Genomic DNA, 220811 nt, shown 5'->3' on the forward strand with positions numbered 1-220811 from the left:
AGGCGTCGCGCAATGCCGCGGCTGAGCTCGGCGTCGGGATCGCCGGTTCGGCCAAGGAGGCCGTGGCCGATGCGGAGGTCGTAGTGACCATGCTGCCGGCCGGCAAGCATGTGCTCTCGGTCTGGGCCGATATCCTGCCGGCGGTGAAGCCGGGCACGCTGCTGATCGATTCCTCGACCATCGACGTCGAGAGCGCACGCAAGGCCCATGCGCTGGCGGCCGAGCGCGGCTGCCTCTCGCTCGACGCTCCCGTCTCGGGCGGCACCGGCGGCGCCAAGGGCGCGACGCTGACCTTCATGGTCGGCGGTGCGAATGACGCCTTCGACAAGGGCGAGCCGATCCTCGCCAAGATGGGCCGGAAGATCGTGCATTGCGGCGGCGCCGGCAACGGACAGGCCGCCAAGATCTGCAACAATATGATCCTCGGCATCTCGATGATCGGCGTCTCCGAAGCTTTCGTGCTGGCCGAGAAGCTCGGGCTCTCCCATCAGGCCCTGTTCGACGTGGCCTCGACCTCCTCCGGCCAGTGCTGGTCGCTGACGACCTACTGCCCTGTCCCGGGGCCGGTGCCGACCTCGCCCGCCAACAACGACTACAAGCCGGGCTTTGCCTCGGCTCTGATGCTCAAGGATCTGAAGCTGGCGCAGGAGGCAGCACAGGCGGCCGGGGCCTCGACCCCGCTCGGCGCGGCGGCGGCTCAGCTCTTCGGGCTGCACAATGCCTGGGGCGAAGGCAATACCGATTTCTCCGGCATCATCCATCTCCTGCGCGGACGCGGGCAGGCGTGAGACGCGCTTGCGCGGCGGGGCTGAGCGGGTCTAGACCCGAGTCATGAACGACGCCCCGCTCCGCCGCGAACGCTCCGCCCTCACCGGGTTCGCGATCAATCGGCTCGACCGGCGCGAGGATCTGCGCAGCAAACCCGATGCGGTGACGGCGCTGCGCCACCGATCCGACACCCGGATCGTGGCGGTGGTCGGCGAAACGCCGGTCCTGAAGCGGCTCGACGGCGATTCGCTCTCGGTCTGGTTCACCCATGGCGAGACCGAAATGCTCGGCCCCGCTGCCGAGGAAATCTTCCTCGGCATGGCCGAGGACGGCACGCCGCGCTTCGCTCGCCTGCTCGACAAGGCCCTGATCGAGCCGCTGAAGGAGCGGTCGGAACTGCTCCTGACCGATCTGCGCTCGGTCGCGCTCAAGCGCATCGTGCCGGAGGAGGAGGTCGGGCCGCTCGGCGAGGCCAAAGCGGTTCTGGATTGGCACGCCCGCCACCGTTTCTGCGCGCAATGCGGCGGGCCGACCGTCGCCGGGACCTCGGGCTGGCGGCGCGAATGCACCGCCTGCGGCGCGATGCATTTCCCGCGCACCGACCCGGTCGTGATCATGCTGGTGACGCGTGGCGAGAACTGCCTGCTGGCACGCCAGGCCCGCTTCGCGCCCGGCATGTATTCCTGCATCGCCGGCTTCGTCGAGCCGGGCGAGACACTGGAGGACGCGGTGCGCCGCGAGAGCTGGGAGGAGGCCGGCCTGCGCGTCGGCAAAGTCCGCTACATCGCCTCTCAGCCCTGGCCCTTTCCCTCCTCGATCATGGTCGGCTGCATCGCCGAGGCGCTCGGCGACGAGATCACCCTCGACATGACCGAGCTCGAGGCCGGACGCTGGTTCCCACGGGCGGAAGTGCTGCAGATGCTGGACGGCACCCATCCGGACGGGCTTGCCTGCCCGCAGCACATCGCCATCGCCAACACGCTGGTGCGCGCTTGGGCTCTCGAAGGCGAGCGGATCTGACGGCGCACCACGCTTGCGCCATCTCGGTCGACGAACAGCCTTTGCGGAGCCTTGAATGACAGACCCGGTCAACGCCTTCGTAGCCGGGCCACGCGCCCGCATAGCCGGCAATCCCGACGGGCCGCTTTCCGGGCTGACCTTCGCGGTCAAGGACCTGTTCGACGTCGCCGGCCTGCCAACCGGCGGCGGCAATCACGACTGGGCCAAGGCGAACCCCGTTCCCACGCGCCACGCCTGGGCGGTGCAGATCTTACTCGATGCCGGGGCGGATTTCGTCGGCAAGACGATCACGGATGAGGTCTCGCTCGGCATCCTCGGCGAGAACGCCTTCGACGGCACACCGACCAACAGCGCTGCCCCCGAGCGCGTGCCCGGCGGCTCCTCATCGGGCTCGGCTGCCGCTGTCGCCGCGGGCCTGTGCGACACCGCGCTGGGCACCGACACTGGCGGCTCGGTGCGGGTGCCGTCGAGCTTCTGTGGCCTCTACGGCATCCGCCCGACGCATGGCCGGCTCGACCTGACCGGGCTGATGCCGCAGGCGCCGAGCTCGGACACAGCTGGCTGGTTCGCGCGCGATGCGGATACCTTCGCACGGGTGAGCAGCGTCATGCTGGACGAGGCACCTGGAGCGCTCCCGACGAAGCTCCTGCTCGCGGTCGATGCCTTCGGCTTCGCCGATCCCGAGGTGGCCGATGCGCTGCAGCCGATGGTCAGGAAGCTGGAGCGGATCGTCGGGCCGGCGCGCGAGGAGATCATGGCGCCGCAAGGTCTCTCGGTCTGGGCGCGGGCGCAGCGCAGCCTGCAGCCGGTCGAAGCCTGGCAGACCTTCAAGCCCTGGATCGAGCGGCACAATCCGCGGATGGCCTTCAGCGTCGCTGCCGGGCTGATCGCCGGCTCGCAGGTCTCTGCGAGTGAGCGCAACTGGGCAGCGCTGATGCGCGAGGAGGCGCGGGCGCGGCTGCGCCATCTGCTGCCGCCCGGCACGATCCTGTGCCTGCCGACCACGCCCTTTCCGGCCCCGCTGCGCGGTTTGTCGATCCCGGAGCTACAGCCGATGCGCGACCGCATCACCTGCCTCTGCGCCCAGGGCGGCCTCACCGGCTCGCCGCAGGTGAGCATTCCAGGCGCGACCGTGGATGGCGCACCGGTCGGTCTCTCGGTCATCGGCGGGCGCGGCACCGATGCCAGCCTGATCGCCGTCGCCCAAGCCATGGAGGCCCTCGCGTGACCGACCTGACCCCGAACCTGCCTGATGTCGTCGCCGAGATCAGCGCCCTGTTCGAGGCTTATGAGCAGGCGCTGGTCGACAAGAATGTCGATGTGCTCGACGCTTCCTTCTGGGACAGCCCCCACACCATCCGCTTCGCGCTGGGCGAAAATGGCTACGGCTTCGCGGAAATCCATGGCCACCGCGTCGCGCGCCCGCCGGGGCCGGGCATCAAGGAGAAGCGGATCCGACTGGAGATCCTGACGCTCGGCCGCGACCTCGCCACGGTGAACCTCGAATTCAAGGTGCGCGGGCGCGATGTCATCGGCCGCCAGAGCCAGACCTGGGTGCGTTTCCCCGAGCTGGGCTGGAAGGTCGTCTCGGCCCATGTCTCGACGATGGAAGGCCCGCGCCCCTGGTGAGGACGGTCTCTCGCCGGGACTCGGCCCGGCCTGCCGCAGCGCACCGCATGACGGGCGCCGTGGCGACCGGGCCGCGCTTTTCGTTCCCCGTCTTTACCACTCCTTAACCATCAAGGGCGTCCCCTTGCGTGGTCCATCGGGGCTCGGGGGCTCGGAAAGGACCGTGACCATGCACGACCTCGATCCTGAGCAGACCGCCGTGGAGCAGCTCGTCGGCCTGCCCGTCGCCGATGTCGAACGCGACCTGATCCTGGCCACCCTGCGCGAGACCGGCGGCAACCGTACGCATGCCGCCAATCTGCTTGGCATCGCCATCCGTACGCTGCGCAACAAGATCAACAGCTATACGGCGGAAGGCTACGACGTGCCCGAACCGCTCCAGACGTCGGCGCAGTGATGGCCATGCACCAGACTCCAGCAGGCGAAGTGGCGGCCGGCCATCTGGTCTCCTCGAGCACCATGGCGGCACTGCTGCGCTGCCTGCTCCACAAGCGCGTGCTGACGCCTGCCGACATCCGGGAGATCTACGAGACGGCCCTTCTCCTGCTCGAACAGCAGCAGGCCGGGACGCCGGAGCATGCGGCTGCCTTCATCGCCGCGCGGGCCGCAATCGAGGACGGTCTCGCCCGCTGAGCGGTCCGCACCGTCGCGGCCTCGCAATGCGCCTGCGGCACGCTACTCCGCCGGTTCCTCGATGGTGGAGCGGAAGTCGCTGGCGGGGTAGACGCCCATGATCTTCATCTCCTTGGAGAAGAAGGTGAGCTCGTCGAGCGCGCGCCTCAGCGCCGGATCGTCGGGATGACCCTCGACATCGGCATAGAACATCGTCGCCGAGAACAGGCCGTCGACCATGTAGCTTTCCAGCTTGGTCATGTTGATGCCGTTGGTGGCAAAGCCGCCCATCGCCTTGTAGAGCGCGGCCGGGATGTTGCGGACGCGGAACATCAGCGTCGTTACGGTCTTGGCCCCGCCCTGGCGGGCATATTCCGGATATTTCGAGAGCACGACGAAGCGCGTGGTGTTGTGCTTCTCGTCCTCGATATCTTCCATCAGGATGTTGAGGCCGTAGACATCAGCCGCGATGCGCGGGGCGATGGCGGCGCGGGTCACATCACCGGCCTCGGCGACTTGCCGGGCGGAGCCGGCCGTGTCGGCCGCGACCTCGGCCTTGAGGCCGAGCTTGCGGATGATCTTGCGGCACTGGCCGAGCGCATGGATGTGGCTCTGCACGGTCTTCACCGTCGCCAGCGTCGCGCCCGCCACACCCATCAGATGGAAGCGGATCGGCAGGAAATGCTCGCCGATGATGTGCAGGCCGGAACGCGGCAGCAGGTGATGGATGTCGGCGACGCGGCCAGCGATCGAGTTGTCGATCGGGATCATGCCGTAACGGGCCGTGCCGTCGCTGACGGCGGCGAGCGCATCCTCGAAGGTGGCGCAGGGCAGGAGCTCGCAGTCCGGAAACACCTGGAGAGCCGCCTGCGAGGAGAAGGCTCCGGGCTCACCCTGGTAGGACACAACGAAGGACATGGGGACTCTCAGGCTCCTGCACGGGACTTCAGGATCGCGCGGGCGCGATCCAGATCATGAGGCGTATCGACGCCGAGCGGCACATCGTCGACGACGATGATGTCGATGCGCATGCCGTCCTCGACGGCGCGCAGCTGCTCCAGGCGCTCGCGCTTTTCCAGCGGCGAAGGCGGCAGCGAAACGAAACGGTCGAGCGCGCGACGGCGATAGGTGTAGAGGCCGATATGGTGGTAGAGCGGCCCCTCCCCGCCCGGCGCGGTGACGCGGGTGAAGTAGAGCGCCCGCATCCGGCCGGGGGAGACCTCGCTGCCGATCGCCTTGACGACGCTGGACTCCGTCTTCTCCTCCTCGCGGGTGATCACCGCGGCGAGCGTGACGATGTCGACGGCGGCGTCCGCGAGCGGCGCCACCGAGGCGGCGATCACGCGCGGATCGATGGTCGGCAGGTCGCCCTGGACATTGACGATGACGTCGTGCCGCCCCTGCGGATCGATCAGATCGGCGGCCTCCTTGATCCGGTCGGAACCCGAGGGATGATCCGAGCGGGTCAGGACAGCGCGGCCGCCGGCCTTTTCCACAGCCGCGACGATCTCCGGCGTGTCCGTCGCGACGGCGACCGGCCCCAGCCCCGTTTCCATCGCCCGACGCCAGACATGCACAATCATCGGCTCGCCGTTGATGTCGGCGAGCGGCTTGCCGGGCAGGCGCGTCGCCTGCATGCGGGCGGGGATCAGGATCAGCGGATTCGACATGTTTCCGGGCGGGCTCGGCAGGGATGCGGTTGGATGCGGCGGTCGGCGTCAAAAAGTCTCAAAGCGGAGCGTGCTTATACGAGTTGCAATGAAGCGCGCAAAGCGGTTAAGCAACGGCGGAGGCTGGAGGCTTTCGAGACTCCGGCTATGCGCTATCTCGTCTCCCGGGCCTCGGCCGCGGAGGGCACCAAGGTTCGGATACGATGAATATCGAAGCCAACAAGATCGCCGGCGCGGTTCTCTCCACGCTGCTCGTCGTGATGAGCCTCAACATGGCGGCGGGCATCGTCTTCGCGCCGAAGAAGCCGGCCGTTCCGGGCTTCGAACTGCCGAGCGAGGAGCCGGCCGCCGGCGGCGGTGGCCCCGCTGCTGCAGCGGAAGAGCCGATCGCGGTTCGCCTCGCCAAGGCCGACCCGGCCAAGGGCGAGAAGGCCGTCGGCGCCTGCAAGGCCTGCCACACCTTCGAGAAGGGCGGCGCCAACAAGGTCGGCCCGCATCTCTTCGGCGTCTATGGCCGCAACGAGGGCTCGGTCGATGGCTTCGGCTACTCGGCCGCGATGAAGGGCCGTAACGACAAGAGCTGGGACGCCGACGCGCTCGACCACTTCCTGAAGAACCCGAAGGCCTATGTGCCGGGCACCGCGATGGCCTTCGCCGGTATCGCCAAGCCCGAGACCCGCGCCGACGTCGTCGCCTATCTGAATTCGCTGGCGGATGCGCCCCAGCCGCTGCCGAAGCCCTGATCGGCGGGAGCTGCGACCATTTGCTTCAGAAAGCCGGGCCTCTGCCCGGCTTTTTGTTTGAGCGCGCCTTGCTCCCGCCTTCGGCTTGCCGGCACAATTCAATCGTTGCCGGCTCTTGCCGACGCTTGCCGGCCATTGCCGTAACCCTCCGCGCAGGCGAGATAGGAAAGCGGCGAATCAGACGGAGACGCGAAACGATGGCGATGCGCATCACACGCCGCAGATTGCTGGAAGCCGCAGGCACTGCTGCGATCGCAGGAGCCCTGCCCGGACTTCCCAAGGCGGCGCGGGCGCAGGACGTCGAAACGCACGGTCTCTCGACCTTCGGCGAGCTCGCTTTGCCGCCGGACTTTCCGTATTTCGCCTATGTGAACCCGAAGGCGCCGAAGGGCGGCCTGCTCACGGTCCAGATCAAGCGCGGCGGCGGCAACCAGAGCTTCGACACCTTCAACACGCTCAACACCTTCGTCCTGCAGGGCGACGGCGCCGCCGGCATGGACGCCTGCTTCGACACGTTGATGGCCGGCTCCGGCGACGAGCCCGGCTCGGTTTACGGGTTGCTCGCCAAGAGCGTCGCGGTCTCCTCGGACAAGCTGACCTATCGCTTCCGCCTGCGGCCGGAGGCGCGCTTCCATGACGGCTCGCGTGTAACAGCCCGCGACGTCGCCTTCTCGATAAACATCCTGAAAGCGAAGGGCCATCCCTCCTACCGTCTCCTGCTCAACGAGCTCGTCTCGTCGGAAGCCGAGGGCGACGACATTGCGGTCGTGAAGTTCTCGCCGAAGCGCGGGCGCGACCTCCATCTCGTCATTGCCGGGCTTCCGGTCTTCTCCGAGAAATACTGGTCGACGCGGGACTTCACCGCCTCGACGCTGGAGCCGCCGCTGGGCTCCGGCCCCTACAAGGTCGGGCGTCTCGAGCAGGGTCGCTTCATCGAGTTCGAGCGCGTGCCGGACTACTGGGGGAAGGACCTGCCGGTGAACATCGGCACCAACAATTTCGACCGGGTGCGCTGGGAGTATTTCCGCGACCGGCAGGTGGCCTTCGAGGCCTTCAAGAGCGGCGTCATCACCTTCCAGGAGGAGTTCACCTCGCGCATCTGGGCGACGGGCTACGACTTCCCCGCCGTGCATGAGGGCAAGGTCAAGAAGGAAGCCCTGCCGAAAACCGAGCCCGTCGGCTCGCAGGGCTGGATCTACAACACCCGGCGCGAGAAATTCGCCGACCCGCGCATCCGCGAGGCGCTGGGGCTTGCCTTCGATTTCGAATGGACGCGCAAGACCATCATGTTCGGCTCCTTCGAGCGCCAGACATCCTATTTCGAGAACTCGGATTCCAAGGCGGTCGGCAAGCCTTCGCCAGAGGAGCTGGCTCTGCTCGAGCCCTGGCGCGGCAAGGTGCCCGACGAGGTCTTCGGCGAGCCCTTCCTGCCGCCGGTCTCGGATGGTTCGGGCAGCGATCGCAATCTGCTGCGCAAGGCCGACGAGATGCTGCGCGCCGCCGGCTGCAAGCGCGACGGCAATGTGCTGAAGCTGCCGAACGGCCAGCCCTTCGAGATCGAGTTTCTCGACTCCACCCCGGCGCTGCAGCCGCATACGCAGCCCTTCCAGGCCAATCTCAAGCGCCTCGGCATCAACGCCACCTCGCGCCTCGTCGACCCGGCGCAGTATCAGCGCCGCCTCGACGAGTTCGATTTCGACATCATCAGCCGTGCGATGTCGGGCGGCGCGATCCCGAGCGACACGCTCAGCGTCATCTACGGCTCCGAGGCGGCCAAGACCAAGGGCTCGCGCAATGTCGCCGGCATCAGCCACTCCGCCATCGATGCGATGATCGAGAAGATCGGCCAGGCCAAGAGCTATGCCGAGGTCGTCGTCGCCGCCAAATGCCTCGACAGGCTGCTGCGGGCCGGGCGCTACTGGATCCCGATGTGGTGGAACGACGAGGAATGGCTGGCCTATTGGGACATGTACGACCGGCCGCAGACCAAGCCGAAATACTCCTCCGGCGCGCCCGCGATCTGGTGGTACGACGCCGAGAAGGCCAAGCGGATCGGAAAGGCGTGATGGTGGAGCCTTACGCGGTCCCATCGCGTCATGGTCGGGCTTGTCCCGACCATCCACGTCTTCCTTCGGATAACGCAGTGTTCAAGACGTGGATGCTCGCCACAAGGGCGAGCATGACGGAGAGCATGAAGCCGCGTACCTGCAGAGCTATCGCATGCTGAGCTATATCGCCCGGCGCCTCGCGCTCATGGTGCCGACGCTGTTCGGCATCCTGCTCGTCTCCTTCGTCATCGTGCAGTTCGCTCCGGGCGGACCGGTCGAGCGCGTGATCTCGCAGCTCCAGAATCCGAACAGCGGCGCGGCCGACCGCGTCGGCGGCGGGCAAGCCGGCGATGCCGGGGCGCACAGCGAGACTTCGGCCTATCGCGGCGCGCAGGGGCTCGACCCCGCCTTCATCAAGGAGCTGGAGAAGCAGTTCGGCTTCGACAAGCCGGCGCATGAGCGCTTCCTGAAGATGCTCGGCGCCTATGCCCGCTTCGATTTCGGCCGCAGCTATTTCCGTGACGCGCCGGTGCTGCAGCTGATCAAGGAGAAACTGCCGGTCTCGATCACGCTCGGCCTGTGGATGACGCTGCTCTCCTATGCGATCTCGATCCCGCTCGGCATCCGCAAGGCGGTGAAGGAGGGCTCGCGCTTCGACACCTGGACGAGCGCCGTCGTCATCGTCGGCTACGCCATCCCGAGCTTCCTCTTTGCGATCCTGCTGATCGTGCTCTTCGCCGGTGGTTCGTTCTGGCAGATCTTTCCGCTCAGGGGCCTCACCTCGGACAATTGGGGCGAGCTCAGTCTGTTCGGGAAAGTGACTGACTATCTCTGGCACATCACGCTGCCGGTTTTGGCGATGGCGCTCGGCGCCTTCGCGACCTCGACGCTGCTGACCAAGAACTCCTTCCTCGACGAGATCCGCAAGCAATACGTGCTGACCGCACGGATGAAGGGCCTCAGCGAGCGCGGCGTGCTCTACGGCCATGTCTTCCGCAATGCGATGCTGATCGTGATTGCCGGCTTCCCCGGCGCCTTCGTGCACGCGCTTTTCGCCGGTGCACTCCTGATCGAGACGATCTTCTCGCTCGACGGGCTCGGACTGCTTTCCTTCGAGGCGATCGTCAACCGCGACTATCCCGTCGTTTTCGCCAATCTCTACATCTTCTCGCTGATCGGCCTCGTCGTGCATCTGATCACCGACCTGACCTATAGCTGGGTCGACCCCCGCATCGATTTCGAGAGCCGGGAGGCGTGAGCATGAGCGACACGCTGATCGACGCCCCGCCGCCGGCCCTGCGCAGCGACATCCCGCTCGCGCCGGCCGAAGCGAAGCAAGGCTGGCTCAAGCTCTCGCCGATCAACCGGCGCAGGCTCAACAACTTCAAGGCGAACAAGCGCGGCTGGTGGTCACTCTGGCTCTTCCTCGCCCTGTTCGTGCTCTCGCTCTTCGCCGAGTTCATCGCCAACGACCGGCCGCTCCTCGTGCGCTACAAGGACGAGTGGCTGTTCCCCGTCGCGGTGAACTATCCGGAGGAGAAGTTCGGCGGCTTCCTCGCCACCACCGACTATCGCGACCCGGTCATCGCCAAGGAGATCGCCGCCAATGGCTTCGCGATCTGGCCGCCGATCCGCTACAGCTACCGCACGCATAATCTCGATCTGCCGGTGCCGGCCCCTGCCCCGCCGACCTGGATGCTCAGCGGCGCGCAGTGCAAGCCGATCGCCGAGCGTACCGGCGGCGCGACCTGCCGCGACCTCGAATGGAACTGGCTCGGCACCGACGACCAGGGCCGCGACGTGGTCGCCCGGCTGATCTACGGCTTCCGCATCTCCGTGCTGTTCGGGCTCATCCTCTGCGCCTTCTCCTCGGTGATCGGCATCGCCGCTGGCGCCATCCAGGGCTATTTCGGCGGCTGGACCGACCTGATCTTCCAGCGCCTGATCGAGATCTGGACCTCGATCCCGGCGCTCTATCTGCTGATCATCGTCGCCGCGATCATCACACCCGGCTTCTTCGTGCTGCTCGGCATCCTCCTGCTGTTCTCCTGGGTGGCCCTCGTCGGTGTGGTGCGCGCCGAGTTCCTGCGAGCCCGGAACTTCGAATATGTCCGCGCCGCCCGCGCGCTTGGCCTCTCCAACCGCACGATCATGATCCGCCACCTGCTGCCGAACGCCATGGTGGCGACGCTGACCTTCCTGCCCTTCATCCTGAACGGCTCGATCACCACATTGACTTCGCTCGACTTCCTCGGCTTCGGCCTGCCGCCCGGCTCGCCCTCGCTGGGCGAGCTGCTGGCGCAGGGCAAGGCGAACCTGCAGGCGCCCTGGCTCGGCCTCTCCGGCTTCCTCGTGATCGCGCTGATGCTGTCGCTGCTGATCTTCATCGGCGAAGCCGTGCGCGACGCCTTCGACCCGCGGAAGACCTTCGCATGACCGCGCCGCTGCTCTCCGTCGAAGACCTCTCCGTCGCCTTCCGCCAGGGTGGACGGGAGACGCTCGCGGTCGACCGCGTCTCCTTCTCGATCGCCAAGGGCGAGACGCTGGCGCTCGTCGGCGAATCCGGCTCCGGCAAATCGGTCTCGGCGCTGTCGATCCTGAAGCTCTTGAACTATCCGGCGGCGCATCACCCCTCCGGCAAGATCGTCTTCGACGGGCAAGACCTGATTGCGGCCAACGAGGATGCGATGCGCAAGGTGCGCGGCAACGACATCACCATGGTGTTCCAGGAGCCGATGACCTCGCTCAACCCGCTGCACACGATCGAGCGGCAGATCGGCGAGATCCTCGAACTGCACAAGGGCCTGCGCGGCGAGAAGGCACGCACCCGCACGCTGGAGCTTCTGGAACTCGTCGGCATCCGCGACGCGAAGAGCCGCCTCGACGCCTATCCGCACCAGCTCTCCGGCGGCCAGCGCCAGCGCGTGATGATCGCGATGGCGCTCGCCAACGAACCCGAGCTGCTGATCGCCGACGAGCCGACGACGGCGCTCGACGTCACCGTGCAGGCCCAGATCCTGAAGCTGCTCAAGGAGCTTCAGGCCCGGCTCGGCATGGCGATGCTGTTCATCACCCACGACCTCGGCATCGTCCGGCGCATCGCCGACCGGGTCTGCGTGATGCTGAAGGGCAAGATCGTCGAGCAGGGGCCGGTCAGCGAGATCTTCGCCAACCCGCAGCACGACTACACCAAGCGCCTGCTCGCCGCCGAGCCGAAGGGCCGCCCCTCCCCCGTCCCGACTGACGCTGCGACGCTGCTCGAAGCCGGGCCGGTCAAGGTCTGGTTCCCGATCAAGTCGGGCCTGCTGCGCCGCGTCACCGGCCATGTGAAGGCGGTCGACGGCATCTCGGTGAAGGTCCGCGAAGGCGAGACGCTGGGTGTCGTCGGCGAATCCGGCTCGGGCAAGACGACGCTTGGCCTGGCGATCCTACGGCTGATCTCCTCGGAAGGGCCGATCGTCTTCCTCGGCGACCGCATCGACGGGCTCTCCAGCAAGCAGGTCCGGCCGAAGCGCAAGAACCTCCAGGTCGTCTTCCAGGACCCCTATGGCTCGCTCTCGCCGCGCATGTCGGTGGCGGAGATCGTGGCAGAGGGGCTCGCCATTCAGCAGCCCGACCTCACCTACCAGCGCCAGCGCGAGATCGTGGCGCAGGCGCTCGCCGATGTCGGCTTGGATCCCGCGGCGATGGACCGTTACCCGCATGAATTCTCGGGCGGCCAGCGCCAGCGCATCGCCATCGCGCGGGCCATGGCGCTCGATCCGAAATTCGTGGTGCTCGACGAGCCGACCTCGGCGCTCGACATGTCGGTGCAGGCGCAGATCGTCGAATTGCTGCGCGGCCTGCAAACCAGGCGCAAGCTGGGCTATCTCTTCATCAGCCACGACCTCAAGGTCGTGCGGGCGCTCTCGCATCGGGTGGTCGTGATGCAGAACGGCAAGGTGGTCGAGGAAGGGCCGGCCGAGGCGATCTTCGCCCAGCCGCGCGAGGCCTATACCCAGGCGCTGCTGGCGGCTGCGCTCAATCTCGAAACCGCCAATGGCGGCGCAGTGAGGGACTGAGCATGGCCCGCGCCCTCCTGATCGTCCTGGATTCGGTCGGCTGTGGCGGCGCCGCGGATGCGGCTGCCTATGGCGATGCGGGTTCGGACACGCTCGGCCACATCGCCGAGGCCTGCGCAGATGGGCGCGGCGATCGCGAAGGACTGCGCAGCGGCCCATTGCAGCTGCCCAATCTCGCCCGGCTCGGCCTTGCCCATGCCTGCGAGGCATCGACCGGCCGGCCGTTCGCCGGCGTCGCGAAGCCGGCGCAGCCCGAGGGCCGCTGGGGCTACGGCGTCGAGGTCAGCCAGGGCAAGGACACGCCCTCCGGCCATTGGGAGATCGCTGGCTGCCCGGTGCCGTTCCAGTGGGGGTACTTCACCGCCCTGGAGGACTCGTTCCCGCCGGAGCTGATCGCCGGCATCGTCAAGGAAGGCGCCCTGCCCGGCATCCTCGGCAACAAGCATGCCTCGGGCACCGTGATCATCGAGGAGCTCGGCGCCGAGCATATCCGGACGGGCAAGCCGATCTGCTACACCTCGGTCGATTCCGTGCTGCAGATCGCAGCGCATGAGGAGCATTTCGGGCTCGACCGGCTCTACGCGCTCTGCAAGGTCGTACGCGGCCTCGTCGATCCGCTGCGGATCGGCCGCGTGATCGCGCGACCCTTCGTCGGCTCGCCGGAGGAAGGTTTCACTCGCACCGGCAACCGCAAGGACTTCGCCATCCCGCCGCCGCAGGAGACGATCCTCGACCGACTGGCTGAGCAGGGACGCACAGTCATCACCGTCGGCAAGATCGGCGACATCTTCGCTCATCGCGCCACCGGCACCGAGATCAAGCCCTTCGGCAATGCGGCCATGGTCGAGGCGATGCTCGAAGCCTGGGACGGACTGCACGACGGCGGCTTCTGCTTCGTCAACCTCGTCGATTTCGACACCGAATACGGCCATCGCCGCGACATTCCGGGCTATGCGGCAGCACTGGAGGCGTTCGACCGACTCGTTCCACACATCGAGGCCGCACTGAGGCCGGGCGACATCGCCGTCATCACCGCCGATCACGGCAACGATCCGAGCTGGCGCGGCACCGACCATACCCGCGAGCACGTGCCGATCCTCGCCTTCGGCCCGGGCATCGCCCCCGTGGCGCTCGGCCGGCGCGAGAGCTTCGCCGATATCGCGGCGAGCCTCGGCGTCTTCCTCGGCATCGGCCCGGTCGGCCCCGGCCGCCACTGGTAATCAGGCGGCCGCGACCCGGTTGCAGAAGGTCGCGACCTCGCAGCGGATATCCTGCGCCTGCTGAGCCAGCGCATTCGCAGCGCCCTGAAGCTGCTGCGCGGCGCCATGTGTCTGCTGTGTCATGATCTCGAAGCCGCCAGCGACGTCGGCGCTCCGCTGCGCCCCCTCGAAGGACAGCCGCACCTGATGCGCGATCTCGGCGGTTGCCCGGCTTTGCTCGTCGACGGAAAGCGCGATCGCATCGGCGACGCTCTCGACCTCCCCGATTGCCTCTACGATCTCGCGGATCGCCTTCAACGAACGGTGAGAAGCCTGCTGCATCGCGCCGATCTGATGCGAGACGTCGTCCGTCGCCTTGGCGGTCTGGGCCGAGAGCGTCTTCACCTCGCTGGCGACGACGGCGAAACCGCGCCCCATCTCGCCGGCGCGTGCCGCCTCGATCGTGGCGTTGAGCGCGAGCATGCTGGTCTGCGCCGCGATGCCACGAATGATCTCGACCACCGCGCCGACATTCTCGCTGCTGTGCGCGAGGTTCTCGATTTCGGCGCTGGCATGGCGCGCCAGTGAAGCGGCCGTTTTCGAGCCATCAGCGGAATGGCCAGCGTTGCGGCCGATCTCGCCGATCGAGGCGACGAGCTCCGTGCTCGCCGCCGAGAGATGCTCGATACTCTCCATGGTGCCCGCCGCCGAGGCGGAGACCAGCGCCGTCTGCCGGCGTACCTGATCGGAGGTGCTGGTCAAGGCGCCGGCCTCCGCCTTCATCGCCACGGCGGAATGATCGAGCACGGCCATGGCCTGCTCCATCTGGACATGAAAACCGGATACGACATCGCGCAGCTTTCCGGCCCGACGCCCCAGCTCTTCCGCCAGGCTGCGTTCCTTCTCGCCGGCAACGCGCTCGCGCTCGGCCACAGCCTCGGCCCGCGCGAGGCTGGCCGCGTTCATCGTGAACATGCGCTGCAGGATCACCGCGAACACGGCCAGGAAGGCGGTTTCGATGATGACGATCACCGCATGCAGCAGGACCCTGAGCAAGTTGCCGCCCTGATAGAACACCGCTGCCGGCAGGACATATTGCAGGACGAGATGATGCAGCGCCGTCAGCAGGGCGCCGAGCACGATCGGCCGCCAGTCGCAGAACCCGGCGAGCAGCGCCAGGATCGCGAAATAGTACATGTGCATGTCCGGCTGCCAGGGATGGCCGGCAAAGCTGAAGACCAGGATCGAGACCTGCCCGATCAGCATCGCGGCGATGACGAGCAGGGTTACGATCGCCGGCCCGTTCAGGCGATAGGACACCAACGCCAGCAAGGCCGCCAGCGCGGCGGTGGTGACGGGCATGAACCCGTTATCGCCATAGGCCCAGAAAACCAACGCCAGCAGCGGCACATGCAGGAGCCCAAGCGCGAGCAGGACCTGCGCCACCCTTCGGCGGACGGCGGGGAGTGACCAGATCATCGCGAGACTTCCATTGCGGCGGCCGTATCGAGGCAGCCGGCAAGACCGGTCAGGACCAGGAAGAACCAGGCGCCTGGCGGCAGGGGCGGCGCGTTTTCCGGGATCGCAGGCGCAACCACGACGATCGAGGGCAACCGCCCGCTGCGCAGCACGCGATGACCCGTTGCAAGGCTCAGGGAAATGGCTTCGGCTGCACCCACCCAGGGCGGAAAGACGATCGCGGTCGGCACGCCGCCGTCCTGCGCGCGCGGCAGGCTTGCCATGGCTCCGAAGCTGACGATCAAGCAAAAACAAGCAACCAGGAGGCCACCGGACAACGAAAGCCTCTCCTCGCGCGCTGCGCAAGGCTCCAGGAGGGGGGATGAAGGCATAGTCAGGAACCAGTGGGAAGATGGCTGCTGGCCGGCACCCAAGCCGAACCGCGTAAAATTTCATTTAAACGCTTCAGCTGCTTGCAACCTCAATGGTCGGCGGCATCGTTGCCGGCACTGCCGCCTCGTTCGACCAGATCCTCGACGGGCTGCTCGACGCCCTTCAGCGCTGCAGGCGCTGCTTGATCCGCTTGATCAGCGTGTCGCGGACTTCGCGATAGGCCTCGAGCTTCTGCTCGCGCGAGCCCTGGAACACCGTCGGATCGACGGTCGGCCAGTATTCGACCTCGGTGGCGTGGGTGCGGGTGAGTTCCAGCGCCTTGTGATGCGCCTCGGGCGAGAGCGAGATGATCAGGTCGAAGTTGAGTCCTTCCCACTCCTCCAGCTCCTCGACCGATTTCGGCTTGTGGCGGCTCAGATCGATGCCGATCTCGTCGAGGACCGAAAGCGCGAAACCATCGGGCTCGCCTTTGCGGGCGCCGGCCGACTGGACATAGATCGACCTGCCGAAGAAGTGCTTGGCCAGCGCCTCGGCCATCGGCGAGCGCACGGCGTTCATCGCACACATGAAAAGCACGCTCTGGACCTTGCGCGGCAAAGCCGGCACATCCGCCGCATTTCCATTGCGCGAACCGGTATCCACGTCGCTCGGAAATGCATTGGGCTTCAAGCGCGTCAGCCCTTCCAGTGGAGAGCGTAAATCAGCGTGAAGAGGCGGCGAGCCGTGTCGAAATCGATCTCGACCTTGTTGGCGAGCCGCTCGGCCAGGATGTGGGCCGCCTCGTCGTGGAGACCGCGCCGGCCCATGTCGATCGCCTCGATCTGCGTCGGCGTCGCCGTACGGATCGCAGCGTAGTAGCTCTCGCAGATCAGCTCGTAGTCCTTGATGATGCGCCGGAACGGGCTGAGCGAGAGATGGTGCGTCACGACCGGCGAGCCGTCCGCTCCCTTGACCTCGAAGACGAGGCGCCGCTCGACCATGGCGAGATGGGCGAGATAGGGCCCACCATCGTGCTCCGGCACGACGAAGCGGTTGCGCTCGATCAGGTCGTAGATGGCGACGGCGCGCTCATGCTCCTGATCGGGCGAGCCGCGCCCCAGAGAGTTCTCGTCAAGTGTGACGCCGACAAGGCACTGCTTGTTGGAAGTCGAAACGTCGGACATCGCTCCTCCCGCCGCAGCGCCGCTCGGTTCCCGACGCTCAGAGATTGAGCCTGATCGTCACGGATCGGCCATGCGCCTGCAACCCCTCCGCTTCGGCGAGCTGCGTCGCGGCCGAGGCCAGAGCCCGCAAACCGTTGGGATCGCACTTCAGCAGCGAGGTTCGCTTCATGAAGTCGCCGACGCCGAGGCCGGAGGAGAAGCGGGCCGAGCGCGCCGTGGGCAGCACGTGGTTGGGGCCGCCGATATAATCGCCGATCGCCTCCGGCGTATGGCCGCCGAGGAAGATCGCCCCGGCATTGCGGATGAGGCCGGCGAGGCGCTCCGGCTCTGCCGTCATGATCTCGAGGTGCTCCGGCGCGATGCGATCGACCAGCGGCACCGCCGCTTCGAGATCAGCCACGAGCAGGATCGCGCCGAACTCCTGCCAGCTCCTGCCGGCGATCTCGGCGCGCGGCAGCGTCGCGAGCTGCGCGGCGACCGCCTTCTCGACCTCGGCAGCGAGCACGGCATCATCCGTCATCAGGATCGACTGGGCCGAGACGTCATGCTCGGCCTGCGCCAGCAGATCGGCGGCGATCCAGTCCGGGTTGGCGGTACGGTCGGCGATCACGAGCACTTCGGAGGGGCCTGCGATCATATCGATACCGACCTGCCCGAAGACGCGGCGCTTGGCCGCCGCGACATAGGCGTTGCCGGGGCCGACGATCTTGGCGACCGGCGCGATCGTTTCCGTGCCATAGGCCAGCGCCGCGACAGCCTGCGCACCGCCGATGCGATAGACCTCGTCGACACCGGCGAGCCGCGCGGCCGCGAGCACGAGCGGATTGGTCTCGCCACGCGGCGTCGGGGCGACCATGACGATGCGCGGCACGCCGGCGACTTTCGCCGGAATCGCATTCATCAGCACCGAGGACGGGTAGCTCGCCGTGCCGCCGGGTACGTAGAGGCCAACCGCCTCGATTGCGCTCCAGCGCCAGCCGGCTTCGACGCCCATGGCATCCTTGACCCATGAATCAGCGGGCTTCTGACGCTCGTGATAGACGGCGATACGGTCGCGCGCCGTCTCCAGCGCCGCGAGCAGTTCCGCGGAGCAGGCAGCAACCGCAGCATCGATCTCGGCTTCGCTGACGCGCAGCGTCGCCGGCGTCAGCTCGAGGCTGTCGAAGCGGCTGGTATAGCCAATCAGCGCGGCATCGCCCTTCTCGCGGACCTCGGCGATGATGTCGGCCGCGATCCGATCGACCTCCTCCGAGACCTCGCGCTTGGCCGACAGCAGCGCGGCGAAGCCTTCTGCGAAACGTGCATCCCTGTCGTCGAGCCTGATCGGCATCGCTGTGGTTCCTGGCAATCTCGCGAGAAATGAACGGCTGCGATCAGGCGTTATCGGGATGGCCAGGCGTCGCCACGGCTTCCCATACCGGCCCGAGATCCTTCATCTGGGCCTCGACGCACTCAACCGAGAGACGGATCGCAGCGCCTTCGGAGAAATTCAGCGTCACATCGCCGGCCGGATCCTCGCCTTGATCGAAGGTGATGGCGAGAAGGTTCAGCACCTTGTCCGGATCGTTCTTGTCGAGCTTGGCGCTGCGGACCGAGAGTACCCGGTCGAAATGCAACGCCGCCAGCCGGCGACGGCGCTTGCCGTGCTGCGCGCCCTCCCAGTCGAAGCGGCGCAGTGCAAGTGCAAAGCGCTTCTCGGCCGGCAGATAATGGAGATCGGCAGCCTTCAGCACCGCATCCTGAAGATGCGCCGAGACGACCGAGAGATCGTCGGCATCGAGCGCGATGAGCTTGAGTGGATCGGCGGCATCGTCTGACATGATCGTGTTCTGACGAGCCGCCTCAAGAAAATCAACCGTCGAGAATCAACCGCTGATGCGCTCCACAACCGCACCGCAGCGCGTGAGCTTCGCCTCCAGCGCCTCGAAGCCACGGTCGAGATGATAGACCCGGTTGATAGTGGTGTCGCCCTCGGCGGCGAGACCGCCGATGACGAGCGAGACCGAAGCGCGCAGATCGGTCGCCATCACCGGCGCGCCGGTGAGCTTCTCGACACCCTCGACATGGGCGACGTCGCCGTCGAGCCGGATCTTCGCGCCCAGCCGGGCGAGCTCCTGCACATGCATGAAGCGGTTCTCGAAGATGGTCTCGCGGATGCGCGAGGTGCCCTTGGCCTTGGTCATCAGCGCCATGAACTGCGCCTGCAGATCGGTCGGGAAGCCGGGGAAGGGATCGGTATCGATGTCGACCGCCTCGATGCCGCGGCCGTTGCGGCGCACGCGGATGCCTTCATTGGTCTCGTCGACCTCGACACCGGCCTTGGTCAGCACGTCGAGCGCGGACTGAAGCAGATCGGCACGCGCGCCCTCCAGCACGACGTCGCCACCGGTCATCGCGACCGCCATGGCATAGGTGCCGGTCTCGATCCGGTCGGGCAGGACGGCGTGATGTGCGCCGCCGAGGCGAGAAACGCCGGTCACGACGATGCGAGAGGTACCGGCACCCTCGATCTTGGCACCCATCTTCACGAGGCAGGCGGCGAGATCGGTGACCTCGGGTTCGCGTGCAGCATTCTCGATCACAGTGGTGCCGTCAGCGAGGACCGCGGCCATCAAGGCGGTGTGCGTGCCGCCAACCGTAACCTTCGGGAAGACGATCTCGCCACCCTTCAGCCCCTTGGGTGCGCGCGCCAGCGCATAGCCGTTCTCGATTACGATCTCGGCGCCGAGCTTCTCCAGCGCCATCAGCAGCAGATCGACCGGGCGCGTGCCGATGGCGCAGCCGCCCGGCAGCGAGATCTTGGCCTCGCCCATGCGGGCCAGGATCGGCGCGATCACCCAGAAGCTCGCGCGCATCGTCGAGACCAGCTCATAGGGCGCGCAGGTATCGACGATCTGGCGCGCGGTCAGCGAGATGTTCTGGCCGGTCTCTGCCGACTGGCCGATGCGCTTGCCGGCGACGGTGCGGTCGACACCGTGGTTGGACAGGATGCGCGAGAGCGCGGTGACGTCCGAGAGACGCGGCACATTGGTCAGCGTCAGGGTCTCGTCCGTCAAAAGGCTCGCGATCATCAGCGGCAAGGCGGCGTTCTTGGCGCCCGAAATCTGAATCGCGCCATTGAGGCGCTGGCCGCCGGTGATGCGGATCTTATCCATCGTCAGGTCCTGCTCGGCCGCGCGGAAACCCGGGGGCCCATGGGAGTAAGGGAAGTCAGGACCGGGGAGGCTCGGCCTGGGCGGGCGGCGCCGGCTTCTGCGCTTTCGCCTCCTCCGAGCGGCGAGCGCGAGCCTGGGCCTTCCGGCGCTTCAGGTTCTCGCGGAGCGCGGCGGCAAGGCGCGCCTGCTTCTCGTCCTCGGTTGTCTGGCGGGTCACGGCATCAGCTCGGCGGTGTTTTGCAACTTGGCTGTTTGAACGCGGGAACGCGGCGAATTCGCGGCGCCATGGTTATCCCCACATCGGCCTTCGGACAAGCGCCGCCGAACCAAGGCACCGTTTCAGGATGCGGCAAAGCACTGTGCCATTGCGGATCAGCAAAAGCAGAGCTCGAAAGGGACCGGATCGATCGTCGCGCGCGCACCGCCGATCCCAGCAATTTCTTTCCCGATATCGCGCCCCATCGAAATTTCCTGCGCCGCCTTCCTTCCTCCGAAGAGGCCCGGCTCTTGCCTCGGCCGAGGCAAGAGCCGGCTCCGAGACCGTCGACATGACGCTAGGTCAGCGAAAAAAGCTTAACACTATTAACCATTTCCGGGAGTTTCCGTTTACAGTTTGTTAAGCTCGTTTAGTCTGCGGGCATCAGGCAGTTCCGGGGGTAGCGTCGTGTTGCAGTCCTTGAAGACCGGAGCAGAAGCCGTTTCGCCGGCCCTGCTCGAAAGCTGCGAGGTCATCGACGCGATCCGCTACAGGGCCGGCTTCCTGCCGGAGGTGGAGATCGCCTACGAGCCGGAGATCAAGACGCTCTGGGTCACGATCCGCCCTGAGCTGAAACCGGTCTTCACGCTGCAGCTGCTCGACAGCCTGGTGAAGATTCAGAGCGCGATCGCGGCTCTCTGGGGAGCGCCGGACCAGTATCACCGCGCTCCGGTGCGCTTCCTCGCCTTCCGCGGCACAGGCCCATTCTTCACGCTCGGCGGCGACCTGGATTTCTATCTCGACTGCCTGGCCAAGAACGATCGCGCCGCGCTCGCTGAATATGCGCGTCTGTCAGCGGAAGGAGCGATCTGGAATTCGGGCGGCCTCAACGGGCTGGTCATCACCCTCTCGACCATCCACGCCAAGGCGATCGGCGGCGGCATCGACGCGCCACGCTCGTGCAACGTGATGATCGCCGAGGAACAGGCCTCGTTCGTCTACCCCGAGATCAAGTTCAACCATTTCCCGATCACCGCCGTCGCGATCCTGTCGCGCCGGATGGGCCAGCGCGCGGCGGAGCAGATACTGCTCTCCGGCGAGGAAATGAGCGCGCAGGAGTTCATGGCAGCGGGTGGGCTCGAGGCGGTCGTCCCGACCGGCACCGGCGAAGCCTGGATCCGCAAGTATTGCTCAGACGCCCTGCCGATCCACGCAGCCAAGACGGCGCTCTTCTCCGCCTTCAACCGCCGCTCCGGCGACCTGCGCGAAGAACTCGGCCATCTCGGCCAGATCTGGACCGACTGCATGCTGCGGCTGAGCCCCAGCGCGATCTCGAAGCTGCAGCGCATCGCGCAGACGCAGGACCGCATGCTGGCGCGTGTTTACCAAAGACACCTGGCGCCGGTCTGAATACGACTAAGTGATCCGGCGCAGCGACAGATTCACACGAAGCATTTACCTCTGCTCCCATAGAAACCTTTGATGATGCACTAGGTTTGGGCCTAGCGTGCGTGACCGCGCTTGCGGCAAAGGCAGGAGTAGATGTCGGGCACGCTGAAGCGTTTGATGGCCGCCGGTGGGCGCGGGAAGGCCGACGATGTCGACCTGACCGGCTACACGCTGCTGGTCAGCTCGCTTTTCTCGTCGCCAGCGTCGATCATTCCTGGCGGTATCGCCGGTATTCTCACCCCGTTCCTGTGCTGGCTTTCGACCGGCATGGAGATCTTCATGGGCCTCACCTTGCTGGTGACGCTCATTGTCATCCTGCGCCTCATGACCGTCATGGCCTATCGTCGGCGGAACCACGCCGGCGACAGCTACGCGCAGACTCGCCGCTGGGATCGCGACTATTTCCTCGGCGCCACTATTTTCAGCGCCGTGCTGGGCTACAGCTGCTATGTCGCGCTGGTTCACACAAACGACCCGGCCGCACACATCACGTCGGTCGCGTCCACAATCGCCCTGGCTTCCGGCTACGTCGCACGCAATGCGGGCCGCCCCAAATTCGTCGCGGTGCAGCTCATGACCTTCTGCATCCCGATGGCGATCGGACTGATCGCCGCGCAAAATCCCTATTACCGCTATATCGGCTATTTCGCCTTCCTGTATGTGGCCGCGAACATCGCGATCACCAATTCGCTGCATCGGAATCTGCTGGCTCTCAGCGATGCGACGAAGCATTCCAAGGCGCTCGCCTCGGCGCTGCATTCGCAGAACCTGACGCTCGACGCCGCCCTGAACACGATGATCGACGGGCTGGCGATGTTCGACCGCAATCTCAAGCTGGCGGTCAGCAACACGCCGCACAGCACGCTCTACGGCCTGCCCGAGACGCTCGCCCTGCCCGGCACGCCGCTGACGGCGATCGCGCGCTTCCTGGTCGAGCGGCAGGTGATCAGCCAGGAGCAGCTGCGCGACATCCGGATGGCGCTGACGACGGTCCAGAGCACCCAGCAGGCAGCGAGCCACGAGGTTGTGACGCGCAGCGGACTCGTGCTGGTCGTGACCTTCGCACCGGCCGCCGAGGGCGGCATCCTCATGCTGACCGAGGATGCGACCGAGCGAAAGGCGACCGAGGCGCGCATCGAGCAGATGGCACGGTTCGACGAGCTGACGGGGCTCGCCAACCGGTTCGAATACAACACGCAGATCGCCGAGGCCTTCGCTCGGCTCGAGCGCACCGGCGAGGCCTTCGCGCTGCTCTATCTCGACCTCGACGGCTTCAAGCAGGTCAATGACAGCCTGGGCCACGATATCGGCGACCATGTGCTGATGGAGACCGCGAGTCGCCTGCGCGGCGCGATCCGCAGCAACGACATGCTGGCCCGCTTCGGCGGCGACGAGTTCCTGCTGCTCCTGCCCTCCGCCGAACACACCATCGTCACGGCGATCGCGCAGCGCATGATCAATGCAATGGCCCGCGCCTTCGATGTCGAGGGCAAGACGGTCTACGTGACCGCGAGCGTCGGCATCGCCATGGCGCCCCGCGACGGCGCCACCCCGGCCGACCTGCTGCGCCACGCCGATACGGCACTCTACAAGGCCAAGTCGGCCGGCCGGAACACGCTGATGTTCTTCAACCCGACCATGGCCGAGGAGATGCTCGAGCGGCATGAGATCGAGGTCGATCTGCGCAAGGCCTGCGCGGATGGCACGCTCGAGCTCTATTATCAGCCGATCGTCGACCTGAAGACGCAGGAGATTGTCTCGCGCGAGGCGCTGATGCGCTGGCGCCATCCGACCCGGGGCATGGTACCGCCCGGCATCTTCATTCCGATCGCCGAGCAGTCCGGCCTGATCGCCGCAATGGGCGACTGGGCGATCCGTCAGGCCTGCAAGGATGCGGCGAGCTGGGAACCCGGCATCAGCGTCTCGGTGAACGTCTCGCCGCTGCAGTTCCGCGAGCCCCGCCGCATCGTCGAGACGGTCAAGAATGCGCTGCTCACCTCGCATCTCGAATCGCGGCGATTGATGCTCGAAGTCACGGAATCGCTGCTGATCGAGGATGACAAGCTGGCGCTTTCGGTCCTCGACGAATTGCGGGCCCTGGGCGTGACCTTCGCGCTCGACGATTTCGGAACCGGCTACTCCTCGCTCGCCTATCTCTCGACCTACCCGTTCGCGCAGGTGAAGATCGACCAGAGCTTCACCCGCGAGGTGCATACCAACGAAGCGTCCAAGGCCGTCATCGAAGCAGTGTGCCAGCTCGCCCGCCGGCTCCAGATGAACGTCGTGGTCGAGGGCATCGAGACCGAGCAGCAGCGCATCGCCGTCCAGCTTCTCGGCGCCCACCGCGCCCAAGGCTTCCTGTTCGGCCGGCCTGAACCTCTCGCGACCATCAAGGGCAGAGGCAGCAAGCGCAGCGTCGCTTGAGCGGCATGCGGGCGCTTCCGCATGATGGGCAGCGGATCGGCCTTGATTCCGCCGGCTCGACAACGCATCAGCGATTGAGGACGAGAGCGAAGCGGGACATCCGGTGAGCGACGGCACGGCCAAGGCGGCGAAGCCCGCCGCGTTGACACCCGACATCTGCGTCATCGGCGCGGGCAGCAACGGCATTGCCCTGGCGACGGCAGCCGCCGCCTTCGGCGTGTCCGTCGTTCTCGTCGAGAGAGGTACGCTGGGCGGCAATTCCGGCTCGCACGCCTTGAAAGCGCTGATCGAGGCGGGAGCAGCCGCGCAGGCGATGCGCGAAGCCGGCCGCTTCGGTCTCAAGGCAAGTGATCCGCAGGCGAACCCGGCCCAGCTTCACGACCATATTCAACGCACGCTCGCCGCGGAGGCCACGAATCACGCCGAGGAACGCCTGAAGGCCCTGGGGATCGCCATCTTGCGAGGCGAGGCCCGCTTCGCCAGCCGCAGCACGGTCCGCGTGGGCGAGCAAGCAATCAAGGCCCGGCGTTTCGTCATCGCCACCGGCGCACGGGCGCCTCGCCCGGAATTGCCCGGTCTCGATACGGTTCCGCTCATCGACGTGGACGAACTTTCCGAACTGACGCGGCTGCCCGAACGCCCGGTCATCCTCGGCGGCGGCGCAACCGGCGCTGCACTGGCGCAAGCCCTGCAGCGCCTTGGCAGCACGGCGACCCTCGTCGCCCCGGAAGGATTGCTGCCGCACCATGATGCCGAAGCGGCGCTTCTGGTTCGCCGGCGCCTGCTGCGCGAGGGGCTGGCTCTTCACGAGAGAAACGCTCCGGTTCGGCTGGAGCGCAGCCGATCCGGCTTGCGCCTCATTCTCGCTGGCGATGGGAGCGAAGCCACCGTCGAGGGATCGCATCTGCTGTTGGCCGGGCCGCGCCAGCCGGAGATCGCGGCGCTCGATCTCGACCTGGGCGGCATCCGCCATGACGCCACCGGGGTCGTCACCGACAAGGGCCTGCGGACGAGCAACCGCCGCGTCTATGCGCTGGGTGCCTGTGCTGGCGGAACCGCGGCGCCAGCGACCGACCACGCGGGCGACGACCATGTCGGCCTGATCCTGCGCAATATCCTGTTTCGCCAGCCGCTGCGGATCGATGCGGCGAGCTATCCGCGCATCGCCTGGTGCCAGCCGGAGATCGCCGCGATCGGCCTGTCCGAAGCCGCCGCGCGAGCCAAGGCCGGCGCGATCCAGGTGCTGCGCTGGCCTTTCGCCGGGGTCGCGGGCGCCCGCGCCGCCGAGGAGACAGAGGGCTTCGTCAAGCTCGTCACCGACCGAAAGGGCCGCCCCCTCGGTGTCACCATCGTCGGCGCGGGCGCCAGTGAGTTGATCGCGCCGTGGTGCGTCGCAGCCAAGGCGGGGCTCACGGTCGCCGACATGGCCGGGGTGGTCATGCCCGCATTCAGCCGCTCGGATGCCTCGCACCGTGCGGCACTTTCCGTCCATGCTCCATCGACCGCGAATCCCCGCCTGCGCCGCTTGATCGGCTTTCTGCGGCGCTTCGGCTAAGATTGGCGTCGATGCATCAACCCGGCCTACCCAGGAACGATCTGTCGATCAGTCAGCCGCGCGGTCTGACCCGCCTCGGCCTGTCGGCCAAGCTACTGCTCGTCACCGTGCTCTTCGTCATGCTGGCGGAGGTGCTGATCTACCTGCCCTCCATCGCGAATTTTCGGCGCAACTGGCTGAACGATCGGATCGCCGCGGCGCAGGTCGCCGCGCTGGTGCTGGAAGGAGCGCCCGAGGACGGGCTGCCGGAGGGCAGCGAGAACCGGCTGCTGATGGGCGTCGGCGCCCGCTCGATCGCGGCCCGTGTCGGCGGCGCACGCCGTTTGCTCAGCCTCGACTCGATGCCGCCGCCGGAAGTCTCCCGCTCGATCGATCTGCGCAACCTCTCCTGGATCAACGCGATCGAGGAAGCGGTCGCCGTTCTGGTCTCGCCCGCCACCATGCCGATCCGGGTGGTCGGCGAGGCGGTCGGCGGCGCCGACTTCGTCGAGATCGTCATCGACGAGGCGCCGTTGCGCCAGGCGATGCTGAAATTCTCCTGGAGCCTGCTGCTGATCTCGCTGCTGATCACGGGACTGACGGCGATCGCGGTCTATATCGCCCTCAACGCGCTGATCATCGGGCCGATCCGGCGGCTGGCGGCAAACGTCATGGAATTCGAGGCCGATCCGGAGAATCCGCAGCGGATCATCGAGCCGACATTGCGCGCCGACGAGATCGGCGAGGCCGAGCGCGCGCTCGCCCGCATGCAGGAGACGCTCGCCGACGAGCTGCGCACGAAGAAGCACCTCGCCGAGCTCGGCCTTGCCGTCTCCAAGATCAACCACGACCTGCGCAACATGCTGGCGGCCGCACAGCTCATGTCGGACCAGCTCATCGAGACCCGCGACGCCAAGGTCCGCCGCTTCGCGCCGCGGCTGATCGCGACGCTGGGGCGCGCCATCGAATTCTGCCAGGCTACCCTCGCCTATGGCCGCGCGGCGGAGGCGACACCGGTCCTGCGTGATGTCGCCCTGCGGCAGCTCGTCACGGAGCAGGCGGAAATGCTCGGCCTGCCGGGGGATGGGCGGCTGCGCTTCGAGAACCGTGTCCCGGCCGAGTTGATCGCGCCCTGCGACCCCGACCAGATGGCGCGGGTGCTGACCAACCTGATGCGCAATTCGGTCCAGGCGCTGACCCAGGCCGGGGCAGAAGCCGACGCCCAACCCCAATTGGCGGTGACGGCAGGACCGGTGAACGGCTCAGTGGTGCTGCGTGTCATCGACAACGGGCCGGGTGTGCCCGAGCGCGCGCGGGCCAATCTCTTCCAGGCCTTCCGTGGCTCGGTAACGCCGGGCGGCACCGGCCTCGGCCTCGCCGTCGCGGCCGAGCTGGTCCGGTTGCACGGCGGCACGATCGAGCTCGAACCCTCCTCCGCCGGCGCCGTGTTCAGGGTCTGCCTTCCGCTGCGGCGGAGTAACGGGCATTGAAGTCAGTGCGTCATTCTCGGGCGAAGCGCAGCGTAGACCCGAGAATCTCAGGACCAGGGGGAGCTGGTTTCAGAGTTGCTCGGGTCAAGCCCGAGCATGACGGTGCCGCCTACTGGCTCGCCCAGATCACGCGCGCCATGAAGGCGATATCGGCGTGATTCAGCACCCGATCGGGGTGTTCGGGGTTGAGCGAGGCGAGCTCGATCGTCTTCGCGGTCTGGCGCCTGAGCTGCTTGGCCAGCACCTCGCCCTCCACCGTCCTGACCACCACCCGGTCTCCGCGCCGGACCGTCGCGGTGGGCGAGACGATGATGGTGTCGCCGTCGCGATAGAGCGGCAGCATCGAATCGCCGGAAATCTCGAGCGCATAGGCCTTCTCGTCGGTCACGCCCGGAAAGGCGACCTCCTCCCAGCCCGTGCCGACCGGAAAGCCGCCATCGTCGAAGAAGCCGCCGGAACCCGCCTGGGCGAAGCCGATCAGCGGAATGGTGCGCGTCGGCGCTGGCTCCCGCCGCAATACGGCACTCATGAATTCGTCGAGGGAAGCGCCCGTCGCGGCCAGAATCTTGGCGATCGACTCGGTCGAGGGCCAGCGCTCGCGCCCGTCCGGCGCCACGCGCTTGGAGCGGTTGAAAGTGGTGGCGTCGAGGCCGGCCTTGCGCGCCAGCCCCGAGGCGGTGAAACCGTAGCGCTGGGCGAGCCTATCGATCGCCCCCCAGATCTGATCATGTGACAGCATCGCGCAGGCCTCGCATTGCTCTTGTCGCTGGGCGGGGATTGGATATAGGAAATATCCCCTATCATCTAAGATTTCAATCCAGATCTCGCCGCAACCCGGCTAAAGCATCGGATCTAAAAGTGGAATCCACTTTTTTGAGAAATCCGATGCTCAAACAAAGAGATAGATCGCCACTTCGCGCCCGGAAGGACGCGCGGCGATCTAGCGCTTGCGGAATCCTCCTCCCAGGGATTAAGCCGTGGCCCGACCTGTTCCCGTGAGACTGCCGGTGCCTCTGATCTACAAGATATGCCCCGCCCCGCTCTGGCGTGAAGCGGAGCAGAAAGGCCGCTCCGACGGCGCGCCGATCGATCTCGCGGACGGCTACATCCATTTCTCGACGGCTGCCCAACTCTCGGAAACGGCAGCGAAGCACTTCGCCGGGCAGGACGGGCTCCTGCTCATCGCCGTGGATGATTCGCGCCTCGGCCCGGCCTTGCGTTACGAGCCCTCTCGCGGCGGAGCGCTGTTCCCGCATCTCTACACTGCTCTCGATCCGAAGGCCGTGCGCTGGATAGCGCCGCTGCCACTCATGACCGACGGCGCACACGCCATCCCGGAGGATCTGGCATGATCGGCAGCCTGTTCAACCTCGCCCGGCCGCTGATCCACCGCATGGATGCCGAGACGGCGCATCGGCTCGCCGTCACGGCGCTGGCCACGGCCCCCGCGCTGAAGCCCGGAGCGGACGACCCTGTGCTGGCGACGGAAGCCTTTGGCCTTACCTTCCCGAACCCCGTCGGGCTCGCAGCCGGCTTCGACAAGAATGCCGAGGCGATCGATGGCGCGCTGGGCCTGGGCTTCGGCTTCGTCGAGGTCGGCGGGGTGACACCGCTGCCGCAACCCGGCAATCCGCGCCCGCGCGTCTTCCGGCTGATCGAGGACGAGGCCGTCATCAACCGCTATGGCCTCAACAGCGAGGGCATGGAGGCGGTCGCCGCCCGGCTCGCAGCCCGGCGCAGCCGCGGCGGGCTGGTCGGCGTCAATCTCGGCGCCAACAAGGAAGCGGCCGACCGCGCCGCCGACTACGCCACGCTCGCTCGCAGGCTGGCGCCGCTCGCCGATTTCCTGACGATCAACGTCTCCTCGCCGAACACGCCGGGCTTGCGCGACCTCCAGGCCGAGGCCGCACTCGACGACCTCGTGGCGCGCACGCTCGCAGCGCGGGACGACGTTGCAGGCAGCGGCCGGCGCACGCCGATCCTCGTCAAGATCGCGCCGGACCTGACCATGCCCGAGCTCGACGGCATGATCACGGTCGCTCGCAAGCGCGGCATCGACGGGATGATCGTCTCCAACACCACGGTCACGCGCCCGGCGAGCCTGCGCAGCGCCGCCAAGGCCGAGACGGGCGGATTATCCGGCAAGCCGCTCTTCACCGCCTCGACCCGCATCCTGGCGGAAGCCTTCCTGCGCGTCGAAGGACAGTTCCCGCTGATCGGCGTCGGCGGCGTCGACTCGGCCCAGACAGCCTTCGCCAAGATCCGCGCCGGCGCGACGCTGGTGCAGTTCTACTCGGCGATGGTGTTCAAGGGGCCGGGGCTGGCGAAGGAGGTCAAGGCCGGGCTCGCGACCCAGGCCCGGCGCGCCGGCCTCACTCGTCTCACCGCCCTGATCGGACGTGATGCGGCCGCAATCGCCCGCGGCGAGGGGCTTTGACTATAGCATCGGACCGAAAAGTGGCATCCACTTTTCGGAAAAATCCGATGCGATAACAAAAGCATAGATCACCGTTACCGCGTCCTATCGGACGCGCGGCGATCTAGGCGTCATGCTCGGGCTTGACCCGAGCATCTCGGAAACCAGTGACTTCCCGACACGAGATTCTCGGGTCTGCGCTTCGCTCCGCCCGAGAATGACGCAGCCTACTTCCGCGCAGCGAAGAGCCGCATCAGCAGCCAGAGCGGCACGACGATCAGGGCGCCGGCGATGATCCACTGCCCGACCTCGCGCACCGCGCCGAAGCCGAGCCCGGTGATCGAGCGGATGAAGCGTGCCGCCGCCTCGTAGAGGCTCTGCGGAGACAGGCCGAGAAAAGCCATCGCCGCCCCGACCAGAAGCGAGATGAAGATCAGGCGGACGAGGACGCTGAGCGGCGAACCGCCGAGAAACCGTTCCATGGAAGCGCTGGCCATCCTCTTGCGCCCCGCACGTCTCGGGGCGCTTCGCAATCGTCTTAACCTGAAATCCGCCGCGCTTGAACGGCGTCTGAACGGCGCTGCCTCAGGCCGTTGCGGAGGCCCCAGCCGTCGCCCAGGCCGTGCCGGCGATCTTCGAGGCGGCGATGACCGCCTGGGTGCGGCTGTCGACATCGAGCTTGGTCAGGATCGCCGAGACATGAGCCTTCACCGTCGCTTCGGAGACGCCGAGCTCATAGGCGATCTGCTTGTTGAGAAGCCCCTCGGACAGCATCATCAGCACACGCACCTGCTGCGGTGTCAGCGTCGAAAGGCGGCGGACCATGTCGGCGACCTCGGCATCGACCGGCGCCGAAAGATCGACACCCGGCGGGGTCCAGACCCCGCCGTCGAGCACGGCGCGGATCGCCTCGCCCATCTGCGCGACATCGGCGGTCTTGGGCAGGAAGCCGAGCGCGCCGAATTCGATGCAGCGGCGAATCACCGCCGGATCGTCATTGGCCGAGACGACGATGACCGGGATTTCCGGGTGGTCGGCACGCAGGAAGAGCAGACCCGAAAAGCCCTGCACGCCCGGCATGGTCAGGTCGAGCAGGACGAGATCGGCATCGCCGCCGCTGGCCAGCGCTTCGGTCAGCGCTTCCAGGGAGCCGACTTCGCTGACCTCCGCGCCGCCGATGGCATGCGAGACGGCCTGGCGCAGCGCGCCACGAAACAGCGGATGATCGTCCGCGATGACGATCCGCGTCGAAGGCTGCTTGCTCATCGCCACCACTCCCTAAAGCCCGCATCGGCTCTGTCCGAAAACCGCATTCCGCTTTTCGGGCCGATTGCTCTTGTCCGGCCCGGACATTTTGCCTCAGGCCAAGAGGGGATCACAAGCACCCTGAGCGCAAGGCTGCAACCCGCCGCGGCTCAGCCATTGGTCGGCAACAGCGCTTCCAGCACCTCGATATGATCGGCCTCGCGCGGCGGCTTGTCCCAGCGGATGCGATTGATCCGGGGAAAACGCATGGCAAGCCCCGATTTGTGGCGGGTCGAGCGCTGCAGCCCCTCGAAGGCGACCTCGAAAACGAGTCCAGCCTGCGCCTCATGCGTGACCTCGCGCACCGGGCCGAAACGGTTCACCGTGTTCTTGCGGACATATTTGTCGAGCTCGATCAACTCCTCGTCGGTGAAGCCGAAATAGGCCTTGCCGACCGGCACCAGCTCCTCGCCGCCCTCCTCGCCCACGCGCCAGACACCGAAGGTATAGTCCGAATAGAAGGACGAGCGCTTGCCGTGGCCGCGCTGGGCATACATCAGCACGCAGTCGACCAGCCGCGCATCGCGCTTCCATTTCCACCAGTAGCCCTTGGGGCGGCCGGGCAGATAGGGCGAGTCGCGGCGCTTGACCATGCAGCCCTCGACCGCCTCGGCGTCGGCACCAGCGCCGGCCGAGGCCGGATCGGCACGAGCCGCCGTCAGCTCTTCCCAGGAAGCGAAGGGAAGCAACGGCGAGAGATCGAAGCGCACACTGGCGAGCCGCGACAGGAAGGCATCGAGGCGCTTCCGCCGCTCCTCGAAGGGCAGATGGCGGATGTCCTCCTCGCCATCGACCAATAAGTCGTAGACACGGATATGCGCCGGGAACTCGCCCAGCATCTTCGCCGTCACGGTCTTGCGGTTGAGTCGCTGCTGCAGCGTGTTGAAGCTCTGGACCGCGCTCTCGCGCATCACCAGCAATTCGCCGTCAAGCGCGCCGTCCTGCGTCAACTCCTCGACGAGATCGGGGAAGGCAGCGGCGATATCCTCGCCGGTGCGCGAATAGAGCCGCGTAACGCGCGTGCCGTCCGCCTTGCGGCCGCTGGCCGCCTGAACGCGGATGCCGTCCCATTTCCATTCCGCGCTGAACTCGGCCGGGTCGAGCTTGTCGAAATCGCCGTCCTCGATCGGATGCGAGAGCATGACCGGCCGGAACGGCGCCGGATCACGCGCTTCGGGCCGCGGCCCCTTGCCCTCCAGCCAGGCGAAGAGCTCGGCATAGGGCGGCTCCAGCCCGTGCCAGACCTGCTCGACCTCATCGGGCGGCACGCCGCCGAGGCTCGCGGCCGCCGTCTTGGCAAGACGGGCGGAGACGCCGATGCGGAGCGCGCCGGTGATGAGCTTGAGCAACGCCCAGCGACCGGTTTCGTCGAGTGCATCGAGCCAGGAGGCGATGAGGCGCGGCAGATCGGTCTTGCCGGCCTCGCGAAGGCTTTCGACCACCTCCGGCAAGGTCAGCGGCGAGCGGTTGTGCCCGAACGACTCTGCCTGCGCGTGGGGCTCTTCCCTTCCCCCTTGTGGGGAAGGGAGAGGGATGGGGGGCGGTCCGCTTGGCGAGCGCTCACCCGGTCGTTCGCCCCCCACCCCTGCTCCTCCCCACGAGGGGGAGGGGTGCCGCGGCCCCGGCCACATCAGCGCGACGGTCTCCGACAGGTCGCCGACATAGTCATAGGACAGCGCGAACAGAACCGGGTCGGTGCGCTCGGCGATCAGCGCGCGGATCAGCCCGGCCTTGGCATTGCGGAAAACGAGTCCGCCCGTCATCGCTGCCAGCGCATAGCCACGATCGGGATCGGGCGTGGTGCGCAAATAGTCCGCGATCAGTGCCAGCTTCGCATTGCGGCGCGGCTCATAGGCAAGGCGGTCGAGCAGCCAGGCGAAGCGGTTCATGCTGTCACCCTCCTGCCGCCGCTCGCTGTTTCCTGTTTGCTGCAGCGCATCGTTCAGCCGCCATTCATGAACGAAACCTTACCCACCGAGGAGCACAAGGGAGAGCCATGCCGATGCGTGCCGCGATGCGGTTGCTTGCCTTGCCTGTCATCGCTGCAGCGCTTTCGGTCGGAGCCCCCGCTCAGGCGGCCGGTTTCTCCTGCCGCGAGACGCCGATCGTGCGTTCGAATGCGACGCTCGCGCCGCTCTCCACCAAGGTGGCGCAGGGCCAGTCGCTTGCGATCCTCGCCATCGGCTCCTCCTCGACGGAGGGCGTCGGCGCCAGCGCCAAGGACAGGACCTATCCCGCGCGCCTGCAGGCACTGCTGACGAAGGCCTGGCCGAAATCGAGGATCGAGATCGTCAATGCCGGCATCGGCGGCGAGACCGCGCCGCAGACACTCGCCCGGCTCAAGGCCGCGCTGACCGCGCGCAGCTACGACCTCGTGATCTGGCAGGTCGGCACCAACGATGCCGTCACTGGCGGTGACCTCGAGGCCTTCAAGACGATGGTCGCCGACGGCGTCGCGATGGTTCGGGAGGCCGGCCCGGCCCTCGCCATCCTCGATCCGCAATACTTCCCCTCCATCCGCGATCCGCAGCGTTACGGTGCCTATGTCGAGGCGGTCAGCGAGGTTGCCCGGCGCGAGGCCGTGCCGGTCTTCGCCCGCTATGCGGCGATGCGCGAATGGCACCGCACCGACGCCGAGGCGTTCAAGGCGGCGCTGTGGACGGATGGCTTCCATATGAGCGATGCCGGCTATGACTGCCTCGCTCGCGACATGGCGAACGCCATGGTCGGCATGGCCGTACCGTCGCGCCCGGTCGTCGCTTCCTCGCGTTGATCGGCCTTCAAGCCACAGCCGCATCGGACGCCTCTCCGGTCTGCTCCGCTTCGCCCTCGTCGCCATAGCCGACGAGATGCAGCGGCTTGGCTTTCAGCCCGGCCGTGCCGCACCAGTGGACGAGCGCGTCGGCCTCGCCATGCGTGACCCAGATCTCGCCGGCCTGGACCTCCCGGATCGTCGCGAGCAGATCGTCCCAGTCGGCATGATCGGAGATGACCAGCGGCAGCTCGACGCCCTTCTGGCGCGCCCTGGCGCGGATGCGCATCCAACCGGAGGCAAAGGAGGTGACGGGATCGGGAAAGCGGCGCGCCCAGAGATCCTGCGTCGCGCTCGGCGGGCAGATGACGATCTCGCCGCCCAGCGTCTTGCGGTCGGTGTCGGCGACCATGCGGATCTCGCCGAGCGGGATGCCCTCGCCCTGATAGAACGCAGTGATCTTCTCGAGGGCGCCGTGGATATAGATCGGGCGCTCGTAGCCGGCCGCACGGATCAGCGCCATGACGCGCTGCGCCTTGCCGAGCGAATAGGCGCCGAGGATATGTGTCCGCTCCGGGAACAGCCTGACGGATTCGAGCAGTTTGGCCACCTCCCCCGCCGCCGGCGGATGGCGGAAGACCGGCAGGCCGAACGTCGCCTCGGTGATGAAGATATCGCAGGACACGGGCTCGAAGGGCGCGCAGGTCGGGTCGCGCTCGCGCTTGTAGTCGCCAGAGGCGACGATACGCAGGCCGCGGCTCTCGACCACGATCTGGGCCGAGCCGAGGACGTGGCCGGCCGGCACGAAGCGGAACTCGACCTCGCCGATACAGATGGCTTCGCCCGGCGCCGCAATCTGCTGCGAACCGGCGAAGCCCTCACCATAGCGCAGCGCCATGATGGCGAGCGTCTCGTGCGTCGCCAGCACTGAGCCATGGCCGGTGCGCGCATGGTCGGAATGGCCATGGGTGATCAGCGCCCGCGCCACCGGGCGGACGGGATCGATATGGATGTCGGCCGGCGGGCAGTAGAGCCCGGCCGCGGTCGGCAGCAGCAGTTCGGAGGGGCGCCAGCGGGCGCTTTGTCTGGCCAGCGTCATGCTCCCCAATAGGCTCGCCTTGCGCCCGACAGGGCGCGCGGCGGCCTATCTGCTTGATCATGCATCGGATTTTTCCGAAAAGTGGTTTCCACTTTTCGGCCCGATGCTCTAGACCCGCAATCATGACCGAGAAAGGCCAGACCACGTATTTCGCGAGTTCCGGCGACCCGGTGCTCGACCGCCGCTACGGCTGGGCCGAGGCTGCGCTGAAGGAGGGCGACGCGCAAGCTGCCGTCGAGATCCTCGACCAGACGCTGGCGCAGGCCTATCACTTCACCGCCGCCTGGCACCTCTACGGGTTGGCGCAGGAAGCGCTCGGCCATAAGGAGGACGCCGCCACCGCCTGGCGGCAATGCCTCGATCTCGACCCAAACGACCATTTCGGCGCGCGGCTCGACCTTGCCCGCATCGGGGCGATGCCGGCCGAGCAGGCGACTTCCGAGAACTTCTCCGGCGCGCTCTTCGACGCCTATGCCGACCGCTTCGACAGCCATCTGACCGAAACCCTGCAATACAACGCCCCCGCCTTGCTGAAGGCGGCGCTGGTCCGCTGCTGCAGCAACGCCGGCCGGCCCTTCCGGTTCGACACGGTCTACGACCTCGGCTGCGGCACGGGACTGATGGGCGAAGCGATCCACGAGCAGAGCGGTTTCATCGCCGGCTGCGATCTCTCGCCACGCATGATCGAACGCGCTCGGGCCAAGACGGCTCCCGACGGGACGCCGCTCTACGACAAGCTCGCCGTCGCGGGGCTGACGAGCTTCCTCGCCAGCCGGCCGGACGGCACGGCCGATCTCGTCGTCGCGGCCGATGTCTTCGTCTATCTCGGCGAGCTCGCACCCTGCTTCGCGCAAAGCGCGCGCGTGCTGGAGCCGGGTGGTTTCCTGGCTTTCACGGTGCAGACGCATCCCGGCGAGGGCGTGGTCGTCGGCGAGGATCGGCGGTTCGCGCATGCAGAGAGCTGGCTGCGGCAAAGACTGGGAGAAGCAGGGCTTGCTCCCCTACTCGTCGAGCCTGCCAGCACGCGGCAGGATCGCGGCGCGCCCGTCCCGGGCCTGCTGATCGTCGCGGAACGACGCTGAAAGCGCCTGCCCGTGTCGGGAACGGGGGCAGCCCGACGCCATGGCGCCGAGCAGCGGTCCGATCAGCCAGCTCGCCGGGTCACGACGATCAGTTCGCCCTGATCGTTTACCTGGGCGATCAGGACATCGCGCGCGGAAAAACCTTTTGCCTCCACGGCCATCTTTACCGCCGGGGCGTTCTCGATGGCATTCTGAAGCCGCTGGCTTTCGTCCGGCGTCCGCTTGGCCACGATCTCGTTCACCTGCGTCTTGGTCGCCTCGGTAAGCTCGTCGAGTTCGATGACATTGACAGATTTGATCGCCGGCGTGCCGCCGGGAGCCTGCGGCGACGAGGCCGGTGGCGGCGCGGGCGCGCGCTCCGTCGAGGGCGATTGGGCCGAGGGAGCCTGGGCATTGGCCGCGCCAGCCAGAACGAATGCGGCACCAGCCGTCGCGAGCATAAATATACGCATGGAGTTTCCTTCCATCGACTGCGGATGAGCGACGGATCAGGCACTGCAAATGGGTTCTGAGGCTGAACGCGATCAGGTCATTTCATGACCATGTAACGGCAGCAATGCGCCCGCCAATGGCGGATGTCCTCAAAGAAGATCAGTCACAGACCGCATTTGGCGACGAGAACAACGGCGATGATATTCCCCTTTCGTTCTCTCACGCCGCGCCCTATCTTCGACCGGCATGCCTGAGCCCTCCCCGCTCCCTTCCGCCTTCGAGGCCTGGTTCGCCAGTCGCGGCTGGAGTGTACGGCCGCATCAGCTCGCGCTGCTCGAAGAGGCCCGTGCCGGGCGCTCGACGCTCCTGGTCGCACCGACCGGGGCCGGCAAGACGCTCGCCGGCTTCCTGCCCTCTCTGGTCGAGCTCGCTGAACGCGGCGGCAAGCATGACGGTTTGCACACGCTCTATATCTCGCCGTTGAAGGCGCTCGCGGTCGACATCGCCCGCAACCTCGAAGCGCCCGTGCGCGAGATGGGGCTGCCGATCACCATCGAGACCCGCACCGGCGACACCTCTGCCGCCAAGCGCACGCGCCAGATCCAGCGCCCACCCGATATCCTGCTGACGACGCCGGAACAGCTCGCCCTGCTGGTCTCGCATCGCGACGCTGCGCCGTTCTTCTCAAACTTGCGCCGCATCGTGCTCGACGAGCTGCACGCGCTGGTCACCTCAAAGCGCGGCGATCTGCTTTCGCTCGACCTCGCGCGGCTGAAGGCGCTGGCACCGCAGCTCTCGGCCGTCGGCCTCTCGGCGACGGTGCGCGAACCAGCCGATCTGCAGCGCTATCTCGGCGGAGCCGAGACGCCGGCAGGACTCGTGACCGTCGCAGGCGGCGCAAAGCCGCGCATCGGCATCCTCGATACCGAGCGGCGCCTGCCGATCGCCGGCCACACGACACTGCATGCGATGGCCGAGGTCTATGAGGCCATCCGCACCCACAAGCTTACCCTCGTCTTCGTCAACACGCGCATGCAGGCGGAATTCGCATTCCAGGCGCTGTGGAACCTCAATGACGACAATCTGCCGATCGCCCTGCATCACGGCTCGCTCGATGCGCAACAGCGCCGCAAGGTCGAGGCGGCGATGGCCGACGGCCGACTCAAGGCCGTGGTTTGCACCGCCACGCTCGATCTCGGCATCGACTGGGGCGATGTCGATCTTGTCGTCAATCTCGGCGCGCCGAAGGGAGCAAGTCGGCTGATCCAGCGCATCGGCCGCTCCAACCACCGCATGGACGAACCGTCGGAGGCGCTCCTCGTGCCCTCCAACCGCTTCGAATTGCTGGAATGCCGTGCCGCGCTGGAAGCGGTTCATGAGGCTGCCCAGGACACCCCGCCGCCACGCATCGGCGCACTCGACGTGCTGGCCCAGCATGTCCTCGGCGTCGCCTGCTCCGACGGCTTCGAGGCAGATGCACTCCATGAGGAGGTCAGGACCGCCTCGCCCTATGCCGATCTCGTCCGCGAAGACTTTGACGCGGTCGTCAATTTCGTCGCGACCGGTGGCTATGCGCTGAAGAGCTATGAGCGCTTCGCCAAGCTCCGGCAGGACAAGGCGGGCCTCTGGCGCGCCAGCAATGCCCGCGTGATCCAGCAGTACCGCATGAATGTCGGCACCATCGTCGAGGCGACGATGCTGAAGGTCCGGCTCGGCCGGGCGCGCGCCGGGAAGCCCGGCCAGCCCGGGATGATCACCCGCGGCGGGCGCGTGCTCGGCGAGATCGAGGAATATTTCGCCGAGACCATGGTGCCGGGCGACACCTTCGTCTTCGCCGGCGAGGTCCTGCGCTTCGAGGGCATCGTCGAGAACGAGGCGGTCTGCTCGCGCACTTCCGCTGGCACCGATCCGAAGATCCCCTCCTATGACGGCGGCAAGTTCCCGCTCTCGACCTTCCTCGCCGCCCGCGTGCGCGCCATGCTGGCCTCGCCCAGCCTCTGGCACACGCTGCCGGAGGAAGTCGCCGCCTGGCTGCATGCGCAGAAGCTGAAATCGCGCCTGCCCAAGCCCGGCGAGCTCCTGGTCGAGACCTTTCCGCGCGGCGGGCGCTTCTATCTCGTGGCCTATCCATTCGAGGGCCGCCTCGCCCACCAGACGCTCGGCATGCTGCTGACGCGTCGGCTGGAGCGGGCCCGGATGCGGCCGCTCGGCTTCGTCTGCAATGATTACGGTATGGCCTGCTGGACGCTGGGCGACATGACGGCCGCGATCGCGCGCGGCGCGCTCGATCTCGACGAGCTCTTCGCGCAGGACATGCTCGGCGACGACCTCGAGGACTGGCTGGCGGAATCGGCGCTGATGAAGCGCACCTTCCGCTCCTGCGCCATCATCGGCGGGCTGATCGAGCGGCGCTATCCGGGCCAGGAGAAGAGCGGCCGGCAAGTGACGATCTCGACCGATCTGGTCTACGACGTACTGCGCCGGCACGAGCCCGACCATATTCTGCTCAAGGCCGCGCGCGCCGATGCGGCGACAGGCCTGCTCGACATTCGCCGGCTCGGTGAGATGCTGACACGAATCAGCGGCCGAATCGTGCATCAGCCGCTCGACCATGTCTCGCCGCTCGGCGTCTCGGTGATGCTCGAGATCGGGCGGGAGGCGGTCTTTGGCGAGGCGGCAGACGAGATCCTGGCGGAGGCAGAGGCGATGCTGACGGAAGAGGCGATGGCGTGACAGTCGCAGCCGCAGCGCTGTCGAAGACGAGCGAGGCCTTCATGCTGGGCCGGCTCGCGCTCGTGCCCGATCTCTCCGGCGCGCTCTGGCTGCCGGCGGAGCGCACGCTCGTCGTCGCCGACCTCCATCTCGAAAAGGGCTCCGCCTATGCGGCACGCGGCGTGATGCTGCCGCCCTATGATTCGACCGCAACGCTGGCGGCGCTCGCCGCGGTGGTGCGGCGCCATCAGCCGGCGCGCCTCATCGCACTCGGCGACAGCTTCCATGACCGCGATGCTGAAACCAGGCTCGCCCCGGCAACGCTCGCCTCCCTGCGCGAACTGCAGCAAGGCCGCGACTGGCTCTGGATCACCGGCAACCACGACCCGGCGATCAGCCGCGCCATGGGCGGCGACAGCGCCGCGTCGATCATGCTCTGCGGTGTAATGCTGCGCCATGAGCCGGATAGCGCCGCAGCCGGGCCCGAAATCGCCGGCCACCTCCACCCGACAGCGAAAGTGCGGATGCGTGGACGGGCCTTGAGGCGCCGTTGCTTCGCCCGGTCGTCGCGCCGCTGCGTGATGCCGGCAATGGGCGCCTATGCCGGCGGCCTCAATCTGCGCGACGTCGCCTTCCGGCCGCTCTTCCGCGAGGGCCTGAGCGCCCACCTCCTCGGCGACGGCCGCGTTTTCCAGATCGATCCACGATTATTGTTGCCGGATTAAGAGAGCGGGTTGCGCACGCCCCGCGCTTGTGGCATCAGGACGCCGCTTCGCAACGAAGCCGCGCCGCGAAACGCCCTCCCGGGCTAGCGGTCGCGGGTTGGCTGACGATCCTGCTGCCGTAGCTCAGTGGTAGAGCACTCCCTTGGTAAGGGAGAGGTCGAGAGTTCGATCCTCTCTGGCAGCACCAGCCATTCTCCGGGTAACGGCGAATTTCCGGCGGCGCGGAGAAAGAAGCGCGGCGAGCGCGCTTTACCCCTTCTTCTGCCCGCTTGGCGCCCTGACTGGTCTGCGCCCAGGCGGGAACAGTTAGCCGAACAGGCCTCCGTCTCTGCGGGGTCATTCCAGATTTTCCGACTGCCTTGTCAGGGTAGGCACAGAGACAGGTTAGCGCTTTTGGCCTGCCCCGCTTGAGTGGCCCGGCTTCAATCTCATGCATGGCGGCTTTGCGGCCATGTTTGACGGCGGCCCCATAGCGGCCGGCACCGCGGCATTCCTGAGCGAGTGCAGGAAGAGGACGTCCTTCTGCGACATGCCTTTAGCCTGAGCGGTACGGACGTAATCCTGCTGGATCACTTCGAGCATGGTCGCGCGGGTGATGCGAGCAATGAGCGCGACGTGGACACGGCCGAGCGTCGCCGAAGGCACTTGAACGTACGAGTTCGTACGTTATTCTTGCCGTCGTCACTCAGATTCGCCGATACGCCGCAAATACTATGGCCAGCATTTTGGCTCACCTGGTTGGTCCGTTAAATGGAAGCATCCGCAACATCGCGCAAACGCTCTTCGCCTGAACGCACCCGGACCAATGACCCCGAGCGCACGAAGGCGGAGCTCCTGGCGGTGGCGACGGAGGAATTTGCCACATTCGGTTTCAGCGGCGCCCGCGTCGACGCCATCGCCGAGCGGACGCGCACTTCGAAGCGTGTGATCTACTATTATTTCGGCGGAAAGGAGGGGCTCTATCTTGCAGTGCTCGAGAAGGTCTATGCCGATGTGCGGGCGATTGAGGAAGGCCTCAATCTGGATGCGTTCGAGCCTGAAGAGGCCCTACGTCGTCTGATCGAGCAGACCTTCGAAAATGACGACGCCCATGTCGAATTCGTGCGCCTCGTCGCGATCGAGAACATCCATCACGCCAAGCATCTCGCGAAAGCACCCTCAATCCGGCAGATCAATCTGCGGGCGCTTCAGGTCATCGGCCGAATTCTGGCCCGAGGCCAGGCGACGGGCCTTTTCCGCGATGACCTCGAAGCGGTCGACGTGCACATGGCGATCAGCGCTCTCTGCTTCTTCCGTGTCGCCAATCGGTACACCTTCAGTGAGATTTTTGGCGTCGACCTCTCGGAACCAGGACGACGCGCACGGCACAAGAAGATGATCGCCGATGCAGTGCTTGCGCTCGTTCGGAAATCGTAGCGAGGAAGCACCAGAGGCCGGCCTGTCGCGCTGGCAACGTGTCAAACTCTTCGGCGCTCCGACAGGAGACGAGGGGCAGCCCCCTCGCCTCTTTGCATGACAGGCACGCTTACTTCCGGCCGAGCTCGCTCATCGGCGTCTTAAAGGTCTCCCGCGCGGTGGCGGCCGACAGCGCCGCGACGATCGCGGTCACACTGGTGAACACCGCGACGGGCACCCAGCCATTCGGTCCGTCGCCGAGGAGCGCGGCGCTGATCGTCGGCGCGAAGCCGCCCAGGGCGAAGCCGATCTGCGTCCCGATCGCCATGCCGGAGAGCCGGACGCGGGTGTCGAACATCTCGCCATAGAGGGCCGGCCAGACGCCGTTGGAGGCGCTGTAGACGATCCCCGACAGCAGGATGCCGAGCGCGAAGATCAGCGGCAGGTTGCCCTGGCTGATCGCCCAGATATAGGGCCAGATCAGCACGGCGCAGCCGAGGGCGCCGAGGATGAAGACGGGCTTGCGGCCGATGCGGTCGGCCAGTATCGCCCACAGCGGAATGGCAGCCAGCGCGACCAGATTGGCAAGGACGAGCACCGTCAGCATCGTCGGCCTGTCGATCTTCATGGTGTTGACCGCGTAGGACAGCGTGAACACGCTGAAGATCGTGCTGACCACCGAGATCAGCGCGGCGAAGATGATGCGCAGCACATCGGCCCAGTGATCCTGGAACAGGATGACGAATGGAATTTTCGCGGTTTCGTGCTTCTTCGTCTCCTCGAGGAAGACGGGCGTTTCCGGCAGCGAACGCCGCACCCAGAAACCGACGGCAACCACGCCGACGCTGAGGAAGAAGGGGATGCGCCAGGCCCAGGACAAGAGGTCGGCCTCGGGCAGTCGGGTGATCGGGATGAAGACCAGCGTCGCCAGGATGAGGCCGGCCTGGGTGCCGCTCAGCGTGAAGCTGGTGAAGAAGGCGCGCCGATGGGGCGGTGCGTGCTCGAGCGTCATCGAATTGGCGCCGGCCTGCTCACCGGCGGCGGAGATGCCTTGCAGCAGCCGCGCCACGACCAGGAGGACCGGAGCGAGAAGGCCGGCCTGGTCATAGGTCGGCAGGCAGCCGATGAGAAATGTCGAAAAGCCCATCAGGAGCAGAGTGAAAGTCAGCACCTTCTTGCGGCCGAACTTGTCACCGACATGGCCAAGAGCGACGGCCCCGAAGGGCCGCGCGATATAGGCGACGCCGAAGGTGGCGAAGGATGCGATGGCGGCTGCGTGCGGATTCACCGACGAAAAGAAGATTTTTGGAAAGATCAGCGCTGCCGCGGTGCCGTAGATGAAGAAGTCATAATACTCGACCGCGCTGCCGATCCAGCTTGCCAGCGCGGCCTTCTTCGGCGTCTTCACGCCTGTCGCTTCGCCCGCATGCGAGCCTGCAGCGTTAATAGCTGTCATCTTGGTCTCCTCCTGCTTTGCATTTTTGTGAGTGAAGGGATCGGGCTCAGGCGGCGCTTTTCGCCGCGGTCGCGCCCAGCTCGGCAAAATGGCGCAGCATCCGCTCCGGATCGGGGGTTACGCCGGTGAACAGCCGGAAGGCTTCGACCGCCTGGAAGACCGCCATGCCGCCGCCATCGAGCGTGCGGCAGCCGAGGCGGCGGGCCGTGCGCACAAGCTCGGTTTCGAGGGGGAAATAGACGATCTCCGCCACCCAAAGCGCTGGCCGCAGCAGGTTCGCCGGCAGGGGGAGGCCAGGATATTTGGCCATGCCCGTCGGCGTGCAGTGCACGAGGCCGTCGGCCTCGGCCATGTCGGCCGCAAGGTCTTCCGTGGCGCGCACGCGGTCGTCCCCGGTGCGACCGAAGCGCTGGTTGAGCGAAGCCGCGACGGCCTCGGCTCGTGCTCCGTCGACATCCGACAGGATGAGCTCGCGCACCCCCAAGGTCATCAGCGCATGGGCGACCGCGGCGCCGGCGCCGCCGGCACCAAGCAGCACGACACGTCCGAGCGCTGCGCCGGGCAAGCCGCGACGAAAACTCTCGGCAAAGCCCCACCAGTCGGTGTTGTGGCCGATGCGGCGGCCATCCTTGAGCACGACCGTGTTGACGGCTCCGAGCGCGGCGGCGTCGGTGGAGAGCTCGTGCAGGTGCGGAATGACCGATTGCTTGCAGGGATGAGTGATGTTCAGCCCGGCGAAGCCCATGCGCTCGGCGGCGATCAGGAGCTCCGGCAAGGCTTCGGCGCCGAGGCTAAGCCGTTCGAGATCGATCCGCTGATAGATCAGGCGCAGGCCCTGCGCGTCGGCTTCGTGCTCATGCATGGGCGGCGTGCGGGACGCCTGGATGCCGGAGCCGATCAGGCCCACCAGGAAGGAAGGCTGTTCGAGCGTCATGGTGCTGCCTTTCAGGAAGGGTGGCGAGGCGTCGAAGCGCGGGGACGTCCCTCGCGATGCGGCAGCCGCAGGTCACGCCGGCGGCGTCCCAACAGCGCGACGTCGGCGAGCGCCGCGCGCCCGCGGATTTCGGGTTGGCGCTTGCCGGGCAGATCGAGATTGGGGCCGTTGGGCACGAGGGCCGGGTTCGCCGTCGTGGCGCCACCCCGGCCGTGGCACGAGGCATGAGCCGAGCGCTCATGCGCATCCGCATGGATTGCATCACTCCTCCCGGTGTTTCCTCGGGCGGGCGTTGTTCGCCCTGCCATATTTGATTTGACCTAAAATGTACGAACTGGTACGTTCATGTCAATAGGTATCTGAGCCATATGAAGCTCGGGCCTCCGGCGGTCAGGCGCCGGATAAGACCAAGGGTGGGAGCGCCGGAATGCGGAAGTCGATCGCGACGGTCTCGTCGAGCGATGCGCTGATTGAGAAACTCAAGGCGATCGCCTCGGTTGACTTCGACGACGTCGAGGTTTTCGAGAGCGCCCCTCTCCCCCACGCCAGATCGATGCGCGACATCCGCAGCTACGCCACGGATCGCGGGCTGCTGACCGACCTGCTCCAGCCGTTCCGTGACGTCGAGGACGTCTTCGGCGCGCAGCACAAACGCAATCTCACCCGCACCGCGCGCAAGTTCGACCTGATGGACGAGCTCGATAGGCGCAAGGGTTTCGCTCAAGGGAGGTCATCATAATGAATACCGTCGTCATCGCGGTCGCCATCACCGGCTCCGTGCCGCGGAAGAAGGACAATCCGGCGCTTCCGATCACGCCCTCCGAGCAGATCGAGTCGACGCATCAGGCATTCGAGGCCGGCGCCACGCTCGCGCACATCCATGTGCGCAACGACGATGAGAGCCCGTCATCGGACCCGGAGCGCTTTGCCGTCGTGCAGGCCGGCATCGTCAAGCACTGCCCCGGCATGATCGTGCAGTTCTCGACCGGCGGCCGGGGGCGCGATCCGGGCGCCCGCGGCTCGGCGCTCTACCTCAAGCCCGACATGGCCTCGCTTTCGACCGGGTCGGTGAACTTCCCGACGATCGTCTATGAGAACCACACGGTGCTGGTGACCGACCTTGCGACGAAGATGCGCGACAACGGCATCCGGCCGGAGATCGAGATCTTCGACCTGTCGCATCTGCATGGCGCGCGCCGCCTCGTCGAGGCCGGGCTGATGGACGACCATCCGCATGTCCAGTTCGTCATGGGGGTGCAGAATGCCATGCCGGCCGAGGAGCATCTGCTGGATCTCATGCTCGGCGAGCTGCGCCGAGTTCTGCCCAAGGCGACCTGGACCGCGGCCGGCATCGGCCGCTTTCAGGCGCCCGTGATGGAATGGGCGCTCAAGCGCGGCGCCGATGCGGTGCGAACCGGGCTCGAGGACAATATCCGCATCGCCAAGGACCGGCTCGCCGCGAGCAATGCCGAGCTCGTCCAGCAGGCCGCCGAAACCATCGCCCGGCACGGGCGGCGCGTGGCGTCGGTCACTGAGGCCCGCGAGCAGCTGGGTCTGCGGGCGGCCGGAACGGGAGCGACCTCCGCATGCCCGTGATCGAGGCCAACGGCGTCAATCTCTTCTACGAGCTTTCCGGCCCGACCGAAGCGCCGATCGTCGCCTTCTCCAATTCGATCGGAACCACGCTCGCGATGTGGGACACGCTCGTGCCGGCGCTGCGCGGCCGTTACCGCATCCTGCGCTACGACACGCGCGGGCATGGGCGTTCGCAGGTGGTGGATCAACCGATCACGATCGACGATCTGGCGGATGATCTGCTCGGCCTGCTGGACGCGCTCGCCATCGAGCGCGTCCATCTCGTCGGTCTGTCGCTCGGCGGGATGACGGCCCAGGCGCTCGCGGGCCGCGCCCCGGAGCGATTGGCGAGCCTGACATTGATGGCAACCGCGGCGCGGGCTCCGAACCCGGGCGGTTTCGCGGAGCGCGCCAAGCTGGTCCGGGCGAAGGGCATGGCGCCCATCGTCGACACGGTCAGGCGGCTTTGGTTCACGCCCGAGTTTCTCAGCTCCGCGCCGGACAAGGTCGCGCCCGTGCTGGAGACCTTTGCCGGCATCGATCCTGAAGGCTATGCCGCATGCTGCGACGCCATCGGCCGCATGGATTTGCGGCCGGCGCTGGGCAGCGTCCGCGCGCCCACCCTGGTCATCGCCGGGCGCGACGATCCGGCGACCCCGGTCGCCTCGGCCGAACAGATCGCGGCTCTGATCCCGCAGGCCGAACTCGTCGTCCTGCCCAAGGCGGCGCATCTGCTCGTCATCGAGCAACCCGAGGCGGCTGCGGCGCATCTGCTCGCCTTCCTCGATCGTCATCGCGACAGCACGCGCGCGCCCGGCGCAGTCGCGTTCGAAGCCGGTCGCAAGAGCGTGCTGGGCGAGGCGCATGTCGAACGATCGCTGGCGCAGGCCGGCGCCTTCGCCGAGCCCTGGCAGGACTTCATCACCCGAACCGCCTGGGGCGAGATCTGGGGCGATGCGCGGCTGCCCTGGAAGACGCGCTCCTTCGTGACGCTGGCGATGATGGTCGCGCTGCACCGCGAGGAGGAGTTCAAGCTCCATGTCCGCCCCGCCTTGCGCAACGGGGTGAGCGCCTCGGAGCTGCAGGCGCTTTTGCTTCAGAGCGCGATCTATGCCGGCGTGCCGGCGGCGAACGCCGGCTTCCGCTGGGCGAAGGACGTGCTCGGCGACGAATTGGCCGGCGATCCGGCCAAGAACCAAGGAGAGGAAACAGTCAGATGAAGAAGGTCTACCCCGACGCCAGGGAGGCGCTCGCCGGCATCGTCAAGGACGGCATGACGATCATGGCCGGCGGCTTCGGTCTCTGCGGCATCCCCGACACACTGATCGAGGCCATTCGCGAGTCAGGCGCGAAGAACCTGACCTTCGTCTCCAACAATGCCGGCGTCGACGGCGCGGGCCTCGGCCTGCTGCTCGAAACCCGCCAGATCAGGAAGATGATCAGTTCCTATGTCGGCGAGAACAAGCTCTTCGCCCAGCAATATCTCGCCGGCGAGCTCGAGCTCGAATTCACCCCGCAGGGCACGCTGGCCGAGCGCATCCGCGCCGGCGGCGCCGGCATCCCGGCCTTCTTCACCAAGACCGGCGTCGGCACGCTGATCGCCGAGGGCAAGGAGGAGCGCGAATTCGACGGCGAGCGCTACATCATGGAGCGCGGCCTGTTCGCCGACATCTCGATTGTCCATGCCTGGAAGGGCGATACCGAGGGCAACCTCGTCTACCGGAAGACGGCGCGGAACTTCAATCCGATGATGGCGAGCGCCTCGCGCTTCACCATCGCCGAGGTCGAGCATCTGGTGCCGGCCGGCGAGATCGACCCCGACCAGATCCACACCCCCGGCATCTTCGTGAAGCGCATCGTGCATGTGCCGAACCCGGTGAAGCGCATTGAGCAGCGCACCACCCGCCCGCGTCCGGCGGCGGCCTGAGGAGGAAGCGAACCATGGCTTGGACTCGTGAGCAGATGGCCGCCCGCGCCGCCAAGGAGCTGCAGGACGGTTTCTACGTCAATCTCGGCATCGGCATCCCGACGCTGGTCTCGAACTACATCCCCGCCGGCATCAGCGTGCAGTTGCAGTCGGAGAACGGCATGCTTGGCATGGGCCCCTTCCCCTATGAGGGCGAGGAGGATCCCGACCTGATCAACGCCGGCAAGCAGACGATCACCGAATTGCCGACCACCAGCTATTTCTCCTCGGCCGATTCCTTCGGCATGATCCGCGGCGGCCATATCGATCTGTCGATCCTCGGCGCCATGCAGGTCGCCGAGAACGGCGACCTCGCCAACTGGATGATCCCGGGCAAGATGGTGAAGGGCATGGGCGGCGCCATGGACCTCGTCGCCGGCGTCAAGAAGGTCGTCGTGGTGATGGAGCATGTCGCGAGGGCCAAGGACGGCTCGGAATCGCCGAAGCTGCTCGAGGCCTGCGACCTGCCGCTGACCGGCGCCGGCGTCGTCGACATGGTGATCACCGATCTCGGCGTCTTCACCATCGACAAGAGCAATGGCAGCGGCATGACGCTGATCGAGCTCGCCGACGGGGTGACGGTCGACGAGATCAAGAGCAAGACGCAAGCCGCCTTCAAGGTCGCTGTGTAAGTCAGCGCGTCATGGTCGGGCGCGGGGCCCCCCTCTCCTGGAGGGAGAGGGTTCCCCGCTCCTGCTGGTCTTGCACGACTGTCCCGTTTCCAAGGTGCCACGATGTTCTATCAGCTCTACGAACTGAACCACGCCGTGATGCAGCCGTGTCGCGCTTTCGCGGATGCCGTCAAACACCACTACTCGAACCCGATCAATCCGCTGTCGCACACGGCGTTCGGCCGTACCGCGGCGGCCATCGCAGAGATGTTCGAGCGCAGCACCCGGCGCTACGGCAAGCCCTCCTTCGCCATCGAGAAAACGGTTGTCGACTTGAACGAGGTCGCGGTGGCCGAGATCGTCGTCTGGTCGCGACCTTTTTGTAACCTGATCCATTTCGCGCGCGATCTGCCGGCGGGGCGCGGCGATGACCCCAAGCTCCTGATCGTCGCGCCGATGTCCGGGCACTACGCGACGCTGTTGAAGGGCACCGTCGAGGCGATGTTGCCACATGCCGAGGTCTACATCACGGACTGGACCGATGCGCGCACGGTGCCGACATCGGCCGGCGGCTTCGATCTCGATGATTACATCGACCACGTCATCGACATCCTGCATGCGCTCGGGCCGCAGACGCATGTCATGGCGGTGTGCCAGCCTTCCGTGCCGGTGCTCGCCGCGGTCGCGATCATGGCGGAGCGGGGCGATGCTTTCGCACCTGCGAGCATGACGCTGATGGGCGGCCCGATCGACACGCGCCGTAACCCGACCGCCGTCAACAAACTCGCGGAGTCGAAGGGCATCGACTGGTTCCGCAAGAACGTGATCATGCACGTGCCCTGGCCGGCGCCGGGCGCCATGCGCGAGGTTTATCCGGGCTTCCTGCAGCTTTCAGGCTTCCTCGGCATGAATCTCGACCGCCACATCACGGCGCACAAGCAGTTCTTCATGCATCTGGTCGAGAATGACGGCGACAGCGCCGAGAAGCATCGCGACTTCTACGACGAATATCTCGCGGTCATGGATCTGACCGCCGAGTTCTATCTCCAGACGGTCGATAACGTGTTCCTGCGTCACACGCTGCCCAAGGGCGAAATGATGCATCGCGGCGCGTTGGTCGATCCGGCAGCCATCCGCTCTGTTGCCCTGCTGACCGTCGAAGGCGAGAACGACGATATTTCCGGGATTGGCCAGACGGAGGCAGCCCACGCGCTTTGCGTGAACATTCCCGATCACATGCGCCAGCACTATGTGCAGCCGGCCGTCGGCCATTACGGGGTCTTCAACGGCTCGCGCTTTCGTTCCGAGATCGTGCCGCGCATCGTCGCGTTCATGATCAGCAACGGGAAGGAAGGGAGCGCGCGCCACGGGCAACGCCAAGACGACACCGCCGTGGTCTGATCGCCGTGCCCGACCGACTTCATCGTGTTGCGGTGGAAGACCGCTAGATCGCTTTGTTTGAGCATCGGATTTTGCCGAAAACCGGGGTCCACTTTTCTGTCCGATGCTCTAGACCGTCGCCCACGGATTGATGACGGGCAGCCCGGCGGCTTCAAAAGGTCCGGTGTCGCGCGTTGCCACGGTGAAGCCATGTGCTGCGGCCGTCGCGGCAATATAGCCGTCTGCCGCACCAATCGCCCTGCCTGCAGCTTTGGCGCGGGTACGGATCAGGGCATAGGCGTCGGCAGCGTCGGAATCGAAGGGAAGTATTCGCGGCCCAAACAGGACGATGATGCGCCTCTCCAAGGCCGCGCCCAGGCCTTCTTTACGTCGACCATCGGGCAAAGCCGCAACGCCATAGCGAAGCTCGGCCAAGCTGATCGTGGTCAGGAAAAGCGTCTCGATATTCTGTTGATCGAGCCAAGCGAGCACGGCCGGTTCACCGGCCGGCCTCAGCGGCTCGGAGATGACATTTGTATCCAGGACGATCATTCGAAGCTCACCGTACCGGCCGGCGTCTTGTCGCGCTCGATTTCGAGTTCCACGCCGCCAAACTCCCGCCCGATCGCGGCCAGCTCGGTGCCGAGCTTGATCCGATCATGTGGCCGAACGGCGCTTTCGATGATGTCGCGGATTTCCGCCTCAGTGCTCCGACCATGTTGGGCGGCCCGCAGCTTGAGCGCTCTATGTGTCGCTTCGGGCAAGTTTCTGATTGTGACGGCAGGCATTGATATCACTCCTCGCCATTCTATGGCGGCGCTATCATAGCATAAGAATTGATATCAATTCCTGCATTATCGGCATGAGAGCGGCACGGAGCCGCGGTTTTCGCAACTTTCACACAGGCCTTGTGGTGGGCCGATTGCTCAGGATGTGCTGCGGGCGATTTCCGCAGCGGTTTGTTCCGTCTGAACACGCAGCCAGCAATGAGCTGGATCGTTCTGGTAGCGGCGGTGCCAGGCCATGAACATGACGAGATCCCGTTCCCCCTGCTCCGCCGCGGCTTCCAGTGGGACAGGCGTGGTTGCGAACTCCTGCATCAGCGAGCCTTTGAGCAGGCTTGGCAGGGTCGCAAGGCGATCGGTCCCACGCAGGAAGGCCGGAACTCCCGAGAAGCCTGGCACAGCGATGGCGACGTCGCGGCGGATCCCTGCCGCGTCCAGCTCCTTGTCGAAGCGCAGCCGCTCCTTGTCCGGATAGACCACGGTGACGTGGCGCGCGCCGATATAGTCTTCGAAGGTGCGCGGCGCCTCCCGGATCCGCGGGTCGAAGAAGCAGACATATCGGTCGGTCAGGAGCCGCTTCTGAAGAATGTCGATGCCTTCCGGCGGGAATGGCGAGATCAGGAGATCGCAACGGTCCTCGCGCAGCATCTCGGTCGTCGGCACATCGGATGGCAGGACACGCAACTCGACACTCGCAAGCTCGTCTTCAAGCCGCTGGAACAGATGCGGCAGCAGCAGTTCCCGCTGGAGGTCGTTGGCGGCAATCCTGAGCGACAGTCGCGTCGTCGCCGGATCGAATTCGGCGCCCCGGGCGAAGTCGCGCATGGCGTCGAGCAACGCCCGGGCCTGTTCGCCAAGGGCGCGCGCATGGGCCGTGGCCACGATGCCGCGCCCGGATTTGACGAAGAGCGGGTCGCGCACGATCCGCCGCAGCTTGTCCAGTTGGTGGCTGACGGCCGACTGGGTGACGCCGAGTTCGTTTGCGGCCTCGGTTACGGAACCTTTCTCCAGAACCGCAAGGAACAGCTGCAAGGCCCGCCCGTCCAAATCCGAATAATCGATATTGCTCATGATAAAGATCGTAACCGATCAATTGATCGACGCAAACATTGATCAGAAGATGCGCGCGCCTGTGACGTCGATGGCAACTCGTTCAAACAGATAGGGAGAGACCAGATGCAGGAGCCTGCACCGCATCAGCCTGCCGGGCGGAACGCGCCGCCGACCATTCCGCGTATCGAATTCTTTCAGCGCGACCGTTCAATCCAGCCCGCTGCGCTGACACCGGGCTACAAGACCAGCATCGCGCGTTCACCGCGCCACGCGCTGCTGTCGCTGCAGAATTCGCTGTCGGAGATCACTGGACCAGTCTTCGGCCACAACGAACTCGGTCCGCTCGACAACGATCTGATCCGCAACTACGCCAAGGACGGCGATCCGATCGGCGAGCGCATCATCGTGCACGGGCGTGTGCTGGACGAGAATGGCCGACCGGTGCCGCACACCCTGATCGAGTTCTGGCAAGCCAATGCCGGTGGCCGCTATCGGCACAAGAAGGACACCTATCTTGCGCCGATCGATCCGAATTTCGGCGGCTGCGGGCGCACCCTCTCAGACGAGGACGGCTACTACTATTTCCGCACGATCAAGCCGGGCCCTTATCCCTGGCGCAATTATGTGAACAGCTGGCGGCCGGCGCACATCCACTTTTCGCTGTTCGGCTCCGGCTTCGCCCAGCGGCTGATCACGCAGATGTATTTCGAGGGCGATCCGCTGATCAAGATCTGCCCGATCGTCAAGACGATCCCCGATGAGGCGGCCATCGATCGGCTGATCGCGCCGCTCGACCTCAACGCCTCCGTGCCGCTCGACACGCTGGCCTATCGCTTCGACATCGTGCTGCGCGGCCGCCGTTCCACGCTGTTCGAAAACCGGCTCGAAGGGAATTGACCGATGACCCAGCCTCTTGCCTATCTGGCGGAAACACCGTCACAGACGGCCGGCCCCTATGTCCATATCGGCCTCGCGCCGCATCAGGCCGGCTTCGACATCTTCGAGAACAACTTCTCGAATGACCTCGTCCCCGAGGCGACGGCAGGCGAACGCATCACCATCGAAGGCTATGTCTTCGACGGCACCGGCACACCGGTTCGCGATGCCCTGATCGAGATCTGGCAGGCCAATGCGGAGGGGCGCTACAACCATCCCGACGACCGGCAAGCCAAGCCTCTCGACGTTGCGTTCCGCGGTTGGGGCCGCACCGGCGCTGCTTTCGACACTGGCCTCTATACATTCCGCACGATCAAGCCGGGCGCGGTCGCCGGGCGCAACAAGCGCATCATGGCGCCGCACATCAATGTCTGGGTCGTCGCGCGCGGCATCAATATCGGCCTGAACACGAGAATGTATTTCTCCGACGAAGAGCAAGCCAATTCCGTCGATCCCGTACTGGGCCTGATCGAGCAAAAATCACGGCGCGACACGCTGATCGCCAAGCGCGAGGAACGCGACGGCGCCGTCGTCTATATGTTTGACATTCATCTTCAGGGAGAACACGAAACGGTCTTCTTCGACGTGTGATCCATCAGCTCGACCGCATGCCCGACGCCATGCGGATCAGACGGCAGACGGTCGAGCGCGTCTTCGGCACGATCAAGGACTGGATGGGCCGAAGTCACTTCCTCACTCGCCAGCTCACCAATGTCGGAACCGAGATGAGCCTCCACGTCCTCGCCTACAACCTCAAGCGGGTCATCGCCATCCTCGGCGCACCGGCGTTGATGAAAACGATGACAGTCTGACCCTCAAGACCTCGGGCGCATCCCCAAAACTCCACACCGAACGCCGTTTCCACGCAGCCTCCACCGAGCCGGGCCAATGTCACAGGCAGCGCTGCTTGCGCCAAAAGCGGCATTGGAAGCTTCTCGAAAGCTGACGTTCAGAACTGGCGTGATTTTTGACACCACAGGATGATGGTCACATCCCCAACCGCAGGATGCGTGAAGCGAGCCGCTCGGCCAGTGCGGCTTCATGCGTGACCATGAGCAGTCCGAGACCACGCTCGCGGACCGCCTCGAGCAGAATGGCGAAGACCTCCTTCTGACTGACGGGGTCGAGCCGCGAGGTTGCCTCGTCGGCGAAGAGAAACACCGGATCGAGCAGGAGCGCCCGCAGGATGGCGAAGCGCTGAAGCTCGCCTCCGGAGACCTCGTTTGGACGGCGGTCGAGCAGCTCGCGGGCAAGGCCGAAGCGCACCATTGCCGCCTCCGCCTGCGACCAGGCCAGCTCATGCAGCTCCAGCAGGTCACCAAGGCCTCGCCGCAGTGGCTGGTGCGGGGCGAAGGCGGCCGGTGGATCCTGGTATAGCTTTTGGAATCGCACCGGCGCTAAGTCGGCCTCGCGTTCGACTTGGCCGCGATCCGGCGCGACGAGGCCGAGGAGGATGTTGCCGACCGTCGTCTTGCCGCCGCCGCTCGGGCCGACGATTGCGACGATTTCGCCGCGCCCGACCGAGATGTCGAAGGTGTCGAACAGCGTCTTCTCTCCGAAGCGCTTCGACAGTCCTGTGCCGGAGACGACCGTTTCGCCTGCCGGCGGCAGGCCGGGCGCCGGCCATCGGCTTGGATCCGCTGCTATCAGGGCACGCGTGTAAACGTGACGCGGTTCGGCCAGGATCTGCGACGCAGGCCCGAACTCCACGAGCGTTCCGTCGAGCATCACGCCGATCATCCCGCCTAGCGCGGCGGCGACTTCAATGTCGTGCGTGATCGTGAGCAGCAGGCGCCCCTGTTCGACCTCCCGGCGCAACCGTTCGACGACGCTGTCCCGCAGCGATGCGTCGAGTCCCTTGGTCGGCTCGTCGGCGATCAGAAGAGAGGCGCCAGCCGCATGCGTCACCGCGATCGCGGCGCGCTGGCACATGCCGCCGGAGAGTTGGTGCGGATAGGCCTGCGTCCGACCGCCGAGCCCCACCTCGGCGAGATCGGCTCGGGATCGACTGCGAGCGTCCGCAGCGCCGACGCCATGCAGATAGCGATGAACCTCTTCTACCTGACCGCCTACGCGCATGGTCGGGTCGAGTGCGAGCCACGGTTCCTGTGGTAGGATCGCGATCGTCCGCCCCCATCGGGCGCGGGTTTCGCCGGGGCTTTCGGACAGGAGATCTAGCCCGTCGAGCCTGACCTCGCCGTGCGCTGACAACCCAGCCGGCAGGCTACCCATAATCGCATGGGCGACAAGCGATTTGCCCGAGCCGCTGGCGCCGAGCAGCGTGACCGGCATGCCCCGGACCAGTGTGAAGGCTACGTCGCGGACGAGCGACTTGTCGCCGGCCCGGATCGCGAGCCCCGAGACGGCGAGCGCCTGGAAGTGGGCGGGCGCGTTCATCGCGCCTCGCTCCGCGTGGCGAGCTGCAGCCCGAGCACCAGCAGGAAGATCAGAATCCCGGGCATCAGCACGTGCAGCGGCGCCTCCGTGTAATAGGGCAGAAGCTCGACAATCATCGCGCCGAGCTCAGGCGTCGGCGGCCGCAGGCCGACGCTGATCGCGCTCAGCGTCGAAATCGCAATGATGGCGGTCGACATGGCGAAGGCGGCGAGCGTCGTCAGGATCGGCCGGATCTCGGGGAGAACCAGGCTGCGCAGCAAGTAGGGCGTGCCGAAGCCGAGCAGCCGTGCCGCCTCGACATGCGGCTGCTTCAGCACGCTCGCTGCCGTCGCTCGCGCGACGCGATAGAATTCGATCCAAAGCGTGAGGGCGAGGCCGAGATAGAGCGGCCCGAAGGTGCCTGGCGCGAAAGCGAGCAGGATCAGCACGAGCAGCAGCCCGGGCAACGCGAGCAGCACCGTTGAAACCAGCTCCAGCGCGCGTTCGAGAAGGCCGCCGCGCCAGGCCGCGAGCAGACCGAGCAGGATGCCCGGCACGGCCGCTGTGGCCACCGTGAGCAGGGCCATGCCGAAGGATAGCCGCGCCCCGTAGGTGAGCCGGGCGAGCATGCTACGGCCGTAATAATCGGCGCCCAGCAGATAGTCGGAGCCGGGCGCGGCGAGGCTCGCTGCGAAGTCCTGCTCCGTCGGATCGACGGAGACCAGCAGCGGGCCGATGAGAGCAAACGCCGCCAGCAGCGCAAGCAGGCCGAGCCCGATTGTCCGCGAAGGTGTCAGCCAGCGGCGATCCGCCGAGGGGATGAGTGTGGCGTCAGCAATGGTCATGTGCGTCTCGGCCTCGGATCGAGCCAGTGGCAGGCGAGATCGACGGCCGCCGTGATGGCGACGAAGAGCAGGCCCATCGCGAGCGCCGTGCCCTGCACCATCGGCACGTCCCGGGCTATAACGGCATGGACGAGGGCATGGCCGATACCAGGAATGCCGAACAGCGTCTCCACCACGACGACGCCCTCGATCAGGTAAATCGCCTGCAAGGCGAGATAGGAGACCACGGGTATCGCAGCGTTGCGCAGGACATGGCGGCGCACCGCGACGGGCTCAGGCAATCCCTTCAGCCGCGCGAAAGCGAAATAGGGTGTACGCACCACGGCCGCGACGGCGTCGCGTGCGACGCGGCTCGACACCGCGGCGAGCCCCAGCGCCAGCGTCAGCGCTGGTAGCGCCAGGTCGCGCCAGGTTCCGTAGCCGGCCGGCGGGAACAGGCCGAAGATAATCGCGAAGAACAGGATCAGCAGTAGGCCGAGCACGAAGGGCGGCAGCGATCGCAGGACGATCGCCCCCCCAAGCGAGGCGCGGTCGACCCAGCCGCCCCGGCTCAGACCGGCGAGAAGACCGATCGGGGGACCGAGCAGCAATGACAGAGCGAGCGCCGCCCCGGACAGCCATAGCGTCGCGCCAAGCTGGATTCTGAGCTCCTTTGTGATGGGCAGTCCTGTGACAACCGAGCGCCCGAGATCGAGCTTCGCCAGTTGGCCGAGCGAGGTGCCAAGCTGGACGAGCAGGGGCCGATCGAGGCCGAGTTCGCGACGCACGACCTCTGCGGCTTCGCTGATGTTGGCATCCGGCCCGTAGCGACCGGCGGCGATGCGCATGGCTGGATCGCCTGGCAATGCGCGCACAAGTGCGAAGCAGAGGATCCCGACGACGAGCACCATCAGCCCGGCTTGGAGCAGTCGGGTCGAAACCAGCCCCACCATCGTCACTGTGCCCAGCGAATCGAGGCGAGCCCGTAACTCACCTCCAACGGATCGACCCGCACACCCGCGATCCGCTTATTCGCGACGATCGCGAGTTCCGACCAGGTCACGGGAATGCTCGGCAGCTCGTTCTGGAGAATCTCAATCGCCCGCTTCTGCATGGGCGCGCGGGCAGACGGATCGCTGGTCCCGCCCAACTTCTCGACGAGGCTGTTGAGTTCGTCATTCGCCCAGCCGGTCGCGCCCCAGTCGCTGCCGCCGGGCTTATAATCGTCTCGCAGCGTTCCAATGGCGTCCGGTACGATCGAGTAGAGCCGCGAGACCAACCCCATCTCCAGCGTGCCGTCTTGGTGCCGCGCCGGGATTTCCGAGCTGTTGCCGACCGAAACTTTGGCGTCGATGCCGACCTGTCGCAGCTGCGCCTGGATCGCGGTCGCGATGGGCGGCAGCTCGGGCCAGCTCGCATAGGTCAGCAGTGTGAAGGTGAAGGGTTTGCCGTCCTTCTGCAGGATCCCGTCGGCGGCTGGCGTCCATCCGGCTTCTGCGAGCAGCGCCTTGGCGGAAGCGAGATCCCGCTTCAGCGGCGGCAGATCGGGGATGTGCCAGCCGGCCAGCGCCTTGGGAAAGAGCTGGGTCGCGCCGAGATCGGGATTGCGAAGGATGACCCTTGTAGTGCCCTCGCGGTCGAGCGCGGCGCTGATCGCACGGCGCACGCGCACATCGCTGAACAGCGGCGACGAGACGTTGACCTTGAGCAGGCGTGTGCGCGGGATCGTGGCGATGCGCACGTCGAGCTTCGGGTTGCGCTTCAGTCGTTCGACCGAGACCGGCAGCATCGAGAAGGCGAGATCGGCCTCGCCGCTCTCGGCCATGAGCGCACGCGTCTCGCCCTGGCCGACCGCCTGATAGTCGACCTCGGCAATTCCCGGTTTCTCACCGGTCCACTCCGGCGCGGCTTCGAGCTGCAGGTTGAGCGGCGGAGTGAGGCTCTTCACGCGATAGGGACCTGAGCCGACGATGCGCTCGACCCGCCCCGTGGGACCGAACGAGGACGGAGCCAAAACGATGGTGGTGAAGTTGACGAGATAGGCCGGCAGCGCCGCGAAAGGCTTCGACAGGTGGATGACAACCGCGTCGCCGTCAGGCTCTATCGACGCGACCGGCACCTGGCTGAACACGCCGGTGCCGCCATGTGCCTTGCGCAGAGTCTCAGCGACGATCGCCGCGCTTACCGGGCTGCCGTCGTGAAAGCGTGCCCCCTCGCGCAGGCGGAAGCTCCACGAGAGCCCGTCCTCTCTCGCTGCCCATGACGCCGCGAGCCCTCCGGTCAGCTTGCCGTCGATATCGACTGAGACGAGTGTCTCGGCCACCTGCATTCGACTGAAAACGAAGCCTGATTGAGCCGGGTCGATGCCGGCGATCTCCCATGGTCCGACCACTTTCAAGGGTTTAGCCGCGGCAAACCCGGTCATCGACAGCACTGCCAGGGAGGCGACAATCAAGCTCTTGCGCACGGGCCGGAAGCCTTATGAAATGTTATATCGTTTCACTCATAGCGAGGCGAAGCGTGCGACGCAAGGCGATGCCGCAAGCTTCCCGTGGCTGATCGGCTATGCTGAAGAGAGGCCTGCGAGGCCAGGGCTCTGGTAGTACACACGGCACCTGGCCAATCCTTGGAAACACCCAAAGACCGGCGCCTACTACCTTCGGCAGCAGCTCGGCTCGAATCTGATCAAACGATCGCTTCACACGAAGGATCGTAATGAGGCGAAGCAACTTTACAGCGGGGCAGAGACGGCCTCTTGCAGCGCAGGGCGATGTTCAGAAAAGACGCTCAAGTCGTCGATTTTTCCACGGCCGCAGACAACGTCGGCTTTTCCAAAATTTGCGACAGCGTTGAGTCCGATACATCAATGATGGGCGAGGATTTCGCCGAGAAAGGCGCGGGAGCGCTCATGTCGCGGATTCGAGAAGAACGCCGATGGCGAGTTCTCTTCGATGATCTCGCCATCCGCCATGAAGATCACCCGGTCTGCCACCTGGCGTGCGAAGCCCATCTCGTGGGTCACGCAGATCATGGTCATGCCGTCGCGTGCCAATGACACCATCGTGTCCAGCACTTCCTTCACCATTTCAGGGTCGAGCGCCGAGGTCGGCTCGTCGAACAGCATGGCTTTCGGCTCCATGCACAGGGCGCGGGCGATCGCCACGCGCTGCTGCTGGCCGCCCGAGAGCTGAGCGGGGTATTTCGCCGCCTGATCGCCGATGCGGACACGTTCGAGATAGGTCCGGGCCGTCTCTTCCGCCTCGCCGCGCGAAAGCTTGCGGACCCGCATCGGAGCGAGGATGCAATTTTCCAGCACCGTCTTGTGAGGAAACAGGTTGAACTGCTGAAACACCATGCCGACTTCGCGGCGCACGGCATCGACGGCCGTCTGGCTGTCGTTCAGCCGGTGGCCCGCCACCACGATCTCGCCGCTTGCGATCGGCTCCAGATGGTTGATGCAGCGGATCAGCGTCGACTTGCCCGAGCCGGAGGGGCCGCAGAGCACGATCTTTTCGCCCTTGGTGACCGAGAGGTCTATGCCTTTGAGGGCGTGGAACGGGCCGTAGAATTTTTCGACCTGACGCATCTCGATCATCGCGGCGGCCGCTTCTCGCGCAGTGCGGCTTGCGGTGTCGTTCGTCCGGGTCACGTCGCTCTCCTTCATTTTGCCGCCCCGGCTGCCATCCGCTGCTCGAGCCTGCGGCCCCAGAGCGAGAGCGGCCAGCACAGGGCGCAGTACAGCGCACCCACCACGCCGAAGACGAGCAATGGCTTGTAGATCTGGTTGGAAACGATGGTGCCGGCCCGGGTGAGCTCGATGAAGCCGACGATCGCGGCGAGTGAGGTTCCCTTGAGCAGTTGCACGAGAAAACCGACCGTCGCCGGCAGCGAGAGCTTGAAGGCTTGCGGCATGACGACGTCGATCATCCGACTCCAGCTGGGCAGGCCGAGCGCATTGGCGGCTTCGGTTTGGCCGCCCGGCACGGCCTGGATCGCGCCGCGCCAGATCTCGCCGAGGAAGGCCGAGGCATGGGCCGTCAGCGCGACCGAGACGGCGGCCCAGGCCGGGAAATTGAAGCCCAGCAGGGGCAGGCCGAAATAGGCGACGAAGAGCTGCATCAGCAGGGGCGTGCCCTGGAACACCCCGATCCAGCAGATCATCGGAATCCGAAGCCAGGGCGACGGCGATACCCTGAGCAGCGCGACGACGACGCCGAACAGGATGCCGCCAGCGAACCCGATGACGGTGAGGAACAAGGTCCAGAGCAGGCCTTGCAGCAGATAGGTCAGTTCCTGAATGCCCATGTCCTGCCTCCTCAGCGCTGCGGATAGCTGAAGGCCCAGCGGCCGAGGGTGGCGAGCAGCCACATCGTTACGAGCGAGATCACCAGATAGATCGTGGTCAGCGTGAAATAGACCTCGAAGCTGCGGAAGGTTTCGGCCTCGATCCTCTGGCCGACCGAGGTCAGCTCATAGGCGGAGATCGAGGTGCAGATCGCCGTGGTCAGCGTCAGCAGGATGAACTGGCTGGCGAGCGACGGGTAGATCGCGCGCAGGGCTGGGACGAGCACGATCAGCCGGAAGACCTCGTGCTTGTGCAGCCCAAGCGCCAGCCCGGCTTCCGTCTGTCCCTTCGGGATGCTGTCGACGCCGCCGCGGATGATCTCGATGGCATAGGCGCCACCGTTGAGGCCCAGCGCCAGGATTGCTGTGATCGTGGGATTCAGGCGGACACCGGCGAGCGGCAGCGCGAAGAACAGAAAGAAGATCTGCACCAGGAACGGCGTGTTGCGCACGATCTCGACGAAGAGCGTGACCAGGAGCGACGGGATCCGCATCTGCATCCGCAGGATGATCACGCCCAGGACGCCGATGACCATGGCGATGGCCATGCCGGAAAAGGCCAGGAACAAGGTTCCGATTGTTCCGAACAGCAGCGATTTCCAGGCGTCGGCCACGACGCTGAAGTCGAGTGTCATCGTTCTCCCCCTGCCGCGTGCTGAGTCTCAGTCATCCCACGCGGGTTCCCAGTCGAAGCGGGAAAAGCGCTGCCCACGGGCGAGCCCGTGGATCGCCGCCATGTCTTCCGGTGACAGCTCGAAATCGAAGATGTCGAGGTTGGCCCGCATATTCTCGGGCCGGGACGAGCGCGGGATCGCGCCGACGCCGTCCTGCTGGACCAGCCAGCGCAACGTCACCTGTCCCGCCGATTTCCCGTATTTGCGGCCGAGCGCATTGAGCAGATCGTTGTCGAAGACCTTGCCGCGCGCGATCGGCTGGTAGGCGTTCAGCAGCATGCCGGCGCGCCGCATCCGGGCCAGCAGCTTCTCCTGCGACAGGAAGGGATGGTACTCGACCTGGTTGCAGAACAGCTCGGCCTTGTGGACCTCCAGCGCTTCGTCGAGCAGCGCGACCGTGAAGTTGCTGACGCCGATCAGCCGCGTCCGTCCCTTCCGCTTCTCCTCGGCGAAGGCGGCCAATGTCTCGCCGAGCGGAACATCTTTCGTGGGCCAGTGGACGAGCAGCAGGTCGACCTGATCGAGACCGAGCCGGTCGAGGCTCTCGCCGACGCGGCGGTGGACAGTGTCTGGCGCGAGGTCGTTGAACCAGATCTTGGTGGTGACGAAGAGTTCACCCCGCGCTACGCCCGACGCACGGATCGCGCGCCCGACCTCGGCCTCGTTGCCATAGCGGATCGCGGTGTCGATCTGGCGGTAGCCCAGATCGATCGCGGTGCGGATCGCCGTCTCGCCAGCCGGGCCGGTCAGCTCGAAGGTTCCGAAGCCGAGCGCCGGGATGGCCTCGCCGCGGATCGTCTTCGTCGTCGCCGCGATCGTGCCGCTCATCTGGCCGCTCCGGTCTGCGCGAGCATCTCCGCCAGGGTGACCGTGCGGTCTTCCCGGGCAGCACGATCGACCGCGAGCGTTGCGGCGAGCGTGGCCATGCCGTCCCGGGCGGTGATCAGCGGCTGTTCCTCACGCCGGATGACGGCGACGAAGTGGGCGAGCTGGGCGACATAGGTCGGCAGGCCGGCGGCGCCGCGATAGTGACGCGCCAGAGGGTGCTGCCAGTGCTCGTCCTCCCGCTCGTGACGCCACAGATACATGTCCGAGACCGACAGGGCCGCCTTGCGCCCGGCCAGGAACAGGCACGGTCCCGGCTGCGTGGGGTGGTAGAGGGCCTGGCCAGAGCTGTACTCCCAGGCCCACGGGCTGACGGCATTGTCGGAGATGATGAAGCTTCCCAGCGCGCCATTGGCGAAGCGGATGGAGAGGCTCGCCCCGTCTTCGACCGCGAAGCCGCGTGCATGGGAGGTGAAGGCGCGGATGCTGTCGATCTCGCCGACCAGATGGCGCAGGATGTCGATATCGTGGATCAGGTTGATGAGCAGCACGCCGCCGCCGGCGCTCTTCCTCCAGGCGACGTCGAAATAGTCGGTCGGCTTGTCGAACAATGTCATGCCGTTGACGGCGACGATGTCGCCCAGTTCGCCGGCCACGATTGCGCGCTTGGCGGCGCGGATATCGGGGCTGTGGCGACGTTGATGGCCGACCAGTACCGGCACGCCGGTCCGTTCGGCCGCTTCGACGATCCGGGCAGCGGAAGCAATGCTTTCCGCGACGGGCTTCTCGATCAGGCAGGCAATCCCGCGTTCGATGCAGGCCAGCGCAGCCGGAGCGTGAAGCTGGTTCGGCAGTGCGATGATCGCGCCGTCGGGGCGCAACTCGTCCAGCATGGCGACGTAGTCGGCGCGGTGCGGCACCGACAACCGCTCGGCGAGCTTCGCGGCCTCCGGGGAGGGATCGCAGATAGCGACGATGGATATTTCGGGATGCGACGCCATGAGATCGGCGTGCTCACGGCCGATGAGGCCTGCTCCGAGCAGTGCGATGCGGATCATACCGGCTCCTGGCGAGTTCGGAGAGCGGATGCGGCCGCATGCATGCGGTCGCACCTCGCGGCGTTGCGTTTCGGAAGGCGTCGAATGCAGCCCGTTACTTCACGGTGAAGGGCACGCCCTCGACTGAAGCCGGGAAGGCAGACAGGGGCTGGGCCAGCCATTTCTGGCTGATCTTCTCGAGCCGGCCGTCGGTCGCGATCTTGTCGATGAACTGATTCAGCCAAGCGTTGATCCCGGCGTCGCCGAGCTTGGTGCAGATGCCCTGCCATTGCTCGTTGAAGACCAGCTTCTGCTCGAAGTCGTTGCCGGGCGAGGCCTTGTCGAGATTTATCTTATAGGTCGTATTGCCGCCGATCGCATCGACCTGGCCGGAAACCAGCGCCTGCATGGTGGAGCTGTCGTCGTCGAAGCGACGAATATTCGGAATGTCGCCGAGCAGCGTCGTGATCGCCTTGTCCTGCGCAGCACCGCGCGGCACACCGATGCGCAGGTTGCGGGCGTCCTCGATTGTCTCGATCTTGTTCTTCTTGCTGGAGAGCAGGATGATCTTCAGGCCGGCATAGGGCTTGGAGAACTGCACGGCCTTGGCGCGGTCGGGATACATACCCATCACCGCCATCTGGACGTCGACCTTGTTGGTCAGCAGGTTCGGGATGCGGGCCGCGACGGCGTTCGGCACGAACTCGACCTTAACCCCGAGTTCCTCACCGATGAGCCGGGCCACATCGACATCGTAGCCAATATTCTGCCCGCTCGCATCGATCGAGCCCCAAGGGGCCTGCTCGCCCATCACGCCGATGCGAATGACGCCTGCCTTTTTGATGTTTTCAAGCGCCTGGGCGTCGGCCTGGGTGGCAGCGCCGACGAGTCCGAGTCCCGCCATAAAGGCGAAGGCGGCGGCGCGAACTGAAGAAATTCCCAACATGTATCCTCCTCTGAGCTGCGATGCGGCTCCGGCTTCTCTGGCCGGCTGTCATCTTCGAAGCGTTCTCCGCTCCGTTCTTCTCGGCGACCCGAAAGCGGGATCCGGCGGCCGAGACCTCATCACCTCTGCCGAGCCGGCAAGCGGTGATAGCCCTGCATGTCCTCGCTGGTGAGGCTGAAGGCCGTCTCGTAGATGTCGACGCGCGGTGTGGAGAGCACGCCGGTGGCGAACGCCAACCGCTGCGCCTCGGGCAACGCCGCTTCGAGGCCGACCTGAGAGGCCCCTTCGACCAGAAGCACGGCGTCGAAGCCCCTCTCCGCCATGGCGCTACGAAGCTCCGTCTCGCGGGTGCGGACGCCGGAGACCTCGCTGCGGGCGATCCCGAGATGGACGCAAGCCACGCCTGGTAGGGCGTGCACGGCATCAACGAGACTCTGAGCTGCTTGTCGTAGCGCTGCATCACTGCCCGCTTCCACGAAATCGAAGCGGATCGTCGCCATGCAGCCACCGTCGCCAGTGCCGGCTGTTGCGACCCTGTCGCAGGCGACGCGCAGGAAGTTCTGGAAGCTCGGCGCAATCTCCGCCGTCCAGGGCGTCGGATGATTCAGGCGCTGGAGATAGGCGTCGGAGCGGAACACCTCGACGTCATCAGCCGCATAGATCGTCCCGAAGACATAGCGCGGTGCTTGCGGCGCATGCAGGCGCTTGCCCGTGCGGAACCCTGGAATCGACAGCCGCTCGGGCATGTGCTCGCGCGTGTGCCACTCGATATACGCCTCATGGCCGCCTTCAGCGATGTCGTGCCAGATCGCAAGAAAGGCCGATCCCTTCAATCCCATCGCATTCCACCCTCGGGCTCCTCCTGCCCGCCGACTTGCAATCGGCTTCTTGACAAGGAGGTTGTTTCCTCTCCATCTAACCTACTAGAATGTTAGTATGTTGAACGAGTCAAGAGCCAGTCGCCAAATTGGGCGCTTCGGCCGACAAGCTCCTCGGGAGGAACGCATGCAGGCAAGCGAGACGCCACGCGTCGCCATCGTGACGGGAGGAGCAGGCGGGCTGGGCTTTCCGATCGCGGCGCGGCTGGCCGCGAAAGGGCACAAGGTCGCGATCTGGGACATCGACAGTGCGCGCGCCGCGGCTGCGAAGCTGCCCGGCGCCCGGGGCTATGTCGTCGACGTGACGGATGAGAAGGCAGTCGCGGACGCAACGGCACGGGTCGTTCAGGAACTCGGCCCACTCGGAATTCTGGTGACCTGCGCCGGCCATAACGGACCACTGGCGCCCTTCGCGGAGTATCCGAGCGACGGCTGGCGCTTCGTGATGTCGCTCAACCTCGATGCCGTCTTCCACTGCTGCCAGGCAGCGGTGCGCGAGATGCTCAAGACCGGCTATGGCCGGATCGTCAATCTGGCCTCGATCGCGGGCAAGGAAGGCAACCCAAACGCCGTCGCCTATTCGGCCTCCAAGGCCGGCGTGATCGGCCTGACGAAGTCGATCGGCAAGGAACTCGCGACGACGCAGATCCGCGTGAATTGCGTGACGCCGGCAGCGATCGAAACCGAGATGCTCGCACAGCTGACGCCGGAGTTCAGGGCCTATGTCGTCTCCAAGATTCCGGTCGGACGCCTCGGCCAGGCGGATGAGGTGGCCGCGCTGGTAAGCTGGCTGGCGTCGGAGGAGTGCTCCTTCTCGACGGGGGCCGTCTTCGACGTCTCGGGTGGCCGCGCGACCTATTGAGGCCTACCATGCACAAGCAGCACCGCCTCTCGCTGGCCTATCTCACCGTTCAGGGTTGCCCGCCGGTCGAGCATGTCCGCTGCGCCGCTGCAGCGGGCTACGATGCCGCCGGCCTCAGGCTGATCGCGCCGCATGGGCTGGAACTCGCGCATCCGATCGTCGGCAACAGGGCGCTGATCCGCGAAATCCACGCGACGGCCGCCAATCTCGGAATCTCCTTTCTCGACGGGGAAGTATTTACTCTCCTGCCCGAGACCGTGATGGAGCCTTGGTTGCCGGTGATCGAGACGGCGGCGGAGCTCGGCATGCCGTTGATGCAGATCACGTCGGAGGACCCGGAGCTGTCCAGGGCCTCCGACAATCTCGGGCGGATCGCCGATATCGCAGAGAAGCACGGCATCGCCATCGCGATCGAGTTCATGCGCTGGCGCTCGGCGGCGACGATCGAGGATGCGGCACGGCTCGCCACCGCATCGGGACGCAAGAATGTCGGTATCCTCCTCGACGCATTGCATCTGTCGCGCTCTGGCGGCGGACCAGCGGCGGTCGCGGCGCTGAAGGACAAGGTGCTCTATCTCCAGCTCTGCGACGCCCCGGCGACGAAACCCGCCAACGATGCGGCCTGCATCGCCGAAGCGCGGGGAGCACGCATGATTCCGGGCGAAGGCGGCTTGTGGCTGAACGAGCTGATGGCGGAGCTTCCGGCGGATATCGCGATCAGCGTCGAGACGCCGCATCGCGGCGACGAGTCGTTGAGCTTTGTGGAAAAGGCGCGCAGGGGTATCGCCGGAACGCGCAATTTCCTCGATTCGCTTTAGGCTTAAGGCCGGATACCGACTCCCGAAGCGTCGCCGTCAGAACAAGCGAAGGGGCGACCGCTCTCGGCGGTTAGGAAGGAGACGTGGCGAGGTGGCTGCGAGACAGCGAGGAGCTCTGACCTTGCGCGTGACCGAGCGCCTGCGTCAGGCGATCATCGACGGCGAGGTCGAACTCGGCGATGCGCTCTCGGAGGATAAGCTCGCGACCAAGCTCGGCGTGAGCCGCAGCCCGGTGCACGAGGCGCTGACGGCGCTGGAGCAGCAGGGGCTGATCGACATCAAGCCGCAGCGCGGCAGCTTCGTCTTCCTGCCGACCAGGGAGGACATCGAGAATCTCTGCGAATTCCGGCGGATGATCGAGACGGAAGCACTACACCTGGCTATGAGGCGCGGACGCGACGCGACGCTCGCCGCCCTGAAGGCGGCTGCGCATGAGATGCACGAAGCCATCCGCGCCGGCGACGATCTCCGTAGCGCCCATGCGGATACGGCGTTTCACGCCGCACCGATCGAGAACAGCGGCAACAGCTATCTGATCAACGCCTATCGGCTCGTCTCAGGCAAGGTCGCGGCGCTGCGTTCGCACCGATCCACTGCTTCGATCCGCAGCGAGGCGAACACCGAGCATTTCGAGATCATCGCCAGGTTGGAAGAGAGCGACCTGCCCGCGGCACTCGGGGCGCTCTCGAACCACATCCTGAAGATGGCGAAGCGATACGACATCGAACCATCGCGGAAACGCGCAACGGCGGGCCGGGCGGCGCGGACCCCGTCCCTGGAGCATTTCGGTCCTCTCTTGGACTAATGATCGCCGGCTAGCGGTGGCTGCCCTGAGGGGTGTCACGTGACGCCCGGCTGTCCCTTGCTTGGCGCTGGGCCTCCTATCCGGTTCGCAAGCTACGCGGGCTGACACCCAACCGCTTCGTGAAGAAGCGCGAGAAATAACCCGCGTCCCGAAAACCAAGCGCGTCCGCGATCTTCCCGATCGGGGAGGAGCTGTAGAGCAACCAGCGTTGGGCTTCGACCATGATGCGCTGATGGATAATCTGAATGGGCGGTGCGTCGAAGCGCTTCCGGCAGACCATCAGCAGACGATCTTCTGAAACTCCCAACTTACGAGCATAAGCGGAGACAGGAAGATGGTCCGCGAAATGGGCCTCGACGAGCGCTCGGAAGCGGTTCAGCAGCAGGGATTCTGTATCGGAAAGCGACGCTGTCGCCATGTCAGTCGCTAGAGTGGCACGGGCAAATGCAGCGAGAAGCTTGAGAACCTCTCCCTCGATCGCGAGATTGCGCCCGGCACCGTCCCAGGCGAGTTCGCTCGATAGCGACAGAAAGCACTGGCTGATCTGGCGTGCTGCCTCGGGATCGATAGGCCCGACGCAACGTGGTCGATCCAGAAGCGCCAAGACCAGGCTGTCGCTGCTCGCGGAAGCAGGCAGGGCTGTGAGTGCAATCGAGATGACCCAGCCATCAGTGACCGGCGTAAAGGTGAAACCGTGCACGGTCTCGGCCGGAATGACGAGGACCGCCGGCACCGCGATACCGGAGCTCGCCCCCTCGCTGACCATCGTCCCGCCACCTTCGGAAACAAGCAGGAGCTGGTGCAGCTCGCGATGGGCGTGAGGTGCGATCCACCATTGATGGTAGCCGCTGCGCTCGCGGATCGGCTCGACATGGATGAAGCGCGGTTCGACATGCCTGATCGGCTCGCCGTACAGCCTGTAACGCTCGATCAATCCGGCGGTCATCGCATCTCGCAGCACGGCGCACCTACTCACGGGAAAAGTACAAATCTTTCCGTTCTGCGTCCATTGCTCTGACCCGCCAGGGCCCTAACCTTTCCAGGCAAGCTCCCGCAGAGAGACGGGGAAGGAAAACGCTTAGCTGGACCGTCCGGGGCGAACCACCGGCTTGCGAGCCCACGCCGAAAGGAGACCGGCATGACCGCTGAAAAAGCCGATTGCGATGTGCTGGTGATCGGGGCTGGTGCCGGGGGATTGTCCACGGCGGTGACCGCCCGCAAGTACGGCCTCGACGTCATAGTCGCGGAAAAGGACCGGTTCTTCGGTGGCACCATGGCCTATTCGGGTGGGGTGCTCTGGATACCGGGCAATGCCCATGCGGCGAAGGCCGGCCTGCCGGATTCCTGCGAGGCGGCCAAGGCCTATCTGCGGCACGAAGCCGGCAACTTCTATGCCGAGGATGTCGTCGAGACCTTCCTCGACGTCGGGCCGCGCATGGTCGAATTCTTCGAGCGCGAGACAGAGGTTCGCTTCCTTCTGTCCAATTATCCAGATTATCACCCGGACGCGCCAGGAGGCATGGCGAAGGGGCGTTCGCTGACGGCCGCGCCCTACGACGCGCGTCGTCTCGGCACCGAGATCGCCCGGCTGCGGCCGCCGCTGGAGACGATCACCTTCATCGGCATGATGTTCAATTCATCCAACGAGGATCTGAAGCATTTCTTCCGGGCGACGCGCTCGCTCGGCTCGGCCTTCTATGTCGCGCGTCGGCTCGCCGCGCATCTGAAGGATCTCGCCCTCTATCGGCGCGGGATCCAGATCACCAGCGGCAACGCCCTCGCCGCCCGGCTCGCCAAATCGGCCTTCGATCTCGGCATCCCGATCCTGACCGAGACGCCAGCCGAAGGCCTGCTGGTCGAGGGCGGCCGCATTGCCGGCGCGCGCTTTGCCATCAGGGAGGGTGTTCGGGAGATCCGCGCCCACCGTGCCGTCGTGCTGGCCTGCGGCGGCTTCCCGCATGACCCGGCGCGGATCGCCGCCGCCTATCCGCACGTCGCTCGCGGCGGGCGACATGTCTCGCCGACGCCGGTCGGCAATACGGGCGATGGCATCAAGCTGGCGGAAACGGCCGGAGCGGAGTTCGCGCCGCGCTTCCCGAACGCCGCGGCCTGGATGCCGGTCTCCGAGGTCCCGCTCGGCGGCGGGCGCACCGGCGTGTTCCCGCATCTCGTCGACCGCTACAAGCCCGGCGTCATCGCAGTGAACCGGGCCGGCCGGCGTTTCACGAACGAGTCGGAATCCTACCATGACGTCGGCGCCGCCATGATCGCGGACAATGCGGACGCAGGCGCCACCGAAGCCTGGCTGATCTGCGACCATGCCACGATCCGCAAATACGGCCTCGGCTTCGCCAAGCCGGCCCCCGTCCCGACCAGCCTCTATATCCGCAACGGCTACCTCAAGCGCGGCGACACGCTGCCGGCACTGGCGAAGGCGGCAGGCCTCCACCCGGCTGGGCTGATGGCGACAGTCGCGCAATTCAACGAGGGGGCGGAGCAAGGTGTGGACCCCGCCTTCGGACGCGGGCGGAGCGCCTTCAACCGCTTCCTGGGCGACCCGGACCATAAGCCGAACCCGAATGTCGCGCCGATCCGGCAGGCGCCGTTCTATGCGCTGCGAATCGTCATGGGCGACCTCGGCACCTTCGATGGGCTGACGACCGATGTGGTCGGCCGCGTTCTGGCCGCTGACGGACGGCCGATCGAGGGGCTCTACGCCGTCGGCAATGACAGGGCGAGCATGATGGGCGGCAGCTATCCAGGCGCCGGCATCACGCTCGGCCCGATCATGACTTTCGGCTATCTGGCCGGGTGCCACCTCGCCGGCCGCGAACCTTGAGGGAGGCGGGACGATGAGCAACGATCTGGCGGGCGCGTTCGACCTGGCTGGCGCGGTCTGTGTGGTAACCGGTGCCGGTGGCGGTCTCGGTGGCGCGATCGCGCTGGCCCTGGCCAGGGCCGGCGGGCGGATCGCGATGCTCGACCGCTCGGTGGCTGCGGCCGAGGAGAGCCTTGAACAGGTCCGGCGCGCCGGGGCGGACGGCGCTGTCTTTCCTTGCGATGTCTCGGATCCCACGAGTGTTGCTCGAGCTGCGGAAGCCTCTGCGGCCCAGCTCGGCCCCTGCCGCGTCCTCGTCAACAACGCGGCGCTGCTGCGCCCCGGCGCGCTCGATGCTCTGACGCTTGAAGAGTGGAACGCCGTGTTGTCGGTCAACCTCACCGGCTATTTCCTCTGCGCACAGAGCTTCGCCCGACAGATGCGCGCCCATGGCGGCGGCGCGATGGTCCATATCGCCTCGATCGCGGCAACGCATGCGCAGGGCTTCAGCGGCGCCTACAGCATCAGCAAGGCCGGGATCGTGATGCTCTCCCGGCAGATCGCGCTGGAATGGGGGCCACAGGGCATCCGCAGCAATGTCGTCAGCCCCGGCCTCGTGCTGACGCCGATGAGCCGCGGCTTCTACGACGATCCGGAACTGAAGCGCCGGCGCGAGCAGGCCGTCCCGCTGGGGCGCATCGGGCAGCCGGACGACATCGCCGATGCCGTCGCCTTCCTGGCAAGCGAACAGGCCCGCTACGTCACCGGCGAGGAGATCACCGTCGATGGCGGCTTCACGCGCGGCCTGATGAGCCTGATCCCCCGGCCGGGCTACGCGCCAACAGCCGGACCTGCCGCTTGACGAAAGGAGGCGCCCATGGCCGTGCGACAAAAGGCGATCATCACCGGAGCTGCCGACGGGATCGGCTGGGCGCTGGCCCGGCGTTTCGCCGCGGCGGGTTGCCGCGTCGCCATCGCCGACATCGACGGGGAGCGTGCCGCGGCGCGCGCCGCCGAGCTCGGAGACGGGCAAATCGCCCTCGCCTGCGATGTCGCCGATGAGGCCTCGGTCGGTGCCGCCGCGACGGCAGCGGCAGAGGTGCTTGGTGGGATCGACATCCTTGTCAACAATGCCGGGATCGGCGACACGCATCTGCCGACCCTGGAGCAGGATATCGGCCATTTCGAGCGCGTCCTGAAGGTGCATCTCAATGGCACCTTCCTGATGTCGCGCGAGGTGGCGCGGCTCATGGCCGGGCACGGCGGCGCGATCCTCAACATCAGTTCGATCGCCGGGCTCGGCGGTCTGCCTCGCCGCAACGCCTATGGCGCCGCCAAGGCCGGCATCGCGCAGATGACCAAGAACTTCGCCTGCGAATGGGCCGGTCTCGGCATCCGCGTCAACGCGCTGGCGCCGGGCTATGTCGGGACCGCGCTGGTGAAGACACTCGAGGCCGCCGGCCGGATCGACCGGCACAAGCTGGAACGGCGCATCCCGATGGGACGCCTTGCCGAGCCGGAGGAGATCGCGGAGGCTGGCTGGTTCCTGTGCTCGCCGGCCGCGTCCTACGTCACCGGCGCGATCCTCAGCGTGGATGGCGGCTGGCAGGCCTTCTCCGACGCCGGCGACGCATCCAGCCGCTGAAAGGCCGGTTCATCAAATATGCGGCCTATCCTCGAAGGTCCACCCGTCCTGCGTGAGCTTGCGGATACCGTCGAGCAGGTGCACCAGCGGCGTGTCGGAGAGGATTTCGAGAACGACCGGCCCGCCATAGGACTGCCGTTTCAGTTCGTGGCCGATCGCAGCGAAGTCGATCTCGCCGCTGCCGATGGGATCGTGCCGCCACTGGCCGAGCGGGCTGTCGGACAGGTGGACGGCGCTGATCCGCGAATGAAGCGTCGCAAGCCCCTCGACCGGATCCTCGCCGATGGCGACGGCATTCGCGACGTCGTAGATCACGCGGACATCCGCATAGCCCTCCTCGTCGAGGAAGTCGCGAATGGTCGCGGCATCGGCGAGCAGCCCTTGCGGATGATTCTCGAGACCGACGCCGAGGCCACGGCGCCGCGCCTCCTCGACGATTTCGCGGAAGGCGGGCCGAAAGCTCTCCATCAGCCGCTCATTGGCCTTGGCGAGCAGCGCGTGGCGGCGGCCGGAGCCGACGCAGACATCGACGGCGCCCAGCTCGGCGCAGCGCGCGATCAATCGACGATAGGCATCGACGGCGAAGCGCACGACTTCGCTGGAGGTGCTCGCCAGATTGATGTCGCTGCTGGCGAGATCGCCCGCCAGAACGCGCAGCCCATAACGCTCGATGATGGCGCGCAGCCGAGCCGTGCGGGCGGCGGCGTCCCGCCAGGGATCGAAATGCGGCAAGGTGGCCATGAGCTGGACATTGCGGAAACCGGCCGCCGCGAGCGCCTCGACCGTGGCTTCGGCGCTCTCCTGCCAGACGAAGCCGAAGGTATGGGCGGCTACCTTCATCGGATCAGAGCGTCCCGTCGCGATAGAAGGCGAACGTCCGCGCGATGCCCTCGCGCAGCGTCGTGAACGGGACGTTGGAGAGAATCTCCCGCAGCGGCCCCTCCGCGATCTCCGGCGCCGAAGGCATCGGCGCGCCTCCGGTCCGGATGTCGCAATCCGGCGCGAGCTCACGCAGCGTCGCAATGACGTCTTCCGGCCTGGCCTGCTCGCCGATCATGTTGAAAACATGCGCGCCGGGGGCGTCGTGCCGCAGCGCGCTTTCATAGGCCGCGGCGACGTCATCGACATAGACGAGCCCCGCCGCGCCCTCATAAGGAAAGACGTAAGCTTCGCCACGCGCCGCAGCCCGGCAAGCCAGCGTGGGCCCTGCGCTCAGGCCGCTTTCGCGCCCCGGCCCGTAGACGACATAGGGCCTGAAGCCGATGCTGGAGAGCCGGTGATCGGCGAAGTAGGCGCGCGCGCTGCCCTCGCAGGCGAGCTTGAACGCGCCATAATGGGAGACCGGAACCGGAAAATCGCCGCTCTGCGGCCCGTAGACGCCGGCGCTGCTGGTGTAGATGACCTTGCCGATGCCGTGGCGCAGAGCCGCCTCGAAGACGTTCAGCGTGCCGATCAGGTTGATCGCGGCGCCGCGGACAGGATCTTCCTTGCAGGCCGGGGTCAGCACACCAGCGAGATGGATGACCGCATCGCAGCCGCGCATGGCGGCCGCGACTGCCTCGGCAGCGGTGATGTCGCCATCGACCCATTCGCAGGCAGCAGCTGCGGGCGCGCCGGCGATCGCCGCGATGGTGTTCCTGTTCTCGACTCGGTCGAAGATCCGGATCCGTTGGCCCTGGCGCGACAGGCGGCGGCAAATCCAGGCGCCCAGAAATCCGGCGCCCCCAGTCAAGAGAACTCGCAATCGCACCTCCCCAAGGCGCAGCCCGGACGTCGACATCTTCGCCCCGGCGCTTTCGAAATGGCTACCCGAAGAAGGGATCCCGCGATCGCCCGTGCGTCAGGCCCGGACTTGCTCCCATTGCCAGGGACAGCTCGCGGGCTGCGTTCAGCAGCAGCGGGGACAGCGAGAGCATCTTTTCTTCGGTCAACCGAATATGCGGGCCGGCGATCACGACGGCACCGACGACCTCATGCGTCTGCGGGTTGCGGATCGGCGCAGCCGTGGCGTTCATCCAGGGCGAGTAGGTCTGGACGACGAGGCTGAAGCCGCGCTTGCGGGTCTGACGCAGATATTTGAGCAGAGCGGCCTGCGTCTGCGGCGCCTTGGGGCCGAACTCTTCGCGCGAGCCGTAGCCCTGCCGCTCGACGAGGGCGATGGCCTCCTCTTCAGGCAGGCAGGACAGCCAGGCATGTCCGCTCGCGGAGCAGGAGAGCCGGCCCGCCTGCCCCATGTCGGGGTCGTAACGCAATCCGAAGGGCGAACCCTGTGACTTTGCCACCCAGACGAGCTCGCGCCCGTCGATCAGCGCAAGGCGGACGAGTTCCGTCGATTCCTGCGCGAGCCGGTCGAGGATCGGCTGGGCAAGGTCGGTGATCCCCGCCCCCGCCAGGAAACTGAAGGCGAGCGACGCGATCTTGGCCGTCAGCTCATAAGTGCCGTGATGGCGCTCCTGCCGCACATAGCCATGGTCGACCAGGCTCGTCAGCACGCGGTGCGTCGCGCTGCGGGGGATCTTCAGCCGGTCCGCGATCTCGAATAGCGGCAGCCCACGTGCATTCAACGCCAGCAGTTCGAGGACGCCGAGCGTGCGCTCCAGCAAGCCGCTCGGCGCCGCATCCGCTTCTTCCAGCCGGGCCTCGTCGTCGATCCGCTTCGCCATGGCGCTACCCAAAATGCATCTCCAGACGTTGTCTCTGGCGTGCCGCCTCCTGAACGGCAAGTGTCACCTTGAGCGTTCGGGTGGCATCGGCCGCATCGATCAGCGGGCGCGCACCATGGCGCGCGATGTCACGAAGATGCTGAAGCTGGCGCAGATAGGGGCTCTCCGGCTGGATCGGAAGCGTCTCCTGGGTGAGGTCGGCGAACCAGCTCTTCTCGCCATCATAGCGCCAATGCTCCAGCCCCGGCAGCGCCAGCGAGCCCTCCGTGCCGGAGATGAAATGCGAATTCACCGGCTTCGCCTGCTTGGGATAGCTCGGCAATTCGCCGGAGGTGAGGTCCCAGCTCCAAGGGGTCACGGCGGTGTCCGACAGGCTCACCGTGACGAGCGCGCCGTTCTGGAGTTCGAGCAAGACCGCAGCCGTGTCCTCGACCGGCAGCCCGCGGACGCGACCGGAGGTCACGGCCTGCACGGCGGCGACCTCGCCGCAGACGAAGCGGATCAGGTCGATCTCGTGGATCAGGTTGATCAGCACCGGTCCGCCGCCAGGTTCGCGGCGCCAGGCGAGGTCGAAATAGGCGTCGTGCTTATAGAAGGTGTAGAGCACGGTGGCGTTCGTCAGCCGCCCGAGCGCCCCGCCCTGGACCATCTCGCGTGCCTTGGCGATGATCGGATTGTGTCTGCGGTGATGTCCGACCAGCACCGGCACGCCTGCACTGGCCGAGGCGGCGGAGAGCTTCTCCCCTTCCGCGACGCTCACGGCGACGGGCTTCTCGATCAGGGCCGGAATGCCGCGGGCGATCGCGGCGAGCCCGATCTCCAGATGGGTCTGGTTGGGCGTAGCGACGATCAGGGCTTCGACCCCGCCCGCATCGAGCAGCGCGTCGTGATCGGGATACCAGGCAAGGCCGCGTTCCCGGCAGTATTGGCGCCCCGCCTCTGTCGGATCGGCGACGCCGGCGACCGACGCGAAATCGCTGCCAGCGATCACATCCGCATGCATGCGGCCAATGGCCCCGGCCCCGACGAGCCCGATCGAAAGCGGCTTCATGGTCTTCCTCCGCGCCGTTTATGTCGCGCAGCGCCGGCCCGCGTCAAGCAAAACCGGAATCAAATTCCATTTTTGAATTTTAGAGTGGAATTCTATTCCAGTTATGCTACAGCCCTCGCTGCCGGTCGGCCCGCCGCAACGGATGGGAAACAAGAAATCGGCTCCGGCAAAGGGAACGCCACAGCAGGGAGGACATCGTGACCGACGCTCGCAAACCAACCTTCAATCGTTCGATCGGGCGCCGTAGCCTGCTTCTCGGCGCGAGCTCGCTCGGTGCCGCCGGACTGATCGCCCCCAGGCTCGGCATGCCCTATATCGGCAACGCCGCCGCGGCCGAGCCGATCAAGATCGGCATGATCTGGGCCAAGACCGGCAACATCGTCGACCAGGCGGAATATCTCGCACAGGGCGGCATGCTCGCTCTGGAACAGCGCAACAACACCCTGCTGGGCCGGCCGGCCGAGATCGTCTGGCTCGACGAGCCCAATCCGCAAGGCGCCCAGCAGAACGCCGAGCGGCTGGTCGGCGAGCACAAGGTCGCCGGCATCGTCGGCGGCGCGCTGAGCTCGTTCGCGCTGGCGATCTCGTCCGTCGCCAACAAGGCGAAGATTCCCTATGTCGCGGCGAACGCGGCGGCAGGCGAGATCACCGGCAAGTCCTGCAACAAGTACACCTTCCGGCTGCAGCCGCCGGTCGAGGTGCACACGCGCGTTCTCGCACCCTATTGCAAGGACATCGGCAAGAAATGGTATCTCCTGACCGCCGCCTATGCGTTCGGCCAGGACATCAAACGCTCCTTCGAGGAGTATGCGAAGGCCAACGGCATCACCATCGTCGGCGCCGACGAGGTGCCGGTCAGCACGCCGGACTACAGCTCCTTCATCCTGAAGATCCGCGCCGCCAAGCCCGACGTGGTCATCGGCGGCATCTCGGCGAGCGACCTCACCACCTTCCTGAAGCAGTGGAACGAGCTCGGCATGCGCGGACGCATCCCCTTCGCGGAGATCTCGGTCGGCAACACCGATCTGTGGGGCGTCGGGCCGGAAGCCGCCGACGGGCTCTACACCCTGACCTGGTACTACAAGAACCCGAACAACCCGCCCGAAGAGCAGGCCATGGCGGCGGCCTATGAGAAGAAATACAACCGCCCGGCCGCCGACAAGGCCTGGATGGGCTGGCTCGGCATGAAATCCCTGCTCGATTCGATCGAGGCCGCCAAGTCGACGGATTCGGCCGCGATCGTCGCCGCGCTGGAGAAATGGCGCGTCAAGCGCGGCGATCTCGACACCGGCTATCGCAGCTTCGACCACCAGATGGTGAACCGTCTGCTGGTCGCCGGCATCAAGCCGAAGATCACCGACAAATGGGATTATTTCGACATCAAGGCGGAGCTGCCGAAAACCCAGGCCGACATTGATACGGCCTTCGGTAGCCAGGCCGACAGCGCCTGCAAGATGACAGGCTGACGCTGCGGCTCGCCGCCGGGGTCCATGCGGATCCCGGCTTCCTTCCTTCGCGCCTTTGCGGGAGCGTCCGCATGCTGGACATGATCCTGTCCCAGACCGTCAACGGTCTGGTCCTCGGCTTCCTTTACGTTCTGATCGCAGTCGGGCTGTCGATCATCTTCGGCCTGCTCGGCATCGTGAATTTCGCCCATGGCGCGTTCTTCGCGCTCGGTGCCTATTTCGCCCTGGTGCTCGCCCGCGAATTCGGCTGGTGGGCGGCCCTGCTGGCGCCGCTCCTGACCGGCGTGGTCGGCATGATCGTCGAGGTCGTGCTGATCCGACACCTCTACGGCAAGGAGCCGCTGCTCGGCCTGATCCTGACCTTCGCGCTGGCGCTGCTGGTGGAGGCGATCCTGCGCATGGTCTTCGGCGGCGCGCCCCTACCCTTCAGTGCGCCGCGCTTCCTGTCCGGCTTCGTCGAATATGGCCCGATCCTGCTGACCAAGTACCGGCTCTTCGTGCTGGTGGTCACGGTGGCGGCGCTCGTCGCCTTCTGGGCCTTCCTGACCTACACGCCCTTCGGCCGCATCATCCGCGCCGGTTCGCGCGACGCCGAGATGGTGGGGCTTCTCGGCATCAACCTGCCGGTCGTGTTCAGCTTCGTCTTCGGCATCGGCTGCCTGCTCGCCGGCCTCGCCGGTTTGCTCGCGGCGCCGCTGTGGACGGTGACGCCCTCCATGGCCGCGAGCGCGATCATGCCGGCCTTCGTCATCGTCACCATCGGGGGCCTCGGCTCCTATGCGGGGGCCATTATCGCCGGCCTGCTCGTCGGCATCACCGTCGCCATGACCATCCAGTTCCAGCCGGAATGGGCGGGGGCGGCCATGTATGTGCTGATGGCGGCGATCCTGCTCGTACGTCCCCGCGGCCTCTTCGGTGAAAAATGGGAGCGCTTCGAATGAGCCTTCGCGCCCTGCTCACGCATCCGGTTCTCTGGGTCGGCCTCGTCCTCTGCGGCCTGACGGCGCTGTGGCTTGCGCTCGGCGCTCCGGTCGGCCTCATCACCCAGATCGCGATCTACACGCTGTACGGCATGGGGGTGAACCTGCTCGTCGGCTATACCGGGCTCGTTCCCTTCGGAGCCTCCGTCTTCTTCGGCTGCGCCAGCTATGCCGCCGCCTTCTTCGTGCTCGGACGGATCTCGGGCGACCTCGGCGGCATCGTGCTGTCGGCCTTGTTCTCTCTGGTGCTCGGCCTCGTGCTCGGTGCGCTGATCCTGCGGCGCAAAGGGCTCTACTTCTCGCTGCTGACGCTGGCCTGCTCGCAGATCGCCTTCGAGATCGCCTTCAAATGGACCGCCGTCACCGGCGGCGAGAACGGGCTCCAGGGCGTCGCGCGCCCGACTTTCCCCAGCGACCTCGGCTTCCACGGCTTCGTCATCGCCTGCGTTCTCGTCGCCGTCTGGCTGCTCTGGCGCATCATGCATGCCCCCTTCGGCCGGGCGCTGCAGGCTGTGCGCGACAATGAGCAGCGCGCCCGCAGCCTCGGCTTCAACGTCTATCTGCTGAGACTCGGCGCCTTCGTGCTGATGGCCGGCTTCGTCGGCTTCGCCGGCGCACTGCTGACCTTCCTGCTGCAGGGCGTCTATGCCAACAATCTGAGCTGGCAGCATGCGGGCGACGCCCTGCTGATGACCGTGCTCGGTGGCGTGCATCACTTCCTCGGCCCGCTCTGGGGAGCGATCAGCTTCATCATCCTGGAGAACCGCCTCTCGGCCATCACCGAGAACTGGTGGCTGATCTTCGCGCCGATCCTGATCCTGTTCGCGCTGCTCTCGCCGGAGGGCATCATGGGCCTGGTGCAGCGCGTCTTCGGGCGCCAGCGCTGGACGCTGACGCGCAACACCATTCCACCGCGTCCGGTGGCGATCGAACCCTATGTCAGCGCTGCCCAAGCGATGGATCCCGACAAGCCGATCCTTGAGACGCGCAAGCTCTCCAAGCAGTTCGGCAGCCTCGTCACCGCCAAGGAGATCGACCTTCAGGTCCGGCCCTTCGTGCTGCACTCGATCATCGGCCCCAACGGCGCCGGCAAGACAACCTTCTACAACATGCTGACCGGCGTGCTGCCGCCGAGCGCAGGCCAGGTGTTCTTCGAGGGACATGACATCACCAAGCTGCCGATGCATGCCCGCGCCCGGCTCGGCATCGCCCGCTCCTTCCAGATCCTCTCGATCTTCCCGAACCTGACCGTGTTCGAAAATGTCCGGATCGCGGTCCAGGCCCAGCACCGCGGCGCCCGCGGCCTGCTGCGCGACGCCCATGCCGACGCGGCGGTCAATGCCCGCACCTGGTCGCTGCTCGACGCAGTCGGCCTCGTCGACCATGCGGCCGAGCCAAGCCAGGATCTCCCCCACGGCGCAAAGCGCCTGCTCGAGATCGCCGTGACGCTGGCGATCGAGTCGAAGCTGCTCCTGCTCGATGAGCCGCTCGCTGGCCTCGCCGAGGCGGACCGCATCGTCGTCGCCGACCTCATCCAGCGGCTGACGCAGCGCCATGCCGTGCTGCTGATCGAGCACGACATCGACCGGGTGCTCGCGATCTCCGACCGCATCTCGGTACTCCATCAGGGCCGGATGATCGCGGACGGCAAGCCCGCCGATGTCGCACGCAACCCCGAGGTCATCGCCGCCTATCTCGGCGCGGCCAAGGATGGCGAGCGGGCGACGGCGCCTGCCGTGGACCGCTCCGCGGCCAAGGCCGATGCCGTGCTGCTGGAGGCCAAGGACCTCGCCGTCGGCTATAGCGGCAGCACCGTCCTTTCCGGCGTCGATATCACGATCCGTGAGGGCGAGGCCGTGGCCCTGCTCGGCCGCAACGGCGTCGGCAAGACGACACTGCTGCGGGCGCTCACCGGCAGTCTCCCGCTCGACCGTGGTTCGATCCGCTTCGCCGGAGCCGATTTGCGCAAGCTCCGGCCCTTCGAGATCAACCGGCTCGGCATCTCGCTGGTGCCAGAGGGGCGGCGCCTGTTCCCGAACCTGACCGTGACCGAGAACCTGCTGCTCGCCCAACGCCCCGGCGGGATCAGCCTGGAGGAGGCCTTTGCCCTCTTCCCGCGCCTCAAGACGCGCCAGGCGGCGAAGGCGGAGAACCTGTCCGGCGGCGAGCGCCAGATGGTCGCGATCGCCCGCGCGCTGATGGTGCCCAGCAAGCTCGTGCTGCTCGACGAACCGTTCGAGGGGCTGGCGCCGGCCGTCGTCAACGAGGTGATGGAGGCGCTGGTCAAGCTGCGCGGCCGCGTCGCCATGGTCATCGTCGAGCATCATGCCGAGCTGGTGCTGCCGATCGCCGACCGCGCCTATGTGCTGGTCAACGGCCAGGTGGCGTTCGCGGGCGATGCCACGGAACTCGAACATGACGAGGCCACGCAGGCGCGCCTGCTCGGCGTCGTCGAAACCGCACCGCAATGCGCCGCCTGACGGCGGCGCGTCAGGATCCGAGGAAAACGCCATGGACTTCCAGATCACCGGGGCGACCCGCCTCAACGTCATCGTCGGCGAACCGATCGCGCAGGTGAAGTCGCCCGCCGGCATGACCGCTGCCTTCGCCGAGCGCGGCCATGACGGCATCGTCGCCCCGGTGCGAGTCGCGCCCGAGCATCTCGATGCCTTCCTGAAAGCCGCCGATCATCTGCCTAACCTCGACGGCATCATTGTCACCGTCCCGCATAAATTCGCTTGCTGCCGGCACTGCGCCAGCACGAGCGAACGCAGCGAGGTTCTCGGCTCGGTCAACATCATGCGCCGCCGCAAGGATGGCGCCTGGCATGGCGACATCGTCGACGGGCTCGGCTTCGTCGGCGCGGTCAAGGCCAATGGCGGCGAGCCGGAAGGCAAGCGCGCGCTGCTGATTGGCGCCGGCGGTGCTGGCTCGGCGATTGCGCTCGCCCTCGTCGATGCCGGCGTCAGCGAACTCGCGATCCACGACGCGGATACGGCGCGGCGCGACGGGCTGATCGAGAGGCTCAACCGCGGCAAGGCCAAGGTCTTCGCCGGCTCGCCCGATCCCACCGGCTTCGGCCTCGTCGCCAATGCCACGCCGGCCGGCATGAAGCCGGGCGATGCGCTGCCGATCGAGGTCGACAAGCTCTCGCCCGGAACCTTCGTCGGTTGCGTCATCACCGTCCCGGCCGTTTCCCCGCTGATCGAGGCGGCGCGGGCGCGTGGCTGCCGCACCTCGACGGGTACGCAGATGTATCAGGCGCTGCAGAACGCGATGGTCGAGTTCCTGCTCGCCGGCGAGCGGATCGGCTGAGGCTTGGAGTCTGTCATGATGGCTGACGTTCTGATCGGGCCAAAAGGCCCGAGAGCAAGGAGGAGCCCGCCGCCCGATGCCCTGCGGCATCGGGCAAGGGACCGACACGGCTGTCGGGCCTTTTCGCCCGACCCCGAAAGGGCGCGGGCCTTTTGGGCGGCGGGTGCGTCGCGTGGCCTTGCGAACCGGGCGGTTTGCTGCGGCCACGCTCCTGCCCGCCGACCAAAATGCCCTGCGTCAGAACGTCAGCCATCATGAATACAGACCCTAGAGCCATGTTCACGACGCTGAAGGCCCTGCCGGAGCAGCCGGAATACGATCTCGTCGTCGTCGGCTCGGGCGCCGCCGGCCTGTCCGCGGCGGTGTTCGCCGCGATCGAGGGGCGCTCCGTCCTCGTGATCGAGCGGACGGACCATGTCGGCGGGACGAGCGCGCTTTCCGCCGCCACGACCTGGATCCCCAACTCGATGCATGCGGAGAAGGTCGCGACCGGCGACAGCCTCGAGAAGGCCGCCCGCTTTCTCGACCGCGTGGTTGGCAACCGCACCTCATCCCGGCTACGCGACGCCTTCCTGCGTGCCGGCCCCGAGGCGATCGCCACGCTCGAGAGCCGCACGGATGTGCATTTCCGGCCCTATGCGACGCATCCCGACTATGAATCGGATGTCGAGGGCTCGACGCTGCGCGGGCGGGCGCTGGAGCCCGTCCCGTTCGACGGCCGGCAGCTCGGCGCGGATATCGACCGCATCCGTCCACCGATCCCGGAATTCACGCTGTTCGGCGGCATGATGATCGACCGCACCGATATCGGCCACCTGCTCAACCTGCGCAAATCCTGGACCTCGTTCCGGCATGCTGCGGGCATCATCGGCCGCTACGGGCTCGACCGCCTGCATGGGCAGCGCGGCACGCGGCTCGTCATGGGCAATGCCCTGATCGGCAGCCTTCTGCTGACCTTGAAGAAGCATGGCGGCACGGTGCTGACCACCTGCTCGGCGGACGAACTGCTGACCGGACCGGAGGGCGTCGCCGGCGTGGCAGCCGTGCAGGGCGATATCCGCCGCCGGATCAAGGCCCGTCTAGGCGTGGTGCTCGCGGCCGGCGGCTATAACCGCCACCCGCAGCGGCGCGGCGAGATGCTCAACGCGCCTGTGCCCTCGCTCAGCCCCGCTGCGCCTGGCCATACCGGCGCAATGCAGGACCTCGCGCTCAAGCTCGGAGCACATTTCGGCGAGAGCAATCTCGACAACGCCTATTGGGCGCCGGTCTCGACCCGCAAGCGCCCTGACGGCACTGCCGCCGTCTTCCCGCATTTCGTGCTCGACCGCAGCAAGCCGGGCACCGTCTGCGTCGACCAGAGCGGCCGGCGCTTCGTCAACGAATCGACCTCCTACCACCTGTTCAGCCGCGCGATGTTCGAGGCCAACCGCAGCCGGCCGACCATCCCCTGCTGGATCATCACCGATGCCGAGGGCTTGCGCCGCTACGGGCTCGGCATGGTGCGCATGGGCACGAAAAACCTGCAGCCCTTCCTTGCCGATAGCTACCTCGTCCAAGGCGCAACGATTGCAGAGCTCGCCGGCAAGATCGGCGCCGATCCGGCCGCGCTGTCCGAGACCATCGCCCATATGAACGAGTACGCCCGCACGGGCGTCGATCCAGAGTTCGGCCGCGGCACCACCGACTATCATCGTGTCAACGGCGACGCCTCGCGCGGCTTCCCCAATCCGACGCTGGGACCTATCGCGACCGCCCCCTTCTATGCGGTCAAGCTGACGCCGGGCGACATCGGCGCCGCGACGGGTCTCGTCATCGATGAGGATGCGCAGGTGCTGGGCGAAGGCGACCGCCCCATCGGCCGGCTCTATGCCTGCGGCAACGAGGCGAACTCGATCATGGGCGGCACCTATCCGGGGCCCGGCATCACCATCGGCCCGGCGATCACCTTCGCCTTTCGCGCGGTGCGCCACGCGCTCGGCAACAACATGTCGTCGCGGGCTTCCGCGCCGGAGCATGCCGCCTGATGAAGCAAGCCTTGCCGCAATCCTGCGACCTGCTGGTGATCGGCTCCGGGGCCGGCGGCCTCGCTGCAGCCGTCACCGCGGCGGCGCTCGGCCTCGATGTCGTCGTCATCGAGAAGGAAAGCCAGTTCGGCGGGACCACCGCATGGTCGGGCGGCTGGATGTGGCTTCCGCGCAATCCGCTCGCGCAGGCCGCCGGCATCGAGGAGGACGAAGAGACGATCCGCACCTATCTGCGCCATGAGCTCGGTGCGGATTACGACGAGGCCTTCGTCACGACGCTGCTGGAACAGGGGCCGCGCATGGTCGCCTTCTTCCAGCGTGAGACGGCCGTCGACTTCATCGACGGCAACCTGATCCCGGATTTCCACGGCAAGAGCCCCGGCGCCGGCTCCGGCGGTCGCTCGCTCTGCGCCAAGCCGTTCGACGGGCGCGAACTGGGAGCGCGGCTCAAGAATCTGCGGCCGCCGCTCGACGAAGTGGCGCCCTTCGGCATGAACATCGCTTCGGGAACCGATCTGCGGCATTTCCTCAATGCCACGCGCAAGCTCCCGTCCTTCTTCCATGTCCTGCGCCGCCTCGCCCGGCATTTCGCCGACCGCGCCCGGCATGGCCGTGGCCAGCATCTGGTCAACGGCAATGCACTCGCTGCGCGGCTGCTGAAATCGGCCGATGATCTCGGCGTTATCCTGCAGAGCAGCACGGCAGCCATCGAATTGCTGCGCGACGGCGAGCAGATCGCCGGCGCCATCGTCGAAGCGGGCGGCCGCCGACAGGCGATCCGAGCCTCGCGCGGCGTGGTGCTCGCCACCGGCGGCTTTCCGCATGACACAGCGCGCAAGGCCGAACTGTTCCCGCACGCACCGACGGGGCGCGAGCACTGGTCGGCCGCGCCCGGTTCCAACACCGGGGATGGGATACGACTCGGCGAGAGCGTCGGTGGCCATCTCGAAACAGATCTGCCCAATGCCGGAGCCTGGGCGCCGGTCTCGCTCGTGCCCAAGCCGGACGGCAAGACCGGGCACTTTCCGCATCTGATCGAGCGGGCCAAGCCTGGCGCGATCATGGTGCGTCGCGACGGGCGCCGCTTCTGCAACGAGGCGGATTCCTACCATGACGTGATGCAGGCGCTCTTCGCCGCCACGCCTTCCGGCGAGCCGGCGGAGTGCTGGCTCGTCTGCGACCACGGCTTCCTGCGTCGCTACGGCCTGGGCCGGGTCCGCCCGCGCCCCTTTCCAATCGGAGCGTGGCTGAGCAACGGCTATCTGAAGCGCGGCCGCACGGCCGAAGCGCTGGCAGAAGCCTGCGGCATCAACGCGGCCGGGTTTGCCGCGACGCTCGCCGCCTACAACCGCGACGCCGCGCAGGGGCTCGACCCCGCCTTCGGCCGCGGCGATACGCCCTATAACCGGGTGCAGGGCGATCCCGAGCACCAGCCCAACCCTTGCGTCGCGCCGATCGGCCCCGCCCCCCTCTACGCGGTCAAGATCGTCGCCGGCAGCCTCGGCACCTTCGCCGGCCTCAGGACGGATGCCAGCGCCCGCGTGCTCGGGCCGGGCGATGCGCCGATTCCGGGGCTCTATGCGGTGGGCAACGACATGTCGAGCATGATGGCGGGGCGCTACCCGGCCGGCGGCATCACGCTCGGGCCCGCCATGACCTTCGGCTACGTCGCCGCCCATCACGCCAGCGGCGTGCCTCTCGCCAATAATCGCTCCTGACCGATGGGAAGACAGATCATGCGCTACGAAATCGCCACCCTCACCGTCCGCCTCGGCAAGGCCGCCTCCGCCATCGCCGCGATCGATGCCGCCCTCAAGGAAAGCGGCGCGAAGGGGCGGCTGCTCGGCTGCTGGACCAGTGAGATCGGCCGGCTCAACCAGATCTTCGTACTGCGCGGCTTCGCCGACGACGTCGAACTCCGGCAGGAGCGCGAGCGGATGCTCGCCAGCGGCAATCCTTTCGGCTGCGGCGAGGATGTGGAGGCGCTCGACTTCGACAGCTATGCGCCCTTCCCCTTCCTGCCGCCCGTCACGCCCGGCAAGTTCGGCTCGGTCTACGAGATCCGCACCTATATGCTGAAGCATGGCGGCGTGCCGCCGACGATCGCGGCCTGGGAGGCTGCCGTGCCCGCTCGCGTCGCGCTCTCCCCCCTCGTCATCGCCATGTACGCGCTCGATGGGCCGGCGCGCTTCACCCATATCTGGCCCTTCGCCAGCCTCGACCACCGCGCCGCGGTCCGGGCCGATTCCGTGGCCAAGGGCATCTGGCCGCCGAAGGGCGGGCCGCAATGGCTGACCGGCGAGATGTACTCAACGATCGCGCTGCCGACCGCGATCTCCCCGCTCGCCTGATCCGGAGCGCTGGACATGCCGATGATCTCGCTCGCCTACCTCACCACCGTGCCGCTCGCCCCGCCGGACGCGGTCCGTCTCGCAGCCGAGCTCGGCTATGACGCCGTCGGCCTGCGCGCCCTGCCGGCGGCTCCCGGCGGCGACGCGAGCCCCTTGATCGAGGACGCCTCCCTAAGGGCCGAAACGCGGAGGGCGATCGCCTCGGGCGTGCCGGTCTTCGACATGGAGATCGTCCGGCTGGCAGCGGATTTCACGGTCGAGAGGTTCCGGCCCTTCCTCGAACTCTGCGGCGAACTCGGCGTCCGCGCGATCCTGACTGCCGGAGACGACCCCGACGAGTCCCGCCTGACCGCCTCATACGCCGCCTTCTGCGAAGCGGCCGCGCCCTATAACCTCACAGCCGATCTCGAATTCATGCCCTGGACCCGCGTGCCGGACGCATGTGCGGCCCTGCGTATCGTCACCGCCGCGGGGCAGCCGAACGGACGCGTCCTAGTCGATGCACTCCACGCCGGCCGCTCGCGCACGACGCTTGCCGACATCGCTGCCATCCCGGCCGCACGGCTGAGCTATGCCCAGATCTGCGACGCGTCCGGCGAAATTCCGACGACCGACGAAGGCCTGATCCACACGGCCCGGCAGGCGCGGCTGCTGCCCGGCGAAGGCGGCATCGATCTCACCGGCATCTTCGCTCAGCTTCCGCCCGATCTGCCGATCAGCGTCGAGGTCCCGAACCTGAAACGCGCCGCCGAGCTCGGCATACGCAGTTGGGCGCGGGAGGCGCGGGAGGCAACACGAGCGATGCTCGCCATACGCGACCAAGCGATCCAGAACGGTGCCTCGCTGCGGTCGCTCGACAACGATCGACGAGACGCAGCCTCCGTCGCATCGCCTCAATGTCCGCCTCGATCGTGATAGGCTCGCGCCGTCGAATGCGGCGCTGGTCCGTCGGATCGTCGCGCTGTGCCCCGAACATGGGCGCCACCCCGCCGCGGTGGCGGAGGCGCGCGCCCTCCTGCCCCTCCCCGCAGCCGCCTGACGGAGGCACGATGTCATGAGTCGTCTGATCCTTCCCTATGCGGCGCCCGATGGCGGCCAGCCGAGCTCGCTGTTCCCGGATTATCGCTCGACGGTGGCGCGCAGCCCGCGCCATCAGCCGATCGCGATCCCGCAGACGCTGACCGAGGTGACCGGCCCGAGCGACTGGTCCCGGCTGATGGGGCCGGCGATGGCCGACCTCACCACCCAGCACAAGGCCGAGCCGCAGGGCCAGCGCATCGTCGTGACCGGCCGCGTGCTCGACGAGGACGGCCGGCCCGTGCCCAACACCGTCGTCGAGATCTGGCAGGCCAATGCCGCCGGCCGCTACATCCACGCCAAGGACGATTGGCCGGCGCCGCTCGACCCGAACTTCACCGGCGTCGGCCGCGTCGTCACCGACGGTGAGGGCCGCTATCGCTATGTCACGATCCGGCCCGGCGCCTATCCCTGGGGCAACCACAAGAACGCCTGGCGCCCGGCCCATATCCATCTCTCGCTGCTCGGGCCGGCCTTCGCGACGCGGCTGGTCACGCAGATGTATTTCCCCGACGATCCGCTGATCGAGATCGATCCGATCGCCAACGCCGTGCCGATGCCCTATCGCCAGCGCATGGTCTCGCGCTTCGACATCGGCACCACCGTGCCGAACTGGGCGCTGGGCTATGTCTTCGACATCGTGCTCAAGGGCCGCGACCAGACGCCGTTCGAGGACGAGCATGATGACGACCACTGATCTCGAAACCCGCAACGCCGCGCCGCGGCCCGACAATCAGGATGCGGCGCTGTTCGGCCAGACGCCGTGGCAGACGGTCGGCCCGTATTTCCATTACGGCCTGCCCTGGAAGGGCGGCGCCGATCTGGTCGAGCGCTCGGAGATGGGGGCCCGGCCCGACCTGATGCCGCCGGAGCATTTCCTGCTCTCGGGCTCGAATGTCTCGGGCACGCCGGAGGGCGAGGTCATCGCGCTCGCCGGCTGCGTCTACGATGCCGCGGGCAAGCCGATCGAGGACGCGATGATCGAGATCTGGCAGGCCAATGCCGCCGGCCGCTATGCCAGCCCGGACGATCTGCGCGAGGAGGTGGCGCTCGACCGGCATTTCGTCGGCTTCGGCCGCGCCTCGACCGACAAGGACGGGGTCTACCGCTTCCGCACCATCCGGCCCGGCCGCGTGCCCGGCCCCGGCAACAGCCTGCAGGCGCCGCATATCGCGCTCTCGGTCTTCGGCCGCGGCCTGCTGAAGCGGCTGCCGACCCGGCTCTACTTCGCCGATGGCGCGGGCAACGAGACCGACCCGATCCTCAACCTGGTGCCGGAGGCGCGCCGCCGCACCCTGATCGCCCAGCGCCAGCCGGACGGGACCTGGTGGCTCGACATCAACCTCGCCGGCGAAAACGAGACCGTCTTCTTCGATATGTGAGACGAGAGGTGCAAGCACCGCGCCGGGAGCGAGCGGGCTGGGCGACTTCTACCATGACGCCTTTGCGGCCCGCATGGCGGCGGACTTCGCCGCGCCGGGCGGCCCCTCGCAGGGACTAAGGAGGTCGACAATTCAGAGTTGCCGCCTCCACGCAACAGGGCGAGGACGGCCGGTCACAATCAATCCTTGAGCACCGGACCGGCATTCCCTGGACACGGCGTTCGCAACCCTTTGAGGCGCGCTAAGGCGGGTCTCGAAGGTGGCACACATGCCGGGAAGGTTCGCAATCTCGCGTTTGCTAGAGCATGCTGCGTTTTCACGGAATCGCGGGTCATCCCGGCCGGAGCGAAGCGGAGAGCCGGGATCCATGCCTGAACCTCGATCGGAAACGCTCCGGCATGGATCCCGGGTCAAGCCCGGGATGATGGCGTGTTGCCGAGCAAAAATCAGCAGGCTCTAGCTGGCGGCCAGCTTCTCGAAGGCGATTCCGATTGAGGTATGATCCTGCCACATCACCTGCGCAACGCGTTCGGGCCCGGTGACGGCTGAGGTCAAACGAATCTCTCCTTCCAGCTCCAAACCAGCCGGGACGCGAAGCTTGGCTCCTCCGTCCGATATGTCACGGATGATGCAGCTATAGGTGACCCCGCTGCTCGTCCGGATCTTGGCCGTCTCCACCAACCGTCGACGTTCGGAGCGGCGTGCTTGGGATGTCTTCATGGCCGGGCTGATATCAAGGCAATCGTTCTTCAAGGATGAATTGGCTTGTTTGAATTCGATTCGTGCAGCCGATCTCCGCCCTTTTCCACAAGCGGTTTCGGCGGCGGCGATCGAGGACAAGAGCACGCTACCAGCGTTCTTTCCCCGCATAAAGCGACAGTGCCCGGCAGCAAGAAGCAGATTTCGGCTTCTGAAAGGGCTGTATGGCGTCAGCCCTGCCCGAGCGGCCTCTGCCAGATGCCACCCGTGAGCGGGCCGAAGACATGCGTTCATTCCAGCATCATCGACCAGCGAAGCTAGCGAAACCGATCGAGCGGGGGGAGGATGCGGAGCAGTTCCTCCTGCCGATCCTGCAAACTCGGCGGAAAGATCAGCCGCGTCCCCAGGTTCTCGCGCGTCTCGTCGATCAGAAAGCCGGGACCGTCCGTCGCGATCTCGATCAGCAATCCGTCAGGGCCGCGAAAGTAGATCGAGCGGAAATAATTGCGGTCCTTGACCGGGCTGGCGCTGATTCCGAAGCGCTCCTTGAGCGCTTCCGCCATGGTGGCCAGATCAGCCTCGTCCCTCGCCCGGAAGGCGACATGATGGATCGCTCCCGCTCCGAGCCTGGGGCGTTGCCGGTCGTTCCGCTGATGCAGGCAAAACCAGCCGCCCGCATCGCCATGCGCAGAGAATTCGATCCAATCGGCTTCGCGTCGCATTTCGGCGAAACCCAGAACATCGGTGAGAATTCGTGTCATCAATGCCGTCCCGCGCAGGCTCAATGACACGCCGCGGAGCGCCCGGATGGCGAAAGCCGGAGGGATATCAGGCAGTGACCAGATCGCCCCGGAGGCAAGCTCGGAAGCAACCAGCGTCAGCGGCGCGTGATCGGGATCCTCGAAGCTCAGCTGAGGGGCTCCACCCGGCGCCCGCCCGCGCCGGAACGAGACACCGGAGGCAATGAGCCGCCTTTCCCACCAACCGATCGCCTCCGGGGCAATGGCGAAGGATACATGCTCGCCGCCGTTTGGCCGCTCGGTGGCCGCGGCCGCGCTCGACCACGAAAAAAACGAGAGGCTGCCTCCCGGCGCGCCCTCCGCCTGGCCGTAAATGAGGTGATAGGCGCCCGGATCCTCGTGCGTCACCGTCCGCTTGACCAAGCGAAGGCCGAGGACCCGCGTATAGAAATCGAGATTCCGCACTGCGTCCGTGGCGATTGCCGTGACATGATGCAATCCCCGCCCGGTCATGCCCGCGATCCTGCGCCATAACGGCGTCGCTTTTCAGAAGCCAGGGCCCGGTTGCGGCTTGATATCCCATCCGTCGCCCGCACGGCGATTCGAAGGCATTTTCTGGCGGACGTCTTGGACAATGGCGCGGTCATTTGGACGGGAGCGTCGGAAACTCCCCTTCGTTGGATTATGCTAGCCCGAAACTGTCGAACGGCTCAATCGGATCAGTGTTCCGCGCGACCTGTCGATCATCAGGTTCGCCGAGCGGAACACCCCCATCTTGAGCGGGTTCGGATCGGCTGGCGAAATCGGCGCGGCGTGGTGAGCGTCCTGCGAGGTAGACGGTGTGGGTTGCCGTGGCATGCGCCTAACCGGACCACCGCCGTCAGGATCATGAGGGGAAAGCGCATGTCGACCCACTCCGAGCCCGTCAACATCGCCGTGCTGGACGATTATCAGAATGTCGCGCTGTCGATGGCGGACTGGACCGTGCTCGACGGACGCGCCCGCGTCACCGTGTTCAACGATCATCTCGCCGATCCCGATGCGGTCGTTGACCGGCTTCGGCCCTTCGACATCGTCTGTGTCATGCGCGAGCGCACGCCGATGACGCGCGCGATCGTCGAAAGGTTGCCGCAGCTCCGCCTGATCGCCTCGACCGGCGCACGCAACGCCTCGATCGACGCCAAGGCGGCCGAAGAGCGCGGCATTCAGGTCGTCCACACCGGCTATTTCCCGGCGCCCACCATCGAGATGGCCTGGGCGCTCATCCTGGCGAGCGCACGAGGGCTCGTCGAGGAGAACGCCTCGTTTCGCAGCGGCGGCTGGCAGCGCCGCATCGGCAGCGACCTCAACGGGCGGACATTGGGCCTGCTCGGCCTCGGCAATATCGGCAGCGCCGTGGCCCGGATCGGCCAGGCCTTCGGCATGAAGGTCATCGCCTGGAGCCAGAACCTGACCGCCGAACGGGCCGAGGCGGCGGGCGCGACATGGGTCTCGAAGGAGGATCTGTTCCGGCAGGCGGATATCGTCAGCATCCATCTGATCCTGAGCGGCCGCACCCGCGGGCTGGTCGGCACGGCGGAGCTGACGCTGATGAAGCCGACCGCCCGGCTCGTGAACACCTCGCGCGGTCCGATCGTCATCGAAGCCGATCTGATCGAGGCGCTGGAAAGAAAGATGATCGCCGGCGCCGCCATCGATGTCTACGATCAGGAACCGCTCCCACCGAACCACCGGTTCCGCAGCCTGCCGAACCTGCTCGCCACCCCGCATATCGGCTACGTCTCGCAGAATCTGTACGAGCGCTTTTACCGCGACACGGTCGACAACATCCTGAAGTGGCTGGATGAGCGCGCTTCGTCCTGAAGGCGGAGAGCTCCTGGCGGATGCCTGAGATCGTCCCGGGCACGAAAGCCGCCTGCGTCGAGACTTGTCGAAGTCGTCAGTAGCAGCGCCACGATGCGGCAGAGCCGGCTATTGGTTTCTTCTCTATTTGAGCCTGCTGACTTTCGGTGGAAACGCGCCGTCATTCCGGGCTTGCTCCGGAATCCATCGTAGAGCGCTTAAGCCTTATGATGGTTTCCGGATCGGCGCTGCTGTCGCGGCTTGTCCGGAATAACGACACCGTCTCCGTGAAAATCCAGCATGCTCCAGCTTGCAAGCCACTGCGTACCGCAGAATGCGGGATGACACGGGGTTCGCGAGACGCTAAGAACGCTTCGCTGCGACGCGTCGGGTCTCGATCGCAAGACAGCACGCGGGCGTAGTTCAGTGGTAGAACGTCAGCTTCCCAAGCTGAATGTCGTCGGTTCGATCCCGATCGCCCGCTCCATTACTTCAATGGGTTAGGCCCATATCTCGAAACTCACGGACGGCCGCAGCAGCTACGTAGCAGCTACAAACCGCAGGGCTTAGCCGCCCTTCGCTTTTTGACTCGCATGGGATGCCTGAGCGGTCCCAGGAACGGTCGAATCGCCCTCGCTTGAAGCGCCCTCGTCAGCAATCAGATCAGCCACCCGAACCCCAATGGAATTGGCCAGCTCATAGAGTGAGATGATCGTCGGGTTGCGACGGCCACGCTCAAGGCTGCTGATGTACCACTGGCTAAAGCCCGAGCGCTCTTCCACCTGCTCCTGAGACAGGCCGCGCTCCTTCCGCAATCGCGCAAAATTTTCTCCGACCAGCTTGCGCATATCCATGCGCCTAGAGCTGGCAATTTCCGATGGTTCCGATTACCAATTATAGTTGGTATTTCGCGAATGTGGGTGTGCTGGCGTTGGAAGTCATTTGAAGCTTTTTGGACGAGCGCTGCTCGCTGTACCGGTCGCATTGGTACTGCAATCCACCTACGCAACCGCTGAGGGCAGGCTTTTCGGCTCAGCGGGCGGCATTGGTGGTTTGCAATATTACGAGGTGATCGTTCGAAAGATGCAGAAAGACGGAGAAGTCTTCTTCGGTGTTGATAGGTATGGAGCGCACCCAGGTCAGAGTGCCAGGATGAATTTTCGAGCTCTCTTTAATTGCGGTAATCGTTCCAAGATTGCCGTTGTGATAGAAAACGCCATGCGCAACGAATATTTGATTCAGGACAAGGTAAAGAACGAAGGCACGGCGAGGGGTATCTGGTACTCACTACAATCTCACCATTGCCCCGACAACCATCACATACGGTCACCAAACGACCTTTGGAATTAGCCCGATCCCCTCCGGCGCCGATCCTTCCCAAAGATCCGGATAGGCCGCGTTGTCCCGTTGAAGTTCGGTTCGCAAAAGCTGCTATTAGCCTAGAATCCGCTGTGAGCCTGATGTCCTACTATGGACACCGCGAGCTCAGGAAAAAGAAGCAGGCTGCGTGAACGCTTCTGTTCCAGATCGGGGACGATCAGGAAATCGCACGCGTGAGCTGGCTGTACGCCAAACCTGCCGCTGGCAGATGACAGCATCCATTTTGGTATATGGTATTTGCGATGGCTCTCGTGAGTTTTTGACGCGGCATGCAGACGAATTCCGATCTGTCAGCGAGTTTGGAGTTTCGCGGAACCGACAGCCGGTGGGCGGCAATCATCTATATTGCGCTCGCAGGCGCGGCCATACATGGCGCGTTTGCCGAAGGAAAAGCAATGACAATGGGCGCCGTCATGCTCGTCGGGGCCGCCCTTTTGTTGGCCGCTTTGATCAAAGCCATTGAGGAGCCCGACCGATCTGTTCGCTTGGCGTTTGACGAGGAGGGATTGTTGCTCCCTCACATTTTTGAGCAGCGCATTCCTTGGCCGGAGATTCCGAGCTACTCTGTGGATAATCCTGAAGACTCGAATCTATATGTCAGCATTGTTGGACCTGACCGGTTTGGGATTAAGTCAAAAGGCCAGTATGGCGGTTGGGATAATTTCACGAAAGCCTTGACGCGATTTCATGTTTCTTTGGATTATGTCGATTGCACCTATGATGACATCGATGCCGCATTCCGACGTTTTGCGCCTGCGGCTCGAAGAATTTAAATCATCCAGTATATCACTCGAATGCGATGGCCGCTTCCGACCGAGGCTGTCGTCTAATCGCAGCTCGAAGATCAAGCCTTTTTTGCGGACTGGGATGTCGCTTGCCGGGAGCACGGTCGTCTTCGCGGTCGACATGAAGTCGCCGCATGATGGGGCTTCGCGGGGCGAACCTTCCAATGTGTGGAGCGCAGGCGGCGAGCATGGCTCGACACTGCAACAGCCTCGGCGGAATGGTTCGGCCTACGTCCCGGCCGGGACGTCTCAGAGCGCCTTCAGGATTGGCGCAAACGAGCCTGGACGCGTCAGGCGGCGGTTCGGTTGAATGGCTCGCCGGACTTCAACATGGCGTGCATGATCACGGCCAGCTTGCGCGCGACTGCGACGGCCGCGCGCTTGAAGCCCAGCTTTTCACGCAGCTTCAAGCCCCAGCTACGTAGGGCGCTATCAGCCTGCGCCCGCGTCAGGATGACGGTTGCGGCCTCGTAGAGCAGGCCTCGGATATGGGCATCGCCGCGCCTCGAGATGTGGCCGTCATAATCGACCTCTCCGGATTGGTAGCGCCGGGTCGTCAGGCCAAGCCATGCTCCCACGGAGCGGGATTTGGAGAAGTTGGCCGGATCTTCGATGGCGGTGGCGAAGGAGGTTGCCGTGACCGCGCCCACCCCGGGGATCGACATGAGAAGCTGACAGGCCTGGCTTTGTCGTGCGGCGCTCAGGAGCTGGCGCCCGAGCTCGGCTGCCCGCAGGCGTAGGCCGCGCCACGCTTCCAGAATCGGGAGGATGACGCGCGCAAGCTCCTCCTTGCCGGCGAGCAGCCGCCGAACATGCTCCTCGAACTTGCCGCCCTTGCTTGATGGGACCAGCAGCCCGAATGTCTTCATCAGACCACGGATCTGGTTTGAGAGCTCGGTGCTGATCCGGACCAGCTTGGTGCGCGCTGCGACCAAGGTCCGCATCAGCATGCTGTCATAGCCCTTCACCCGGACCTCGCGAAAGAAGCCGACCTCGGCCAGATGCGCCAGGCCGTCGGCATCGTTCGCATCTGTTTTGTTTGGAGCCATGTCGAGCGCCGCCTTGGCATGCCGCGCGTCGATGCAGATCGCCGGAAGGCCTTCTGCCGTCAGCGCATGGTAAAACCACACCGACAACGGACCGGTCTCGAATACGACCCGCTCAACTTCGGGCGCCCGCTGACGGATCACCTCAGCGAGAAGTCTCGGATCCGACGGGCACTTGCCGCGCCAAATCCGCTTGCCTGCCCGCCGCACGGATACTGCCGTCTCTTTCAACGATACGTCGAGACCGATATACTCGCCCATGGTTGTTCTCCATTCGATGCTTGGGCCCGGCCGCAAGTCGAGAGCCCGTTCGTTCATCTTATCGGGGAACAACCACCCATTCGAACGGCCAGTAGAGGCCCGGAGGCGCCGCGCTCCCGCGATTACCCCATGTGTGAAAACCCTCCAGATCGGCTAGAATCCTGACATCGCAGTCGGGAGGTGGATTTGAGCGGCTTCATCGAGGGTTGCGACCGCCGGCAGCCGACGCTGCTCCCCGATTGCCTGGACGACTACGTGGCCGAGGAAAACCCGGTGCGGGTGGTCGACGTCTTCGTCGATGACCTGGACCTGGGCGCTCTGGGCTTTGATGGCGTGACGCCGGCAGCGACGGGACGCCCCGCCTACCACCCGGCGACGCTGCTCAAGCTCTACGTCTACGGCTACCTGAACAGGGTGCAGTCCAGCCGCCGGCTGGAGCGCGAGGCTGGGCGCAATGTCGAGTTGATGTGGCTGACGGGGAGGCTTGCGCCCGACCACAAGACGATCGCCGACTTCCGGAAGGACAATGGCTCGGCGATCCAGGCCGCCTGTGCGCAGTTCGTGGTGCTGTGTCGTCAGATCGGCCTGTTCGGGAGCGCCCTGGTCGCGATCGACGGCAGCAAGTTCAAGGCGGTGAACAGCCGCGACAAGAACTTCACGACCCACAAGCTCCAGAAGCGTCTGGAGCAAGTCGCCGAGCACATCGCCGGCTACCTGCGCGACCTCGACACGGCCGACCGCCAGGAAGGCGAGGCCGCCACTGCGCGTTCGGAACGGCTGAAGGAGAAGGTCGAACGGTTGCGCGAGCAGATGAAGATGCTTCAGGCGATGGCGGGACGGGTCGAAGCCGCGCCGGACGGCCAGGTCTCGCTGACCGATCCGGACGCTCGCTCGATGGCCACCAGCGGGCGCGGCAGCGGGATCGTCGGCTACAATCTCCAGTCTGCGGTGGAGGCCGAGCATCACCTGATCGTCGCCCACGACGTGGTGATGACCGGCAGCGACCGCGAACAGCTCGCGGCCATGGCCGCCAAGGCCAAGGCCGCCATGGGCGTGGCAAAGCTCGATGCGCCGGCCGACCGCGGCTACTTCTCCGGTGAGGAGATCCGTTCCTGCGACGCCCTGGGCGTGACGCCGTATCTGCCCAAGCCGCTGATCTCGGGCGCCAAGACCGACGGCCGGTTCGGCAAGCAGGACTTCGTCTACCTGCCCGGGCAGGACGTCTATCGCTGCCCCTCCGGCGCGCTGCTGCCGCGCCATATGACCACGGTCGAGCGAGGCATGGTGCTTCACCGCTACTGGGATCGTGCCAGTTGCCAGGCCTGCGCCCTCAAGGATCGGTGCACCCCCAGCATCGAGCGGCGCGTGACCCGCTGGGAGCATGAGGCGCTCATCGACGCCCTTCAGCGGCGGATGGACCTGACGCCCGGCACCATGCGCCTGCGAAGACGGCTCGTCGAGCATCCCTTCGGCACGATCAAGGCCTGGATGGGATCGACGCACTTCCTGACAAAGCGCCTGCCCAACGTCAGAACCGAGATCGGCCTCCACGTCCTGGCCTATAACCCCAAGCGCGTCATTGCCATCATCGGCGCCAAGCCGCTCATCGCAGCCATCAGATCATGAACCCGATTTCGTCGCGCGTTCACGCCGCACGTCGCTCAAACGCCGTCAGAGGGTTCTCACACAGCCTCGACCCATATCGGACTCTTGCTAGGTCCGCTAACGGGCAGACTATGAGCTCTCTGGAATCGCCTGATGTGCACTGTCGAAGGCATCCGTGTGAAAAAGTGCCAAGGTGGCGTCGAAAAGGGCTTTCGCGTGGATCTCTGGCGGCATGCCGCGGTTCGGCACCTCGACCGAAAGCACGGCGTGCTCGGGCGCTGCGCTAAGAAGTCCCTGCAAGGGTAATGATCCAGCTCCTGGCAGAAGGCGGCCGCCGCGTGCCTCTGCAATCAGAGCGTCCTTGTCCTTCGGCCGCCGACGGGGCGCGTCGCAAAGCTGAACGCTGCGGATCAACGCCTGCGGGATTTCTCGCAAGGCCGCTGGCCGACTTCCCGATCGCGAAAGATGAAGCGCATCGATTAGCACGCCAACGTTGCTCCTGCCCGTCGCTTCGACCGCATGCGCGGCAGCCGCGAGTGACCCGATGTGCCGCCAAGGCATGATCTCCAGATCGACGCCCATCCCGAAACCGCCTGCGATATCGGCAAGCTCCGACAGGTTTGCCACGAACCGGCCCTCGTCTGGATCATCGCCGCAAACGCTGAGGCGACGCGCACCGAGTTCACCGGCAGACTCAAGCATCGGCAGGAGGGTGCGAGGCGAGAATGCTGGGTCAATGACGACAAACTCGATGTCGTAGACACCTACGTTTTCTGCCCGCGAAGCGGTCTTCACCGAACGCATTTCCGGGCTTCCCGATCTCAGCGTGTAGAACGGCGCTCCCGGGAAAGCCGGATGCAGTCGGAGGCCAACGGCCGAGTACCCGATGTTTCCAGCCAAGCGCACGAAGTCGACTGGCGGCACGTCGATGCAGGAAAAGTGCGCAATTCCAAGCGGATGAGGAGATTGCGTCATGGCGCTATCCTGTCCGCGAGATGGGCGGCCAAATTGCTGCCCGTCCGATGGATGTGCTCGCGCAAGCGCGCGCATGCGTAGTCGGCGTCGCGCGCAGCGGCTCCTTGCGCGATCTCGCTATGCTCCACGGCGACGTTGCGGTCTCCCGAGGTCCGCACCAGGAAGCTGCGGCGGTAACGGTCGTTCAGATTGAGAAGCGTCCGACAAAAGTTCAGCAAGAGTGGCATCGAACAACCAGACAGCAGCGTGAGATGGAACTCTCGATGCAAAGTCTCCCATCGTTCGAGCGTGGCCTGATCGGATGGGTCTCGTTCGGCAGTGTTGAGCCGGTGCAGTGCTCGCGTCACATCGCCTTCCCATTCGGGGGGTGCCACGGCAATCGCCTGCCGAAGCGCAAGCGTTTCGAACTCCTCGCGCAGGCGGGTGATTTCACGCAGATTGCTCACCGAAACGGGAGCGACACGGTAGCCGCGATTGTCCTCAAAGATGACGAGGCCATCCGGCACGAGCCGCGCCAGCGCCTCCCGCAATGGACTCAGCGAGACGGAAAAGACTTCCCGCGCGCGGCCAAGGTTGATCTTGGTCCCTGCCTTGAGCTGGCCTGAAACGATCGCCTCGCGGAGCCGTTCGACCAACTGGCTGGCAATCGTGTTCTTGCCGTCATCGACGAAAGTGGTGCGCCAAGGCGCGGTGGGATCATCTCCAGCCACTGGCTTCACTGCCGCCGATCCTTTTCGCCTGCTTCGGATGCCATGTTTCAGTCCCTGCGGTCTCCGAACGATGCCCTTTGGTAGAATAAACGATTATTATTAGTCAATGGAGAGCCATGATTTAACCGTATGCGGCTATTTGAGGCTTAATCAGCTAATGATGAGCGAATTGTCCTCGGAAATGTTGACGAATAATCGATTATCGTAAATGCTCGGCGGCGAGGAGATCACTGATGGTCATTCAACGTCAGCAGGACGTCACGCCCGCCGTTCTGGAGGTCATGGAACGCACGCGAGACCCGCGTTTGCGCGAGATCATGTTCTCGTTCATCACCCACCTTCACGCCTTCGTTCGCGACGTCCGGCTCACAGAGGCCGAGTTTCGCGAAGCGACTGCGATCCTCAACGAGATCGGCGCCCTCGCCTCCGACACGCATAACGAATTCGTGCTGATGGCTGGCTCGTTGGGCGTGTCATCGCTCGTCTGCCTCCTCAACAACGGAGATGGCGGCAACACCGAGACGTCACAGTCACTGCTGGGCCCATTCTGGCGGCTGAACTCTCCGCGGGTCGACAATGGCGGCACGATCGTTCGCTCCGACACCCCAGGAGACCCGCTCTTCGTCCAGGCTCGGGTGGTGGATACGGCCGGGCGGCCGGTCGAAGGAGCGGAGGTCGATGTCTGGCATGCCTCGCCGGTCGGGCTCTACGAGAACCAGGACCCCGAGCAGGCCGAAATGAATCTGCGCGGCAAGTTTACGACCGATGCGGAGGGTCGCTTCTGGTTTCGGTCGGTCATGATGGTGGGCTATCCAATTCCGACCACTGGAGTTGTTGGGCGCCTTCTCCGGGTTCAGGACCGCCACCCGATGCGCCCAGCTCATCTTCACGCGCTAATCTTCAAGCCCGGCTTCAAAGTGTTGATCTCGCAGGTCTATGACTCAAACGATCCGCATATCGATTCCGACGTGCAGTTCGGAGTGACGAAGGCCTTGCTGGGCGACTTCGCGCGCCACGATGAGCCACATCCGACGATGCCCGCTGTGACGTCGCCCTGGTACTCCCTCGACTACACCTACGTCATGGAATCGGGCGAAGCCGTGCTTCCTCGACCGCCGATCAAGTAACAAGCTTGCTGACTGGAAGGAGGCACCTCAGTGCTGACTGAAGACGACCATCGCAGGGCGGCCGAGGCCATCCTGAAGGCAGAGCGCGAACGGGTTCCATGCGTTCAGCTTTCGAAGATGTTCCCCGACATGGAAATCGCCGACGCCTATCGCGTCCAGGATCTCTGGGCCGAAGCGCGGATTGCCAACGGGGCGCGCATTGCCGGACACAAGATCGGGCTGACCTCACGCGCGATGCAGATGGCATCGAAGATCACTGAACCGGACTATGGCCGCATCCTCGACGATGCGCTTTACAACGACGGCGCGCAGATCAAGACCGAGACCTTCATCAAACCGCGTCTCGAGGTCGAATTGGCATTCATCATGGGAGAAGATCTCTCCGGCCCGGCCTGCCGCATCCACGATGTCATGCGCGCGACAGAGTTCGTTGTCCCAGCCCTGGAGATCATCGACTATCGGACCGAGGTCCCGCGCGCGATCGTCGACACCATCGCCGACAATGCAGCCTTCGGCGCAATCGTCATTGGCGGTCGGATGGTCCGCCCCTTCGATGTGGATGTGCGCTGGGTTGGAGCCACGCTGTCGCAGAACGGCATCATCGAAGAATCTGGTGTCTCTGCTGCCATCATGGGGCACCCGGCGGCTGGAATCGCCTGGTTGGTGAACAAGCTGCACGAGGTTGGGGCCGGACTGAAGAAGGGGCAAATCGTCCTTGGGGGGTCGTTCACGCGCCCTGTCGACATCAAGAGAGGCGATGTCATTTATGCCGATTATGGCCCCCTCGGAGCCATCGGCGTTTCTTTCATTTGAGGCCCTGCGATGAACTTGCCTGAGAACCGCTTCAAACGCGCATTGTGTGAGGGCCGCCAGCAGATTGGCCTCTGGTGCAGCCTGCCAGGAAGCTACGCGGCCGAGGCCGTCGCCGGCTCGGGCTATCATTGGCTGCTGTTTGACACTGAGCACTCGCCCGGAGACCCCCTCACTGTTCTGGCGCAGCTCCAGGCGGTGGCGCCCTATGACGTTTCGGCCGTGGTCCGTCCAGCGAGCAACGATGCAGTGCTGATCAAGCGCTTTCTCGACCTCGGCGCTCAAACCCTGCTCATACCCTACGTTCAGACTGCGGACGAGGCACGGTCTGCGGTCGCCGCCATACGCTACGCGCCCGGTGGCATCCGGGGAGTGTCGGGACTGACGCGCGCGACGCGCTTCGGTCGGATTGCCAACTATGGGAAGCTGGCGGCAGATGAGCTCTGCCTCCTCGTTCAGGTTGAAACGCGCGAGGCGCTGGAGCAACTTGAAGAGATAGCTGCCGTAGATGGTGTCGATGGCGTCTTCATCGGCCCGGCGGATCTCGCGGCGAGCCTCGGGCACGTAGGTGAGCCCGGACATCCCGCGGTCGTCGAGGCCGTCGAGGGCGCGATCCGAAGGATCCGCGCAACTGGCAAGCCCGCCGGCATCCTCACGCCGGATACCGCTTTCGCCAAACGCTGCATCGATCTCGGAACGACCTTCACCGCGGTTGCGATCGATGCGGGAATCCTTGCACGCGGCACCGAGGCGGTTGCTCGTCAGTTCATGGCGCCGTAGCGGTTCAAACAACCAGCGGATGGTGTGTTGGAGCGAATGTGAAAGGGAGCCTGCTTCCCGCGTCTGCGGAAGCGTCCGCTCACCACCCCGTTGCCGACCTTGCTGTGCCCCCGCCGGAGCCCGCATAACTGATGCCAGCGTGACAAACGAGGCATCAATGAAGATCACCGAGGCGCGAGTGTATGCCGTGTGGTGCGGTGCGATCCTTGTCGGCTCAATGGCATGGGCCTCCTCGGGTGAACGCGGAAAGCTGGATGTGGCATTTCGGGAAGCATGGCGGGACAGCTTCGGAACTGATGTAACTGACGATATTGCGAAGGAACTGCCTCGCAATGGCGAGGATGTTATCGCACTTGCCAGGGCAAGCGGGTTCATATGCGACCGCAGCTCATTGGTTGAGGACCGCCTCGTCTGGCTTTGTTCGCGATTTGCTTGGGGCTTTTTTGATCCGCCGCTCCTGAAGCGCGAGCGGTGGATATTTGAGGTCGAATGCAGGGAAACTCGACCTCCCTGTGTGGTTGTAAGGCATCGTGGGCACGCAGCGAACGCGCCGTTGTACAATCCGTACGCGAATTGACCGCTTCCCATCCCGAATCAGACGCCCGAATCTCAGAGCCAATCTTGTGATTTGAGGCTTCGCCTGACCGATCTTATGACTGGGACGACGAGACGTGCTTGTTTCGTGAAGACGCCGTGTCATCGTTTGAGTGAAGGGTATCAGCCCGCCCGTTTCGATCTAAATTCGCGGTGACCCCAAAACGACATCGGCGTAGATTGGCGGTCCAAGTCTCTTCAGGAGAAGGGATATGGCTCCGAGCAAGATGCCTAGGTGCCCTACCGGCCCGATGCAGCCTGAGCTGCGCTTGCGATGGGAAGTGCAATTTGCGGCAACCCATTTCCAGCGCGTCTTCAATCAAAGCCTCTATCCGTTCGTCGGGCATGTTGTGCAGGTGTTCGAGCCACCGGCCTCGCCAGGAATCCTGTTTCAGTTTCGCGATGGCATGCGCGAGGAATTTGCGAAGCTCCTCGACAAGCGCGCCTTTCCGCCCAAAACCCTCAATGAAGCTATCCGAGCGGTCGTTCCAGGGGCCAAAGCTGTCATCCCAGACAATCCGGGGATAGATCACCGCGATGCTTGGTGGCGTCAGGCCGCAGCCGGCGCGGCCATCGGATCGAGCTTCCGCGAAGAGGGAACCGGAACCAGCCTCCATATCGCATTTAACAAGACGCTCTGTGACGTACATGTCGACCGGAACGGCTTTGTGGTTGACCGCGACGGACACGCGCACTGGGATCTAAACGGCCTGCTCCGTCATCTGACGATCGATCTCGCAGGCGATAAGGCACCTTGGCTGCTTCATACCGGCGTGGTGCTCGATCGCCACCAAAGACCCGTCGTGCAAGCGACCATCGGGCCTTGGTTTGCCGTTGATCTGCCATCGAAGGACGGCAATGATCGAACGGCGGTAAAGGTGGGCATTCAGATCACTGGCAGCTTTGGGCGGTAAGGGGCTCAGTTACGCAGCTTCGGGGGGCATCCGGCGCTCTCACCGGAAAAGGAAGCTCCCTGTCAGCGGCAACCCTGATCATGAGCAGGCGGATCGCATGATCCACATATTCATGCGGTCTGGATCATCAACCCCGAGATACGAGAACTGATAGAGGCTCGGCTCGAAGAGCTGGTGTCCAACTACAACGGGCGATTTTATTGGAGGCCGGCAGACCAACATCATGATTCTATTAAGAATGCGATCCACTACTGCCTGAAAAGCATCATGCAGGAGCAGGGTTTCTATCCCGGTAGAGGAGATCAATACGATGTCATCGGTCCGCGAATTCCTGACAAGGAAATCGCATTGGAGCCGATCGAGCCTTTTCGAAAGTTTCTCAAGAAGCCGATCAAGCCGGTAAGGCATCCGGAGCTAGCGTCAGCCCGCTTGCCCTTCATCTAAGTCGTCCCTCACCGTGCTGCGCCGAATGTCGTTCCCAACCATGGTGTTCGGCGCGCTTATAGGATTATACTCCTGATACGATGCGTTTCTAACAAGGGACGCATCATGGGCTATCAGCCGACAACCGAGCAGATTCGAACGATCTCCACGGCTCTGGTAGCGTTCTATCGCAACCGATGGCTCGAATGGGGGCAATCAGACGGGCACGGCAATCGGCTGGATGACCATCTCCATGTGATCGAATTCCGAGTCTCCGATTGCGAAACTGACGAGCTGTTCGAGGCATTCGTCAAAGCTAACGAGGCCCTGGAACGGTAAGCCTATGGGTGTGGGCAGCATCACTTCGGGATCGGGTATCTCGCCAAACGTCCAGATCGAGGAAGCGGCCTGATCCGAGCTTTGGTGATGGTCGAGCCGGATCAGGTTGAACGCTTCAGGATCGCGGTCAAGGAGCTGGGAGCGCAATGTCAATGCCACTGCAAGGTGGTTCGCTCTGGTAGTTGCAAGCGACCTTTCCTCGTTGCGCAATTCAAGAATTCTTAGAGGGTCTCGTCTCAAGGCCTCATTGTGCCTCCTGGCAAGTCTCGTCTTCGTCCTAATCGGAACGAGTATGATCCAGGAGACGAAAATGGCCACCGTCGCGTGGGGTTGGGCCTGCGTAGCGTTCTTTGGGCTGGGTGTCGTTGTATTTCTATGGCTATTAATCCGCCCTCAAGTTCTAATCCTTGACGCCGGCGGCTTCACAGTTGATGGCGGTCTTGTTCGGACACCGAGGTACGTCGCATGGCGGGATGTGCAAGGCTTTTGCGTTTTCAGCGCGGGACGCGGCGGCAAGATGGTCGGTTACAATTTTGAACCACACGCCAAGCAGAAATCTCTACTCACACGGATAAATCGTAGCCTTGGTGCTGACGCCGGCCTTCCGCAGGGATGGCAGATCTCCGCGGAGCAATTGGCGGCGGTTCTAAACGACTATCGACTCCAAGCCTTGGGCCGAGCAGGCTGAAATCCGAGCCATACTGATTTTTGCACGCTATCGGAGACACTCGAGTTGAGCAGGCATGTTCCGCTTTTCGTCGCTTTGGTTCTCGCCCTCGGTCCAGTCGCATCGCCGGTTGCTCAGACAGCATACACCTATCCGCAACTGCGCCTTGTGCGGCAGATCGCAGTCGCGACCTATCTGGCGGAACTGTGCAACGCGGGAATATCCGATGCGGGCGTCGCAAAAGCGCTCCGCTCAGAAGGGCTTCGCGAGCAGGACCTACAAAGCGCATTCCTCAAGGATGAAATGGCCAAGCAGAAGATTGCAATCAGGGACAGCTACGAAGCGTTGAGCATGACCATTCTGGGAAGGAGTGAAGCCTTCCGCCGACAATGCGCCGGTCTGGAAACCAATTATGGGCCTCGCGGAACGGTTCGCCGTGGCTTAGCCATTCGAGCGGCGCGTAGTTCGGCGTGACGCATTGCGGTTGGAGAACAAGGAACACATGTCTGCGCCAGAGTAGACGTAGAAACCCAGTACCTTGATCGGTGGAAAAGCGGACTAACGGCTATTAAGGTTCCTCTATGTCGCAAACTGCCCCGATCTATCTGGCTATCGCTTTTGCTATTCTGGCGGGATCTTTGAGCTAGGGCCGACCTTGGACATTGAGCGCGACGAGACCGGCTGTCCGACAGACCCAGCCCTCAAAGGAGCCTATCACTTGCTTTGGGTCTGGCTTCAGTACGGTAGCTCATTCCGGGATGAGGCGGGCGTTCTTCATTTTGAGCACTGCTGCTCAGGCGCGGGTGAGAAAGCGGCAGCCCATCTGACGTCACTTGGACTTGGCGCCAACCAAGGTTGGACCTGCGTTCTTTCGAAACGTGGCTTGGCGCTGATGGGATTGCTCGGCCCAAGCAGCAGCACGGCGGTCCGTTACGAGGCTGGGAGGAGGTTTATGCCAACCCCCGTTTAGCAGGGCACGCGCCGTTGCAATGAGGTTGGCGCCCGGATGCCTGGGGAGTTTGCGCGCTCCGAGCATTGGGTAGACCTAATTGCGCCCGAGACGAGAACGCCACGCAAACGCCAGTGAACCTACAATGGTCGCGATGCCGAGCAAGGCCAGGGCTGCGCGGGGGAGAAAATGCTGATCAACGACCTCCCAAGGCTCCCCTGTCACCAGCACTATGGTCAGGAGCGCCGTTGATAGCACTGGCATTACGAGGCCAACAGCTCCGAGGCCTATAGTGGTGCCGAAGCCGCCTCCTGAGCCAAGAAGCATCGCGAAAAGGCAGCTCAGGGCCGACGCAAGGACAAAGCTGCGCGTACCCGATTGGTCTGTTCCGCTTGTCGGCATGAAATTCTCCTGCTCCGAAAAGCGGCATAGGCGAAGCATTCCAATGTCTGCAACGGGGTGGATAGCTGAACTTCGCGACCGCAGCCGCAAACGACCTGATCGCGCCAGAAGCGGAAGCTGGGTCCTCGCCAGAAAGCGGACGTATGCCACGCAGTCGCGTCAGGATTAGAATCGTCCCGCCACCGACGCCGATCATGTTCATGTCAGCAAACTGATCCAGACGGCGAGACGTTCGGCGAAGCACGTTGCGTGACCGCGAACCTTTCTCTCCCCGTCCCTCCCGCGTTGTACAGCGAGGGGAAATCATCAACTGCTTCGTGATGTGCGGCGCAATATGAAAACGTGCCATCCGCGGCGCGGAGGCGTAAGATAGAAGATAAAGACGCGACCGTGACCGAGGCTTCCCCGCTCATCCCGTTTTTGTTGGTAAACGAGATGGAAATCGCGGAGGCAATTTGCGCGAGCAAACTGCTTCAGCCCGCACGGGGATATTGGCCAGATCAAGACACCGCCGCCGTCCAGCATTGCCGGAATGCTGCCCGTGCCGTCGTGAACCTCCTTTCAGCGGCATTGGCTGAGAAGGACAGGGAGATTTCGATACGTACAAATGAGCGGAACGCCTGCCGACCTGTACGTAATCTCGCCGAAAAACCGCTCTTGTCACAGCCCAGGAGGATGGCGAGCGGGACGCGACCGAGCAGGCGGCCAAAAGGCGGCGGAGAGTTGGGCTGTGCAACATGCTGTCGGGCTCGACGAGGATGCTCCGTCTCCCCTTGGCAGGCACCGCGTCGCCATGAATGACGGATACGCTCCGGCTGCTGCCATCCGAGCGCAGGGAGAGTGATGGAAGAGCGAGAACATAGGATCCGAGAACTCCTTTCCGAGGCGTTGGACCTTTGTGTCCGTGCGCGGAAGATGGACGCAATGGACAGGCGGGCTGCCGCGCTGGCAGCCTCTAGCGATCCGGAGGGGTGGCGGGCGAGCGGCAAGTTCGGCCGTTATGTCGAGCGGCACAATGTCCGGTATCCGCATAGACCGATATCGACCCGCAGCGGGACCGTCTCAAATTGGTTTCAGGATCAGTACGACAAAGACCTCGCGGATTGGGAGGCTCGCACTCGCAGGGCTTTGATGAAGAAGCCTCGCGATAACTGACTTGAAGGCAGTGCTCGCGGGTTGGCCAACACAGCCGGAAATCGGGGCCGCTACGTCGAGCATCTTGCGGTCAATAACTACGCGGCAGCCTAAGCGAGAGAGCCCGGCCAGCCGGCCGCAATGTATTGTAGGTTTTGCGACGCGGAGGCCATCATGGACGACGCTGTTTCCAAACTTGCCCGGCAACTTCTCGAAACAGGAGTCGACGGCCTGCCAGAACGAGAGCGCCGCGTAGTCCTTCACATAGCCAAACAGACTCATATCAGCCGGGACCTGAACCGTACTTTTGAAGAGCGGCAGACTTACGGCGAGCGCCTAGCTGATCAAGTGGCAAGGTTCGGCGGCTCCTGGACGTTCATCATCCTATTCGTCTTGTTGCTTATCGCATGGGTCATCCTGAATACCGTCGTCCTTATGCGCATCGGCGGTTTTGACCCGTATCCCTACATTTTCTTGAATCTGATACTATCGATGATTGCCGCCATACAGGCGCCCGTTATCCTGATGTCGCAGAATCGGCAGGCTATGAGGGATCGGATTGCGGCCAGTCTCGACTATGAAATCAACCTCAAGGCAGAGGTTGAGATTATGGCGCTGCACGACAAGCTCGACCATATCCGAGTAGAGCATTTGGAAGGCTCTCTCCACGATCAAGCGAAGAAAATTGAAGACCTGAGCCAGTTCGTTTACGCTAAGCTGGGTGGAGAACCGATCGCTCCGTCGAGGTCTGAAGCGAAAACATCGTAGCCACCTGCGCTGACAGACGAATTTCACCGCAGTTCGTCATATGGGCAACCTTCGGTCGTTGACCGGCCGAGCCATTCAGCGCTCGCTCGATCGAATTTCCGCCTGCGAGGCGCTGCGGAAGCTCAGCCCCGCTCCGTTCGGCGCCAGGGAGGCCGCAGCCTTGGTCGTGTTCGATCAAAACCGCGAAGTGATACTGCAAGCAGCTCGATCTGCTTATGGGAGGCATCGCTCGGGATTTTACCGGCTGACCGTCGCGAATTTCTCTTGAGACACCGCGGGCGATGATTTGCGTTTTACCTTTCATCGGGCGGTTAGTAGAAGCGCGGCTTTCGTTAACCTGATAAGCGCCAGTCGGAATAACGGAGCGGAGCCGGCAGGTTGATAGAGGGCGCCAGAATGATTGAGAGTAGCCCTCCCCGTGGCGGAGAGGTCCGGCTACCCGAAAGCTGACGTCCGCCATGTCGGCTATGGGCCAGCGCGGAACATGCGTGGCGATATCTGCAAGCGGCGGCTTGGAGTCGCAAGCCAATGTTCCCGGCCCGGAAAGGGGCTGGGTTTTTTGTTGTTCAGGCTGCCTCAGGTGACGCTACTCGCCCCGTGACCGCGAGATATCTGTCGCTGGAATGGATGACTGCCACGTCTATCTGGATGCCGTCCTCGCATGTAATGCGCAGGCTGTAGCCTAGCTCGGCAGGATCGACGTCCGAGATGTCGCAGAACAGGTATCCAGCCCGGATATCGTCGTAGTCGCTGCTAAATTGATAGGAGAGCGGGAGCGTCTGCCCGTCCCGAAGGACGAGCATCCCCTTTCCGGTGTGCATGATTGCTTGTCCCCGCCTTAGCGGCGTCGCTTTGCGCCGCAGCGGTCATTTCCAAACGTCGGCATGGAGACAACTGCCTTGGCAGTACGCGCCTGTTTCAGGTTGGAGGCAAATCACATTTGGCGCTGGCTTCAGGCCGACTGGCCCCGTTGTTCGTGCGTCATTCCGACACAACGCCAGGTCCGGAACCTATCCATTCGCGTCGCCATTCCCCTCGTGCCGCTCTCAAGCGCCGAGGAAATCCTTCAGCGGCGTTTGTTGCCGGCCCCGGAAAGCGGCGGTGGTTGCTTCCCCGTAATCACCTGAGTTGGCCCCGCTGGCTTCGGCTGGCGGGGCCTACTCGATTGATCGGAAATCATTCAATGATTTGAATGATCTTGCGTGTGCTCGGCTCGACCAGAACCGTCTTGTCATTGATGATAGCGAAGCGGTACTGCGTCACGCCGACATCTGAAGGCAGCGTATGCAGTGTGACTGAAGACGGTAGCGCGGTGCCAACGGAAACCGTCTCAGTCACCTTCACCGAGGCCGGCTTTTCCTTCATAACGAAGGACTTTACTTTGCCCTGCTGCTCGGTCGTGATGGTGGTGGTCGAGGTCTGGGCAATCGCCGCGGAGCAGGCGAGCGCCGCAACCAGCGAAATCAGGACCGGGTAACGCATCGAGGTTCTCCTTTCTGGATCCCCCCGCTGGTTCGCAAACGTCGATGCAGCCTGCTTGTTCCGTCAGTTAAGCATTGTAGCCAACGCGAGCCCACGGAACTGTTTCGTTTGGTGGCGGTTATTGTTGTGCTGCTTTTCAGGGCCGATGGAGCTGTCTCCAGCGGTTGGTAGGAAGTAATGGAGAGCAGCGGTGGTTGCCCGTCAAAAGGCAATTACGTGAGTGGAGCCGCTTCGGTTTCCGGAGCGGCTTCTTTCGTGGCCGATGACGCGGAACACTTCGGGCCTGGGATCGTTCCCTTTTCGAGAGGTGGGCTCCTGGTTTGATCGTGGTGTTGGTCTTGGTTCTGGGTTTTGTTGTGGCCGGAGTTGTTTTCGCAATTTGGGCCGAGCGGTGGACTGCGGTGCCTTGGAACCGGCGTGACGTCTCCGAGCCAGGTCCGGTCGACCGCCACCCCGAAGCATCGTCTTTCACTCAACCGATCGGAGCAGTCGACCCCGTTGCGGCGTTGAATCAATGGTGGAATTGGGTGCCATGGTTGCGGCGCGGGCGAAGCGGCATCTGATATTCGGCGGGTTCAGCTTTGCCGCAACAGCTCCAGCGCGCGGCCACAACTGAAACCTAACTTGCCGGCCCCGCTGGCTCGAAGCCTCCGGCTCGGTCCAGCCGGGCTAAATGATATTGAGATCCAGAATAAACATGATCACCCAAGCGAGAGCCATAAAGCCAAAAAGCAGACCGCTTTTTCGCGATGGAGTTTTTACATCGCTCCAAATGCCAAAGAGAGACGCGTTCCACAGCATCGAAGTCGAAACCCCGGCGCAAATCAACGCGTTTCCCAAACTTGCCCATGGTCTCGTTGGTACCACTGCCCCGAGAGCTGATACCGCCAAGATCATTCCAAGCGAAAACAGAGCGCTAGGGATGATCTTCAGCATGCGCTCTGCGTTACCGATTTGCATTCCGTGCCCGCCAGATACCGCACCTCGCGTGCTTCCACTCTTCCGACCAGGTCGAGATCTCGCGGCCGGCGAAGATGGAAAACTTCATGGGAGGTTGTCGGGCGGGTAAGGCATCGGCCTCGGTCAGTGCATCTGGTGAGCTTCGCCTGTTCCAGATTCGCTCGGGTGATGAAAGCCTCTAGCTTGGTCAGAGCCTCGCCTGCCGGCAGCCTAAGGCTGCCGATGCAGCGTTTCTCACATCCGTGGAACTCACACCGACCTCTTCCAAAGTGAGTTTTCCGCGGATGTCCTCAGTGCATGAGCCGGCCTAGTGATTTGAGGTGATGACGAATCAAGGTGGCTTGCCAGTGGCAGCCTGTGGAGCGTCCTCCAGGTCCTGATACGCGATGTCGAGGGCTGCGACACGCCGTGCAGAAGCGGACCAGTTTGCCAGGCTCAATGCGTTATCGGCCAACCAGTTGAGCGCGGCATGGACCTGCATGAAGGCTGCTGTAACCTGCATCAGATCGCCCAGTGTCATGTCGCCGGACAAATATTTGGGCGCCCCCAGGAATAACGGAATTGTCGGGGAAAGGAGATTGTTGCTGCTGGTCAGCAACATCATGCGGGTCTGGCGCCCGATCATTTCGACCCAACGGCCGGCAAGGGCCGAGAACGACCGTTCGAGCGCGCTGCGCTCGTCGCTCTCCGTGACCCCGAATGCGTTGGCTTCAGTCCTTTCTCGCGTCCGCATCAGTGCGTAGCGGAAATCGCCTTCCCCCGCGGCCTTCTCTTCCACGCGTCTGACCAGCGGCCATCCGAGCCGGTACATGGCAAGGGAGGTTCCCGCCGAATAGACGAAGACGGCGATCACGAAGTAACCGGGGATCGTTACGCCGCCTAGCGCAATCCCTCCTCCGACATACCAGAGCACAAGCACGAGCGACGTCGAGAGGAGGAAAGTGTTGATGATGCCGCCCGCGAGGTCGACAAACAGCTCCACCGAGATCCGGCCATCATCCGCGATCCGGGCCTCCGGATTGTCGATGGCACGGATCATCTCGATCTGTTCAACTCGCCGGCTGTGAATCCAGCGGACAATGAGGGTTTCGGTCAGCCATTTCCGCCAACGCAGTTGCAGCCGCATGCGGGTTTGTATGCCCGCCGTCGAGATTGCGGTGGCAGTAACGGCCAGCGCCAGGATGAAGACGACGCTCATTCGGAGCGCAGCTCTGTCCCCGATTTGCAGGGCGTCAAAGAAATACTTGTTCCATTGATTGAACCCAACCGCGACCAGCATGCTGGCGATCAGGCATGTCAGGAAGCCGAGCGAAAGCAGCCATGCAGTCTTGCGTGACGGCCCCGACCAGAAACCGAAGGCCAGGACGACGAAACGGCGTAGAAGATGGCGACGGACTGAATTGGCCGGCATCGACATAGCACTAAGATGGTCCCGCAGTGACCGAACGGGAAGTCCTGGGTTCGCTCCACTTCCCCCCGACCACAAGGTTAACTCGCCCTGCTGCGATCCGACGCAGCGGTCGGCGGCTGCGCCGGAAGCTGTGGTCCCAGCCGGACCTAGGCACCGAGTTTGGCCGGGCGAGATGCCGATAGGTAGACTCTTGCTCCCGAGCAGAAGTTGGCAAAAGCGGCTATGGTCATGTCGGACGCGAGACCATGCTCTCGTTCGGGGTGGAGAAGGCCGTGGGTTCTGCTTCAACGCCGCCGCGGCGCCCTTCGCCGCCGATCCGGGACGAGCGACTGCCGGACCCGGAGGTCGTGCCGACGGACGCCGCCGACGAGGCGGAGATGCCGCTGCCGTCCAATCCGCAAACGTTCTTTCTCGCGGGTCTTTTCATCTTGGGCGCCTTGGCGGCAGTCTACGTCGCCAGTTCGATCATCCTCCCCGTCGTGCTCGCCTTCGCGCTGAAGCTCCTTCTCCAACCCGCCATGCGTCTCCTTGAGCGTGTGCATGTCCCGCGGGCCATCGGAGCCCTCTTGCCGATCCTGCTGGTTGTTGGAGTACTCGTGGGTCTTGTGGCGGCCTTGTCAGGCCCCGCCGCCACCTGGGCGGCGAGATTGCCTGAAGGCATACCGCGTCTGGAAGCCCATCTGGTGGTTCTCAGAGGCCCAATCCAAGCGTTGCAAAAGGTCATCCAACAGGCCGAGCAGGTCGCTGAGGCTCCCGGACAGAAGGACCACTTCATTGCACTTCGCCGTGATCTCGGCCTAACAGGCGCCCTGTTCGCCGGGACCCGTGCGGTCCTCGATGGTCTGTTTACGACCATCCTGGTGCTCTATTTTCTGTTGGTCTCGGGCGATACGTTCCTTCGACGGATGGTAGAAATCCTGCCCAGATTCAGTGACAAGCGACAAGCCGTCGACATCGCTCGGCAGATCGAAGAGGACATCTCCGCCTATTTGGTGACGATCACGGCCATGAATGCCACGGTCGGGGTCGCCACCGCGGCCGCAATGCAACTTTGCGGCCTTGGAGACCCCTTGTTGTGGGGGGCCACAGCGTTCCTGCTCAACTACATTCCAATTTTGGGGCCGCTGTTTGGAGCCGTCATCCTTCTCCTCGCCGGAATGCTGAGTTTCGACGGCCTATGGTGGGCGGTGCTGCCGCCGGCCCTCTACTTCGGTATCCACGTCGTCGAAGGTGAAACGCTGACGCCCATGCTGCTTGCGCGGCGCTTCACGTTGAACCCCGTGCTGGTCATCTTGTCACTGGTGTTCTGGTTCTGGATGTGGGGCGTGCCTGGCGCGATCCTGGCCGTTCCAATGCTGGCCATTCTGAAGATCGTCTGTGATCGGGTGCGACCGCTGAGGGCCCTGGGACACTTCCTCGAAGGATAAAGTGGGATTGCCCTTTCGGAAGGGGTGCGACGGGCGCCAACCTCAGCAAAAAGCGGTTAGATCGCTTGTGTCATGCACGACGTGAAGGTAGCCCCGCCCATGGCGACCGTCAGATGGTGCTGCAGATTGTGCTGCAACGCTTCAAGTCCGAGCTTCGCTAGTTCATCTCGGGTGCGCAACCGACCACACCCGCTGCGTCCCGCCAAATGGGACTACCTGAAGGAGACACCCTCCAACGTCAGAACGGGCCGATGGTGCCCTTGGGCCGGCGAGCCGATCAGAATTCCCGAAAGCCGACGTCCGCCACGTCGGCCACGCCATGACCGTTACGCGCTCCACCGCGAATGTCTCAGATGGGGTCGTGAGCAGACATGGCCAGCTCGGTCTGTGAAGGGAAATGGGCGCATCCGCATCAAGGCAACGCACGAGATGGGTGGCGTGTCGAGCAATCGCGCCGCAAGCCGCCGATCAATTCCGCGGCTCCTTTCAGAGGAACTGTCAGCTTTTCCTGTCCTACACGCACGGTGAGTCGCTTTGGTCCGATCATCAGGTCGAACAGCTCATCGGACGGGCCAGCGACTACGACGACGTTATCGCCGCCCAGGCCATCTGGGACGGGAGCGGTTGCTATGCGTCGGACGGTCCGCACTGCGGCGTCGAAAACGGCGGTGGTTTGCTCATTGTCCCGAAGATTGGCGGGCCGCATGACAATGCCGACCGCAATCTCGTCGGGCATTTGGCAGGACAGAGTCAGATAAACCGTGCCTGATGCCGGAATGCCGAACACTACGACGCCGCTGTCGTTCCTGCTCCAGGCTGGCTGAACGTCTCCGGCGATGCCCGCACGGCTCGGGAGCATCGCAAAAAGGCAGCTCAGCAAGGTCGCGAGGACGAAGACTTTTGTATCGAATTGATCAGTTGCTGATAGACACGAGTGCACTCTTGCGCTCTACCAAAGCGGATCTCAAATCTTGTCGGCGGGAAAATCCGACGTCCACAACGGGTCCGCGAGCAGCCATCGGCGCAGGATCGTTGCCGTTAGGCTGAATCGTCCTTCTTTTTCTCGGCCATGGCTGCCGAGAGAAACCTACCGATCTTTTCGTTCTCCTGGGCGATGTAGCTGTCTTCAAGATGGGCATATCTCGCGTGGTTTCGCTGCTTCGATGTCCGAGCAGCTTCCCTATGACGTTGATGGAGACGCCGTTGCGGATGGCCAACGAGGCGAAGCTATGGCGCAGGTCATGAATCCGAACGTCGGATAGGCCGGCTGCACTGCGAACACGCTGCCAGGGCCGCTGAAGGTCGACGAGATGTCGCGCGTGCCGACGGCCGACGATCACATAGGGATTCCCCTCGATCCGTGGCAGGTTCTCCAGAAGGTCGATGGCCGCTTGCGTCAGCTCGATATTCTTGGGTCCCGTTTTGGAATCGATCAGTCGGAGGCGCCGCCGATCAAACTGCACGTTCTCCCATTGCAGAGTGAGGATCTCGCTCAGACGCGCCCCAGGCTGGATCAGCAGCCTGATAGCCGTGATGGCATAGAGTGACTCCGAATCCTCGCGCTCGAACTGGTCGAGAGCCGCCGCCAGCCTCTGGAATTCGTCTCGGCTGAGAAAGCGCTCCTTCTGCTTCTCGCCATAACGGACAATGCCTTTCACGGGATTGCTGGCTTTCGGGCGCAGACCCCAAAGCTCGGCCAGATTGAAAATTTTTGAGAGCAGGGTCAGGCAGCGATTCGCGACACCAGGGCCTCCTTTGACGACAAGCCCACCACCCTGCTCCTTTTGCTTCGCCTTCGCATCCTTTGGCGCCGTTTTGCCGTTCCGGACGGCATTCTTGAACGACTCGATATCTGCCGGTATTCATCGGCGAACTTCTGCCCAAGCAATGGGAGAACGTGATTGTCGAGATTCATGCGATCCAAGCGGACGCTCGACGCCTTCTTTTTCGGAATCGCATATTGTTCGATGTAGCGGGCGCAGAACTCCCTCATGCGAACTCGCTCGCTGAATTTGGCCTTTCTCGGATCCTTGCCTTGAACGATCTCGCCGAGGAGCCTCTTTGCCTCCGCTCGCGCGGTGTCTGGCGTCCACGGCGAACCGTGAATCCCAATCCTCAGCTGGCGCCGGTGCCCCTGGATGTTGGTTTTGAGGATGTACGATTTGGCTTTGGTCTGACACCGGACGCCAAAGCCTTTGACCTCGGCATCCCAGACGATCTGGTCTGGTCCAAGGCTGTCCACCACGGTCTTTGTGATCCGAGTTGAGCTACGCTTGCCCATACGATCCTCCAAGCTGAATGTCGTCGGTTCGATCCCGATCGCCCGCTCCAAATTTCCTTGAAGCTTCAGCTTGTTATGGCGGTCCGCCGCTAAACTCGCGTTCCCCGCGTTTCCTATCGGGTTCCCCAGCCTGTTCAGTGGCTGTTCTGCTCGCCGTGAAGCGCGACTCGCACCTGCGCGACCTTGCGGCTCTAGCCGGCCGCTCCGCGCGAATTGCGGGCCGTCATCGTCACCTGGGTATGGCCGAGGGAACCGCCCATATTGGCGACAAGGTCTGAGGCTGCCGGCCACAGGTGCATGACGGTTCGAGGCGTTCTGCGCCTTCATAGAAACGCGTGTCATCCCGGACGGAGCGAAGCGGAGATCCGGGATCCATGCCTGAACTTTTATCGAAAGCGCTCAGGCATGGATCCCGGGTCAAGCCCGGGATGACGGCTCGGTTCCGCGCGCGGTCGAGGCAGGCTAGCCTACCGCCGTCTGGCGCCGCTTCCACTCCGCATAGAGATCGGGTTCGTCTTCGAGGCGGACGGGCACATGGCTGATCTTCATCGACTGTTCGGCGATAGGTTTCGCCAGATCGGCATAGATCGCCGCCGTCGAGAGCCCATAGGGCGCGCCGTCATCGTTGGAGTAGGCGTAGTAGACCTCGCTCACGCCGGAGAGCCGCATCGCGGCCATGCACATCGGGCAGGGATGACCGCTGGCGTAGACTGCGCAACCCGAGAGGTTGGGCGAGCCGAGCTTGCGGCTCGCCGCGCGCAGCGCCGTCAGCTCGGCATGGGCGGTGGGATCGTTGGTGGCGATGATCTCGTTGACGCCGGTGGCGACCACCTCGCCGCCCCTCACCACGACGGCGCCAAATGGACGGCCGCCCTTCTCCATATTGGCCTTGGCGAGTTCGATCGCCTCGCAGAGAAAGCGCTGCGTCTGGCTCATGTTCGACCTCTTCAGCGGGCGCCGGCGGCGCGCAGGATCTGCTCGATCCTGGCGTAGCCGCGGCTGCGTGCGTGCTGGAGCGGGGTGACGCCGTCGCGGTCGGCGAGGTTCACATTCGCCCCGGCGGCGATCAGATCCGTGACGATCTGCTGATGCGCCTGCCCGCCATCGCTGAGAATGATCGCCTCGAGGAGCCCGGTCCAGCCGAGATTGTTGACGTGGTCGACAGCGACGCCGGCTGCGATCAGCGTGCGGACCGTCTCGACATGGCCGCGCTCGCAGGCCGGGATCAGGGCTGTGCCGCCGTAACGGTTGGTGCTCTTGAGGTCAGCGCCATGCGCCAGCGTCAGCTTCAGGATGGCGAGGTGGCCGCGCGCCCCGGCATAGAGATAGGGGCTGTCGTTGATCGCATCCTTCGCGTTCACGTTCGCGCCGGCCTCGATCAACGCCTTGGCCGCGTTGACGTGGTTCTCGTGGGTGGCCGCCAGCAGGGCAGTGCGTCCCCGCGCATCGCGTGCGTCGATGGCGGCACCTTCGGCGAGAAGGCGCTTGATCGCGGCAACGTCGTCGCGAGCCGCGGCGGCATGAAGGCTGGAGTCGGTCATGGTCTGTCCGAAGGCTGGCTGCGGGCAGAAGGCCAGCAGAAGAAGGATGAAGGCAATGATCGGCGACGGTCTGGACAACCGCTCATCTCCTTGACGCGCGAAAGGCGTTATCGCGCGAAGCTGCGCTTCGATTGCCGAACCCGCAGGCAAAATACCGCCTGCATCAGATAGGAACTGCGTCGCCCGTCCGAAAATTAAATATTCGGATACTGTCCAGTGGCTTTCCGAATGAACGCAGGCATCGTCAAGCGCGACTGGCCGGGGACCATGATCGCCCCGGAGGCCGCAATCACCAGAGCGAGGCCGAGCCAGTCGGTCGGCGTTGGCCGCTCGCCCAGCAGCAGCACCGAGCCGAGTACACCGACCGCCGGAACCATCAGCGTGCCGAGGCTGGCGATGCTGGCCGGCAGGCGCGCCACCACCGTGAACCAGAGGAAATAGGCGAGCGCCTGCGCACCGACGATGTGGAAGCTCAGCGCCACCGTTACGCGCGGCGACAGCAGCTTCGGCACCGGCAGGCCCTCGAAGGCGAACATGCCGATGCCGGCGACGAGCCCGCCGATCAGCAATTGCCAGGCGGCGATGGTGAGCGCCGGGGCCGAGACCGGCCAGCGCTTGGTCACGATCGTGCCGAGCGCCCAGCTCACCGCTGCGAACAGCGCCAGCATCAGGCCGAAGGGGAGTTGCCCGGCCGCGATCAGCGGCAGGCCGAGGCAGAGCAGGCCGGCGATGCCGAAAGCGAGACCGGCAAGGCGCCGGCCGTCGAAAGCCTCGCTCAGCACGAGGCGTGCGAGCAGCGTCGCCCAGATCGGCATGGTGAAGGTCAAGATCGCGGCGCGCGAGGTCGGCGCCGCGAGCTGCGCGAAAGCGAGCAGCACGTTGAAGGCGGCGATCGAGAGGAAGCCGGCAACGACGAGGCGCAGCCATTGTCCGCGCGGCACCGCGAGCGGGACGCCGCGCGCGAGCGCGACGGCGACGAGGACGAGCCCGGCGAAGCTCATGCCGGCGGCGCGCAGCGTCCAGGGCGCGATCTCGGTCAGCGAGATGCGGACCGCTGGCCAGTTGAAGCCCCAGAGCAGGCCGAGCAGCGGGACCAGCAGGAGCGCCCTGCCCGGCGCCGGCGCGCTCAAGCGTCGAGGCTTTCGAGGCCGCACCATTCGGCGACGAAGAGCGCCATGGTGCCGGTGATGCGCTTCAGCGAGGCGAGGCTGACGCGCTCGTCGAAGGCGTGGATGTTCTCCGAGATCGGGCCGTAGCAGAGCGCCGGGATCTTGTCGTAGAGCGCATGCACGCGGGTATCGAGATAGCCCGCCGTCATGAAGCTCTTCAGCGGCTTGCCGGTCGATGCCTGATGGGCGCGGCCCAGCGCGACCTCCGCCTCGCTGCCGGGCTCCAGCACGTAGCCTTCCGAATAGAAGCCGTTAAAGCTGACGCGCGGCGGGTTGTTGGCAAGGAACTTGTCGCCGCGCGCGAAACTGAGCACACAAGCCTCGATGCGCTTGGCCAATTCCTCGGCGCTGACGCCGGGATAGAGCCCGATACGGCAGTCGATCCGACACCAGCACGGCACGGAGGAGGCCCAGTCGCCGCCCTCGATCTTGCCGATGTTCAAGTTGATCGGGTGAGCGATGTCCTCGAAATGCGCCCGCCCCGCCTTCTCGCGGTTGAGCTCCTCCTCCAGTTCACGCAGGGCGCCGACGACGCGATAGGCCGCGTCGATAGCGTTGGCGCCGGAGGCCATCTCGCGCACATGCATCGGCTTGCCGCGCACCTCGACCTGGAACCAGATCACGCCAGTGTTGGCGCGCACCAGCATCTCCTCCTCGGGCTCCGGGATCAGCACGGCATCGGCCTTGTAGCCGCGCAGATGCGTCATCAGCGCCCCGTTACCGGTCGATTCCTCCTCGACCACCGACTGGACGTAGACGGTCGCCGCCGGCTGCATGCCGATGCGCCGGAGCGCGTCGAGGCAGGCGAGGTTCGCGGCATGCCCCGCCTTCATGTCGGCGGCGCCGCGGCCATACATCCAGTCGCCGTCGATGACGGGATCAAAGGGCGGATGCGTCCACTGGTCGGCAGGACCGGTCGGCACCACGTCGACATGGGCCTGCAGGATCAGCGACCGGCCCTTCTCCGCGCGCGGATGATGGATGCCGACAACGATCGGCGCATCGGAATGCGTGTCGGCGAAGGGCGCGCCGCCGGGATGGGCCGCGATCGCCGCGCGGTCCATGGCGAAGCGGTCCATGGTCAGGCCGCGCTGCTTCATCGCACGGAAGATGAAATCCTGGACCGTATGCTCCTGTCCGCGCACCGAGCCGAAGCGCACGAGCTCCTGCGTGTAGGCGACCTGCTTGTCGAAGCCCGCCTCGACGGCGGCGAGGATTTTTTCGCGAAGGGCGGCGTCGAGGGGCACGGCAGGCTCCGATAGGCGTCATGGTCGGGCTTGACCCGACCATCTCGTAAACCAGTGTCATCTCGTCATGAGATTCTCGGGTCTGCGCTGCGCTTCGCCCGAGAATGACGGCGAGCACACCATCAATGCCCGAAGCGCCCGCCCCCCGGCACTGCCGCCAGCAGCTGCCGCGTATACGCGTGCTGCGGGTCGGCGAAGAGCGCGGCCGTCGGGCCGCTCTCGACGATGCGCCCGCGCTGCATCACGGCGATGCGGTCGCAGATCTGCGCGGCGACCCGCAGGTCGTGGGTGACGAAGAGGATGGCGAGGCCGAGCCGGCTCTGGATGTCCTTGATCAGCTTCAGGATCTGGGCCTGCACGGACACGTCCAGCGCCGACACCGCCTCGTCGGCCACCAGCACGTCGGGCTCGAGCGCAAGCGCCCTTGCGATGCCGACACGCTGGCGCTGGCCGCCCGAGAATTCATGCGGATAGCGATCGATGGCATTGGCGGAGAGGCCGACGAGTTCGAGCAATTCCTTCGCCCGCGCCAGCGCCTCCTTGCGCGGTGTACCGTGGGCAACGGGGCCGTCCGAGATGATGCGGCCGACGGTCTGGCGCGGGTTGAGCGAGGCGAAGGGGTCCTGGAAGACCATCTGGATGCGCTTGCGCTGGCGGCGCAATTCGGCGGGCTTCAGCTCGGAGAGGACGAGGTCGCCCAGCGCGATGCGGCCGCGATCGGGCTCGATCAGGCGCAGGCAGCAGCGCCCGACCGTCGACTTGCCCGAGCCGGATTCGCCGACGAGGCCGAGCGTCTCGCCACGGACGAGCGCGAAGGAGATGTCGTCGGCCGCCTTGACCTCGCGCGCGACGCCGAAGAGCGAGCGCTTGCGATAGGTCTTGCCGAGCCCCTCGACGCTGATCACGGGCTTGGTGTCCGGCAGCGGCGGCAGCTGCGCCGGCGTCAGCGACGGCACGGCGGCGAGCAGCTTCTGCGTATAGGGATGGCGCGCTGCGCCCAGCACCTGATCGGCCGTGCCCTCCTCGACCAGCACGCCCTTTTCCAGCACGGCGATGCGGTCGGCGATCTCGGCGACCACGCCCATGTCATGGGTGATGAAGAGCACGGCCGTGCCATGGCGATGGCGCAGGTTGTCGATGAGCTTGAGGATCTGCGCCTGCGTGGTGACGTCGAGCGCTGTCGTCGGTTCGTCGGCGATCAGGAGCTTCGGTTCCAGCGCGAGCGCCATCGCGATCATCACGCGCTGGCGCTGGCCGCCCGAGAGCTCGTGCGGATAGGCCTTGGCCAGGCGCGGCGGATCGGGCAGGCCGACCTCGGTCAGGAGCTCGATGGCGCGGGCCCGGCGCATCGCCTTGTCGTGCAGGCCGTGGGCCTCGAAGGTCTCGACGATCTGGTCGGAGATGCGCATGACCGGGTTGAGCGAGGTCATCGGCTCCTGGAAGATCATGCCGGCCTCGCGGCCGCGCACATCCTGCATGGCCACTTCGTCGAGGGCGAGAAGATCGCGCCCGGCGAGCTTGATCGCACCGGCGACCGGCTTCACCGCCTTGGGCAGCAGGCCCATCACGGCATGGGCGATCATCGACTTGCCGGAGCCGGATTCGCCGACGACGCAGAGCGTCTCGCCCGGCGCGATCGTGAGCGTGACCTTCTCGACGGCGTTCGGGCGGTCGGCCATCGCCGGCAGCGCCAGCGTCAGATTTTCGATGGAGAGGGCAGGAGTCGTCATTCGCGCCCCCTAGCGAGACGCGGGTTCAGGGCATCGTTCAGCCCCTCGCCGGCGAGATTGAGCGCCAGCACGGTCAGGAAGATCGCGAAGCCGGGGAAGAAGCTGATCCACCAGGCGTCGAGCAGGCGCGTGCGGCCGGCGCCGACCATATAGCCCCAGCTCATCAGGTTGGGATCGCCGAGGCCGAGAAAGGACAGCGAACTTTCGAGCAGGATCGCCGAGCCGATCATCAGCGAGCCCATGACGATGATCGGTGCGATGGTGTTGGGCAGGACCTGGCTGAAGATGATGCGCGGCGTCGACTGGCCGATGGTCACCGCCGCCTGGACGTATTCGCGGGAGCGCAGCGAGAGCACTTCGCCGCGCACCAGCCGCGCTACCGGCGGCCAGCTCACCACCCCGATCGCGAGCACGATCGAGCCGAGCTGCGGCTGCAGGATCGCGACCAGCACGATGGCGAGCGCGAAGGACGGAATGGTCTGGAAGAACTCGGTGAAGCGCATCAGCGCGTCGTCAGTGAGCCCGCCGGCATAGCCGGCGATCGCGCCCAGCGGCACGCCGATCACCAGCGCGACCAGCGTCGAGACCACGCCGATCATCAACGAGACCCGCGCGCCATGGACGAGGCCAGCGGCGAGATTGCGGCCCAGCGTATCGGTGCCGAGCGGGAAACGCTCGATCGTGAAGGGCGCGAGGAAGGGCCGCGCCACCGGGCGCCAAGGCGATTGCGGATAGAGCGTCGGCGCCAGGATCGCGAAGGCGACGACGGCGAGCAGGATGACGATGCCGATGACGGCGCCGCGGTTGCGGACGAAGCGCTTGAGGAAGTTCATGAAAGCGCCTCCGGCCCGATGACGCGCCCGACATCATGCTCGCCCTTGTGGCGAGCATCCACGTCTTGGGCACGGTCTTCGGCGAATGAAGACGTGGATGGTCGGGACAGGCCCGACCATGACGGGAAGGGCCTCTTCATGCATTCGCCTCGATGCGCGGATCGACGACCCGGTAGATCAGATCGGTGAGGATGTTGAAGCAGACGACCATTGCCGATGAGATGAAGAAGACGCCGAGCAGCACGGAATAGTCGCGCTGGACCAGCGCATCGAACATCAGCCGGCCGATGCCGGGCCAGGCGAAGACGGTCTCGGTCAATACGGCGCCGCCGACGAGCTGGCCCGCCTGCAGGCCGGCCAACGTCACCACCGGCAGAATGGCGTTGCGCGCCACGTGCCGGCGCCAGACGCGGGGCTGCGAGACGCCCTTGGCGCGCGCCGTCTTGACGAAGTCGGCGCCCGCCACCTCCAGCATCGAGGCGCGCATCATCCGGGCGTAGAGCGCAGTGAAGAACAGGCCGAGCGTCAGCGACGGCAGGACGAGATGCTGGGCGATATCGAGCGCGCGGGACAGCCCGGTATAGTTCGCGCCGATGGTCTCGTAGCCGACATTGGGCACGATCCCGAGCTTCAGCGCAAAGACGATCTGGCTCATCAGCGCGATCCAGAACAGCGGCGTCGCGTAGAAGATCAGCGCGAGCGTGGTGATCAGGCTGTCCGACCATTTTCCGGCCCGGCGCGCGGCGAGCGCGCCCATCGCGGTGCCGACCACGAGCGAGACCAGGAAGGCCGCACCGGTCAAAAGCAGCGTCGCCGGCAGGCGCTCCATGATCAGGTTGAGCACCGGCTGCTGCTGGCGGTAGCTGAAGCCGAGATCGAAGCTCAGATAGCCCTTCAGATAGATCCAGAGCTGGGTCAGGAAGGGCTGATCGAGGCCGAAGCGGGCGCGCAGCTGTTCGAGCAGCTGGGCATCGGCGGCGCCCGCCTCGCCGGCGAGCACCTGCGCCGGGTCGCCCGGCGCGGCCCGGATCAGCAGGAAGTTCAGCACCGCGATCGCGAACAGGACGATGACGCCCTTCACGAGCCGGCCGGCAAGAAATTGCGCGAGATTCATTCAGACTGTCCGGCTGGGGGCGTGCCCTTCTCCCCTTGCGGGAGAAGGTGCCCCGAAGGGGCGGATGAGGGGTCGCGCTGCGCTTTCCGTCATTGCGAGGAGCGCAGCGAAGCAATCCAGGGGCCGTCGAGCTCCACATCCCCCTGGATTGCTTCGCGGAGCCTGTCCTCGGGCTTGCCGAAGGCAAGACCCGGGGGCTCGCAATGACGATGTAGGGTCGAGCGACCCCTCATCCGTCAGCGCTCCGCGCTGCCACCTTCTCCCGCAAGGGGAGAAGGGAAAGTCCGGCAGCCTGCCAAGCGACTGCGCCACGTCACTCCTTCCAGGCGTCGCGGAAGCCATCGTCGACGCCGATCCCGGTGGTGACGAGGTTCTTGACGTTGCAGCGGTAGATGGTCGGGAAGTCCATCTCCAGCAGCCAGAGCACCGGCAGTTCGTCGGCCAGCACCTTCTGGACCTTGGTGTAGAGTTCCTGGCGCTCCTTGTCGGTCGGCGCGATCGCTGCGTCGGCGAAGAGCTTGTCGACTTCGGGATTGGAGTAGCCGCCGACATTGGCGAAGGGATTGCCCTTGGCGATGTTGGAGGAGATGTAGGAGCGCGCCACGCCCATGGCGGGGTCGCCGAGCTGGTAGAGGAAGTTGAAGTTCAGGTCGAAATCCCAGTTCGACGCCTTCTGCGTCCAGCCGGGCACGTCGGTGTTCTCGATCTGCACCTTGACGCCGACATCCTCGAGATTCTGCTTGATCGCCTCGGACCAGCGGCTCCAGGTCTCGCCATAGGGCAGGTTGAGCAGCTTGATCGTCTCGCCCTTGTAGCCGGAGGCCTTGATCAGCTCCTTGGCCTTGGCGGGGTCGTAGCTGTATTTCGGCACATCGTCCGAATAGAACTTGGTCTTGGACGAGATCGGCCCGGTCGGCAGCTTGCCGAGGCCGCCCCAGACCACGTCCTTCCCGAATTCGCGGTCGATGGCGTACATCAGCCCCTGGCGGAACTGCTTGTTGCCGAGGATGCCGTTGCGCACGTTCGGGGTGAGCCAGGCATGGGGGGCGAACATCTCCCAGCCCTTGGTCGTCATGCAGGTGTTGGGCAGCTTCGACAGGCGCGCCACGTCGTAGACGTCGACCGAACCGCCGGTCAGCACGTCGACCTTGCCCGTCTCATAGGCAACGGCGCGGGCAGCTGCATCGGGAATGATCTGCCAGTAGATCTCGTCGAGGTTCGGCTTGCCCTTGAGCCAGTAATCCTCGTTCTTGACGAGGTGGATGTAGGAGCCCTTCTTCCACTCCTTGAGCTTGAAGGGGCCGGTGCCGATCGGCGTGTTGTTGGCCGGGTTGGCGCGATAATCCGTGCCGTCATAGATGTGCTTGGGGATCATCGGCGCAGAGGCGACCTCCTGTGTCATGATCATCGGGCCGAAGGGCTGCTTCAGCGTGATCTTGACGGTGAGGTCGTCGACCTTCTCGATCTTCTCGACCTGTGCGTTGACGATCGGGCGCCAGCGCGGATGCACCTCGCGCAGGAACTTGTCGAGGGTGAAGACGACGTCGTCGGCCGTGAACGGCTTGCCGTCATGCCATTTCACGCCTTCCTGGAGCTTGAAGGTGTAGACCTTGGCATCGGGCGAGATCTCCCAGCTCTTGGCGAGCGAAGGCTGCGGGTTGAGCTTCTCGTCATAGCGCAGCAGCGATTCGTAGATGTTGCCGGCGACCATATTGGTCGGGCCGTTCTGGTTGAGGCCCTGCATCAGCATCGGCGGCTCGGGCTGGACCACGACATGGACCGTGCCGCCCTTCTTCGGCTCCTGGGCCATCGCGGTCCCTAACGCGAGAACCGACGCCGCGAGCGCCAAACCCAGCCTCAATCCCGTCATCCTGGCCATCATCTACCTGTTCCCCTGCCTCGTACCGAGATCGTATCGTTTGAATCGGACCGCTCGGACCGGATCGGCGCCATCGCACCCGATCACGCGTCTCTTGGCAAGCGCCGCGCCAACAGATCGACAAAGCGCCGGGTCAGCGAGCCATGCTCGCCAAAGCGTCGCGCGTGGAGGCGCTGGAGATGCCGAACAGGCCGTCATAGTGCGTCTCGAGATCGGTAATCACGAACATGACCGTCGAGATCGAGATGACCCCGATCGCCAGCACGATCGCGGCGACGCGCTTGCGCGGCGTCTGAATGCCGAAGCTCAGGAACACCAGCATCAGCCAAAAGGTCAGGATACTGGTGAACAGCGGCGAAACCGGCCCGTGCACATCCTCGATCACGGCCCAGCGCCGCTGCTGCAGCTGCAGATAGGCCGACCGGCATTCGGCCGCGGTATTGGCATGGAGAGTATCGGAAGATGCCAGGCCGTTGATCGCCCGTCCGACACGGTTGAGCAGGGCGCCGAGCGACGGGTCGGCCCCTTCACGAGCCATGGCAGACGTATCGGGGATGGTTATGCCGGCAGGCTTCGGCTCCCGCGGCCAGGTGCTGGCGATGACCGCTGCGGTGTAGCTGCGCAGGTCGAGGCGGATCGGATCGGCCTCCGCGCCATAGTTGCGCAGGCAGTCGTCGAGCTGGGCAAGTTGGGCAGCATCGGCGTTGCGGTCGCGATAGGCCTTGTCGAAATTGGCCTTGACGTTCGAGAGCTGGAGGCTGAGCACCAGCGCAGCAAAGGTGACGAGCAGGCTCGTCACCAGCCGCAACGCTTCCATCGTGCGCTCGGGGAGATGCTCCTCCGACAACCAACCGCGCAACTTCATGCCGAGAATGGCGCTTGCGCTCAGCAGGGCACAGAAGGCGAATGCTGCAACGGTCTCGGTCATGGCCGCAGGCGCTCCCGGCAAAGCGCGGGCATACGCACGCCGCTTCAGAGGGCTTGCGATGGCGGGTGGTGTCAATATCCGGTGGCTACGGGACTGCCAATGCGGTGTGGAGCCCGCTCAGCGCGCATCCTCGACATAGGTCGCCACGAAGCGGACCAGCTCGCTCTGCCGGGCCGTTCCGGTCTTGGTGAAGAGGCGCTGGAGGTGAGTGCGCGCCGTCGTCGGCGCGATGCCGAGCCTCTTCGCAGCGACGATCGTGTCGAGCCCCTCGACGATGAGCGCCAGCATGCGCTCTTCCGTCGGCGTCAGCCCGCAGGCTTCGCTGACCTGGGCGACATTCCGCTCCATGGCACTTTCGGGATCGTCGACGGTCAGGACGAAGAGGTCGATGCCCGCCAGATGCACGGCATCGATCGCGACCTGCCGTCCGCAGCGCAGCGCCAGCGGCAGCCGCGTCTCGCCGACCGTACTGCCGCCGCGGCAGCGCTTCATCCAGACCTGAAGCCGCGCCATGAAATCCTTGTCGCAGGCGGTGAAGCGATCGGTGTCGCCCAGCCCGTTGCGGGCCAGCGCGGTCGCGCCGCGATTGCTGAAGCGCGTATTCAAGCCGGCGTCGATGACGAAGACGGGCTTCGACACCGCATCTGCGACTTCCGGAGCTACCCGGCGTGACGGCAACGGCGTGAAACCAGCCCTGCCAATGACCGAAACATGGAATGACATCGTAACATCCATCCCTGCAATCCAAGGATCGCCGCGCATACGTAAGGAGACAGTTCCAGTACGTGCTTCGGTTTCCATTCGTCGCACCGGGATGGCGATCGGTTCAAAGCTCGCGAATGTGGACTGGGACTGGTCTTCAGGCCGCCGACTGTACGACCAACCGGAATCAGACCTTCAGCGTCAGCCGATAGGTGTAGGTGTCGCCGCGGAACAGGCCTTCGACATATTCGAGCATGACGCCATCCGCGCCGTAGCTGCGCCGCTTGATCAACAGGCAGGGCACCGGCTGCCGGAAGCTGAAGATCGCGCATTCCTCGTCGCTCGGAGCCGCCGCCTCGATGGTCTGGTCGCAGCGCACCAGCGGAAACCCGAAACCGGCGAGAGCGGCATAGACGGAGCCCGTCAGATCGGCCTCGGCTAGACCCGGCACCCGCTCCAGATTGTACCAGGCGCACTCGCGCGACATCGGGATGCCGTCACCGGCGCGAACACGGACAAGCTTCAGGAAGCTGGCATGCGAGGCCTCGCCGAAGATCGAAGCGATCGAGCGGTCGCTGACCACCGCCCGCTCGAGGATGCGGGAGGACGGCACCCGGCCGAGCTCGCGCATCTCCTCGGTGAAGCCCTTGAGCCGGTCCATGCCTGAATGCAAGCGAGGCCCCGGCCCCTGGACAATCGAGCCCAGCCGCCCCTGTGCGCTCAGCAATTTTCGCTGTCGCAGCGTGTTGTAGGAGCGTTGTACGGTGGTGCGGCTGATGCTGAGCCGTTCGGCCAGTTCGCGTTCTGCCGGAAGGGTCGTGCCGGGGGGGAGGACGCCGTCGCCGATCAATCGCGTCAGCTGATCCTCAAGCTGCTGATAGAGCGGCTTGGCGGTGTCGCTGCGCAGTTCCAGGAGTTCCTGGAATGGCGGCTTCGGAATTGAAGGCTTAGACACTGTCATCGGTTGCATGATCGTGAGACAACCCGCGTAGCAGTTCGTGGATAGGAAAATCAAACCCTAGAGGCTGTTATGAACCTTGGGATCGACTTGACGCAGGCGATTTTGCGCGAATGCAAGGAATTCGAGGACGCAAACCTTTCGGTTTGCTACGAAGAGCGACACGGCAGTCGCGCAAAAGCGCCGCGCCCTACGGGTGAGGTGAAAACCGCAGAGCTGCAGCGTCGCACCGCTTGCCGATACGGACGTATCGGCGGCGCGATGCTCCTCCCATCTCTGCGGTTTTGACCTCATCAAATCGGTCCCAAGGTTCATAACAGCCTCTATGCTCGACAAGCCGATCTTCATTCTGGGAAGCTTCGTCCTCGCCTGTTCGGCGAAAGTCGGGCGTTTTCCGTGGCCTGGGGAATCGATGGCCGCCGAGCGCGTGACCATCGAACCCGGCGGCAAGGGGCTGAACCAGGCGATCATGGCGCGCCGCCTCGGCACCATGGTCGACGGGCTTCTCGCGGTGGGCAACGATCTGGCCGCCAGTTTCGCCCCCACGGCGCTGGCGCGCGCCGATCTGCCGGAGGCCATGCTCGTCCGCCTCGACGGGCCGACCGGGAGCGGCGTCGCCTTCATCGACGCGGCTGGCGAGACCAGCCTCGCCATCGCACCCGGTGCCAACCTGGCCCTTTCGGAGGTACATATCCGCGAGAAGGCCAGTGCGATCGCAGCAGCCTCCCTCGTCGCAGCACAATTCGAGATCGCGGACGCTCCCATCCGCGAGGCCTTCGCTCTGGCGCACCGGGCGGGCGTGCCAACCCTGCTCAACCCCTCGCCTTTCCGACCCGTGCCGGAGGACATCCTCAGCTCGACCTCGGTTCTCATCGTCAACGAAACCGAAGCTCGCAGCCTTGCCGCGACGTTCGACGGGCCGGACGCGGACATCGCCACGCCGGAGCGCTTCATCGCAGAACTCGGCCCGGCGATCCTGAAGCGCGGCCCAAGGCTCGTCGTGCTGACCCGCGGCGCAGCCGGCGCCATAGCGATCGCTGCGGATGAGGAACCTGTCGTACAGGCCAGTTTCCCTGTCGCTACGGTCGACGCGCTTGGCGCCGGCGATGCCTTCGCTGCGACGCTCGGCGTTCGCCTGGCCGAGGGCCGCCCGCTCACTGAGGCGCTGCGCCACGCCGCCGCTGCCGGCGCGCTGACGACGACGCGACACGGTGTCTTCGACGCCCTGCCCCGGCCAACCGAAATCGCCGAGCTCATAGGCATCCTTGCTCGCGAAAACGCGCCGCAAATTGCGTAAAACTTTGGATTTCTTTTGGACTTTTCGTGACCCACCCATGCTGCTAACGTGACCCTGGAAAGATCAGGCTTGGTCCATCGCAATTGGGAGGGTTCATGGCGCATCCCGATGTCGATACCGTCATGACTGCGATCGACCAGTTGCTGGCCGGCGCGATGGACGAGGAACAGATGCCGGTCGCCGCCGAGACGATGCGCCGGCTCTTCAATGGCTCGAAAGCCTGCTTCACCAGCATTGGCCCCGACCCGGAAGACTGGGTCGCCTACGCCACCAATCCCGACGACGCCTTGCAGGAACATTTCTTCGGCGAGCTGGCGCCGGAATTTGCCGAGATGGGCATGGCGCTGCGCGGCATCCCGCTCGGAGAAGTCTACAAGGATCACCAAGTCCTGGGCGTCGAGCCCCTGCGGCGCTCGCGCATCTGGCAGGAGTGGATGCAGCCGCAGGACATGTATGGCGGCATGGCCTGCCGTTTGGCGGAGAAGGGGCAGGCCTTCTGGTTCTTCGACGTGCAGCGCGGCCGCAGCCAGGACAGCTTCGACGACCAGGACGCGGCGCTGCTGCGCAAGCTCTACCCGGTGCTGCGGCGCGTGGTGGAGCTGCGCCGTCATATCGGCCGAGTCACCATCCAGCGCGACGAAGCGCGCGGCGCGCTCGACCGGCTGGCGCTGGGCATCGCGATCCTCGATGCGGAGATGCGGATTTCCTACGCCAATGAGGGCGCCGACGAAATCCTGGCCGAGCCGGACGGGCCGATCGGGTTGCGCCAAGGGCGCCTCTACGCCCGCCAGCCGGGCGACCAGCGGCGGCTTCGACAGCTGATCGACGGAGCTTTGCGCTTGTCTCGCGACCCGCTCGCAAACCATCAGGCGAGCATGATCCTGCATGGCGGCGACGGCGGTCATTCGCTTTCGGCCTGCATCATGCCTGCGGCGCCCTCCCCGGCGCTCCATCGGCCACACGGTCTGGTCATGATCGCGCTCAGGCGCCTCGAGACGGCGAGCGACATCGTCGCCTGCACGCGCCAGCTCTTCGATTTGACCGATACCGAAGCCAAGTTTGCGTCCGCCCTGGCGAGCGGATTGTCTCTGACGGAAGCGGCCGTAGCCCAAGGCGTGAGAATCTCGACCGCCCGCACGCATTTGGCGCGGATTTTCCAGAAGACCAACACCCGCCAGCAAAGCCAGCTCGTCTCGCTGCTGCGCAGCGCGGCCCTACCCCTTCAGCCGCGCTGAGTTCGGCTCCTGCCGGGCAGAGCTCGGCCCTGCCAACGCCACCTCCAAGCGACGAAGCTTCCTCTCGTCGCTCACCCGACGCACATGTAGGCAGAGCTCGGCGGGCTCCTCATCCTCCAAATGACGGAGGCATGACAGTCATGCTCAATTGTGAGCTATAGCATCGGACCGAAAAGTGGAATCCACTTTTCGGAAAAATCCGATGCGATACCAAATACATGGATCGCCGTTATCGCGTCCGACTGGACGCGCGGCGATCCAGGGGCCGATGAAGCTCGCCTCCCGTCATCGGCACTGGAACGCCTGTCGTGGAGGGCAGGCTGAGCGGCAGTCCCTTGACCGAACGGATCGCGAAATAGGCGAAGATCTGCGCTTCCAGCGCATCGCCGTCCCACCCTACGATCTCGACGGGCTCGACCGGGACGCCGAGCCGCCGACCGAGCCGCGCCATGAAATGCCGGTTGAGCCGGCCGCCGCCACCGACGAGCCAGCGCTTGGGCGCGCGCGGCACATGGCGCAGCGCAGCCACGATGCTTTCGACGGTGAAGGCTGCCAACGTCGCTGCGCCATCGGCATCCGAGAGCCCCTCGACAACCTGGGCGCGGCGATGGAAATCGTTGCGGTCGAGCGACTTCGGCGCCGGCCGGTCGAAGAAGGGATTGGCCATGAAGCCGGCGACGAGGTCGTCATGGATGCGCCCGCTCGCGGCCAGCACACCGTCCGCATCATAGGGGCGGCCGAGGCGGCGCAGGACGAAATCATCGAGGATCGCGCTCGCCGGGCCGGTATCGAAGGCGATGACAGTCTCGCCGTCGATATAGGTGACGTTACCGACGCCGCCGAGATTCAGCACCATCACCGGCTGCTCCAGCCGCTGCGCCAGGGCGCGGTGATAGAGCGGCGCAAAGGGCGCGCCTTCGCCGCCGGCCGCGACATCGGCGTGGCGGAAGCGATCGACGGCGGGAATGCCGAGTGCATCGGCCACCGCCTGCCCGTCGATGAGCTGGCGGGTGAAGCGCCGCTCCGGCCGATGGTAGATGGTCTGGCCATGCAGGCCGACGAGATCGATATCCGACCAGTCGAGGTGCCGGTCGGCAACGTAGCTGCGGATGGCTGCGAGGTGGTCGGCCGTCACCGCGGCTTCGAGCTCGGCGAGCGGCTCCGCTGAGGCGCGCTCGGCATCGGCGATGACGGCTTGCAGCGTGCGGCGCGTCTCGTCGCGATAGGGATAGGAGGCGCCGGCCCCGAAGGAGACGGCATCACGCCCGTCGCTCGTCACCAGTGACACGTCGATGGCGTCCATCGAGGTGCCGCTGATCACGCCGATGGCGGTCAGCGACTCCCGTGCGAGGTCGCGCTCGGCCAAGTTCATTCGCCTGGCTGCGGGCCTTCATAGCCGCCGATGATGATGAGGTCGGATTTGCCGGCGGCGCTCAGGTGCTTCATAGCCTCCTGGTATTCAGGCGAAGCGTAGCAGGCGCGCGCCGTCGCCTCGTCCTTGAACTCGATGACGACGTTGTGCTTGCGGCCCTCGCCGCGGGCGAGCTTGTATTCGCCGCCGCGGACGATGAACTTCGCGCCGTATTTGGCGAAGGCAACGGCGTTCAACGAACGATAGCGGGCATAGGCTTCGTCGTTCTCGACGTCGACGCGCGCGATCCAGTAACCCTTGGCCATGGCTCAGGCCCCTTCGACGGCGACGAGATCGATCTCGCCGGCGCCCTCGCGCAGCTTGCGGGCCTCGGCATATTCCGGCGAGAACAGATAGGCGCGCGCCGAGGCGAAATCGGCGAATTCGATGATGATGTTGCGGGCGCGCCCTTCGCCTTCGCCCACGGTCATCTGACCGCCGCGCACGATCGGCGTGCCGCCATAGATCTTCATCACCTCGGAAGCCTTGGCGGCATAGGTTCCCCATTTGGTCGCGTCGGTGACCTTGGCGCGGCCGATGACATATCCCTTGGGCATGGTGCTATCCGTTGGCTGAATCGGGTTCGGGCCGAAGCTTACGAAGCCGCGACGATCTCGTCCATGACCGCGCCCGCCGCGGCGCGCGGGTCTGCCGCGCGGATGATGGGACGCCCGACCACGAGATGATCGGCGCCGACGCGGATCGCCTCGGCCGGGGTCAGCGTGCGCTTCTGGTCACCGGCGGCGCTGCCCGCGGGACGAATGCCCGGCGTGACGATGACCATGTCGGGACCGATGACCTGCCGCACGATCTCCGTCTCGGCGGCCGAGCAGACGATGCCGTCAATGCCGGCCGTGCGGGCCTGCTCGGCGCGCAGGCGCACGAGATCGCGCACCGCCAGCCCATAGCCGGCATCGCGCAGGTCGCCGTCGTCGTAAGAGGTCAGCGCCGTGACCGCGAGCAGCTTGAGCGCCGCATCGCCGCGCCCCTCGACCGCCCCGCGCATGGTCTGCGGATAGGCATGGACGGTGAGGAAGGTGACGCCGAGCTTGGTCAGCGAGTCGACGCCTTCGGTCACGGTATTGCCGATGTCGTGGAGCTTGAGGTCGAGGAAGACCTTCTTGCCCTCGGCAACGAGTTGGCGCGCCAAGTCGAGCCCGCCGGCGAAGGCGAGGCGATAGCCGATCTTGTAGAAGGTGACGCCGTCGCCGAGCGTCGAGACCAGGCGGTAGGCATCCCACACGGTCGGCACGTCGAGGGCGACGATCAGGCGGTCGCGGACATCATTGATCTTCTGCATCGGCCGGCTCCCTGCGTTTCGCGGGAAGGCGCACGATTCGAAGCCGGATGCAAGCGAGACCGTCCGGCGAGCGCCAGCACCCCGTCAGAAGCGCCGCGGAGGATCAATTCCCTCCGCGCAGGATGCCACCGGCGAAAGCTAATCGATCACCAACGCTCGTAGTAGCCGCGACGATAGCCATAGCCAGGGCGGGGACCATAACCGGGGCCGTAGCCATAGTGAGGCCGCGGGCCGTAGCCGCGCCCATAGCCGTATCCGCCACGGCCATAGCGCTGCTGACGCATGGTTTCCTGCATGATCATCAAGCGACGCTCCTTGGCGGCGGTCATGCTGTACTCGACCGGCTGCCTATCGAGGCCGGCTGCGACGCTCGCGGGCAAATCCTGGGCGCCGGCTGCCGCGGGCGAGGCGATCACCGCGCCGGCGATCGCGAAGGCGCCAGCAATGCTCGAAAAAAGGGTCGCTTGTTTCATCTGGTATCCAATCCTTAGGGCCGCGTCGCGGCGAACCGCAACAACGTAGCCCTAGCTGTATTGTTCCAACATTGCTGGCAACCCAGCCATGCCGCCCACGCCTTGTGCACTGCAACATAAATGCCCATATTCGTGACGCCCAAGGCACCCTCCCTCACAACCTGAAAGGAGAGATCTGATGCTGGAACGGCACGATTCCGACTGCGCATGTGAGACACAAAGCGAGCGTCGGGATGATCGCGAGGAACAGCGGGACGACAAGGAGTTCTCGCCTCGCGCCTATCAAGAAGGCTTCTGGAGCTAGGCTCCCATGACAAAAGCGGAGGGCTGATCGGCCCTCCGCCGACGTGCCGGGCGCGAGACTTGCTGACGGGCACTCGGACGCCAAAGCCGCGCCGCCCTTGGCCGTGACATCCGCAAAACCTGGGCGCCTGCCATGCGCCGCAAGCAACCCTACCATCCCCTGCAAACGCCTTAAGATGGGCTTAAGGTCGCGGCCCGTACGAGGTGAGTCGCGATCAAGGCATTACCATGCCTTGGACCGAGTAAAAACAAGGCTGATACTGATCCATTTCTGGTCGATATCTAGCCGGCGCAATGCGAAGGTCAGTTATGAGCAGTCAATATATCCAGGAAGAGGTCGATAACCTGAAAGAGGGCCGCCTGTCGCGGCGTTCCTTCATGCAGCGAATGGCGGCGCTGGGCATCACCGCCCCGATCGCGAGCCAGATCCTGGCCTGGAACGATGTGGCGATGGCGAACGCCACGCTCGAATACAAGCCGACCAAGGCCGGCGGCGGCGGGCCGCTGAAGATGCTGCTCTGGCAGGCGCCCACCCTGCTCAACCCGCATTTCGCCTCGGGCACCAAGGATCAGATCGCCTCGCGCGTCTTCTACGAGCCGCTCGCCGGCTGGGACAAGGAAGGCAACCTCATCCCGCAGCTCGCGGCTGAGGTTCCGACGCGCGCCAATGGCGGCCTCTCCGAGGACGGCACCACCGTCATCTGGAAGCTGAAGCCGGGCGTGAAGTGGCATGACGGCAAGCCGCTCACCGCCGACGATGTCGTCTTCACCTGGGAATACGCCGCCGATCCGGCGACGGCCGCCTACACCTCGGGCGCCTACAAGGACATCAAGGTCGAGAAGGTCGACGACCTCACCGTCAAGGTGACCTTCGCCAAGCCGACGCCGTTCTGGGCCGACCCCTTCGTCGGTGTTGCCGGCATGATCATTCCGAAGCATCACTTCGGTGACTACAAGGGCGCCAAGTCGCGCGAGGCTCCGGCGAATCTGAAGCCCGTCGGCACCGGCCCCTACAAGTTCGCCGACTTCAAGCCCGGCGACATCCTCACCGGCACCCGCAACGAGGACTACCACGTCAAGAGCCAGCCGCATTTCGACACGTTCGAGATCAAGGGCGGTGGTGACGCGGTCTCGGCGGCGCGTGCCGTGCTGCAGACCGGCGAATACGACTATGCCTGGGACACGCTGGTCGAGGACGAGGTCCTCAAGCGCATGGAGACCGGTGGTCGCGGCAAGATCAGCGCGGCGGCGGCTGGCGACATCGAGTTCATCACGCTGAACACGACCGATCCCTGGACCGAGGTCGATGGCGAGCGCTCGAGCGTCAAGACCAAGCACCCGACCCTGTCGGACCCGGCCGTGCGCCAGGCGATCAACCTCTTGATCGACCGCGACTCGATCCAGAAGTTCATCTATGGCCGCGCCGGCTCCGCGACGGCGAGCTTCGTCAACGAGCCCAAGCAGTTCAAGTCGCAGAAGCTGAAATACGAGTTCAGCATCGAGAAGGCCAACAAGATCCTCGACGAGGCCGGCTGGAAGAAGGGCTCGGACGGCATCCGCGAGAAGGACGGCAAGAGGCTCAAATACGTCTACCAGACCTCGATCAACGCTCCGCGCCAGAAGGTCCAGGCCATCATCAAGCAGGCCTGCCAGCGCGCCGGCATCGACCTCGAGCTCAAGTCGGTCACGGCTTCGGTGTTCTTCTCGTCGGACGTCGCCAACCCCGACACCTACACCAAGCTCTATGTCGACATGGAGATGTATACGACCACGCAGCCGCAGCCCGATCCGGAGCGCTTCCTCAACCAGTTCACCTCCTGGGAAGTCGCCAACAAGGAGAACAAGTGGCTGGGTCGCAACGTCTCGCGCTATACCGATCCGGCTGCCGACGAGGCTTACAAGGCCGCCCAGAAGGAGCTCGACCCGGCCAAGCGCGCCGCGCTCTTGATCAAGGTCAACGAGGTCTTCTGCGAGGCCAACGTCATCCTGCCGATCCTGTCGCGCAAGAAGGTTGTCGCCTCGGCGAACAACCTCTCTCACGACCATTCCGGTTGGGACGTCGATACCTGGAACCTCGCGGCCTGGTATCGCAGCTAAGCGCCCGTAGGCTTTCGCCGAGAAGCGAACTCGGCGAGGGTTGATCGCATGGCTTATTGCCTCGCCGGTGCATGCCGGCGAGGCTTTTTCGTGCTTGCAGTCGGCAGCCTCACTCCTAAATTTGCCGGCGCGGATGGATTGAGGGGAAGGAGACGTGCCATTCTCGTCGCTGAATGATCCTGTTGACCTCGCTCGAGCCCAGGCGGCGCTGGAAGCAGCCTGGAAGGACGTCAAACCAGCCAATGCCGACGTGTTTGACGAGCAAGGGCGAACCAGACTGGCCTATATCGTCGCAGCACTGGTCGCGGTCGCGGAAGACGAAGATGATCTGAAGCGGCGCGCGGTCGAGCGATATCGCCACACAAGCTGACCATCGAAAGCCCCGCCCCCGTGCGGGGCTTTCTGGTCTATCGCTCTTGGCCGTGGCCAGCGGCCGCCGGGAGTGGCGGCGCGATGCGCGCCGGAAACTGCAGTGATGCCACACCCACAATCACGACGAGCCCGATGACGGCGAGCCAGAGCCAAAAATCCAGCGGTGGTTTCCTGCGAGGGGGCATACATTAGGAAGCCCGGACCGCAGGGGTTGTTCCTTACCAAGCGGCTTCGTGGACACCACGCCGCAGCAAGAGCACCTGTCCCTGACCAATGCGTCGGTCAGAAACACGCGTCCGGTCAGGCTGCACCACGCCCAAATGCCGGTCAGTCACTCGACCGGCGTGCACTCCATCCGCACACGCTCGCCGGGCTGGCTCGCGGTCTGACAGGTCACCCTGGCCGGCAGCAGCGGCGAGGCCGTCGGTGCGGTCGTGGGGATCGGCGTCACTGCAGCAGCAGGGATGATGGCTGGGACCGGAGCCGGGGTCACAGGTCGCGTGCGCGACGACGCGAGTTGCGGCGTGTGGTGGACGACGGGCCTGGGCTTCGGCTGAGGCCGGACCGCTGGCGCCACCGGCTGCTCCTCGACGGGCTCGACCGCCGGAGGCGGGTTTTGCGCGGCGACGACCACCGGCGGAGGTTGTTCGGGAGGCGAGCGCCAGGGCGTCCACGAGCTAAGCCGCGTGAAGGCTTCCATGGTTGGCCGAGTGATCGTCTCGGCGGTCGGCATCGACTGCATGCAGCCGGAAAGCGCAAAGCCGAAAATACATACGGCTGCGCGGTTCGGGATCGACAGCATCTTCGCCGCTCCTGCTGTAGATTGATCGCGAGCCGGTCGATGGTGCCCTCCCAGCCCCAGTCAAGTCAACCTTTGGCCGCATTCGTGACCAGCAAAACGGAGGGCCGCGTGGCCTGAGGGCAACGGAAACGCGACGGCGCCATGACAAGGCGATAGCGATCCCTCAGCGCACATCAGCTTTGCCGGAAAACGGATTCCGGACGGCGCGCCGATGCCTTAGGGCTCACGCTCCGTTCTCTGGGGACAGCCGACAATGTCTTTGGCCGCGCTGATCGGCTTCCTGTTGCTGACCGGCGTTGCGGCCTATGCCCAGACGTTGACGGGTTTCGCCTTCGGCCTGATCACCATGGGCGGCGTCGGGCTATCCGGGCTGATCTCGCTGCCCGATGCGGCAATGCTCGTCAGCCTGCTGACCCTGGTCAACGCAACGCAGATGTTGCTGAAGGGCTGGCGCGACGTCGCCTGGCGCGAATTCTGGCTGGTGATGGCCGCGAGCCTGCCTTCGCTCTTCATCGGCTACCGGCTGCTCGAATGGCTGGCCGACAGCCAGGCCGACTGGCTCAGGCTGGCGCTCGGCTTTGTCATCATCGTCTCGAGCCTGCAGCTCGCGCGCAAGCCACAGCCGCGGAAGCAGCGGTCGGGCGCGCCGAGCTTCCTGTTCTTCGGCAGCGTCGCCGGGCTGATGGGCGGGATGTTCTCCACCTCCGGCCCGCCGCTGGTCTACCACTTCTACCGGCAGCCGATGACGCTGGTGACGATCCGCGAGACGCTGGTGACGGTGTTCGCCCTCAACGCGCTCTGCCGCACCGGGCTGGTGGCCGCTTCCGGGCAGATCCCCTCGGCCTCGGTGCTTTCGGGATTGCTGGCGGTGCCCGTCGTCATGGCGGCGACGCATCTCGCTCGCCGCCGCCCGCCTGCCATCTCGCCGACGGCGCTGCGGCGGATCGTCTTCGTCCTGCTGTTCCTGTCGGGTGTCGCGCTCGCGGCGCCGGCCGTGGTCCATCTGGCGCATGCCTGACGGCGCGCGCCGAGATCGCCGTCGCTCAGAACTGCGGCATCTCCGGTTGCTGTTGCGCCGCCAGAACCTGCTGGAAGGCCTGAGCCCAGACTTCCGGCGGCTGCGCGCCCGAGAGCGCGAGTTTGCCGTCCACGATGAAGAAGGGCACGCCGTTGACGCCAACCTTGCGGGCGTGATCCTCCAGCCCGATCACGGTCTCGCGCAGCTCGTCATTGGCGAGTTCGTCGCGGGCGGCCTGTTCGTCGAAACCCTGCTCGACCGCGATCTGGACCAGCGTCTCGAGATCGCCGATGTCGCGCCCATCCTGCCAGTAGGCCTTGAACAGGGCGGCCGTCATGTCGCCGCCGCGCTGCACCGTCGAGGCGGCGGCGATCAGCATATGGGCCATGCGGGTGTTGACGCTCTTCGTCACCTTCGCCCAGTTGAAGGTGACGCCGCTCTCCAGCGCCGCCTCGGACAGCCGAAGCTCGATTTCCTTGCGCTTGCCCGGGCCGAACTTGGTTTCGAGATATTGCGTGCGGTCCATGCCCTCCTCGGGCATCTCCGGGTTCAGCTCGTAGGGCAGCCAGGTGATGGCGAAACGCTCGGTCAGGCCGTAGCGGGCCAGCGCCGTCTCCAGCCGCGCCTTGCCGATGAAGCACCAGGGACAGGCGATGTCGGAGACGATCACGAGCGGCAGCTTGTCCTGCATGTCGATGTCCTTCGTATCAGGCGGGCGGGTAGAGATGCTGCCCGCCATGCCGGTCTTCGGCGATGGCCTCCGCGCCCGGCGTCTCGCAGCCGGAAAGGAAGGCGGGACCGACCGGGATCTTGCCGGCGCCGCCGGGGATGTCGAGGATATAAGTCGGCTGGCACAGCCCCGAAAGGTGGCCGCGCAGGCTTTTGACCAGAGCCTGTCCCTCCTCCAGCGACAGCCGGAAATGCGAGGTGCCCGGCGCGAGATCAGGGTGGTGCAGATAATAGGGTTTGATGCGGTTCTCGACGAAGGCGCGCATCAGGGCGCCGAGCGTGTCGACATCGGCATTGACGCCCTTGAGCAGCACGGACTGGCTGAGCAGTACATGGCCGGCATCGGCCAGCGTCGCGATGGCCGCGCGGGCAGCGTCGGTGAATTCGCGCGGATGGTTCGCATGGATCGCGATGTAGCTCGCCTTGCCGGGGATGCGCAGCGCCCTCGCGTAGTCGGGCGTGATCCGGTCGGGATCGACCACCGGCACGCGCGTGTGCCAGCGCGCGACCTTGATATGCGGGATGGCGGCGAGGCGCTTCGCGACCTCGCGAATGCGGCGAGTGGAGAGGATGAAAGGGTCGCCGCCGGTCATGATCACCTCCCAGATCTCGGGACGGGAGGCAAGATAGGCGAGCGCCGCGTCAAGCTTCCGACCCGTCAGCGCGTCGCCACCGGGGCCGACCATCTCGCGGCGGAAGCAGAAGCGACAATAGACCGGGCAGGCATGGACGAGCTTGAGCAAGGCTCGGTCGGGATAACGATGCACCACGCCCTCGACCGGCGAGTGGGCATCGTCGCCGATCGGGTCGGCCAGCTCCTGCGGCAGGGTCACGAGCTCGGCCGCATCCGGGACGAACTGGCGCGCGATCGGGTCTGCCGGATCGGTGGGATCGATCAACCCGGCGACAGCCGGCGTCACCGAGACGGCATAGCGCTCGGCCACCGCCTGCAGCGCCTCGCGGCGCGCGGGCGCGGCAAGGCCGGCCTCGACGAGCGCGTCGATGCTGCGCAGCGGCTGGCCTCCGGGGGGCTGGTGAATGGTCATGCCCCTCCCCTGCCCGGTTCCGCGACCGGCGTCCAGAGCACATCCTCGATCCGGCGCGCGCCGACGCAGAGCATGACGAGCCGGTCGAAGCCGAGCGCGATGCCGGACGCCGCCGGCATCAGCGCCAGCGCCTCCAGGAAATCGGCATCGATCGGATAGCGCTCGCCATAGATGCGCTCCTTCTCGTCCATATCGGCCTCAAAACGGCGGCGCTGCTCGGCCGGGTCGGTGAGCTCGCCGAAGGCATTGGCCAGCTCGACGCCGCAGGCATAGAGCTCGAAGCGCTCGGCCACGCGCGGATCACCGGGCTTCGGCCGGGCGAGCGCGGCCTCGCTGATCGGGTATTCGCAGAGGATCGTGGCACGGCCGCGGCCGAGATGCGGCTCGATGCGCTCGGAGAGCACCCGGCTGAAGATGTCCGACCAGCTGTCGTCCACGGCTAACCGGATGCCAGCCACAACGGCCTGATCGGCCAGCGCGACGCGGTCCGTCGCACCATTGGGCGAGATGGTCGAGAGCAGGTCGATGCCGGCATGGCGGGCGAAGGCATCGTGCAGGGTCAACCGCTCGGGCTCGGCGAAGGGGTCGGCCTCGACATCGCGCCAGCGGAGCACGGAGGCGCCAGCCGCACGGGCGGCCTCGGCCATCAGCGCCGCGCAATCCTGCATCAGCACCGCGTAATCCTCGCCGGCGCGATACCATTCCAGCATGGTGAATTCGGGGTGGTGCAGCGCCGTGCGCTCGCGGTTGCGAAAGACGCGGGCGAAATCGAAGATGCGGGTCTCGCCTGCCGCCAGCAGCTTCTTGGCCGCAAATTCCGGGGAAGTGTGCAGGTAATAGGGGTGGCCTTCGGCCGCGTTGTCGATCAGCGTCGTGCCGAAACCGTGCAGATGCGTCTCGTTGCCGGGCGAGAGCTGCAGGATCGCCGCCTCGACCTCGATGAAGTCATCAGCCTCGAACCAGCGCCGCAGCGCCGCCTTGATCCGCCCGCGCGCCAGAAGCGCCGGGCGGCGGTCGGCATGAACATCGGGCCGCCAGAACGGCGTCGGGGAGGAACTCATCGAATCTCGCGTCGGAACCGTCGGGAAGCTTCCGTTTCGCGCGCGAATGCGGTAGTTGCGCGGCGACAGGAATTCGCATAGCGCGCGGGAACGCCGCGCACCAGAAGGACATTCACGTGGTCAAGGTCATCGCCTCTTCCGTCCGCAAGGGCAACGTCCTCGAAGTCGACGGGCACCTCTGCTCGGTGCTCTCGGCCGAGAGCTTCTTCCCCGGCAAGGGCACGCCGACGACGCAGATCGACATGCGCCGCATTGCCGACGGCGTGAAGGTCACGCAGCGCTACAAGACGACCGAGCAGGTCGAGCGCGCCTATGTCGAGGACCGCGACTTCACCTATCTCTACCAGGACGGCGAGCAGTACGTCTTCATGAACCCGGAGAACTACGACCAGCTCCATGTCGACAAGGACGTGGTCGGCGATGCTGCTCCCTATCTCCAGGAAGGCATGAAGGTCTCGCTCTCGGTGTTCGAGGACAAGGCGGTCGCGATCGAGCTGCCGCAGCGCGTCACCCTCGAAGTCGTCGAGACCGAGCCGGTGACCAAGGGCCAGACGGCCTCCTCTTCCTACAAGCCGGCGATCCTCTCCAACGGCGTGCGCAGCGCCGTACCGCCGCATGTCGGCGTCGGCACCCGCATCGTCGTGATGACGGCCGACGGCTCCTATGTCGAGCGCGCGAAGGATTGATCTGCTAGCTTATTGATCTGCTAGCTTAGAGCGCAGCGGAAAAATCTCCTCTATAGCTTTATGCAGCGGGCCCTTTCCGGGCCCGTTGTCGTTTCGAGGTTTCCCATGCCGCTCACAGTCCAGGCCGCCGCCCTTTCCGGCTTCGTTCAGACGCTCAAGGCGCTCGACGCCATTCTCGATAAGGCCGTGGAACAGGCCGAGACCCGCAAGATCCAGCCCGAGGTGCTGCTGACGGCGCGGCTCGCGCCGGACATGCTGGCCTTCACCCGCCAGATCCAGCTCTGCTGCGACTTCGCCAAGAACGCGGTGGCGCGCCTCTCGGGCGGCGAGAACCCGCGCTTCCCCGACGAGGAGAAGAGCTTCCCGGAGCTGAAGGAGCGCATCGCCAAGACGCTGGCCTTCATAGCCGCCGCCGATGGCGCCGCCCTCGATGCCGGGTTGTCCCGCGACGTCACCTTCCCACGCGGCCCCTCGGCGACCGTGACGATGACGGGCGAAGCCTATCTCACCCGCTTCGCCATCCCGAACTTCTATTTCCACGCCACGACCGCCTACGACATCCTGCGCGAGAACGGCTTCCAGATCGGCAAGCAGGACTTCCTGCTCGGCGTCTTCGACGCCTGAGGCCAAGTCGGGCCGGGGCATGCCAGCGACGCCTGCCATCACGATCGAACGCGCCTCTCCCCGGGATGCCGGGGAGATCGCCGCACTCTATCTGGTCGCGAGGCGAAGCCCTGCCCTATCTGCGCCGCTGCCACAGCGACGAGGAGGTGCAGGGCTGGATCGAGGCCGTGAGGCTCGCCACCGGCGAGACCTGGGTCGCGCGCGAGGCCGGGCGCATCCTCGGCTTCCTATCGCTCGACGGCGACGAACTCGACCAGCTCTATCTGCTGCCAGGGCATTTCAGGCGCGGCATCGGCTCTCTCCTGCTTGCCAGGGCCAAGGAGCAAAGTCCCGTGCGGCTCAGCCTGTTCACCTTCCAGCGCAACACGGCCGCGCGGGCCTTCTATGAGCGCCACGGCTTCCGCCTCGTCGACCTCAATGACGGCACGCGCAACGAAGAGGCCGAGCCGGACGCGCTTTACGAGTGGCGCCAGTCTTTTTCGACCCAGGGCTTGTAATCGGCGACCGCCCTTCCCATCTCACAGTCACGACGATGTCGAAGGCGTTCCACCGCTCTCCATCGCCGTTGAAGACGGCCATGGGCCGAACGTGTGACGCCGGATGTACGCGCACCGTTCCGCTGCATGGCCGTTGGCTTTTCGAATGCCCGTAGCGCCTTGGCGTTGCGGGCATTTTTCTTGCGCGCCGGGGGAGGAAGCGCAGTCGATGTTCATTGTATGTTCATGTTAAAAAGCGCAAATTCAGCGCAAGGCGAGGCTCATTTGATGGGAGGTTCGTCATGATCTCAACCTTCAGCAGCAACAAGATGGTTGCCACCGCTTTCGCCGCGGCAGCGATGTCCGTCGGCGTCATCGCATGGTCGCCCCCCGCCGAGGCACGGTTCGGAGGCGGAAGCTTCCATGGTGGCGGCGGCATGGCGTTCCGTGGCGGCGGGACCGGCTTCCATGGCGGCGGCATGGCCTTCCGCGGCGGCGGGACCGGCTTCCATGGCGGCGGCATGGCCTTCCGCGGCGGCGGCGTCCGGATGGGCGGATTCGGGGGCGGCGGGTTCGTGCGTCCTGGTTTCGCGCGCCCGGCATTCGTGGGACCCGGCTTCGTCCGGCCAGGCTTTGCCCACCGGGCGGTGTTCTTTCACAATCAGCGGTTCCACCATAACCGCTTCTTCTTCGGTCCGGCCTTCGCGTTCGGCGTAGGCGCGCCCTACTACTACAACAGCTACTACAGCGATGACTGCTACTACGTGTGGCGGCGCCGTTTCGACCCGTGGGGCTATGTCGTCGCCCGCCGCGTGCTGGTCTGCCAGTGACGCGGCTTCACGGCTCCAGATAGCTTCAGCGGCGGCCTGCGCCGCCGCGAGCCGATGCGCGTCTGCTAATTCAGCGGCACCGTTCCGCTGAATGGCTGTTGGCGTTTCTGGGCCCCGCTATGATGCGGGCGCCGCGCGGTTCCAGGGCATGCGCGCGAGCAGCATGGCCAGCCCGCACCAGCCCGTCGCACCGGCGAAGGCCAGCATCGCGCCCATGAGCCCCGCGATGGCAAAGGCCGCGGTCAGGCCGGCAAAGCCGGCGAGGACCAGGAGCGCGACCATAGCCCCGACGATCATCTGAACCTGGCGGAAGATCGACAGGCGCAGACCGGCATTGCCGACGACCGGCAAGCCAGCAGCCCGCCAGGCGACGATGCCACCGTCCAGGCTGACGCTCTCCGCCCGCTGGGCGGCAAGTGCACAGGCTTGAGAGCTCCGCATTCCGCTCTGGCACTGGAAGATCAGCGTCCGGTCACGGGGCAGCTCCGCCAGCGCCTCCGGCAAACCGCTCAACGGCAGGGAGACAGCGAGCGGGATATGGCTCGCGGCGAACTCGGCCGGCTCGCGCACATCGATCAGAAGCGCCTCGCCGGCCGCCAGCTGACGCTGCGCCTCCTGTGGGGTGATCGTGCGGGTCATGATGGCTGCCTTCCGCAGAAATGGATGTAGAGCACCGCCATCAGCTCCATCACGGCCGGATGGGAGATGGAATAGTGCAGGGTTCGGTGGTCTCGGCGGAAGTCGACGATGCCTTCCGCCTTCAGCTTCGCCAGATGCTGGGACATCGAGGTCGGCGCGATGCGCGTTTCGGCGATCAGCTCACCGACGCTACGCTCCCCCTCTGACAACGCGCAGAGGATGAGCAGCCGTTGCGGATTGGCGAGCCCCTTCAGGAAACCCGCCACGCCTTCGGCCTTCTCCGCCATCGCCTCGGCCAACGCCGGCTCTTGCTTAGCCTTATAATTCATGTTTTTATGATATTAGAAAAATATGAACTGTCAAGGACCAACACCACATGAGCAAGGACTACCGCACCATCACACAGGATATTTCCGCCTACATGCGCGAGTTACGCGGGCTGCAGCCGGAAGCGATGAAGGGCTTCGGCACCCTGGCGCAGTCGGCCGGTGCCGACGGCGCGCTCGACAAGAAAAGCAAGGAGTTCATCGCGCTGGCGATCGGCATCGCGCAGCACTGCGACGGCTGCATCGGCTTCCACGCCAAGGCCCTGGCCGGGCTCGGCGCCTCACGCCAGGAGATCGCGGAAGTCGCCGCGATGTCGGTCTATATGGGCGGCGGCCCGGCTCTGATGTACGCAGCGGATGCGCTGCGCGCCTTCGATCAGTTCGCGACGCCGGCAGCGGCCTGAAGCGGCGCCAACCGCCCGAAGCTACCGGGCTCGGTCGTCATGGTCGGGCTTGTCCCGACCATCCACGTCTTCCTTCGTCGAGGGCTCTGTTCAAGGTGGGTGCTCGCCACAAGGGCGAGCATGACGCAAGAGCACGCGCCGATCTGACTGCAACGCAGTCAGATCGGAGAACGCGTTCTCTCACTTAAGTTGAGAGACGAATTCACCGATCAGGTTGATCCAACCTGATCGGATCCGGCTCTAGGCCTCAGCCCTGCAGGAAGGGGTTGTTCCGGCGTTCCTCGCCCAGCGTGCTGGCCGGACCATGGCCGGGCAGGAACTGGACGTCATCGCCGAGGGGCAGGAGCTTTTCCCTAATGCCCGAGATCAGCGTCTCGTGGCTGCCATAGGGGAAGTCGGTGCGGCCAACGGAGCCGGCGAAGACCGTATCGCCAGCGAGCAGGAAGCGCAGATCCTTCTGGAAGAAGGTGATGTGGCCCGGCGTATGGCCGGGGACGTGCTGGACCGAGAAGGTCAGGCCGCCGAGCGAGACTTCGTCGCCTTCCTGCAGCCAGCGGGTCGGCTTCACCGCCTTCATGCCATGGATATCGAAGCGCAGGCCCTGCTCCGGCAGGGCATCGAGCAGGAACTGGTCTGCCTCATGCGGGCCGATGATTGGCAGCGAGAGCGCTTCGGCGAGCTCGGTGGCGCCGCCGGCGTGGTCGAGATGGCCATGCGTCAGCCAGATCGCGACCGGGGTAACGCCGAGTTCCTTCAGAGCTTCCTGCAGGCGGGGAGCGTCGCCGCCGGGATCGACGATGGCCGCCTGCTTCGTCTTCGTGTCCCAGATGATCGAGCAGTTCTGCTGGAACGGCGTCACCGGCACGACGGCGATCTGGAGCGGCGCTTCGGGCTGGTCGGTCATGCGGTCGCCTTCGATTCGAGCAATAAGAAAGAGCCTCACCGCCCGCCGCAGCGATTGGCGATGAGCGCGCGGTAGTTCACCAGCTCGGAATCCATCTCCGCGACATTGCGCTCACGCTCCGCCCCGCTCTGGCAGGCGGCGAAGGTCGAGCGCGCCTTCTGGAGATAGCCGACATGCTCGCGAAAAGTCCGGCACTGGGTCGCCTGATCGGCGCTGGCGGCCGCTGCAAGCCGGGTCTGCTGCAGGCGGAAGCCGGCCTCGTTCTGGAAGAGGTCGCGCGAGCAGGTTGCCGGGCGTGGTTGCTGGGCGAGCGCCGGACCGGCAAGCATCCCCGTCAGCAACGCCAGGGTCAGCGCAGTCCTCATCCGAGGTTCAGCTCCTTGAAGAAGTCATTGCCCTTGTCGTCGATGACGATGAAGGCCGGGAAATTCTCGACCTCGATCTTCCAGACCGCTTCCATGCCGAGTTCCGGATATTCCAGGACCTCGACCTTGCGGATGCAGTCCTGCGCCAAGCGGGCGGCCGGGCCGCCGATCGAACCGAGATAGAAGCCGCCATGCTTGTTGCAGGCCTCGCGGACCGCCGCCGAACGGTTGCCCTTGGCCAGCATCACCATGGAGCCGCCGAAGGACTGGAACTGGTCGACGAAGGAATCCATGCGGCCGGCCGTGGTCGGACCGAAGGAGCCGGAGGCGAAGCCTTCCGGCGTCTTCGCCGGGCCGGCGTAATAGACCGGATGGTTCTTGAAATAGTCGGGCATGCCCTCGCCGCGCTCGAGTCGCTCGCGGATCTTGGCGTGGGCGAGGTCGCGCGCGACGACGATGGTGCCGGTCAGCGACAGGCGCGTCTTGACAGGGTGCTTCGTGAGTGTGGCGAGGATCTCGCTCATCGGCTGATTGAGGTCGACCTTGACGACATCGCCGCCGAGCTTCGCCTCGTCGATATCCGGCAGGTACTTCGACGGATCGGTCTCCAGCGCCTCGAGGAAAATGCCATCCTTGGTGATCTTGCCCTTGGCCTGACGGTCAGCCGAGCAGGAGACGCCCAGCCCGATCGGCAGCGAGGCGCCATGGCGCGGCAGGCGGATGACACGCACGTCATGGCAGAAATACTTGCCGCCGAACTGCGCGCCGACGCCGAGCGACTGCGTCAGCTTGTGGACCTCCTCCTCCATTTCGAGATCGCGGAAGGCATGGCCCGAGGGCGAACCCTTGGTCGGCAGCGCGTCGAGATAGCGGGTCGAGGCGAGCTTCACCGTCTTGAGATTCTGTTCGGCCGAAGTGCCGCCGATGACGATGGCGAGGTGGTAGGGCGGGCAGGCGGCGGTGCCGAGCGTCAGGATCTTCTCCTTCAGGAACGCCATCATGCGGTCCTTGGTGAGAAGCGACGGCGTCGCCTGATAGAGGAAGGTCTTGTTGGCCGAGCCACCGCCCTTGCAGACGAAGAGGAACTTATAGGCGGAGTCGTTAGGACCTTGGCCCTCGGCGTAGATGTCGATCTGGGCCGGCAGGTTGGTCGCGGTGTTCTTCTCCTCGAACATGGAGAGCGGCGCGAGCTGCGAATAGCGCAGGTTGCGCTTGAGATAGGCGTCATGGACGCCCTCGCCCAGCGCCGATTCGTCGTCGCCATCGGTCCAGACCTTGCGGCCCTTCTTGCCCATGATGATCGCGGTGCCGGTGTCCTGGCACATCGGCAGGACGCCGCCGGCGGCGATGTTGGCGTTCTTCAGCAGGTCGTAGGCGACGAACTTGTCGTTCGAGGTCGCCTCGGGGTCGTCGAGAATCTTGGCGAGCTGCGCGAGATGGCCGGGGCGCAGCAGGTGGTTGATGTCGATGAAGGCCTGCTCGGAGAGCTGGCGGATCGCCTCGCGGGAGACGCTCAGCACCTCGCGATCACCGATCTTCTCGACGCTGACGCCTTCGCTGCCGAGCTTGCGATAGGGCGTCTTGTCCTCACCGAGCGGGAAGAGATCGACATGCGTATAGGCCATGATCAGCGGCTCCGAACCAATGAAGCGCTGCGCTCCCATTTTGGGACAGAGATTGTTCCACCGACAGGCTTGCTGTGGATCAGAACGGTCTCCGGCCGGACGCGCGACGCCGTATGGCCGGCGTCATAGCCCGTCGACCGGCATCGTCCAAGCAGTCTTTAATGAGTTTAAGCTCAGGCAGCCTGAGCGGCCGACTCGGCGAGGATGGCGTAGATCGCAGCGGGGTCGCGAATCTTGCGGACCTGCTCCAGCACCGACTGGTTGCGCAGCACGCGCGCAACGCGGGCGAGCGCCTTGAGATGATCGGCCCCCGCCCCCTCCGGCGCGATCAGCACGAAGATGATATCGACGGGCTGGCCATCCAGGGCGTCGAAATCGATCGGTTTCTCGGCGCGGGCGAACAGGCCGATCAGGCGGTCGATGCCGGGCATGCGGCCGTGGGGGATAGCGATGCCGTCGCCGATGCCGGTCGAGCCGAGACGCTCGCGCTGGAGCAGCGCCTCGAAGATCTCGCGATCGGGAAGACCCGTCAGGGTGGCGGCATGCTGGGCAAGCTCCTGCAGAGCCTGCTTCTTGCCGTTAGCCCGTAGTGGCGAAATCACCGCGGCGGGGCTCAGGAGATCGGTCAGCGTCATTCGCCCGTCCATGCATGTCCCGTGCCGGCCGAAACGCCGTCGGCACGGGTCAGGTTCGACGGCCGGAGCGGTCGCCCGCCGGCCTCAGGACAGCGATGCCGGCGGGTCGATCCAGCCGATATTACCGTCGCGGCGGCGGTATACGATGTTCATCCGACCATTGCCAGCATGGCGGAAGATGATGACGGGCGCACCAGTCAGGTCCAGCTCCGCGACCGCATCGCTGACCGTCAGAACATGCAGCGATTTGGTGGTTTCGGCCACGATCACCGGGTGATCGCCGGCGGAAACACCGTCGAACTCCTCGATATCATCATCCGGAGCCGCGATCACATAGCTGGGGATTTCGATTCCGGCATCGCGTCCGTTGGCGGCCGAACGGTCCTTCAGCCGGCGCTTGTAGCGTCGCAGCCGCTTCTCGATGCGATCAGCCATCTTGTCGAGGCTGGCATAGGGATCGTGGGCGGTGGCGGAGGCTTCCAGCGTGATCCCCGAAGAGAGGTGGATGACGGTGTCGGTGCGGAAAGCCGTACCGTCCTTGTCAACCGTGACGTGGCCCTGATAGCCGCCCTCATAATATTTGCTGACGGCCGCAGCGACCCGCTCTTCGGCCTGGCCGCGCAGGGCCTCGCCGACATCGAGATTCTTGCCGGAGATTCGCAAGCTCATGGAGTGCTTCCCCTTGTTTAGCCATGGCCAGTGCTCGGCCATCTCTAGGAACTAAGAACTGCGAGTCCGGGATGTCAATGCGACAAGGCGAGCATGGCGCCGATGCGCCGGCGTTTTGGAACCAAATTGCTCAACGCCCTGCGGCCGCCATCGCAACCTTCTCCCGCCTGCGCTCCATCGACGAGGGAATGCGCAGCGATTCCCGGTATTTCGCGACGGTGCGCCGGGCGATGTCGATGCCGGTGGCCTTGAGTCTGGTGACGATGGCATCGTCGGAGAGCACGTCGCTCGGACTTTCCTCGTCGATCATCTGCTTGATGCGGAAGCGCACGGCCTCGGCCGAATGCGCCTCGCCATAGCCGGTGGCCGCGATCGCCGCCGAGAAGAAGTACTTCATCTCGAAGACGCCGCGCGAGCAGGTCAGGTACTTGTTCGAGGTGACGCGCGAGACGGTCGATTCGTGCATGCCGATGGCGTCGGCGACCGTCTTCAGGTTGAGCGGACGCAGATGCTCGACGCCATAGGCGAAGAAGCCATCCTGCTGGCGTACGATTTCGCTGGCGACCTTCAGGATCGTGCGGGCGCGCTGCTCGAGCGAACGGGTCAGCCAGTTCGCCGTCTGCAGGCATTCGGCGATGAAGGCCTTCTCCTCGTCGTTGCGAGCCGCCTTCGAAACGCGGGCATGATAAGTCTGATTGACGAGCAGGCGCGGCAGCGTGTCCGGGTTGAGGTCGATCAGCCAGGAGCCATCGGGCGCGGCGCGGATGAAGACATCCGGAACGACCGTCTCCGCAGCCGAACCGCCGAAGGCCCGGCCGGGCTTGGGATCGAGCCGGCGGATCTCGGCGACCATGTCGGCGATATCTTCATCATCGACGCCGCAGACGCGCTTCAGCGCGGCAAAATCGCGCTTGGCGACGAGATGGAGGTTCGCCACCAGGGCCTGCATCGCCGGATCGAAGCGGTCGCGGTCGCGTAGCTGGATCGTGAGGCATTCAGCAACGTCGCGTGCCGCCACCCCCGAGGGATCGAAACTCTGGACGATGCGCAGCACGGCTTCCACCCGCTCGATGCCGACGCCGAGACGTTCGGCGATGTCCGGGACGGGCTCGGCGAGATAGCCGCTGTCGTCGACCGCATCGATGAGGTGCCGGCCGATGATGCGCTCGGCCGGATCGGTCACGGCGAGGTCGAGCTGGGCGCTGAGATGGTCGTGCAGCGAGGCTTCCGCCGTCAGCCCGCTCTCGAAGCCTTCCGGCCCGTCCTCGAAGGAGCCGCCGCGCGAGCCATAGGCGCCACCGATCACCGGAAGGCTGTCGGCGCCGGCCGAATCGCTGCGGGCAGCGCTTGGCTGCTCGCTCTGAAAGACATTGTCGAGGCCGGTGCCAAGCCTGCCCTCCATCCCCTCCTGGGTATGCAGGCTTTCGGCACGGGCAAAGCTCTCGGGATCGGCCGCGAGCGGGCTGTGGAGATCCTGGCCGCGCAGCGGGGCTTCCGAGCCATCGTCCCGCTCCAGCAACGGGTTCCGTTCAAGCTCGCCGTCGACGAAGTTCTGGAGTTCCAGATGCGAGAGCTGCAGGAGCTTGATCGCCTGCAGCAGCTGCGGCGTCATCACCAGGGACTGACCCTGACGCAACTCCATGCGCGGCATCATCGCCATGCGCGAAAGGCCCTTCTCGCTCACGCGCCCGACGGCACGCTTCTTGCTTTCGAAAAGAACCCTAGCGCCAGCTCATCGCCGCGTCAAAGCCCATGCCTCGTTTGCGGGCAGGATTTTTGATGCACCGCAACAGCGCGATGCAAATCCAGGCAGACACCTCGCCTCAGAGGCGGAAATCCTCGCCGAGATAGACACGGCGGACATCGGGATTGGCGATGATCTCGGCCGGCGAGCCTTCGGTGAGCACGCGGCCGGAATGGATGATGTAGGCGCGGTCGACGAGCCCCAGTGTCTCGCGGACATTGTGGTCGGTGATGAGAACGCCGATGCCGCGGTCGGTCAGCTGACGCACCAGCGCCTGGATATCGCCGACCGCGATCGGATCGATGCCGGCGAAGGGCTCGTCGAGCAGGATGAAGGAGGGCTTGCCGGCGAGCGCTCGGGCGATCTCGCAGCGACGACGCTCACCACCGGAGAGCGCGATCGACGGCGCCTTGCGTAGCCGCGAAATGGTGAACTCCTCGAGCAGCTGGTCGAGCTGGCGCTCGCGCGCCTTGCGATTGGGCTCGACCACCTCGAGCACGGAACGGATGTTGTCCTCCACCGACAGCCCGCGGAAGATCGAGGCCTCCTGCGGCAGATAGCCGATGCCGAGCCGGGCGCGCTGGTACATCGGCAGGCCGGTGATGTCGTTGCCTTCGAGCGAGATGACGCCGAAATCGGCCCCGACGAGGCCCGTGATCATGTAAAAGATCGTGGTCTTGCCGGCGCCGTTCGGGCCGAGCAGGCCGACCGCCTCGCCCTGACGCAAATAAAGGCTGGCATCGGACACCACGGTGCGGCCGCCATAGCTTTTGCGCAGATTGCTGACGGCGAGGATGCCGGGCCCGCCGATCGCCACGGCGGTGGCGCCGAACGCGCCCTCTTCCGCAGCGCGCTTGCCGCTGCCGAAGAGCCCGCGCAGGCGGCCGAAGACTCCACCCGAGTTCGGAGCCTGGGTCCGTGCGGGCATGGTGGCAGGGCGGGGTGCTTCGGAGACGGTCACTGCGGCACGATCAGTTGGTGGGCGCGGTCAGTTCGTGGGCTTGGGCGCCGGCTTGGCGCCGGGCTTGTTCGCGTCGGCCTTGTTCGTATCCGAGTTCGGCACGAAGAAGCCCTGGACGCGGCCGCCCTTGTTGGTCTCGACATTGGCGACGCCGGTGACCGTGTTGTAGGTCAGCTTCTCGCCGCGGGTGATGTTCGGCCCGTCGTTCAGGGCGACGTTGCCGGTCATGATCACGACATTGTTGGCCCGGTCGAACTCGGCATTGTCGGAGGTCGCGGCCTGGGTCTTCGAAACGACGGTGACCGGCCCCTTGCAGAGGATGCGCTTGATCGAGCTGTCATTGCTGTTCGGCGAGGCCGGAGTCGCGGCGGCGGGCTTGGCACCGCCAGTGCCGCCCTGCCCGCCGTTGCGCCCTTCGTAGAGCACGGTCATCACCGAGCAGCGCACCGTGGTCTCGCCCTGGACCGCGACGACATTGCCGGTGAAGACGGCCTTGTTCTCCTTGTCGAGCACGTCGAGCTTGTCGGCGTCGATCTTGATCGGCTCCTTGCTGTCGCCCCCGAGACCGCCGAGCGGCGAAGAGGCATTGCCGCCGCGCGCCTTGCCCTGCGCAGCCTGCGCAAACGCCGCCTGCGGGGCTGCGGCCAGGACGACGCCCGCCGCCAGCAGCAGGGCGGCGCCGCGGAAGCCCTTGGCGAAACGGAAACTGTGGCTTGCCGTGCTCATGTCACTGTCTCTTCCCGTTGCCAGCATTGTTGGCAGGCGCGTCGCCTGCCGGGGCAGCCCGGTTCGCGTTCAGCAGTTCCGGCATCGGCGTGCTGCCCTCGCGCTCGGGTCCGGCGATCGTACCTGCTGGCGCGTTCCTGATGAAGACCCGGACTCGCCCCTCGAATGCGATCAACTCGCCATTGTTCTTCACGTCAAGCGTGTTGGCGTCCACCGTCGTCTCGCCGAGAGAGACCTTGACCGGTTCCTGCGAAGTCACGGCGCCGGATTTGAAGTCGACATCGGCCGTCTTCATCTGCATGTCATGGCCGCTCTCGGTACGAACCTTCACGTCGTCGACGAGCCTGAGCTTTTCCTTCTGGGTGTCGAACAGGCCTGTCTTCGCGTTGACCGTCACCCAACCCTCGCGCTCCATCTGGATGCGGGCAGTCAAGGTCTGAAGCTCGATCTGCGTCGGATTCTTGATCTCCTGGAAAGCGTTCTCGGCCGTGACCTGATAGGGCCGGTTGTTCTTTCGATAGCCGGAGAGCTTCGGCGTCTCCATCCGGACCTTGCCGCCGGTGATGCCGACCGAACTGACCGAGACATTGGCGAGCTTGCCGCGGAGCGGATTGAGGAAGGGGATCACGACCAGCGCGAGCACCAGCGTCACCGCGGTCAGAGGGATCAGCTTGCGCAGGATGTGAACGGCACGGGTGTGACGGCGCGCAGCGGCAAAGGCCGCGCGACGGCGCAGCGCCTGCGTGGAAATCCTCCCCGCCGGGTCGTTCAAGGTCATTGCCACAGTCATGCCCCGCGCAATGGCAGCCGCTCACGGCTTTTTCGTGTCGCCGGGCGAACCGCAACGCGCCCCCGCGCCGCTCGCTCCAGATCGGACGGGCGCACCCCTTGCGCCACGTCTTCGCGGCAGACTGACGCAAGAAGCCTTCGAAATTGTCAAGTGTGAGCGAAGATGTCGGTCTCCGCCCAGCCTGCCAAATCGAGCTCGGCGCGGTAAGGCAGAAACTGGAAGCAGGCCTGAGCGAGATGGCTGCGGCCCTCGCGCGCCAGCATCGCCTCGAGCTTGGCGTGGAGCGCATGCAGATGCAGCACGTCAGAGGCGGCGTAGGCGAGCTGGGCCTCGCTGAGCGTATCTGCGCCCCAGTCCGAGGATTGCTGCTGCTTCGAGAGCTCGATGCCGAGCAGCTCGCGCACCAGATCCTTCAGACCGTGACGATCCGTATAGGTGCGGGTCAGCTTCGAGGCGATCTTTGTGCAGTAGACCGGGGCCGTGACCACACCGAAGGCGTGACGCAGCACCGCGACGTCGAAGCGCGCGAAGTGGAAGAGCTTCAATACGGCCGGGTCTTCGAGCAGGCGGATCAGGTTCTTGGGACGCTCGCCATCCTTCAGGATCTGGACGACGTCGGCGGTGCCGTCACCACGCGAGAGCTGGACCACGCAAAGCCGGTCACGATGCGGGTTGAGGCCGAGCGTCTCGGTGTCGATCGCGACGCTCGAACCGGCCTCGTAGCCGTCAGGCAGATCGCCGCGATGAAAACGGATGGTCATGCTCGAAACCTCACTCGGGCTGCGCTGAGGCGCCCTTTCAACAGTACTCACCAAATGGAATGGCGGCAGACCGCACCGGAACGGCGCGCCTTCCGCAGCTAGCGGCCCCGTCTGGCTGGTTCAAGCCTTTTCTGAGTTGGCACAACTGGCCGACCACCCCGTTAACCTTTTATTCACTATAAGCTTCAAGCTTTCGTTAAGACATGCGAAAAGGGGGCAACCGGAGCTGACGCATGTCCCCGATTCGCCTCTTCTGCGATCTCGATGGCCGTATTGGCTTGCGGGCCTTCTGGCTCGGCAGCGCCGTCGTGGCACTCACCCTGTTTGCGCTGCAAAGGATCCTGCCCCAGCTGACGGATCCTCAGACCGCGCGCACCGCTCTCGCCTTCGCGAATGCCTTTGCGCTGTTCCCTTGGGTGGCGCTGGCAGCCAAGCGCGCCACCGACCGGGGCAGCAGCTCGCTCTTCGGCATCCTGCTGATCTGCGCGATCGTGCTGCCGGACCACCTGCGGCTCTACATGCCGTTCGGCTGGCGGCCCTCGCTGGAAGCGATCTCGACCATCGCCTGGGTGGTCGCTTTCATCGATCTCGGCCTGATGCCCTCAGCCAAGGACGAGCCGGCAGAGGCAATGGTCGCCGTCGAGGCCAGTTCCCGCTAGGCCGAAAGCGCGCTCGATCGCCGCGCGTCCTATCGGACACGAAGTGGCGATCTAACTCTTTGTTTGAGCATCGGATTCCTCCGAAAAGTGGATTCCACTTTTCGGTCCGATGCTTTAAAGCGGCGGCATGACGACTGCATCTGCTGCTTCAGCCCCGGCCCTTTCCTTCGACCCTGCCGATCCGGTCGCACTGACACAGGCGCTGGTGCGCTGCCCCTCCGTCACGCCGCAGGAAGGCGGAGCGCTCGCCCTGCTCGCCACGGTGCTGGCGGCGGAGGGCTACGAGGTTCATCGTCCGGTCTTCGGCGAGCCCGGCACGCCGGATGTTGAGAACCTCTATGCCCGCATCGGCAACGCGGCCCCGGTCTTCGTCATCGCCGGCCATACCGATGTCGTGCCCGTCGGCGACGAGGCGGCCTGGACGCGTGCACCCTTCGACGGCGCGATCGAGAATGGCATCCTCTACGGGCGCGGCGCCTGCGACATGAAGGGCGGGCTCGCCGCCATGATCTCTGCTGCGATCCGATATCGCCGCGAGAATCCCAATGCGCCCGGCTCGATCGCCTTTCTCGTCACCGGCGACGAAGAGGGACCGGCCGTCAACGGCACCGTGAAGCTGCTGGCGTGGGCGCATGAGCGTGGCGAGCGCTTCGACCACTGCATCCTCGGCGAGCCAACCAATCCGGCAACGATGAGCGACATGATCAAGATCGGCCGGCGCGGCTCGCTGACCGGCAAGCTCACCGTCCACGGCATCCAGGGCCATGTCGGCTACCCGCATCTCGCCGATAATCCGATCCGCGGCATGGTCCGGTTGCTGGCGGCGCTTGACGCCGCGCCACTCGACGCCGGCACGAAGCATTTCGACCCGAGCAATCTCGAGGTGACAACGCTCGACGTCGGCAACGCCGCGACGAACGTCATCCCCGCACAGGCGAAAGCCGTCTTCAACATCCGCTTCAACGATGTCTGGACGCCGGAGACGCTCGCGGCCGAGATCGACCGGCGCCTGCGCGAGGCAGCGGGCAACACCGTGCGCTACGAGATCAGCTTCCAGCCGACCAATGCCGTCGCCTTCCTGACCGAACCCGGCCCCTTCGTGACCATGGTCGCGGATGCAGTCGCCGCCGAGACCGGCAAGCGGCCGGCGCTCTCGACGACCGGCGGCACCTCAGACGCCCGCTTCATCAAGGGCTATTGCCCCGTTGTCGAATACGGCGTCGTCGGCAAGACGATGCACCAGATCGACGAATGCGTCGCCGTCGCGGACCTCGCCGCGCTGGAGCGGATCACGCATCGTTTACTCGCCAGCTATTTTGCAGCGCAACATACGGCTTGACGCGCCGGAACCACGGGTCTTTATCTCTCTTAGACGAAAGTCTAAGATCGCAGATGATGGAGACCGTGATGAGGCTCGCCGCCGACGACATCGCGCGCTCGCTGCGCGGTTCCTGGCACCTGATGACCCGCGGCACGGAGGCGCTTTCCGAACTCGACCTCAGTCGGGACGGGTTCTGGCGCTCCTATCTCGCCTTTGCGCTGATGCTGCCGGCGACGATCGCGATCCTCGCCGCGACGCGCCTGATGGCCGGGCTGCCGAACAGTGCGGGCCTCTTCACTGCCCCCGAGCTCGTGCTGGCGGTCAGCGGCGCGCTCTGTCTCGCCATTCTCTCCGTGCCGGCTCTGCTGATCGCGCTGCGGCCCGAGCTTACGCACGCCCCGCGCTTCACCAGTTTCGTCATCGCCTGGAACTGGGCCGGCATCGTCTCGGCCAGCCTGATGGCGGTTCCGGCGGCCGTCTTCGCGCTCGGCTGGTCGACGCCGCAGCTTGCGCTGGTACAGTCGGCTTTCTTCGCCGCGATCGTGCTCCGGTTGCGCTATTGCGTGGCGCGGGCCGCCTTCGGCCAGGAAGGTAACGCCATCGCCCTGCCGCTGATCGTCGCCAGCGTCGTGCTCGACTATGGCGTGATCCGGCTGTTCGGCCTGTTCTAAGCCGGCCTCAGTAGTCGACCCCGGCGAGATAAAGCCCACAGGACGGAGCCAGCGCCGCGCATTGCGCGCGGTCGCGCGCCGCCAGAATCTGGCCGAGCTTCTCTTCCGGCCAGCGCCCGGCCCCGACCATCTTCAGGCTGCCGACGATCGAGCGGACCTGATGGTGCAGGAAGGAGCGGGCATGGGTGTAGATCACGATCTCTGCGCCCTCGCGGCGGACATCGAGCCGGTCGATCGTGCGGATCGGGCTGTTGGCCTGGCATTCTGCGGCACGGAAGGTGGTGAAGTCGTGCTTGCCGAGCAGGGCCTTGGCCGCGCGGTCCATCGCCTCATGGTCGAGCTTCACCGGGACATGCCAGACGCGGCCGCGATCGAGCGCCGGCGGCGCCCGCCGGTCGAGGATGCGGTAGATGTAATAGCGGCGCTTTGCCGAGATGCGGGCGTCGAAGTCATCCGGCACGATCTCGGCGCTGAGCACGCTGACCGTGACCTGCGCCTTCAGCCGGGCATTGCTCGCATCGCGCACGACATCGGTGCGCCATTCCTTGTCGAGATTGACATGGGCGACCTGATGGGTGGCGTGGACGCCGGCATCGGTACGGCCGGCGCAGTGCAGCCGCACGGGATGGCCGCAGAAGGCCTCGATCGCCTCTTCGACGCTCTGCTGCACCGAGGGGTCGGTCGCCTGACGCTGCCAGCCCGAGAAGGGCGTGCCGTCATATTCGATGACGAGCTTGTAGCGCGGCATCAGACGGCTCCTCGCCACATGCCTTCCCCCGCGCCGTCATCCCGAACAAGCCGCCCTCGGGTCCGACCTTCGGTCGGCCCAAGGACAAGCTCCGCGGCGCCGATCCGGGATCCATGCCGGAACGTACCCGACATAAGTTCAGGCATGGATCCCGGGTCTCCGCTTCGCTCCGCCCGGGATGACAGTGTCGAGGGTGGCACGATCAACTCAGAGCTTGTCGCCGGCCCCGAGCCGGGCGCCGCGCAGGAACTCGGCCCCGCTCATCGGCGCCTTGCCGGCGCGCTGGACCTGAAGCAGCTTCACCGCGCCGACGGCGCAGGCGACCGTGCCCTCGTCATCGAGCAGCGTACCGGGCTCGGCCGCGCCGCCAGCACGCGCAGTGCGCAGGATCTTCAGCCGCTCCGGCCCCTTGCCGAGATCGATCTCGGCGAAGGCGCCCGGGAAGGGCGAGAGGCCGCGCACCCGATCATGCACCTGCTGCGCCGGCAGCGCCCAGCTCAGCTTTGCCTCGGCATTGGTGATCTTGGCGGCGTAGGTGACGCCGTCCTCGGGCTGCGGCGTGAACTGCAGGCCGCCGCGCCCCAGCGCTGCGAGCGCGCGCACCATCAGATCAGCGCCGAGGATGCTGAGCTGGTCGTGCAATTCGCCGGCGGTCAGGTCGGGGCCGATTGCCAGCGTCTCGACCATGCCGACCGGACCGGTATCGAGCCCGGCTTCCATCTTCATCACGCAGACGCCGGTTTCGGCATCACCGGCCATGATCGCGCGCTGGATCGGCGCGGCGCCGCGCCAGCGGGGCAGCAGCGAGGCATGGAGATTGAGGCAGCCGAGCTCGGGCAGGTCGAGGATCGCCTGCGGCAGGATCATGCCGTAGGCCACGACGACGGCGACATCGGCCTGGTGCGAGGCGATGATCTCGGCCTGTTCCGGCGTCTTCAGCGTCGAGGGCGTGAAGACCGGGATGCCGAAGCGCTCGGCCGCCTTGTGCACCGGCGAGGGCTTGAGATCGAGACCGCGGCCGGCCTGCGCCGGGGCGCGGGTGTAGCAGGAGATGACCTCATGCCCCTGGCCCACGATCTCTGTCAGCACCGGCACGGCGAAATCCGGCGTGCCCATGAAAATGACGCGCAAACTCATACGTCGAATATGACTCCATAACAGCAGTCATCCCGGGCGCCCGAATGGGGACCCGGGATCGGTGCCTGAACCTCTCCTGCCGGCGCTCCGGCATGGATCCCGGATCTACGCTGCGCTTCGTCCGGGATGACGGCGAGCGGATACGAAAACCTACGCAGCCCGCTCGCGCTTGGCCGCCTTGGCGAATTTCTTGGTGACGCGCTCGCGCTTCAGCCGCGAGAGATGGTCGATGAAGAGCACGCCGTCGAGATGGTCGATCTCATGCTGGAGGCAGGTGGCCAGCAGGCCGTCAGCCGCGATCTCCTGCATCTTGCCGTCGAGATCCATGTAGCGGACCTTGACCTCAGCCGGGCGCTCGACCTCCTCGTAATATTCCGGGATCGAGAGGCAGCCTTCCTCGTAGACGCTGAGTTCCTCCGAGGACCAGGTGATCTGCGGATTGATGAAGACCTGCGGCTTCCTAGGCTCCGGCTCCTCGCCCTCCTTCGCTTCCGGCTTCGACAGATCGATCGTCACCACGCGCAGCGGTGCGCCGATCTGGATCGCGGCGAGCCCGATGCCGGGCGCGTCGTACATCGTCTCGAACATGTCCTCGACCAGCGTCCGGATCTCGGGCGTGACAGCCTCGACCGGCTTCGAGACGAGGCGAAGCTGGGCGTCGGGCAAGATGACGAGCGGGCGAATGGCCATGGGTTTCCAAGGGAAAAGAGCTGTTGAGCCCGGGACATAAGCATTTGTGGGCAAGTGGTCAAACTGTTCCGCTTTCGTTCGCTATTCCCTGTCGAATCGGCTAGGCTCGGCGAATGAACGAGATCGCCTTCACCCTGCTGGAACGCCCGGTGAGCTGGGCCGAAGCGGCCCTCGGCTTCGCCGCATTGAGCCTCGTATTGCTGCTCCTGGCGGTGATCGCCGGCTGGCGAGGCGGCCAGAGCCGCGCGATCGAGGCCGCCATGGCGGCGGAGCGCGCCCGCGAGATGGACGACAAGGTCGCGGAGATGAACCGCCAGCAGGCGGAACTCGCCGGCCGCATGCAGTCGATGGCCGAGATTCTCTCGACCCGGCAGGGCGACCTTGCGCGGCTCGTCGCCGACCGGATGGATGGGCTGAGCCATAAGGTTGGCCAAGGCCTCGAGCAGAATGTCCGCCAGACCACGGAGAGCCTCGGCAAGCTGCAGGAGCGGCTGGCGGTGATCGACAGCGCCCAGAAGAACCTGACCGACCTGACCTCCGAGGTGGTGACGCTGAAGGATGTGCTCGCCAACAAGCAGGCGCGCGGCGCCTATGGCCAGGGCCGGATGGAAGCGATCATCCGCGACGGGCTGCCTGCCGCCTTCTTCGCCTTCCAGCCGCAATTGTCGAACGGAAAGCGGCCGGATTGCCTCGTCACCCTGCCCGGCGACGGGCGCGGCCTCGTCATCGACGCCAAGTTCCCGCTGGAGAGCTTCACGCTGCTGCGGGAGGCGCGCGGCGACGACGCACGCAAGGCGGCCGGCCAGCGCGTGCGCGGCGATGTCGGCGTGCATGTGAAGGATATCGCCGAGCGCTACTTCCTGCCCGGCGAAACGCAGGACATCGCGCTGCTCTTCGTGCCGTCCGAGTCGATCTATGCCGATCTGCACGAGCATTTCGACGATGTCGTGCAGCGGGCGCACCGGGCCCGGGTGATGATCGTCTCGCCCTCGCTGCTGGCTCTGGCGATCCAGCTGATGCAGTCGCTGGTGCGCGATGCGCGGATGCGGGAAGAGGCACAGGTCATCCAGACCGAGGTCGGCAAGCTGCTCGACGACGTACGCCGGCTCGGCGAACGCGTCGACAAGCTCGACAATCATTTCCGCCAGGCGCAGGACGATGTCGGCCAGATCAAGACCTCGGCCGGCAAGGTCACGAGCCGCGCCGAGAAGATCGGCGCGCTCGATTTCGACGACGAGAAGAGCGAGCCGAAACTGCCCTTCGCCAAGGGGCTGGAGTTGAAGGCCGCGGCGGAGTGATCAGCCGCGGTTGAGCACCGCCGACAGCTCCGGCTTCACGTTCAGCGTCTGGAACACGACGCAGTAGCGCTCGGTGAGCTTGAGCAGCGTGTCGAGCTTCTCCTGCGGCGCGTCGCTCTCGACGTCGAAGGAAAGGCGGATCGCCCTGAAGCCGACCGGCGCATCCTTGGCGACGCCGAGCGTGCCGCGGAAGTCGAGATCACCCTCGGCGCGGACCACGCCCTTCTTCAGCTCGATCTCCAGCGCGGTCGCGACCGCCTTCAGGGTCACTCCGGCGCAGGCGACCAGCGCCTCCAGCAGCATGTCGCCGGAGCAGAGCTCGGCGCCCGAGCCGCCGGTGGCCGGATGGAGTCCCGCAAGTGCGATGGCGCGGCCGGTCTCGACCTTGCAGGCGATGTGCTGGTCGTCGAGCTCGCCATGGGCCTTGAGCGTGATGACAGCCGCGTCGGGGGCTTCGCGATACTTGTCCTTGAGCGGCGCCTGCAGGGCACGCAAAGCTGTGACGTCCATGGGCTGAACCTCTCGTTCGAACGGAAAATCGTCTTGAACGGCAGATAGGCTGAGGCTGGTTGGAACACTAGACCGATTATCGATCAAGCTGGATCGGAGAAGCCGTCATTGCGAGGAGCGAAGCGACGAAGCAATCCAGGAATCATAGAGCTCTACGTCCCCCTGGATTGCTTCGCGGAGCCTGTCCTCGGGCTTGCCGAAGGCAAGACCCGGGGGCTCGCAATGACGGTTCGACCTGATCGAAAAGCACTCTAGCCTATTCGGGCCGATGCTCTTGCCCTACCACCACATGCCGGCGGTCTCAGCCGTCCTCTCCTGATGCGGAGCCTCGTCGCGCAGCGATCTGTCAAGCGCGCGCAACGCCTCGCGCTTCGTCGCCTCGAAGGCCGGCGAGAGCCGGTCTCGCGGGCGTGCGAGCGGGTTGTCGAGCTCGTCGAAGATGCGGCCGGGCTTGGGCTGCATCACGATGATGCGGTCGGCGAGCGTCACCGCCTCCTCGACATCATGCGTGACCATGACGACGGTCGGCCGGCTTTCCTGCCAGAGCGACAGCAGATGGCCGTGCAGGCTCGTCCGCGTCGTGGCATCGAGCGCCGAAAAGGGCTCGTCCATCAGCAAGAGCCTCGGCCGAGTGACGAGGGCGCGCGCGATGGCGACGCGCTGCTGCTGGCCGCCGGAGAGCTCGCGCGGCCAGCGCTTCTCATGGCCGGCGAGGCCGACGCGCACCAGCGCATTGGTCACCAAGCCTTCCCGCTCGAACGCGGAACGGTGCGACAGCCCGAAGCCGACATTCTCGGCGACGCTGAGCCAGGGGAAGAGCCGCGGCTCCTGGAAGATGACGCCGACATCGGCGCGCGGCTCAGTAATCGCCCCGCCGTCGAGCCGGATCGCGCCCTCGCTCGACCGGTCGAGCCCGGCGACCAGGCGCAAGAGCGTGGTCTTGCCGCAGCCGGAGCCGCCGAGCAGGGCGAGGATCTCGCCACGCCCGACATCGAGCGTGATCGACGACAGGGCGAGTGTGCCGTCGGCATAGGTTTTGGAAAGCCGGTCGAAACTCAGCACGGGGATAAGCCTTCAGAGCTTGTCGTGCGCCGTATCCTGCCAAAGGAGGAAGGGCCGCGTGATGGCGACGAGCAGCCCGTCCGCCAGCTTGCCGAGCACGGCGAAGCTGATGATGGCCGCGATGATGGTGTCGGGACGGCCGAGCTGCTGGCCGTCCACGAGCAGATAGCCGAGCCCCTCGCTCGCCCCCATGATCTCGGCAGCGACGACGAACATGAAGCCGAGGCCGAGGCCGGCGCGCAGCGCGGTGATCCAGCTCGGCAGGATCGCCGGCAGCAGAACCCGGCGGACCATGGCAAGCCGCGACAGCCGGAAGACCCGCCCGACCTCGACGATCTTGCGGTCGATGCCCTGGATCGCCGCGGCGACGCCGAGATAGACCGGGAAGAAGACGCCGACCGCAATCAGCGCCACCTTCGAGGCCTCGAAGATGCCGAGCCAGAGGATGAAGAGCGGCACCCAGGCGATCGAGGGGATCGCCCTCAGCGCCTGCAGGGTCGGGTCGAGCAGGCTGCGGGCGACGGGCAGCGCTCCCGTCACGGCGCCGAGCAGCGTGCCGGCCAGAGCGCCGAGGCCGAAGCCTGCCCCGACCCGCCAGAGCGTCGCGCTGGCATGGGTCAGGACCTCGCCCGAGGCGGCAAGGCTCCAGAGCGTGCGGCCGACGACGCTGGGCGGCGGCATCAGCCGACCGTTGGCGATGCCGGCGGCGACCAGCCATTCCCACAGGATGGCGAGCCCGACCGGCAGCACGAAGCCGGCAACCGCGAGGCCATAGGCGCGGCGGGGGGCGGCCGACCGCCCTTCCCGTGTCTCGACCGCGGCTTCGACCTCCAGAACGCTCATCGCCGGGCCGCTACCGTCAGTTGGTGGCGATGAAGCCGCGGTCGACCAGCGAATCCACCGCCGCCTTCACATCGGTCGCAGCCGGCAGCACGCCCGCCTCCTTCAGCGCGTTGCCGGCAGCGGTGATGCTGTCGATCTGTGCCTGGCCGATGGCGGAATGGGTGAGCTCGGTGCGGGTGAGCTGGCGTTCGATCACCGGCTCGGAGAGCTTGGTGTACTCGACCAGCACCTTCTTCAGCTCGGCCGGGTTGGCGAGCGCATAGGCCCTCGCCTGCTCATAGGCGGCGATCACCTTGCGCACCAGCGCCGGGTTCTCCCTGGCGAAGGCTTCCCGGACATTGAGGATGCCCCAGGTATTGTCCTCGGCCTTGCGGTAGAACAGCTTCGCGCCGCTCTCAACCTCGGCCGCCGCCATCAGCGGATCGAGCCCGGCCCAGGCCTCGACATCGCCGCGCTCCAGCGCGAGCCGGCCATCGGCGTGCTGGAGGAGGACGAGCTTGACGTCCTTCTCGGTCAGCTTGGCATCGGCGAGCGCGCGCACCAGGAAAATATGCGGATCCGTGCCGCGGGTGACGGCGACGCGCTTGCCCTTGAGATCGGCGGCCTTGGTGATATCGCTCTTGGCGCCGGTGACCAGCGCCGTCCATTCGGGGCGGGAGTAGACATAGACCGACTTGATCGGATTGCCGTTGATCTTGCCGATCAGCGCGGCGGCGCCGGCAGTCGAGCCGAAATCGATCGAGCCGGCGTTGAGGAATTCGAGCGCCTTGTTCGATCCGGCTGATAGCACCCAGCGGACCTTGATTCCGTCGGCATCGAGCGCTTTCTCCAGAACGCCGCGCTCCTTCAGCACCAGGCTGACGGGGTTATAGGTGGCATAGTCGAGCCGGATTTCCTTCGGCGCCTGCTGCGCGAAGGCGGGCGCGGCGAACGACGCCGCAGCGAAGGCGGCAAGGGCGAGGCGGCGGGTGATGCTGGTCATTGGACGATCCCTCTGTTCGACGACGCGAGGGATCGGGACGGGTGGCGTCCTTGGCCCCACGCTTTAGCTGCACTTATTTCGCGCCCGCAAGCTGGTGGCTCAAATCGGCGCGTATCCTCTTTTTAGGTCCAATCGTTCTGTATGTCAAACAACACGAGATTGAACGGCAATTCCATAATTACCGTACACTGACTGTTGAATTTAATTCTCTCGCCCCTTTCCACGCGTGCCAGAGCATTGTGCTTTGAGCTAGAATCCTGAGGCTCGGGCTGGCGCGGCGCAAACCCCTCCCCCTTGTGGGGAGGGGAAGAGCGCGCATCGCCAGCGTGGCGGTTCAACCTGAGAGCAGGATGCTCTAGAACAACAGCAGACGACGGAATCGTGCCCACGTGACAGCCTCCTCCACAGCGCCCGCGCTTGCCCTCCCCGACATGTTGCACGATCCGGAGGCGGGCATTGCGAGGCTGTTCGAGACTGTCCGACGGCAGAGCAAGACAGAGAAGCGGCAGCTGCTGGTGGCGGCGCTGCGGCAGCTGCTCGACGACGGCCGGGTCTCGGCCAAGGCGATCCTGACGGGCCCGCGCGGCGGGCTCGCCTGCGCGCACCGGCTCTCGGCCGTGATGGATGCCGTCGTCATCGGGCTGCACAAGGCCGCGACCTCGTATTTCTACCCGGCCGACAACCCCTCGCAATCGGAGCGGATCGCGGTCGTCGCCGTCGGCGGCTACGGCCGCGGCACGCTGGCGCCGGGCTCCGACGTCGATCTGCTATTCCTCTTCCCGCACAAGCAGACGGCCTGGGGCGAGAGCGTGGTCGAATCCATGCTCTATCCGCTCTGGGACCTGAAGCTGAAGGTCGGCCATTCCGTGCGCTCGATCGACGATTGCGTGCGCGAGGCGCGAGCGGACATGACGATCCGCACCGCCCTACTCGAAGCGCGCTTCCTGGTCGGCGACCGGGCGCTGTTCGACGAGATGACCCGCCGCTTCGAGGCCGAGGTGGTCGAAGGCACGGCTGCCGCCTTCACCGAGGCCAAGCTCGCCGAGCGCGAGACGCGGGTGCAACGGGCCGGCGCGTCGCGCTATCTCGTCGAGCCCAATGTCAAGGACGGCAAGGGCGGCTTACGCGACCTCAACACGCTGTTCTGGATCGCCAAATACTCCTACCGCGTCCATGACGTGCGCGAGCTGGTCGCAGCCGGTCTCTTCGACAAGGACGAGCTGCAGATGTTCCAGCGCTCGGAGGAATTCCTCTGGCGCGTCCGCTGCTGGCTGCATTTCATCACCGGGCGCGCCGAGGAGCGGCTCTCCTTCGACCTGCAGCGCCAGGTCGCCGCCGCGATCGGCTATGTCGGCCGCAGCGGCCAGGCCCCCGTCGAGCGCTTCATGAAGGCCTACTTCCTGATCGCCAAGGATGTCGGCGACCTCACGGCCATCGTCTGCGCCGCACTGGAAGCGCGCCAGCAGAAGCCGCGCGCGACGCTCTCCCGGCTTTTCGACACCCTGGCGAAGCGCAAGCGCGAACGCTCGCTCGGTCATCGCGACTTCAAGCTGACGAGCCAGCGCCTCAACATCGTCGACGACAGCGCCTTCGAGCGCGATCCGGTCAATCTGCTCAGGCTCTATGAGATCGCGAGCCGCGAGGATCTCGCCATCCACCCCGATGCGAGCCGTCTCGTAACGCAGTCGCTCAGGCTGGTGACGCCGGGCCTGCGCAACGATCCGGAAGCCAACCGCATCTTCCTCGAAATCCTCACCGCCCGGCGATCGCCGGAGGTGGTGCTGCGTCGCATGAACGAATCCGGCCTGCTCGGTCGCTTCATCCCGGATTTCGGCCGGGTCGTGGCGATGATGCAGTTCAACATGTACCATCACTACACGGTGGACGAGCATCTGATCCGGGCGATCGGCGTGCTGGCCGAAATCGATGCCGGCGTGCTCGAGGCGGAACACCCGCTCGCCAACGACATCATGCCGACCATCGCCAACCGGCGCGCGCTCTATGTCGCCCTGTTCCTGCACGACATCGCCAAGGGCCGGCCGGAGGACCACTCGCTCGCCGGCGCCCGCATCGCCCGCAAGCTCGGCCCGCGCTTCGGCCTGACCAGCGCGCAGACCGAGACCGTGGCCTGGCTGGTCGAGCACCATCTCGACATGTCGACCGTGGCGCAGAGCCGCGATCTCGGCGACCCCAAGACGATCGAGAGCTTCGCCGCGACGGTGCAGACGCTGGAGCGGCTGAAGCTGCTGCTCGTCCTCACCGTGGCCGACATCAAGGCGGTCGGGCCCGGCGTCTGGAACGGCTGGAAGGGCCAGCTGCTGCGCACGCTCTATTACGAGACCGAGCTCGTGCTGGCGGGCGGCCATTCGGCCGTCGAGCGCAAGGCGCGCGTCACCATGAAGCAGGACGCGCTACGCCAGCGCCTTGCGGATTGGAGCGGCGAGGAGCGCGACGCCTATATCGCGCGCCACTACCCGGCCTACTGGATCAAGGTCGATCCCGACCGGCAGGAGAAGCACGCCCGCTTCCTGCGCGAGGCCGAGCAGGCAGGGCGCACGACCGCAACCATCGTCGAGACGGACAAGTTCCGCGGGGTGACCGAGCTCACGGTGCTGGCGCCCGACCATCCGCGCCTGCTTGCCATCGTCACCGGGGCCTGCGCGGCGGCCGGCGGCAATATCGTCGACGCCCAGATCTTCACCACCAGCGACGGGCTGGTGCTCGACACGATCTCGGTTTCGCGTGCCTTCGACCGCGACGACGACGAGCTGCGCCGCGCCGAGCGGATCGCGGCCGCGATCGAGCGCGCGCTCAAGGGCGAGATCAAGATCGCCGATCTGGTGGCCCAGCGTCGTGCGCCGCCGCCGCGCGGCCAGACCTTCCAGGTGCAGCCCGAGGTCATCATCGACAATGTGCTCTCGACGCGCCACACCGTGCTCGAGGTCTCCGGCCTCGACCGGCCGGGTCTGCTCTACGACCTCACCACCGCGATCGGAAAGCTCAACCTCAATATCGCCTCGGCCCATATCGCGACCTTCGGGGAGAAGGCGGTCGACGTGTTCTACGTCACCGACCTGACCCATGCGAAGATCGTCTCGACCGGACGGCAGCTCTCCATCCGCAAGGCGCTGCTCGACGTCTTCAAGCTCGAGGCCGAGAAGCCGGCACCTGCCAAGGCGAAAGTACCAGCCCGCGCTTGATTTAACAGGCTATAAGGCCGATATCCGGCACGAACGCGGCTGCGCCCCGGTATGACCGGCCCCGGCTCTGCAAGGAGCGGCGCAGCCAGCCAGACAAAGGGACCTGAAGACACGATGACGCAGAACCCTGCGACGCAAGACGCCAATCTCGAAGCCGCGGCCGATGCACCCGAGCAGGCCGCGGCCACCGAGGGCACCGAAGCCCTGGTCACGAAGCTCCAGGCCGAGCGCGACGACCTCAAGGACAAGCTGCTGCGCACCCTCGCCGAGATGGAGAACCTGCGCCGCCGCACCGAGCGCGAGATCGCCGATGCCAAGGCCTATGCGGTGACGAGCTTCGCGCGCGACATGCTCGGCTCCTCGGACAATCTGCGGCGCGCGTTGGAAAGCGTGCCGGAGGGAGCCCTGAAGGCCGCCGACGCTGCCGCGAAGGCGCTGCAGGAAGGCGTCGAGCTGACCGAGCGCGAGCTGCTGAAGACGCTGGAACGTCACGGCGTACGCCGGATCGACCCGCAGGGCGAGAAGTTCGACCCGAACCTGCACCAGGCAATGTTCGAGGCGCCCGACGCCTCGATCGCCAAGGGGCTGGTCTCGAAGGTTGTTCAGGTCGGCTACAAGATCGGCGAGCGCGTCCTGCGCCCGGCGCTGGTCGGCGTCTCCGCCGGCGCGCCGAAGGCTGCGGAACCGCCGGCCGACGACGCGCCCAAGCACTGACGCCGTGTTCGAAGCAGCGGGCGTCGCCATCTTCGCGCTGACCGGCGCGATCGTCGCGGCCCGCAAGGGGATGGACCCTTTCGGCTTCATCCTGCTGGCGACCGTCACCGGGGTCGGCGGCGGCACGTTGCGCGACGTTCTGCTCGGGAACAGCGCCTTCTGGGTGAACGACCCGTCCGATGTCGCGGTCTGCGCGCTGGTGGCGCTCGGCGCCTGGGCGACGGCCTATTTCCGGCCCGGCCTCCTCGAAGGCTGGGCTGGCCGCAAGGTGCTGATCTGGGCCGACGCGGCCGGGCTCTCGCTTTTCGCCGTCATCGGCACGTTCAAGGGCCTTTCGGCCGGCGCGCCGGTCCTTTCCGCCGTGGCGCTCGGGGCCATGACCGCAAGTTTCGGCGGCATCCTGCGCGACATTCTGGCGGGCGACAGGCCGATGGTGCTCTGGAGCCGCGATTTCTATGTCACCGCGGCGACCGGCGGGGCGGCCGTCACCGCGCTGCTGGTCGGGCTCGGCCTGCCGACCGCGGTCGTCATGCTGGGCGGCCTGACCGCCGGCTTCGGCCTACGGGCCGGCTCGCTGCTGCGCGGCTGGGCATTCCCGAGCCTGCCCGGGAAGCTATAGCGCGTGCAGATTTTACACGGAATCACACCGTCATTCCGGGGCAGGCCGAAGGCCTGAGCCCGGAACCCAGAACCGATGCCTTCATGAATTTGACGGACGGCTCGACCGCGTTTTTTGTGGAAACGGCATCGATTCTGGGTTCCGGGCTCTTCGCTGACGCGAAGCCCCGGAATGACGCCGTGGTTCCGTCAAAACACGGCATGCTCCAGGGTCCGAACTCAGGGTTTCGTCACGCGCCTGAGCGTCAGATTGATCCGCCCGCCTTCCGGCAGCAGCGTCGAGGAGCCCGCGAGGATGCGGTCGATGCCGTGATAGGCCAACCGCGCCTCGCCGCCGAAGAGCAGCACGTCGCCGGAGGCGAGCTTCAGCGAGATGGTCTTGCCGCCGCGCTCCGTCCCGCCCATGCGGAAGATCGCCGCATCGCCGAGCGAGACCGAGAGGACCGGGGCATCGAACTCCTGCTCGTCGCGGTCCTGATGCAGCCCCATCTTCGCGCCACTGGCATAGAAGTTGACGAGGCAGGCCTCCGGCGGATGGGGATAGCCGGACAACTCATTCCAGAGATCGAGCAAGGGCGCCGGCATGATCGGCCAGGGCTCGCCCGTCTCCGGATGTTCCGGCTGATAGCGATAGCCGCGCTCGTCCGAGACCCAGCCGAGCGGGCCGCAATTGGTCATCCGCACCGAGAAGGGCTTGCCCGTCTTCGGCATGCGCGGCTGGAAGAACGGCGCCTTGCGGGCGACCGCGCGCAGCTCCGCCAGCAGCGCTGCCTGCTCCATCGGTGCCAACCGGCCCGGCCAGTGGACAACGCCCGGCGCGACAACGAGGCGGGTCATGGTCAGAGCGTGTCGAGGCCGAGCACATCGGCCATGGAATAGAGGCCAGCCCCCCGCCCCCTACCCCAGAGCGCAGCCTTGACCGCCCCCTGCGCGAACAGGCTGCGATCCTCGGCGACATGGGCAAGCTCGAGGCGCTCACCCGCGCCGGCGAAGATCACCTTGTGGTCGCCGACGACCGTGCCGCCGCGCAGGGCGGCAAAACCGATCGTGCCAGGCTCGCGCGCGCCGGTGATGCCGTCGCGCACGGCGACGCGATGCTGCGCCAGATCGACGGCGCGCCCCTGCGCCGCCGCCTCACCCAACAGCACGGCGGTGCCGGAGGGAGCATCGACCTTCATGCGATGATGCATTTCTACGATCTCGATGTCCCACTCCGTGCCCAGCGTCGCGGCAACCTTGCGCACCAACGCCGCCAGCAGGTTGACGCCGAGGCTCATATTGCCGGAGCGGATGATCGGGGTACGGCGGGCGGCCTCAGTCAGCCGGGCGAGATGCGCGGGCTCCAGCCCGGTCGTGCCGACGACATGCAGGATACCGGCCTCAGCGGCGAGATCGGCGAAAGCGATCGTCGCATCCGGCGCGGTGAAATCGAGCACGCCATCCGCTGCGGCGAAGGCGGCGGCTGCATCGCTCGTCACGGTGACGCCGAGCGACGGCACGCCGGCCAGCACACCTGCATCCGCGCCGATGACGGCGGAGCCCGGCCGCTCGATGGCCCCTACCAGCCGGCAGCCCTCTGCCTGATCGATGGCGCGGATCAGCATCCGGCCCATGCGCCCGGCGGCTCCGACGACGACAAGACGCATGTCACTCATGGAAGATGGGCTCCGGACTCGTTCTGCAGCAAAGGCACCATTGCTTGGCCACTATCGCAATAGGCGGGTTTCCGCCAGCAGCCACCCGAAAGCCGGGGAACGCAAAACGGCCGGGTTGCCCCGGCCGTTCTGTTCCTTGCGATATGGCGGGTCAGGCCGCCTGCTGGATGCCCGAGAGCTTCCAAGCGCCGCCGCGCTCGCGCAGGAAGGTCCAGTATTCCTTGACCTCCTGGGTCTGCGTCGGGTTGCCCTCGACGACCTGGCCGCTCTTGCGGTCGTAGAGCGCGTTGACCAGGCTGAAGCGCATCGCGACAGTGGCGTAGTCGCTGTCGCCCTCGCGCCAGGCCTGCGACAGGTCGCCCTGCAGCAGCTTGACGTCGGAGACGCGGTCGGCGACGCCGCGGCGGACGTTCGCCGTCAGATCCTCGTCGAAATAGCCGAACATCTCCGGGGTGGTGCGCTGGCGCAGGCCGGCCTCGTCCTCGTTCGAATACGCGGTATTGATCTCCCCGAGCAGGCGCTCGAAGCTGTTGAAGTCCTCGCCAGAGAGCTCGACCGGCTGGGGCTGCGCAGCGGCAGCAGCCGCGCCCCCGCCGAAGCCGCCCATGCCGGCTGCCGCGGGCTGCGGCGCGTCATAGCCCTGGCGGGCATAGGGCGCGCCCGCACCGGCGAGCTGCGGCTCGGAACGGCGGCGGAAGAAGCGGATGGCGAGCATCACGATGCCGGCGATCAGCGCGAGCTGCAGCACGAAGCCGAGCATACCGGCGAGCGAGGCCAGGCCGCCGAAGAAGCCCGAGCCGGAAAGCAGGCCGAACAGACCGGCGCCGAGCAGGCCCGCGCCGATGCCCATCATCATGTTGCGGGCGAAGGACGGACGAGCGGCCTGGGCCGCGGCGGCGCCCGCCGAGGGACCGGCATAGGACGGCGACGGCGAAGGCGTCGTGCGCTGGAAGGTCTGGGCGCCACCCGGCGTGGTGTTGGTCGCAGGCGGCGCGCTGTTGGTGAACGATCCGCGGCTGCCCGAGCTGCGGCCGCCGCCCGGACGGGCTTCGGCGACGAGCGGCACGAGCATCAGGGCCCCGACGACCAGGGCGACGGCACGTCCACGACGGGCGAGCGAAATCAGAGACATTGTTCCTCCCGGAGCCCACCATGGGCCCACAGGCGCCGAATATGGAGAGCGATCGCATTCCACGCAAGGCCCCTTCCGGCTAACAGACTGAAATCTCTTACTCTTTCAAATCAGTGCATAATTATTCGTCGCGATCGGGCGAGCGTGGTAAACTCCTGAGCCGCCTCGCCATGCGAGGCGCATGGAGAGAGCCCATGACCGGATCCGGACCAAGGCCTCACCGACACAGGGCGTTGAGCTGGCTGCTCGCGCTCGCCGTGCTGCTGCTCATCAGCGAAGCCGCCGCCGCTGGCGAGCCGGCCATCGCGCTTGACCCGCCGCGTCTCGCCCAGGCACCGGAACCGCTCTGCTTCTGCTGGAACGACGGCCGCAAGATCGCGGAAGGATCGAACTCCTGCATCCGGACAACTCAGGGCCGCCGGCTGGCGACCTGCGGACGGGTCGTGAACATGATGTCCTGGCAGATCACCGAAACACCCTGCCCCGAAAGCTGAGGCGCAGCGAGCGACACTCCGCATCGAAACAGAAGCTGCATCGAAACAAAAGCGCCGCCGGGATTTCCCGGCGGCGCTGCAATTCATGGCTCTTGTGGTCCTAGCGACTTCGAGACTGACCCCGTCAGAACGCTCCCAGAACGATCGCCATCATGAACACGAAGGCCGCACCCATGATCCATCGGTCGAGACGTAGCGTGACACTCATCACACCCTCCTCCTGTCATTGACCTGTCGCGAAAGCTAGCAGAACTGACGGGGGCCGCAAGGGGGCGAGACCGTGGCGGCGCGGCGGCGCAGGCTAGATCATCCTTAAAAGTTGCTTAAAGCATTGATTAGATTTGGGGATATCTCGAAAGACAAAACGCCACGGAGCCGTCTCCTCACACCCCTCGCCTTGTCGGCGCCACGTTTCTCACCGGGCTTCGCCGGCTGATCTTCACTGCGACTGAGAGCTCCTGTCAGGTCGCGCTCGGGACCTGCGGTTAACGCGCGTCCGACCCGGATTAAGGGCCGGTTCACCACCCCGTCAAAGTTAATCCGGCTGTGGCGGCCGGGGCGCAGTCGGTTGAGAAACCGTTCACCAAACGCTTCGCATTTGATGGGTATGCGACGCGCAAAACTCGCCCTCATCGCACTTGGTCTGGTCGGCGTTGCCGGCCTGGCCGGCTGCGGCAAGTTCCAGAAGCCCCAGCGCGCTCCCTGGCGCGACCAGGCGGAAGCAACCTGCATGGCCTCCGGCCAGGTGCAGCTCTCAAGCTATGTCAGCCTGCGCGGCAAGGCGATCGACGGCCCCGGAATCTGCGGCATGCAGCAGCCGCTGAAGGTCACGGCCCTGCAGAGCGGCAGCGTCAGCCTGACGAGCCCGGCCCTGCTCGCCTGCCCGGTCGTGGCGACCACCGACCAATGGTTCGCGGAGGTCGTGCAGCCCGCCGCGATGAACATTCTCGGCGCGCAGGTGATCGAGATCCGCGCCGGTTCCTATTCCTGCCGCGCGATGAACAACGGCACCTATACGACGCGCACCTCGGAGCACGCCTATGGCAATGCCGTCGACGTCTTCTCCTTCCGGCTGAATGATAACCGCGTCGTCACGGTCAAGGACGGCTGGCGCGGCTCGCCCGAGGAACAGAACTTCCTGCGCGAGATCTTCGTCGGCGCCTGCACCTATTTCGGCACTGTGCTCGGCCCGGGTGCCGATCCGATGCACTACGACCACCTCCACATCGACCTAGCCCGCCATGCCAAGGGCCGGCATATCTGCAAGCCGATCATCAAATACACGCCGAACTACAACCTGCCGCCACCGGACCCGGCCCGGCCCTATTCCTCGGCGCAGAATGCACCGGCGTCTCCGCGCGGCAGCGCGCCAGCCGCCACGGCCTATGCCGGCGGACCTCTGCTGCGCCAGCCGAGCGATGGCCTGCGCCCGCCCGGCGCGGTGCAGGGCGGCTATCCGGTCGCCAACTACGGGCGGGGCCAGGATCACAGCCTCGACGCGCAGCAGCGCTTCCTGGAGCAGTATGACGCGCGCCAGCGGCAGGGGCGCCCAGGCTTCCAGCCGCAGCCCTTGCCAAGCGAAGCGCGCGGGCCGCTCGCCCTGCCCGGCGCCGTCGAGCCCTCGGAGGAGGAGGCCGTCCTCGGCGATGGCGGCGGCTCCGGCGTCGTCGACCAGCAGGGCTCCGAAGAGGCGCTGCCGATCAGCCCCGAGCACGACCCCTTCGCCTATAGCTCGGGGCGCGTGCAGCGGAGGCGCTAGGCGGTGTAGACAACTGTCGAGACATCCGCCGGAACCGCCGCAGTCATTCCGGGGCTTCGCGTCAGCGAAGAGCCCGGAACCCATGAACACGAGATCAGGCGAGAAGACTCGTCGGATCGGCGCCTTCTCGGTGGGCTGTCGTGTTCATGGATTCCGGGCTCGGGCCTGCGGCCCGCCCCGGAATGACGGCCTGGTTCCGTGTAAAATCCTGCCTGCTCACATCTACCGCGCCACCAGCACCTGCCGGCATTCCGGCGGCAGGGCATCGAGCGACATCGGCGGCTTGGGCTTGGGCTTCGGACCCGGCTTGGGCTCGGGCGGATGGAAGATCGCCTGATACTGGCGCTCGACCCAGCCGCTCAGCTCCGAACCGCAGCCATCGCCGAAATTCGGCGGCTCCTGGCCCTGGCAGCTCGCCATGCCGGCCGGGCAGGCCATGCGGATGTGGAAGTGATAGTTGTGGCCCCAGATCGGCCGCACCTTCTCCAGCCAGCTCTTGTCCGCGCCCGCTTCGCGGCAAAGCGCGACCTTGAGCGCCGGATTGACGAAGATGCGCTCGACGCGGGGTTCGGCGGCGACGGCCTTGATCAGCCGGGTATGGGCCGGGGTCCAGTTGCGCGGATCGACGTCGCGCCAGTCGGCTCGGGCCATGTTGACCGCCGACATGTTCTCGCGCTCCTCACGGTCGAGCCGGCCCTTCGGCATCGGCGTCAGCCAGACATCGGCATCGAGCCCGATCTGGTGCGAGGCGTGGCCGGTGACCATCGGGCCGCCGCGTGGCTGCGACATGTCGCCGACGAGAAGGCCCGGCCAGCCGGTGATGCGCGGCACATCGCGGGCGAGCTTCTCCAGATAGTCGATCAGGACCGGATGGCCCCAGTTGCGGTTGCGGTTGAGCCGCATCACCTGCCAGCTCGGCCCGTCGATCGGCAGCGCCTCGGCGCCGGCAAGGCAGCCGCGTGCGTAATTGCCGATGGCGCGCGCCTGCATGCTCGCCGGCGTCGTCTTCTGGCCGAAGAGCGCGCGGGCGGCGTCAGGATAGGCAGCGATGTTGGCAGCCCGCGTCTTCGCCTCCTGCTCGGCGGTCGACTGTGCGAGGCCGGCGGTTGGCAGCAGGGCCAGCGATGCGAGAAGGGCGGCGATTCGGGAGGTGTTGCGCATGGCGGCAGAATCGTCGCGCGCCTTCATGGCGGTCAAGCGCGATGACTGGACAAGCGGCGCGGCGAATTGCAGCCTTGCGGACAGGCGACGCAGCGCGCCCTCTTAGGGAGGATCATCGATGACGGTTCAGATCGACCGCCGGGCGCTTCTCGCCGGCACGGGAGCGCTGCTTGCGGCGCCCACCACCGGCCTCGGCCAGCAACCTTGGCCGCAAGGGCGGGTGATCAAGCTCGTCGTCCCCTTCCCGCCGGCCGGTGCGACGGACGTGCTCGGCCGCCTCGTCGCCGACAAGCTCGGCCAGGCCTGGGGCACCAACGTCGTCGTCGAGAACCGTGCCGGAGCCGGCGGCAATATCGGCACGGACGCCGTCGCCAAGGCCGAACCCAATGGCGACACCTTCCTGATCGTCTCTGTCGGCCTGGCGACCAACCAGTATCTCTACGCCAAGCTGAACTACGACCCGGTCAAGGATCTCGCGCCGATCACCATGGTCGCGATGGTGCCGAACCTGCTCGTCGTCTCCAACCAGCTGCCGGTGAAGGATGTCGCGGAGCTCGTCGCCTATGCCAAGGCCAATCCGGGCAAGCTGACCTATGGCTCCTCCGGCATCGGCACCTCCGTGCACCTCTCGGGCGAGCTCTTCCAGAAGCTTACAGGCACCAAGATGGTGCATGTGCCCTATCGCGGCACGGCCCAGGCAGCGCAGGATCTGATGACCGGGCGCATCGACCTGATCTTCGACAATATTCCGCAGGCGCTGCCGCATGTCCGGGCGGGCACGATCCGTGGGCTCGGCATCACCACGGCCAAGCGTGCGCCGACTGCACCCGAGTTTCCACCGATCGCCGAGACAGTGCCCGGCTTCGACGTCTCCTCCTGGTTCGCGCTGTTCGCTCCGGCCAAGACGCCGCCGGCGATCATCGCGAAGATCCAGGCCGACACCAAGGCCGCCATCGCCGACCCGGCCGTCAGGTCGAAGATGGACCTGCTCGCCGCCGAACCCGCCGGCTGGAGCCAGGCGGAAACGGCCAGCTTCCTGCAATCCGAGATGAAGAAATGGGGCGACCTGATCCGGGATGCCGGCATCAAGGCCGAATAGTCCCCAGGGTCCCTCCTCGGAACCAACCGTTTCCGGCCGGCGTTTCCCGCTAGACCGCGCCCTGCAAGGACGCCGATTTACGGGAGATTGCCATGTCCACCGTCCTGATCGTCCTGCTCATCATCCTGCTGCTTGGCGGTGGCGGGTATTACGGCCACCGCACCTACGGGCCAGCCGGCCTCGGCGGCGTGCTCGGCCTCGTGCTGGTCATCGTGCTGATCCTGTGGCTGCTCGGCGCCATTGGCGGCGCGCCGGTCGCCTGACGCCGCCCCGCGGCTATTGCGGGGGCTGCTCTTGCGCCTTGCTCGCGGCGATGATCTTGGTGCAGATCGCCAGGAACAGCGCCGTGGGCCCGCTCTGACCATGAATCCACCAGAGATTCAGCCCCAGCAGGCAGAGGAAGGCGAGCACAACCGCCGTCAGATCTCCGATGGCGACGCCATAGAAGCCGAACAGGGCAACCGGCGCGAAATAGGGCAGATAGCTCAGCAGCGTCGGCAGAAAGCCCGGCTTCATTCCGGCGACGCGCGCGACATAGCCGCGCTCCTCATCGGTCAACTCGATCGACACGGCCATGACAGGCTCTCCAGACTTTCTCCGCCTGCGGCCGCGGCGAACCGGCGCCTACCGGTTCTCCCAGACCGCGACGGCCGCGGCCAGGTCCTCGAGCGCGACGCCCACCGACTTGAACAGCGTGATGCCGCCGCCCTCGATCTGGCCGGCGATCCTGCCATGGCAGAGATCGGCGAGGGTGCCGGCAATCTTGTCGGCGCTGTAGCTGCCCTCCGCGATCGCGACGGCGACATCGCCACCCTCGTCGATCGCCTTGCTGGAATCGACCACGACACGGGCGCGGTGCAGCGCATCCGCATCGGCCTCGCGCATCTGCATGGTGAAGCCGCCGATCAGGTCGAGATGCGCCTCGCGCTTCAGCCAATGGCCGTGGATCAGCGGCTCGGTCGCATTGGTGGCGCAGGAGATGATGTCGGCAGTGCGCGCCTCGCCTTCGAGATCGGCAGTGGCGCGGGCCTCGATGCCGTCCTTCGCCAGTTCGGCGACGACAGCCTCGGCGGCTTCCAGACGGCGGGCCCAGATCGCGATCTCGGTCAGCGGCCGGACCGAGCGGTGCGCCTTGATGATGAAAGGGGAAAGCGCGCCGGCCCCGACCATCAGCATGCGGCTGGCTTCCGGATTGGACATGTAGCGCGAAGCCAGGGCCGAGGCCGCGGCGGTGCGCCAGGTCGTCAGGCGGTTGCCATCCATCACCGCGAGCGGCGCGCCGGTTTCGCCATCCATCAGCAGATAGGCGCCCATGACGCCGGGCAGGTTGCGGCGCCCGTTGCCGAAGAAGACCGAGACGATCTTCGTGCCGATATAGGGCTTGTCGACGTCCGGTCCGCTCCAGGCCGGCATGGTCAGCAGGATGGCGTTTTCCTCGCCCGGGCGTTCGATCGCGTACTGGCCACGCTTGGGGGCGATGACGTCGCTGCGGAAGGCGTCGTCGAGAATATTGATCAGGGCAGGATAGCTCAGGGCCGCGTCGATCTCGGCCACATCGAAAAGGCGCATCAATTACGTCCGCTGGTCAGAGCCGGCAGGGCAGAATCAGGAACGGCGGAGCGCAGGGCCTGCGTCTCGGAGCGCAGAACCTCGACCTCGCGACGGTTGCGGCGCGCGGCCTTGCGATGCTTGCCCTGGGCGATCCAGGACGCCAGGCCGCCAACGAGGACACCGACGGCGATCGCCGCCAGCACCACCGCGAAGAGCGGCAGCTCATAGGAGAGCGTCGGCAGGTCGCGGCTGAAAGGATCGAGCGAAACCCGCACCGGCGCGCGGTTCGCCACCGAAAACAGCACGATCAGCAGCGCGACCGGAACCAGCACCAATGCCTTCAGAAAGGCCTTCATCGCGTTCTCCGTGCCTGCAGGAACGGCCTCTAAGACTTGCCGTTGAGGCGCAGCCGCAGCTCCTTGCCCGTCTTGAAGACGGGGACGAACTTCTCCTCGACCTCCACCGCATCACCTGTGCGGGGGTTGCGGCCGACGCGGGCGGAGCGCGCCTTGCGCGAAAAAGCGCCGAAGCCACGCAGCTCCACCCTGTCGCCGCGAGCGAGCGCCTTCACGACCTCGTCCAGGATGGCCGAGACGATGTTCTCGATGTCGCGCTGATAGAGGTGGGTGTTCTGATCAGCGATCCGCTGAACGAGTTCGGACTTAATCATCGCCGGAGTATAACCATTTGTATCAACATCATTTTTCAGCGGCAGGCTGCCAGAGCGCCAAGGGCGCGTCAAGCCGCAAGCCGACCGGCTGGTCCGCTGCCCGTGCGATCGTCGCGGCCAGGGCCTCCAGCCCCGCGCCACGCGCCATCGCCTCGGCCAGGCTCCAGAGGCCAAAGGAGGAGGATTCGCTGCGGCGACGCCAGTCGCGCACCTTGAGATCCTTGGCAACGCCCTTCTCGCGCTCAAGCCAGGCGATGGCCTCGGTCTCGCCGCCGATCTGGTCGACCAGCTTCAGCCCCAGCGCCTGGCGACCGGAATGGACCCGCCCGTCCGAGACGGTCGCCAGCTCGCCGTCGGCGAGGTGGCGGCGGTCGCGCACCATCTGCTTGAACCAGGCGTAATTGTCGTCGACGACGCGCTGGAGCGCCTCGCGCGCCTCTGGAGAGGTCGGCTCGAAGCCGCTCGGCGCGGCCTTGAGCGGGCTCGACTTGATCGATTCGACCTTGACGCCGACCGTATCGAGCAGATGCGAGACATTGGGGAACTGGAAGAGCACGCCGATCGAGCCGACGAGCGAGGTCTGCCGTGCGACAATGCGATCCGCGCCCATGGCGGCGATGTAACCGCCGGAGGCAGCGACGCCGTCGACCACGCTGACCATCGGCTTCTTGGCCGCGAGCTTGCGTAGCGCCGTATGGAGCGCCTCCGAACCCGAAGTGGTGCCGCCAGGGCTGTCGACCCTGAGCACGACGGCCGAAACGGCACTGCTGTCCTCGACCGACTTGATCAGGTCGAGCGTGCGGCGATCGCCGGAGATGAAGCCGGAGACGGTGACGCGCGCGATATGCGCGCTCGACAGGCTCACCGAGCTATCGCCTTTCCAGGCGAGGCCGCCGACCACCGCGGCGACGACCACACCGAGCACGGCAAGCACACGCCAGAGCGTCAGCTTGCGCCGCAGGCTGCGGCGATCTGCGAGCAAGTCGGCATCGGACGACATTGGGTACTCCTGACGTCAGCGGGTCCGTGATGTAGACCCGCCATGTCGGGCGGGCAAGGCACGAGCTCGCCTTCAGGCCGCGACCGAGACGCGCGCCCGGTCGAGCGCGAGCAGCGCGAGGCCACTCGCGACCGAGCGGAAGGCATCGCCGATATGCACCTTCCCGGCACCGAAACGCCTGTCGAACAGGCTACGCACCGCCGGAACATAGGAGGTTCCGCCGGTCATGAAGACCGCCTCGATGCGATCACCGCCGAGACCGGCCTCCGCCAGGGCCCGGTCGAGTGCGGCTTCGATCGCGCCGACATCCTCGGCGATCCAGCGCTCGAAATCGGTCCGGCGGATCGATTTCTCGATGACGACGCCCATCTGGCTGAATTTGAGCGTCGCGGTCTCGCTATCCGAGAGCGCGACCTTGGCGGCCGAAACAGCGCGATAGAGCTCATAGCCGAGGTCGTATTCGATCACCGTCAGCAGGTCTTCGAGCTTGGCCGGCTCGACCGCCTCGCGGATCAGGGCGTTGAGCTCGGCCATGGTCTCGCGGCTCTTCATCAGCGAGAGCTTGTGCCATTGCGCGAAGGCGGCGTGGTAATGCGCCGGGACCGGCAGGAGCTTGCCGAAGGAGCGGTAATCCGTGCCCTTGCCGAGCGCCGGCGAGACGGCGTGCTCGATGATGCGGTAGTCGAAGGTATCGCCGGCGACGCCGACACCGGCATGGGAGAGCGGGACGGCGTCAAGCCGGCCATGCGCGCCGGGCTCGAAGCGCATCACCGAAAAGTCGCTGGTGCCGCCGCCGAAGTCGGCGACCAGCATGGTCTGCGGCTCCTTCAGGTCGCGCGCATACCAGTAGGCGGCGCCGAGCGGCTCATAGGCGAAGTCGACTTGGCTCATCCCGGCCTTGCCGTAGGAGGCCTTCAGGCGGCCAACCGCGAGCTCCTCGTCCGGCCGTTCGCCAGCGAAGACGACCGGGCGGCCGGAAACCAGCGGCAGTGCGTCATGGCCTGCAACACCGGTCGTGAGGTCCGTGAGGAAGACACCGATCAGATCCTCAAGCCCGAAGAGCTTGCCGAACAGCCGGGTCTCCTGGAAGGCGCGACTGGAGAGATGGGTCTTGAGCGACTGCAGGAAGCGGTGCTCGGTCGTCATGCCCAGCGCCATGTCGAGGGCGTCGGGACCGCTGACATGGGTGATGCGGGTCTCGGGCGGGCGCCCCTCGCGCCAGAACATCAGCGCCGAGCGATAGGCATCGACCGCACCCTGCTTGGTGGCGAAGGAGCGTGTCATGACCGAGCCATCCGCTCCCGCCAGCGCGACGACGCTGTTGGTGGTGCCGAAGTCGATGCCGATGGCGGCGGGGGTCATGGCGGGGCTCCTCATTGTTGTGGAAACGCCACCGTCATTCCGGGGCTTCGCGAAGCGAAGAGCCCGGAACCCATGGACACAGGTCGAGATGAGAAAGCGGCAACGCTGCCGCCTTCTCGACAAGCACGGAGTTCATGGGTTCCGGGCCCGCGGCTTCGCCGCGCCCCGGAATGACGGGGGATGGTTCGAAACAAAAGCCCGCGCGGATTTCTCCGCGCGGGCTGAATTCGAAGGCCGGCCGCTCGAAGCGGCCGAAGCCTCACTTCTTCTCGGTGTTGGCCTTCTTGAGGGCCGCACCCAGGATGTCGCCGAGCGAGGCGCCGGAGTCGGACGAACCGAACTGGGCGATCGCCTCCTTCTCCTCGGCCATCTCCAGGGCCTTGATCGAGACCTGGATCTTGCGGGCCTTCTTGTCGAAGAGCACGACGCGGGCGTCGATGCGCTCGCCGGCCGCGAAGCGCTCAGGGCGCTGCTCGGAGCGATCGCGAGCCAGCTCGGCGCGCTTGATGAAGGTCATCATGTCGGTGTCGGCGATCTTGACGTCGAGACCCGACTCCTTGACCTCGACCACCTCGCAGGTGACGATCTGGCCCTTCTTGAACTCGCCGGCATCCACGAAGGGATCGCCGCCGAGCTGCTTCAGGCCGAGCGAGATACGCTCCTTCTCGACGTCCACATCGAGAACGACAGCCTGCAGGATGTCGCCCTTCTTGTACTCCTCGATGACCTGCTCGCCCGGACGGTTCCAGTCGAGGTCCGAGAGGTGGATCATGCCGTCGATGTCGCCTTCCAGGCCCAGGAACAGACCGAACTCGGTCTTGTTCTTGACCTCGCCCTCGACCGTCGAACCAGCCGGGTGCTGCTCCGCGAACAGCTCCCACGGGTTGCGCAGGGTCTGCTTGAGGCCGAGCGAGATGCGACGCTTGACCGGATCGACCTCGAGGATCGCGACATCGACTTCCTGGGAGGTCGAGACGATCTTGCCGGGGTGAACGTTCTTCTTGGTCCAGGACATCTCGGAGACGTGGATCAGGCCTTCGATGCCCGGCTCCACTTCGACGAACGCGCCGTAGTCCGTGATGTTGGTCACGCGGCCCTTGAGACGGGTGCCGACCGGGTAACGCTCGGCGATGCCATCCCACGGATCGGCCAGCAGCTGCTTGATGCCGAGCGAGATGCGGTGCGTGTCCTGGTTGATCTTGATGATCTTGACCTTGACCGTCTGGCCGATGGTCACGACCTCGGACGGATGGTTCACGCGGCGCCACGCCATGTCGGTGACGTGCAGCAGGCCGTCGATGCCGCCGAGGTCAACGAACGCACCGTACTCGGTGATGTTCTTGACGACGCCGTCGATGACCTGACCCTCTTCGAGCGAGGCGACGAGCTCGGAACGAGCCTCGGCGCGAGTCTCTTCGAGGACGGTGCGGCGCGACACGACGATGTTGCCGCGGCGACGATCCATCTTGAGGATCTCGAAGGGCTGCGGCTGGCCCATCAGCGGGCCGACGTCGCGGATCGGACGGATGTCGACCTGCGAACGCGGCAGGAAGGCCACGGCGCCGTCGAGGTCGACCGTGTAGCCGCCCTTGACGGTGTTGAAGATCATGCCGGTGACCTTCTCGCGGGCCTCGAAGGCCTTCTCGAGCTTGACCCAGCTCTCTTCGCGGCGAGCCTTGTCGCGCGAGATGACGGCTTCGCCGAGCGCGTTCTCGATCCGGTCGAGATAGACCTCGACCTCATCGCCGACGCCGATCTCCTGGTCACGGCCGGGGCCGGTGAATTCCTTGAGCGCGACGCGCCCTTCCGTCTTCAGGCCGACGTCGATGATCGCCATATCCTTCTCGATGGCGACGACCTTGCCCTTGATGACGGTACCTTCCATCGCCTCGTTGCGGGCGAAGGACTCTTCGAGAAGGGCGGCGAAATCCTCGCGACCCGCGCTGTAGCTCTCAACTGCAGACATGTAATCTCCTAGGAGCCGGCCGCGTATCCCGCGGATGTCCGGCATAGGCGCCGTGGTTGGTGTTGCGGTCCGGGTCGCTGCCGTCGACTTCTCCTCTCGGAGGAATCCCGCCCCGGTGCATCGGGGCCGGAGGCGCCATGCCGCCGGTTCGATCCGTATCCAAAGAGCCCGTTTCCAGCACGAAACGGGAGCAGGTCTCGAAGACCGCCCCCGGCGCATGATCGATCACGGCCCTTCGGACAAGGGCGATGTAATCCACTCCGGCCGTCAGAGCAAGCTTTCTGGCGCTTTCCCGAGGTCCCCGGCCGTGCCAGTGTGCGGGCTCAAATCACGCTGCGATTGGATGAAATCATCCAATCGCAGGAAGCGTGATCGATTCTAGAAGTTTAGAGCATGCTTTAGGCGAAAAGCCGTTGCCACTTTTTCGCAGCACACTCTACGGCCGGCACAAGGGGAGCTTTGCATGGGCTGGGTCATTCTGGGGCTGATCGTGGCCCTCGTCGTCTATGTGATCATGACCTATAACGGCCTCGTCACGATGCGGCAGCGCGTCAACCAGGCCTTCGCCGACATCGACGTCCAGCTCAAGCAGCGGCATGACCTGATCCCGAATCTCGTCGAGACGGTGAAGGGCTACGCGACGCACGAGAAATCGACGCTCGACGCGGTGATCGCCGCCCGAAACGCGGCGCAGGGCGCGAGCGGCGTGCACGACAAGGCAGCCGCCGAGCAGCAGCTTTCCGGCGCCGTTGGGCGATTGCTGGCGTTGGGCGAGGCCTATCCCGACCTCAAGGCTAGCGCGAATTTCCAGCAGCTTCAGGTCGATCTCGGCAATGTCGAGGACAAGCTGGCAGCGGCGCGGCGCTTCTTCAATAATGCTGTGAGCGAGTTCAACGCCGCGATCCAGGCCTTTCCGGCCGTGCTGTTCGCACCGCAGATGGGCTTCACCCAGCGCGAGTTCTTCGATGTCGGCGAACAGACGCGCGCCCAGATCGAGGTCGCGCCCAGCGTGAAGTTCTAGAACATGCTGCACTTTCACGGAAAAGCACCGTCATTCCGGACAAGCGGCGAAGCCGCGCCGATCCGGAATCCATCGGAGGACTCCGGCACTCTACGATGGATTCCGGGTCAAGCCCGGAATGACGGCACGTTTCCGGTTAAACGTAGCAGGTTCCCGGAGTCTTCCTAAAGCAACCGGGAGAGGCTGCGATGGCTCAGGCCTTCGGGCTCTATACCCATCAGCGCAATAACCGGATCAGGTCCAACCTCCTGATCGCCGGGCTCTTCCTGCTGGTCTACCTCACCGCCTGGGGCCTGCTGCTGATCGCCTATGGCTATGGCGGCGTGCCGCGCGGACACACCGCCTTCGGCGAGGCGAACCGCATCTTCCGCTCCTGGTTCCCCTTGATCACCGCGGCAACGATGCTGTGGGTCTTCATCGGCTTCCGCATGAACGTCGCGCTGATCGGCGCCGTGACGGGCGCCAAGGGCATCACCCAGGCGGAAAATCCGAAGCTCTACCGGATGCTGGAGAATCTCTGCATCTCGCGGGGCCTGACGATGCCGAAGCTCGCGATCATCGAGAGCGACGCGCTCAACGCCTTCGCCAGCGGCGTCAACGACAAGCAGTTCACGGTCAGCGTCACCAGCGGGCTCCTGGCCCAGCTCAACGACGCGGAGGTCGAAGCCGTGCTGGCGCATGAGCTGACCCATATCCGCAATGGCGACGTCCGGCTGATGGTGGTCGCGGTGGTGATCGCCGGCGTGATCTCCTTCATCGGCGAGATCGTGTTCCGCGGCTTCGGCCGCAGCCGGATCAGGGTTTCGTCGGATGATTCCAAGAAAGGCAACGGGCTGGCGATCATCGTCGGCGTCGCGGTGATCGCGATCTCCTGGTTCCTGGCTGTGCTGATCCGGCTGTCGCTGTCGCGGTCGCGCGAATATCTGGCCGATGCCGGAGCGGTCGAGCTGACCAAGAACCCGGATGCAATGATCTCCGCCCTGCTTAAGATCTCCGGCCGGGCCGACATCGAGGGCATTCCCTCCGGCCTGATGGACATGTGCTTCGAGAACGACCCCGACGATTTCGCCGATCTGTTCTCGACCCACCCTTCCGTCACCAAGCGCGTGCAGGCGCTGATCGAGACCGCAGGCGGGCGCATGCCGGAGATGCCGCCACACCCGCCCAAGCTCGCCGAGCGTCAGGATCTGCCGACCATGGTCGAGGAGACGGTGGCGCGCGGTCCCTGGTCCCGGCCGCCGCAAGGGCCCGGTCAAGGCTGATCAGGCGACGACCAGTTTCGCGGGGTCGATCTCGAAAACGACGGGATAGAAGGTGCTCCAGCGGTTCCAGCGCTGCGTCCCCGCCTCGCTGACCGCCCAGAGCTTGCCGTCCGGCGCATGGCCGAGGTCTTCGATCCCGCCCGGAGCCGCGTAATGCGCCAGGAGGGCGCCGGTGCGGCTGTCGAGCCTCGACAGGAATGCGGGCCGATTGCCGGCGCTCTGCGATATCCAGATGCTCCCCTCATCGCCGAAGGTCGCGCCCTGCGCGAAGAGCGGCAATGGGATCGTCGTCTCCGCATCCGCCAGGCTGATCGTCGCCTCGCTCTCGGACAGCACCCGGGCGACCGGCACGGCATGGAGGCTGGGCGTGCCCTCGCGGCGGAAGGGACCGAACCAGAGCCTGTCGCCCGACGCGGCAAGGAAGGAAGGCCCCATGGCCTTGTCGACGCGCGCCTCCTTCAGCGGCACACATTCGCCGCTGCGGCAGGATTCCCTGAAATCGAGTGCGAGCAGACGTCCCGAATTGGTAACGAACAACGTGTCCTCGACCATGGCGAGGCCGCCCGGATGGCCGTAGGTCGCCGGCAAGGCGAAACTGCCGAGCAGGCGCCCATCGGTGCGGGACAGGCGAAAGAGCTGGGACGGGCCATTGTCCTGATCACGCTCGGTGCTGCGGTACGCCGCGATCAGGATCTCGTCCCGATAGACCGTCAGACCCTGCGGAATGTAGCCTTCGTTCAACCCCGGAGACCAGTAGCGGCGACCGATGGCAGGCTCGTTGGGCACGGCGCTGAGCTCGCGCATGTCGTAACCCGGCGCGTCGCCGGGCAAGGACGGACGCGCCAAAGCAGCGGGAGCCAGGCAGAAACCCGCGCCCGCCGCCAAGAGACCGCGGCGATCCACGATCACGATTTCAGCGCCCGTGCTCCGCCCATTCGAGCGCTTCCTCCAACCGATCATCGCCCCAGAACAACTCACCATCGCCAGCGACGAAGAAGGGCGCGCCGAAGATGCCGATCGACTTAGCATATTCGATCTCGGCGCGCAGGCGCCCCTTGATTTCCTCGCTGCGGGAAAGCGGCATGGCGACACCGGGCTCACCACCCGCCTCCTTCAGCGCCGCCGTCAGCACCGCCTCCTCGGAGATGTTCTTGCCCTCGCAGAACTGGGCCCGGAACAGAGCCCGCGAAAAGGCCGGCGTCCACCCCGCATCGCGGCCAGCCAGGGCCAACCGCGCAGCGGTCAGCGAATTCTGGGGAAAATTGTCGGGCTTGACGAAGCTGAGCCCCTGCCGCCGGGCGCGCCGGGCCGTGTCGCGCCACATATAGCGGCCTTTGCTGGGGTAGAGCGCGAAGGGTGAGCTGTTCCAGCCCTGCGCAGCAAAGATCGGCCCCAGCAGGAAAGGCCGCCAGCGCAAGGTGACGCCGGCCTCCTCGGCCAGCTTCTCGATTCTGAGGGCGCTCAGGCAGGAATAGGGCGACGCGAACTCATACCAGAAGTCCAGAACGGGACGATTCGGCATTCAGCCTCCGAACAGGTCGTCATCATCTCGTGTCGCGCACCGTCGAGCCTGAACTCTCCGGAGCACGACCGCAAGCGCCGCGAATGGACGCTCTCGGAAAGACGGGACGACGCCGTCGCCAACGCCGACCCATCACAGGACGACGCGGGATCGATCAGAAGGTTCCGATTGCTTCGCCCCGAACCCTGCGATAGTGCGCCATTGCGTCCGAAACGCGGCCCGCGGGCCGCCAGCAGGAAATTGATCAGATGGCTGACAGCAGCGTGAAGAAGGTCGTTCTCGCCTACTCCGGCGGACTCGACACCTCGATCATCCTCAAATGGCTGCAGACCACCTATCGATGCGAGGTGGTGACCTTCACCGCCGATCTCGGCCAGGGCGAGGAGCTCGGCCCGGCGCGTGACAAGGCGCTGCTGCTCGGCATCAAGCCCGAGAACATCTACATCGAGGACCTGCGCGAGGAATTCGTGCGCGACTACGTCTTCCCGATGTTCCGCGCCAATGCCGCCTATGAAGGCGTCTATCTGCTGGGAACCTCGATCGCGCGGCCGCTGATCGCGAAGAAGCTGATCGAGATCGCCGAGAAGACCGGCGCCGACGCCGTCTCCCACGGCGCCACCGGCAAGGGCAACGACCAGGTCCGCTTCGAGCTCACGGCTTACGCGCTCAAGCCCGACGTCGTGGTGATCGCGCCCTGGCGCGAATGGGACCTGCGCTCGCGCGAGCAGCTCATCGCCTTCGCCGAGCAGCACCAGATCCCGATCGCGAAGAACAAGCGCGGCGAAGCGCCCTTCTCCGTCGACGCCAACCTGCTGCACGCCTCCTCCGAAGGCCGCGTGCTGGAGGATCCGGCGCAGGAAGTGCCGGATTACGTCTATTCCCGCACCGTCTCGCCGGAGGATGCGCCGGACAAGCCGACCGTCATCACGATTTCCTTCGAGAAGGGCGATGCGGTCGCTATCGACGGCGTGAAGCTCTCGCCTGCGACGCTGCTCGCCAAGCTCAACGATCTCGGCCGCGACAACGGCATCGGCCGGCTCGACCTGGTCGAGAACCGCTTCGTCGGCATGAAGAGCCGCGGCATGTACGAGACGCCCGGCGGCACGATCCTGCATGCGGCCCATCGCGCGATCGAGTCGATCACGCTGGACCGCGGCGCGGCGCATCTCAAGGACGAGATCATGCCGAAATACGCCGAGCTCATCTACAACGGCTTCTGGTTCTCGCCCGAGCGCGAGATGCTGCAGGCGCTGATCGACAAGAGCCAGGAGTTCGTCACCGGCGACGTCCGCCTCAAGCTCTACAAGGGCGGCGTCCATGTCATCGGCCGCTCCAGCGACTACTCGCTCTACGATCAGGACCTCGTCACCTTCGAGGAAGGCGCGGTGGCCTACGATCACCGCGACGCGGCGGGCTTCATCAAGCTCAACGCGCTGCGCCTGCGCACGCTGGGCCAGCGCAAGAAGAAGCTCGGTCTCTGAGCCTATCGAAGGTGTCATCCCGTCGCGCTGCGGCACAAAGTGCCGCTGCGCGGACACGGGACCGCGCAACGAGAGAGACACGATCACCCGGCGAGGTCAGACCACGCCGGGTTTTCCTTTTCGATCGGCGCGATCTTCCACGCGCGGCGCCAGCTTAATCCGGTTGGCGGTCCCGTGTCTGCGCAGCGGCATTGCATGCCGCAGCGCGCACGGGATAACACCCTGCATGAACCGCCGCCGCGTTCGCGCGTTCAGCACTCACCGATCAATGTGAGTGCTCCTGCATGCTCCGCGTCCTCGTCCCTGCCCTGATCTCCGCCGTCCTCTCCATGCCTGCCCCGGCACAGGAAGTCCCGCCGAAGAGCGAAAAGCCAGCGACGCCCGAGGTCGCCACCTGCAAGACGGTAGCCTTGCAGGCGCTCCACGCCAGGGAGCCGGAGATCAAGGACATCTATATCGACGAGGACGGTGCCACCGTTGCGGTCTCGGAATTGAAGATCGAGGGGATCCCCGTGATGCGGATCGTCATGGCCGAGGCCTATCTGCGGACCGACCGCTCGGACAAACCGCGCCGCTTCCTCTGCCTGCTCGGCGAGAAGAACAAGGTCCTGCTGACCTTCTTTACCGCACGCTAGATCGCCGCGCATCCCTTCGGGAGCGAAGTGGCGATCTAACTCTTTGTTTGAGCGTCGGATTTCTCCGAAAAGTGGACTCCACTTTTCGCCCGATGCTCTAGAGGCTTTCCCGACCGGATCGGACTTGCATTGGGGACGGAGCAGGCAGCCCTCAGGGCTCGTCGATGACCTCGGTCGAGGGACGGTCATGGCCGTCGGCCAGTTCCTCGTGCCACTGGCCGTCCTTGTCCTGATAAACGATGCCATCGGTGTGGCCGGCGATCGTCTGACGGGCGGCCGCCCGCGTGGCGGCCTTCAGCGCCGCCTCATGCGAACGGAAGGTTTCCGACAGCACGTCGCCGACCTTATAGGCCCATCCGCCATCGTGCTCGACGATCTCGTACCTGACCAAGGCCATCGCATGTCCTCCTTCCGATCCGGGGAGAACGATGGTCCCGTCACAGGGTTCCGTCTACTCCCCGTTGCCGCTGTCGGCAGCACGCAGACTTTCGAGCGTCGGCATCGAAGTGATGTGATAGCCGGCGTCGATGTGGTGGACGTCACCTGTGACGCCACCAGACAGGTCAGAAAGATAGTATAGCGCCGAGCCGCCGATCTCATCGAGCGAGACCGATTTGCGCAGTGGCGAATTGGCCCGCTGCCAGGTCAGCATGGCGCGCGCATCGGAGATGCCGGCCCCAGCCAGCGTCCGCACCGGTCCGGGCGAGAGCGCGTTCACGCGGATGCCACGCGGGCCGTAGTCGCCGGCGAGATAACGCACGCTCGCCTCGAGCGCCGCCTTGGCCACGCCCATGACATTGTAGTTCGGCATGATCCGGGTCGAGCCACCATAGGTCAGCGTGATCATGCTGCCGCCCTTCGGCATCCGCTCGGCGGCGCGCTTGGCGATCTCGGTGAAGGAGAAGCAGGAGATCACCATGGTGCGCGAGAAGTTCTCGCGCGAGGTGTCGGCATAGAGGCCCTTGAGCTCGTTCTTGTCCGAGAAGCCGATGGCGTGGACGACGAAGTCGAGCGTGTTGCGCTCGGGATCACCGCCCCAGGCCTGGTCGAGCGCCGCGAAGGCCGCATCGACCGAAGCGATGTCCTCGACATCGCAGGGGATGACCAGCTTCGAGCCGAGGCCCTCCGCCAGCGGCCGGACGCGCTTGCCGAGCGCATCGCCCTGATAGGTAAAGGCGACTTCGGCGCCATGCGCATGAAGGGTGCGGGCGATGCCCCAGGCAATCGAGTTCTGGTTGGCGACACCCATGATGAGGCCGCGCTTGTTATGCATCAGCGGGAGCATGGCACACTCTGAAAGGGATCTTCAGGATCTGGTCGGATGGCGGGAGAAAAGGAAAACGCTTGGTAACTCTGGCTCGTCAAGCCTGAACGGCACCTGGTGATTGCACACCCGTTGCACGGGTAGCAAACGCAGCACAACTCTTTGTTTGATCGCATTTTCTTCACGCGAACCGGTATCCACTTCGCTCGAAAATGCTCTAGGATTTCAGCACCGCGGCAACCGTTGCCTTCGACGTCGCGACGGGCACGATCTCGAAGCGGGCAAGGTCGCTCCACCGCAGGACCCATTCCTGCAACAAGGCGACATCGTCGCATTCCATGATCTGGAAGCAGCGACCCAGATCGGCGGCGACCCAGCTTTCGACGAAGCGCAAGCCTTCCGGCGCCATGCGCCCGCGTTCCTGGAAGCGGGCATAGACATCCTTCACGCGGGCCTGATCGAAATGCTCGATCACCATGAAGAGCATGGCGGCCTCAGGCCTCCAGGCGCTTCATCACGATGGTGGCGTTGGTGCCACCGAAACCGAAGGAGTTGGAGAGGACGCAGCCGAGGCCGGCATTGTCGATGCGCTTGCGCACGATCGGCATGTCGGCAAAGGCCGGGTCAAGCTCCTCGATATGGGCGCTCTCGCAGATGAAATCGTTGTTGAGCATCAACAGCGAGTAGATCGCCTCCTGCACACCGGTCGCACCGAGCGAATGGCCGGTGAGCGACTTGGTCGCGGAGATCGGCGGGCTCTTCTCACCGGCGCCGAACACGGCACGGATCGCCTCGATCTCCTTGCCGTCGCCGACGGGCGTCGAGGTGCCGTGCGGATTGATGTAGTCGACCTTGGCCTTCACGCCCTGGAGCGCCATGCGCATGCAGCGCTCCGCGCCCTCGCCCGAGGGAGCGACCATGTCGTAGCCGTCGGAGGTCGCACCGTAGCCGACGATCTCGCCATAGATCTTGGCGCCGCGCGCCCTGGCATGCTCCAGCTCTTCCAGCACGACGACGCCGGCGCCACCGGCGATGACGAAGCCGTCGCGCCGGACGTCATAGGCACGGGAGGCGACCGCGGGGCGATCGTTGAAGTCGGAGGACATCGCGCCCATGGCGTCGAAGAGGACGGAGAGCGTCCAGTCCAGCTCCTCGCAGCCGCCGGCGAAGATCATGTCCTGCTTGCCCCACTGGATCAGCTCGTAGGCGTTGCCGATGCAATGGTTCGAAGTCGCGCAGGCCGAGGAGATCGAATAGTTGACGCCCTTGATCTTGAACCAGGTCGCAAGCGTGGCCGAGGCCGTCGAGGACATGCCCTTCGGCACGGCGAAGGGGCCGACCTTCTTCGAAGAGCCGCTCTCGCGGGCCTTGTCATAGGCGTCGATCAGCGCGCGGGTCGAGGGACCGCCCGAACCCATGACGATGCCGGTGCGCTCGTTGCTGACTTCGGCCGGCTCGAGCCCGGCGTCGACGATCGCCTGCTCCATCGCGACCTGATTCCAGGCGGAACCGCCGCCGTGGAAGCGCATGGCGCGCCGGTCGAGCACGGTCGCGGGATCAAGCGTGGGCACGCCGGCGACCTGGCTGCGGAAGCCGTGCGCGGCGAATTCGGCGACATGGGAAATGCCCGATTTCGCCTCGTGCAGCGAGGCCAGGACCTCCTGCGTGTTGTTGCCGATGGATGAGACGATGCCCATCCCGGTGACGACGACGCGTCTCATGCTCGCTTCACTCCAGCTGTCAGCACGCAGCGGGGCTGGCCCGCCACTCTGGATTCATACCGCGCAAATGGACCGAGCGGCAGTTGCGCGCAAGGTCGCGGTGCGTTTTTCCTCAGGCCGCTTCCGGCTTGAACAGGCCGACGCGCATGTCGCTGACCGTATAGATGCGCTTGCCGTCCGCCTCGAGCCAGCCATCGGCAATGCCGAGCACGAGCTTCGACTTGAAGACGCGCTTGAAATCCACGCCATAGACGACGCGCTTGACCGTCGGCAGCACCTGATCGGCGAACTTCACCTCGCCGACGCCGAGAGCGCGGCCGCGGCCCGGCAGGCCGAGCCAGCCGAGGAAGAAGCCGGTGAGCTGCCAGAGCGCGTCGAGGCCGAGGCAGCCCGGCATCACCGGATCACCCTTGAAATGGCAGTCGAAGAACCAGAGATCGGGCTTGATGTCGAATTCGGCGCGGACGAGGCCCTTGCCGTGCTCGCCGCCCTCTTCGGCGATCTCGGTGATGCGGTCGAACATCAGCATCGGCGGCAGCGGCAGCTGCGCATTGCCCGGCCCGAACAGTTCCCCGCGACCACAGGCGAGGATCTCCTCGTAGCTGAAAGACGACTGACGCTGCATTCCCGTTCCGCTCCTTTGCGCCGGCTGGATTCGGCACGGCGTATTCTGCGCCGTGCCTAACACGGCGGGAACCGGAAACAAAAGGGCGCAGGCACGTCGACCCACACGCCAACGTCAAAAACAGCGATCGCCATGCGCCAGATCAAAGCCTTCATGGCCATCATAGGCTAGGAAGTCGGCGTCATGCTTGCGACGGCGAAGCCGAGGTCCTACATTTCCTAGAATGATTTCAATCAATCGGCGGAGCTATGGGCGCCCGTTGCGAAAGATGCGAGAACGAGAATTGGCATGAGCGATCTGACTTCGCAAAACCAGGGCGACGGGTCGGTTGTGCGGCAGGGCTGCCCCTTCCACGACGTCCGGCAAAAATTGAGGCGCGTCGGCCTGCGGCCGACCCGTCAGCGCGTCTCGCTCGGCTGGGTCCTTTTCGCCAAGGGCCAGCGCCATGTCAGCGCCGAGATGCTCTATGAAGAGGCGATGAAGGAGCGGATCCCGGTTTCGCTGGCGACGATCTACAACACACTGCGCCAGTTCACCGAGGCAGGCCTCCTGCGCGAGCTGACGCTCGACGGCGCCAAGGCCTATTTCGACACCGCCGATCATGAGCATCACCATTTCGTCGTGGAAGGCGAGAACCGGGTCATCGACATTCCGGCGCAGGAGATCGACGTCGCCAGCCTGCCGACGCCGCCCGAGGGTTACGAGATCGCCCGCGTCGACGTCGTCGTGCGGCTGCGCAAGATTGACGGCTGAACCGGCCTCCTTTCGCTCGAAAGGTCGATGACGATGCTTTCTCCCCGCGCCCCAATCTCGCGGCGGGCCTTCGCGGGGGTGGTTTTCGCTGCGGCTCTTCCGGCGATCCCTGCCGTTGCGGCGCCACGGACGCTGAGCGGGAGCGTGTCCTATCGCGAGCGCATGCTGCTGCCCCCCGGCGCGATCATCGAGGTCAAGCTCCTCGATATCTCCCTGGCCGATGCACCGGCGCGCACCATCGCCGAAACCCGTGTCTCCGGACAGCGCATCCCGGCGCCCTGGACGCTGCGTTTCGATTCGCGTCAGATCGAGCCGCGGCGCAGCTACGCGCTGCAGGCGCGCATCCTCGATCGCGGTCAGCTGCTCTTCACCACCACCGAACGACACAGCGTCTTCGCAGGCGGGCCGAACAATACCGAAATCTGGGTCCAGCGCGTGGCCGCGCAGGTTCAGCCTGCCACGCAGGCCTCATCCCCCATCGGGAGTTGGCGCCTCGCCAGCCTCGGCGGCGCCGAGACGCCGGATTCGATCATGACCGTCATCACCATCGCTGACGATGGCAAGGTGTCCGGCCGCGGCGGCTGCAACGGTTTCGGCGGCAACGCGACCGTCCGGGGGCGGACAATCCGGTTCTCGCGCATGATCTCGACGATGATGGCCTGCGCACCCGACGTGATGAATCAGGAGCAGCGCTTCCTCAAGACTCTCGAGCGGGTCCAGCGCTGGAGCATCGAGCGTCGCACGGGGCGGCTCGTCCTGCTCGACCCGGGAGCCCGGCCGCTGATGACGCTAGAGCACGCGCCGATCTGACTGCAACGCAGTCAGATCGGAGAACGCGTTCTCTCACTTAAGTTGAGAGACGGATTCACCGATCAGGTTGGTTCAACCTGATCGGATCCGGCTCTAGTCCAGCAGTAACACCGGCAGCCGGCCCGTCTCAGTCGACCTTCTCGTTCGGATAGACGCCCCAGAGGCGCTCCTGGCGGATAAAGCCGGTGATGTTGCCGACGCTGACGCGGCACCAGGCATTGGCGCAGGAGGCGACATTCGTGACGACCCCTGCCTGCAGCCGGGCGACCGGGTTCGCGTCCTCCGATGCACTGCTGCGCATCGGGAACACCTCGTCCTTGTTCCGGGACCACGGCGCCACGAGCGCGGTGCGGCGCCCGGACAGCAGGCTGTGCAGCACCCAGCCCTCGGTGCCGTCGGCATCGCGCACCCGGCGCCAGGTCTCGAATTCCGCCGTTACTTCGACCGGCAGCCCGGCGCGCTGATAGACCCAGCGGGTGCGATGCTCCTTCGACGGCCCCTCGCGCAAATTCACCCGGTCCGTCTTCAAGCTGACATAGCGCGGCACGGGCAGGCCGGTGACGGAGCCCGCCTGCATGTCCTGCGCGGCCGCAGTGAGCGACGAGCCGACGAAGAGAGCGCCGATCAGGGCGATTTGGCGCATCGTCGTAACCTTCATCCGCCGTTCTCCCTGCTCGGCACCTTGCCCCCGGCCGAAGGGTCAAGTTGTCTTCCGCTGCGCCGCCGCATAGACAACACATGCGGGGCCGCGCAACCGCTTCATTCCTGGGACAGCAGGGTTAATGGCTGGTTGAAGACCGCGGCGAATACGGGTGACGGAAGGGTGACCGGCATGTCGAAGAAGAAACCCCTGGTCGTGGTGACGCGCAAGTTGCCCGCCGTGGTCGAAACCCGGATGCGGGAGCTGTTCGATGCGAGGCTCAACATCGACGACAAGCCGATGTCGCAGGCTGCCCTCGTCGAAGCCGTGAAGACCGCCGACGTCCTCGTCCCGACCGTCACCGACAAGATCGACGCCGCCATCATCGCGCAGGCAGGCGATCAGCTCCGGCTCATCGCCAATTTCGGCAACGGCTTCGACAATATCGACGTCGCCACCGCGGCACAGCGTGGCATCACCGTCACCAACACGCCGGGCGTGCTGACGGACGACACCGCCGACATGACGATCGCACTCATCCTCGCCGTGGCGCGCAGGATCGCCGAGGGCGCCCGCGTCATTCCCGACGACGACTGGGCTGGCTGGTCGCCGACCTGGATGCTCGGCCGTCGCATCACCGGCAAGCGCCTCGGCATCGTCGGCATGGGCCACATCGGCCAGGCGGTGGCGAAGCGCGCCGCCGCCTTCGGCCTCTCGATCCACTACCATAACCGCCGCCGGGTCGATCCGCGCATCGAAGAGAAGCTCGAGGCAACCTATTGGGATTCGCTCGACCAGATGCTGGCGCGGATGGACATCGTCTCGGTCAACTGCCCGCATACGCCGGCAACCTATCACCTGCTCTCGGCCCGCCGTCTCAAGCTGATGAAGCCCGACGCGATCCTGGTGAACACGGCGCGTGGCGAGATCGTCGACGAAACGGCGCTCGCCCGCATGCTGGAAGCCGGCGAACTGGCCGGGGCAGGCCTCGACGTGTTCGAGAGCGAGCCTGCGGTCAATCCGCGTCTGCTCAAACTCGCCCGCCAGCACAAGGTCGTGGTGCTGCCGCATATGGGCTCGGCCACCCATGAGGGCCGCGCCGACATGGGCGAGAAGGTCATCGTCAACATCAAGACCTTCATGGACGGCCACAAACCGCCGGATCGCGTGCTGCCCAGCATGCTCTAAAAGCTGGCGCTTCAGGCGGCGTGGAGCTCCGCGAGCCGCGCCGCCTCGCCCGGCCAATCCCCATAGGTGTCGATCACGCCGGCGGCGCCTGTCGCCAGCAGGCGCTCGCGCATGTGCGCCTTGTCATGGGCCGTTCCGGTAAAGCCTACCACCTGCATGCCCGCCGCCCGGGCAGCCTGCACGCCCGGCACGGAATCTTCCAGGACGAGACAGCTTGCCGGCTCAACAACCATCTGCGCGGCGGCGAAGAAGAAGACGTCAGGCGCCGGCTTGCCGCGGGCGACCTGCGACGCCGAAAAGACATGCGGATCGAAGAACTCGAGGAGGCCGGCCAGGCCGAGATTGCGCCGCAGCGGCGCCGGGCTCGTCGAGGAGGCGACGCAGCGGCGCCCCGCGAGCAGGGGCAACGCCTCCCTTACCCCCGGCAGTGCCCGCAGCTCGCTTTCGAGTCGGGCGGCCACACCGTCCTCGATCCGGCTCTCGAAATCCGCCGGCAGCGGACGCCCGAGCGCCGCTTCGATCACCTTGAAGCCGTCGGCGAGTGGAATGCCGACGAGATTCGCGTTGTAGTCCTCGATCGTCCACTGCGTCAGGCCGATCTCGTGGCAAAGCACGAGGCTGACCTCGCTGTAGAGCGTCTCGCTATCGATCAGCGTGCCGTCGCAATCGTAGATGACGAGATCGAACGGCATCCTCGCCCCGGCGTTGCCGCTCAGCTCGCGCGGGCGGCGTCGAACTGGCCGGTCTTGCGGAAGCGCCAGAGATAGGAGGAGATGACCGCCTCGACCGAAGTCGGCGCGAGACCGATCCCGGCGAAGTCCCGGCCTTCCTTGGCCGCGGCCGAGGAAACGACGTTGTCGCGTTCGAGCAGCCTCACCTGATCACGGGTCAGGACCAGCTCGTCCGGAAGCAGACCGAGCGTCAGCCTGTCCACCACCTGCAGGACGCTGCCCATGATCCGCGCCAGCGGGAAAGGCAGCGGCGCCAGCAGGCGCTTGCGGCCGGTCACGCGGCAGACCTCCTCGAAGACCTGGCGCAGGCTCATGACCTCCGGGCCGCCGAGCTCGTAGACGCGCCCGCCCTGTACCGTGCCGTCGACCGCACGCGCCGCCACCTCGGCGACATCGCCGACGAAGGCCGGCTGGAACTTCGTCACGCCATCGCCGACCAGCGGCAGCACCGGCAGCATCCGTGCCATCGAGGCGAAGCGGTTGAAGAAGGTATCCTCCGGCCCGAACATCACGGACGGCCGCAGCACGATCGCGCCCGGCACGGCGGCGAACACCGCAGCCTCGCCCTCGGCCTTGGTGCGGGCATAGGCCGAGGCCGATTCGGCATCGGCGCCGAGTGCCGAGACATGGACCAACCGGTCGATGCCTGCGGCGGCGCAGGCCTGGGCTACGGCGCGTGCCCCGTTCGCCTGCACCGCCGAGAAGCTCTGGCGCCCCTGCTCCTGCATGATGCCGACGAGGTTGATGACGGCGTCAGCGCCCTTCACGGCCGCAGCCACCGAGGCCGGATAGCGCAGATTGGCCTGCACGGCATGGATCTGGCCGACAGTGCCGATCGGCTGCAGGAAGCCTGCGAGGTCCGGGCGGCGCACCGCGACCCGCACCCGATAGCCGCGCTTGACGAGCGCCCGCACGATATGGCGGCCGACGAATCCGGAACCGCCGAAAACCGTGACGAGTTGCTGAGCCGGGGCTTGAAGGGCCATCGCGAGAGCTCCGTTTAGAATGCTTCTGCCCTCCTAGATCATGTTCCGCGAAAGTGGAAATCCCTTTTGCGCCGAACGCGCAGCTGCCCTGAGCATGCGGCCTTTCGCCCTAGGCTGCCTCGGTTATTCGGGCGTTCCCCTCCCTTTCCGCAAGGCTTCCCGACGACTCCGACATTCAGGGCCGGAGCGCTTTCCACAGGCTGCGAACAGCCGAATGCATTTCGTTGATGCAAGCCCGTTGACAGGGCGACTCGGCCCCCGTAAACGAACCGCCGTTGCCCAGGTGGCGGAATTGGTAGACGCGCTGGTTTCAGGTACCAGTGGTGAAAGCCGTGGAGGTTCGAGTCCTCTCCTGGGCACCACATTTCTCTTCGTCGGCATTCGCTGACTGTCGAAAAGGCCCTTGGAACCGAGCGTTTCAGGGGCCTTTCGCTTTATCGGCCTTCGCTCGCCTTCGTTGACAGCCGCCGAAATAGTTGGCCTCCTGGCCTGCATGGGCCAACAGGCCGGAATTTCAGGCCAACATCATGCCGCTGAGCCCATCATCTGTTGGGGCTGGGACTATGAGAGCGAAGATTGCCATCGCTTTGCTGGGGTCTGTTTGCGCTGGTTGCGTCACAGAGCCCGCAACCTACGTCAATTCACTGAGCAGCTCCGACCGAAAGTGGCAAAGCTCAGCCTGCAAGGATGTGCGGCAAAGAGCGGCCGGTTATGATGCCGAGGAGAAGGAGCGGCTGAAGTCGTCGGTTATGATGGGCTTCCTCAGTCCTTCGAGCGCACTTGCCACCGTCAACGTGACCAATCAGCAAAACGTTCGCCGCAAACAATTCAATCGCGATATGCACCTGGCGTGTTCGAACGCCCCTTTGCCTGAAGATTTGAAGAACATTCCAGAGATCCAGCCGCCCCCTATGCTCGACACCACTCGGGGAAACTGATCTTCGGAACCGCTTCTACCCCGTTGCAAATGCGGCATCCGCCGATGCCTGCCTGCTCCCTGCTTGGATACGTCCCGCCCTTGAGCCGATGAACGGCGCGTTCACAGGGCGTTCAAGCACCTCGGGGCCTCCTCAGGGGACGAAAGGAGGCAAGGACATGAAGCAATATCGCCTTGGCATTGCCGCGCTGGCAGCATTCGGGGCTGCAGGATTCGCTATGGAGGCGGCGACGGCTGCGCCCATCACCGTTGATCTGCGTGCGAGGCACGCCGATTCCGCCGTGGTTCAGGTCCAGTACGACCCGTATTGGCGCGAGGAGCGCTTACGCAATCGCGACGCTTGGCGCGAGGAACGGTTGCGCAACCGCGATGCCTGGCGTGAGGAACGCTTCCGCGAGCGCGACGCTTGGCGGGCGGATCGCTGGCGCGAGCGCAACGCGTGGCGGGAATGGCGCGAGGAGCGTTCGCGTTCCTACGGATGGTGGTGAGCGCCGGCGCCGCGGCTGGCAGTCAGAAAGGCCTGGGTCGCGGCGGCGGCCTTTCGGCACCCTTGATCAGAGACTGTCGAAGGATCGGATGGGTGGTCTCAAAAGGCCACCCAAAAAGACCAACGAAACCGCTTCCCTATCAGGCCGCAGGAACGACGGCATACGCCTGAAACACCGCCCCATAGAAGCAGCCAGAAGCCACGAGGACGAAGGCATGCCAAATCGCGTTCTGGAATGGAAGGCTCTGCCACAGGTGGAAGACCACACCCACCGTGTAAAGAAGCCCGCCGGCTAGCATCAGCCACAACGCGATGCTCGGCAATTGCGCGATGCTCTCCCACATCACGATGCCGCTCCAGCCGATAATGAGATAGAGCGCGATCGAAAGGCGGTCGAACCGACCAGGGAGAGCAATCTTGAGCACAACTCCCACAGCCGACGCGGTCCAAACGACGACCAGAAGGCTTTGTGCCACGATGCTTTCGCCCAGCCTCATCAAAAACGGGGTGTAGGTTCCCGCAATCAGCACATAGATGGCTGAATGGTCGAAACGCCGGATCAGCCACTTCATCGGGGATACCGGCCACATGTTGTAGACGGCCGAGACGATGAGGACCGCAAGCAAAGCGACGCTGTAAATCAAGACCGGTATCAGGTCAGCCAACTGCGCCGCCATCAGGACGTGCGCGATAAGCGCTGTGACAGCGCCCAGGCCAAGCGCGATGCCGAGCATATGCACGACACCGTCCGCCCATAGCTCGGCGCGGTTGAAGTCGAAGCGTCCATGAGTTGGTTCGTGCAAGGTTCCCCCTCGTGCGGCCCGCGCCAGGATGCTCGAATTCGTCTTAGAGCACAAAGCGCCACTTTGGCACAGGCCAGGGTCCCGCCCGCGCGTACTTGTCGCAAAGCTCGGCGCACGCCTATTGCGCAGTTGATTTCCATTGATTGTTTTTCAACCACCGCAATATGCCAACGGCCAATTGGTTTTCGGCAGGCGCGTCATACGCGGACGGAACCGCCCAGGCGAAGCGGGATGGCGTTCGCCTTGCTCGCCATCTGATAGCGGCGGGCACCAAGGCGTCTGCGCAACTTCAGCGCTTGGCCTGGTTTGCCACAGCCGGCCCAACCGGCTGCCTCCTCGGGCGTTTCCTCCCCAAAACTTGGCCCGGTCTCCGAAAGGAGGCAGGGCTTTTTTGGGCTTTGCCACCGCCTATTGCGCGCCTCGAAAGACGCTAGGTGTTCAGGTGACGTTCATGGGTGAGGCAAAACGCTGGGGCGTCGCAACAGGAGGACTCCGCGATGCTGAAATCCCAATCGACACGGCGCGCGATGATCATTGCTGGCCTGACCGCGCTCACCATGGCTGCAGCGCCTAACGCAATGGCCGCTGGCGGCGGAGGAGGCGGGGGCGGAGGCGGGGGCGGCGGGGGAGGCAATGGCGGCGGCGGAAACGGCGGCGGGGGTAATGGTGGCGGTGCCGGAGGTGGCAATGGCGGGGGCCACGGTGGCGGTCACGGCGGCGGGGCGTCGAGCGGCCCTGGTGGCGGCCTCGGCGGAACAGCCGGCAGAGGAGCGTCCTCTTACTCGCCCGGACAAGAGATGCGATCGAAAGGCAGCGTAGCCGGTTATCGCGGGGCTTCCGGTTATGCTCCCGGTCACAAGATGCAGGCGAACGGCAGCATAAAGGGCCGCCCTGGAGCGTCCGGCTATGCGCCGGGACAACGTGCCAAGTCCCCCTGATCGCCGATAATCACGCAGGCGCGCGCCGTCTGCGCTGTGGCACTGGCCCCATCAGCTTCGGTTGGCGGGGCCTTTTTCGTTTAATCGATGTTCTACCGCGAGCGTCATCCGACATCGATAGTAGGCGGGCTCCGGCGGGGGCACAGCAAGGTCGGCAAGGGTCGAAAGTGGACGCCTTAAGCACAGCGACATATGGTTATGGAGTACCTGGCATCGGTCTGGGGGCGTTATGCGCGAGCACAGGATCGAGGGCGGCGGTGGTCTAAAGCTCCATGTGCGGGAATGGGGGCCCGGAGATGCCCCCGCGATCCTGCTCATCCATGGCTGGTCGCAACACCACCTGTGTTGGTCGAAACAGTTCAGCAGCGCGCTGTCCGACGAATTCCGGATCATCGCCCCCGATCTTCGAGGCCACGGCCAGTCGGAAGCGCCGCAAGGACCCGAGAACTACAAAAACGGATCGCTGTGGGCTGACGATGTCGCTGCCCTGATCATCGAGCTCGAGCTTGCCACGCCAGTCCTTGTCGGCTGGTCTTACGGCGGCTTCGTCATCGGCGATTATCTGCGCCGGTATGGCGACAACGCGATTGCCGGCATCAATTTGGTTGGCGGCGCGATTGGTATCGGTCCCGACTGGTTCGGAACGCTGATCGGCCCCGACTTTGTTCAATATGCTCCGCTCGCCTGCTCACCGGACCAGCCGGTGGCGTTGTCGGCAATCCAGTCGCTGGTGCATCGATTCTTTGCCCGGTCGGTTGCTGCAGCGGACATCGAAGCCGCGATCGGTTGGAGCATGCTGACGCATCCAGCCGTCCGCGCCGCCATGATCGACCGGCAGGAAGACTTTCGGCCCGAATTTTCAAGGCTGATGAAGCCCTTGCTCGTGTCCTACGGCGCTGCCGACACGATCCTGTTGCCTGCGATGGTCCGGGCGATCAGCGAGAGTTGTCCGACCTGTCGTCTCTCCGAATACGCCGCCACGGGCCACGGGCCATTCCTGGAGGACCCGGAGCGATTCAATGACGAACTGGCAGCGTTTTCCAGAGAAGCCGCAGGCCGAATGGCGCTGGCATAAATGCCCTTCACGACTTGCCGGACAAGATCGTAAAGCCGATAGAGGGCCATTGGCGTCGGTCAGTGCATCCGGTGGAGCTTCGCCTGTTCCAGATTCGCTCGGGCGATGAAAGACTCCAGCTTCGCCAGCGCTTCTGCCGATAGGTAGATATCGATCAGGCGACCTCCGGCGCCGCGGCAGGACAGCACGCCGGGTCCGCCCGGCTCAGCTGTGACTTGCATCTCCTGGATCTCGTCGACTTCGATTTTGAGGGCTTTGCTGTGCATTGTAGACCTCATGAAGCGTCAGTCTTCGCACCTATCCCGGAGGGAGCTCGAAAGCCGGTCCCATAATGGAACGTTTCGAAGCACCGCCCGTTTGCGACTCGCTCGTCGCAAGGGTTGTGCCCATGTGCGCGCGTCGGGTTCTGAGGGCCGGGCAGAGCGGGGATACGCTAAAGGGACCGCCGACGAGTCTCTCGATACCGTGGCCCGCGGCGTGAAGAAGGGCGGGGGCGAGCCAGATGCTGATCGGCCGGTGCAGGCTACGCTGCATTGAGCGTTGAGCACAGTGAGCTCAATTCACCACTATGCCTGGAACGTGACTTGAGTTCTTCGGCGAAAAGGCGCGCAATACCCCTGAGTTGTCTCCATACCGCTTCTGGAAATGACCGTTGCGGCGCTTTTGACGCCGACAAGCGGAGACACACATCATGCTCAACGGAACCGGCTCGATCGCTCTACGGAGTGGTCGGAGACTGTCTGCCAAATACCAGTTTGGCACTCATCAGGAACATCATTGGGTCGGCTATTTGATCTGTGACACGGGGAATACCGACCCAAGCGAGTTCACCTACAAAATCCTCCTTCATTGTGACGGCGGAATTGCGGTCGAGCTTGCCGTCACCGACTGGACAAATCAGTACATGGCAGTCGTCGGACGCCCGTTACCGGAGTTCGACCAGGTCGCGTGAAAACCTTCCTTGTACTGAAGAACAGTGCCCGAGGGGTAGCTTCACCGCCAAGCCCCGCTCAGCCATCCGTACACAGCGACGAAGACGAGCGCCATTCCAGTACGATGGCCGGATGAGGGCGCATGGGGTCATGTTTGAGCTGTTCGCAAGTAAAAAATGACACTTTCCCGAGAGGCTGGATTCCCGATAAACGGGAAATGATGGGATCGAACCACTCGCAGAAGGTGGCCGCATCGGGGGGGCATTTTGACCGATCTGGCTGACCGCTATGGCAATCCTCGGGAACCGGCCGGGATTCCGGATGCTATTGCCGGGGGTGCCGTCAGCAAGGTCGATCAGCGCAATTTCTATCTGCACTATCTGAGAGGCCTCGCCGCGCTCTTCGTGGTCCTCTACCACTGCTCCGAATACCTTTCGGTCTACCGGGGCGACCATCGCTTTCTCTCGATCTTCGGCGGCTTCCTTGGTGCCTACGGCGTCGCAATCTTCTTCGCGATTTCGGGATACCTAATCGCCGAGGTCCTGCGGCGGGACGACCCGGCGCGCTTCGTCATGAGCCGCGTCGCACGAATCTATCCGCTGATGCTGATCATGGTCGGGCTCTTCGCCCTGGCCCTGCTGTTGGTCGGCGCGCCGCGCGGTATCAACCTGATCTCCCTCTCGCTCGTGCCTTCCGGGCCACGCGGCTATTTCCTCGCCGTTGAATGGACGCTGCTTTACGAGATGTCCTATTACATAGGGCTCGGTCTGCTCGGCTTCGTCGGGCTCGCCGCGTTCCGGACGCGTATCGTCATCGCCTGGCTCGGTCTTCTCTGCTTTGCCTATAGCCTGGGTGGGCGGGAGCACGTCGAGGGCTTGCCAATCCTGAGCGACATTCCGCTCAGCATCGTAACGTTGCCATTCCTGCTCGGGTACCTGGCCTCCGAGGCGCAGAGCCGCGGGTGGCTGCATCCGCTGCTCGCCTGCCTCGCCCTGCCGCTCGCGATTGCGAGCATCCTCCCGCAGGAGGCGCATTTCCGGCTGTTCATCGGGCTTTCTGCCAGCTTCCTCGTCGCCGGGCTGATCTGTGCGCCGGCGGTCGGAAGCCGGGGCTGGCTCAGTCGTGCGGGCGCGCGGCTGGGCGATGCGAGCTACGCGCTCTATCTCTGCCATGTGCCGATGATCACGATCCTCGGCGCGCTGCTCGGCGCTGCCGCTCCGGCGCCTCTGGTCTGGGTCTCGTGGCTGATCGGCTCGATCGGCGTCGCCCTGCTGCTTGGCCCGCTCGACGTCGCCCTGTATCGCCGGCTGAAGCGTGCGATCGATGCCGCGCGCCCGGCGCGGCTGCGGGCGGCTGCTCTCGCATTCACTGCCGCCTTCCTGGTGATTGCCTTCGTCACCGGACGCGAGGCGCGCCAGGCCGAGGCCCAGCTGGAACAAGCGCGCCGCATCCTGATGACGCCGACGCTGTCGGAGGGGGAGGCCGTCCGCGCGGATGTCGATCAGGTCGAGCGTCTGCCCAAGGGCACCTGGGTGATCCGCGGCTATGCCATCGACCTCGCCGCGCCGGATCTCGTCGCGCATTTTGCGATCCGCCAGAACGGCAGCATCCTCGGAATCGTCGGCATGCGGAGAGTACGGCCGGACATGGTGACGATGTTCGAAAGGCCCGATCTGAAAGGCAAGCGCTTCGGCTTCATGCTGCTGCTCGACGGCGTCGACTGTGCGAAGGGGCCACTGGAAGGCTTCATCGCCATCGAGGACGGGCGCGCCGTCCAGCTTCCCGCCGATCGCTTGTCGACGCTCTGCCTGCAATAGAGCACTCGCCCATCCCCAGACCTAGGGCAGGATCGAGCGCGGTCACCATGAAGGCCGCTGCAAGGGTGAGGCCGTTGGCGCGGGGGCGCCGGCTCCCAAGCGCATGCTGCTGTCCAGCGCTGGCGGCCTAGAGTAAAATCCGACAAGACCGCACAGTGATCCGGGCAGGGAGAGCGCAAATGCATGCTCACGCCAAGGTCGGACTGGGAATGCTCGTCAGCTTTGGGCTCGGCGCCATGGCCGCACAAGGGCTGTACGCACAACCGAAGCCGGTGGCCTACGTGATCTCGGAGATCGAGGTTACCAACGCCGACGCTTACGCGAAGGAATACGTCCCGCTTGCGAACAAGGCGCTCGCTGACAGTGGCCAGAAGCGGCTTGCATCAGGGGGCAAGACCGTCGCGCTCGCTGGTGCCCCACCAGCTTCGCGCATCGTGGTGTCCGCGTTTGAGAGTCTCGAAAGAGCACAAGCGGCATACAGCTCGCCCGCGTATCTAGAGGCCCGAAAGATCGGCGACCAATACGGGAAGCTGCGCATCTTCGCCGTGGAGGGGATATCTCAATAGGCGAACCTTATCCGCGGTCCCGGAAGCTGACCTCCGAGAATGCCGTTTCGAAACTCGCTTTCAGATTCGCGGGGCTGAGTATCTCCAGCCAGGGAAGCCGGCCGAGGATTGGGACCTCGCCCATCTCGCCAATGACGCGCTCCGTCTCGGGTTGAGCATGCCCGATGAAGACGACCCCGAGCACCGGCACCGAGCGCCGGCGCAGGGCCTCCAGCGACAACAAGGTGTGATTGATCGTGCCGAGCTGCGTCCGCGCGCAGAGGACGACCGGCTGGCGCCAGCGCGCGAAAACATCGAGAAAGGTCCGGCACTCGGTGAGCGGGACCATCAGGCCGCCAGCCCCCTCGATGATTAGCGGCGCTGCGAGCCGCGGCACCGACAGCCGGTCCACATCGATCTCAATGCCGTCGATCTTCGCAGCATGGTGCGGCGATGCCGGGGTGCGCAATCGATAGATTTCGGGAACGAGACGACCGGCTGGCGCGCCGCCGAGCCGAATAATCGCCTCGCTGTCCGTCTCGCTATTGAGCCCCGATTGGACCGGCTTCCAATAATATGCGCCGAGATGGCTGGAGAGCGCCGCTGCAAATACGGTCTTGCCGATGCCCGTGTCCGTTCCGGCAACCACGATCACCTGGCTCATGGTGCAGAGGTGAAGGGAGCGCCGGGATGATCGCCGCAGCTAGCGCGAGGCGAAGCTGGGACAGAGGCTTCCGCTTCGCCGGGCGGACATGAACGCTTGGTCCGCATGCCGAGCTTATCGAGAAGCGCTGCGTCCTTGTCGCGACCAGGGTTGTTTGTCGTCAGCAGAACATCGCCCGAGAAGATCGAGCTCGCCCCCGCCGTGAAGCACAGCGCCTGCATCTCATCGCTCATGGCGTGCCGCCCTGCGGACAAGCGCAGGGTACTTCGCGGCATCAGGATTCGCGCCAGCGCGACGAGGCGAACGAAGGCGATGGGATCGACGGGTCGGGCCCTGTCCATCACCGGCGTGCCTGAGATCGGCATCCACATATTGAGCGGTACGCTCTCCGGATGCCGCTCCAACGCGGCGAGGGTCGCCAGCATCGCGATGCGGTCTTCGACCGTCTCGCCCATGCCGATGATGCCGCCGCAGCAAACCTTTATTCCCCCGGCGCGAACACGCGCCAGGGTTTCGAGCCGGTCGTCGATCGACCGCGTGGTGATGATCTGCGGATAGAATTGCCGCGAGGTATCGATGTTGTGGCTGTAGAAGTCGAGACCGGCATCTGCGAGGCGCTCGACCTGCTTCTCGCTCAGCATGCCGAGCGTGACGCAGGTTTCCATCCCGAGTGCCTTCACACCCCTGATCATGGCGCAAATGGCTGCCATGTCGCGATCTTTCGGGCTGCGCCAGGCGGCCCCCATGCAGAAGCGTGTGGCTCCCCCGGCCTTGGCCCGGCGCGCTTCGGCCAGGACATCCGCGAGCTCCATCAACTTGGTCGCCTTGACGCCCGTCTTGTAGCGAGCGCTCTGGGAGCAGTAGCCGCAGTCCTCCGGACAGCCCCCGGTTTTGACGGACAAGAGTGCGGCTGCCTCGACCTCGACCGGGTCGAAATGCTGCCGGTGCACGCTCTGCGCCCTGAAAAGCAGCTCAGGGAAAGGCAGGTCGTAGATTGCCCTGGCCTGCGCTTCCATATCGTCCGCCGACGGCATCTCGAACCGCTGGCCGGGTGCATCGAGGGAATGGGCTCCGCTTTTCATCGGCCAATCTGTCCGATCAGCCGGGACGGAATGAAGAGCGCGCCGATGGCGACCATGGCGATGTTGATCAAATCGCCGAGAATGAACGGCGCAAAGCCGAGCGGAATGACCTGATCCGCCGGCACGAAGAATGCGAGCCACGGAAGCCCCAGCGCATAGGTGACACCCAGGCCGGCGAGCATTGCGAGCGCCCGCCCGATCGTGCCGCGCCCTAAAGCCAGAGAGCCGGTCACCCAGCTCGCAGCGAGATAGCCGAGCAGATAGCCGCCGGTCGGACCGGCCATATAGACCAGGCCGATGCCTCGTTCCGGCGTTCCCGAAAAGACCGGCAGGCCGGCGGCTCCAACGAAGAGATAGGCGAAGAAGGTTGCGGTCGCGAGGCGCGGTCCTGCGGCGACGGCGAGCGCCATGACGGCCAGCGTATGCAAGGTCATCGGCACCGGCCAGGACGGCACCTTGATCTTGGCGCAGAGCGTGATCAGGGCAACTCCGACAATGATGACGCCCACATTCCTGGCAATCGACCGGGGCGAGGCTTCCGTGAGGTGAGAGGACGCGTGCATAGGGTCTCCATTTAATAGATAATTTTTGATTCGATCTATTAATAATCTCCGATCCTGCTCTGATTGCAATATGAAAATAGATAGATTTTCTGTTACCCGGTGAAACGACCCTCCGGGAAAGTGTTGAATCCGAACACCTTGACTCGCTCGCTCAAGGTTTTTGCGATTTTTATAGATAATTTTGAAACGCACAGGATCTGCCAATGCCATGGGGCTGTGGCGTCGGCCTCTGCGCTGCCGCTCACCCACAGGGCGCTTCGACGGCGCATTCCTGCGGGCGTCTTGGACAAGGGTGCAGTCGTTGGGACGGGAGCGTCGCGAACTCCCGTTTGCCCCGGTATCATGTTCCTAGCTCGACGAGTTGCTCGACCGGGCGGCGTCACCAAGCGCCAAATCGGCACGGAAAGCCGGCAAATCTGCCGCTGACAAGCAAGCTGCCGCGTGGTCCGTTTAACCCTTCGCGGATCGCGTTGAAGCAGGAGAAGCTTCATCGGCATAGACGAGCACTGCCGACCTTACCTGTTCTGCGAAATCCAGCGCCACGGCGGAACGGAAGCGGCCAGCGCCCCAGATGATCGCCATCTCGAAGACGACTGGCGGCCTGAGCGGGCGAATCTCGATCCCCTTGCCTCGATATTCGGCCGCCGTGAACGGATCGACGACTGCGAGCCCCGCGCCGGAAGCAACCAGACCGCAGGCGATCATCGACAGCGGGGTCTCGATCTGCGTCGAGCGCGAGATGCCATGGGCCGAGAACAGCGCGTCGACGCGGTAGCGCAGTTGCGTCGACTGCTCGAGCGAGACGAACGGCTCGTCGGCGAAATCTTCCGGCACGAGCTCGGCCTTCTCCGCCAGCCGATGCCCGGCGGGCAGTACGGCGACCTGCGCCATGGGCGGCAGCATCTCGACGTCGATGCCGGGGAAATCGAGAGGCATCTGCGCGAAGCCGAGCTCGCAGAAGCCCGACGTGACCCAATCGACGACCTGAGAGGAAATGCTGCCGTAGAGCGCGATCTCAAGGTCGGGCCGCTGCTTGAGATATCCACCGACGAGCCGCGGCAGAAAGCCGACGTTGAAAGCCGGCAGGGCCGCCACGCGCAGCGAGCCGGCTCGCCCTTCGCGCAGATTGCGGGCAGCATTCTCGATGCGCTCCAACCCGACGAACTGACGCTCGACCTCACGATAGAGCGAGAGCGCCTCATTGGTGGGCACAAGCCGAGCTCCGCGCTTCACGAACAGCGTCAGGCCCAGCGCATATTGCAGGTCCCGGATCAGCCGCGTCACCGCCGGCTGGGTGATATTCAGCGCCCGGGCCGCCGCAGTGATGCCGCCGGTCACGATCACCGTCCGGAAAGCCTCGATCTGGCGCGGATTGAGCATGGCGTTTCCTCGTTTGGGCCAATCCATAACATTTCGGCATGTCTCGCGCGAAACATTCGATTTGACCAGTTCAAGATCAGCCCCGAACGTGAGGCATCACTCGAAAACGAGGAGGGGAACCCGTGAAACTTGCCATCACATTCATTCTTGCCACTGGCACCGCGCTCGCCGGCTCAGCCGCCTTCGCCCAGCAGAAGACGCTCTATGTCGCCGGCTATGGCGGCTCCTACGAGCAGACCATGCGCAAGGAGGTCATCCCGGCCTTCGAGAAGCAGGCCAACGTCAAGATCGAATATGTCGCCGGCAATTCGACCGATACGCTGGCCAAGCTGCAGGCGCAGAAGGGCAACCAGCAGATCGACGTCGCAATCGTCGATGACGGCCCGGCCTATCAGGCGGTGGCGCTCGGCTTCTGCGGCGCGCTGACCGATGCGCCCGTCTACAAGGACGTGGCGCCGGTGATGAAGTTCAAGTCGAACAAGGGCGTCGGCCTCGGCCTCGTCGGCACCGGGCTGTTCTACAACAAGAAGGTCTTCGACGAGAACAAGTGGCCGGCTCCGACCTCGTGGAACGACCTGAAGTCGAAGACCTATGGCAAGAAGATTGTCGTGCCGCCGATCAACAACACCTATGGCCTGCATGCGCTGATTGCCTTCGCACAGCTCGGTGGCGGCGGCGAGAACAACATCGAACCGGGCTTCCAGGCCTTCAAAGGCGAGATCAACCCCAACATCGTCGCCTACGAGCCCTCGCCGGCGAAGATGACGGAGCTGTTCCAGAACGGCCAGGCCGTGCTCGGCGTCTGGGGCTCAGGCCGCGTCAAGGCCTTCGCCGATACAGGCTTCCCGGTCGCATTCGTCTACCCGAAGGAGGGCGGCTATGCGCTGGGTGTCGCCGCCTGCCCGATCGAGGGCTCGAAGAACGCGGCCGAGGCCAACGCTTTCATCCAGTTCATGCTGTCGCCGCCGATCCAGAAGGTCATGGCGACCGGCGCCGGCTTCGGCCCGGCCAACATCACCGTGACGCTGACGCCGGACGAGCAGAAGGGCCTGCCCTATGGCGAGGAGATCAAGAAGCTCAAGGCAGTCGACTGGGACATCGTCAACGCCAAACGTGAGGAGTGGACCAAGCGCTGGAACCGCGAGATCGAGCGGTAAGCAGGCATCTCCCGCAAGAACCTCATCGTCATCCCGGCCGTAGCGAAGCGGAGCGCCGGGATCCATCGTAGGGCTCCGGCGCTCTACGATGGATCCCGGGGCAAGCCCGGATGACGGAGGAGTTTCCGCGCCCTCAATCACGAGGCAGCAACCAACCCATGTCCCATCTCGTTCTCGAAGGCCTCGGCAAATCCTACGGCAGTGCCGTGGCGGTCGAGGGGCTCGACCTCTCGGTCGCACGCGGTGAGTTCGTCTCGCTGCTCGGCCCTTCCGGCTGCGGCAAGACGACGACGCTGCAGATGATTGCCGGCTTCGCCTCGGTCGATCGCGGCCGCATCCTGCTCGACGGCCGCGACCTCGGCGCGGTCGCGCCCAACAAGCGCGGCCTCGGCATCGTCTTCCAGAGCTATGCGCTCTTTCCCCATATGACCGTGGCGCAGAACATCGCGTTCGGCCTCGAAATGCGCGGCGTCGAGAAGGCGGAACGCGAGAAGCGGACGCTGGAAGCGATGGCGCTGGTCGGGCTGAAGGGCTTCGAGGATCGCTATCCGCGCCGCATGTCGGGCGGGCAGCAGCAGCGCGTCGCGCTCGCCAGGGCACTGGTCATCAAGCCCTCGCTGCTGCTGCTCGACGAGCCGCTCTCCAATCTCGACGCCAAGCTGCGCGAGGAGATGCAAGGAGAGTTGCGCCAGATCCAGCGCTCGATCGGCACGACCACCATCCTCGTCACCCACGACCAGCACGAGGCCATGGCGCTGTCGGACCGCATCGTCGTGATGAACCGCGGCCGCGTCGAGCAGATCGGCGCGCCCGATACCGTCTATGGCTCTCCAGCGAGCGCCTTCGTCGCGAATTTCCTCGGCAAAACCAATGTTCTGGCGGCCGTCGGCGACGGCCGCGGCCATGTTGCGATCGAGGCCCTCTCGGTGCCGCTCGCCGGCGCACGCTCCGGCCCCGCGCGTATCGCCGTGCGTCCCGAACGCCTTGGTTTCGCGGCCGAGGGCGCCCCCGGCTTCGCTGCCCGCATCACCTCGCGCGTCTTTCAGGGCACGCATTGGCTGCTCACGGCCGAGAGCTCCGCCGGGCCGGTCACGCTGATCCGGCATAATGACGGTAGCCCCATGCCCGTCGAGGGCGAGACGGTGAAGCTGAGCTTCGGCGCCACCGACGCCGCGCTGATCCCGGAAGGCGCGGACGCATGAGCCAGGCCATCTCCGCACGTGCGACGCCGTATTGGATGACCGGGCCGGCGCTCGCCGTCTTCCTCGGCCTCGTCATCATCCCGCTGGGCATGACGGTGCTGCTCTCCTTCTATGACTGGGGCCAGTACAAGGGCATCGTCGCCGAGTTCACGCTGAAGAACTTCCATGAGATCTTCAGCGACAGCTATTTCCTCGAAGTCTTCCTGCGCACCCTGCGCATCGCCGTGCTGGTGACGCTGTTTGCGATCCTGATCGGCGTGCCCGAGGCCTATATCCTGAACCGGATGTCGCCGACCTGGCGCGGCATCTGCCTGCTCGCGATCATCGGGCCGCTCTTGGTCTCGGTCGTGGCGCGTACGCTCGGCTGGGCGCTGTTGCTCGGCTCGACTGGCCTCGTCAACCGCGGGCTGATGGCGCTCGGCCTGATCGGCGAGCCGCTCGAATTCATGTTCACCGAGACGGGCGTGGTGATCGCGCTCGTCCATGTGCTGATCCCCTTCATGATCCTCGCGGTCTGGGCCTCGCTGCAGCGGCTCGATCCCCAGATCGAGAACGCGGCGCTCTCGCTCGGCGCCGGCCGCCTGACGATCTGGCGGCGCGTGATCCTGCCGCAGATCGCGCCGGGCATCCTCTCGGGCTCGATCATCGTCTTCGCGCTGGCGGCCAGCGCCTTCGCCTCGCCGGCGATCATCGGCGGCCGGCGGCTCAAGGTCGCGGCGACGCTCGCCTATGACGAGTTCCTCAACACGCTGAACTGGCCGCTCGGCGCTGCGGTCGCCGTGCTCCTGCTCGTTGCGCTCGTCATCCTCACCGTCGGCGCCAACCGCTTCGTCGAGCGCCGCTACGCACAGGTGTTCGAATGAGCCGCAACGGTCCCTTCGCGATCCTGTTCCACGCGCTCTTCATCGGCTTCATGCTGGCGCCGCTGGCGATCGTCTGCCTCGTCGCCTTCACGCCGGAGGGCTATCTCTCGCTGCCCGGCCGGGTCTGGAGCCTGCGCTGGTTCAGGGCGATCCTCGACTATCCCGAGTTCCTGCGCGCCTTCCGGGATTCGCTCTGGCTCGCGGCGCTGTCCTCGACATGCGCGATCCTGCTTGCTATGCCCGCCGCGCTCGCCATCGCGCGCCATCGCTTCCCCGGCCGCGACGCGATGACGGCACTGTTCATGTCGCCGCTGATGGTGCCGCATGTCGTGCTCGGCATCGCCTTCCTGCGCTTCTTCACGCAGATCGGCCTCTCCGGAACCTTCCTCGGGCTGGTTCTGAGCCATATCATCGTCATCCTGCCTTTCGCGCTCAGGCTCGTGCTCGCCGCCTCCTACGGCATGGACCGGCGCATCGAGGACGCCGCGGTCTCGCTCGGAGCGAGCCACGCCACCGTCTTCCGCCGGGTGACGCTGCCGCTCATCCTGCCGGGCGTCGTCTCGGGCTGGCTGCTCGCCGCAATCAACTCCTTCGACGAGGTGACGATGACCGTCTTCATCGCCTCGCCCGCCACCACCACCCTGCCCGTCCGGATGTTCCTCTACATCCAGGACAATATCGACCCGCTCATCGCAGCCGTTTCCGCCTGCCTGATCGCCCTGACCGCCGTTCTTCTGATCGCGCTGGACAGGCTGTTCGGCCTAGACCGGCTGTTCGTCGGAACCGGAAGAGGCTGATCCCATGCCCAGCATATCCACAGAACCCGATGTCGCCGTGATCGGCGGCGGGGTGGTCGGCGGCGCGATCGCGCTCGGGCTGGCCCGCAGCGGCGCCCGCGTCGCCATCCTCGACGAGGGCGATACGGCCTTCCGGGCCTCGCGCGGCAATTTCGCGCTGGTCTGGGTGCAGTCCAAGGGCTTCGGCATGCCGGACTACGCGCTCTGGTCGCGCCGCTCGGCCGATAGCTGGCATGAGCTTGCCGGCATTCTGCGCGACGAGGCCGGCATCGATGTCGCCCACAGCCAACCCGGCGGCTTCATGCTCTGCCTGTCCGAAGGCGAGCTCGACAAGCGCGTCGAGGCGATGCGGCGCCTGCACAACAGCCGGCCGCTCAGCGACTTCCCCTATGAGGTGCTCGACCATGACGAGACGAAGCGACGCCTGCCCGCCATCGGCCCGGACGTCGTCGGAGCGATCTATTCGCCGCTCGACGGCCATGTGAACTCGCTCAAGCTCTTTCGCGCCCTGCGGGAGGCGACGGTGCGGCGCGGCGTCGATTATCGACCGAACAGCCCGGTCGAACGCATCGTGGCCAAGGATGGCGGCTTCGCGATCTCGGGCCCCTGGGGCGAGATGCGAGCCGGGAAGGTCGTGCTCTGCGCCGGGCTCGGTAATGCGCGGCTCGCCCCGATGGTCGGGCTCGACGCGCCGGTGAAGCCGAGCAAGGGGCAGATCATCGTCACCGAGAAGACCGAGCCCTTCCTGCACAATCCGATGGTCACGGTGCGCCAGACCGACGAGGGCGGCGTCATGATCGGCGACAGCCATGAGGATCGCGGCTTCGACACGGTCGTCGGCCAACCGATCCTCTCCGCAATGGCCGAACGCGCGGTCCGGATGTTCCCGCGGCTCGCGAGCTTGAACGTGGTGCGGACATGGTCTGCGCTGCGGGTGATGAGCCCCGACGGCTTCCCGATCTACGACCAATCCGAAACCTGCCCCGGCGCCTTCGTCGTCACCTGCCATTCCGGCGTGACGCTGGCCGCCAATCACGCCTTGACCCTCGCCCCCGCGATCCTCTCCGGCACGCTGCCGGATGCGGTGGCGTCCTTTACCGCGCGGAGGTTCCATGTTCCGGCCCATAGCTGAGGCGAGAGAAGGCGCCGCCGGCACGGCGAGGCTCAGCTTCACCTTCGACGGCAAGCCGCTCACCGGCCGCTCCGGCGACACCGTCGCCGCCGCCCTGCTCGCCAACGGCATCGTCGCCTGCCGCGAGACGCCGGTCTCCGATACGCCGCGCGCGCCCTATTGCCTGATGGGCGTTTGCTTCGACTGCCTCGTCGTCATCGACGGGATCGGCAACCGGCAGGGCTGCCTCGTGCCGCTGGCCGAGGGCATGCGAATCGAGACCCAGCACGGGCGCCGCCATCTCGCGGAGGTCGGACAATGACCCCGGTCGCAGGCATCGAACAGCTCGCCGAAAGCTATGATCTCGTCGTGGTCGGCGCAGGTCCCGCCGGGCTCTCCGCGGCGGCGCGCGCAGCCGGGCTCGGCCTCACCGTCCTGCTCGCCGACGAGAATCCGGCGCCCGGCGGCCAGATCTACCGCGCCATCACCACGACGCCGGTGAAGGACCGTGCCATCCTCGGCGAGGATTACTGGCGTGGCGCGGAGATCGTTGCGCGGTTTGAGCGCTCCCAGGCGTCCTATGCGGCGCGCTGCACCGTCTGGTCGCTTGGCCCGGATGAGGCATCGCCCGGCTCCTTCGAGCTCGGTCTCTCGGTCGACGGTAAGGCGCGCATGATCGGCGCCAGGCAGGTCATCCTCGCCACCGGCGCGCAGGAACGCCCCTTCCCGATTCCGGGTTGGACGCTGCCCGGCGTGATGACGGCGGGCGCCGCGCAGATCGCCTTGAAGGGCGCCGGCATCGTGCCGGCGGGACGCACGGTCATCGCCGGCTGCGGCCCCCTGCTCTACCTGCTGGCGAGCCAGCTCGCGGCAGCCCGTTGCGAGATCGTCGCCGTGCTCGACACGACGCCGCGCGCCAACTGGCCGAAGGCGCTTGCCGCGCTGCCCGACTTCCTGCGCTCGCCCTATCTCGCCAAGGGCTTGAAGCTGATGGCGGCGACCCGCCGCAAGCTGCGCTTCGTCTCCAATGTGACCAGCCTGTCGGCGAAAGGCGAAGGCACGCTCCGGCAGGTCGGTTTCGAGCAGGGCGAGCGCCAGGGCGCGATCGCCTGCGACACGCTGCTGCTGCATCAGGGCGTCATCCCGAGCGTCAACTTCTCCAATGCCGCCGGCTGCGCCCATGCGTTCGACGAGGAGCAGCATGCCTGGGTTCCGCGCGTCGACGCCTGGCTCGCCTCCAGCGTGCCGGGCATCGCCATCGCGGGCGACGGGGCCGGCATCGGCGGGGCGGAGAGTGCGGCTCTGCGCGGCGAGATCGCCGCCTTCGGCGCGGCGTCGCGGCTTGGCAAGCTGAGCGAGGCCGAGCGCGACCGGCAGGCTGCACCGATCCGCGCCGCGCTCATGCGCCTGCTGCACGGCCGCCGTTTCCTCGACCTGCTCTACAGGCCAGCCCCGCAATTCCTGGCGCCGCCGCAGGACGAGACGATCATCTGCCGCTGCGAGGAGGTCACGGCCGGGCAAGTGCGCGATGCGGCCGCCCGCCTCGGCGTTACCGGGCCGAACCAGATGAAAGCCTTCCTGCGCTGCGGCATGGGTCCGTGCCAGGGCCGGCTCTGCGGGCCGACGGTGGTCGAATTGATCGCGCAGACGCGTGGCACCACGCCGGCCGAGGTCGGCTACTACCGGCTACGCCCGCCGGTGAAGCCGGTGACGCTGGCCGAGCTGGCAGCGCTGCCGCAGACCGAGGCCGCCGTGAAGGCGGTCGTGCGGTGAGCGGCTCCCGGCGCAGCGCCGATGTCATCGTCATCGGCGGCGGCATCCATGGCTGCTCGACGGCGCTGCACTGCGCCCTGCGCGGACTCTCGGTCATCCTGATCGAGAAGGACCATGCCGGGCGCCATGCCTCGGGCGTCAATGCCGGCGGTGTGCGCCAGCTCGCGCGGCATGTCGCGGAAATCCCGTTGTCCAACGCCTCGATGGCGATCTGGCACCGCATCGCGGAGCTCGTTGACGACGATTGCGGCTTCACCTGCGACGGGCAGGTTCTGGTCGCGGAAAACGAGGACGATCTCGCCAACTGCCGCGCCCGCGTCGACGACCTCAACCTGCGCGGCTTCCACCACGAGGAGATGATCGACGCCAAGGAGCTGCGCGAGATCGTGCCCGCCGTTTCCGAGAATTGCCCCGGCGGCGTGATCTCGCGCCGCGACGGTGCGGCCATCCCCTTGCGCGCGACGCAGGCCTTCAAGCGCAAGGCCGCAAGCCTCGGCGCCGATATCCGCGAGGGCGTCCGCGTGACGAAGGTCGAGAGGGACGGGTCGAACTGGCGCGTCGTCACCGATGCCGGCGAGTTCTTGAGCCCGCGGATCGTCAACGCCGCGGGCGCCTGGGCCGATCGTCTCGCCGCCGACCTCGACGAGCCCGTGCCGCTCGAAGTGATTGCGCCGATGCTGATGATCACCGCGCCGCTGCCGGCCTTCATCAAGCCCGTGGTGATCCTGCGCGGGCGCAAGCTGTCCTTCAAGCAATTCGGCAACGGGACCGTGCTGATCGGCGGCGGCCATCTCGGAACGCCGCTGCGCGACGAGAACGTCACGCTGCTCGACTGGAAGAAGCTCGCGATCAGCGCCGGAACCGTGTGGGACCTGTTCCCGATCATGCGCGGCGCGCCAGTCGTGCGGGCCTGGGCCGGCATCGAGGCGCGCATGCCGGACGACCTGCCCGTCTTCGGCAAGAGCGCCAGGCACGAGGGCGTATATCACCAGTTCGGCTTCTCGGCCCATGGCTTCCAGCTCGGCCCCGGCGCCGGTGCGGTGATGGCCGAGATCATCGCGACCGGCCGCTCCAACGTGCCGATCGACGGCCTCGATATCGCCCGCTTCACCACCACGCACTGAGCTTCAACCCAGGAGAAGACCGATGACCATCAAGCGCTCCATCCGCACGCCGATCCAGAACCGCATCGTCGAAGTCGGCAATCTCGCCTTCGTCGGCGGCGTCATCGCCGACGACACCACGCAATCCATGGGCCCGCAGACGCAGAACATCCTCGGCAAGATCGAGGGTTATCTCGGCGAAGTCGGGCTCAACCGCAAGGCGATCGTCGCGGCGCAGATCTTCGTCACCGACCTCTCCCAGAAGAAGGAGATGGATGCCGCCTGGACCGGCTTCTTCGGCGAGGACATGCCAACCCGGGCCACGGTTGGCGTGGCCGATCTCGGCGGCGGCGCCATGATCGAGGTCGTGGTCACGGCCGCCCGTTCCTGAGATCAGAGAGCCCGATACCGTATCGGGCTCCGGTCCCTTTAGAGCGCGCTGCCATTATTTGGAAACGCGCCGTCATTCCGGGCTTGACCCGGAATCCATCATGGAGCGCCGAGCTTGATGATGGATTCCGGATCGGCGCCGCTATCGCGGCTTGTCCGGAATGACGCGCGTTTCCATGCAAAATCAGCATGATCGAGAGACAGGCAGAATCAGACCGCCGGCCTATCAGGCCGCGTCATGGTCGCGTATCGCCAGATCCTCGACATAGCGGCGGCGGTTCTCGGCCGTGTTCGGCAGGCGCCGTGCTTCGAGCCAAGCCACGAAAGGCCCCGGCCGGATCGTGACGATCTGCAAGGCCCGCCCTCTGGCGAGCCAGGCATTCATCACGACCTCCGCATTGCGCCGCCAGTCCTCGTAGCACGGCGGCATCTCGGAGCGATCGTGCGCAAGCTCCCAAAGGCGCGGAAAATCCTCGGGTTCGTACCACGGCATCGCCACCGTGTACTCTTCGACTGTTGGTTTCACGTCAAAGCCACTCATCCGCGCGCGGCGCGGAAACTGAGGGTGCTGACCGCCCAATCGGGAATAGTCGGCCGGCCGGGATGAGGCGCTTCGGTATGGCAGATGTCAAGCAACGCAGATTGCGTTGCCGAGCGCGCCGTCAAGGCTTCAAGATGGCTTCTGCGGCGTCGATTCCGCTGCGCGTCTACTATGGCCGGCTCGGGTCGAAGTGTTTCGTGAGCTTGTGGCCGTAGCCGCCGTAGTCTTTCTGAAAGGCATTGGAGCCGGCGGCGAAGGCCGTGACCTGCTGCGGAAACCGCGTCTCGAACATGAAGGCGAGCGTTCCCTCCAGCTTGTGCGGCTTCAGCTCGACATTGCTGGCGCGCTCGAAGGCGTCGACGTCGGGGCCGTGCGGCAGCATCATGTTGTGCAGCGAGATTCCTCCGGGCACGAAGCCGCCGCCTGTCTTCGCGTCGTAGACGCCGTAGACCAACCCCATGAACTCGCTCATCACGTTCATGTGGTACCAGGGCGGGCGGAAGGTGTTCTCCGCTACCAGCCAGCGATCCGAGAAGATGACGAAGTCGATATTGGCGGTGCCGGGCGTTTCCGACGGCGAGGTCAGCACCGTGAAGATCGACGGATCGGCGTGGTCGTAGAGAACCGGCCCGACCGGCGAGTATTTGCGCAGGTCGTATTTGTAGGGCGCGTAATTGCCATGCCAAGCGACGACGTCGAGGGGCGAATGCTCGATGTCGGCGACCCAGAGATTGCCGCCCCACTTCACGAACATCTGCGAAGGCACATCGCGGTCCTCATAGGCCGCAACGGGCGTCAGGAAATCGCGCGGGTTGGCGAGGCAATTGGCGCCGATCGGCCCGCGCTCCGGCAAGCTGAAGGCACCGCCATAGTTCTCGCAGATATAGCCGCGCGCCGGGCCGTCCTTGAGCTCGACGCGGATCTTCACCCCGCGCGGGATCACCGCGATCTCGCCCGGCTCGATGTCGATGATGCCGAACTCGGTCCAGAGCCTCAGACTCCCCTGCTGCGGCACGAACAGCATCTCGCCATCGGCATTGTAGAAATACTCGTCCACCATCGAGCGCGTGACCAGATAGACATGCGCGCCCATGCCACCCTGGCTGCCGGCATCGCCGGCCGTGGTCATGCTGTGGATGCCCTCGATGAAGGAGAGCGGCTGCGACGGGATCGGCAGCGGGCTCCAGCGCATCGGGGCGAGCGGCAGATCGACCTCGCGGGCCGGTGCGGTGCGCCATAGCCCGATATCGGCCTTTCGGAACTGGTTCCAATGCGCCACCGTCGGCCGGATGCGATAGAGCCAGGAGCGCTCATTGGTGGTGCGTGGCGCGGTGAAGGGCGAGCCCGAGAGCTGCTCGGCATAGAGGCCATAAGCGCATTTCTGCGGCGAGTTGCGGCCAAGCGGCAAGGCGCCCGGCAGCGCTTCGGTCTCGAAGCCGTTGCCGAAGCCGGACATGTAGCCCGACTGGATGGCGCTTTCGATCTTGCGTTCCCCGGCAGACGGCGTGGCGGACTTCTGGATGTTCATGATTGCGACCTCCCGGTGACGGTTCGCGACAAGGCAGCCGACGGCAACCTGCGTCCCCTATCTCGCGCGCAGCCAGCAGGCTGTGGCAGCGCCTGCGGCAAAAACAGTTGCTTTCGTAACTGTTGATTTTGTAACCAACAAGGCATGACGACGCTCGCGCTCGAACGCTTCCTGCCCTACCGGTTCAACCGGCTCAGCACGGCGCTATCGCTGAGATTCCGCGCGGTCTACGGGCCGCATCACGATCTGACTGTGCCGGAGTGGCGGGTGCTGGCGACACTCGGCCAATTCGGCGCTATGACTGCGAAAGCGATCGGCGCTCATTCGACGATGCACAAGACCAAGGTCAGCCGCGCCGTGCGCGCGCTCGAGGAGCGTCGTTGGCTGACGCGGCGCGAGAACGAGGCGGACCGACGCGAGGAGAGCCTCACGCTGACGGCAGCGGGCCTGCGCGCCTATGGCGAGATCGTACCGCGCGCGCTCGCCTTCGAGGCGGAGATCCTGGCGGCGCTCGGCCCGGACGCGGCCCTGCTGCTGCAGGGGCTGGACCGGCTGGAAGCGCGTCTGTCGCCTCCGGACACCGCCGCTCGGCAAACAAGCGCGATGAGGACCGTCAGAACCGCGGAGCGCGCTTCTCGAAAAAGGCCTGAATTCCTTCCCTGAAGTCGTCTGTCCCGGCATTGGCCATGAAGGCCTGTTTCTCCAGATCGAGCTGCTCGTCGAAGGAGCCTTCCATCGCGGCCTGAACGAGAGCCTTGCTCGCCCTGCTGGCGCCGAAGCTGCACTGGCTCAGGCGCTCGGCCATCGCCCGCGCCGTCTCCGCCAGTTCACCATCCGGTACCACCCGGTTGACGAGGCCGAGGCGCAGCGCGGTCCCGGCATCCATCGCCTCGTTCAGCAGCACGAATTCGAGTGCGCGCCGCGGGCCAAGCAGCCGCGGGAGCGACCATGTGGTCCCGCCATCCGGATTGGTTCCGAGCCTGGTGTAGGCCGACAGGAAGCTCGCGCCCTGAGCGGCAATGACGATGTCGCAAGCCAGCGCCAGGCCGACACCACCGCCCGCGACCGGGCCTTGCACCGCGGCTACCACCGGCTGCGGCAGGGCCTTGATCAGGCGCATCAGGGCGTGGAAGCGGCCAATGAGCTGGCCGGCCGTCGCGGGTGCTCCCGCAAGATCGGCATGAAAGCGCGAAAGGTCGCCGCCCGCCATGAAGGAGCGGCCGGCACCGGCGAGCACAACCGCCCGGACGCTCGAATCCGCCGCGATCGGCTCAAACACCGCGAGCAAGGCATCCGCTAGCGCCTCGTCGAGAACATTCAGCACCTTGGGTCGGTTCATGGTCACCGTCAGCACGGTGCCCTGTCTGTCGACGACGACCACGTCACCGGAGGAATCCTGCATTGTCCCGTCACTTTCCGTGCGATGCGCCATCTCACTCTGCCTCGCCGAAACCATGAATTCCAGCAGATGGGGTCTGTCTCAGGCGCATCGATCAGGTGCCGATTTCGCTTGCGATCCGTCATGGACCGACAGATGACGGATTGTCGTTCCCAGCTAACATTCCAAGGATCGCGGCGATGACGAGCCCTGCCGGCCAGGCACCCGAGGCTTTGAACGAAAACGAAGCCTTTCGTCCGCATACCTCGCATTGGGGCGTGTTCTCGGCGCGGATGAAGGACGGCCAGCTCGAGGTGCGGCCGCATCCCGGCGATCCCGACCCCAACGACATCATCCAGAACTTCCCGGGCGCGCTGCGCCACCGCGCTCGCATCGCCCAGCCTATGGTGCGCCGCGGCTGGCTGGAAAACGGGCCGGGCCCCGACGACCGCCGCGGCCGCGACGAATATGTGCCGATGTCCTGGTCGGCAGTGCTCGACAAGCTCGCCGGGGAATTGCGCCGCGTGCGCGACGACCATGGCCCCGGCGCGATCTTCGGCGGCTCCTATGGCTGGGCCAGCGCCGGACGCTTCCATCATGCTCAGAGCCAGATCCACCGCTTCCTCAACACCTCGACCGGCGGCTATGTGAAGTCGGTCAACAGCTACTCCTCGGGAGCGTCCTCCGTCCTCGTGCCGCACATCATTGGCGACTACGAGGATCTGGTGAAACGCAACGTCTCCTGGGAGCAGATCGCCGAGCACAGCGAGATCGTGCTCGCCTTTGGCGGCATGGCGCTCAAGAACAGCATGGTCGCCGGCGGCAGCATCAGCCGGCATGTCGAGCGCGGCGCGATGGAGCGCGCCCAGGCGCGCGGCTGCGAATTCGTGCTGGTCAGCCCGCTGCGTGCCGACCTGCCGGCCGAGGCCGGCGCCGAATGGATCGCGAATATCCCCGGCAGCGATGCCGCGCTGATGCTGGCGCTCGTCCACACGCTCGTCGTCAACGGCTTGCACGACCGCAGCTTCCTCGACCGCTACACGGTCGGCTGGCCGGTCTTCCAGCGCTATCTGCTCGGCGAGAGCGACGGCCAACCCAAGGATGCCGCCTGGGCCGCTGCCATCACCGGCATGCCGGCCGAGGATATCGTGGCGCTCGCGAAGCGCCTGCACGGCAAGCGCGCGCTGATCGTCGTAGCGCATGCCCTGCAGCGCGCGGAGCATGGCGAGCAGCCGGTCTGGATGGGCATGGTGCTCGCGGCGGCGCTTGGCCAGATCGGCCTGCCCGGCGGCGGCTACGGCTACGCGCTCGGCGCCATCGCCTATTACGGCCGGCGCTACAATGCCGTGCCGATGCCGACGCTCTCGCAGGGCAGGAATCCGGTCAGCGATTTCATCCCGGTCGCGCGCATCGCCGACATGCTGCTCAATCCGGGCACGACCTATCGCTACAATGGCCAGACCCGGACCTATCCCGAGATCAAGCTGGTCTACTGGGCCGGCGGCAACCCCTTCCACCACCATCAGGACCTCAACCGGCTGCGGCAGGCCTTCGCCCGCCTCGACACGCTTGTCGTCCATGAACTGGCCTGGACGGCGACGGCGCGCCATGCCGACATCGTGCTGCCCTGCACGATGACGCTGGAGCGCGAGGATATCGGCGGCAACGCCAACGACCCGCTCTTGGTGCCCATGCACCCGGTCGTCGCGCCCTATGGCGAGGCGCGCGATGACTATGCGATTTTCGCCGACCTCGCCGAGCGGCTGGGCACGGCCGAGGCCTTCACCGAAGGCCGCAGCGTGCGACAATGGCTCGAATATCTCTACGAACCGACCCGCATCGGCCTCGCGGAGAAAGGCTTGCCGGCGCCCACCTTCGCCGAGTTCTGGGCGAGCGAGGGCTACGAGCTGCCGCAACAGCCCGACGATGGCGGCAAGCTGCGCGCCTTCCGGCAGGATCCGGCCGCTTCGCCGCTGCCGACCCCGAGTGGCAAGCTCGAGATCTTCTCGGAGACCATCGCGAGCTTCGGCGAGGCGGATTGCCTCGGGCACCCGGCCTGGCTCGGTGCGCGCTACGTTCCCGACGACGCCAACCCCTACGTCCTTGTCGCCAACCAGCCGCGAACCCGGCTGCACAGCCAGTTCGACTTCGGGGGTCATAGCGGCGAGGGCAAGCTTCGCGGCCGCGAGGTCGCGCGCATGCATCCGGAGGATGCTGCCGCACGCGACATCGTCGATGGCGATATCATCCGCATCTCGAACGAGCGCGGCGCCTGCCTCGCCGGCGTCATCGTCACCGACGGCATCCGCAAGGGCGTCGTCCAGTTGCCGACGGGCGCCTGGTATGATCCGGTCGACCCGAGCGAGGACAAGCCGCTCTGCGTCCATGGCAACCCGAATGTCCTGACACGCGACATCGGGACATCGGCGCTGGCGCAGGGCTGCACCGGGCAGTTGACCACGGTGCAGGTCGAGCGCTTCGACGGCAATCTGCCGCCGATCCAGGCCTATGACCCGCCGGACTCGGCGGCGGCGGAGTAAGGGCCATCGCCAGGACCGGTTGAGCCGCCGCGCCGTAACGCGGCGGCAAATCGCGCGATCGTTCCCCGGTCGAACCCGCTACCCGCCTGCCACGAGGCCGTATGTCTCCGTCCTATATCGACACGTACTACCGCCGCACTCTCGCTTCAGCTGACGGTTACCCGCTGGCCGAGGGGCAGATCAAAGCAGAGATCTGCATTGTCGGCGGCGGGCTTGCAGGCCTGACGGCCGCATTTGAGCTGGTGCGAGCCGGCCGCTCGGTCGTGCTGCTGGAAGCCGAGCGCGTCGCCTGGGGCGCCTCGGGACGCAATGGCGGCTTCGTCAGCGCCGGCTATGCGACGTCGCTGTCCGCCATCGAGCGCCAGGCGGGGCGCCAGCAGGCCGAGGAACTCTATCGCCTGACCCTCGAAGGCGTCGGCATCGTCCGGCGCAACATCGAGAGCCTCGGCATCGCCGATGCGGCTCCCTCGCCCGGCATCATGCGGGTCGTGCGCTATGATGGCGGCGCGGCACTGCAGAAGGAGCGTGACGCGCAGGAGAAGCGCTTCGGCCGGAA

228 protein-coding genes, 3 tRNA genes and 3 pseudogenes (2 of these 234 only partly in view) are annotated in these 220811 nt (G+C 65.6%); 113 read left to right on the forward strand and 121 right to left on the reverse strand.

What is annotated here, in order from left to right; genetic code table 11:
- The 6 genes from mmsB to FQV39_RS13285 form a co-directional block, all read left to right on the forward strand.
- A protein-coding gene (gene mmsB, locus FQV39_RS13260) for a 3-hydroxyisobutyrate dehydrogenase (RefSeq protein ID WP_149130721.1) crosses the window boundary here: on the forward strand, positions 1–788 show its 3' portion. It extends 100 nt beyond the left edge of the window; 788 of the gene's 888 nt are visible here — the last part of the coding sequence; its start codon lies off the left edge, out of view; the stop codon is at positions 786–788.
- 43 nt (positions 789–831) lie between these two features.
- On the forward strand, positions 832–1788 hold the full coding sequence (gene nudC / locus FQV39_RS13265) for an NAD(+) diphosphatase (RefSeq protein ID WP_149130722.1): 957 nt from the start codon (positions 832–834) through the stop codon (positions 1786–1788).
- 55 nt (positions 1789–1843) lie between these two features.
- Positions 1844–3016 (forward strand): amidase, encoded by a 1173-nt coding sequence (locus FQV39_RS13270; protein WP_149130723.1) that lies wholly within the window; start codon positions 1844–1846, stop codon positions 3014–3016.
- On the forward strand, positions 3013–3417 hold the full coding sequence (hpxZ, locus tag FQV39_RS13275; protein WP_248313359.1) for an oxalurate catabolism protein HpxZ: 405 nt from the start codon (positions 3013–3015) through the stop codon (positions 3415–3417). Before FQV39_RS13270 ends, hpxZ begins: the two co-directional genes overlap by 4 nt.
- Before the next feature lie 169 nt (positions 3418–3586).
- Entirely contained in the window at positions 3587–3814 is a 228-nt protein-coding gene (locus FQV39_RS33705) for a helix-turn-helix domain-containing protein (protein WP_472840644.1), read from the forward strand.
- Between the two features lie 5 nt (positions 3815–3819).
- Positions 3820–4050 carry a hypothetical protein gene (locus FQV39_RS13285; RefSeq protein ID WP_149130725.1) on the forward strand — a complete coding sequence of 77 codons (231 nt, stop codon included), beginning with the start codon at positions 3820–3822 and terminating at the stop codon, positions 4048–4050.
- Between the two features lie 42 nt (positions 4051–4092).
- Here FQV39_RS13285 and FQV39_RS13290 read toward each other — a convergent pair whose 3' ends face one another.
- Positions 4093–4947 (reverse strand): prephenate dehydratase, encoded by an 855-nt coding sequence (locus FQV39_RS13290; RefSeq protein ID WP_149130726.1) that lies wholly within the window; start codon positions 4945–4947, stop codon positions 4093–4095.
- Positions 4948–4955: 8 nt separating this feature from the next.
- Positions 4956–5699: a 3-deoxy-manno-octulosonate cytidylyltransferase gene (locus tag FQV39_RS13295; protein ID WP_149130727.1), complete on the reverse strand. Its 744-nt coding sequence runs from the start codon at positions 5697–5699 to the stop codon at positions 4956–4958.
- Positions 5700–5902: 203 nt separating this feature from the next.
- Between FQV39_RS13295 and FQV39_RS13300 the strand changes: the two genes are divergently transcribed.
- The 6 genes from FQV39_RS13300 to FQV39_RS13325 all read left to right on the forward strand — a co-directional run bounded on the left by FQV39_RS13300 (position 5903) and on the right by FQV39_RS13325 (position 13771).
- The gene (locus tag FQV39_RS13300; protein ID WP_149130728.1) at positions 5903–6442 is read left to right on the forward strand and encodes a c-type cytochrome; all 540 of its coding nucleotides are present in this window, start codon (positions 5903–5905) and stop codon (positions 6440–6442) included.
- Positions 6443–6639: 197 nt separating this feature from the next.
- Positions 6640–8508 (forward strand): extracellular solute-binding protein, encoded by a 1869-nt coding sequence (locus FQV39_RS13305; protein WP_187640271.1) that lies wholly within the window; start codon positions 6640–6642, stop codon positions 8506–8508.
- Between the two features lie 154 nt (positions 8509–8662).
- Entirely contained in the window at positions 8663–9748 is a 1086-nt protein-coding gene (locus FQV39_RS13310) for a microcin C ABC transporter permease YejB (RefSeq protein ID WP_149133831.1), read from the forward strand.
- Between the two features lie 2 nt (positions 9749–9750).
- Positions 9751–10926, forward strand: a complete 1176-nt coding sequence (locus FQV39_RS13315) for an ABC transporter permease (protein WP_187640272.1) — start codon at positions 9751–9753, stop codon at positions 10924–10926.
- Positions 10923–12551: an ABC transporter ATP-binding protein gene (locus FQV39_RS13320; protein WP_149130729.1), complete on the forward strand. Its 1629-nt coding sequence runs from the start codon at positions 10923–10925 to the stop codon at positions 12549–12551. The genes FQV39_RS13315 and FQV39_RS13320 overlap by 4 nt, the downstream gene beginning before the upstream one ends.
- A gap of 2 nt (positions 12552–12553) precedes the next feature.
- Positions 12554–13771, forward strand: coding sequence for a phosphopentomutase (locus FQV39_RS13325; protein ID WP_149130730.1), 1218 nt, complete (start codon positions 12554–12556; stop codon positions 13769–13771).
- On the opposite strand, the gene FQV39_RS13330 is transcribed toward FQV39_RS13325, so the two are convergent.
- The 8 genes from FQV39_RS13330 to FQV39_RS33160 form a co-directional block, all read right to left on the reverse strand.
- Positions 13772–15229: a methyl-accepting chemotaxis protein gene (locus FQV39_RS13330; protein WP_187640273.1), complete on the reverse strand. Its 1458-nt coding sequence runs from the start codon at positions 15227–15229 to the stop codon at positions 13772–13774.
- Entirely contained in the window at positions 15226–15492 is a 267-nt protein-coding gene (locus FQV39_RS33155; RefSeq protein WP_187640274.1) for a hypothetical protein, read from the reverse strand. The genes FQV39_RS13330 and FQV39_RS33155 overlap by 4 nt, the downstream gene beginning before the upstream one ends.
- A gap of 271 nt (positions 15493–15763) precedes the next feature.
- Positions 15764–16168: an arsenate-mycothiol transferase ArsC gene (locus FQV39_RS13335; RefSeq protein WP_149133833.1), complete on the reverse strand. Its 405-nt coding sequence runs from the start codon at positions 16166–16168 to the stop codon at positions 15764–15766.
- A gap of 107 nt (positions 16169–16275) precedes the next feature.
- A complete protein-coding gene (locus FQV39_RS13340; RefSeq protein ID WP_149130732.1) occupies positions 16276–16764 on the reverse strand; it encodes a UPF0262 family protein in 489 nt (162 codons plus the stop codon).
- A 37-nt stretch (positions 16765–16801) separates the two neighbouring features.
- Positions 16802–18094: a histidinol dehydrogenase gene (gene hisD, locus FQV39_RS13345; protein ID WP_149130733.1), complete on the reverse strand. Its 1293-nt coding sequence runs from the start codon at positions 18092–18094 to the stop codon at positions 16802–16804.
- A gap of 43 nt (positions 18095–18137) precedes the next feature.
- Positions 18138–18584 (reverse strand): DUF2948 family protein, encoded by a 447-nt coding sequence (locus FQV39_RS13350; protein ID WP_149130734.1) that lies wholly within the window; start codon positions 18582–18584, stop codon positions 18138–18140.
- Between the two features lie 45 nt (positions 18585–18629).
- The gene (gene murA, locus FQV39_RS13355) at positions 18630–19919 is read right to left on the reverse strand and encodes a UDP-N-acetylglucosamine 1-carboxyvinyltransferase (protein WP_149130735.1); all 1290 of its coding nucleotides are present in this window, start codon (positions 19917–19919) and stop codon (positions 18630–18632) included.
- A 55-nt stretch (positions 19920–19974) separates the two neighbouring features.
- Entirely contained in the window at positions 19975–20136 is a 162-nt protein-coding gene (locus FQV39_RS33160) for a hypothetical protein (protein ID WP_187640275.1), read from the reverse strand.
- Positions 20137–20583: 447 nt separating this feature from the next.
- On the opposite strand from FQV39_RS33160, the gene FQV39_RS13360 reads away from it, so the two are divergent.
- From FQV39_RS13360 to FQV39_RS13375, 4 genes are all read left to right on the forward strand, one after another.
- Positions 20584–21525: an enoyl-CoA hydratase-related protein gene (locus FQV39_RS13360; protein WP_187640276.1), complete on the forward strand. Its 942-nt coding sequence runs from the start codon at positions 20584–20586 to the stop codon at positions 21523–21525.
- A gap of 132 nt (positions 21526–21657) precedes the next feature.
- A complete protein-coding gene (locus FQV39_RS13365) occupies positions 21658–23988 on the forward strand; it encodes a putative bifunctional diguanylate cyclase/phosphodiesterase (protein ID WP_149130737.1) in 2331 nt (776 codons plus the stop codon).
- Between the two features lie 103 nt (positions 23989–24091).
- Positions 24092–25543, forward strand: a complete 1452-nt coding sequence (locus FQV39_RS13370; RefSeq protein ID WP_149130738.1) for an FAD-dependent oxidoreductase — start codon at positions 24092–24094, stop codon at positions 25541–25543.
- 11 nt (positions 25544–25554) lie between these two features.
- Complete coding sequence (locus tag FQV39_RS13375) at positions 25555–27012, forward strand: sensor histidine kinase (protein ID WP_149130739.1); 1458 nt, start codon at positions 25555–25557, stop codon at positions 27010–27012.
- A gap of 109 nt (positions 27013–27121) precedes the next feature.
- Here FQV39_RS13375 and FQV39_RS13380 read toward each other — a convergent pair whose 3' ends face one another.
- Positions 27122–27751 (reverse strand): S24 family peptidase, encoded by a 630-nt coding sequence (locus FQV39_RS13380; RefSeq protein WP_149130740.1) that lies wholly within the window; start codon positions 27749–27751, stop codon positions 27122–27124.
- A gap of 238 nt (positions 27752–27989) precedes the next feature.
- On the opposite strand from FQV39_RS13380, the gene FQV39_RS13385 reads away from it, so the two are divergent.
- Together FQV39_RS13385 and FQV39_RS13390 are read left to right on the forward strand one after the other, a co-directional pair.
- The gene (locus tag FQV39_RS13385; protein WP_248313360.1) at positions 27990–28364 is read left to right on the forward strand and encodes a DUF952 domain-containing protein; all 375 of its coding nucleotides are present in this window, start codon (positions 27990–27992) and stop codon (positions 28362–28364) included.
- Positions 28361–29449, forward strand: coding sequence for a quinone-dependent dihydroorotate dehydrogenase (locus FQV39_RS13390; RefSeq protein ID WP_149130741.1), 1089 nt, complete (start codon positions 28361–28363; stop codon positions 29447–29449). Before FQV39_RS13385 ends, FQV39_RS13390 begins: the two co-directional genes overlap by 4 nt.
- Positions 29450–29655: 206 nt before the next feature.
- Here the strand turns inward: FQV39_RS13390 and FQV39_RS13395 are convergent, their stop codons facing one another.
- The 3 genes from FQV39_RS13395 to FQV39_RS13405 form a co-directional block, all read right to left on the reverse strand.
- Positions 29656–29910: a DUF6460 domain-containing protein gene (locus tag FQV39_RS13395; protein ID WP_248313361.1), complete on the reverse strand. Its 255-nt coding sequence runs from the start codon at positions 29908–29910 to the stop codon at positions 29656–29658.
- Positions 29911–30013: 103 nt separating this feature from the next.
- Positions 30014–30694, reverse strand: coding sequence for a response regulator (locus FQV39_RS13400; protein WP_149130743.1), 681 nt, complete (start codon positions 30692–30694; stop codon positions 30014–30016).
- Positions 30695–30843: 149 nt separating this feature from the next.
- Positions 30844–32622, reverse strand: coding sequence for a cisplatin damage response ATP-dependent DNA ligase (locus FQV39_RS13405; RefSeq protein ID WP_149130744.1), 1779 nt, complete (start codon positions 32620–32622; stop codon positions 30844–30846).
- 107 nt (positions 32623–32729) lie between these two features.
- On the opposite strand from FQV39_RS13405, the gene FQV39_RS13410 reads away from it, so the two are divergent.
- Positions 32730–33506: an SGNH/GDSL hydrolase family protein gene (locus tag FQV39_RS13410; RefSeq protein ID WP_149130745.1), complete on the forward strand. Its 777-nt coding sequence runs from the start codon at positions 32730–32732 to the stop codon at positions 33504–33506.
- A gap of 7 nt (positions 33507–33513) precedes the next feature.
- Here FQV39_RS13410 and FQV39_RS13415 read toward each other — a convergent pair whose 3' ends face one another.
- Positions 33514–34584 carry a ligase-associated DNA damage response exonuclease gene (locus FQV39_RS13415; RefSeq protein ID WP_149130746.1) on the reverse strand — a complete coding sequence of 357 codons (1071 nt, stop codon included), beginning with the start codon at positions 34582–34584 and terminating at the stop codon, positions 33514–33516.
- 122 nt (positions 34585–34706) lie between these two features.
- Between FQV39_RS13415 and FQV39_RS13420 the strand changes: the two genes are divergently transcribed.
- Entirely contained in the window at positions 34707–35666 is a 960-nt protein-coding gene (locus FQV39_RS13420) for a methyltransferase domain-containing protein (RefSeq protein ID WP_187640277.1), read from the forward strand.
- 62 nt (positions 35667–35728) lie between these two features.
- On the opposite strand, the gene FQV39_RS13425 is transcribed toward FQV39_RS13420, so the two are convergent.
- Entirely contained in the window at positions 35729–36106 is a 378-nt protein-coding gene (locus FQV39_RS13425; protein WP_149130748.1) for a hypothetical protein, read from the reverse strand.
- 238 nt (positions 36107–36344) lie between these two features.
- Between FQV39_RS13425 and FQV39_RS13430 the strand changes: the two genes are divergently transcribed.
- The 3 genes from FQV39_RS13430 to FQV39_RS13440 all read left to right on the forward strand — a co-directional run bounded on the left by FQV39_RS13430 (position 36345) and on the right by FQV39_RS13440 (position 39722).
- The gene (locus tag FQV39_RS13430; protein WP_149130749.1) at positions 36345–38831 is read left to right on the forward strand and encodes a ligase-associated DNA damage response DEXH box helicase; all 2487 of its coding nucleotides are present in this window, start codon (positions 36345–36347) and stop codon (positions 38829–38831) included.
- 41 nt (positions 38832–38872) lie between these two features.
- Positions 38873–39535: a ligase-associated DNA damage response endonuclease PdeM gene (gene pdeM / locus FQV39_RS13435; protein ID WP_149133835.1), complete on the forward strand. Its 663-nt coding sequence runs from the start codon at positions 38873–38875 to the stop codon at positions 39533–39535.
- A gap of 112 nt (positions 39536–39647) precedes the next feature.
- A tRNA-Thr gene (locus FQV39_RS13440) sits at positions 39648–39722 on the forward strand.
- A 284-nt stretch (positions 39723–40006) separates the two neighbouring features.
- Here the strand turns inward: FQV39_RS13440 and FQV39_RS34135 are convergent.
- Positions 40007–40180 (reverse strand): annotated as a pseudogene (locus FQV39_RS34135) (ABC transporter permease subunit); the annotation flags it as partial.
- A gap of 105 nt (positions 40181–40285) precedes the next feature.
- Between FQV39_RS34135 and FQV39_RS13450 the strand changes: the two are divergent.
- Positions 40286–40951, forward strand: coding sequence for a TetR/AcrR family transcriptional regulator (locus tag FQV39_RS13450; RefSeq protein WP_149130751.1), 666 nt, complete (start codon positions 40286–40288; stop codon positions 40949–40951).
- Positions 40952–41060: 109 nt separating this feature from the next.
- Here FQV39_RS13450 and FQV39_RS13455 read toward each other — a convergent pair whose 3' ends face one another.
- The 3 genes and pseudogenes from FQV39_RS13455 to FQV39_RS34220 form a co-directional block, all read right to left on the reverse strand.
- Positions 41061–42386: an MFS transporter gene (locus FQV39_RS13455; protein WP_149130752.1), complete on the reverse strand. Its 1326-nt coding sequence runs from the start codon at positions 42384–42386 to the stop codon at positions 41061–41063.
- Between the two features lie 46 nt (positions 42387–42432).
- A complete protein-coding gene (locus FQV39_RS13460) occupies positions 42433–43320 on the reverse strand; it encodes a shikimate dehydrogenase (protein WP_149130753.1) in 888 nt (295 codons plus the stop codon).
- Between the two features lie 83 nt (positions 43321–43403).
- A pseudogene (locus FQV39_RS34220) lies at positions 43404–43496 on the reverse strand (type II 3-dehydroquinate dehydratase); the annotation flags it as partial.
- Positions 43497–43747: 251 nt separating this feature from the next.
- Between FQV39_RS34220 and FQV39_RS13470 the strand changes: the two are divergent.
- The 6 genes from FQV39_RS13470 to FQV39_RS13495 all read left to right on the forward strand — a co-directional run bounded on the left by FQV39_RS13470 (position 43748) and on the right by FQV39_RS13495 (position 48873).
- On the forward strand, positions 43748–44059 hold the full coding sequence (locus FQV39_RS13470; RefSeq protein ID WP_149130754.1) for a hypothetical protein: 312 nt from the start codon (positions 43748–43750) through the stop codon (positions 44057–44059).
- Positions 44059–44916 carry a 3-oxoadipate:acetyl-CoA acetyltransferase gene (locus tag FQV39_RS13475; RefSeq protein WP_149130755.1) on the forward strand — a complete coding sequence of 286 codons (858 nt, stop codon included), beginning with the start codon at positions 44059–44061 and terminating at the stop codon, positions 44914–44916. Before FQV39_RS13470 ends, FQV39_RS13475 begins: the two co-directional genes overlap by 1 nt.
- Positions 44907–46115: a bifunctional 3-oxoadipate enol-lactonase/4-carboxymuconolactone decarboxylase PcaDC gene (pcaDC, locus tag FQV39_RS13480; RefSeq protein WP_149130756.1), complete on the forward strand. Its 1209-nt coding sequence runs from the start codon at positions 44907–44909 to the stop codon at positions 46113–46115. Before FQV39_RS13475 ends, pcaDC begins: the two co-directional genes overlap by 10 nt.
- Positions 46112–46822 (forward strand): CoA transferase subunit A, encoded by a 711-nt coding sequence (locus tag FQV39_RS13485; protein WP_149130757.1) that lies wholly within the window; start codon positions 46112–46114, stop codon positions 46820–46822. The genes pcaDC and FQV39_RS13485 overlap by 4 nt, the downstream gene beginning before the upstream one ends.
- Before the next feature lie 14 nt (positions 46823–46836).
- Entirely contained in the window at positions 46837–47493 is a 657-nt protein-coding gene (locus FQV39_RS13490) for a 3-oxoacid CoA-transferase subunit B (protein ID WP_149130758.1), read from the forward strand.
- A gap of 102 nt (positions 47494–47595) precedes the next feature.
- On the forward strand, positions 47596–48873 hold the full coding sequence (locus FQV39_RS13495; protein WP_149130759.1) for a polyhydroxyalkanoate depolymerase: 1278 nt from the start codon (positions 47596–47598) through the stop codon (positions 48871–48873).
- 108 nt (positions 48874–48981) lie between these two features.
- Here FQV39_RS13495 and FQV39_RS13500 read toward each other — a convergent pair whose 3' ends face one another.
- From FQV39_RS13500 to FQV39_RS13510, 3 genes are all read right to left on the reverse strand, one after another.
- The gene (locus FQV39_RS13500; protein ID WP_149130760.1) at positions 48982–49404 is read right to left on the reverse strand and encodes a type II toxin-antitoxin system VapC family toxin; all 423 of its coding nucleotides are present in this window, start codon (positions 49402–49404) and stop codon (positions 48982–48984) included.
- Positions 49401–49640, reverse strand: a complete 240-nt coding sequence (locus FQV39_RS13505; RefSeq protein WP_149130761.1) for a FitA-like ribbon-helix-helix domain-containing protein — start codon at positions 49638–49640, stop codon at positions 49401–49403. Before FQV39_RS13505 ends, FQV39_RS13500 begins: the two co-directional genes overlap by 4 nt.
- Positions 49641–49778: 138 nt before the next feature.
- Positions 49779–50708, reverse strand: a complete 930-nt coding sequence (locus FQV39_RS13510; protein ID WP_149130762.1) for a LysR family transcriptional regulator — start codon at positions 50706–50708, stop codon at positions 49779–49781.
- A 105-nt stretch (positions 50709–50813) separates the two neighbouring features.
- On the opposite strand from FQV39_RS13510, the gene pcaH (FQV39_RS13515) reads away from it, so the two are divergent.
- The 3 genes and pseudogenes from pcaH (FQV39_RS13515) to FQV39_RS13525 all read left to right on the forward strand — a co-directional run.
- On the forward strand, positions 50814–51587 hold the full coding sequence (gene pcaH, locus FQV39_RS13515; RefSeq protein WP_149130763.1) for a protocatechuate 3,4-dioxygenase subunit beta: 774 nt from the start codon (positions 50814–50816) through the stop codon (positions 51585–51587).
- A gap of 3 nt (positions 51588–51590) precedes the next feature.
- Positions 51591–52217, forward strand: a complete 627-nt coding sequence (pcaG, locus tag FQV39_RS13520) for a protocatechuate 3,4-dioxygenase subunit alpha (protein WP_149130764.1) — start codon at positions 51591–51593, stop codon at positions 52215–52217.
- A 5-nt stretch (positions 52218–52222) separates the two neighbouring features.
- A pseudogene (locus FQV39_RS13525) lies at positions 52223–52438 on the forward strand (transposase); the annotation flags it as partial.
- Between the two features lie 175 nt (positions 52439–52613).
- On the opposite strand, the gene FQV39_RS13530 reads toward FQV39_RS13525, so the two are convergent.
- From FQV39_RS13530 to FQV39_RS13580, 11 genes are all read right to left on the reverse strand, one after another.
- On the reverse strand, positions 52614–54023 hold the full coding sequence (locus FQV39_RS13530; RefSeq protein WP_149130765.1) for an ABC transporter ATP-binding protein: 1410 nt from the start codon (positions 54021–54023) through the stop codon (positions 52614–52616).
- The gene (locus FQV39_RS13535; protein ID WP_149130766.1) at positions 54020–54847 is read right to left on the reverse strand and encodes an ABC transporter permease; all 828 of its coding nucleotides are present in this window, start codon (positions 54845–54847) and stop codon (positions 54020–54022) included. Before FQV39_RS13535 ends, FQV39_RS13530 begins: the two co-directional genes overlap by 4 nt.
- On the reverse strand, positions 54844–55779 hold the full coding sequence (locus tag FQV39_RS13540; protein ID WP_149130767.1) for an ABC transporter permease: 936 nt from the start codon (positions 55777–55779) through the stop codon (positions 54844–54846). The genes FQV39_RS13535 and FQV39_RS13540 overlap by 4 nt, the downstream gene beginning before the upstream one ends.
- Positions 55780–55781: 2 nt before the next feature.
- Positions 55782–57251 (reverse strand): ABC transporter substrate-binding protein, encoded by a 1470-nt coding sequence (locus FQV39_RS13545; protein ID WP_149130768.1) that lies wholly within the window; start codon positions 57249–57251, stop codon positions 55782–55784.
- A gap of 438 nt (positions 57252–57689) precedes the next feature.
- Entirely contained in the window at positions 57690–58421 is a 732-nt protein-coding gene (locus FQV39_RS13550; RefSeq protein ID WP_149133836.1) for an amino acid ABC transporter ATP-binding protein, read from the reverse strand.
- A gap of 65 nt (positions 58422–58486) precedes the next feature.
- On the reverse strand, positions 58487–59131 hold the full coding sequence (locus tag FQV39_RS13555) for an amino acid ABC transporter permease (RefSeq protein WP_149130769.1): 645 nt from the start codon (positions 59129–59131) through the stop codon (positions 58487–58489).
- An 11-nt stretch (positions 59132–59142) separates the two neighbouring features.
- The gene (locus FQV39_RS13560; RefSeq protein WP_149130770.1) at positions 59143–59805 is read right to left on the reverse strand and encodes an amino acid ABC transporter permease; all 663 of its coding nucleotides are present in this window, start codon (positions 59803–59805) and stop codon (positions 59143–59145) included.
- A gap of 27 nt (positions 59806–59832) precedes the next feature.
- A complete protein-coding gene (locus FQV39_RS13565; protein WP_149130771.1) occupies positions 59833–60672 on the reverse strand; it encodes an aldo/keto reductase in 840 nt (279 codons plus the stop codon).
- Positions 60669–61727: a Gfo/Idh/MocA family protein gene (locus FQV39_RS13570; protein ID WP_149130772.1), complete on the reverse strand. Its 1059-nt coding sequence runs from the start codon at positions 61725–61727 to the stop codon at positions 60669–60671. The genes FQV39_RS13565 and FQV39_RS13570 overlap by 4 nt, the downstream gene beginning before the upstream one ends.
- Positions 61728–61821: 94 nt before the next feature.
- Positions 61822–62652 carry a transporter substrate-binding domain-containing protein gene (locus FQV39_RS13575; protein WP_149130773.1) on the reverse strand — a complete coding sequence of 277 codons (831 nt, stop codon included), beginning with the start codon at positions 62650–62652 and terminating at the stop codon, positions 61822–61824.
- A 119-nt stretch (positions 62653–62771) separates the two neighbouring features.
- Positions 62772–63491, reverse strand: coding sequence for a hypothetical protein (locus FQV39_RS13580; RefSeq protein ID WP_149130774.1), 720 nt, complete (start codon positions 63489–63491; stop codon positions 62772–62774).
- A 166-nt stretch (positions 63492–63657) separates the two neighbouring features.
- Here FQV39_RS13580 and FQV39_RS13585 point away from each other — a divergent pair, with 166 nt between their 5' ends.
- From FQV39_RS13585 to FQV39_RS13595, 3 genes are all read left to right on the forward strand, one after another.
- Positions 63658–64392: an SDR family NAD(P)-dependent oxidoreductase gene (locus FQV39_RS13585; protein ID WP_149130775.1), complete on the forward strand. Its 735-nt coding sequence runs from the start codon at positions 63658–63660 to the stop codon at positions 64390–64392.
- Between the two features lie 8 nt (positions 64393–64400).
- Positions 64401–65210, forward strand: a complete 810-nt coding sequence (locus FQV39_RS13590; RefSeq protein ID WP_149130776.1) for a sugar phosphate isomerase/epimerase family protein — start codon at positions 64401–64403, stop codon at positions 65208–65210.
- 91 nt (positions 65211–65301) lie between these two features.
- Entirely contained in the window at positions 65302–66015 is a 714-nt protein-coding gene (locus tag FQV39_RS13595) for a GntR family transcriptional regulator (protein ID WP_187640278.1), read from the forward strand.
- Between the two features lie 76 nt (positions 66016–66091).
- Here the strand turns inward: FQV39_RS13595 and FQV39_RS13600 are convergent, their stop codons facing one another.
- On the reverse strand, positions 66092–66961 hold the full coding sequence (locus FQV39_RS13600) for a helix-turn-helix domain-containing protein (RefSeq protein ID WP_149130778.1): 870 nt from the start codon (positions 66959–66961) through the stop codon (positions 66092–66094).
- Between the two features lie 192 nt (positions 66962–67153).
- Here FQV39_RS13600 and FQV39_RS13605 point away from each other — a divergent pair, with 192 nt between their 5' ends.
- The 3 genes from FQV39_RS13605 to FQV39_RS13615 are packed head-to-tail and all read left to right on the forward strand — an operon-like array spanning position 67154 to position 70478.
- Positions 67154–68854 carry an FAD-dependent oxidoreductase gene (locus FQV39_RS13605; protein WP_149130779.1) on the forward strand — a complete coding sequence of 567 codons (1701 nt, stop codon included), beginning with the start codon at positions 67154–67156 and terminating at the stop codon, positions 68852–68854.
- Positions 68855–68867: 13 nt separating this feature from the next.
- Entirely contained in the window at positions 68868–69695 is an 828-nt protein-coding gene (locus tag FQV39_RS13610; RefSeq protein WP_149130780.1) for an SDR family NAD(P)-dependent oxidoreductase, read from the forward strand.
- Positions 69696–69710: 15 nt separating this feature from the next.
- Positions 69711–70478: an SDR family oxidoreductase gene (locus FQV39_RS13615; protein ID WP_149130781.1), complete on the forward strand. Its 768-nt coding sequence runs from the start codon at positions 69711–69713 to the stop codon at positions 70476–70478.
- Between the two features lie 12 nt (positions 70479–70490).
- Here FQV39_RS13615 and FQV39_RS13620 read toward each other — a convergent pair whose 3' ends face one another.
- From FQV39_RS13620 to FQV39_RS13635, 4 genes are all read right to left on the reverse strand, one after another.
- Entirely contained in the window at positions 70491–71318 is an 828-nt protein-coding gene (locus tag FQV39_RS13620) for a sugar phosphate isomerase/epimerase family protein (protein ID WP_149130782.1), read from the reverse strand.
- 4 nt (positions 71319–71322) lie between these two features.
- On the reverse strand, positions 71323–72222 hold the full coding sequence (locus FQV39_RS13625; protein ID WP_149130783.1) for an NAD-dependent epimerase/dehydratase family protein: 900 nt from the start codon (positions 72220–72222) through the stop codon (positions 71323–71325).
- 61 nt (positions 72223–72283) lie between these two features.
- Positions 72284–73141: an IclR family transcriptional regulator gene (locus FQV39_RS13630; RefSeq protein ID WP_149130784.1), complete on the reverse strand. Its 858-nt coding sequence runs from the start codon at positions 73139–73141 to the stop codon at positions 72284–72286.
- A 4-nt stretch (positions 73142–73145) separates the two neighbouring features.
- Complete coding sequence (locus tag FQV39_RS13635) at positions 73146–74192, reverse strand: Gfo/Idh/MocA family protein (RefSeq protein ID WP_149130785.1); 1047 nt, start codon at positions 74190–74192, stop codon at positions 73146–73148.
- Positions 74193–74389: 197 nt separating this feature from the next.
- Here FQV39_RS13635 and FQV39_RS13640 point away from each other — a divergent pair, with 197 nt between their 5' ends.
- The 11 genes from FQV39_RS13640 (at position 74390) to pcaG (FQV39_RS13690) (ending at position 86787) form a co-directional block, all read left to right on the forward strand.
- Positions 74390–75658 (forward strand): ABC transporter substrate-binding protein, encoded by a 1269-nt coding sequence (locus FQV39_RS13640; RefSeq protein WP_248313362.1) that lies wholly within the window; start codon positions 74390–74392, stop codon positions 75656–75658.
- A 71-nt stretch (positions 75659–75729) separates the two neighbouring features.
- Positions 75730–76599, forward strand: a complete 870-nt coding sequence (locus FQV39_RS13645; protein WP_149130787.1) for a branched-chain amino acid ABC transporter permease — start codon at positions 75730–75732, stop codon at positions 76597–76599.
- Positions 76596–79118: a branched-chain amino acid ABC transporter ATP-binding protein/permease gene (locus FQV39_RS13650; protein WP_149130788.1), complete on the forward strand. Its 2523-nt coding sequence runs from the start codon at positions 76596–76598 to the stop codon at positions 79116–79118. The genes FQV39_RS13645 and FQV39_RS13650 overlap by 4 nt, the downstream gene beginning before the upstream one ends.
- 31 nt (positions 79119–79149) lie before the next feature.
- Complete coding sequence (locus FQV39_RS13655; RefSeq protein WP_149130789.1) at positions 79150–79953, forward strand: shikimate dehydrogenase family protein; 804 nt, start codon at positions 79150–79152, stop codon at positions 79951–79953.
- Positions 79954–80228: 275 nt separating this feature from the next.
- Complete coding sequence (locus tag FQV39_RS13660) at positions 80229–81977, forward strand: FAD-dependent oxidoreductase (RefSeq protein ID WP_187640279.1); 1749 nt, start codon at positions 80229–80231, stop codon at positions 81975–81977.
- Positions 81977–83695 (forward strand): FAD-dependent oxidoreductase, encoded by a 1719-nt coding sequence (locus FQV39_RS13665; protein WP_149130791.1) that lies wholly within the window; start codon positions 81977–81979, stop codon positions 83693–83695. Before FQV39_RS13660 ends, FQV39_RS13665 begins: the two co-directional genes overlap by 1 nt.
- Positions 83696–83713: 18 nt before the next feature.
- The gene (locus tag FQV39_RS13670; protein WP_149130792.1) at positions 83714–84328 is read left to right on the forward strand and encodes an NIPSNAP family protein; all 615 of its coding nucleotides are present in this window, start codon (positions 83714–83716) and stop codon (positions 84326–84328) included.
- Between the two features lie 15 nt (positions 84329–84343).
- Complete coding sequence (locus tag FQV39_RS13675) at positions 84344–85243, forward strand: sugar phosphate isomerase/epimerase family protein (RefSeq protein ID WP_149130793.1); 900 nt, start codon at positions 84344–84346, stop codon at positions 85241–85243.
- Positions 85164–85367: a 3-keto-5-aminohexanoate cleavage protein gene (locus tag FQV39_RS13680; RefSeq protein ID WP_149130794.1), complete on the forward strand. Its 204-nt coding sequence runs from the start codon at positions 85164–85166 to the stop codon at positions 85365–85367. The genes FQV39_RS13675 and FQV39_RS13680 overlap by 80 nt, the downstream gene beginning before the upstream one ends.
- A 15-nt stretch (positions 85368–85382) precedes the next feature.
- Complete coding sequence (gene pcaH / locus FQV39_RS13685) at positions 85383–86102, forward strand: protocatechuate 3,4-dioxygenase subunit beta (protein WP_149130795.1); 720 nt, start codon at positions 85383–85385, stop codon at positions 86100–86102.
- Complete coding sequence (pcaG, locus tag FQV39_RS13690) at positions 86086–86787, forward strand: protocatechuate 3,4-dioxygenase subunit alpha (RefSeq protein WP_248313363.1); 702 nt, start codon at positions 86086–86088, stop codon at positions 86785–86787. The genes pcaH (FQV39_RS13685) and pcaG (FQV39_RS13690) overlap by 17 nt, the downstream gene beginning before the upstream one ends.
- Before the next feature lie 456 nt (positions 86788–87243).
- On the opposite strand, the gene FQV39_RS13695 is transcribed toward pcaG (FQV39_RS13690), so the two are convergent.
- Together FQV39_RS13695 and FQV39_RS13700 are read right to left on the reverse strand one after the other, a co-directional pair.
- A complete protein-coding gene (locus FQV39_RS13695; RefSeq protein ID WP_187640280.1) occupies positions 87244–87627 on the reverse strand; it encodes a PilZ domain-containing protein in 384 nt (127 codons plus the stop codon).
- Positions 87628–87803: 176 nt separating this feature from the next.
- Positions 87804–88739: a VOC family protein gene (locus tag FQV39_RS13700; protein ID WP_149130797.1), complete on the reverse strand. Its 936-nt coding sequence runs from the start codon at positions 88737–88739 to the stop codon at positions 87804–87806.
- A gap of 390 nt (positions 88740–89129) precedes the next feature.
- Here FQV39_RS13700 and FQV39_RS13705 point away from each other — a divergent pair, with 390 nt between their 5' ends.
- Entirely contained in the window at positions 89130–90089 is a 960-nt protein-coding gene (locus tag FQV39_RS13705) for a D-2-hydroxyacid dehydrogenase family protein (protein WP_149130798.1), read from the forward strand.
- Between the two features lie 391 nt (positions 90090–90480).
- Positions 90481–90555, forward strand: a tRNA-Gly gene (locus FQV39_RS13710).
- Between the two features lie 79 nt (positions 90556–90634).
- On the opposite strand, the gene FQV39_RS13715 is transcribed toward FQV39_RS13710, so the two are convergent.
- Complete coding sequence (locus FQV39_RS13715; RefSeq protein WP_149130799.1) at positions 90635–90922, reverse strand: helix-turn-helix transcriptional regulator; 288 nt, start codon at positions 90920–90922, stop codon at positions 90635–90637.
- 88 nt (positions 90923–91010) lie between these two features.
- On the opposite strand from FQV39_RS13715, the gene FQV39_RS13720 reads away from it, so the two are divergent.
- On the forward strand, positions 91011–91418 hold the full coding sequence (locus FQV39_RS13720; protein WP_149130800.1) for a hypothetical protein: 408 nt from the start codon (positions 91011–91013) through the stop codon (positions 91416–91418).
- A gap of 299 nt (positions 91419–91717) precedes the next feature.
- A complete protein-coding gene (locus tag FQV39_RS13725; protein WP_149130801.1) occupies positions 91718–92221 on the forward strand; it encodes a hypothetical protein in 504 nt (167 codons plus the stop codon).
- Between the two features lie 302 nt (positions 92222–92523).
- On the opposite strand, the gene FQV39_RS13730 is transcribed toward FQV39_RS13725, so the two are convergent.
- Complete coding sequence (locus FQV39_RS13730; RefSeq protein ID WP_149128711.1) at positions 92524–93540, reverse strand: IS110 family RNA-guided transposase; 1017 nt, start codon at positions 93538–93540, stop codon at positions 92524–92526.
- A 186-nt stretch (positions 93541–93726) separates the two neighbouring features.
- Here FQV39_RS13730 and FQV39_RS13735 point away from each other — a divergent pair, with 186 nt between their 5' ends.
- The gene (locus tag FQV39_RS13735; RefSeq protein WP_210251204.1) at positions 93727–95166 is read left to right on the forward strand and encodes an IS1182 family transposase; all 1440 of its coding nucleotides are present in this window, start codon (positions 93727–93729) and stop codon (positions 95164–95166) included.
- Between the two features lie 108 nt (positions 95167–95274).
- On the opposite strand, the gene FQV39_RS13740 is transcribed toward FQV39_RS13735, so the two are convergent.
- Both FQV39_RS13740 and FQV39_RS13745 read right to left on the reverse strand, forming a co-directional pair.
- Positions 95275–96120, reverse strand: a complete 846-nt coding sequence (locus FQV39_RS13740; protein WP_149130803.1) for a sugar phosphate isomerase/epimerase family protein — start codon at positions 96118–96120, stop codon at positions 95275–95277.
- Entirely contained in the window at positions 96117–96839 is a 723-nt protein-coding gene (locus FQV39_RS13745) for a GntR family transcriptional regulator (RefSeq protein ID WP_149130804.1), read from the reverse strand. Before FQV39_RS13745 ends, FQV39_RS13740 begins: the two co-directional genes overlap by 4 nt.
- 224 nt (positions 96840–97063) lie before the next feature.
- On the opposite strand from FQV39_RS13745, the gene FQV39_RS13750 reads away from it, so the two are divergent.
- The 6 genes from FQV39_RS13750 (at position 97064) to FQV39_RS13775 (ending at position 101499) form a co-directional block, all read left to right on the forward strand.
- Complete coding sequence (locus tag FQV39_RS13750; RefSeq protein ID WP_149130805.1) at positions 97064–97957, forward strand: dioxygenase family protein; 894 nt, start codon at positions 97064–97066, stop codon at positions 97955–97957.
- Positions 97958–97987: 30 nt separating this feature from the next.
- Entirely contained in the window at positions 97988–98770 is a 783-nt protein-coding gene (gene hpaH / locus FQV39_RS13755) for a 2-oxo-hept-4-ene-1,7-dioate hydratase (protein WP_149130806.1), read from the forward strand.
- Positions 98771–98779: 9 nt separating this feature from the next.
- The gene (locus FQV39_RS13760; RefSeq protein WP_149130807.1) at positions 98780–99547 is read left to right on the forward strand and encodes an aldolase/citrate lyase family protein; all 768 of its coding nucleotides are present in this window, start codon (positions 98780–98782) and stop codon (positions 99545–99547) included.
- A 157-nt stretch (positions 99548–99704) separates the two neighbouring features.
- Positions 99705–100124, forward strand: a complete 420-nt coding sequence (locus tag FQV39_RS13765) for a hypothetical protein (protein WP_149130808.1) — start codon at positions 99705–99707, stop codon at positions 100122–100124.
- A gap of 229 nt (positions 100125–100353) precedes the next feature.
- The gene (locus FQV39_RS13770; RefSeq protein ID WP_149130809.1) at positions 100354–101055 is read left to right on the forward strand and encodes a hypothetical protein; all 702 of its coding nucleotides are present in this window, start codon (positions 100354–100356) and stop codon (positions 101053–101055) included.
- A gap of 174 nt (positions 101056–101229) precedes the next feature.
- Positions 101230–101499, forward strand: a complete 270-nt coding sequence (locus FQV39_RS13775; RefSeq protein WP_149130810.1) for a hypothetical protein — start codon at positions 101230–101232, stop codon at positions 101497–101499.
- A gap of 195 nt (positions 101500–101694) precedes the next feature.
- On the opposite strand, the gene FQV39_RS13780 is transcribed toward FQV39_RS13775, so the two are convergent.
- Entirely contained in the window at positions 101695–102027 is a 333-nt protein-coding gene (locus tag FQV39_RS13780; RefSeq protein ID WP_149130811.1) for a hypothetical protein, read from the reverse strand.
- On the opposite strand from FQV39_RS13780, the gene FQV39_RS13785 reads away from it, so the two are divergent.
- From FQV39_RS13785 to FQV39_RS13795, 3 genes are all read left to right on the forward strand, one after another.
- Positions 102020–102505, forward strand: coding sequence for an STM3941 family protein (locus tag FQV39_RS13785; protein ID WP_282570333.1), 486 nt, complete (start codon positions 102020–102022; stop codon positions 102503–102505). The genes FQV39_RS13780 and FQV39_RS13785 overlap by 8 nt on opposite strands.
- 45 nt (positions 102506–102550) lie before the next feature.
- Entirely contained in the window at positions 102551–102958 is a 408-nt protein-coding gene (locus tag FQV39_RS13790; RefSeq protein ID WP_149130813.1) for a hypothetical protein, read from the forward strand.
- A gap of 2185 nt (positions 102959–105143) precedes the next feature.
- Positions 105144–105737 (forward strand): DUF1003 domain-containing protein, encoded by a 594-nt coding sequence (locus FQV39_RS13795; RefSeq protein ID WP_149130814.1) that lies wholly within the window; start codon positions 105144–105146, stop codon positions 105735–105737.
- A gap of 566 nt (positions 105738–106303) precedes the next feature.
- On the opposite strand, the gene FQV39_RS13800 is transcribed toward FQV39_RS13795, so the two are convergent.
- From FQV39_RS13800 to FQV39_RS13815, 4 genes are all read right to left on the reverse strand, one after another.
- On the reverse strand, positions 106304–106558 hold the full coding sequence (locus FQV39_RS13800; RefSeq protein ID WP_149130815.1) for a hypothetical protein: 255 nt from the start codon (positions 106556–106558) through the stop codon (positions 106304–106306).
- A gap of 355 nt (positions 106559–106913) precedes the next feature.
- Positions 106914–107219: a DUF1236 domain-containing protein gene (locus FQV39_RS13805; RefSeq protein ID WP_149130816.1), complete on the reverse strand. Its 306-nt coding sequence runs from the start codon at positions 107217–107219 to the stop codon at positions 106914–106916.
- Positions 107220–107888: 669 nt separating this feature from the next.
- Positions 107889–108155: a hypothetical protein gene (locus FQV39_RS13810; protein ID WP_149130817.1), complete on the reverse strand. Its 267-nt coding sequence runs from the start codon at positions 108153–108155 to the stop codon at positions 107889–107891.
- 355 nt (positions 108156–108510) lie between these two features.
- Entirely contained in the window at positions 108511–109596 is a 1086-nt protein-coding gene (locus tag FQV39_RS13815; RefSeq protein WP_149130818.1) for an SbmA/BacA-like family transporter, read from the reverse strand.
- A gap of 239 nt (positions 109597–109835) precedes the next feature.
- Here FQV39_RS13815 and FQV39_RS13820 point away from each other — a divergent pair, with 239 nt between their 5' ends.
- Both FQV39_RS13820 and FQV39_RS13825 read left to right on the forward strand, forming a co-directional pair.
- Positions 109836–111017, forward strand: coding sequence for an AI-2E family transporter (locus tag FQV39_RS13820; RefSeq protein WP_149130819.1), 1182 nt, complete (start codon positions 109836–109838; stop codon positions 111015–111017).
- A gap of 397 nt (positions 111018–111414) precedes the next feature.
- The gene (locus FQV39_RS13825; protein WP_149130820.1) at positions 111415–111786 is read left to right on the forward strand and encodes a hypothetical protein; all 372 of its coding nucleotides are present in this window, start codon (positions 111415–111417) and stop codon (positions 111784–111786) included.
- Positions 111787–111931: 145 nt separating this feature from the next.
- On the opposite strand, the gene FQV39_RS13830 is transcribed toward FQV39_RS13825, so the two are convergent.
- The 13 genes from FQV39_RS13830 to FQV39_RS13890 form a co-directional block, all read right to left on the reverse strand.
- Positions 111932–112675: a site-specific integrase gene (locus FQV39_RS13830; protein ID WP_187640281.1), complete on the reverse strand. Its 744-nt coding sequence runs from the start codon at positions 112673–112675 to the stop codon at positions 111932–111934.
- A gap of 65 nt (positions 112676–112740) precedes the next feature.
- Entirely contained in the window at positions 112741–113298 is a 558-nt protein-coding gene (locus tag FQV39_RS13835; protein WP_149130822.1) for an Arm DNA-binding domain-containing protein, read from the reverse strand.
- A gap of 462 nt (positions 113299–113760) precedes the next feature.
- Complete coding sequence (locus tag FQV39_RS13840; RefSeq protein ID WP_149130823.1) at positions 113761–114234, reverse strand: nucleoside deaminase; 474 nt, start codon at positions 114232–114234, stop codon at positions 113761–113763.
- 11 nt (positions 114235–114245) lie between these two features.
- A complete protein-coding gene (locus FQV39_RS13845) occupies positions 114246–114839 on the reverse strand; it encodes an ankyrin repeat domain-containing protein (protein ID WP_149133838.1) in 594 nt (197 codons plus the stop codon).
- A 194-nt stretch (positions 114840–115033) separates the two neighbouring features.
- Positions 115034–115969 (reverse strand): DMT family transporter, encoded by a 936-nt coding sequence (locus FQV39_RS13850; RefSeq protein ID WP_248313364.1) that lies wholly within the window; start codon positions 115967–115969, stop codon positions 115034–115036.
- Positions 115966–117255, reverse strand: a complete 1290-nt coding sequence (locus FQV39_RS13855) for an ArgE/DapE family deacylase (protein WP_149130825.1) — start codon at positions 117253–117255, stop codon at positions 115966–115968. The genes FQV39_RS13850 and FQV39_RS13855 overlap by 4 nt, the downstream gene beginning before the upstream one ends.
- 122 nt (positions 117256–117377) lie before the next feature.
- Positions 117378–118985 carry an ABC transporter ATP-binding protein gene (locus tag FQV39_RS13860; RefSeq protein ID WP_149130826.1) on the reverse strand — a complete coding sequence of 536 codons (1608 nt, stop codon included), beginning with the start codon at positions 118983–118985 and terminating at the stop codon, positions 117378–117380.
- Positions 118982–119818, reverse strand: a complete 837-nt coding sequence (locus FQV39_RS13865) for an ABC transporter permease (protein ID WP_149130827.1) — start codon at positions 119816–119818, stop codon at positions 118982–118984. Before FQV39_RS13865 ends, FQV39_RS13860 begins: the two co-directional genes overlap by 4 nt.
- 136 nt (positions 119819–119954) lie before the next feature.
- A complete protein-coding gene (locus FQV39_RS13870; protein ID WP_149130828.1) occupies positions 119955–120932 on the reverse strand; it encodes an ABC transporter permease in 978 nt (325 codons plus the stop codon).
- A 313-nt stretch (positions 120933–121245) separates the two neighbouring features.
- Positions 121246–122811: an ABC transporter substrate-binding protein gene (locus tag FQV39_RS13875; RefSeq protein WP_210251237.1), complete on the reverse strand. Its 1566-nt coding sequence runs from the start codon at positions 122809–122811 to the stop codon at positions 121246–121248.
- 133 nt (positions 122812–122944) lie between these two features.
- The gene (locus tag FQV39_RS13880) at positions 122945–123739 is read right to left on the reverse strand and encodes a bestrophin-like domain (protein WP_149130830.1); all 795 of its coding nucleotides are present in this window, start codon (positions 123737–123739) and stop codon (positions 122945–122947) included.
- Between the two features lie 117 nt (positions 123740–123856).
- Entirely contained in the window at positions 123857–124462 is a 606-nt protein-coding gene (locus tag FQV39_RS13885; protein WP_187640282.1) for a helix-turn-helix transcriptional regulator, read from the reverse strand.
- Positions 124463–124628: 166 nt separating this feature from the next.
- Complete coding sequence (locus FQV39_RS13890) at positions 124629–125402, reverse strand: GntR family transcriptional regulator (protein WP_248313365.1); 774 nt, start codon at positions 125400–125402, stop codon at positions 124629–124631.
- A gap of 322 nt (positions 125403–125724) precedes the next feature.
- On the opposite strand from FQV39_RS13890, the gene FQV39_RS13895 reads away from it, so the two are divergent.
- Both FQV39_RS13895 and FQV39_RS13900 read left to right on the forward strand, forming a co-directional pair.
- Positions 125725–126696, forward strand: a complete 972-nt coding sequence (locus tag FQV39_RS13895) for a PfkB family carbohydrate kinase (protein WP_149130833.1) — start codon at positions 125725–125727, stop codon at positions 126694–126696.
- A 95-nt stretch (positions 126697–126791) separates the two neighbouring features.
- Positions 126792–127931, forward strand: a complete 1140-nt coding sequence (locus tag FQV39_RS13900) for a helix-turn-helix transcriptional regulator (protein WP_149130834.1) — start codon at positions 126792–126794, stop codon at positions 127929–127931.
- 229 nt (positions 127932–128160) lie between these two features.
- On the opposite strand, the gene FQV39_RS13905 is transcribed toward FQV39_RS13900, so the two are convergent.
- The 5 genes from FQV39_RS13905 to FQV39_RS13925 all read right to left on the reverse strand — a co-directional run bounded on the left by FQV39_RS13905 (position 128161) and on the right by FQV39_RS13925 (position 131115).
- Positions 128161–129297 (reverse strand): anhydro-N-acetylmuramic acid kinase, encoded by a 1137-nt coding sequence (locus FQV39_RS13905; protein ID WP_248313366.1) that lies wholly within the window; start codon positions 129295–129297, stop codon positions 128161–128163.
- A gap of 2 nt (positions 129298–129299) precedes the next feature.
- Positions 129300–129608 (reverse strand): DUF1330 domain-containing protein, encoded by a 309-nt coding sequence (locus FQV39_RS13910; protein ID WP_149130836.1) that lies wholly within the window; start codon positions 129606–129608, stop codon positions 129300–129302.
- A 3-nt stretch (positions 129609–129611) separates the two neighbouring features.
- Entirely contained in the window at positions 129612–129899 is a 288-nt protein-coding gene (locus FQV39_RS13915; protein WP_149130837.1) for a DUF1330 domain-containing protein, read from the reverse strand.
- Positions 129900–129937: 38 nt separating this feature from the next.
- The gene (pyrF, locus tag FQV39_RS13920; RefSeq protein ID WP_149130838.1) at positions 129938–130642 is read right to left on the reverse strand and encodes an orotidine-5'-phosphate decarboxylase; all 705 of its coding nucleotides are present in this window, start codon (positions 130640–130642) and stop codon (positions 129938–129940) included.
- 146 nt (positions 130643–130788) lie between these two features.
- Complete coding sequence (locus FQV39_RS13925; RefSeq protein WP_149130839.1) at positions 130789–131115, reverse strand: hypothetical protein; 327 nt, start codon at positions 131113–131115, stop codon at positions 130789–130791.
- A 612-nt stretch (positions 131116–131727) separates the two neighbouring features.
- Between FQV39_RS13925 and FQV39_RS13930 the strand changes: the two genes are divergently transcribed.
- Together FQV39_RS13930 and FQV39_RS13935 are read left to right on the forward strand one after the other, a co-directional pair.
- On the forward strand, positions 131728–133515 hold the full coding sequence (locus FQV39_RS13930; RefSeq protein ID WP_149130840.1) for a peptide ABC transporter substrate-binding protein: 1788 nt from the start codon (positions 131728–131730) through the stop codon (positions 133513–133515).
- 154 nt (positions 133516–133669) lie between these two features.
- On the forward strand, positions 133670–133885 hold the full coding sequence (locus FQV39_RS13935) for a hypothetical protein (RefSeq protein ID WP_149130841.1): 216 nt from the start codon (positions 133670–133672) through the stop codon (positions 133883–133885).
- A 333-nt stretch (positions 133886–134218) separates the two neighbouring features.
- On the opposite strand, the gene FQV39_RS13940 is transcribed toward FQV39_RS13935, so the two are convergent.
- Positions 134219–134689: a hypothetical protein gene (locus tag FQV39_RS13940; protein WP_149130842.1), complete on the reverse strand. Its 471-nt coding sequence runs from the start codon at positions 134687–134689 to the stop codon at positions 134219–134221.
- Between the two features lie 253 nt (positions 134690–134942).
- On the opposite strand from FQV39_RS13940, the gene FQV39_RS13945 reads away from it, so the two are divergent.
- On the forward strand, positions 134943–135707 hold the full coding sequence (locus FQV39_RS13945) for a sulfite exporter TauE/SafE family protein (protein WP_149130843.1): 765 nt from the start codon (positions 134943–134945) through the stop codon (positions 135705–135707).
- A 25-nt stretch (positions 135708–135732) separates the two neighbouring features.
- Here the strand turns inward: FQV39_RS13945 and FQV39_RS13950 are convergent, their stop codons facing one another.
- Genes FQV39_RS13950 through epmA form a run of 3 tightly spaced genes read right to left on the reverse strand, consistent with a single transcriptional unit; the run spans position 135733 to position 138543 of the window.
- Entirely contained in the window at positions 135733–136446 is a 714-nt protein-coding gene (locus tag FQV39_RS13950; protein WP_149130844.1) for a DsbA family oxidoreductase, read from the reverse strand.
- Positions 136415–137482: a lysine-2,3-aminomutase-like protein gene (locus tag FQV39_RS13955; protein WP_149130845.1), complete on the reverse strand. Its 1068-nt coding sequence runs from the start codon at positions 137480–137482 to the stop codon at positions 136415–136417. Before FQV39_RS13955 ends, FQV39_RS13950 begins: the two co-directional genes overlap by 32 nt.
- Entirely contained in the window at positions 137479–138543 is a 1065-nt protein-coding gene (gene epmA / locus FQV39_RS13960; RefSeq protein ID WP_149130846.1) for an EF-P lysine aminoacylase EpmA, read from the reverse strand. Before epmA ends, FQV39_RS13955 begins: the two co-directional genes overlap by 4 nt.
- A 116-nt stretch (positions 138544–138659) precedes the next feature.
- Between epmA and efp the strand changes: the two genes are divergently transcribed.
- From efp to FQV39_RS13980, 4 genes are all read left to right on the forward strand, one after another.
- The gene (gene efp / locus FQV39_RS13965; protein ID WP_149130847.1) at positions 138660–139229 is read left to right on the forward strand and encodes an elongation factor P; all 570 of its coding nucleotides are present in this window, start codon (positions 138660–138662) and stop codon (positions 139227–139229) included.
- A 105-nt stretch (positions 139230–139334) separates the two neighbouring features.
- Positions 139335–139853, forward strand: coding sequence for a DUF1993 domain-containing protein (locus tag FQV39_RS13970; protein WP_149130848.1), 519 nt, complete (start codon positions 139335–139337; stop codon positions 139851–139853).
- Positions 139854–139918: 65 nt separating this feature from the next.
- The gene (locus tag FQV39_RS13975) at positions 139919–140350 is read left to right on the forward strand and encodes a GNAT family N-acetyltransferase (RefSeq protein WP_211201771.1); all 432 of its coding nucleotides are present in this window, start codon (positions 139919–139921) and stop codon (positions 140348–140350) included.
- A gap of 281 nt (positions 140351–140631) precedes the next feature.
- Positions 140632–141159 carry a hypothetical protein gene (locus tag FQV39_RS13980; RefSeq protein ID WP_149130849.1) on the forward strand — a complete coding sequence of 176 codons (528 nt, stop codon included), beginning with the start codon at positions 140632–140634 and terminating at the stop codon, positions 141157–141159.
- A 117-nt stretch (positions 141160–141276) separates the two neighbouring features.
- Here FQV39_RS13980 and FQV39_RS13985 read toward each other — a convergent pair whose 3' ends face one another.
- Positions 141277–141798, reverse strand: a complete 522-nt coding sequence (locus FQV39_RS13985) for a rhodanese-like domain-containing protein (protein ID WP_149130850.1) — start codon at positions 141796–141798, stop codon at positions 141277–141279.
- Complete coding sequence (locus FQV39_RS13990) at positions 141795–142097, reverse strand: ArsR/SmtB family transcription factor (RefSeq protein WP_248313367.1); 303 nt, start codon at positions 142095–142097, stop codon at positions 141795–141797. The genes FQV39_RS13985 and FQV39_RS13990 overlap by 4 nt, the downstream gene beginning before the upstream one ends.
- Positions 142098–142174: 77 nt before the next feature.
- Between FQV39_RS13990 and FQV39_RS13995 the strand changes: the two genes are divergently transcribed.
- Positions 142175–142528, forward strand: coding sequence for a carboxymuconolactone decarboxylase family protein (locus FQV39_RS13995; protein ID WP_149130851.1), 354 nt, complete (start codon positions 142175–142177; stop codon positions 142526–142528).
- A 247-nt stretch (positions 142529–142775) separates the two neighbouring features.
- Here FQV39_RS13995 and FQV39_RS14000 read toward each other — a convergent pair whose 3' ends face one another.
- From FQV39_RS14000 to FQV39_RS14040, 10 genes are all read right to left on the reverse strand, one after another.
- Entirely contained in the window at positions 142776–143432 is a 657-nt protein-coding gene (locus tag FQV39_RS14000; protein WP_149130852.1) for an MBL fold metallo-hydrolase, read from the reverse strand.
- Between the two features lie 35 nt (positions 143433–143467).
- A complete protein-coding gene (locus tag FQV39_RS33165) occupies positions 143468–143797 on the reverse strand; it encodes a hypothetical protein (RefSeq protein WP_187640283.1) in 330 nt (109 codons plus the stop codon).
- Complete coding sequence (locus tag FQV39_RS14005) at positions 143794–145422, reverse strand: fumarate hydratase (RefSeq protein ID WP_149130853.1); 1629 nt, start codon at positions 145420–145422, stop codon at positions 143794–143796. The genes FQV39_RS33165 and FQV39_RS14005 overlap by 4 nt, the downstream gene beginning before the upstream one ends.
- A 173-nt stretch (positions 145423–145595) precedes the next feature.
- Positions 145596–146057, reverse strand: coding sequence for a PTS IIA-like nitrogen regulatory protein PtsN (gene ptsN, locus FQV39_RS14010; protein ID WP_149130854.1), 462 nt, complete (start codon positions 146055–146057; stop codon positions 145596–145598).
- An 84-nt stretch (positions 146058–146141) separates the two neighbouring features.
- Entirely contained in the window at positions 146142–146726 is a 585-nt protein-coding gene (hpf, locus tag FQV39_RS14015) for a ribosome hibernation-promoting factor, HPF/YfiA family (protein ID WP_149133840.1), read from the reverse strand.
- Between the two features lie 130 nt (positions 146727–146856).
- Complete coding sequence (gene rpoN / locus FQV39_RS14020; RefSeq protein ID WP_149133841.1) at positions 146857–148386, reverse strand: RNA polymerase factor sigma-54; 1530 nt, start codon at positions 148384–148386, stop codon at positions 146857–146859.
- Positions 148387–148549: 163 nt separating this feature from the next.
- Positions 148550–149398: an LPS export ABC transporter ATP-binding protein gene (gene lptB / locus FQV39_RS14025; RefSeq protein ID WP_149130855.1), complete on the reverse strand. Its 849-nt coding sequence runs from the start codon at positions 149396–149398 to the stop codon at positions 148550–148552.
- A 60-nt stretch (positions 149399–149458) separates the two neighbouring features.
- Positions 149459–150157 carry an LptA/OstA family protein gene (locus FQV39_RS14030; protein WP_187640284.1) on the reverse strand — a complete coding sequence of 233 codons (699 nt, stop codon included), beginning with the start codon at positions 150155–150157 and terminating at the stop codon, positions 149459–149461.
- A gap of 1 nt (position 150158) precedes the next feature.
- Positions 150159–150935 carry an LPS export ABC transporter periplasmic protein LptC gene (lptC, locus tag FQV39_RS14035; RefSeq protein ID WP_187640285.1) on the reverse strand — a complete coding sequence of 259 codons (777 nt, stop codon included), beginning with the start codon at positions 150933–150935 and terminating at the stop codon, positions 150159–150161.
- 158 nt (positions 150936–151093) lie between these two features.
- Positions 151094–151708, reverse strand: a complete 615-nt coding sequence (locus tag FQV39_RS14040; protein ID WP_149130858.1) for a ribonuclease D — start codon at positions 151706–151708, stop codon at positions 151094–151096.
- Between the two features lie 233 nt (positions 151709–151941).
- On the opposite strand from FQV39_RS14040, the gene FQV39_RS14045 reads away from it, so the two are divergent.
- From FQV39_RS14045 to FQV39_RS14055, 3 genes are all read left to right on the forward strand, one after another.
- Positions 151942–152367, forward strand: coding sequence for a DUF805 domain-containing protein (locus tag FQV39_RS14045; protein WP_149130859.1), 426 nt, complete (start codon positions 151942–151944; stop codon positions 152365–152367).
- Between the two features lie 127 nt (positions 152368–152494).
- A complete protein-coding gene (gene dapE, locus FQV39_RS14050) occupies positions 152495–153706 on the forward strand; it encodes a succinyl-diaminopimelate desuccinylase (RefSeq protein ID WP_149130860.1) in 1212 nt (403 codons plus the stop codon).
- 68 nt (positions 153707–153774) lie between these two features.
- Complete coding sequence (locus tag FQV39_RS14055) at positions 153775–154359, forward strand: hypothetical protein (RefSeq protein WP_149130861.1); 585 nt, start codon at positions 153775–153777, stop codon at positions 154357–154359.
- Positions 154360–154366: 7 nt separating this feature from the next.
- Here FQV39_RS14055 and truA read toward each other — a convergent pair whose 3' ends face one another.
- The 3 genes from truA to def all read right to left on the reverse strand — a co-directional run bounded on the left by truA (position 154367) and on the right by def (position 156934).
- Entirely contained in the window at positions 154367–155107 is a 741-nt protein-coding gene (gene truA / locus FQV39_RS14060) for a tRNA pseudouridine(38-40) synthase TruA (RefSeq protein WP_149130862.1), read from the reverse strand.
- A gap of 207 nt (positions 155108–155314) precedes the next feature.
- The gene (gene fmt / locus FQV39_RS14065) at positions 155315–156244 is read right to left on the reverse strand and encodes a methionyl-tRNA formyltransferase (protein ID WP_149130863.1); all 930 of its coding nucleotides are present in this window, start codon (positions 156242–156244) and stop codon (positions 155315–155317) included.
- 150 nt (positions 156245–156394) lie between these two features.
- A complete protein-coding gene (gene def / locus FQV39_RS14070) occupies positions 156395–156934 on the reverse strand; it encodes a peptide deformylase (RefSeq protein WP_149130864.1) in 540 nt (179 codons plus the stop codon).
- A 113-nt stretch (positions 156935–157047) separates the two neighbouring features.
- Between def and FQV39_RS14075 the strand changes: the two genes are divergently transcribed.
- Positions 157048–158232, forward strand: coding sequence for a DNA recombination protein RmuC (locus tag FQV39_RS14075; RefSeq protein WP_149130865.1), 1185 nt, complete (start codon positions 157048–157050; stop codon positions 158230–158232).
- On the opposite strand, the gene FQV39_RS14080 is transcribed toward FQV39_RS14075, so the two are convergent.
- The 4 genes from FQV39_RS14080 to FQV39_RS14095 form a co-directional block, all read right to left on the reverse strand.
- Positions 158233–158742, reverse strand: a complete 510-nt coding sequence (locus FQV39_RS14080; RefSeq protein WP_149130866.1) for an OsmC family protein — start codon at positions 158740–158742, stop codon at positions 158233–158235.
- A gap of 279 nt (positions 158743–159021) precedes the next feature.
- Entirely contained in the window at positions 159022–159804 is a 783-nt protein-coding gene (locus tag FQV39_RS14085) for an ABC transporter ATP-binding protein (RefSeq protein ID WP_149130867.1), read from the reverse strand.
- Between the two features lie 12 nt (positions 159805–159816).
- Entirely contained in the window at positions 159817–160647 is an 831-nt protein-coding gene (locus FQV39_RS14090) for an ABC transporter permease (RefSeq protein WP_149130868.1), read from the reverse strand.
- Positions 160648–160663: 16 nt separating this feature from the next.
- Positions 160664–161629: an aliphatic sulfonate ABC transporter substrate-binding protein gene (locus FQV39_RS14095; protein ID WP_149130869.1), complete on the reverse strand. Its 966-nt coding sequence runs from the start codon at positions 161627–161629 to the stop codon at positions 160664–160666.
- A gap of 431 nt (positions 161630–162060) precedes the next feature.
- On the opposite strand from FQV39_RS14095, the gene FQV39_RS14100 reads away from it, so the two are divergent.
- The 3 genes from FQV39_RS14100 to FQV39_RS14110 all read left to right on the forward strand — a co-directional run bounded on the left by FQV39_RS14100 (position 162061) and on the right by FQV39_RS14110 (position 166162).
- Positions 162061–164829: a [protein-PII] uridylyltransferase gene (locus FQV39_RS14100; protein WP_149133842.1), complete on the forward strand. Its 2769-nt coding sequence runs from the start codon at positions 162061–162063 to the stop codon at positions 164827–164829.
- Between the two features lie 114 nt (positions 164830–164943).
- A complete protein-coding gene (gene grpE / locus FQV39_RS14105) occupies positions 164944–165543 on the forward strand; it encodes a nucleotide exchange factor GrpE (protein WP_149130870.1) in 600 nt (199 codons plus the stop codon).
- Positions 165544–165547: 4 nt separating this feature from the next.
- Positions 165548–166162, forward strand: a complete 615-nt coding sequence (locus tag FQV39_RS14110; protein WP_210251205.1) for a trimeric intracellular cation channel family protein — start codon at positions 165548–165550, stop codon at positions 166160–166162.
- A 218-nt stretch (positions 166163–166380) separates the two neighbouring features.
- On the opposite strand, the gene FQV39_RS14115 is transcribed toward FQV39_RS14110, so the two are convergent.
- The 3 genes from FQV39_RS14115 to FQV39_RS14125 all read right to left on the reverse strand — a co-directional run bounded on the left by FQV39_RS14115 (position 166381) and on the right by FQV39_RS14125 (position 168948).
- A complete protein-coding gene (locus tag FQV39_RS14115; protein ID WP_149130871.1) occupies positions 166381–166998 on the reverse strand; it encodes an alpha-ketoglutarate-dependent dioxygenase AlkB family protein in 618 nt (205 codons plus the stop codon).
- 2 nt (positions 166999–167000) lie between these two features.
- On the reverse strand, positions 167001–167807 hold the full coding sequence (gene dapB / locus FQV39_RS14120) for a 4-hydroxy-tetrahydrodipicolinate reductase (RefSeq protein WP_149133843.1): 807 nt from the start codon (positions 167805–167807) through the stop codon (positions 167001–167003).
- Between the two features lie 160 nt (positions 167808–167967).
- The gene (locus tag FQV39_RS14125; protein WP_149130872.1) at positions 167968–168948 is read right to left on the reverse strand and encodes a Tim44 domain-containing protein; all 981 of its coding nucleotides are present in this window, start codon (positions 168946–168948) and stop codon (positions 167968–167970) included.
- A gap of 194 nt (positions 168949–169142) precedes the next feature.
- On the opposite strand from FQV39_RS14125, the gene FQV39_RS14130 reads away from it, so the two are divergent.
- Together FQV39_RS14130 and FQV39_RS14135 are read left to right on the forward strand one after the other, a co-directional pair.
- On the forward strand, positions 169143–169442 hold the full coding sequence (locus tag FQV39_RS14130) for a hypothetical protein (protein WP_149130873.1): 300 nt from the start codon (positions 169143–169145) through the stop codon (positions 169440–169442).
- Between the two features lie 601 nt (positions 169443–170043).
- A complete protein-coding gene (locus FQV39_RS14135) occupies positions 170044–171201 on the forward strand; it encodes an extensin-like domain-containing protein (protein ID WP_149130874.1) in 1158 nt (385 codons plus the stop codon).
- Between the two features lie 222 nt (positions 171202–171423).
- On the opposite strand, the gene mepA is transcribed toward FQV39_RS14135, so the two are convergent.
- Complete coding sequence (mepA, locus tag FQV39_RS14140) at positions 171424–172362, reverse strand: penicillin-insensitive murein endopeptidase (RefSeq protein ID WP_149130875.1); 939 nt, start codon at positions 172360–172362, stop codon at positions 171424–171426.
- Between the two features lie 118 nt (positions 172363–172480).
- Between mepA and FQV39_RS14145 the strand changes: the two genes are divergently transcribed.
- Positions 172481–173461, forward strand: coding sequence for a Bug family tripartite tricarboxylate transporter substrate binding protein (locus tag FQV39_RS14145; protein ID WP_149130876.1), 981 nt, complete (start codon positions 172481–172483; stop codon positions 173459–173461).
- 92 nt (positions 173462–173553) lie between these two features.
- Positions 173554–173724, forward strand: a complete 171-nt coding sequence (locus FQV39_RS14150; protein ID WP_149130877.1) for a DUF3309 family protein — start codon at positions 173554–173556, stop codon at positions 173722–173724.
- Positions 173725–173737: 13 nt separating this feature from the next.
- On the opposite strand, the gene FQV39_RS14155 is transcribed toward FQV39_RS14150, so the two are convergent.
- The 7 genes from FQV39_RS14155 to rpsA form a co-directional block, all read right to left on the reverse strand.
- Positions 173738–174037, reverse strand: coding sequence for a hypothetical protein (locus FQV39_RS14155; protein ID WP_149130878.1), 300 nt, complete (start codon positions 174035–174037; stop codon positions 173738–173740).
- A gap of 48 nt (positions 174038–174085) precedes the next feature.
- On the reverse strand, positions 174086–175030 hold the full coding sequence (gene lhpI / locus FQV39_RS14160) for a bifunctional Delta(1)-pyrroline-2-carboxylate/Delta(1)-piperideine-2-carboxylate reductase (protein WP_149130879.1): 945 nt from the start codon (positions 175028–175030) through the stop codon (positions 174086–174088).
- A complete protein-coding gene (locus FQV39_RS14165) occupies positions 175030–175368 on the reverse strand; it encodes a LapA family protein (protein ID WP_149130880.1) in 339 nt (112 codons plus the stop codon). Before FQV39_RS14165 ends, lhpI begins: the two co-directional genes overlap by 1 nt.
- A 29-nt stretch (positions 175369–175397) precedes the next feature.
- On the reverse strand, positions 175398–175682 hold the full coding sequence (ihfB, locus tag FQV39_RS14170) for an integration host factor subunit beta (protein ID WP_149133844.1): 285 nt from the start codon (positions 175680–175682) through the stop codon (positions 175398–175400).
- Positions 175683–175710: 28 nt separating this feature from the next.
- Positions 175711–176682 (reverse strand): signal peptide peptidase SppA, encoded by a 972-nt coding sequence (sppA, locus tag FQV39_RS14175; RefSeq protein WP_149130881.1) that lies wholly within the window; start codon positions 176680–176682, stop codon positions 175711–175713.
- Positions 176683–176754: 72 nt separating this feature from the next.
- Positions 176755–178044, reverse strand: coding sequence for an Hsp70 family protein (locus FQV39_RS14180; protein ID WP_187640286.1), 1290 nt, complete (start codon positions 178042–178044; stop codon positions 176755–176757).
- Between the two features lie 259 nt (positions 178045–178303).
- Positions 178304–180010, reverse strand: coding sequence for a 30S ribosomal protein S1 (rpsA, locus tag FQV39_RS14185; protein ID WP_149130883.1), 1707 nt, complete (start codon positions 180008–180010; stop codon positions 178304–178306).
- Positions 180011–180473: 463 nt separating this feature from the next.
- Here rpsA and FQV39_RS14190 point away from each other — a divergent pair, with 463 nt between their 5' ends.
- Together FQV39_RS14190 and FQV39_RS14195 are read left to right on the forward strand one after the other, a co-directional pair.
- Positions 180474–181031 carry a LemA family protein gene (locus tag FQV39_RS14190; protein WP_149130884.1) on the forward strand — a complete coding sequence of 186 codons (558 nt, stop codon included), beginning with the start codon at positions 180474–180476 and terminating at the stop codon, positions 181029–181031.
- 188 nt (positions 181032–181219) lie between these two features.
- Positions 181220–182293: a M48 family metallopeptidase gene (locus FQV39_RS14195; protein WP_149130885.1), complete on the forward strand. Its 1074-nt coding sequence runs from the start codon at positions 181220–181222 to the stop codon at positions 182291–182293.
- On the opposite strand, the gene FQV39_RS14200 is transcribed toward FQV39_RS14195, so the two are convergent.
- Both FQV39_RS14200 and FQV39_RS14205 read right to left on the reverse strand, forming a co-directional pair.
- Positions 182294–183097, reverse strand: a complete 804-nt coding sequence (locus FQV39_RS14200; RefSeq protein WP_149130886.1) for an NHL repeat-containing protein — start codon at positions 183095–183097, stop codon at positions 182294–182296.
- Between the two features lie 109 nt (positions 183098–183206).
- Positions 183207–183815, reverse strand: a complete 609-nt coding sequence (locus FQV39_RS14205; RefSeq protein WP_149130887.1) for a 2-hydroxychromene-2-carboxylate isomerase — start codon at positions 183813–183815, stop codon at positions 183207–183209.
- Between the two features lie 248 nt (positions 183816–184063).
- Between FQV39_RS14205 and FQV39_RS14210 the strand changes: the two genes are divergently transcribed.
- Both FQV39_RS14210 and FQV39_RS14215 read left to right on the forward strand, forming a co-directional pair.
- Positions 184064–185296: an argininosuccinate synthase gene (locus tag FQV39_RS14210; protein ID WP_149130888.1), complete on the forward strand. Its 1233-nt coding sequence runs from the start codon at positions 184064–184066 to the stop codon at positions 185294–185296.
- A gap of 284 nt (positions 185297–185580) precedes the next feature.
- Complete coding sequence (locus FQV39_RS14215) at positions 185581–185931, forward strand: hypothetical protein (RefSeq protein WP_149130889.1); 351 nt, start codon at positions 185581–185583, stop codon at positions 185929–185931.
- A gap of 151 nt (positions 185932–186082) precedes the next feature.
- Here the strand turns inward: FQV39_RS14215 and FQV39_RS14220 are convergent, their stop codons facing one another.
- The 5 genes from FQV39_RS14220 to fabA form a co-directional block, all read right to left on the reverse strand.
- On the reverse strand, positions 186083–186328 hold the full coding sequence (locus FQV39_RS14220) for a DUF2188 domain-containing protein (protein ID WP_149130890.1): 246 nt from the start codon (positions 186326–186328) through the stop codon (positions 186083–186085).
- A 54-nt stretch (positions 186329–186382) separates the two neighbouring features.
- Positions 186383–187216: an enoyl-ACP reductase FabI gene (fabI, locus tag FQV39_RS14225; RefSeq protein ID WP_149130891.1), complete on the reverse strand. Its 834-nt coding sequence runs from the start codon at positions 187214–187216 to the stop codon at positions 186383–186385.
- Positions 187217–187412: 196 nt separating this feature from the next.
- Positions 187413–187682 carry a DUF3303 domain-containing protein gene (locus FQV39_RS14230; protein WP_149130892.1) on the reverse strand — a complete coding sequence of 90 codons (270 nt, stop codon included), beginning with the start codon at positions 187680–187682 and terminating at the stop codon, positions 187413–187415.
- Between the two features lie 7 nt (positions 187683–187689).
- Complete coding sequence (fabB, locus tag FQV39_RS14235; protein ID WP_149130893.1) at positions 187690–188916, reverse strand: beta-ketoacyl-ACP synthase I; 1227 nt, start codon at positions 188914–188916, stop codon at positions 187690–187692.
- Between the two features lie 112 nt (positions 188917–189028).
- Entirely contained in the window at positions 189029–189541 is a 513-nt protein-coding gene (gene fabA, locus FQV39_RS14240) for a 3-hydroxyacyl-[acyl-carrier-protein] dehydratase FabA (protein WP_149130894.1), read from the reverse strand.
- Positions 189542–189829: 288 nt separating this feature from the next.
- Here fabA and irr point away from each other — a divergent pair, with 288 nt between their 5' ends.
- On the forward strand, positions 189830–190294 hold the full coding sequence (gene irr, locus FQV39_RS14245) for a Fur family transcriptional regulator Irr (RefSeq protein ID WP_149130895.1): 465 nt from the start codon (positions 189830–189832) through the stop codon (positions 190292–190294).
- Between the two features lie 27 nt (positions 190295–190321).
- Positions 190322–191104: a YbaY family lipoprotein gene (locus FQV39_RS14250; RefSeq protein ID WP_149130896.1), complete on the forward strand. Its 783-nt coding sequence runs from the start codon at positions 190322–190324 to the stop codon at positions 191102–191104.
- Positions 191105–191231: 127 nt separating this feature from the next.
- On the opposite strand, the gene FQV39_RS14255 is transcribed toward FQV39_RS14250, so the two are convergent.
- Positions 191232–191762, reverse strand: coding sequence for an SH3 domain-containing protein (locus FQV39_RS14255; RefSeq protein ID WP_248313368.1), 531 nt, complete (start codon positions 191760–191762; stop codon positions 191232–191234).
- 174 nt (positions 191763–191936) lie between these two features.
- Here FQV39_RS14255 and FQV39_RS14260 point away from each other — a divergent pair, with 174 nt between their 5' ends.
- Positions 191937–192932 (forward strand): 2-hydroxyacid dehydrogenase, encoded by a 996-nt coding sequence (locus FQV39_RS14260; protein ID WP_149130897.1) that lies wholly within the window; start codon positions 191937–191939, stop codon positions 192930–192932.
- Between the two features lie 11 nt (positions 192933–192943).
- On the opposite strand, the gene FQV39_RS14265 is transcribed toward FQV39_RS14260, so the two are convergent.
- Both FQV39_RS14265 and FQV39_RS14270 read right to left on the reverse strand, forming a co-directional pair.
- The gene (locus FQV39_RS14265) at positions 192944–193624 is read right to left on the reverse strand and encodes an HAD family hydrolase (RefSeq protein ID WP_149130898.1); all 681 of its coding nucleotides are present in this window, start codon (positions 193622–193624) and stop codon (positions 192944–192946) included.
- Between the two features lie 20 nt (positions 193625–193644).
- Positions 193645–194649 carry a complex I NDUFA9 subunit family protein gene (locus tag FQV39_RS14270; RefSeq protein WP_149130899.1) on the reverse strand — a complete coding sequence of 335 codons (1005 nt, stop codon included), beginning with the start codon at positions 194647–194649 and terminating at the stop codon, positions 193645–193647.
- 277 nt (positions 194650–194926) lie between these two features.
- Here FQV39_RS14270 and FQV39_RS14275 point away from each other — a divergent pair.
- From FQV39_RS14275 to FQV39_RS14285, 3 genes are all read left to right on the forward strand, one after another.
- Positions 194927–195011 (forward strand) — tRNA-Leu (locus tag FQV39_RS14275).
- Positions 195012–195212: 201 nt separating this feature from the next.
- On the forward strand, positions 195213–195587 hold the full coding sequence (locus FQV39_RS14280; protein WP_149130900.1) for a hypothetical protein: 375 nt from the start codon (positions 195213–195215) through the stop codon (positions 195585–195587).
- 157 nt (positions 195588–195744) lie between these two features.
- Positions 195745–196074 (forward strand): hypothetical protein, encoded by a 330-nt coding sequence (locus tag FQV39_RS14285; RefSeq protein ID WP_149130901.1) that lies wholly within the window; start codon positions 195745–195747, stop codon positions 196072–196074.
- A gap of 139 nt (positions 196075–196213) precedes the next feature.
- On the opposite strand, the gene trhA is transcribed toward FQV39_RS14285, so the two are convergent.
- Complete coding sequence (gene trhA, locus FQV39_RS14290; RefSeq protein WP_248313369.1) at positions 196214–196876, reverse strand: PAQR family membrane homeostasis protein TrhA; 663 nt, start codon at positions 196874–196876, stop codon at positions 196214–196216.
- 1167 nt (positions 196877–198043) lie between these two features.
- On the opposite strand from trhA, the gene FQV39_RS14295 reads away from it, so the two are divergent.
- Positions 198044–198889, forward strand: coding sequence for an alpha/beta fold hydrolase (locus tag FQV39_RS14295; RefSeq protein WP_149130902.1), 846 nt, complete (start codon positions 198044–198046; stop codon positions 198887–198889).
- A gap of 59 nt (positions 198890–198948) precedes the next feature.
- Here FQV39_RS14295 and FQV39_RS14300 read toward each other — a convergent pair whose 3' ends face one another.
- Complete coding sequence (locus FQV39_RS14300) at positions 198949–199155, reverse strand: hypothetical protein (RefSeq protein ID WP_149130903.1); 207 nt, start codon at positions 199153–199155, stop codon at positions 198949–198951.
- Between the two features lie 425 nt (positions 199156–199580).
- Between FQV39_RS14300 and FQV39_RS14305 the strand changes: the two genes are divergently transcribed.
- From FQV39_RS14305 to FQV39_RS14315, 3 genes are all read left to right on the forward strand, one after another.
- Positions 199581–199841: a hypothetical protein gene (locus FQV39_RS14305; RefSeq protein ID WP_149130904.1), complete on the forward strand. Its 261-nt coding sequence runs from the start codon at positions 199581–199583 to the stop codon at positions 199839–199841.
- Positions 199842–200087: 246 nt separating this feature from the next.
- Positions 200088–201638 (forward strand): acyltransferase family protein, encoded by a 1551-nt coding sequence (locus FQV39_RS14310; RefSeq protein ID WP_187640287.1) that lies wholly within the window; start codon positions 200088–200090, stop codon positions 201636–201638.
- 179 nt (positions 201639–201817) lie between these two features.
- The gene (locus FQV39_RS14315) at positions 201818–202204 is read left to right on the forward strand and encodes a DUF1330 domain-containing protein (protein ID WP_149130906.1); all 387 of its coding nucleotides are present in this window, start codon (positions 201818–201820) and stop codon (positions 202202–202204) included.
- Positions 202205–202211: 7 nt separating this feature from the next.
- On the opposite strand, the gene bioD is transcribed toward FQV39_RS14315, so the two are convergent.
- The 4 genes from bioD to FQV39_RS14335 all read right to left on the reverse strand — a co-directional run bounded on the left by bioD (position 202212) and on the right by FQV39_RS14335 (position 205872).
- Positions 202212–202847 carry a dethiobiotin synthase gene (bioD, locus tag FQV39_RS14320; protein WP_149130907.1) on the reverse strand — a complete coding sequence of 212 codons (636 nt, stop codon included), beginning with the start codon at positions 202845–202847 and terminating at the stop codon, positions 202212–202214.
- Positions 202844–203929, reverse strand: coding sequence for a biotin synthase BioB (gene bioB / locus FQV39_RS14325; RefSeq protein WP_210251206.1), 1086 nt, complete (start codon positions 203927–203929; stop codon positions 202844–202846). Before bioB ends, bioD begins: the two co-directional genes overlap by 4 nt.
- The gene (locus tag FQV39_RS14330) at positions 203926–204492 is read right to left on the reverse strand and encodes a biotin transporter BioY (protein WP_149130908.1); all 567 of its coding nucleotides are present in this window, start codon (positions 204490–204492) and stop codon (positions 203926–203928) included. The genes bioB and FQV39_RS14330 overlap by 4 nt, the downstream gene beginning before the upstream one ends.
- A gap of 450 nt (positions 204493–204942) precedes the next feature.
- Positions 204943–205872 (reverse strand): LysR substrate-binding domain-containing protein, encoded by a 930-nt coding sequence (locus tag FQV39_RS14335; protein ID WP_149130909.1) that lies wholly within the window; start codon positions 205870–205872, stop codon positions 204943–204945.
- Positions 205873–205994: 122 nt separating this feature from the next.
- On the opposite strand from FQV39_RS14335, the gene FQV39_RS14340 reads away from it, so the two are divergent.
- The 9 genes from FQV39_RS14340 to FQV39_RS14380 all read left to right on the forward strand — a co-directional run bounded on the left by FQV39_RS14340 (position 205995) and on the right by FQV39_RS14380 (position 214269).
- Complete coding sequence (locus tag FQV39_RS14340) at positions 205995–207029, forward strand: ABC transporter substrate-binding protein (protein ID WP_472840638.1); 1035 nt, start codon at positions 205995–205997, stop codon at positions 207027–207029.
- 158 nt (positions 207030–207187) lie between these two features.
- Entirely contained in the window at positions 207188–208231 is a 1044-nt protein-coding gene (locus tag FQV39_RS14345) for an ABC transporter ATP-binding protein (RefSeq protein ID WP_149130910.1), read from the forward strand.
- Positions 208228–209094, forward strand: coding sequence for an ABC transporter permease (locus tag FQV39_RS14350; RefSeq protein ID WP_149130911.1), 867 nt, complete (start codon positions 208228–208230; stop codon positions 209092–209094). The genes FQV39_RS14345 and FQV39_RS14350 overlap by 4 nt, the downstream gene beginning before the upstream one ends.
- Complete coding sequence (locus FQV39_RS14355; RefSeq protein ID WP_149130912.1) at positions 209091–209891, forward strand: ABC transporter permease; 801 nt, start codon at positions 209091–209093, stop codon at positions 209889–209891. Before FQV39_RS14350 ends, FQV39_RS14355 begins: the two co-directional genes overlap by 4 nt.
- Before the next feature lie 13 nt (positions 209892–209904).
- Positions 209905–211023, forward strand: coding sequence for an NAD(P)/FAD-dependent oxidoreductase (locus tag FQV39_RS14360; RefSeq protein ID WP_210251239.1), 1119 nt, complete (start codon positions 209905–209907; stop codon positions 211021–211023).
- Positions 211004–211324 carry a (2Fe-2S)-binding protein gene (locus FQV39_RS14365; RefSeq protein WP_149130914.1) on the forward strand — a complete coding sequence of 107 codons (321 nt, stop codon included), beginning with the start codon at positions 211004–211006 and terminating at the stop codon, positions 211322–211324. Before FQV39_RS14360 ends, FQV39_RS14365 begins: the two co-directional genes overlap by 20 nt.
- Complete coding sequence (locus tag FQV39_RS14370; protein ID WP_149130915.1) at positions 211321–212775, forward strand: FAD/NAD(P)-dependent oxidoreductase; 1455 nt, start codon at positions 211321–211323, stop codon at positions 212773–212775. The genes FQV39_RS14365 and FQV39_RS14370 overlap by 4 nt, the downstream gene beginning before the upstream one ends.
- Positions 212772–213899 (forward strand): NAD(P)/FAD-dependent oxidoreductase, encoded by a 1128-nt coding sequence (locus tag FQV39_RS14375; protein WP_149130916.1) that lies wholly within the window; start codon positions 212772–212774, stop codon positions 213897–213899. The genes FQV39_RS14370 and FQV39_RS14375 overlap by 4 nt, the downstream gene beginning before the upstream one ends.
- A gap of 22 nt (positions 213900–213921) precedes the next feature.
- Entirely contained in the window at positions 213922–214269 is a 348-nt protein-coding gene (locus FQV39_RS14380) for a Rid family hydrolase (RefSeq protein WP_149130917.1), read from the forward strand.
- Positions 214270–214494: 225 nt separating this feature from the next.
- On the opposite strand, the gene FQV39_RS14385 is transcribed toward FQV39_RS14380, so the two are convergent.
- Both FQV39_RS14385 and hmgA read right to left on the reverse strand, forming a co-directional pair.
- A complete protein-coding gene (locus FQV39_RS14385) occupies positions 214495–214794 on the reverse strand; it encodes a hypothetical protein (RefSeq protein WP_149130918.1) in 300 nt (99 codons plus the stop codon).
- A 184-nt stretch (positions 214795–214978) separates the two neighbouring features.
- Positions 214979–216337 carry a homogentisate 1,2-dioxygenase gene (hmgA, locus tag FQV39_RS14390; RefSeq protein ID WP_149130919.1) on the reverse strand — a complete coding sequence of 453 codons (1359 nt, stop codon included), beginning with the start codon at positions 216335–216337 and terminating at the stop codon, positions 214979–214981.
- A 144-nt stretch (positions 216338–216481) separates the two neighbouring features.
- Between hmgA and FQV39_RS14395 the strand changes: the two genes are divergently transcribed.
- On the forward strand, positions 216482–217000 hold the full coding sequence (locus FQV39_RS14395) for a MarR family winged helix-turn-helix transcriptional regulator (RefSeq protein ID WP_149130920.1): 519 nt from the start codon (positions 216482–216484) through the stop codon (positions 216998–217000).
- On the opposite strand, the gene FQV39_RS14400 is transcribed toward FQV39_RS14395, so the two are convergent.
- Positions 216951–217769 (reverse strand): enoyl-CoA hydratase/isomerase family protein, encoded by an 819-nt coding sequence (locus FQV39_RS14400; RefSeq protein ID WP_187640288.1) that lies wholly within the window; start codon positions 217767–217769, stop codon positions 216951–216953. The two genes, FQV39_RS14395 and FQV39_RS14400, sit on opposite strands and share 50 nt — an antisense overlap.
- A 146-nt stretch (positions 217770–217915) precedes the next feature.
- Here FQV39_RS14400 and FQV39_RS14405 point away from each other — a divergent pair, with 146 nt between their 5' ends.
- Positions 217916–220255, forward strand: a complete 2340-nt coding sequence (locus FQV39_RS14405; RefSeq protein ID WP_149130922.1) for a molybdopterin guanine dinucleotide-containing S/N-oxide reductase — start codon at positions 217916–217918, stop codon at positions 220253–220255.
- A gap of 101 nt (positions 220256–220356) precedes the next feature.
- Positions 220357–220811, forward strand: partial view of an NAD(P)/FAD-dependent oxidoreductase gene (locus FQV39_RS14410; protein WP_149130923.1) — the 5' portion only. 832 nt of this gene lie beyond the right edge of the window; 455 of the gene's 1287 nt are visible here — the first part of the coding sequence; it begins with the start codon at positions 220357–220359; its stop codon lies off the right edge, out of view.

The sequence above is a fragment of the Bosea sp. F3-2 genome (assembly GCF_008253865.1).
Taxonomy (GTDB): domain Bacteria; phylum Pseudomonadota; class Alphaproteobacteria; order Rhizobiales; family Beijerinckiaceae; genus Allobosea.

What these genes read in the sequence shown, in the direction of transcription:
- FQV39_RS13510 (WP_149130762.1), bottom strand. Translation starts at nt 50,708, where the DNA reads ATGAGCAATATCGATTATTCGGATTTGGACGGGCGGGCCTTGCAGCTG.
- FQV39_RS13650 (WP_149130788.1), top strand. Translation starts at nt 76,596, where the DNA reads ATGAGCCTTCGCGCCCTGCTCACGCATCCGGTTCTCTGGGTCGGCCTC.
- FQV39_RS13395 (WP_248313361.1), bottom strand. Translation starts at nt 29,910, where the DNA reads ATGGAACGGTTTCTCGGCGGTTCGCCGCTCAGCGTCCTCGTCCGCCTG.
- FQV39_RS13410 (WP_149130745.1), top strand. Translation starts at nt 32,730, where the DNA reads ATGCCGATGCGTGCCGCGATGCGGTTGCTTGCCTTGCCTGTCATCGCT.
- FQV39_RS14365 (WP_149130914.1), top strand. Translation starts at nt 211,004, where the DNA reads ATGTTCCGGCCCATAGCTGAGGCGAGAGAAGGCGCCGCCGGCACGGCG.
- FQV39_RS14135 (WP_149130874.1), top strand. Translation starts at nt 170,044, where the DNA reads ATGGGTATGCGACGCGCAAAACTCGCCCTCATCGCACTTGGTCTGGTC.
- FQV39_RS13890 (WP_248313365.1), bottom strand. Translation starts at nt 125,402, where the DNA reads ATGACAGTGTCTAAGCCTTCAATTCCGAAGCCGCCATTCCAGGAACTC.
- bioB (WP_210251206.1), bottom strand. Translation starts at nt 203,929, where the DNA reads ATGAAAAGCGGAGCCCATTCCCTCGATGCACCCGGCCAGCGGTTCGAG.
- FQV39_RS13980 (WP_149130849.1), top strand. Translation starts at nt 140,632, where the DNA reads ATGATCTCAACCTTCAGCAGCAACAAGATGGTTGCCACCGCTTTCGCC.
- pcaH (WP_149130795.1), top strand. Translation starts at nt 85,383, where the DNA reads ATGAGTCGTCTGATCCTTCCCTATGCGGCGCCCGATGGCGGCCAGCCG.
- murA (WP_149130735.1), bottom strand. Translation starts at nt 19,919, where the DNA reads ATGGATAAGATCCGCATCACCGGCGGCCAGCGCCTCAATGGCGCGATT.
- FQV39_RS14260 (WP_149130897.1), top strand. Translation starts at nt 191,937, where the DNA reads ATGTCGAAGAAGAAACCCCTGGTCGTGGTGACGCGCAAGTTGCCCGCC.
- FQV39_RS14190 (WP_149130884.1), top strand. Translation starts at nt 180,474, where the DNA reads ATGGGCTGGGTCATTCTGGGGCTGATCGTGGCCCTCGTCGTCTATGTG.
- FQV39_RS14355 (WP_149130912.1), top strand. Translation starts at nt 209,091, where the DNA reads ATGAGCCGCAACGGTCCCTTCGCGATCCTGTTCCACGCGCTCTTCATC.
- FQV39_RS13580 (WP_149130774.1), bottom strand. Translation starts at nt 63,491, where the DNA reads ATGGGATTGAAGGGATCGGCCTTTCTTGCGATCTGGCACGACATCGCT.
- FQV39_RS13550 (WP_149133836.1), bottom strand. Translation starts at nt 58,421, where the DNA reads ATGATCGAGATGCGTCAGGTCGAAAAATTCTACGGCCCGTTCCACGCC.
- FQV39_RS13865 (WP_149130827.1), bottom strand. Translation starts at nt 119,818, where the DNA reads ATGAACTTCCTCAAGCGCTTCGTCCGCAACCGCGGCGCCGTCATCGGC.
- FQV39_RS13400 (WP_149130743.1), bottom strand. Translation starts at nt 30,694, where the DNA reads ATGAGCAAGCAGCCTTCGACGCGGATCGTCATCGCGGACGATCATCCG.
- FQV39_RS13285 (WP_149130725.1), top strand. Translation starts at nt 3,820, where the DNA reads ATGCACCAGACTCCAGCAGGCGAAGTGGCGGCCGGCCATCTGGTCTCC.
- FQV39_RS13315 (WP_187640272.1), top strand. Translation starts at nt 9,751, where the DNA reads ATGAGCGACACGCTGATCGACGCCCCGCCGCCGGCCCTGCGCAGCGAC.
- FQV39_RS13635 (WP_149130785.1), bottom strand. Translation starts at nt 74,192, where the DNA reads ATGAAGCCGCTTTCGATCGGGCTCGTCGGGGCCGGGGCCATTGGCCGC.
- FQV39_RS13795 (WP_149130814.1), top strand. Translation starts at nt 105,144, where the DNA reads ATGGACGACGCTGTTTCCAAACTTGCCCGGCAACTTCTCGAAACAGGA.
- FQV39_RS13840 (WP_149130823.1), bottom strand. Translation starts at nt 114,234, where the DNA reads ATGAGCCAGACGCAGCGCTTTCTCTGCGAGGCGATCGAACTCGCCAAG.
- FQV39_RS14230 (WP_149130892.1), bottom strand. Translation starts at nt 187,682, where the DNA reads ATGCTCTTCATGGTGATCGAGCATTTCGATCAGGCCCGCGTGAAGGAT.
- FQV39_RS13875 (WP_210251237.1), bottom strand. Translation starts at nt 122,811, where the DNA reads ATGGCCAGGATGACGGGATTGAGGCTGGGTTTGGCGCTCGCGGCGTCG.
- FQV39_RS13405 (WP_149130744.1), bottom strand. Translation starts at nt 32,622, where the DNA reads ATGAACCGCTTCGCCTGGCTGCTCGACCGCCTTGCCTATGAGCCGCGC.
- FQV39_RS14330 (WP_149130908.1), bottom strand. Translation starts at nt 204,492, where the DNA reads ATGCACGCGTCCTCTCACCTCACGGAAGCCTCGCCCCGGTCGATTGCC.
- FQV39_RS13995 (WP_149130851.1), top strand. Translation starts at nt 142,175, where the DNA reads ATGAGCAAGGACTACCGCACCATCACACAGGATATTTCCGCCTACATG.
- FQV39_RS14080 (WP_149130866.1), bottom strand. Translation starts at nt 158,742, where the DNA reads ATGGACGTCACAGCTTTGCGTGCCCTGCAGGCGCCGCTCAAGGACAAG.
- FQV39_RS13545 (WP_149130768.1), bottom strand. Translation starts at nt 57,251, where the DNA reads ATGACCGGGTTTGCCGCGGCTAAACCCTTGAAAGTGGTCGGACCATGG.
- FQV39_RS13270 (WP_149130723.1), top strand. Translation starts at nt 1,844, where the DNA reads ATGACAGACCCGGTCAACGCCTTCGTAGCCGGGCCACGCGCCCGCATA.
- FQV39_RS13915 (WP_149130837.1), bottom strand. Translation starts at nt 129,899, where the DNA reads ATGCCCAAGGGATATGTCATCGGCCGCGCCAAGGTCACCGACGCGACC.
- FQV39_RS13760 (WP_149130807.1), top strand. Translation starts at nt 98,780, where the DNA reads ATGAACTTGCCTGAGAACCGCTTCAAACGCGCATTGTGTGAGGGCCGC.
- FQV39_RS13670 (WP_149130792.1), top strand. Translation starts at nt 83,714, where the DNA reads ATGCGCTACGAAATCGCCACCCTCACCGTCCGCCTCGGCAAGGCCGCC.
- def (WP_149130864.1), bottom strand. Translation starts at nt 156,934, where the DNA reads ATGGCCATTCGCCCGCTCGTCATCTTGCCCGACGCCCAGCTTCGCCTC.
- FQV39_RS13985 (WP_149130850.1), bottom strand. Translation starts at nt 141,798, where the DNA reads ATGACCCGCACGATCACCCCACAGGAGGCGCAGCGTCAGCTGGCGGCC.
- hpf (WP_149133840.1), bottom strand. Translation starts at nt 146,726, where the DNA reads ATGAGCTTGCGAATCTCCGGCAAGAATCTCGATGTCGGCGAGGCCCTG.
- FQV39_RS14125 (WP_149130872.1), bottom strand. Translation starts at nt 168,948, where the DNA reads ATGTCTCTGATTTCGCTCGCCCGTCGTGGACGTGCCGTCGCCCTGGTC.
- FQV39_RS13535 (WP_149130766.1), bottom strand. Translation starts at nt 54,847, where the DNA reads ATGACCATTGCTGACGCCACACTCATCCCCTCGGCGGATCGCCGCTGG.
- FQV39_RS13560 (WP_149130770.1), bottom strand. Translation starts at nt 59,805, where the DNA reads ATGACACTCGACTTCAGCGTCGTGGCCGACGCCTGGAAATCGCTGCTG.
- FQV39_RS13450 (WP_149130751.1), top strand. Translation starts at nt 40,286, where the DNA reads ATGGAAGCATCCGCAACATCGCGCAAACGCTCTTCGCCTGAACGCACC.
- truA (WP_149130862.1), bottom strand. Translation starts at nt 155,107, where the DNA reads ATGCCGCGCTACAAGCTCGTCATCGAATATGACGGCACGCCCTTCTCG.
- FQV39_RS13880 (WP_149130830.1), bottom strand. Translation starts at nt 123,739, where the DNA reads ATGACCGAGACCGTTGCAGCATTCGCCTTCTGTGCCCTGCTGAGCGCA.
- FQV39_RS33165 (WP_187640283.1), bottom strand. Translation starts at nt 143,797, where the DNA reads ATGAGGACTGCGCTGACCCTGGCGTTGCTGACGGGGATGCTTGCCGGT.
- rpsA (WP_149130883.1), bottom strand. Translation starts at nt 180,010, where the DNA reads ATGTCTGCAGTTGAGAGCTACAGCGCGGGTCGCGAGGATTTCGCCGCC.
- hmgA (WP_149130919.1), bottom strand. Translation starts at nt 216,337, where the DNA reads ATGAACATCCAGAAGTCCGCCACGCCGTCTGCCGGGGAACGCAAGATC.
- FQV39_RS14280 (WP_149130900.1), top strand. Translation starts at nt 195,213, where the DNA reads ATGAGAGCGAAGATTGCCATCGCTTTGCTGGGGTCTGTTTGCGCTGGT.
- FQV39_RS13945 (WP_149130843.1), top strand. Translation starts at nt 134,943, where the DNA reads ATGTCTTTGGCCGCGCTGATCGGCTTCCTGTTGCTGACCGGCGTTGCG.
- FQV39_RS13730 (WP_149128711.1), bottom strand. Translation starts at nt 93,540, where the DNA reads ATGGGCGAGTATATCGGTCTCGACGTATCGTTGAAAGAGACGGCAGTA.
- FQV39_RS14300 (WP_149130903.1), bottom strand. Translation starts at nt 199,155, where the DNA reads ATGCACAGCAAAGCCCTCAAAATCGAAGTCGACGAGATCCAGGAGATG.
- FQV39_RS13490 (WP_149130758.1), top strand. Translation starts at nt 46,837, where the DNA reads ATGGCTTGGACTCGTGAGCAGATGGCCGCCCGCGCCGCCAAGGAGCTG.
- FQV39_RS14315 (WP_149130906.1), top strand. Translation starts at nt 201,818, where the DNA reads ATGCATGCTCACGCCAAGGTCGGACTGGGAATGCTCGTCAGCTTTGGG.
- FQV39_RS14295 (WP_149130902.1), top strand. Translation starts at nt 198,044, where the DNA reads ATGCGCGAGCACAGGATCGAGGGCGGCGGTGGTCTAAAGCTCCATGTG.
- lhpI (WP_149130879.1), bottom strand. Translation starts at nt 175,030, where the DNA reads ATGCGCCTTTTCGATGTGGCCGAGATCGACGCGGCCCTGAGCTATCCT.
- FQV39_RS13765 (WP_149130808.1), top strand. Translation starts at nt 99,705, where the DNA reads ATGAAGATCACCGAGGCGCGAGTGTATGCCGTGTGGTGCGGTGCGATC.
- FQV39_RS14075 (WP_149130865.1), top strand. Translation starts at nt 157,048, where the DNA reads ATGAACGAGATCGCCTTCACCCTGCTGGAACGCCCGGTGAGCTGGGCC.
- ptsN (WP_149130854.1), bottom strand. Translation starts at nt 146,057, where the DNA reads ATGACGCTGACCGATCTCCTGAGCCCCGCCGCGGTGATTTCGCCACTA.
- lptC (WP_187640285.1), bottom strand. Translation starts at nt 150,935, where the DNA reads ATGACCTTGAACGACCCGGCGGGGAGGATTTCCACGCAGGCGCTGCGC.
- epmA (WP_149130846.1), bottom strand. Translation starts at nt 138,543, where the DNA reads ATGAGTTCCTCCCCGACGCCGTTCTGGCGGCCCGATGTTCATGCCGAC.
- FQV39_RS14380 (WP_149130917.1), top strand. Translation starts at nt 213,922, where the DNA reads ATGACCATCAAGCGCTCCATCCGCACGCCGATCCAGAACCGCATCGTC.
- FQV39_RS14040 (WP_149130858.1), bottom strand. Translation starts at nt 151,708, where the DNA reads ATGACCATCCGTTTTCATCGCGGCGATCTGCCTGACGGCTACGAGGCC.
- FQV39_RS14255 (WP_248313368.1), bottom strand. Translation starts at nt 191,762, where the DNA reads ATGAAGGTTACGACGATGCGCCAAATCGCCCTGATCGGCGCTCTCTTC.
- FQV39_RS13415 (WP_149130746.1), bottom strand. Translation starts at nt 34,584, where the DNA reads ATGACGCTGGCCAGACAAAGCGCCCGCTGGCGCCCCTCCGAACTGCTG.
- FQV39_RS13325 (WP_149130730.1), top strand. Translation starts at nt 12,554, where the DNA reads ATGGCCCGCGCCCTCCTGATCGTCCTGGATTCGGTCGGCTGTGGCGGC.
- FQV39_RS13665 (WP_149130791.1), top strand. Translation starts at nt 81,977, where the DNA reads ATGAAGCAAGCCTTGCCGCAATCCTGCGACCTGCTGGTGATCGGCTCC.
- hisD (WP_149130733.1), bottom strand. Translation starts at nt 18,094, where the DNA reads ATGCCGATCAGGCTCGACGACAGGGATGCACGTTTCGCAGAAGGCTTC.
- FQV39_RS13470 (WP_149130754.1), top strand. Translation starts at nt 43,748, where the DNA reads ATGCGGAAGTCGATCGCGACGGTCTCGTCGAGCGATGCGCTGATTGAG.
- FQV39_RS13600 (WP_149130778.1), bottom strand. Translation starts at nt 66,961, where the DNA reads ATGACCGCCGGATTGATCGAGCGTTACAGGCTGTACGGCGAGCCGATC.
- FQV39_RS13660 (WP_187640279.1), top strand. Translation starts at nt 80,229, where the DNA reads ATGTTCACGACGCTGAAGGCCCTGCCGGAGCAGCCGGAATACGATCTC.
- FQV39_RS13350 (WP_149130734.1), bottom strand. Translation starts at nt 18,584, where the DNA reads ATGTCAGACGATGCCGCCGATCCACTCAAGCTCATCGCGCTCGATGCC.
- FQV39_RS14370 (WP_149130915.1), top strand. Translation starts at nt 211,321, where the DNA reads ATGACCCCGGTCGCAGGCATCGAACAGCTCGCCGAAAGCTATGATCTC.
- FQV39_RS13320 (WP_149130729.1), top strand. Translation starts at nt 10,923, where the DNA reads ATGACCGCGCCGCTGCTCTCCGTCGAAGACCTCTCCGTCGCCTTCCGC.
- FQV39_RS14090 (WP_149130868.1), bottom strand. Translation starts at nt 160,647, where the DNA reads ATGAGCGTTCTGGAGGTCGAAGCCGCGGTCGAGACACGGGAAGGGCGG.
- FQV39_RS13810 (WP_149130817.1), bottom strand. Translation starts at nt 108,155, where the DNA reads ATGCTGAAGATCATCCCTAGCGCTCTGTTTTCGCTTGGAATGATCTTG.
- FQV39_RS13805 (WP_149130816.1), bottom strand. Translation starts at nt 107,219, where the DNA reads ATGCGTTACCCGGTCCTGATTTCGCTGGTTGCGGCGCTCGCCTGCTCC.
- FQV39_RS13770 (WP_149130809.1), top strand. Translation starts at nt 100,354, where the DNA reads ATGGCTCCGAGCAAGATGCCTAGGTGCCCTACCGGCCCGATGCAGCCT.
- FQV39_RS14150 (WP_149130877.1), top strand. Translation starts at nt 173,554, where the DNA reads ATGTCCACCGTCCTGATCGTCCTGCTCATCATCCTGCTGCTTGGCGGT.
- FQV39_RS13425 (WP_149130748.1), bottom strand. Translation starts at nt 36,106, where the DNA reads ATGCTCGCGACGGCTGGTGCCGCATTCGTTCTGGCTGGCGCGGCCAAT.
- fmt (WP_149130863.1), bottom strand. Translation starts at nt 156,244, where the DNA reads ATGAGTTTGCGCGTCATTTTCATGGGCACGCCGGATTTCGCCGTGCCG.
- FQV39_RS14395 (WP_149130920.1), top strand. Translation starts at nt 216,482, where the DNA reads ATGACGACGCTCGCGCTCGAACGCTTCCTGCCCTACCGGTTCAACCGG.
- FQV39_RS14215 (WP_149130889.1), top strand. Translation starts at nt 185,581, where the DNA reads ATGCTCCGCGTCCTCGTCCCTGCCCTGATCTCCGCCGTCCTCTCCATG.
- FQV39_RS14180 (WP_187640286.1), bottom strand. Translation starts at nt 178,044, where the DNA reads ATGACCCCCGCCGCCATCGGCATCGACTTCGGCACCACCAACAGCGTC.
- FQV39_RS14095 (WP_149130869.1), bottom strand. Translation starts at nt 161,629, where the DNA reads ATGACCAGCATCACCCGCCGCCTCGCCCTTGCCGCCTTCGCTGCGGCG.
- dapE (WP_149130860.1), top strand. Translation starts at nt 152,495, where the DNA reads ATGACGACTGCATCTGCTGCTTCAGCCCCGGCCCTTTCCTTCGACCCT.
- FQV39_RS13825 (WP_149130820.1), top strand. Translation starts at nt 111,415, where the DNA reads ATGGGCGCATCCGCATCAAGGCAACGCACGAGATGGGTGGCGTGTCGA.
- FQV39_RS14030 (WP_187640284.1), bottom strand. Translation starts at nt 150,157, where the DNA reads ATGAGCACGGCAAGCCACAGTTTCCGTTTCGCCAAGGGCTTCCGCGGC.
- nudC (WP_149130722.1), top strand. Translation starts at nt 832, where the DNA reads ATGAACGACGCCCCGCTCCGCCGCGAACGCTCCGCCCTCACCGGGTTC.
- FQV39_RS13365 (WP_149130737.1), top strand. Translation starts at nt 21,658, where the DNA reads ATGTCGGGCACGCTGAAGCGTTTGATGGCCGCCGGTGGGCGCGGGAAG.
- pcaH (WP_149130763.1), top strand. Translation starts at nt 50,814, where the DNA reads ATGCAGGAGCCTGCACCGCATCAGCCTGCCGGGCGGAACGCGCCGCCG.
- FQV39_RS13715 (WP_149130799.1), bottom strand. Translation starts at nt 90,922, where the DNA reads ATGGATATGCGCAAGCTGGTCGGAGAAAATTTTGCGCGATTGCGGAAG.
- FQV39_RS13700 (WP_149130797.1), bottom strand. Translation starts at nt 88,739, where the DNA reads ATGACCGGGCGGGGATTGCATCATGTCACGGCAATCGCCACGGACGCA.
- FQV39_RS14200 (WP_149130886.1), bottom strand. Translation starts at nt 183,097, where the DNA reads ATGCGCGAGCTCAGCGCCGTGCCCAACGAGCCTGCCATCGGTCGCCGC.
- FQV39_RS13870 (WP_149130828.1), bottom strand. Translation starts at nt 120,932, where the DNA reads ATGAATCTCGCGCAATTTCTTGCCGGCCGGCTCGTGAAGGGCGTCATC.
- FQV39_RS13430 (WP_149130749.1), top strand. Translation starts at nt 36,345, where the DNA reads ATGCCTGAGCCCTCCCCGCTCCCTTCCGCCTTCGAGGCCTGGTTCGCC.
- fabA (WP_149130894.1), bottom strand. Translation starts at nt 189,541, where the DNA reads ATGCAGCGTCAGTCGTCTTTCAGCTACGAGGAGATCCTCGCCTGTGGT.
- FQV39_RS14285 (WP_149130901.1), top strand. Translation starts at nt 195,745, where the DNA reads ATGAAGCAATATCGCCTTGGCATTGCCGCGCTGGCAGCATTCGGGGCT.
- FQV39_RS13485 (WP_149130757.1), top strand. Translation starts at nt 46,112, where the DNA reads ATGAAGAAGGTCTACCCCGACGCCAGGGAGGCGCTCGCCGGCATCGTC.
- FQV39_RS14130 (WP_149130873.1), top strand. Translation starts at nt 169,143, where the DNA reads ATGACCGGATCCGGACCAAGGCCTCACCGACACAGGGCGTTGAGCTGG.
- FQV39_RS13860 (WP_149130826.1), bottom strand. Translation starts at nt 118,985, where the DNA reads ATGACGACTCCTGCCCTCTCCATCGAAAATCTGACGCTGGCGCTGCCG.
- FQV39_RS13500 (WP_149130760.1), bottom strand. Translation starts at nt 49,404, where the DNA reads ATGATCGTCCTGGATACAAATGTCATCTCCGAGCCGCTGAGGCCGGCC.
- FQV39_RS13675 (WP_149130793.1), top strand. Translation starts at nt 84,344, where the DNA reads ATGCCGATGATCTCGCTCGCCTACCTCACCACCGTGCCGCTCGCCCCG.
- FQV39_RS13835 (WP_149130822.1), bottom strand. Translation starts at nt 113,298, where the DNA reads ATGGGCAAGCGTAGCTCAACTCGGATCACAAAGACCGTGGTGGACAGC.
- FQV39_RS14005 (WP_149130853.1), bottom strand. Translation starts at nt 145,422, where the DNA reads ATGGCCTATACGCATGTCGATCTCTTCCCGCTCGGTGAGGACAAGACG.
- FQV39_RS13620 (WP_149130782.1), bottom strand. Translation starts at nt 71,318, where the DNA reads ATGAAGGTAGCCGCCCATACCTTCGGCTTCGTCTGGCAGGAGAGCGCC.
- FQV39_RS13575 (WP_149130773.1), bottom strand. Translation starts at nt 62,652, where the DNA reads ATGTTGGGAATTTCTTCAGTTCGCGCCGCCGCCTTCGCCTTTATGGCG.
- FQV39_RS13475 (WP_149130755.1), top strand. Translation starts at nt 44,059, where the DNA reads ATGAATACCGTCGTCATCGCGGTCGCCATCACCGGCTCCGTGCCGCGG.
- FQV39_RS14195 (WP_149130885.1), top strand. Translation starts at nt 181,220, where the DNA reads ATGGCTCAGGCCTTCGGGCTCTATACCCATCAGCGCAATAACCGGATC.
- dapB (WP_149133843.1), bottom strand. Translation starts at nt 167,807, where the DNA reads ATGCGTCTTGTCGTCGTCGGAGCCGCCGGGCGCATGGGCCGGATGCTG.
- pcaDC (WP_149130756.1), top strand. Translation starts at nt 44,907, where the DNA reads ATGCCCGTGATCGAGGCCAACGGCGTCAATCTCTTCTACGAGCTTTCC.
- FQV39_RS13310 (WP_149133831.1), top strand. Translation starts at nt 8,663, where the DNA reads ATGCTGAGCTATATCGCCCGGCGCCTCGCGCTCATGGTGCCGACGCTG.
- FQV39_RS14210 (WP_149130888.1), top strand. Translation starts at nt 184,064, where the DNA reads ATGGCTGACAGCAGCGTGAAGAAGGTCGTTCTCGCCTACTCCGGCGGA.
- FQV39_RS13305 (WP_187640271.1), top strand. Translation starts at nt 6,640, where the DNA reads ATGGCGATGCGCATCACACGCCGCAGATTGCTGGAAGCCGCAGGCACT.
- FQV39_RS13955 (WP_149130845.1), bottom strand. Translation starts at nt 137,482, where the DNA reads ATGACCATTCACCAGCCCCCCGGAGGCCAGCCGCTGCGCAGCATCGAC.
- ihfB (WP_149133844.1), bottom strand. Translation starts at nt 175,682, where the DNA reads ATGATTAAGTCCGAACTCGTTCAGCGGATCGCTGATCAGAACACCCAC.
- FQV39_RS14155 (WP_149130878.1), bottom strand. Translation starts at nt 174,037, where the DNA reads ATGGCCGTGTCGATCGAGTTGACCGATGAGGAGCGCGGCTATGTCGCG.
- FQV39_RS33705 (WP_472840644.1), top strand. Translation starts at nt 3,587, where the DNA reads ATGCACGACCTCGATCCTGAGCAGACCGCCGTGGAGCAGCTCGTCGGC.
- pdeM (WP_149133835.1), top strand. Translation starts at nt 38,873, where the DNA reads ATGCTGGGCCGGCTCGCGCTCGTGCCCGATCTCTCCGGCGCGCTCTGG.
- sppA (WP_149130881.1), bottom strand. Translation starts at nt 176,682, where the DNA reads ATGTCGTCCGATGCCGACTTGCTCGCAGATCGCCGCAGCCTGCGGCGC.
- FQV39_RS13705 (WP_149130798.1), top strand. Translation starts at nt 89,130, where the DNA reads ATGTCGACCCACTCCGAGCCCGTCAACATCGCCGTGCTGGACGATTAT.
- rpoN (WP_149133841.1), bottom strand. Translation starts at nt 148,386, where the DNA reads ATGGCGATGATGCCGCGCATGGAGTTGCGTCAGGGTCAGTCCCTGGTG.
- FQV39_RS13565 (WP_149130771.1), bottom strand. Translation starts at nt 60,672, where the DNA reads ATGAGCGGCACGATCGCGGCGACGACGAAGACGATCCGCGGCGAGGCC.
- fabB (WP_149130893.1), bottom strand. Translation starts at nt 188,916, where the DNA reads ATGAGACGCGTCGTCGTCACCGGGATGGGCATCGTCTCATCCATCGGC.
- FQV39_RS14345 (WP_149130910.1), top strand. Translation starts at nt 207,188, where the DNA reads ATGTCCCATCTCGTTCTCGAAGGCCTCGGCAAATCCTACGGCAGTGCC.
- mepA (WP_149130875.1), bottom strand. Translation starts at nt 172,362, where the DNA reads ATGCGCAACACCTCCCGAATCGCCGCCCTTCTCGCATCGCTGGCCCTG.
- FQV39_RS13750 (WP_149130805.1), top strand. Translation starts at nt 97,064, where the DNA reads ATGGTCATTCAACGTCAGCAGGACGTCACGCCCGCCGTTCTGGAGGTC.
- FQV39_RS13885 (WP_187640282.1), bottom strand. Translation starts at nt 124,462, where the DNA reads ATGTCATTCCATGTTTCGGTCATTGGCAGGGCTGGTTTCACGCCGTTG.
- FQV39_RS14250 (WP_149130896.1), top strand. Translation starts at nt 190,322, where the DNA reads ATGACGATGCTTTCTCCCCGCGCCCCAATCTCGCGGCGGGCCTTCGCG.
- FQV39_RS14055 (WP_149130861.1), top strand. Translation starts at nt 153,775, where the DNA reads ATGAGGCTCGCCGCCGACGACATCGCGCGCTCGCTGCGCGGTTCCTGG.
- FQV39_RS13900 (WP_149130834.1), top strand. Translation starts at nt 126,792, where the DNA reads ATGGCGCATCCCGATGTCGATACCGTCATGACTGCGATCGACCAGTTG.
- FQV39_RS13585 (WP_149130775.1), top strand. Translation starts at nt 63,658, where the DNA reads ATGCAGGCAAGCGAGACGCCACGCGTCGCCATCGTGACGGGAGGAGCA.
- FQV39_RS13630 (WP_149130784.1), bottom strand. Translation starts at nt 73,141, where the DNA reads ATGGCGAAGCGGATCGACGACGAGGCCCGGCTGGAAGAAGCGGATGCG.
- FQV39_RS33155 (WP_187640274.1), bottom strand. Translation starts at nt 15,492, where the DNA reads ATGGCAAGCCTGCCGCGCGCGCAGGACGGCGGCGTGCCGACCGCGATC.
- FQV39_RS13570 (WP_149130772.1), bottom strand. Translation starts at nt 61,727, where the DNA reads ATGATCCGCATCGCACTGCTCGGAGCAGGCCTCATCGGCCGTGAGCAC.
- bioD (WP_149130907.1), bottom strand. Translation starts at nt 202,847, where the DNA reads ATGAGCCAGGTGATCGTGGTTGCCGGAACGGACACGGGCATCGGCAAG.
- FQV39_RS13460 (WP_149130753.1), bottom strand. Translation starts at nt 43,320, where the DNA reads ATGACGCTCGAACAGCCTTCCTTCCTGGTGGGCCTGATCGGCTCCGGC.
- FQV39_RS14265 (WP_149130898.1), bottom strand. Translation starts at nt 193,624, where the DNA reads ATGCCGTTCGATCTCGTCATCTACGATTGCGACGGCACGCTGATCGAT.
- FQV39_RS13645 (WP_149130787.1), top strand. Translation starts at nt 75,730, where the DNA reads ATGCTGGACATGATCCTGTCCCAGACCGTCAACGGTCTGGTCCTCGGC.
- FQV39_RS13800 (WP_149130815.1), bottom strand. Translation starts at nt 106,558, where the DNA reads ATGCACACCGGAAAGGGGATGCTCGTCCTTCGGGACGGGCAGACGCTC.
- pcaG (WP_149130764.1), top strand. Translation starts at nt 51,591, where the DNA reads ATGACCCAGCCTCTTGCCTATCTGGCGGAAACACCGTCACAGACGGCC.
- FQV39_RS13375 (WP_149130739.1), top strand. Translation starts at nt 25,555, where the DNA reads ATGCATCAACCCGGCCTACCCAGGAACGATCTGTCGATCAGTCAGCCG.
- FQV39_RS13455 (WP_149130752.1), bottom strand. Translation starts at nt 42,386, where the DNA reads ATGACAGCTATTAACGCTGCAGGCTCGCATGCGGGCGAAGCGACAGGC.
- FQV39_RS13590 (WP_149130776.1), top strand. Translation starts at nt 64,401, where the DNA reads ATGCACAAGCAGCACCGCCTCTCGCTGGCCTATCTCACCGTTCAGGGT.
- FQV39_RS13820 (WP_149130819.1), top strand. Translation starts at nt 109,836, where the DNA reads ATGCTCTCGTTCGGGGTGGAGAAGGCCGTGGGTTCTGCTTCAACGCCG.
- FQV39_RS13300 (WP_149130728.1), top strand. Translation starts at nt 5,903, where the DNA reads ATGAATATCGAAGCCAACAAGATCGCCGGCGCGGTTCTCTCCACGCTG.
- fabI (WP_149130891.1), bottom strand. Translation starts at nt 187,216, where the DNA reads ATGCTCCCGCTGATGCATAACAAGCGCGGCCTCATCATGGGTGTCGCC.
- irr (WP_149130895.1), top strand. Translation starts at nt 189,830, where the DNA reads ATGAGCGATCTGACTTCGCAAAACCAGGGCGACGGGTCGGTTGTGCGG.
- FQV39_RS13555 (WP_149130769.1), bottom strand. Translation starts at nt 59,131, where the DNA reads ATGGGCATTCAGGAACTGACCTATCTGCTGCAAGGCCTGCTCTGGACC.
- FQV39_RS13495 (WP_149130759.1), top strand. Translation starts at nt 47,596, where the DNA reads ATGTTCTATCAGCTCTACGAACTGAACCACGCCGTGATGCAGCCGTGT.
- FQV39_RS13940 (WP_149130842.1), bottom strand. Translation starts at nt 134,689, where the DNA reads ATGCTGTCGATCCCGAACCGCGCAGCCGTATGTATTTTCGGCTTTGCG.
- FQV39_RS13335 (WP_149133833.1), bottom strand. Translation starts at nt 16,168, where the DNA reads ATGTGTGCGATGAACGCCGTGCGCTCGCCGATGGCCGAGGCGCTGGCC.
- FQV39_RS14335 (WP_149130909.1), bottom strand. Translation starts at nt 205,872, where the DNA reads ATGCTCAATCCGCGCCAGATCGAGGCTTTCCGGACGGTGATCGTGACC.
- FQV39_RS13845 (WP_149133838.1), bottom strand. Translation starts at nt 114,839, where the DNA reads ATGACCGACTCCAGCCTTCATGCCGCCGCGGCTCGCGACGACGTTGCC.
- FQV39_RS13725 (WP_149130801.1), top strand. Translation starts at nt 91,718, where the DNA reads ATGCAGACGAATTCCGATCTGTCAGCGAGTTTGGAGTTTCGCGGAACC.
- FQV39_RS13975 (WP_211201771.1), top strand. Translation starts at nt 139,919, where the DNA reads ATGCCGGGGAGATCGCCGCACTCTATCTGGTCGCGAGGCGAAGCCCTG.
- FQV39_RS13610 (WP_149130780.1), top strand. Translation starts at nt 68,868, where the DNA reads ATGAGCAACGATCTGGCGGGCGCGTTCGACCTGGCTGGCGCGGTCTGT.
- FQV39_RS13540 (WP_149130767.1), bottom strand. Translation starts at nt 55,779, where the DNA reads ATGGTGGGGCTGGTTTCGACCCGACTGCTCCAAGCCGGGCTGATGGTG.
- FQV39_RS14305 (WP_149130904.1), top strand. Translation starts at nt 199,581, where the DNA reads ATGCTCAACGGAACCGGCTCGATCGCTCTACGGAGTGGTCGGAGACTG.
- FQV39_RS13615 (WP_149130781.1), top strand. Translation starts at nt 69,711, where the DNA reads ATGGCCGTGCGACAAAAGGCGATCATCACCGGAGCTGCCGACGGGATC.
- FQV39_RS13380 (WP_149130740.1), bottom strand. Translation starts at nt 27,751, where the DNA reads ATGCTGTCACATGATCAGATCTGGGGGGCGATCGATAGGCTCGCCCAG.
- FQV39_RS13910 (WP_149130836.1), bottom strand. Translation starts at nt 129,608, where the DNA reads ATGGCCAAGGGTTACTGGATCGCGCGCGTCGACGTCGAGAACGACGAA.
- FQV39_RS13950 (WP_149130844.1), bottom strand. Translation starts at nt 136,446, where the DNA reads ATGGCGGGCAGCATCTCTACCCGCCCGCCTGATACGAAGGACATCGAC.
- FQV39_RS13655 (WP_149130789.1), top strand. Translation starts at nt 79,150, where the DNA reads ATGGACTTCCAGATCACCGGGGCGACCCGCCTCAACGTCATCGTCGGC.
- FQV39_RS13290 (WP_149130726.1), bottom strand. Translation starts at nt 4,947, where the DNA reads ATGTCCTTCGTTGTGTCCTACCAGGGTGAGCCCGGAGCCTTCTCCTCG.
- FQV39_RS13390 (WP_149130741.1), top strand. Translation starts at nt 28,361, where the DNA reads ATGATCGGCAGCCTGTTCAACCTCGCCCGGCCGCTGATCCACCGCATG.
- FQV39_RS13330 (WP_187640273.1), bottom strand. Translation starts at nt 15,229, where the DNA reads ATGATCTGGTCACTCCCCGCCGTCCGCCGAAGGGTGGCGCAGGTCCTG.
- FQV39_RS13530 (WP_149130765.1), bottom strand. Translation starts at nt 54,023, where the DNA reads ATGAACGCGCCCGCCCACTTCCAGGCGCTCGCCGTCTCGGGGCTCGCG.
- FQV39_RS14350 (WP_149130911.1), top strand. Translation starts at nt 208,228, where the DNA reads ATGAGCCAGGCCATCTCCGCACGTGCGACGCCGTATTGGATGACCGGG.
- FQV39_RS14220 (WP_149130890.1), bottom strand. Translation starts at nt 186,328, where the DNA reads ATGGCCTTGGTCAGGTACGAGATCGTCGAGCACGATGGCGGATGGGCC.
- FQV39_RS13605 (WP_149130779.1), top strand. Translation starts at nt 67,154, where the DNA reads ATGACCGCTGAAAAAGCCGATTGCGATGTGCTGGTGATCGGGGCTGGT.
- FQV39_RS13340 (WP_149130732.1), bottom strand. Translation starts at nt 16,764, where the DNA reads ATGTCCGACGTTTCGACTTCCAACAAGCAGTGCCTTGTCGGCGTCACA.
- grpE (WP_149130870.1), top strand. Translation starts at nt 164,944, where the DNA reads ATGACGCAGAACCCTGCGACGCAAGACGCCAATCTCGAAGCCGCGGCC.
- FQV39_RS13970 (WP_149130848.1), top strand. Translation starts at nt 139,335, where the DNA reads ATGCCGCTCACAGTCCAGGCCGCCGCCCTTTCCGGCTTCGTTCAGACG.
- FQV39_RS13895 (WP_149130833.1), top strand. Translation starts at nt 125,725, where the DNA reads ATGCTCGACAAGCCGATCTTCATTCTGGGAAGCTTCGTCCTCGCCTGT.
- lptB (WP_149130855.1), bottom strand. Translation starts at nt 149,398, where the DNA reads ATGCCCGCACGGACCCAGGCTCCGAACTCGGGTGGAGTCTTCGGCCGC.
- FQV39_RS14145 (WP_149130876.1), top strand. Translation starts at nt 172,481, where the DNA reads ATGACGGTTCAGATCGACCGCCGGGCGCTTCTCGCCGGCACGGGAGCG.
- FQV39_RS13925 (WP_149130839.1), bottom strand. Translation starts at nt 131,115, where the DNA reads ATGAAACAAGCGACCCTTTTTTCGAGCATTGCTGGCGCCTTCGCGATC.
- FQV39_RS14400 (WP_187640288.1), bottom strand. Translation starts at nt 217,769, where the DNA reads ATGGCGCATCGCACGGAAAGTGACGGGACAATGCAGGATTCCTCCGGT.
- FQV39_RS13505 (WP_149130761.1), bottom strand. Translation starts at nt 49,640, where the DNA reads ATGCCTGCCGTCACAATCAGAAACTTGCCCGAAGCGACACATAGAGCG.
- FQV39_RS13815 (WP_149130818.1), bottom strand. Translation starts at nt 109,596, where the DNA reads ATGTCGATGCCGGCCAATTCAGTCCGTCGCCATCTTCTACGCCGTTTC.
- FQV39_RS13420 (WP_187640277.1), top strand. Translation starts at nt 34,707, where the DNA reads ATGACCGAGAAAGGCCAGACCACGTATTTCGCGAGTTCCGGCGACCCG.
- FQV39_RS14115 (WP_149130871.1), bottom strand. Translation starts at nt 166,998, where the DNA reads ATGACCCGCCTCGTTGTCGCGCCGGGCGTTGTCCACTGGCCGGGCCGG.
- FQV39_RS13740 (WP_149130803.1), bottom strand. Translation starts at nt 96,120, where the DNA reads ATGACGCAATCTCCTCATCCGCTTGGAATTGCGCACTTTTCCTGCATC.
- FQV39_RS13295 (WP_149130727.1), bottom strand. Translation starts at nt 5,699, where the DNA reads ATGTCGAATCCGCTGATCCTGATCCCCGCCCGCATGCAGGCGACGCGC.
- FQV39_RS14405 (WP_149130922.1), top strand. Translation starts at nt 217,916, where the DNA reads ATGACGAGCCCTGCCGGCCAGGCACCCGAGGCTTTGAACGAAAACGAA.
- FQV39_RS13930 (WP_149130840.1), top strand. Translation starts at nt 131,728, where the DNA reads ATGAGCAGTCAATATATCCAGGAAGAGGTCGATAACCTGAAAGAGGGC.
- FQV39_RS14205 (WP_149130887.1), bottom strand. Translation starts at nt 183,815, where the DNA reads ATGCCGAATCGTCCCGTTCTGGACTTCTGGTATGAGTTCGCGTCGCCC.
- FQV39_RS14165 (WP_149130880.1), bottom strand. Translation starts at nt 175,368, where the DNA reads ATGAAGGCCTTTCTGAAGGCATTGGTGCTGGTTCCGGTCGCGCTGCTG.
- pcaG (WP_248313363.1), top strand. Translation starts at nt 86,086, where the DNA reads ATGATGACGACCACTGATCTCGAAACCCGCAACGCCGCGCCGCGGCCC.
- FQV39_RS14045 (WP_149130859.1), top strand. Translation starts at nt 151,942, where the DNA reads ATGTCCCCGATTCGCCTCTTCTGCGATCTCGATGGCCGTATTGGCTTG.
- FQV39_RS14270 (WP_149130899.1), bottom strand. Translation starts at nt 194,649, where the DNA reads ATGGCCCTTCAAGCCCCGGCTCAGCAACTCGTCACGGTTTTCGGCGGT.
- FQV39_RS14100 (WP_149133842.1), top strand. Translation starts at nt 162,061, where the DNA reads ATGTTGCACGATCCGGAGGCGGGCATTGCGAGGCTGTTCGAGACTGTC.
- pyrF (WP_149130838.1), bottom strand. Translation starts at nt 130,642, where the DNA reads ATGCAGAAGATCAATGATGTCCGCGACCGCCTGATCGTCGCCCTCGAC.
- FQV39_RS14000 (WP_149130852.1), bottom strand. Translation starts at nt 143,432, where the DNA reads ATGACCGACCAGCCCGAAGCGCCGCTCCAGATCGCCGTCGTGCCGGTG.